The 185983-nt window shown below is 43.0% G+C and carries 159 protein-coding genes, 11 tRNA genes, 1 rRNA gene and 1 other RNA gene (1 of these 172 running past the window's edge); 100 read left to right on the plus strand and 72 right to left on the minus strand.

Going from position 1 to position 185983, the window contains the following annotated elements; genetic code table 11:
- Together MHN30_RS03410 and MHN30_RS03415 are read left to right on the plus strand one after the other, a co-directional pair.
- Nucleotides 1-356, plus strand: partial view of a chemotaxis protein CheW gene (locus MHN30_RS03410; RefSeq protein ID WP_010369098.1) — the 3' portion only. The gene continues 142 nt to the left of window position 1, outside the view; 356 of the gene's 498 nt are visible here — the last part of the coding sequence; the start codon falls outside the window, past its left edge; its stop codon occupies nt 354-356.
- Nucleotides 357-788, plus strand: a complete 432-nt coding sequence (locus MHN30_RS03415) for a DUF2802 domain-containing protein (protein ID WP_010369097.1) — start codon at nt 357-359, stop codon at nt 786-788.
- 33 nt (nt 789-821) lie between these two features.
- On the opposite strand, the gene MHN30_RS03420 is transcribed toward MHN30_RS03415, so the two are convergent.
- A complete protein-coding gene (locus tag MHN30_RS03420) occupies nt 822-1118 on the minus strand; it encodes an EscU/YscU/HrcU family type III secretion system export apparatus switch protein (protein ID WP_010369096.1) in 297 nt (98 codons plus the stop codon).
- A 5-nt stretch (nt 1119-1123) separates the two neighbouring features.
- Nucleotides 1124-3574: a flagellar hook-length control protein FliK gene (locus tag MHN30_RS03425; RefSeq protein WP_239358243.1), complete on the minus strand. Its 2451-nt coding sequence runs from the start codon at nt 3572-3574 to the stop codon at nt 1124-1126.
- A 103-nt stretch (nt 3575-3677) separates the two neighbouring features.
- Between MHN30_RS03425 and ccmA the strand changes: the two genes are divergently transcribed.
- From ccmA to MHN30_RS03475, 10 genes are read left to right on the plus strand one after another with little or no spacing between them, the layout of a single operon-like run.
- Entirely contained in the window at nt 3678-4301 is a 624-nt protein-coding gene (gene ccmA, locus MHN30_RS03430; protein ID WP_081489968.1) for a cytochrome c biogenesis heme-transporting ATPase CcmA, read from the plus strand.
- Nucleotides 4301-4987 (plus strand): heme exporter protein CcmB, encoded by a 687-nt coding sequence (gene ccmB, locus MHN30_RS03435; RefSeq protein ID WP_010606377.1) that lies wholly within the window; start codon nt 4301-4303, stop codon nt 4985-4987. The genes ccmA and ccmB overlap by 1 nt, the downstream gene beginning before the upstream one ends.
- Nucleotide 4988: 1 nt before the next feature.
- Nucleotides 4989-5726 carry a heme ABC transporter permease gene (locus MHN30_RS03440; protein ID WP_010369087.1) on the plus strand — a complete coding sequence of 246 codons (738 nt, stop codon included), beginning with the start codon at nt 4989-4991 and terminating at the stop codon, nt 5724-5726.
- A gap of 2 nt (nt 5727-5728) precedes the next feature.
- The gene (gene ccmD, locus MHN30_RS03445; protein ID WP_039492491.1) at nt 5729-5932 is read left to right on the plus strand and encodes a heme exporter protein CcmD; all 204 of its coding nucleotides are present in this window, start codon (nt 5729-5731) and stop codon (nt 5930-5932) included.
- A complete protein-coding gene (gene ccmE / locus MHN30_RS03450; protein WP_010369083.1) occupies nt 5929-6408 on the plus strand; it encodes a cytochrome c maturation protein CcmE in 480 nt (159 codons plus the stop codon). Before ccmD ends, ccmE begins: the two co-directional genes overlap by 4 nt.
- A 1-nt stretch (nt 6409) precedes the next feature.
- The gene (locus MHN30_RS03455; RefSeq protein ID WP_239358245.1) at nt 6410-8368 is read left to right on the plus strand and encodes a heme lyase CcmF/NrfE family subunit; all 1959 of its coding nucleotides are present in this window, start codon (nt 6410-6412) and stop codon (nt 8366-8368) included.
- Between the two features lies 1 nt (nt 8369).
- The gene (locus tag MHN30_RS03460; RefSeq protein WP_010606381.1) at nt 8370-8942 is read left to right on the plus strand and encodes a redoxin family protein; all 573 of its coding nucleotides are present in this window, start codon (nt 8370-8372) and stop codon (nt 8940-8942) included.
- The gene (locus MHN30_RS03465; RefSeq protein ID WP_039492487.1) at nt 8939-9403 is read left to right on the plus strand and encodes a cytochrome c-type biogenesis protein; all 465 of its coding nucleotides are present in this window, start codon (nt 8939-8941) and stop codon (nt 9401-9403) included. The genes MHN30_RS03460 and MHN30_RS03465 overlap by 4 nt, the downstream gene beginning before the upstream one ends.
- Nucleotides 9400-10683 carry a c-type cytochrome biogenesis protein CcmI gene (gene ccmI, locus MHN30_RS03470; RefSeq protein WP_239358255.1) on the plus strand — a complete coding sequence of 428 codons (1284 nt, stop codon included), beginning with the start codon at nt 9400-9402 and terminating at the stop codon, nt 10681-10683. The genes MHN30_RS03465 and ccmI overlap by 4 nt, the downstream gene beginning before the upstream one ends.
- Nucleotides 10684-11415: a VacJ family lipoprotein gene (locus tag MHN30_RS03475; protein ID WP_039492483.1), complete on the plus strand. Its 732-nt coding sequence runs from the start codon at nt 10684-10686 to the stop codon at nt 11413-11415.
- Nucleotides 11416-11461: 46 nt separating this feature from the next.
- Here the strand turns inward: MHN30_RS03475 and MHN30_RS03480 are convergent, their stop codons facing one another.
- Together MHN30_RS03480 and MHN30_RS03485 are read right to left on the minus strand one after the other, a co-directional pair.
- A complete protein-coding gene (locus MHN30_RS03480; protein ID WP_239358265.1) occupies nt 11462-13480 on the minus strand; it encodes a TonB-dependent copper receptor in 2019 nt (672 codons plus the stop codon).
- 89 nt (nt 13481-13569) lie between these two features.
- The gene (locus MHN30_RS03485) at nt 13570-14790 is read right to left on the minus strand and encodes an HDOD domain-containing protein (RefSeq protein WP_239358283.1); all 1221 of its coding nucleotides are present in this window, start codon (nt 14788-14790) and stop codon (nt 13570-13572) included.
- 317 nt (nt 14791-15107) lie between these two features.
- Between MHN30_RS03485 and putP the strand changes: the two genes are divergently transcribed.
- On the plus strand, nt 15108-16589 hold the full coding sequence (gene putP / locus MHN30_RS03490) for a sodium/proline symporter PutP (protein WP_222242958.1): 1482 nt from the start codon (nt 15108-15110) through the stop codon (nt 16587-16589).
- 85 nt (nt 16590-16674) lie between these two features.
- On the opposite strand, the gene bcp is transcribed toward putP, so the two are convergent.
- Entirely contained in the window at nt 16675-17148 is a 474-nt protein-coding gene (gene bcp / locus MHN30_RS03495; RefSeq protein ID WP_222242960.1) for a thioredoxin-dependent thiol peroxidase, read from the minus strand.
- Nucleotides 17149-17157: 9 nt separating this feature from the next.
- On the minus strand, nt 17158-17691 hold the full coding sequence (locus MHN30_RS03500) for an ACT domain-containing protein (protein WP_010369065.1): 534 nt from the start codon (nt 17689-17691) through the stop codon (nt 17158-17160).
- 332 nt (nt 17692-18023) lie between these two features.
- Here MHN30_RS03500 and bamC point away from each other — a divergent pair, with 332 nt between their 5' ends.
- Both bamC and MHN30_RS03510 read left to right on the plus strand, forming a co-directional pair.
- Entirely contained in the window at nt 18024-19082 is a 1059-nt protein-coding gene (gene bamC / locus MHN30_RS03505; RefSeq protein ID WP_045990484.1) for an outer membrane protein assembly factor BamC, read from the plus strand.
- Nucleotides 19083-19147: 65 nt separating this feature from the next.
- Nucleotides 19148-20518 (plus strand): YjiH family protein, encoded by a 1371-nt coding sequence (locus tag MHN30_RS03510; RefSeq protein ID WP_239358292.1) that lies wholly within the window; start codon nt 19148-19150, stop codon nt 20516-20518.
- A gap of 1085 nt (nt 20519-21603) precedes the next feature.
- Here the strand turns inward: MHN30_RS03510 and MHN30_RS03515 are convergent.
- The 6 genes from MHN30_RS03515 to pabB all read right to left on the minus strand — a co-directional run bounded on the left by MHN30_RS03515 (nt 21604) and on the right by pabB (nt 28822).
- On the minus strand, nt 21604-22128 hold the full coding sequence (locus tag MHN30_RS03515) for a hypothetical protein (protein ID WP_130164474.1): 525 nt from the start codon (nt 22126-22128) through the stop codon (nt 21604-21606).
- Between the two features lie 14 nt (nt 22129-22142).
- Nucleotides 22143-24485 (minus strand): S8 family serine peptidase, encoded by a 2343-nt coding sequence (locus MHN30_RS03520; protein ID WP_130164473.1) that lies wholly within the window; start codon nt 24483-24485, stop codon nt 22143-22145.
- 230 nt (nt 24486-24715) lie between these two features.
- Complete coding sequence (locus MHN30_RS03525) at nt 24716-24946, minus strand: hypothetical protein (RefSeq protein ID WP_130164472.1); 231 nt, start codon at nt 24944-24946, stop codon at nt 24716-24718.
- Nucleotides 24947-25377: 431 nt separating this feature from the next.
- Nucleotides 25378-26754 carry an L-serine ammonia-lyase gene (locus MHN30_RS03530; RefSeq protein WP_010369030.1) on the minus strand — a complete coding sequence of 459 codons (1377 nt, stop codon included), beginning with the start codon at nt 26752-26754 and terminating at the stop codon, nt 25378-25380.
- Between the two features lie 168 nt (nt 26755-26922).
- Nucleotides 26923-27483, minus strand: coding sequence for a CoA pyrophosphatase (locus tag MHN30_RS03535; RefSeq protein WP_010369028.1), 561 nt, complete (start codon nt 27481-27483; stop codon nt 26923-26925).
- On the minus strand, nt 27473-28822 hold the full coding sequence (gene pabB, locus MHN30_RS03540) for an aminodeoxychorismate synthase component I (RefSeq protein WP_239358311.1): 1350 nt from the start codon (nt 28820-28822) through the stop codon (nt 27473-27475). The genes MHN30_RS03535 and pabB overlap by 11 nt, the downstream gene beginning before the upstream one ends.
- 163 nt (nt 28823-28985) lie before the next feature.
- Between pabB and MHN30_RS03545 the strand changes: the two genes are divergently transcribed.
- From MHN30_RS03545 to MHN30_RS03590, 10 genes are all read left to right on the plus strand, one after another.
- Complete coding sequence (locus MHN30_RS03545) at nt 28986-30512, plus strand: fumarate hydratase (protein ID WP_010606398.1); 1527 nt, start codon at nt 28986-28988, stop codon at nt 30510-30512.
- A 429-nt stretch (nt 30513-30941) separates the two neighbouring features.
- Nucleotides 30942-31982: a Glu/Leu/Phe/Val dehydrogenase gene (locus MHN30_RS03550; RefSeq protein WP_010369022.1), complete on the plus strand. Its 1041-nt coding sequence runs from the start codon at nt 30942-30944 to the stop codon at nt 31980-31982.
- Between the two features lie 49 nt (nt 31983-32031).
- Nucleotides 32032-32676, plus strand: coding sequence for a CatA-like O-acetyltransferase (locus tag MHN30_RS03555; RefSeq protein WP_130164469.1), 645 nt, complete (start codon nt 32032-32034; stop codon nt 32674-32676).
- Nucleotides 32677-33079: 403 nt separating this feature from the next.
- Nucleotides 33080-33850, plus strand: coding sequence for a DUF3450 domain-containing protein (locus MHN30_RS03560; protein ID WP_010369019.1), 771 nt, complete (start codon nt 33080-33082; stop codon nt 33848-33850).
- Between the two features lie 6 nt (nt 33851-33856).
- Nucleotides 33857-35218, plus strand: a complete 1362-nt coding sequence (locus MHN30_RS03565) for a MotA/TolQ/ExbB proton channel family protein (protein WP_026000992.1) — start codon at nt 33857-33859, stop codon at nt 35216-35218.
- Nucleotides 35218-35742 (plus strand): MotA/TolQ/ExbB proton channel family protein, encoded by a 525-nt coding sequence (locus MHN30_RS03570; RefSeq protein ID WP_045989885.1) that lies wholly within the window; start codon nt 35218-35220, stop codon nt 35740-35742. Before MHN30_RS03565 ends, MHN30_RS03570 begins: the two co-directional genes overlap by 1 nt.
- Before the next feature lie 14 nt (nt 35743-35756).
- Entirely contained in the window at nt 35757-36161 is a 405-nt protein-coding gene (locus MHN30_RS03575) for a biopolymer transporter ExbD (RefSeq protein WP_010369015.1), read from the plus strand.
- Nucleotides 36161-36778: an energy transducer TonB gene (locus tag MHN30_RS03580; RefSeq protein WP_010369012.1), complete on the plus strand. Its 618-nt coding sequence runs from the start codon at nt 36161-36163 to the stop codon at nt 36776-36778. Before MHN30_RS03575 ends, MHN30_RS03580 begins: the two co-directional genes overlap by 1 nt.
- A gap of 10 nt (nt 36779-36788) precedes the next feature.
- Nucleotides 36789-38048: a hypothetical protein gene (locus MHN30_RS03585; protein ID WP_017218010.1), complete on the plus strand. Its 1260-nt coding sequence runs from the start codon at nt 36789-36791 to the stop codon at nt 38046-38048.
- A gap of 51 nt (nt 38049-38099) precedes the next feature.
- On the plus strand, nt 38100-39104 hold the full coding sequence (locus MHN30_RS03590; protein WP_239358313.1) for a hypothetical protein: 1005 nt from the start codon (nt 38100-38102) through the stop codon (nt 39102-39104).
- Here the strand turns inward: MHN30_RS03590 and MHN30_RS03595 are convergent.
- Complete coding sequence (locus MHN30_RS03595) at nt 39067-39441, minus strand: TraR/DksA C4-type zinc finger protein (protein WP_010369006.1); 375 nt, start codon at nt 39439-39441, stop codon at nt 39067-39069. The genes MHN30_RS03590 and MHN30_RS03595 overlap by 38 nt on opposite strands.
- 37 nt (nt 39442-39478) lie before the next feature.
- A complete protein-coding gene (locus tag MHN30_RS03600; RefSeq protein ID WP_239358324.1) occupies nt 39479-40465 on the minus strand; it encodes a tRNA-dihydrouridine synthase in 987 nt (328 codons plus the stop codon).
- A gap of 261 nt (nt 40466-40726) precedes the next feature.
- On the opposite strand from MHN30_RS03600, the gene MHN30_RS03605 reads away from it, so the two are divergent.
- The 6 genes from MHN30_RS03605 (at nt 40727) to MHN30_RS03630 (ending at nt 46819) form a co-directional block, all read left to right on the plus strand.
- Nucleotides 40727-41215, plus strand: coding sequence for a hypothetical protein (locus MHN30_RS03605; protein ID WP_239358326.1), 489 nt, complete (start codon nt 40727-40729; stop codon nt 41213-41215).
- Between the two features lie 155 nt (nt 41216-41370).
- Nucleotides 41371-42207: a DUF692 domain-containing protein gene (locus MHN30_RS03610; protein ID WP_239358338.1), complete on the plus strand. Its 837-nt coding sequence runs from the start codon at nt 41371-41373 to the stop codon at nt 42205-42207.
- 2 nt (nt 42208-42209) lie between these two features.
- Nucleotides 42210-42959: a putative DNA-binding domain-containing protein gene (locus MHN30_RS03615; protein WP_239358346.1), complete on the plus strand. Its 750-nt coding sequence runs from the start codon at nt 42210-42212 to the stop codon at nt 42957-42959.
- Nucleotides 42960-43553: 594 nt separating this feature from the next.
- Nucleotides 43554-44099, plus strand: coding sequence for an adenine phosphoribosyltransferase (apt, locus tag MHN30_RS03620; protein WP_010368992.1), 546 nt, complete (start codon nt 43554-43556; stop codon nt 44097-44099).
- A gap of 2 nt (nt 44100-44101) precedes the next feature.
- Nucleotides 44102-46429, plus strand: coding sequence for a DNA polymerase III subunit gamma/tau (dnaX, locus tag MHN30_RS03625; protein ID WP_239358357.1), 2328 nt, complete (start codon nt 44102-44104; stop codon nt 46427-46429).
- 63 nt (nt 46430-46492) lie between these two features.
- Nucleotides 46493-46819, plus strand: coding sequence for a YbaB/EbfC family nucleoid-associated protein (locus tag MHN30_RS03630; RefSeq protein ID WP_010368987.1), 327 nt, complete (start codon nt 46493-46495; stop codon nt 46817-46819).
- 126 nt (nt 46820-46945) lie between these two features.
- Here the strand turns inward: MHN30_RS03630 and MHN30_RS03635 are convergent, their stop codons facing one another.
- Nucleotides 46946-49468, minus strand: coding sequence for an amidohydrolase family protein (locus MHN30_RS03635; RefSeq protein ID WP_239358359.1), 2523 nt, complete (start codon nt 49466-49468; stop codon nt 46946-46948).
- A 589-nt stretch (nt 49469-50057) separates the two neighbouring features.
- On the opposite strand from MHN30_RS03635, the gene MHN30_RS03640 reads away from it, so the two are divergent.
- On the plus strand, nt 50058-50744 hold the full coding sequence (locus MHN30_RS03640; protein ID WP_099031366.1) for a DUF3592 domain-containing protein: 687 nt from the start codon (nt 50058-50060) through the stop codon (nt 50742-50744).
- A 325-nt stretch (nt 50745-51069) separates the two neighbouring features.
- A complete protein-coding gene (locus MHN30_RS03645) occupies nt 51070-51645 on the plus strand; it encodes a rhomboid family intramembrane serine protease (RefSeq protein WP_239358361.1) in 576 nt (191 codons plus the stop codon).
- A 50-nt stretch (nt 51646-51695) separates the two neighbouring features.
- Here the strand turns inward: MHN30_RS03645 and MHN30_RS03650 are convergent, their stop codons facing one another.
- Nucleotides 51696-53771: a M13 family metallopeptidase gene (locus MHN30_RS03650; protein ID WP_239358363.1), complete on the minus strand. Its 2076-nt coding sequence runs from the start codon at nt 53769-53771 to the stop codon at nt 51696-51698.
- Between the two features lie 271 nt (nt 53772-54042).
- Here MHN30_RS03650 and recR point away from each other — a divergent pair, with 271 nt between their 5' ends.
- Both recR and htpG read left to right on the plus strand, forming a co-directional pair.
- A complete protein-coding gene (recR, locus tag MHN30_RS03655) occupies nt 54043-54642 on the plus strand; it encodes a recombination mediator RecR (RefSeq protein ID WP_010606421.1) in 600 nt (199 codons plus the stop codon).
- 165 nt (nt 54643-54807) lie between these two features.
- Complete coding sequence (gene htpG, locus MHN30_RS03660; protein ID WP_017217996.1) at nt 54808-56721, plus strand: molecular chaperone HtpG; 1914 nt, start codon at nt 54808-54810, stop codon at nt 56719-56721.
- Nucleotides 56722-56819: 98 nt separating this feature from the next.
- On the opposite strand, the gene tpx is transcribed toward htpG, so the two are convergent.
- Nucleotides 56820-57401, minus strand: a complete 582-nt coding sequence (gene tpx / locus MHN30_RS03665) for a thiol peroxidase (RefSeq protein WP_017217995.1) — start codon at nt 57399-57401, stop codon at nt 56820-56822.
- 201 nt (nt 57402-57602) lie between these two features.
- On the opposite strand from tpx, the gene MHN30_RS03670 reads away from it, so the two are divergent.
- The gene (locus tag MHN30_RS03670) at nt 57603-58607 is read left to right on the plus strand and encodes a response regulator (protein WP_010606424.1); all 1005 of its coding nucleotides are present in this window, start codon (nt 57603-57605) and stop codon (nt 58605-58607) included.
- 2 nt (nt 58608-58609) lie between these two features.
- Nucleotides 58610-59584 carry a diguanylate cyclase gene (locus tag MHN30_RS03675; RefSeq protein WP_010375394.1) on the plus strand — a complete coding sequence of 325 codons (975 nt, stop codon included), beginning with the start codon at nt 58610-58612 and terminating at the stop codon, nt 59582-59584.
- 149 nt (nt 59585-59733) lie between these two features.
- Here MHN30_RS03675 and MHN30_RS03680 read toward each other — a convergent pair whose 3' ends face one another.
- The gene (locus tag MHN30_RS03680) at nt 59734-60219 is read right to left on the minus strand and encodes a DUF2269 domain-containing protein (RefSeq protein WP_130164450.1); all 486 of its coding nucleotides are present in this window, start codon (nt 60217-60219) and stop codon (nt 59734-59736) included.
- Nucleotides 60201-60860 carry a hypothetical protein gene (locus tag MHN30_RS03685; RefSeq protein ID WP_130164449.1) on the minus strand — a complete coding sequence of 220 codons (660 nt, stop codon included), beginning with the start codon at nt 60858-60860 and terminating at the stop codon, nt 60201-60203. The genes MHN30_RS03680 and MHN30_RS03685 overlap by 19 nt, the downstream gene beginning before the upstream one ends.
- Before the next feature lie 387 nt (nt 60861-61247).
- Between MHN30_RS03685 and MHN30_RS03690 the strand changes: the two genes are divergently transcribed.
- On the plus strand, nt 61248-61607 hold the full coding sequence (locus MHN30_RS03690; RefSeq protein ID WP_010606428.1) for a DUF4870 domain-containing protein: 360 nt from the start codon (nt 61248-61250) through the stop codon (nt 61605-61607).
- A 193-nt stretch (nt 61608-61800) separates the two neighbouring features.
- On the opposite strand, the gene MHN30_RS03695 is transcribed toward MHN30_RS03690, so the two are convergent.
- The 4 genes from MHN30_RS03695 to MHN30_RS03710 all read right to left on the minus strand — a co-directional run bounded on the left by MHN30_RS03695 (nt 61801) and on the right by MHN30_RS03710 (nt 67323).
- Nucleotides 61801-63306, minus strand: a complete 1506-nt coding sequence (locus MHN30_RS03695) for a SpoVR family protein (protein WP_010606429.1) — start codon at nt 63304-63306, stop codon at nt 61801-61803.
- A gap of 18 nt (nt 63307-63324) precedes the next feature.
- Complete coding sequence (locus MHN30_RS03700; protein ID WP_239358365.1) at nt 63325-64608, minus strand: YeaH/YhbH family protein; 1284 nt, start codon at nt 64606-64608, stop codon at nt 63325-63327.
- A 25-nt stretch (nt 64609-64633) separates the two neighbouring features.
- Nucleotides 64634-66556, minus strand: a complete 1923-nt coding sequence (locus tag MHN30_RS03705; protein ID WP_017217990.1) for a PrkA family serine protein kinase — start codon at nt 66554-66556, stop codon at nt 64634-64636.
- A 185-nt stretch (nt 66557-66741) separates the two neighbouring features.
- Nucleotides 66742-67323, minus strand: a complete 582-nt coding sequence (locus MHN30_RS03710) for a Fe-Mn family superoxide dismutase (protein WP_010375405.1) — start codon at nt 67321-67323, stop codon at nt 66742-66744.
- 386 nt (nt 67324-67709) lie between these two features.
- On the opposite strand from MHN30_RS03710, the gene MHN30_RS03715 reads away from it, so the two are divergent.
- From MHN30_RS03715 to MHN30_RS03735, 5 genes are all read left to right on the plus strand, one after another.
- Complete coding sequence (locus tag MHN30_RS03715) at nt 67710-68054, plus strand: Grx4 family monothiol glutaredoxin (RefSeq protein ID WP_010375406.1); 345 nt, start codon at nt 67710-67712, stop codon at nt 68052-68054.
- Nucleotides 68055-68668: 614 nt separating this feature from the next.
- The gene (gene gltB, locus MHN30_RS03720; RefSeq protein ID WP_069019924.1) at nt 68669-73126 is read left to right on the plus strand and encodes a glutamate synthase large subunit; all 4458 of its coding nucleotides are present in this window, start codon (nt 68669-68671) and stop codon (nt 73124-73126) included.
- A 9-nt stretch (nt 73127-73135) separates the two neighbouring features.
- Entirely contained in the window at nt 73136-74551 is a 1416-nt protein-coding gene (locus MHN30_RS03725) for an FAD-dependent oxidoreductase (RefSeq protein ID WP_239358373.1), read from the plus strand.
- Between the two features lie 392 nt (nt 74552-74943).
- A complete protein-coding gene (locus MHN30_RS03730; protein ID WP_045990550.1) occupies nt 74944-75339 on the plus strand; it encodes a DUF1801 domain-containing protein in 396 nt (131 codons plus the stop codon).
- Nucleotides 75340-75498: 159 nt separating this feature from the next.
- Nucleotides 75499-76248, plus strand: a complete 750-nt coding sequence (locus MHN30_RS03735) for an MBL fold metallo-hydrolase (RefSeq protein WP_130164445.1) — start codon at nt 75499-75501, stop codon at nt 76246-76248.
- Nucleotides 76249-76353: 105 nt separating this feature from the next.
- Here the strand turns inward: MHN30_RS03735 and recN are convergent, their stop codons facing one another.
- The 3 genes from recN to nadK all read right to left on the minus strand — a co-directional run bounded on the left by recN (nt 76354) and on the right by nadK (nt 79651).
- Nucleotides 76354-78030 carry a DNA repair protein RecN gene (gene recN, locus MHN30_RS03740; protein ID WP_239358375.1) on the minus strand — a complete coding sequence of 559 codons (1677 nt, stop codon included), beginning with the start codon at nt 78028-78030 and terminating at the stop codon, nt 76354-76356.
- Between the two features lie 95 nt (nt 78031-78125).
- The gene (locus tag MHN30_RS03745; protein WP_130164443.1) at nt 78126-78704 is read right to left on the minus strand and encodes a hypothetical protein; all 579 of its coding nucleotides are present in this window, start codon (nt 78702-78704) and stop codon (nt 78126-78128) included.
- A 62-nt stretch (nt 78705-78766) separates the two neighbouring features.
- Nucleotides 78767-79651 (minus strand): NAD(+) kinase, encoded by an 885-nt coding sequence (gene nadK / locus MHN30_RS03750; RefSeq protein ID WP_130164442.1) that lies wholly within the window; start codon nt 79649-79651, stop codon nt 78767-78769.
- A gap of 90 nt (nt 79652-79741) precedes the next feature.
- Here nadK and MHN30_RS03755 point away from each other — a divergent pair, with 90 nt between their 5' ends.
- Together MHN30_RS03755 and grpE are read left to right on the plus strand one after the other, a co-directional pair.
- Nucleotides 79742-80677 (plus strand): HrcA family transcriptional regulator, encoded by a 936-nt coding sequence (locus MHN30_RS03755; protein WP_205992066.1) that lies wholly within the window; start codon nt 79742-79744, stop codon nt 80675-80677.
- 65 nt (nt 80678-80742) lie between these two features.
- Complete coding sequence (gene grpE / locus MHN30_RS03760; protein ID WP_010375425.1) at nt 80743-81354, plus strand: nucleotide exchange factor GrpE; 612 nt, start codon at nt 80743-80745, stop codon at nt 81352-81354.
- A 67-nt stretch (nt 81355-81421) separates the two neighbouring features.
- On the opposite strand, the gene MHN30_RS03765 is transcribed toward grpE, so the two are convergent.
- The 3 genes from MHN30_RS03765 to ssrA form a co-directional block, all read right to left on the minus strand.
- The gene (locus MHN30_RS03765) at nt 81422-82462 is read right to left on the minus strand and encodes a tetratricopeptide repeat protein (RefSeq protein WP_239358377.1); all 1041 of its coding nucleotides are present in this window, start codon (nt 82460-82462) and stop codon (nt 81422-81424) included.
- Nucleotides 82463-82639: 177 nt separating this feature from the next.
- Nucleotides 82640-85348, minus strand: a complete 2709-nt coding sequence (locus tag MHN30_RS03770) for a CHASE domain-containing protein (RefSeq protein WP_239358387.1) — start codon at nt 85346-85348, stop codon at nt 82640-82642.
- Nucleotides 85349-85677: 329 nt separating this feature from the next.
- Nucleotides 85678-86034, minus strand: a transfer-messenger RNA (tmRNA) gene (ssrA, locus tag MHN30_RS03775).
- A 689-nt stretch (nt 86035-86723) separates the two neighbouring features.
- Between ssrA and MHN30_RS03780 the strand changes: the two genes are divergently transcribed.
- A complete protein-coding gene (locus tag MHN30_RS03780; protein WP_239358397.1) occupies nt 86724-88376 on the plus strand; it encodes a FapA family protein in 1653 nt (550 codons plus the stop codon).
- A 46-nt stretch (nt 88377-88422) separates the two neighbouring features.
- On the opposite strand, the gene rnt is transcribed toward MHN30_RS03780, so the two are convergent.
- Complete coding sequence (gene rnt / locus MHN30_RS03785; RefSeq protein WP_010375437.1) at nt 88423-89097, minus strand: ribonuclease T; 675 nt, start codon at nt 89095-89097, stop codon at nt 88423-88425.
- A 164-nt stretch (nt 89098-89261) separates the two neighbouring features.
- On the opposite strand from rnt, the gene MHN30_RS03790 reads away from it, so the two are divergent.
- Nucleotides 89262-90167, plus strand: a complete 906-nt coding sequence (locus tag MHN30_RS03790) for an OmpA family protein (RefSeq protein ID WP_010375438.1) — start codon at nt 89262-89264, stop codon at nt 90165-90167.
- A 128-nt stretch (nt 90168-90295) separates the two neighbouring features.
- Here MHN30_RS03790 and MHN30_RS03795 read toward each other — a convergent pair whose 3' ends face one another.
- Nucleotides 90296-90769 carry a DUF5067 domain-containing protein gene (locus MHN30_RS03795; RefSeq protein ID WP_239358399.1) on the minus strand — a complete coding sequence of 158 codons (474 nt, stop codon included), beginning with the start codon at nt 90767-90769 and terminating at the stop codon, nt 90296-90298.
- Nucleotides 90770-90872: 103 nt separating this feature from the next.
- On the opposite strand from MHN30_RS03795, the gene MHN30_RS03800 reads away from it, so the two are divergent.
- A complete protein-coding gene (locus MHN30_RS03800; RefSeq protein WP_239358409.1) occupies nt 90873-91190 on the plus strand; it encodes a DUF962 domain-containing protein in 318 nt (105 codons plus the stop codon).
- 23 nt (nt 91191-91213) lie between these two features.
- Entirely contained in the window at nt 91214-92329 is a 1116-nt protein-coding gene (locus MHN30_RS03805) for an amidohydrolase family protein (protein ID WP_239358411.1), read from the plus strand.
- Nucleotides 92330-92514: 185 nt separating this feature from the next.
- Here the strand turns inward: MHN30_RS03805 and MHN30_RS03810 are convergent, their stop codons facing one another.
- Nucleotides 92515-96720, minus strand: coding sequence for a DEAD/DEAH box helicase (locus tag MHN30_RS03810; protein ID WP_239358413.1), 4206 nt, complete (start codon nt 96718-96720; stop codon nt 92515-92517).
- A 208-nt stretch (nt 96721-96928) separates the two neighbouring features.
- Nucleotides 96929-98185, minus strand: coding sequence for an aromatic amino acid transport family protein (locus tag MHN30_RS03815; RefSeq protein ID WP_239358415.1), 1257 nt, complete (start codon nt 98183-98185; stop codon nt 96929-96931).
- Nucleotides 98186-98463: 278 nt separating this feature from the next.
- Here MHN30_RS03815 and MHN30_RS03820 point away from each other — a divergent pair, with 278 nt between their 5' ends.
- Nucleotides 98464-99225 (plus strand): peptidylprolyl isomerase, encoded by a 762-nt coding sequence (locus MHN30_RS03820; RefSeq protein ID WP_239358427.1) that lies wholly within the window; start codon nt 98464-98466, stop codon nt 99223-99225.
- 125 nt (nt 99226-99350) lie between these two features.
- Here the strand turns inward: MHN30_RS03820 and MHN30_RS03825 are convergent, their stop codons facing one another.
- On the minus strand, nt 99351-99581 hold the full coding sequence (locus MHN30_RS03825; protein ID WP_239358429.1) for a hypothetical protein: 231 nt from the start codon (nt 99579-99581) through the stop codon (nt 99351-99353).
- A 152-nt stretch (nt 99582-99733) separates the two neighbouring features.
- Nucleotides 99734-101329: an ABC-F family ATPase gene (locus MHN30_RS03830; protein WP_239358431.1), complete on the minus strand. Its 1596-nt coding sequence runs from the start codon at nt 101327-101329 to the stop codon at nt 99734-99736.
- A gap of 247 nt (nt 101330-101576) precedes the next feature.
- Between MHN30_RS03830 and MHN30_RS03835 the strand changes: the two genes are divergently transcribed.
- Complete coding sequence (locus MHN30_RS03835) at nt 101577-103640, plus strand: DUF2235 domain-containing protein (RefSeq protein WP_239358433.1); 2064 nt, start codon at nt 101577-101579, stop codon at nt 103638-103640.
- Nucleotides 103637-104164 (plus strand): DUF2931 family protein, encoded by a 528-nt coding sequence (locus MHN30_RS03840; protein WP_130164426.1) that lies wholly within the window; start codon nt 103637-103639, stop codon nt 104162-104164. Before MHN30_RS03835 ends, MHN30_RS03840 begins: the two co-directional genes overlap by 4 nt.
- Nucleotides 104165-104263: 99 nt before the next feature.
- On the opposite strand, the gene MHN30_RS03845 is transcribed toward MHN30_RS03840, so the two are convergent.
- The 3 genes from MHN30_RS03845 to MHN30_RS03855 are packed head-to-tail and all read right to left on the minus strand — an operon-like array spanning nt 104264 to nt 106505.
- Complete coding sequence (locus MHN30_RS03845; RefSeq protein WP_045989106.1) at nt 104264-104914, minus strand: lysophospholipid acyltransferase family protein; 651 nt, start codon at nt 104912-104914, stop codon at nt 104264-104266.
- 3 nt (nt 104915-104917) lie between these two features.
- Nucleotides 104918-105850 carry a phosphatidate cytidylyltransferase gene (locus MHN30_RS03850; RefSeq protein WP_239358435.1) on the minus strand — a complete coding sequence of 311 codons (933 nt, stop codon included), beginning with the start codon at nt 105848-105850 and terminating at the stop codon, nt 104918-104920.
- Nucleotides 105843-106505, minus strand: a complete 663-nt coding sequence (locus MHN30_RS03855; RefSeq protein ID WP_239358437.1) for a CDP-alcohol phosphatidyltransferase family protein — start codon at nt 106503-106505, stop codon at nt 105843-105845. Before MHN30_RS03855 ends, MHN30_RS03850 begins: the two co-directional genes overlap by 8 nt.
- A 274-nt stretch (nt 106506-106779) precedes the next feature.
- On the opposite strand from MHN30_RS03855, the gene MHN30_RS03860 reads away from it, so the two are divergent.
- Nucleotides 106780-108939: a S46 family peptidase gene (locus tag MHN30_RS03860; RefSeq protein WP_130164422.1), complete on the plus strand. Its 2160-nt coding sequence runs from the start codon at nt 106780-106782 to the stop codon at nt 108937-108939.
- 512 nt (nt 108940-109451) lie between these two features.
- Here the strand turns inward: MHN30_RS03860 and MHN30_RS03865 are convergent.
- The 7 genes from MHN30_RS03865 to soxR form a co-directional block, all read right to left on the minus strand.
- Complete coding sequence (locus MHN30_RS03865) at nt 109452-109775, minus strand: hypothetical protein (protein ID WP_045989102.1); 324 nt, start codon at nt 109773-109775, stop codon at nt 109452-109454.
- Nucleotides 109776-111002 (minus strand): RHS repeat-associated core domain-containing protein, encoded by a 1227-nt coding sequence (locus MHN30_RS03870; RefSeq protein WP_239358439.1) that lies wholly within the window; start codon nt 111000-111002, stop codon nt 109776-109778. It lies immediately after the preceding gene.
- A 63-nt stretch (nt 111003-111065) separates the two neighbouring features.
- Nucleotides 111066-112271 carry a hypothetical protein gene (locus MHN30_RS03875; protein ID WP_239358441.1) on the minus strand — a complete coding sequence of 402 codons (1206 nt, stop codon included), beginning with the start codon at nt 112269-112271 and terminating at the stop codon, nt 111066-111068.
- Nucleotides 112272-112292: 21 nt separating this feature from the next.
- Entirely contained in the window at nt 112293-114200 is a 1908-nt protein-coding gene (locus MHN30_RS03880; protein ID WP_239358443.1) for a hypothetical protein, read from the minus strand.
- A 16-nt stretch (nt 114201-114216) separates the two neighbouring features.
- Nucleotides 114217-114696, minus strand: coding sequence for an Ig-like domain-containing protein (locus tag MHN30_RS03885; protein ID WP_239358453.1), 480 nt, complete (start codon nt 114694-114696; stop codon nt 114217-114219).
- A gap of 171 nt (nt 114697-114867) precedes the next feature.
- Nucleotides 114868-116652, minus strand: coding sequence for a DUF885 domain-containing protein (locus MHN30_RS03890; protein ID WP_239358455.1), 1785 nt, complete (start codon nt 116650-116652; stop codon nt 114868-114870).
- A gap of 13 nt (nt 116653-116665) precedes the next feature.
- Nucleotides 116666-117172, minus strand: coding sequence for a redox-sensitive transcriptional activator SoxR (gene soxR, locus MHN30_RS03895; protein ID WP_010375466.1), 507 nt, complete (start codon nt 117170-117172; stop codon nt 116666-116668).
- An 81-nt stretch (nt 117173-117253) separates the two neighbouring features.
- On the opposite strand from soxR, the gene MHN30_RS03900 reads away from it, so the two are divergent.
- Both MHN30_RS03900 and MHN30_RS03905 read left to right on the plus strand, forming a co-directional pair.
- Complete coding sequence (locus tag MHN30_RS03900) at nt 117254-117709, plus strand: NAD(P)H-dependent oxidoreductase (RefSeq protein ID WP_010375468.1); 456 nt, start codon at nt 117254-117256, stop codon at nt 117707-117709.
- Nucleotides 117710-118132: 423 nt separating this feature from the next.
- Nucleotides 118133-118594: an SMI1/KNR4 family protein gene (locus MHN30_RS03905; RefSeq protein ID WP_239358464.1), complete on the plus strand. Its 462-nt coding sequence runs from the start codon at nt 118133-118135 to the stop codon at nt 118592-118594.
- 82 nt (nt 118595-118676) lie between these two features.
- Here the strand turns inward: MHN30_RS03905 and MHN30_RS03910 are convergent, their stop codons facing one another.
- On the minus strand, nt 118677-120311 hold the full coding sequence (locus MHN30_RS03910) for a methyl-accepting chemotaxis protein (protein ID WP_239358466.1): 1635 nt from the start codon (nt 120309-120311) through the stop codon (nt 118677-118679).
- Nucleotides 120312-120703: 392 nt separating this feature from the next.
- Here MHN30_RS03910 and MHN30_RS03915 point away from each other — a divergent pair, with 392 nt between their 5' ends.
- The 8 genes from MHN30_RS03915 (at nt 120704) to MHN30_RS03950 (ending at nt 127080) form a co-directional block, all read left to right on the plus strand.
- Nucleotides 120704-121135, plus strand: a complete 432-nt coding sequence (locus MHN30_RS03915; RefSeq protein WP_239358468.1) for a hypothetical protein — start codon at nt 120704-120706, stop codon at nt 121133-121135.
- A gap of 314 nt (nt 121136-121449) precedes the next feature.
- Entirely contained in the window at nt 121450-122358 is a 909-nt protein-coding gene (cyoA, locus tag MHN30_RS03920; RefSeq protein WP_130164416.1) for a ubiquinol oxidase subunit II, read from the plus strand.
- A gap of 2 nt (nt 122359-122360) precedes the next feature.
- Nucleotides 122361-124343, plus strand: a complete 1983-nt coding sequence (cyoB, locus tag MHN30_RS03925; protein ID WP_045989093.1) for a cytochrome o ubiquinol oxidase subunit I — start codon at nt 122361-122363, stop codon at nt 124341-124343.
- Between the two features lie 3 nt (nt 124344-124346).
- Nucleotides 124347-124967 (plus strand): cytochrome o ubiquinol oxidase subunit III, encoded by a 621-nt coding sequence (gene cyoC / locus MHN30_RS03930; RefSeq protein WP_010606488.1) that lies wholly within the window; start codon nt 124347-124349, stop codon nt 124965-124967.
- Nucleotides 124967-125326, plus strand: a complete 360-nt coding sequence (gene cyoD / locus MHN30_RS03935) for a cytochrome o ubiquinol oxidase subunit IV (protein WP_017218861.1) — start codon at nt 124967-124969, stop codon at nt 125324-125326. Before cyoC ends, cyoD begins: the two co-directional genes overlap by 1 nt.
- 13 nt (nt 125327-125339) lie before the next feature.
- A complete protein-coding gene (gene cyoE / locus MHN30_RS03940; RefSeq protein ID WP_239358470.1) occupies nt 125340-126218 on the plus strand; it encodes a heme o synthase in 879 nt (292 codons plus the stop codon).
- 302 nt (nt 126219-126520) lie between these two features.
- Nucleotides 126521-126748, plus strand: coding sequence for a hypothetical protein (locus tag MHN30_RS03945; protein WP_239358472.1), 228 nt, complete (start codon nt 126521-126523; stop codon nt 126746-126748).
- Nucleotides 126749-126768: 20 nt separating this feature from the next.
- Nucleotides 126769-127080 carry a YciI family protein gene (locus MHN30_RS03950; protein ID WP_128727789.1) on the plus strand — a complete coding sequence of 104 codons (312 nt, stop codon included), beginning with the start codon at nt 126769-126771 and terminating at the stop codon, nt 127078-127080.
- Here the strand turns inward: MHN30_RS03950 and MHN30_RS03955 are convergent.
- Nucleotides 127070-127600 (minus strand): TetR/AcrR family transcriptional regulator, encoded by a 531-nt coding sequence (locus tag MHN30_RS03955; protein WP_088530931.1) that lies wholly within the window; start codon nt 127598-127600, stop codon nt 127070-127072. The genes MHN30_RS03950 and MHN30_RS03955 overlap by 11 nt on opposite strands.
- A gap of 110 nt (nt 127601-127710) precedes the next feature.
- Here MHN30_RS03955 and MHN30_RS03960 point away from each other — a divergent pair, with 110 nt between their 5' ends.
- The 4 genes from MHN30_RS03960 (at nt 127711) to MHN30_RS03975 (ending at nt 132813) form a co-directional block, all read left to right on the plus strand.
- Nucleotides 127711-128172 (plus strand): HPP family protein, encoded by a 462-nt coding sequence (locus tag MHN30_RS03960; RefSeq protein ID WP_088530930.1) that lies wholly within the window; start codon nt 127711-127713, stop codon nt 128170-128172.
- 151 nt (nt 128173-128323) lie between these two features.
- Nucleotides 128324-130297 carry a UvrD-helicase domain-containing protein gene (locus MHN30_RS03965; RefSeq protein WP_239358482.1) on the plus strand — a complete coding sequence of 658 codons (1974 nt, stop codon included), beginning with the start codon at nt 128324-128326 and terminating at the stop codon, nt 130295-130297.
- Between the two features lie 85 nt (nt 130298-130382).
- A complete protein-coding gene (locus MHN30_RS03970; protein ID WP_130164408.1) occupies nt 130383-131672 on the plus strand; it encodes a Glu/Leu/Phe/Val dehydrogenase in 1290 nt (429 codons plus the stop codon).
- Between the two features lie 169 nt (nt 131673-131841).
- Nucleotides 131842-132813: a RimK family alpha-L-glutamate ligase gene (locus tag MHN30_RS03975; protein WP_010375495.1), complete on the plus strand. Its 972-nt coding sequence runs from the start codon at nt 131842-131844 to the stop codon at nt 132811-132813.
- Nucleotides 132814-132858: 45 nt separating this feature from the next.
- Here MHN30_RS03975 and MHN30_RS03980 read toward each other — a convergent pair whose 3' ends face one another.
- Nucleotides 132859-134877 (minus strand): ATP-binding protein, encoded by a 2019-nt coding sequence (locus MHN30_RS03980; protein WP_239358491.1) that lies wholly within the window; start codon nt 134875-134877, stop codon nt 132859-132861.
- A gap of 167 nt (nt 134878-135044) precedes the next feature.
- Here MHN30_RS03980 and MHN30_RS03985 point away from each other — a divergent pair, with 167 nt between their 5' ends.
- Together MHN30_RS03985 and MHN30_RS03990 are read left to right on the plus strand one after the other, a co-directional pair.
- The gene (locus tag MHN30_RS03985; protein ID WP_130164406.1) at nt 135045-136202 is read left to right on the plus strand and encodes an endonuclease/exonuclease/phosphatase family protein; all 1158 of its coding nucleotides are present in this window, start codon (nt 135045-135047) and stop codon (nt 136200-136202) included.
- A 106-nt stretch (nt 136203-136308) separates the two neighbouring features.
- On the plus strand, nt 136309-136719 hold the full coding sequence (locus MHN30_RS03990) for a hypothetical protein (protein ID WP_130164405.1): 411 nt from the start codon (nt 136309-136311) through the stop codon (nt 136717-136719).
- A gap of 35 nt (nt 136720-136754) precedes the next feature.
- On the opposite strand, the gene MHN30_RS03995 is transcribed toward MHN30_RS03990, so the two are convergent.
- The gene (locus MHN30_RS03995) at nt 136755-136961 is read right to left on the minus strand and encodes a DUF2897 family protein (RefSeq protein WP_239358493.1); all 207 of its coding nucleotides are present in this window, start codon (nt 136959-136961) and stop codon (nt 136755-136757) included.
- Nucleotides 136962-137105: 144 nt separating this feature from the next.
- Between MHN30_RS03995 and MHN30_RS04000 the strand changes: the two genes are divergently transcribed.
- Nucleotides 137106-138440, plus strand: a complete 1335-nt coding sequence (locus tag MHN30_RS04000) for an ankyrin repeat domain-containing protein (RefSeq protein ID WP_069019744.1) — start codon at nt 137106-137108, stop codon at nt 138438-138440.
- Between the two features lie 95 nt (nt 138441-138535).
- Here MHN30_RS04000 and MHN30_RS04005 read toward each other — a convergent pair whose 3' ends face one another.
- The 5 genes from MHN30_RS04005 to MHN30_RS04025 all read right to left on the minus strand — a co-directional run bounded on the left by MHN30_RS04005 (nt 138536) and on the right by MHN30_RS04025 (nt 142118).
- Nucleotides 138536-138973 (minus strand): DUF2069 domain-containing protein, encoded by a 438-nt coding sequence (locus MHN30_RS04005; RefSeq protein ID WP_239358495.1) that lies wholly within the window; start codon nt 138971-138973, stop codon nt 138536-138538.
- The gene (wrbA, locus tag MHN30_RS04010; RefSeq protein ID WP_130164403.1) at nt 138970-139521 is read right to left on the minus strand and encodes an NAD(P)H:quinone oxidoreductase; all 552 of its coding nucleotides are present in this window, start codon (nt 139519-139521) and stop codon (nt 138970-138972) included. Before wrbA ends, MHN30_RS04005 begins: the two co-directional genes overlap by 4 nt.
- Entirely contained in the window at nt 139521-139868 is a 348-nt protein-coding gene (arsC, locus tag MHN30_RS04015; protein ID WP_130164402.1) for an arsenate reductase (glutaredoxin), read from the minus strand. The genes wrbA and arsC overlap by 1 nt, the downstream gene beginning before the upstream one ends.
- Nucleotides 139869-139999: 131 nt before the next feature.
- On the minus strand, nt 140000-141451 hold the full coding sequence (locus MHN30_RS04020; RefSeq protein ID WP_239358505.1) for a M48 family metalloprotease: 1452 nt from the start codon (nt 141449-141451) through the stop codon (nt 140000-140002).
- Nucleotide 141452: 1 nt separating this feature from the next.
- Complete coding sequence (locus MHN30_RS04025) at nt 141453-142118, minus strand: hypothetical protein (RefSeq protein ID WP_045989077.1); 666 nt, start codon at nt 142116-142118, stop codon at nt 141453-141455.
- A gap of 309 nt (nt 142119-142427) precedes the next feature.
- Here MHN30_RS04025 and MHN30_RS04030 point away from each other — a divergent pair, with 309 nt between their 5' ends.
- A complete protein-coding gene (locus tag MHN30_RS04030) occupies nt 142428-143495 on the plus strand; it encodes an AI-2E family transporter (RefSeq protein WP_045989076.1) in 1068 nt (355 codons plus the stop codon).
- Nucleotides 143496-143542: 47 nt separating this feature from the next.
- Here the strand turns inward: MHN30_RS04030 and MHN30_RS04035 are convergent, their stop codons facing one another.
- On the minus strand, nt 143543-144580 hold the full coding sequence (locus MHN30_RS04035; protein ID WP_239358507.1) for a LacI family DNA-binding transcriptional regulator: 1038 nt from the start codon (nt 144578-144580) through the stop codon (nt 143543-143545).
- Between the two features lie 382 nt (nt 144581-144962).
- Between MHN30_RS04035 and pgi the strand changes: the two genes are divergently transcribed.
- The 4 genes from pgi to MHN30_RS04055 all read left to right on the plus strand — a co-directional run bounded on the left by pgi (nt 144963) and on the right by MHN30_RS04055 (nt 152464).
- Nucleotides 144963-146609 (plus strand): glucose-6-phosphate isomerase, encoded by a 1647-nt coding sequence (pgi, locus tag MHN30_RS04040; protein ID WP_130164400.1) that lies wholly within the window; start codon nt 144963-144965, stop codon nt 146607-146609.
- A 285-nt stretch (nt 146610-146894) separates the two neighbouring features.
- Nucleotides 146895-148364: a glucose-6-phosphate dehydrogenase gene (gene zwf / locus MHN30_RS04045; protein ID WP_039492296.1), complete on the plus strand. Its 1470-nt coding sequence runs from the start codon at nt 146895-146897 to the stop codon at nt 148362-148364.
- Nucleotides 148364-149074: a 6-phosphogluconolactonase gene (gene pgl / locus MHN30_RS04050; protein ID WP_239358516.1), complete on the plus strand. Its 711-nt coding sequence runs from the start codon at nt 148364-148366 to the stop codon at nt 149072-149074. The genes zwf and pgl overlap by 1 nt, the downstream gene beginning before the upstream one ends.
- A 759-nt stretch (nt 149075-149833) precedes the next feature.
- The gene (locus MHN30_RS04055; protein WP_130164397.1) at nt 149834-152464 is read left to right on the plus strand and encodes a TonB-dependent receptor; all 2631 of its coding nucleotides are present in this window, start codon (nt 149834-149836) and stop codon (nt 152462-152464) included.
- Nucleotides 152465-152766: 302 nt separating this feature from the next.
- Here MHN30_RS04055 and MHN30_RS04060 read toward each other — a convergent pair whose 3' ends face one another.
- Entirely contained in the window at nt 152767-153477 is a 711-nt protein-coding gene (locus tag MHN30_RS04060; RefSeq protein WP_130164396.1) for a DUF6445 family protein, read from the minus strand.
- Nucleotides 153478-153695: 218 nt separating this feature from the next.
- On the opposite strand from MHN30_RS04060, the gene MHN30_RS04065 reads away from it, so the two are divergent.
- A complete protein-coding gene (locus MHN30_RS04065; RefSeq protein ID WP_010375531.1) occupies nt 153696-154406 on the plus strand; it encodes a SapC family protein in 711 nt (236 codons plus the stop codon).
- A gap of 128 nt (nt 154407-154534) precedes the next feature.
- Here MHN30_RS04065 and MHN30_RS04070 read toward each other — a convergent pair whose 3' ends face one another.
- The gene (locus MHN30_RS04070) at nt 154535-155011 is read right to left on the minus strand and encodes a hypothetical protein (protein WP_130164395.1); all 477 of its coding nucleotides are present in this window, start codon (nt 155009-155011) and stop codon (nt 154535-154537) included.
- A 253-nt stretch (nt 155012-155264) separates the two neighbouring features.
- Between MHN30_RS04070 and MHN30_RS04075 the strand changes: the two genes are divergently transcribed.
- The 5 genes from MHN30_RS04075 to MHN30_RS04095 all read left to right on the plus strand — a co-directional run bounded on the left by MHN30_RS04075 (nt 155265) and on the right by MHN30_RS04095 (nt 161619).
- Nucleotides 155265-156293: an isoaspartyl peptidase/L-asparaginase gene (locus MHN30_RS04075; protein WP_039492281.1), complete on the plus strand. Its 1029-nt coding sequence runs from the start codon at nt 155265-155267 to the stop codon at nt 156291-156293.
- 85 nt (nt 156294-156378) lie between these two features.
- Nucleotides 156379-156807, plus strand: coding sequence for a CBS domain-containing protein (locus tag MHN30_RS04080; protein WP_010375537.1), 429 nt, complete (start codon nt 156379-156381; stop codon nt 156805-156807).
- Nucleotides 156808-156960: 153 nt separating this feature from the next.
- Nucleotides 156961-160854 carry an ATP-dependent RNA helicase HrpA gene (gene hrpA / locus MHN30_RS04085; RefSeq protein ID WP_239358525.1) on the plus strand — a complete coding sequence of 1298 codons (3894 nt, stop codon included), beginning with the start codon at nt 156961-156963 and terminating at the stop codon, nt 160852-160854.
- Nucleotides 160855-160935: 81 nt separating this feature from the next.
- The gene (locus tag MHN30_RS04090; RefSeq protein WP_010375541.1) at nt 160936-161319 is read left to right on the plus strand and encodes a response regulator; all 384 of its coding nucleotides are present in this window, start codon (nt 160936-160938) and stop codon (nt 161317-161319) included.
- A 9-nt stretch (nt 161320-161328) separates the two neighbouring features.
- Nucleotides 161329-161619 (plus strand): PilZ domain-containing protein, encoded by a 291-nt coding sequence (locus MHN30_RS04095; RefSeq protein ID WP_045989067.1) that lies wholly within the window; start codon nt 161329-161331, stop codon nt 161617-161619.
- 60 nt (nt 161620-161679) lie between these two features.
- On the opposite strand, the gene MHN30_RS04100 is transcribed toward MHN30_RS04095, so the two are convergent.
- On the minus strand, nt 161680-162870 hold the full coding sequence (locus MHN30_RS04100) for a class I SAM-dependent methyltransferase (protein WP_010375545.1): 1191 nt from the start codon (nt 162868-162870) through the stop codon (nt 161680-161682).
- A gap of 127 nt (nt 162871-162997) precedes the next feature.
- On the opposite strand from MHN30_RS04100, the gene MHN30_RS04105 reads away from it, so the two are divergent.
- Nucleotides 162998-163639: an HD domain-containing protein gene (locus MHN30_RS04105; protein WP_239358537.1), complete on the plus strand. Its 642-nt coding sequence runs from the start codon at nt 162998-163000 to the stop codon at nt 163637-163639.
- A gap of 17 nt (nt 163640-163656) precedes the next feature.
- Here MHN30_RS04105 and MHN30_RS04110 read toward each other — a convergent pair whose 3' ends face one another.
- Nucleotides 163657-164637 carry an ion channel gene (locus tag MHN30_RS04110; RefSeq protein WP_010606522.1) on the minus strand — a complete coding sequence of 327 codons (981 nt, stop codon included), beginning with the start codon at nt 164635-164637 and terminating at the stop codon, nt 163657-163659.
- A gap of 226 nt (nt 164638-164863) precedes the next feature.
- On the opposite strand from MHN30_RS04110, the gene MHN30_RS04115 reads away from it, so the two are divergent.
- Nucleotides 164864-165520 carry a YgjP-like metallopeptidase domain-containing protein gene (locus MHN30_RS04115; protein ID WP_130126522.1) on the plus strand — a complete coding sequence of 219 codons (657 nt, stop codon included), beginning with the start codon at nt 164864-164866 and terminating at the stop codon, nt 165518-165520.
- A 22-nt stretch (nt 165521-165542) separates the two neighbouring features.
- Here MHN30_RS04115 and MHN30_RS04120 read toward each other — a convergent pair whose 3' ends face one another.
- Complete coding sequence (locus tag MHN30_RS04120; RefSeq protein ID WP_130126521.1) at nt 165543-165938, minus strand: helix-turn-helix domain-containing protein; 396 nt, start codon at nt 165936-165938, stop codon at nt 165543-165545.
- A 72-nt stretch (nt 165939-166010) separates the two neighbouring features.
- On the opposite strand from MHN30_RS04120, the gene MHN30_RS04125 reads away from it, so the two are divergent.
- Nucleotides 166011-166508 carry a DUF2938 domain-containing protein gene (locus MHN30_RS04125; RefSeq protein WP_239358539.1) on the plus strand — a complete coding sequence of 166 codons (498 nt, stop codon included), beginning with the start codon at nt 166011-166013 and terminating at the stop codon, nt 166506-166508.
- Nucleotides 166509-166525: 17 nt separating this feature from the next.
- On the opposite strand, the gene MHN30_RS04130 is transcribed toward MHN30_RS04125, so the two are convergent.
- From MHN30_RS04130 to MHN30_RS04145, 4 genes are all read right to left on the minus strand, one after another.
- Nucleotides 166526-166610 (minus strand) — tRNA-Tyr (locus tag MHN30_RS04130).
- A gap of 26 nt (nt 166611-166636) precedes the next feature.
- Nucleotides 166637-166721 (minus strand) — tRNA-Tyr (locus MHN30_RS04135).
- A gap of 29 nt (nt 166722-166750) precedes the next feature.
- Nucleotides 166751-166835: transfer RNA gene (locus MHN30_RS04140), tRNA-Tyr, on the minus strand.
- A 20-nt stretch (nt 166836-166855) separates the two neighbouring features.
- Nucleotides 166856-166940 (minus strand) — tRNA-Tyr (locus tag MHN30_RS04145).
- A gap of 112 nt (nt 166941-167052) precedes the next feature.
- Here MHN30_RS04145 and MHN30_RS04150 point away from each other — a divergent pair.
- Complete coding sequence (locus MHN30_RS04150) at nt 167053-167574, plus strand: VC2046/SO_2500 family protein (RefSeq protein WP_130164390.1); 522 nt, start codon at nt 167053-167055, stop codon at nt 167572-167574.
- Between the two features lie 374 nt (nt 167575-167948).
- Here the strand turns inward: MHN30_RS04150 and MHN30_RS04155 are convergent, their stop codons facing one another.
- From MHN30_RS04155 to MHN30_RS04165, 3 genes are all read right to left on the minus strand, one after another.
- The gene (locus tag MHN30_RS04155; protein WP_130164389.1) at nt 167949-168410 is read right to left on the minus strand and encodes a YchJ family protein; all 462 of its coding nucleotides are present in this window, start codon (nt 168408-168410) and stop codon (nt 167949-167951) included.
- A 45-nt stretch (nt 168411-168455) separates the two neighbouring features.
- On the minus strand, nt 168456-168851 hold the full coding sequence (locus MHN30_RS04160) for a hypothetical protein (RefSeq protein WP_239358541.1): 396 nt from the start codon (nt 168849-168851) through the stop codon (nt 168456-168458).
- Between the two features lie 330 nt (nt 168852-169181).
- Entirely contained in the window at nt 169182-169631 is a 450-nt protein-coding gene (locus tag MHN30_RS04165) for an SEL1-like repeat protein (RefSeq protein ID WP_010375560.1), read from the minus strand.
- Nucleotides 169632-169752: 121 nt separating this feature from the next.
- Between MHN30_RS04165 and MHN30_RS04170 the strand changes: the two genes are divergently transcribed.
- Nucleotides 169753-171042: an NCS2 family permease gene (locus MHN30_RS04170; protein ID WP_239358543.1), complete on the plus strand. Its 1290-nt coding sequence runs from the start codon at nt 169753-169755 to the stop codon at nt 171040-171042.
- Nucleotides 171043-171109: 67 nt separating this feature from the next.
- On the opposite strand, the gene MHN30_RS04175 is transcribed toward MHN30_RS04170, so the two are convergent.
- On the minus strand, nt 171110-171871 hold the full coding sequence (locus tag MHN30_RS04175) for a hypothetical protein (RefSeq protein ID WP_130164387.1): 762 nt from the start codon (nt 171869-171871) through the stop codon (nt 171110-171112).
- 413 nt (nt 171872-172284) lie between these two features.
- Here MHN30_RS04175 and cysB point away from each other — a divergent pair, with 413 nt between their 5' ends.
- Entirely contained in the window at nt 172285-173262 is a 978-nt protein-coding gene (gene cysB / locus MHN30_RS04180) for an HTH-type transcriptional regulator CysB (protein ID WP_010375565.1), read from the plus strand.
- 52 nt (nt 173263-173314) lie between these two features.
- Here the strand turns inward: cysB and queC are convergent, their stop codons facing one another.
- Nucleotides 173315-173971, minus strand: coding sequence for a 7-cyano-7-deazaguanine synthase QueC (gene queC, locus MHN30_RS04185; protein WP_039492259.1), 657 nt, complete (start codon nt 173969-173971; stop codon nt 173315-173317).
- Between the two features lie 123 nt (nt 173972-174094).
- Here queC and queE point away from each other — a divergent pair, with 123 nt between their 5' ends.
- Nucleotides 174095-174760, plus strand: coding sequence for a 7-carboxy-7-deazaguanine synthase QueE (gene queE / locus MHN30_RS04190; protein WP_239358545.1), 666 nt, complete (start codon nt 174095-174097; stop codon nt 174758-174760).
- 98 nt (nt 174761-174858) lie between these two features.
- On the opposite strand, the gene MHN30_RS04195 is transcribed toward queE, so the two are convergent.
- The 3 genes from MHN30_RS04195 to MHN30_RS04205 all read right to left on the minus strand — a co-directional run bounded on the left by MHN30_RS04195 (nt 174859) and on the right by MHN30_RS04205 (nt 179276).
- Nucleotides 174859-175725: a transporter substrate-binding domain-containing protein gene (locus MHN30_RS04195; protein ID WP_239358567.1), complete on the minus strand. Its 867-nt coding sequence runs from the start codon at nt 175723-175725 to the stop codon at nt 174859-174861.
- Nucleotides 175726-175884: 159 nt separating this feature from the next.
- Entirely contained in the window at nt 175885-176853 is a 969-nt protein-coding gene (gene cysK / locus MHN30_RS04200; protein WP_010375573.1) for a cysteine synthase A, read from the minus strand.
- 128 nt (nt 176854-176981) lie between these two features.
- Complete coding sequence (locus MHN30_RS04205; protein ID WP_239358547.1) at nt 176982-179276, minus strand: DUF5916 domain-containing protein; 2295 nt, start codon at nt 179274-179276, stop codon at nt 176982-176984.
- A gap of 211 nt (nt 179277-179487) precedes the next feature.
- Here MHN30_RS04205 and MHN30_RS04210 point away from each other — a divergent pair, with 211 nt between their 5' ends.
- The 12 genes from MHN30_RS04210 to MHN30_RS04265 all read left to right on the plus strand — a co-directional run.
- The gene (locus MHN30_RS04210; protein ID WP_045987887.1) at nt 179488-180633 is read left to right on the plus strand and encodes a dicarboxylate/amino acid:cation symporter; all 1146 of its coding nucleotides are present in this window, start codon (nt 179488-179490) and stop codon (nt 180631-180633) included.
- A gap of 259 nt (nt 180634-180892) precedes the next feature.
- Nucleotides 180893-181543 (plus strand): UvrY/SirA/GacA family response regulator transcription factor, encoded by a 651-nt coding sequence (uvrY, locus tag MHN30_RS04215; RefSeq protein ID WP_010606537.1) that lies wholly within the window; start codon nt 180893-180895, stop codon nt 181541-181543.
- 11 nt (nt 181544-181554) lie between these two features.
- A complete protein-coding gene (gene uvrC, locus MHN30_RS04220) occupies nt 181555-183378 on the plus strand; it encodes an excinuclease ABC subunit UvrC (RefSeq protein ID WP_239358556.1) in 1824 nt (607 codons plus the stop codon).
- Nucleotides 183379-183420: 42 nt separating this feature from the next.
- Nucleotides 183421-183966 carry a CDP-diacylglycerol--glycerol-3-phosphate 3-phosphatidyltransferase gene (gene pgsA, locus MHN30_RS04225; protein ID WP_010375584.1) on the plus strand — a complete coding sequence of 182 codons (546 nt, stop codon included), beginning with the start codon at nt 183421-183423 and terminating at the stop codon, nt 183964-183966.
- A gap of 209 nt (nt 183967-184175) precedes the next feature.
- Nucleotides 184176-184251: transfer RNA gene (locus MHN30_RS04230), tRNA-Gly, on the plus strand.
- 7 nt (nt 184252-184258) lie between these two features.
- Nucleotides 184259-184332, plus strand: a tRNA-Cys gene (locus MHN30_RS04235).
- A 36-nt stretch (nt 184333-184368) separates the two neighbouring features.
- Nucleotides 184369-184455, plus strand: a tRNA-Leu gene (locus MHN30_RS04240).
- A 57-nt stretch (nt 184456-184512) separates the two neighbouring features.
- Nucleotides 184513-184588: transfer RNA gene (locus tag MHN30_RS04245), tRNA-Gly, on the plus strand.
- A gap of 21 nt (nt 184589-184609) precedes the next feature.
- A tRNA-Leu gene (locus MHN30_RS04250) sits at nt 184610-184696 on the plus strand.
- A 43-nt stretch (nt 184697-184739) separates the two neighbouring features.
- Nucleotides 184740-184815, plus strand: a tRNA-Gly gene (locus MHN30_RS04255).
- Between the two features lie 11 nt (nt 184816-184826).
- Nucleotides 184827-184900 (plus strand) — tRNA-Cys (locus MHN30_RS04260).
- Between the two features lie 965 nt (nt 184901-185865).
- Nucleotides 185866-185983: ribosomal RNA gene (locus MHN30_RS04265) — 16S ribosomal RNA — on the plus strand; the annotation flags it as partial.

The raw sequence follows: 185983 nt of genomic DNA on the forward strand, positions 1-185983 counted from the left end.
TTGCACCAGTCCCAGGTGCGCCAAGCTACGTACTCGGGATCATTAATCTACGTGGTAACGTTGTAACGGTTATAGACACACGAGCTAGGTTTGGTCTGCAAAGTGCAGAAGTGACGGATAATTCGAGAATTGTAATAATCGAAGCCGAGAAGCAAGTTATTGGCATCTTAGTAGATAGCGTTGCTGAGGTGGTTTACTTACGTAGCTCGGAAATTGACAGCGCGCCAAACATCGGCACTGAAGAGAGCGCTAAGTTTATCCAAGGCGTATCAAACCGAGAAGGCGAGCTATTGATCTTAGTCGATCTTAATAAGCTATTAAGTGATGACGAATGGGATGAGCTGAGTCATATTTAGATGTCTGAAGTAGTAAACGCACAAACCGTTTTACTCGTCATATCAATAACCTCAAGCATACTTGCGTTAGTATGCTTGAGGTTTGTTTTTGTGCTGGGTAAAAAATTACAGGATGCGCAGGGTCAAACAGCGCAACTTTCGAGCTCACTACAAGGCTCTGAGCAACAAATAGCAATATTACGCAGCGAAGTTGCGGAGTTACGCGCCAGTATCATGAGTATTGGTAAGCGGGTGGTCGCAACCGAGCAAGAATTAAATGATGTTGCGAATCAGCAAGCAGCACAGAAATATGATGACCCCGACGCAAAAATGTATTCTCGCGCCGTGAAAATGGTGGAACTTGGCGCTGATATTGAAGAGGTGATGCGCGAGTGTGAGTTGCCAAGAGCTGAGGCAGAGCTGCTCATGTCTTTACATAACAAATCAAAATAATCGTCTAGAAAGTAGCAAGTTAGAAAATTTTGGCTATGCCTTAATATCTAGCTTGCCACGAAAACCTTCCCAGCCAGGTGGAAACTTACCACGCATAATGTAAGAAAAAGCGATGAGTTCAGCAATTACATAGTAGAGCTCCCGTGGGATCTCTTGGTGTAACTCAAGTGCACTGAGTGTTTGTGCTAATGATTCATCTTCATGGATCATGATGTTTTTCTCTTTTGCCAGCGCAATAATTTCCTCTGCCAGCTCGCCATATCCTTTAAAGGTGACCTGAGGTGCGCTTCCAGCTTCATATAACAGTCCAATAGCAGATTTTTGTGTCATCTCTTTTACACCTTAATGTTGATAATTGCGTGTTCATTAAAGAACTTATCTTGAAAGCTGGCTTCTTCTCTAAGGCCTATCTCAGCGACTTGTAGCCCATGAGATGCTAACTTATGTCTGAGTGTTGCCAAATGTGGCTCTGCGAGCTGCTTGACCTGGTTGGAGGTGGCTACTAATGCACATTCTAGGGCTTTATCCATCAGCTCGGCTTGGGCATGGATCTGACCTTTTTCTGCAAAATCAAAACAAAGACGAATAAACCACACAGACTTCTCTGGCATACCAGGTTTGGGCGACTTTTTATATTCACCTATTTGTAATTGCGTTTGCTGTTGCTCTTGTCCTACTTTTGTAGGGAAGAGCAGGTTAACAATCAACTGTGCTTCGCTGTCTTGTTTTGCAGAGTTGGTCGCTGTAGTCGGTGATTGTTGCGGTTGTAATTGGTTGTGCAATTGCCCCAATTCGCTTAACAGCTCTTTTGCTTGTGGTTGTTGAAGCGCGTCTGCTGTTTGCTTGGGGGAGAGCAGCTTTAGCTGTGGTAGCAGCGCATCCAGCAAAGCTTGTATTTTTTGCGTCGCTAGCTCATTGCTCTGAGCTTGATTTGCCACCTGACTACCTAATAGCGACACAATTAAACGGTCCAACATTTGTGTAAAGCTCGATTGAGCTAAACTTGTTGGCGTGTTAGCAAAGGTTGCCATGCCCAGTTGGCTCTCTAACTGGTTTTTAACGGTAAGCGCGCTCACTGAACGGTCATCAAGCAAGCGCGTAAATGCTTGGTTGACTAGTTTCTGTAATTCAGGTGTTTGTTTGAATGTATCTGCTTTTACGAGCTTTTCGATGGTTGTAGAAGCTTGGCGTAACATGTTTGGTGTGTTTTCTTTTTGCTCGGGTTTAGCCGTGGGCAGAGCAAGCAGGGCTTCAATCACCCCTTTAATTTGATTACTGGTAAGCTGCGGGATTTGGGAAGGCGTAGCGGTTACTTGTGTGCTTTGCGAATGTGCAGATTGCAACTGGAACGTCTTAGCAGAATCTACAGGCGCAGAACTCGCTTTACGATAAAGCGGCCGCGCTAAGGCTTGTGTCAGCTGTTCAACTTGCTTATTGCTAAGCGATAGTTTACCTGTGAGGGTGTCCAATAATAAGGACAGGGCTTTTTGTTTTACCTCAAAATCGACCGGTGGTGCTTGATATTTTGGTGTCTCTGCGAGCTGGTGTTGTAAGTAACGAGCAATGGAGCTGGCTAACTTTTCGTTTTGCAAAGGTGTGTGACTTTTTTGCAATGGTAATGGTTGCTTTGCCATCAGCTCTGTAAGATTAAGCTTTATTTGGTTTGAGAGTTGTTGCAGTGGCGTGCTTGGTTTATTTTCATTGTGAGCACTTACTTTCTCGCTTGGCTCAAGCAGAGTTGCGACCGAGTGACTCAAAACACCATTTTTACTTTTATTAACTGGGGAGTTCGTGGGCTGAACGATCTGACTTGTGAGTGGTTTACCAAAAGGTCTTCCGATCAGTACTTGCAACGCTTTTACTACCGTTGACTTAATTTGTTGCAGATTGACTTCAAGTAACGGTTTGTCATACGCCAGCGTATGTACTGATGCTAAGCGTGACTCAAGCGGTGAAGGTGCATCCTTATTGACTGCGCTTACCTGTTGCAGCAAAGCGCTAAGCGGCTTTATGGTTTCTACTTTTACTTGTTGTGTCGATTTTGTGATATCAATTCCATTGAAAGCCGTTTTTACTTCGCCCTTTTGCCATGTGTTTGCTGCAGGCCAGTTACTGCTTATTGGCGATAAGGTTACTGAACGATCATGAATGTTAAGTGTTATCCCACTTGGCTGCGGCTTCACCTCAACACTACTAAGTTGACTAGAGATAAGTTTTACAATCATTGACTTAGGTAAAGCCGTACTAAACAGCAAGTCTTTAAATTGATTGACGACCTGCAAGGAAACATTACTTTGTTGGGCACTAAGATGCGCAATAAGTTTACTTTCACTTGCGAGCAAGTCTGCCACGGCTTGCGGAAGCGGTATTTTTAAATCAAGCGCCTTGATGTGTAATGTGGCGTTTTGCAACGTGGTTGCTGAAGACTGTATTACTGGGCTTGGCGTATGCGTCTTTAGCGTCGTTAAAATATCAAAAAGCTGTTTTGTTAGTGTTACTTGTGCTTGTAGTTTGGGCGTTTGAAAGGTAACCACCTTGCCAGTTTCATCAATACTAACCTGTGCTTCTGGAAGCTGATTGGGCTGGGTTGGAGGCTTAAGCGCAAGTTGGATAGTTTGCCAGCGGCCATCAATTGCCACATCCATTTTTAGTTTATCGTTACTAATTTGGATATTCTTTGCTGCAAACGGTTGGTTTTTGGCTAAGTCTAATCTCGATACTTCGCTATTATCTGTGCTTATCACAGATGCTGTCGTCGTATTTGTTGTAATTGGCAGCTTATTCATTATTTTAAATCAAATTTTCGCTAATCGGTCGCATCGGATTATTCGTATTACCATACCATTATGTTAGACTAACGCCCAATTTTAGGTAAAGAGAAGCCCAAGTTTGCTAGAGATAGACGCCGTCACTTGTACCAAACAAGATAGATGCTTGTTTGACTCATTAAGTTTCACTCTCCATGCGGGGCAGATCATGCAAATTGAAGGCCCAAATGGTGCCGGAAAAACCTCTTTGCTGAGGATCATTGCTGGGTTCGCCAGAGCGGACGAAGGGCAGATCCGCTACAACAGCACTGACATCCGCGATGATTATGATTCATTCGCTGCCGATTTATTATTTATTGGTCATAAGACAGGTGTCAATCAACAACTTAGTGCCTACGAAAATGTCCAACATTGGCTTATGGTCCATGGCGCTCAGGCCGATGAAGAAGAAGTCTATACACTGCTTGCCAAGCTCGGTTTAATAGGGCTTGAAGATGTACCTGTGCGGACATTGTCGGCAGGCCAACAGCGCCGTGTTGCATTAGTACGTTTGTGGCTGAATCAAGCCAAGCTTTGGGTGCTAGATGAACCATTTACTGCGCTGGATAAAAAAGGGGTCGCCATGTTGCAAACCCAATTTCAGTCTCATCTCGACAAGGGGGGCGCCATTTTATTGACGACCCACCAAGATCTCACCGCACATTTTGCACAGTTACAAACCTTGGCGTTGGAGTACCGTTTGTAATGCAGACTCAACATTCTTATTGGTTAGCTTTTAAATCGGTTTATGCCAAAGATGTGACCTTGGCCTTTAGACAGCGAGCTGAGATAGTCAATCCTTTGTTGTTTTTCTTAATCGTGATCACCTTATTTCCGTTAGCAATTGGGCCCGAACCTGCGCTGCTTACCAGAATGGCTCCGGGTATTATTTGGGTAGCGGCGCTTTTATCGACTATGTTAGGTCTAGATAAATTATTTAGGGACGATTACAACGACGGCTCATTAGAGCAATTGATTGCTTCACCTTATCCTTTATCGCTATCAGTATTAGCAAAAGTAGCAGCGCATTGGACAGTCAGTGGTTTGCCAATGGTGGTGCTTGCGCCCTTGTTCGCGCTGTTAATGAATCTCGAATCGCAGTCTCTCAATGCGACTGTATTGACCTTACTGATAGGTACACCGTTATTAAGTTTTATTGGGGCCATTGGCGCAGGACTCACCGTTGCATTGCAAAAGGGTGGCATTTTAATGAGTTTACTCGTCCTTCCGCTTTATATCCCCGTATTGATTTTTGCAACGTCCGCCATAGATACCAGTAGCATGTCTTTAGCGTATGGTGGTCAGCTTGCAATCCTTGGTGCGATGCTTGCCGTCGCAATTGTTGCCGCACCAATTGCCATATCGTCAGCTTTAAGAGTGAGTGTAAGTTAAAATGTGGAAGTGGTTACATCCTTATGCCAAAGCGGAGCGTGCTTACCAACTGTGTAACACCTTGCTTCCTTACTTTGCCGTGATTGCGGTAGTGGGCTTAATTGTTGGATGGGTTTGGGGGTTAGCCTATGCGCCAGCCGACTACCAACAAAAAGACAGCTATCGTATTATCTTTATTCATGTGCCGTCGGCTATCTGGTCGATGGGTGCATACTCTTCTATGGCTATTGCGGCTATTGTTGCCTTGGTATGGCAAATTCGTAATGCTGAACTGGCGGTTATTGCCATTGCTCCTATTGGTGCGGCAATGACCGCGATTGCGTTAATCACCGGTGCGGCTTGGGGTAAACCTATGTGGGGCGCTTGGTGGGTCTGGGATGCAAGATTGACGTCAGAGCTTATCCTACTGTTTTTGTATTTTGGTGTTTTGTCTCTATATCACGCCTTTGAAGATAAAAAATCAGGTGGTAGAGCTGCCTGTATTCTTGCCATTGTCGGGGTCGTTAATCTGCCTATTATTCATTTCTCGGTAGAGTGGTGGAATACGCTGCATCAGGGGTCAACTATCACCAAATTTGATACGTCAGCGATTGATCCTTCCATGTTGTGGCCTTTGTTGATCAACATAGTGGCGTTTGCTGGTGTGCTTGGCGTGGTTACGCTAATTCGTTTGAAAAATGAAATTTTACGAAGCGAGCAACACCGTCCTTGGGTCCGCGAATTAGTGAATAGGGGTTAATCATGCAGTTTGAATCCTTCAGTGAATTTTTAGCCATGGGTGGCTATGGCTTTTATGTTTGGCTCTCATTCGGCTCATGTGCATTAATACTGGCTGGTATTTTAGTCGGCTCTATCTTGGATGGTAAGGCGCTAAAGCAAGCAGTTAAAGCGCAAATGGCAAGAGAAGCACGCATTAAAAAAGCAAAAGAGGAGTCGCAAGCATGAATCCTAGACGCAAAAAGAGATTATTCACCGTTGTTGCCGTTATCTTTGGTATTGGCGCAGCGGTCGGGCTTACGCTTTACGCACTACAAGAAAATATTAATTTGTTTTACACGCCGAGCGAGCTTGTTGAAGGTAAAGGTGAGTTAAAAGAAATACCGCAAATTGGCCAGAAACTGCGCATTGGCGGTATGGTTGTACCAGGGTCAGTGGTGCGTGATGAAACGTCCTTAGATGTGTCATTTAAACTTATCGACACCGGTCCTATGGTTACTATTCGTTATAAAGGCATTCTTCCTGATCTATTCCGTGAAGGCCAAGGTATCGTAGCACAAGGGACATTAGTTGAGTCTAATGTAGTTGAAGCGTTTGAAGTACTTGCCAAGCATGATGAAGAGTATATGCCATCAGAAGTGGCGGAAGCCGTGAAAGGCATTAAGCACGAAAAGCCAAAATATAATTTAAACAGCGAGAACTAAGATGGTCCCAGAAATAGGTTACTTCGCTTTAGTTCTGGCGATGGCATTGAGCTTATTACTGTGTATTTTCCCATTGTGGGGGGCTTATACGGGTAATTTGAGGCTGATGAAAGCCGCTCCTTCACTGGCCGTTGGTCAGTGTATTCTTGTGGTGTTCTCATTTATGGTACTGATCTACATCACGTTAATGGATGACTTTACGGTTGCGTATGTGGCACATCATTCGAGCAGTACTTTGCCTTGGTATTATAAAATCACCTCAACGTGGGGTGGACACGAAGGCGCAATTTTACTGTGGTTGGTAATGCAATCCATGTGGACCATGCTGGTTGCAGTGATGTCAAAGTCGCTACCGTGGGTTTTGCGAGCGCGTGTGTTAGGCGTACTTGGCTTTTTAGGTGTGGGCTTTATGCTCTATACCCTGTGGATGTCGAGCCCGTTTGAGCGTTTGCTTCCTTACTTCCCTGTTGAAGGGCGTGATTTAAACCCATTATTGCAAGACCCTGGAATGATCATTCACCCGCCACTCCTTTATATGGGTTATGTTGGCTTATCAGTGTCATTCTCTTTTGCAATTGCTGCGCTTTTAACCGGTAAACTTGATAATACTTGGGCTAAATGGTCACGTCCTTGGACAATGGCCGCATGGGGCTTTCTTACTCTTGGCATTACAATTGGTAGTTGGTGGGCGTACTCAGAGCTTGGCTGGGGCGGTTGGTGGTTCTGGGATCCAGTTGAAAACGCTTCACTGATGCCTTGGCTTGTTGCAACGGCTTTATTGCATTCACTCGCAGTAACGGAAAAGCGTGGTGTGTTTAAGTCTTGGACCGTACTACTTGCTATCACCGCGTTTAGTTTATGTTTACTTGGTACCTTTATCGTTCGTTCTGGGATCATCGTTTCGGTGCATGCGTTTGCAACCGATCCAGACCGTGGTTTATATATCCTGTCATTCTTGGCTGTGGTTGTGGGTGGTAGCTTAGCGCTTTACGCACTGCGCGTAGCTCAAGTATATAGTGAGGGGCGCTATCAATTCATTTCGCGTGAGGTGGCGCTGTGGATCAACAATATCTTCTTAGTGGTTGCGACCTTGATTGTATTGTTAGGCACGTTATTGCCTATGATCCACAAAGAGCTGGGCTTAGGCTCTATTTCTATTGGCGTGCCTTTCTTTAACCAAATGTTTGCGATATTAATCGTGCCATTCGCGATTTTGCTAGGTTTAGCACCTATGCTGCGCTGGAAACAAAATAAGATGCCGCCACTAGTGAAAAAGTGGGCTGTATTGATTGCGGTGAGTTTAGTACTTACTGCGACGTGGTTGTATTCGAGCTATGAAGTGGTGGCACCTCTGACATTTGTTGCGACAGCGTTGGCTGTGTGGATAAGTGTGGCTACCGCTGCTGACTTATTTAATAAAGTGACTGTTCACCCGAGTGTTGCGATCGGCTTTAAAAAGCTAGGGTTGAGCTATTGGGCGATGGTACTCGGGCACGTTGGTATTGCCTTTGTTATTGCGTCGGTGACGTTAACTTCAGCATACTCAGTTGAGCGCTCTGTGAGCATGAAACCCGGTGAAACGGCGATGCTAAACGAGTACGAATATCGCTTTGATGGCGTAAAAGAAATTCGAGGCCCGAACTACGGTGGTCATGCTGGCGTAGTGACGGTATTCAAAAATGGTAAAAAAGTCACCGAGCTGCATGCAGAAAAACGCCGTTATGATGTAGGGATGCAGTTTATGACCGAAGCCGCTATTGATGATGGTTTCTTCCGTGATTTATATCTAGCACTCGGCGAGCCGCTTTCTGCAGGCGCGTGGTCGCTTAGGATCTATCACAAACCATACGTACGCTGGATGTGGCTAGGTGGGCTACTTATCTCTTTTGCCGGCTTCATTGTGCTTGCGGATAAACGCTACCGCAGCCGCGTGAAAAAATCATCCCAAGTGGAGGCTTAACATGAACCGCAAGTTATTAGGTTTAGTGCCTTTTTTGATATTTATTTTCCTGTGTGTGTTTTTGTACCAAGGACTATTTGGTAATCCTAGAGAGCTCCAGACCGGCCGTTTAGGACACACTATGCCTGAGTTTTCATTACCCGATCTAATGGATAGTGATAAAACCTGGACAGCCGACTCGCTTAAGGGTGAAGTCTACTTGATGAACGTATGGGGCACTTGGTGCCCAACGTGTATCGCTGAGCTGGGTTATTTAACTGAGCTTAGAGAGCGTGGCGTGAAAATAATAGGTCTATATTACGAGCAGGCTTATGACCCTGATTTTGGCGACCAGTTTGATATCAATGCTCTAAGACAAGATGTCAATAACATGTTGAGTCGTGCTGGTAACCCATACCAATTTAACATTCTTGATTTGGAGCGTACATTAGCACTGGATCTAGGTGTTTCAGGCGCGCCAGAGACTTTTTTGGTAGATAAGCAAGGTAAGATTTTGTTGCATCATACTGGCGACATCAATGAACGCGTGTGGCGCACTAAGTTTGCGGCAATCTATCAGGAGTTAACGCAATGAAATATGTAATTGTTTTGCTTTTAATGATGATTACCGCAGCGGCACAAGCAACGGAAGACAAATATAACTTTGCTACAGCTGAACGTGAGCAAACTTTCCGAGAGCTGACTCATGAGCTACGCTGCCCGAAATGCCAGAACCAAAACATTGCAGATTCAGATGCCGTCGTAGCCAAAGATCTGCGTGATAAAGTCATCGCTTTGGTTAATGAAGGTCAGTCTAAGCAAGAGGTCATTGATTATATGATCGACCGCTATGGCTATTTCGTTCATTATCAACCACCTGTTACGCCTGCAACGATCGTACTTTGGGTACTGCCAGTGGCAATCATTATTTTAGGCTTCGGCTTTATTGTATTTCGTCAAAAACGCGCTGCGAAAAAGCAAGATTGGAATGCAGCGGACGAACAAAAGCTGACTGAGCTCATTAATCAATATCAACGTCAGGAGCGTGAGCAGTGAGCGAATTCTCGACAGATTTAACCCAAATGTGGTTTTTGTTTCTTCTGCTGGGCGTATTTGCCAGTCTCTTTGTAGTTTTTCCGTTTATTAAAAAGGAAAGACGCATCACGGTTGATCATGATGCGAATGCCGAGCGTATCGATATTTTCCATCAGCGTTTGGAAGAGTTAAAAGAAGAGCTTGCTAATCAGCGTATCGAAAAAGACAGTTATAATGAATCTGTGGTTGAACTCAAGCGTCGCTTATTGAATGAGTTATCGCCTGAACAGTCATTGACGAGTCGTGGTGACAACCGTGTGTTGGCGCTGACGGGTATTGCTTTTATGGTGTTGGTGACAGGTGTCTTTTATTTCTACACGGGTAGCCACAGGCAAATAGCGAGCTGGCATGAAGCCGTTGAAAAGTTACCTGAGTATGGTGAGCGTGCAGTAATGCAATCTGGAGAGCCGCTCAATGCCAACGAGCTACAAGCATTTGCGCTGGGGCTAAGAACTAAACTAGCAACAGCTGGCGACGATGCAGTTGCATGGATGTTACTTGGTCGTGTTGCAATGTCACTTAGTGACTTTGAGATGGCGATGCAGGCATTTGATAAAGCACTCGTGATGCAACCTAATAACAACAATGTCCTAGTGAATTATAGCCAAGCATTATTGATAGAGGGCTCAGAGCCAAGTATGAATCGCGCGGCCAGAATGTTGTCAAAAGTGCTCAAGAATGATCCAACGAATATTGATGCGATAAGCTTGCTGGCGTTAATTGCCTATGAACGTCAAGATTGGAAAGAGTCAAAAGCCGCTTTTGAAGTCTTGTTGTCACAATTGACCAAAGATGATCCGCGTTATGAGATGATCGCAGGGCGGATTGCTGAAATCGAACAAAAGTTAGGTCAACAAACAGATGAGTCAGTTGCTGCCAAAGCCAATATTGTCGCTACCGTAACCATTTCGGCAGAGTTACAGAACAAGATTCCAAAGGACAGTACCTTGTTCGTTTTTGCAAAGGCAGCTGAAGGTCCCGCCATGCCATTGGCGGTCGCCAAAATTACAAACTTTAACTTGCCAATGACGGTAAACCTAGATGATAGTATGGCAATGATGCCTGAATTAACTTTATCGAAGTTTTCTCAAGTTACGGTCACTGCTCGTGTTTCTAATGATGGTTCAGTTATGCCTTCAGAAGGAGAACTCGAGGGTGTTTCAAGCGTAATTGAGCTTCAACAAGGCGAAAATCAGCTCAATGTCGAGATTAGTCGTGTCTTAACAAATACAGGGAATTAAATGCTTAAAGCTGTGCTCACAGGTTTACTTGCGCTGACCGTTGTTGGTTGTGCGCAAGTACCCGAAGAGAAAAAGGATCCACGAGATCCATTTCAATCACTTAACCGCCCACTCTATGATTTCAACATGGATGTGTTGGATGCCTATATTTTACGGCCAGTTGCTAAAGGGTATGTCGCGGTGACTCCCGCTCCTGTACGCAGTAGTGTGGTTAATTTCACCACCAACATCGCCGCACCGACCGATGCAGTAAACGCAGCACTACAGGGTAAGCCTGATCATATGGCAATCAATGTTGCTCGCTTTTTAGTTAATTCTACGGTCGGTATTTTTGGCTTGTTTGATGTTGCGAAAACACTTGGGCTTGAGCTTAAAGACGAAGATTTTGGCCAAACCCTTGGTGTGTGGGGCGTTGGCGATGGTGCCTATATTATGATCCCTGGTATGGGACCGACGACCGCGAGAAACTTAACGGGTGATGTAGTCGATAACTTTGTCTTGCCAGAAATTGCACTCACTACGCCACAAACAGTATTAGTGTTCGCGCTGCGTGCGGTTGAAGCAAGAGCGGCTTTGATGTCACAAGAAAAGCTGCTAAATGAGTCGCTTGATCCATACACTTTCTTAAAGGATGTATATTATCAACGTCAATTGTACGAGCTATTCGATGGCAACCCGCCAATGGAAGAAGAGCCGGATGATTTTGACGAGAACTTTTTAGAGAACTTGTAAAAATAAGGTCGGCAATCGCCGACCTTTTGGTTATCTTAGTATACGGTTAGAAGCGCCAGTTAAGATTTGCCCAGAGCGTCCGTCCCGGCTCATTGACTCGATCAATTTGGTCAAAGCCACTTACCGCGGCGCCTGAACGACTTAAATGTTCGGCATAGGTTTTATCGAGTACATTATCTACGCCAGCACTGAGCTGTAATGCATCGCTATATTGATAATTGGTATTGAGTGAAAGTGTGCCAAAGCCTGCCGTTGCAGTGATGTCCTGCCCTGCAATATTCCCTTGTCCAATCGCCACTCTGTGCTGATGTTGTACTAATCTTACCAATCCGCCTAGTTGCCACTTATCGCTTAGTTGGTAATTGCTCGCAATACGCAGTTGCAGAGGCGGTTGCTGAGCTAATGCGAGATTGTCGGTAAGGTTATTACCCTTTAGGTAGTTGATACTACTGGTGAGTTGCAGCGCTTTGCTCGCTTGCCACATTACTTCACCCTCAAAACCGAAGGTTTCCGCGTCAATATTTCTGGTCACTTTTGACATCATATTCATCTTTTCAAACATATTGTCGATTAATAAATAGTCGTCAATTTGGTTATAGAACACCGAGAAATTGACGTTAATGTCTTTGAACTGCTTTACCAATCCAGCATCTAATTGCACGTTTTTTTCAGTATCGACATTAAAGGCAGAAATAGACGTTTCACTTCCTCGGCTACCACCGACTACTTCCCAGTAATCGGGAAAGCGCTCTGTAACGCCGAAGCCGACAAAATAGCTACTGTTTTTAGATTGTGCTTGATAGCGACTAAATCCGCTGAATAACGTATCGTCTCTTGTTTGTAGGGCGGTTGGGTTTGGTTTCATCGACATCATTGCGCTTATCATGGTGCGATGATCTTCACTTTGCCAATCATCAATGCGCAATCCGCTAACCCATTGGCTAGTTTGACTCAATTGATATTCGAACTCGGCAAATACACCGAGCTGTCTAAATTCAGCATCTATTTGGCGTGGCATCGTTTCTACCGGATTGTTGAATTGATCTCGGCTGACTCGATTGCGGTGCTCATTTGCTTGATAATCGACACCGTAAATAAAAGTATGTTGGGCATTGATTTCTGAAGTCAACGTAAGCTTTGCGCCATAAGTTTTACGGTCAGGGTTGGAGGAGGTTGGGGTTTTCATCATCATGTTAGCAACAAAAGGACGTAAGCTATGATTGTCCATGATGTGGTCAACGTAGTTATAGTATGCGTTGAATGTTAACTCTTCAATCAGTGATGAAAGGGAAGATAATTTGATATTCAGGCCGATATTTTCTCGGTCGAAGAGGCTGCCATCCATCATGCGGTCGGCATAGGCAACTTCACCATCGCTTAACCCGTAAGTGATAGAGTAAAAAGCGTCATCGCTTGGGGTATAGGCAAACTCTGTGTCTATATTCCAGCGTTCATACGCTGAGTGAACTTTGGTGCCATTACCATCTTCATAATCATCTGCATCACTGTAATTTGCTGCGATCCGAGCGTATCCGCGTTCATTACCAGCCTTGATATCACTGTTAACACTGTGGCGGCCTTGGCTCGAAAGCACCGCATTGGTAAAGCCAATCACTTCAGATTTAGCTAGGCGTTCATTTTCACGTTCAAACACCACAGTCGCAGCACTGTTGCCCGGACCATACAACACAGTTTGTGGGCCTTTGATGACTTTTAAGGTGTCGTAGGATTGTGGCGTAATATATGCCGTAGGCGGGTCCATGCGGCTACCGCAACCACCAAGCGTTTGACCATTATTGGCGATAATGGCAATTCTAGAGCCTGCCATGCCACGAAACACAGGGTCAGCGCTTGCGCCGCCTTTTTTAATTAGTGAGAACCCCGCAATTGAAGAGAGTAAATCCGCGCCATCTTGTGCTGGTAGTGGTTGGCGTACTGCTTTGGTATCCGTTGTTAGCGTAATTGGTGTTTGCATCGGTGCAATAACAACAATTTTTTCAATTTCATCAGCATGGGTGATGGGAGATAAGGAAACAATAGCAAGAGAGAGTAGGGTGCGTTTCATAAGTTCACTTTGAAGTTGTTTTAGTGCACTTATTTTATCGCTATCAGGTGCTTAGCGGGATGCGACAGATTGTCGCATCCTTTGACAGGTTACTCTATCGCTTTTATTTGAGTGTCACTCCAAACTTGCGACTTTTGATATAGCTCGGCGATATTTTGGCTGGTTACGCCAAGAGATTTTGATATGGTTTCAACATTCTCCCAGTCACCCTTTTCCATAGATTCAGCAAGGTCCAGATAAATACCAAAAGCACTCGGTTTTTTCAGTAGGGTTGATTTAATTTCTTGAGATAAGGGTAATTTCGTCAATAAACTGGCCATATCGTCATCGAGAATGGCGTCCATCAGTGACATCATGCCAACCAAAAATGTACTTCCAGTATCAGAGATCTTATTGGCCTTGGTTGCTATTGCTTCCATAAAGTGTGCGCGCAATAAAGAGAGTGAAAGTAGTTCTTTGGGCTTTTCAGTATTAAGCTGTGAAGCAAATAATAATGAGATCAGACGCTTAAGCTCTTCACTACCGAGTACAACCAAGGCTTGTTTAATCGTTGATATTTCTGCTCGGCGTTTAAATACAGCACTATTTGCATAACGAAGAAGTTTGTAGCTTAGGTTTACATCACGTTCAAAGACCTGTGTGATCCTAGCAAGGTCGGGCTCAACGCTTGAAGTCTCATAAAGCAATTCAGCCATGGCTAATTCCGAAGGAGCCAACGCTTTGGTTTTGACCATTTCGGGTTTGGCAAAAAAGAAGCCTTGAAAATATTTGAATCCAAGCGACTTGGCGAGTTCAAACTGTTCGTAGGTTTCTACTTTTTCTGCCACTAAATCAATATTGGGGAAATCCTGTATCGCGGTTTTAATGGTATGGATTTGCTCTAGGTTAGTTGCCAACAAATCGACTTTTATCTGGTCAATATAGGGAAAAAAATGGCGCCATACATTTTGGTGATGGTAATCGTCAAGTGCAAGCGTATAGCCTTGCTCTTTAAGCTCTTTTACACACGCTAAGAGTCGTTTTCCCGGTTGTACCGTTTCTAATATTTCGACGACGACTTGTTCTGGCGCCAACATTTGCACATAGCCTTTTGCCAGCGTCTCTAGGGTGAAGTTAATGTAAGCAGGGCGTTGATTTGTGAGGTCATCAAGACCAAAGGTAAACTGGCTGCCTTCAACCAAGCGACTTGTTGCTTCATCACCGTCAATTTCGGGAAATACATTATTTAGGCCATCACGAAATAAAAGTTCGTATCCAATCAATTCCCTTTGGACATCAAAAATTGGCTGACGAGCCGCGTAAAAGTACATAGATACTACCGTCCAAACAAATGCTATTGGCTTTAATATAAGGTAAAAGTGCAATCAGGTCACGCTGGGAAATTGAGTTTACAGAATATGGGTAAATACAGAACATAGACTGAATGATAATTAACCAGTTGAATTAGGTACGAATAAAATACTGTTTTGATCAATGGTCGCAGGTGGTTGGGTGTATGGTTTGTGCATGTTATAGTGGGTTCTTTATGTTTTTGGCTTTTATTCAAAGTGAGTTAGAAATCGAATAATTAAGTGATAGAAAAAGCTCACATTTGGAGAAGAGCCCAACTAACAATTAGGAGGCTAATTTGGAGATAGGTACGATAATCTCTCTCGCATTGTATTTTATTGCGATGTTGGGAATTGGGTTATACGCATATAAAAAGTCGACCAGTGATGTGTCAGGCTACATGTTGGGCGGTCGTAGCTTACCACCAAGTGTAGCGGCGCTTTCAGCGGGCGCATCCGACATGAGTGGTTGGATCTTAATGGGTCTGCCGGGTGCCATGTTCCTGTATGGTTTTAGCAGTACATGGATTGCAATAGGTCTTGTGATTGGTGCTTGGCTTAACTATTTATTGGTTGCACCACGCCTGCGTGTTTACACAGAGTATGCAAATGATGCGATAACCATTCCTGACTATTTTGCAAATCGTTTTGAAGATAAAGGAAACGCGCTAAGAATAGTCTCAGCGTTAGTGATCATTGTTTTCTTCACCCTATATACTTCCTCTGGTGTGGTTGCTGGTGGTAAGCTGTTTGAAAGTTCATTTGGCATGAGCTATGAGAGTGGTTTATACATCACCACCGGCGTTGTTGTGCTTTATACTTTATTTGGCGGCTTTTTAGCGGTAAGTCTGACCGACTTTGTACAAGGTTGTATTATGTTTATCGCTTTGATTTTAGTGCCTTTAGTTACCTTCTCACTGCTCGATAATCCGCTATCTCAAACACTAAATGAGTTAAACCCAACGATGTTAACTTGGGTTGGTTCGGCTGGTGCAATAGGTATTATTTCAGCAATGTCTTGGGGTCTTGGCTACTTTGGTCAACCTCATATTATCGTGCGCTTTATGTCTGTTCGAAGTGTGAAAGACATGCCGACAGCGCGTCGCATAGGGATGAGCTGGATGATAGTTGCAGCTCTCGGTGCTGTGGGCACTGGTTTGTTTGGTGCAGCTTACGCACATGAACATGGGCTTGTTGTGGATGACGCCGAGACCATTTTCTTGATTTTATCTCAGCTATTGTTCCACCCATTGATTGCTGGTTTTTTACTTGCAGCTATTCTTGCCGCAATTATGAGTACTATTTCTTCGCAATTGTTAGTGAGTTCAAGTTCGTTGACTGAAGACTTTTATAAGATATTCTTGAATAAGAATGCTTCGGATAAAGAGCTGGTGCTTGTTGGTCGTGCTAGTGTGCTGGTTGTAGCGCTTGCTGCAATTTATCTTGCGTATGACAGAGATAGCTCGATTCTAGATCTTGTAAGTAATGCTTGGGCTGGTTTTGGTGCAGCATTTGGCCCACTGGTGCTGATAAGCTTATTCTGGTCTCGCATGAACTTTGCTGGCGCGCTTGCTGGTATGGTATCTGGCGCGGTGACTGTGTTGGTATGGATCTATGGTCCGTTTACTTATAATGGTGAGCCGCTTAGCGCGACATTATATGAAATTGTTCCAGGGTTTATTGTCGCGACTATCGCTATCTTTGCTGTTAGCCTTCTGACCAAGGAGCCAAGTAAAGAGATCACGACGCTATTTGATAAAGTAGAAAAAGCGCTTGATTAAAGTTGGTTGAAGTGAATAAAAAACGGAGCATTCGGCTCCGTTTTTTATTTCTTAAATATACGTAAATACGGTTTAAGGAGTCACTTTAAGCTTGTTCTTTTAAGTGGTTAATCACGACTTCATGGTGATCTTTGGTTTTAAACTTATTGAACACGTGCTTGATGGTGCCGTCTTGACCGACTAAGAAAGATAGGCGATGAATGCCATCATATTCTTTACCCATAAACTTCTTTAGTCCCCACACACCAAACTCATCGGCTACCGCGTGGTCTTCATCCGAGAGTAAGTCAAAGTTGAGTTCTTTTTTGTTTTCAAAGTTCTTTAACTTTTTCACAGGATCTGGACTAATACCAACGGCCACGGTGTTTAATTCAGTTAGTTCAGCTTTGTGGTCGCGTAAATTTTCGGCCTGAACCGTACAGCCAGGGGTTAATGCTTTAGGATAAAAATAGACTAAAACTTGGTGAGACTTTAATAAAGTAGCAAGTTCAACGGTCTCGTCGTTTTGGTTTTGCAGTGAAAATAGTGGCGCTTGATCACCAACTTTTAAAGTATTCATAGTAAATCCTTAGCGAATGCGTCTAAATATATAGTCTACGTTTAAGGAGTGAGAAAGATCTTCGAACTGAACTTTAAAGTTATCAATATCCACATCCACTGGAATATTAAACTCAAGCTCGCAGCGCATATGTAGCTCGTCTTCTTGCTCAAAGGTATCTGACTTCAGTGAACAAATATTCACTCCTTGTGCTGCAAAATAGCGCGTTACTTTGCTTAGTGTACCGGGAGTATCTAGTCCTTCATATTCCAAAGTATAACCTGCACTGTATTCGCCTTGCTGATGGCTCGACGTGCGTTTCATCATGGTTAAGAGACCGAGTTCCATCCCTTTTGCTGGCAAGGTATGTTCTACACGACTAATAGACGCCATGTCACCGGCTAGCAACATAATAAAGGTAAATTCATTTCCCAATATTGCGATACGACTGTCGATAATATTACAGTTGCAGTCACTCACAAGCTGTGTCAATTCGCCAACAATACCAGATCTGTCTTCTCCTATTGCGGTTAAGACAAGTTGATGGTTTGCATGCATGGTCATTTTGGAACCTCTGATTTCACGTAATGCGCTCAAGGTTAATAGTTAACGCGAAATACTACCATATCTGAGTTTTAGCGCTAGCGCGTTGTAATAAAAAATAGAATTAGGGTTGCGCGGCATGGTTGCTTGTTTTTCTAATGTATGACAAGTAACATAAGGCAAAATTTTGGCTATGAGATACGTGTTCCCGATATAGTACGTGGAATATTTGATAGCATAGCGTTATTAATTCAGAGATTGTCAATTTTTGGCAACTTTGTGTGAACCAATTCGGCAATCCTAAATCATAACTTTGATTCGAATAATAATAGGGTTTGCTAAGGAGTAAATGAGTGCAGTATTGGATCCCAAAATCACTGGTTCTTGGAATTGCCGTGAGTCTAAGCGGCTGTAGTATTTTTACAAATGATGCACATCATGAAAGAAATTATCGTGCAAATGCACCGGTGAAAGCCCCTGAGGGCTTAGCTCAGCCTTATCGAGACCCAGAATTTGCAATGCCTGTCGGCCAATATGAAAATACAGCTGAACCGGTAAGTTACCGTGCACCGCAACAGGTATTAACAGTTGCGCAAGGCAGTTGGGTAGAGCAGGGCGAAGAAGCTGCAAGGATCTTTTTTGATAAAAATGACGGTATAGAAGATTTACCAGCATTTATTTGGCGGGCTGTAGATGGCGTTGTGGCGATGCATAATGCCGGACTTGAAAGCGATAACAAGGCGCAAGGTTCGGTGACCACAACTTGGTATTCACTGATTAAGCCAAAAGACGGCTGGTTTTGGGAAGAAGCGGCAGAGCCATCAAAGCAAAAGTTTAAGTTTACTGTCGAGCAAAAAGAACATCAGCGTACGGCGTCAATTCGAGCGGAATTAGTAGATTATCAAGGCGATGGTGAGTTAACTGCGCTTCAGAAAAACCACCTCGAAGTTCGGGCACTGAACGAAGTCGTTTCAGAATTTGACTATCAATATCGTCTACTGCAAGTTGAAATGCGTAAGCGCCAAGGTGTGCTGGCACTTGAACTTGGGTTTGACAAGAATGGTGATTCGGCGCTACTGACTGAAAAAGGTCAAGAAGCGGTGCTTGATCGCTTCTCAAACTTCCTAGAAAGAAGTAACTTTACGGTTGTTCGTGTCGATAGAGAAAAGCAGGAAGTTTTGGTCCGTTATGAAGCGCCTGAAAGCAGCGTTTGGGACTCTATTTGGGGTGAAGAAGCGGTTGTGTTGCCAATTGACAATGGTGATTACACGATAAAGATCGCTCAAGCGCAGGATACGCGTACTTCAATTACCTGGAAGGATAGCGAAGGTAACGTACTTGATGCAAACACCATGAATAACCTGCATCAAGCCTTGATCACTTTGCTTAGGCAAAAAGGTCTAACAATCTAATAAATATAATAATTTAAAAACGAAAAGAGCTTCGGCTCTTTTCTTTGTTTTTGTGGAAGTAAAAAATGACAGAGAGCACTATGACACCACGCTCCACCTTACAAACGTGGTTTGCGTTTATCGTACCGTCATTGATTGGTATCTTTTTATTTATGACGCCAGTGGCGGTGGGGGAAGCAATGACTATCCCAATCGCTGTTATGGCGAAGTGGTTACAAGCGCAAGTCGCTCCTTTTATTAAAGACATGATTGTCGCAATAGTATGTATTACCGGGATCATGAGTTTGGTGATGAAGCTCCTAAGACCCCAAGCGCTATTAAAAATAACCATAATAAAGCACTTATTTGACGTTAGCTGGGTTTGGTTGATAACCCGACTAGTCGGCATGGTGTTTATTGTGCTTACCTTCAATGGTGTTGGTCCAGAAGCGATCCATTCAGAAAACACAGGAGCATTAGTGCTAAATGACTTGTTACCTGTACTCTTTTCTGTCTTTATTCTTGCCGGCTTGTTACTGCCATTACTACTTAACTTTGGTCTACTTGAGATGGTTGGTACACTCTTAACCAAAGTGATGCGCCCGCTATTCGGTGTGCCTGGTCGTAGCGCGGTAAACTGTGTTGCTTCTTGGCTTGGCGACGGTAGCGTAGGTATCTTGATGACTGCTCGCCAATATGAGGATAAGCACTATACACAACGGGAAGCGGCTATCATCGGCACCACATTCTCCGCGGTTTCCATTACTTTCTGTTTAGTTGTGATTGGTCAAGTTAAACTCGAACACCTGTTTGCTCCTTTTTACCTCACCGTATGTGCAGCTGGCTTTGTTGCAGCGATCATAGTGCCGCGCTTACCACCGCTAAGGTTCAAAAAGGATATCTATGTAGATGGTAGTGATCACAATCAGGATTCAGAAGCGGTACCAGAAGGAAAAGGCCTATTAGGTCATTCTTTGGATATTGCACTTGCTAAGGCAAAAACGGCACCAGGGCTTAAAGGTACATTAGAAGAAGGCCTGCATAATGCGTTAGATATGGTATTTGCAGTACTTCCCGTGGTTATGGCAGTTGGTACTTTTGCCCTGATCATCGCAGAATACACCTCTGTATTTCAATATTTAGGTACACCTTTCGTTCCTTACCTCGAGCTACTCAATGTGGCAGAAGCCGAAAAAGCAGCACAGACAATCGTTGTCGGCTTTGCTGATATGTTTATTCCGTCAATCCTTGCAGCAGGCTCTATTGAAAGCGATACCACCAGGTTTATCGTTGCTGCAATGAGTGTTACCCAGTTAATTTATATGTCAGAAGTTGGCGCGTTGTTGCTTGGCAGCAAGATCCCAGTGAACTTGTGGGAGCTATTCCTAATATTTATTTTAAGAACGCTTGTTACCTTACCTGTTATCGTCTTTATGGCGAAATGGTTAGTCGGTTAAAAGAACATTCGATAACAGAGTTCACTAATAACCCACAATATTTACTCGCTTAAATATTGTGGGTCAGTTGGCTAACTTCATGCTGAATATTGACGTTTGATGCTCGGACTGGCCGAACCAAATCAGTCTAGACTGAGCATTATTCTTTATCGATAGTCTAACTTTACAAAGCCGCTTCGTGCTGCCAATAACTGATATAAAGTCCAAGTATAAAAAGCTGCAGTCGGGCTAGGGTTTTTCGGCAGTTTTGGCCTACACCTGCAAGCACTGCGTTAAGTCCATCATCTTGCTTTCTTTTTAAGCGGCTAAGACCCAAGTGTCTATTCTATTTCATGTGCCCGATGATTAGCTCTATTGCATTGCATCGCTTGAGCTTTTTTATACTCGGTGTCGCTCCATGCTTTTGCCCAGCAATACATACATCATAATACGCTGCTAAGTACCCTCGATGAGCCTTATCTACAAAACAGCTGTAGAGTCGCAAATCAGTGATATTTTCCATTATCGAGTGAAGAATTGCATGCCGAAAAGGTATTACACGGTGGATTTGTGCACCACATGGCTACTGTATTTTCGTCAGACAGTTTGTGAATTTGTTTAAGGTATTCGAGACCCGTGAGCTGGTGAATAAGCATTGTGCCAGCACCTTTATCACCATAGTGCTGTTTAAATCCAACTTATATTCGCAATCAATCAATGAGTTTGGACGACTTCACGAGTTTATGACGCGGTGAAATGATATCAATGAACTCGCTTTGAAACAGGTGGTTTTATGGTGTTTGTATGTATGGTTTTGGTTTCTTTTTTACATTCAAATTACAACGTTTTGGTTATCAGGTTCAAAAAACTGCAATTTTAGGATAGTAGGGTCGTTTAGTTCTTTATGTAATTCAATAAATTAAATTGATTTCAGGATGAGCCAACTCGAAGAGGAGGCAAGAGATATGCAAAATATGGTGGTCACGTTTATCTAGCCAAATTTGAGGTCAAGCAGTAAGTAATGTCGTCAGTGTTTTAGGCTTTCGGAGTGCAAAAAAAGCCCCATTCGACATGAGGCTTTAGAAAGTCTGTATTTAACAGTGAAGTTATCTAGATGTGTATAAAGTACCTAACACTTCAATTTTAGCTTCAACTACCTTTCCCGATTGCTTCAGCTCGGCAAGTTTACCAAGTAAATCTTGATTGCTATTTACACTAACAACAGCAATTCTGCCACCGTCATATGTATTTTCAACAGCAACGCCGAATTCACTTGCTAAATTGCTTGCAGACGCACCGTCTTTCAATAGAAGGTTAATATTGCCAGATACAGGAGCAATTTCACCATTAAAAATATTTTTTACTAAAGAACCTTTAGTGAACAACTTGCTGACCGAAGTTGACTTAACCAAAGCTTTATTACCTTTTTTGCTAACAATAGCATTGGGATCTGCAATTGCTGCAGGAACTAATGCATGATCAGACATGATTTTATAAGCGCCAAAGTCAGGTTGTTCAAAACTTGCCACTTTGTTGACCTTCTCCATTTTTGGAGTCAAGTTGTCATTAGCTTCTGCTTGAGTCAAGAATAGTGAACCCGTAATTAGTGCTGCGATTTTTAACTTGTTCATAATATACACTCCTATTACTCAGCAGACTGGTGACCAAAGATACGTACAGCTGCACCCATCAATTTTGATGGTGTAGAGTTGTTTACGTAACCATTATAGACAATATCGCCTGTGCTAGCTGTTGCAAACGATTTGTCAGAAACGTCTAGCACGCGAATTGTCCATTCCCCCTTGGCTGATTCGCCATAGAAGCTATTTGATAAAAATACCCCATTTTTCAGGATATAACCGTTCTGGAAGCCGGCTCCACTAAGGTCATATGCAGGGCGTATCAACGCTTGTCGAGATGACAGTAAAACACTTCTAGTTCCACTTGGAGAGATAACTTCAATCGCTAAATCGGATCCCGCAGTAGACTGAAGGACATCTTCACCACTTTGCATTCCCATACCGAATTCATCGTTGAATACGTCTAGTTTAAACTGAGCTGCTTCAACTTTGATATCATCTTCAATTGTGACTTTGTATGTCGCACCAACCAAGCTATTATCAGGGATTGGCATTTCAAGTGATTCTTCTGCTACTACTGAGCCTGCGCCGGTCCAATCAGTGATTACTTCTTCGCCTAAATCGTTCGAGTATGACTTAGCCATTTTCACAGCCTCGCCAGCATCGACACGTCCAAATCCGTAAAGGTTATTATGGCTATAACCAGCCGCATTCTCAACCCAACCGTCATGTGCAACGAATTCGTTATCACCTACAGGTACCGTTACAGAGGCATTTTCAGCATCATTCTTGGTACTAGTTGATGCAATGATGTGTCGCACATCCCTCCAAGTTAGTTCGTTGTTGGCTGAAAGGATTAAAGATATCACACCAGATGCATTTGGAGCTGCCGAAGAAGTTCCGTTCATAGAAGAACGATAATTACAATTAGGGTTTTCAGGATGACCAGGGTAATCGAATGGATACTGGCTTGCGGCAAACTCTTCACCATAAGCGCCAGTCCAACCAGCTATCGTGCGACCAGTGTAGCCTGAGCTACCGCTCAAACATGTCATCGGGTCGGTTGTAACCATTGCTGGAGCCCAACGGCCATATTCACCGGCTGGGGCTGCAGCTAATAGGTTAGAACCAGCGCTTGAATAGCTTGTGTGTTTACCATTTGAGTTAACAGCGCCAATAGAAAAGTAGTATGGATGGCCTTGGCTACTTTCACTGTTACTATTGTAACAAGTTAACCCAAGGTCATTTGCACCATTATCTTCACAGAATGACCCTTCTAAGTCCTCACTCACGAAGCTATTACCGCTTGATTTTACGTTGGTCGCTCCTTTACCCGAGCGAAGCTTTCTGTTTGGATAAGACTCAATGGCTTCGTCGAGTTCTGAATAGCTAAATTGAACTGGGTAAGTAAGGCCATAACTGCGGTTAAACACAGAAATAGATTCGCTTGCAGTGATACCTGAACCAGGAAAACCATGAACTAATAGCTCTTGCTTCGGCGTTTTTTCGCCGCTTGCCAATAAGTTCATTCCAATGAGGCCTGTATCGGGTGAAACACCTCGGCCGCCTAAGCCATTCCAGCCTTTTGAGGCGATAAGGCCAGCTACGCTAGTACCATGGTCGCCATTGGTTGCCGTACTTGTTGGATCTGTTTTGTCCAAAGCGCCGTTTAAAAGGTTTAATGATCGATTCGGAAGCACATTAGGTGCTAAATCTTCGTGTCGAATTTCAAGTCCCGAATCTACTACTACCGCAGTAACGCCTTGACCAGTAACACCTTGAGCGAATGCATTTTTTACATTCATATCTTCGCCAGCGACTAAGATGTTTGTTTCTGCTTCTTCGAATTCTTTATCCCAATATTGTTGGGCTTCTTCTTCTGTCATTATTCCACGGCCTACATATAAGTCGACGAGACCTTGTTTCATTTCGTCACTTAGTGCATATGCTTTCTGACCGGTGTTGTTTAAGTGCCATTGTTGGCTGGCTAGGGGATCTGTAATGGCTGCTGGGATCTCGATGCTACCACTAGCAGATTTACTGTTTGCTGTAACTGTGAAGTTAATTGTTGCCGCTTCGCCTGTCACTGACAGGTAGTCAAACGTGTTGATACCTTTTAGTGTCAAAATACCATGTGAAAGAGTATAAACATTGTTTTCTGGAGTGATCTCAGTTTCACCATCAAATATTGTAATTGATAGGTTATCGCCATCAGCATCAGAGGCTTGAATTGGACCTGAAGTTGTTTGCCAATGCTTAACATTCTCTAATTGAGTAACGCCGGCTTGAGGGGCTTGATCTACTTCTTGAGCTGAGCTGTTCTTATTGTTATCACTACCACCACAAGCAGATAGTGCTAATACTATCGCTGCAGATAAAGCAGTATATTTGAATTTATTGTTATTCATGTTATTTACCTTCGTGATCTTTACGGCAACAAATGTACTCAAGTAAATTTATGTTAGCAATTTTATAATTGATTTCGTTGTAACCATTTTGTAAACGGAAAATATATTTTATCTATATTATCATGTGGTTAGGATATTTGAAAACAAATGTAAACAGGGGTGGTGGCTGTTGAAAAAACAAACAGGTTAGAGGAGTATTTAACCTGTTTGTAATCTTTGGTGGGTGACTATTATAAACTGTTAATATCCTTTTTAACTTGATAACCTTCGTCAGTAACAATCTGCTCAAGAATGACAACTCTTGATTTCAAAGCGTTAAGCTCTGCGTGCAACTGGTCTCGTTCTTTTTGGCTTTGCGAATCTAACTTTTTGTATTCTAAACGTCGTTTATACATTTCGCTAAGTATGCCTCCACCCACGCTAATGAGTACAATTAAAAAAACCATCGTAGTGCCGGACATAATCAATTTACTCCTTTTTGTTGATAATTGATGCTGATATTTAGCTTAGTCGTATTTTATCCATCTATTACCGTATGGATGTAAATAGCCTGAATTTCTGATAATGCTTATTTATCATGGATCTTGTGAAAATCATTCCATGGTTACTGCTTCTAGCCTCTACTAAAATGACAATAGATACTTTTGCGTTAGCAAGATGGTTAAGTGCTGTCACCGTAAAAACTCTATTGTTGTAACAGGCAGTAGCTATATAAAGGTTTTGACCACAATGCGCTATTTTGCCGCTTACTCTGGTCTAAAGTTAATTATTCATGCTTATAAAGAGTAAACTAAAATCAGTAAGTTAATCTGTATACACCATAAAAAATGGCATCATGATTTACCATCATGATGCCATTAAGTCATCTATAAAGTGAACTGACAATTGTCAGTTAGCACTCAATAATATTTACTGCCAATCCACCGCGCGCGGTTTCTTTATACTTGGTTTTCATATCGTTACCGGTATCAAGCATCGTTTTAATCACTTTATCTAGTGACACTTTTTGATCGCCCGTACCGCGCAAAGCAAGGCGAGATGCGTTAATGGCTTTAATAGAACCCATCGCATTACGCTCAATACACGGAACTTGCACAAGCCCACCGACAGGGTCGCAGGTTAGACCCAAGTTATGCTCCATACCAATCTCGGCGGCGTTCTCAACGTGTATGACGTTACCACCCATTATTTCAGTTAGAGCGCCAGCAGCCATTGAGCATGCAACACCTACTTCACCTTGGCATCCAACTTCAGCGCCAGAAATAGAAGCATTCTTCTTATATAAGATCCCAATTGCCGCTGCGGTAAGTAGATAACGTGTGGCAATCTCTATATCCACTTCTTTGATAAAAGTGTGATAGTACATTAACACCGCTGGAAGAATACCAGCGGCACCATTGGTTGGTGCGGTCACCACGCGGCCACCTGCTGCATTTTCTTCGTTGACTGCCAGTGCAAACAAATCCACCCAATCCATTGCGCGCAGTGGATCTTGGTGCGTTTCTACACTGAGTTTTAAATACAGGCTAGGTGCACGACGACGAACCTTTAAACCGCCTGGTAAAATACCTTCGGTTTTCATACCACGTTCAATACAAGCTTTCATTACTTGCCAGATGTGGAATAGCGTTTCTTTGATTTCAGATTCTTTACGTAGCGTTTTCTCGTTGGCCATCATTAACGAAGACACACTGAGCCCAGACTCTTTACACATTTCCAGTAGCTCGGCGGCGGAATTGAATGGGTAAGGTGCCGGGTTTTCTGTTCTGATATCTAGCGCTGCTTGCTTTTCAGCTTCAAAATTCTGATCGGTAACGATAAAGCCACCACCAATCGAATAGTAAATTTGGCTATGAGCAAGCTCTTCGCCTTTATATGCTTTAATTTCCATTGCATTGGAGTGCTTAGGCAGCGTTTTTCGACGGTGAAAAACAATCGCGCCTTGCTTAGGAAATTTTACTTTATGTTGCTTGTCGAGATAGATAACCTGTTCATTTTCTATGGTTTCTAAGATCTCTGGTACTAGATCTGCATCTATGGTTTCAGGATCGTAACCCGCAAGTCCCAAAATAACAGCCTTACCAGAGCCGTGGCCAATACCTGTTTGGCCTAAAGAACCGAACAGTTCCACTTTCACCGAAGTGATATCATCAACGATGCCTTGTGCCTGAAGGTCTTGTACGAATAACCTAGAAGCACGCATTGGTCCCACTGTATGAGAGGAAGAAGGGCCAATACCGATACTAAACATATCGAATGCACTGATCATAAATTTTACTCACATTGCCTTTAAAACGGACGCCATCATAACGTGTCTACTTAGGGAAGTAACCCATAATCGGCAAAAGTATATGCCAGCTTTGCAGTAAGCATGATAGAAAGGTCTCTAATCTGCAAGGTGGATGGGGATTTTAAAAAAGGTCTTACCAGTTAAGAGCTAAAATAGGGCGGTGAACTGTTTGACGATTTTTGCCGTTGCGCCCCACAGTAAACCGTGCGGTGTCATAAACCCGTCGAGTGAAACTGGTTTGCCTTTATTGGTAAAATGGAAAGTTCGCCAATTCTTGGCCGTGCTTAATTGGTTTAATGGCACTGTAAAGGTTTGTTGCACTTCGTCGCTTTGATTCACCCAAGTCGCATCTTGTTGTACAGAAGCAACAACGGGGGTGATTTGGTAGCCGGTTAGCGTTTGCATAAACGGCAATATGCCCAATACTTGAGACTCAGAGATTGTCAGACCTATCTCTTCTTCGGTTTCGCGCAGTGCTGTATTGATGATATTGCTATCTTGTTGTTCGACTTTGCCGCCAGGAAAGCAAATTTGACTCGGGTGGCTCGGCAATTCGCTGCTGCGTTTGCAAAACAACAGGTGGGCTCGAGTGTTTACATCAACAATAGGAATAAGCACCGCACTTTGCTTTAGAGTATGCAGTGTAGTTGGTGTTTGCGCCATGATGGGCGCCAGCATAAATTGCGATATAACCTGATCAATCTTCATTCAATACCGGGAGGATTTTATTCACTTTGTGGTAAGTCTCTTCAAATTCCAACTGTACTTGAGAGTCTTTGACTATACCACCACCTGCCCAGCAATGTATCTTATTTTGATGACAAACTAGGGTTCTGATAGTGATAGAGGTATCCATATTACCACAGGCGCTGAGGTAACCGATTGAGCCGCAATAAACGCTGCGTCTGTGCGGCTCTAGCTCTTCGATGATCTCCATGGCGCGGATCTTAGGGGCACCTGTTATGGAGCCTCCGGGGAAGGCGGCTTCGAGTTGATCAACAGCACATTTACCCTCGGCTAGTTTAGACGTTACTGTGCTGACTAGATGGTGAACCGCAGGAAAACTTTCGATTGCAAAGAGTGATGGAACCTCAACAGAACCCGGCTTGGCCACTTTACCCAAGTCGTTACGCAGTAGGTCAACTATCATGACATTCTCGGCTCGGTCTTTGCTGCTGTTTCTCAGTTTTTCAGCTTGCGCTTTATCGGCGTCAGTATTTGGTAACCTTGGCAAGGTGCCCTTAATCGGCTTAGTTTCTACAATATTGTTTTTAACTTGGATGAAGCGCTCTGGTGACACAGAAACAATAGCACTACTGCCTAAGTTAAAAAATGCTGAGAAAGGCGCTTGGTTGTGGTTTCGAAGCTTTTTATACGCGAGCCACGGAGTTCCTTCAAAGTTAGCACTGAATCGCTGTGCTAGGTTTATTTGATAACAGTCGCCAGTTAACAAATAAGATTGAATGCGCTCAAAGTTTTGCTCGTATTGTGCTCTAGTCATGTTTGACTGCCACTGTGACGTCAGCCTAAATGGCTCAAAATCTGAGGTGTCCTCGAGCCGCTGCAAATACATCTCTAGCCTTTGTGTATTAGGTTGTGACACATAAAACCAAGCTTTGAGTACTTGGTCATAAATTAACGCGTCTGGATACAAGCCAACACAAGCATCTGGGAGCCGAATATCATGTTCTGCACAATGTGGAATGTGTTCAATATAACGGCCGAGATCATAGCCAAAATAACCAAGCCAACCGCCATTAAAAGGTAAATCATGGGGAGCACTGCAATTACTATACTGGGCAAGCTTATCTTTCATCACAGTGAAAATAGATTCACTTTGCAGTTCGCCGTCTAAAAATACATTTCCGTCTTTAGCTTCAAGTAAATTAATTGGTGCAATCGCAATGATATCGTAGCGACTATTGATGTGATCGGAATCGCTTGAATCTAAGAGGATAGCCTGAGATTCGTTTGCAAAGTGTTCAAATAATTCTAGTGCATTATGCCTAATGTCTAATTTCGTACAGTTTATTCGCTCGTTTATCATTTACTTGACCTGCAAAGCTAGCCCCAAACGGGCGGGGAGGTTATCATAGTTACCTGCTATTCCATAGTTTAAGGTATTGAAATTGACTTTCTGACGCTAAATAACAACAATTGCCAGCGAAGTTTCAATACCAAAAAATACCGTCGAAAATTGAGGAACCGTCATGAGTACAATCCGTCAGCAAGACTTTATTGATAGCATTGAAGATGCGCTTCAATATATCTCATTTTACCACCCACTTGATTTTGTCCAAGCATTAGAAAAGGCCTACGAAAAAGAAGAAAGTAAGGCCGCGAAAGATGCAATTGCACAGATCTTAATTAACTCACGCATGTCAGCAGAAGGTAAGCGTCCGCTGTGTCAAGACACTGGGATAGTAACCTGCTTTGTTAAAGTCGGTATGGACGTTAAGTGGGATAAAACTGACTTGACGGTACAACAAATGGTAGATGAGGGAACTCGTCGTGCCTATATGAACCCAGATAACCCGCTACGTGCATCAATCGTTGCCGATCCTGCTGGTAGCCGTAAAAACACCAAAGACAATACGCCTTCGGTAGTACACATTGATTTAGTACCTGGTGCTGAAGTTGAAGTGATGATTGCAGCGAAGGGTGGCGGCTCTGAAAACAAAACTAAAATGGTGATGCTAAACCCATCAGATGATGTTGCAGAATGGGTAGAAAAAACATTACCGACAATGGGCGCTGGTTGGTGTCCTCCGGGCATGCTAGGTATAGGTATCGGTGGTACAGCAGAAAAAGCGGCTGTATTGGCAAAAGAGTCTTTAATGGATCCGGTTGATATCCATGAGCTAATGGAACGTGGTGCCGAAACCGCAGAAGAAAAGCTGCGTCTAGAAATTTTTGAACGTGCAAATAAGCTAGGCATTGGCGCACAAGGCCTTGGTGGTTTAACAACCGTTGTTGACGTTAAAATCAAAACAGCACCAACACACGCAGCGTCTAAGCCAGTGGTAATGATCCCTAACTGTGCCGCTACACGCCACGTACATTTCACACTAGATGGTTCAGGTCCTGCAGATCTAAAAGCACCAAAGCTCGAAGATTGGCCAGAAGTGACTTGGGAAGTGGGTGAAGATACGCGTCGTGTCAATTTAGATACTTTGACCAAAGCAGATATCCAAGAATGGAAAATGGGTGAAACGGTGTTGCTTTCAGGCAAGATCCTAACTGGTCGAGATGCAGCGCATAAACGTCTACAAGAAATGATGAATTCTGGTCAAGGCTTGCCAGAAGGTGTCGATTTCACTAATAAGTTCATCTATTACGTGGGTCCAGTGGATGCTGTTGGCGACGAAGTCGTGGGTCCTGCAGGTCCTACCACATCTACACGTATGGATAAGTTTACTGATCTGATGTTAGAGAAAACGGGTCTTATCGGCATGATCGGTAAAGCCGAGCGCGGTCCTGCAACTGTTGAGTCAATCAAACAAAATAAAGCCGTGTACCTTATGGCTGTAGGTGGTGCAGCGTACTTGGTGGCTAAGGCAATTAAGAAATCACGTGTTGTAGCGTTTGAAGACTTAGGTATGGAAGCTATTTATGAATTTGAAGTAGAAGACATGCCGGTGACGGTTGCTGTTGATAGCAATGGTGAGAATGCGCATACCCAAGGCCCAGCAATTTGGAAAGCACGAATTGAAGAGTTAGATAGCAAACTTAGTTAATCAGCGATACATTGATGGAGAGTACAATAGGTACTTTCCACTTCAAACATTCGGCTTCGGTGTTAAGTTGGGAGCCGAAGTATTACTTAGGAGGCTATTCGCCTCCTTTCTTGTATGGATAAGTTTACAACAACTATTCACCTTCCGTTTACGTAAACAGTAACTTCAGAAAAGCTTAATAAGTTAAATTAAAATCCCTTGAATGTTTTTATTTTTGGTTTGTTTTTCCTATATATGTTTTTTCTTTGAATTAAATATTTGTATTTGCTTTAAATTGGGTTTATATCATCTCAATTTGTGGAATGGTGCTAGAGTTAGTGATAGAGTCTTGCCAATTTCAGCGCTATTTGCCCTTAGTGTGGTATTGAACGCAAAGTCACACTTAAGAGCTTACCCGTATGGGATAGATAATTTTTGGAGAAGAAGAAAGTGGCTGTATTTAACCAAGTTGAATTTGATAACCATGAGCAAGTCGTATTTTGTTCAGACGAAGCATCAGGCCTAAAAGCGATTATCGCGGTACATAACACTAAACTAGGTCCCGCGGTAGGTGGTTGTCGCCTATGGAATTATGCCTCTGATGAAGACGCAGTATATGATGTACTGCGTCTGTCTAAAGGGATGACATACAAGAATGCGGTTGCACGTTTACCATTTGGTGGTGGCAAATCTGTCATTATTGGCGATGCTAAGACTATCAAGTCAGAAGCGCTATTCAGAGCATTTGGTAAACACCTAGACCGCCTAGGTGGCAGTTACTACTCAGCTGAAGATGTAAACATCACAACCGGTGATGTAATGGTAATGCATAAAGAAACTAACTACGTAATGGGCCTCGAAGGTAAAAGCGGTAACCCTTCTCCATTTACTGCGTTAGGCACATTCCTTGGAATTAAAGCAGCTTACCAACACAAGTATGGTCACCAAGACTTGGCTGGTATCAAAGTTGCCGTACAGGGCTTGGGTGCAGTTGCTTACACTTTATGTAAGCACCTCCATGAAGCGGGTGCAGAGCTATTTGTTACTGACATCAACGAAGAGTCAGTGCAACGAGTGGTCAATGATTTCAATGCGACTGCTGTTGGTATTGACGAAATCTATGATTTAGATGTTGATGTGTATGCGCCGTGTGCACTAGGTGCTACGGTAAATGACGACACTATTCCACGTATCAAAGCCACGATTATTGCAGGATGTGCAAACAACCAGCTTGCAGAGTCTCGTCATGGTGAGATCATTCGTGAAAAAGGTATTTTATATGCACCAGACTATGTGATTAATGCTGGTGGAATCATCAATGTTTACTATGAAACAAAACCTGAAGGTTATGATGAGGCTGCAGCGACTAAACACGTTGAAGGTATCTACGACACGCTAACCGAAATCTTTAAGCGTTCTGAAGATGAGAAAGTTTCAACACATATAATTGCTGATAAATTAGCTCAAGAGATTATTGAAAACGGTCTATAATAACATCGCCGTTTAATTACCAGAGAGGGGCATGCGCCCCTTTTTTTGTATGAAAAAGAAAATACCTCTTGATACTTGGCCTCGCCAAGAACACTTTTCGTTCTTTAATGATTTTGCTCAACCTTACTTCACCGTTACCGTCAGCTTACAAATGGAAAGAGTTTACGAAATGAGTAAACGTAATGCCGTTCCGTTTTCTCTTAGTTGCTTATACGCACTGCAACTGGCATTACAAAGCTATACCCCCATTCGTTACCGTATAGAGGCAGGAGAGGTGGTTGAATATGATGCTGTAGAAATTAGCAGTGTTTTTCTGCGAGGGGATGAAACTTTCAGATTTGTAAGGCTTGCACCTGAAAGTGATTTCAACCGCTTTATTAGCGCCAATATTCATAGCAAAACTGAGCAACTAAATGGACCGCTTGTCAATGAGCAATTTTTAACGGAAAGTCAGGTGCCAAATTGCGTGCATGTATCTATACTTCCATGGTTATCTTTTTCCAGTTTTGGTCATGCGAGACACAGTCGAGATGACTTCGGCATCCCAAAATTTGTGTTCGGAAAATACAATAAAGCAGATGGTACGATGCCATTTTGTATTGAAGTCCATCATGCCTTAATGGATGGTCTACACGTCGCTGAATTCGTTCAAATTCTGCAGGAAAAAATAGATCAAGCGATTTGGGATAGATAAACAAATTTTGCGTTAGTTCGCAGAAGATGAAATAATTTGCGTTCTGTGCAATGAAAAATCTAGCTTATATTGCTGTTTTGATAGGTTATTCACAATTTCTATTTGGAATATCTATTCAATTTATTGGAATAAATCTGATGTAAAATATTGTAAACGGCGTATGCAAAAGGTTGGTTTTACAAAGGATGTGTATCTTTTGCTGTGTTTTTGATGTTAATTTTTTGTTTTGTATATAATTATTACTTATTTATTGACAAAAAATGTTTTCACAGTGAAGTTGACACATCGTGTTGCATTTAGCATTATTGGACAGTTGATATCTGTCAAATGATATCAGGGTTGCTCTCACGTTGGTGAGAGCGCGAAAATTATAAAAGTAACATTACTTAATTGGTTGGGAACTATGTCTGTTAAAATCAGAAAGAGCCTTGTAGCTACGGCGCTTTTAGGCGCGACAGCTTTTGCAAGCAGCAATGTGATTGCAGATCCTTTGAATGACATACAAAAAGTAGGTCAACAAACTCAAACGGCTGCTAAAAAGTCTCAAGAAAAGATTGATAACCTTTACGGTCAGTCTCAAGAAATGATCGCGGAATACCGTGGTCTGGTTGAAGAAGCAGAACTGCTTAAAGTGTATAACGATCACGTTGCACGTCTTGTAGCAGATCAAAATGCAGGTATTGAGTCTCTTGAGCGTCAAATTGGTACTATTGACAAGACAAAACAGGACGTTGTGCCTTTGATGTATCGCATGATCGATACGCTTGAGCAATTCATCAAAGCGGACGTTCCGTTTAATCAAGAAACACGTCTAGAGCGCGTTGAGAAACTTCGCAGCATCATGACTAACTCGTCTGTAACGACTTCTGAGAAGTTCCGTCAAGTTCTTGAAGCTTACACTATTGAAACTGACTACAGCACAACAATGGTTGCGAGCCAAGGTTCTCTTGAGCAAAATGGCAAAAACATCAATGTTGACTTCGCACGTCTTGGCCGTATTGCATATGTAGCCCAGTCGTTCGACCAAAAGCACGCTTGGGTTTGGAACAATGACTCTAAGCAGTGGGATCAACTTGGCGAAGAATATCTTAAGCCAGTTAAGAGCATGATCCGTATTGCACGTAAGCAAGCGGCTCCTGAACTTGTAAACCTACCTATCTTTGGCGCGGAGTAATTAATGATGAAGAAACTATTTAAAGGTTTTGCTGTTGCTGCAGCGTTAACAGTTTCTGCTGGTGCCGCGCTAAATGCACACGCAAACACTGAAGCCTTAGACAAAATTTTAGAGCAGGTTAAACAAAACCGTATCTCTGAAGGCAAAATCAACAAGCAGCGTGAGCAAGAGTTTTTAAACGACCGTGCTGACAAACAAGCATTGTTGAACAAAGCTAAGCGTGAACTAGCTGCTGAGAAAGCACGTGGTGAGCGTTTAAATGAACAATTCAAACAGAACGAAGTGACGCTTGCTGAGAAAGAAGTTGAGCTAGAAAATGCCAAAGGTACACTTGGTGAAATGTTCGGTGTTGTACGTCGTTCAGCTGCTGACGCTATCGGTTCAATCGAAGCTTCACTAGTAAGTGCTGAAAAGCCAGGGCGTGCTGAAGTGCTTCGTTCACTAGCTGAAGCGAAAGAGCTTCCAACTACTCGTGAACTTGAAGACCTTTGGATTGCATTCCAAACTGAAATGACTGAGTCTGCGAAAGTAACTAAGTTTGAAGCTGAAGTTGCTGAGCTAAACGGTGATGTAAACGTCAAAGAAGTAACACGTGTTGGTAACTTCAACCTTGTAACTAAAGATGGCTACGTTATTTACGATGCTGAGAACAAGCAAATTGTTCCTCTTGGTAAGCAACCAAGTGGTGAACTAGGCGGTGTTGAGCGTTTGATCGGTGCACCTGCTAATCAGTTCGTTATGTTTGCAGTTGACCCGACTCGTGGTTCATTACTACAACTTAATACTCAACGTGCAACGATGGAAGAGCGCTGGCACCAAGGTGACACGGTTGGTTACATCATTACAGCACTACTTATCTTGGGTGCATTGATTGCTATCGTTCGTATGCTAGACCTATTCATTGTTAGCGGTAAAATCAAAGCGCAAATCAAAAACGCGAATAACCCTAACACAAACAACCCACTTGGTCGTATCTTGAAAGTTTATCATGATAACAAAGATCAAGACGTTGAAAACCTAGAGCTTAAGCTTGATGAAGCTATCCTACGTGAAACTCCACGTATCGAGATGGGTGTAAACATCATTAAGATCTTAGCGGCTATCGCGCCACTACTAGGTCTACTAGGTACGGTTGTTGGTATGATCATGACATTCGAATCAATCACACTTTACGGTACTGGTGATCCGAAAATCATGGCAGGTAACATCTCTCTAGCGCTAGTAACTACAGCACTAGGTCTTATTGCAGCTCTACCTCTAATTCTACTTCACGCTGTTGTACACGGTCGTAGCAAAGCGGTTCTACACATCCTAGATGAGCAAAGCGCAGGTATTGTTGCTACTCACGCGGAGAAGGAGAAAGCCTAATGTTAGTCCTGATGGAGATATGGGAATCTATCAGGGATTTTGTTGCTACAGGCGGCGATGTATTATACGTGGTCGCGATAGCACTCTTTCTAATGTGGGTTTTAATGATTGAGCGCTATTGGTTCCTACTAGGCGAGTTTCCTAAGCTACACAAGGATATCGTTGCTAAGTGGGACGCCCGCCAAGATACTACGTCTTGGTACGCACACAGAATCCGCGATGCTTGGATTTCTGAAGCGTCTGAAAAATTAGATGAGCGCATGTTGATTATCAAAACATTGGTTGCGATGTGTCCATTAATCGGTCTTTTAGGTACGGTGACAGGTATGATCACAGTATTCGAAACGATGGCTACTCAAGGTACGGGTAACGCACGATTAATGGCTTCAGGCATTTCAATGGCTACGATACCAACAATGGCTGGAATGGTTGCGGCACTATCAGGTGTTTTCTTTAGTACGCGTTTAGAAGCACGTGCAAAAATGGCTAAAGAAAAGCTAGTTGATAGCTTGCCTCATCACTAGAGAGAGATTGAACTATGGCACGTAAACAACGTTTTCGTGAAGAGGAAGATGCAGCAGTAGATATGACGCCGATGCTAGACATCGTATTCATCATGCTTATCTTCTTCATTGTAACCACTTCTTTTGTTAAAGAAGCTGGTATTGAGGTTAACAAGCCAAAAGCGGCACAGGCACAAAAGACTAAGAATGCGAACATCTTTATCGCAATCCGTGAAAACGGAGAGATTTGGATGGACAAGCGTCAAGTTGATGTTGAACGTGTAAGTGCAAACCTTGAAAGTCTAATGGCTGAACAACCTACTGACGTGATTATTATTCAAGCCGATAAAGGCGCGAAACACGGCGTAGTTGTGCAGGTTATGGACCAAATTAAAGCGACTGGCGACAATCTGAAGATTTCAATAGCTGGAGATCAGTAATGATTCGACTTCTGTTTTCACTTCTAGCAGGTGGGGCAGTAACTCTCGGCTTGTTCTTTTTCATGTCATATCTTATCTCCGGAGGAGCAGATAGGGCAGATGTACAAAAGGAACAAATCGTAGTCGAGATTATGTCGAATCCGCCTGAATCAAAGGTGCAGCAGCGGAAGCGTGTCCCGCCTCCGCCGCCGCCACCACCTAAGCAGCCGCCAAAACCGCAGCCGCCTCAGCCAGACACGGCTGATCCTTCTGCGGGTAACATCGGCTTTAACATGCCTAGCATTGACCTAGGTGGTACTGCAGGTGGTTTATCTGGACCTGGCGAGTTTGGCCGTGATGGTGATGCGACACCTATCGTTCGAATTGAGCCAAAATATCCACCTCAAGCCGCTCGTGATGGCAAAGAAGGTTGGGTACGTTTATCTTTCACAATCAATGAGCTAGGTGGAGTCGAAGATGTTGAAATTATCGATGCCGAACCAAAGCGTATCTTTGACCGTGAAGCGAAGCGTGCACTTCGTAAGTGGAAATATCGTCCTAAAGTTGTTGATGGTAAACCACAGAAGCAACCTGGTATCACAGTCCAGCTTGATTTCACACTAAACCAAGGTAATTAAGGAGGCAGGCATGAAAAGTTTACCCAAATTTACAGCTCTTGCTCTTCTTATTGCATTGACTGGTGGCATTTACTCAGAGTCAGTTTCTGCTGCGCCTAACTATGAAGAAATAGAGAAGCGTAAAGCAGCAAAAACTAAGATCATGGGTGAGCGAGTAGGTAAAAAAGTTGCCAAAGCGTTCGAATTATATAATGAAGAAAAAGTCGATGAAGCGATTGCAATGCTTCGCGAGCTTGACCCTTCGGATGATTTCGATAAAGCAACGGTTAACCGTTACCTAGGTCAGCTCTATGCTCAAAAGGAAAACTACGGCGAAGCGATTAAGTATACGCGTTTAGCTATTGCTCCTGATGCGCTTAACTTTAAAGATCAAGGCGATCTTATGAAGTTGCTTGGTGATCTTCTGCTAGGTACTGAAAAGTACTCAGAAGGTATCAAAGCCTATGAAGCGTGGATGGACTTTACGGGTGAAAATGACCCTAAAGTACACGGTCGTATCGCTCAAGCTTATTATGAGTTAAAGCAGTATACTAATGTTATTGCTCCAGCTGATAAAGCTATCGCAGGTGTAGAAGAGCCAAATAAACAATATTATCTGATGAAAGTTGCAGCTTACTTTGAATTGAAGCAATTCAAAAAGGCTGTAGAGGTTGGTGAAGAGTTAGTACGTGTTTTCCCTGAAGACCCGAAAGCTTGGACACAACTAGGTGGCTTTTATTTGCAAACCGAAGATTACAGTAAAGGTATGACTGTAATGAAGGTGGCGTATAGCAAAGGTTACTTTGAAAAAGAGAATGACTATAAGATTCTTGGAAGCTTATACTCTTTGACAGAAGATCCTTGGCGTGCAGCTCAAACGTTCGAAAAGGCTATGAAAGATGGCAAAATCGAACGTACAAAGCAAAACGTGACAGCGCTTGCAAGTTATTACCACCAAGCTAAACACATCAGTGATGCTGCTAAATACTATGAAGAAGCTGCTAAATTTGACGATGACGCAGAACTTTATGGAAGAGCAGGTGGCCTTTTACTGCAAAATCTGCAGTACAGTGCAGCAGTAGTTAGACTAAATAAAGCGTTAGAGCTTGGTACCAAAAAGAAAGGCAGTACATATGCTGATCTTGCGGAAGCTTACTACTATCAAGATAAGTTTAAACAAGCTTATGCAGCAATTTTGAAGGCGAAGGAAGATCCTAGCACTCGAAGATTTGCGATTAGCTGGTCGAGCTTTATCAAAGAAAAAGCACAACGTAGGGGTGTTAGCCTCTAATTAAAAAGCCCCGAAAGGGGCTTTTTTGATTTCAAGTTTTAATGTGAAATTATGAAAAAGCATTTATTGTTCAGCCTTACTTTGGTCGCATTTATATTCCTATCCGCTTGTAGTGAGCACAAGCCAGTCGTAAGTTATCAGGAACTCAGAACTTCTTTAATTTCTCTTAACAGTAGTTTAAGTCATTCATCTACGGATGATATTACTGTTTTACCGTTCACAGAGGGCTATTTACAGTTACGGCACGCTTTATTATCAAGTAGTTTGAATGAACCAGATGTTATGGCGCATAAGGAGCTTGACTACTTAAGAATTCAAGAGCGATATCCAGAGCGTTACTTACCTTGGCCTAGTCATATCCCTGTACTTAAAAACGTAGAAGGTAGAGTGAGTGTTGAGGAACTTGATCTGTGGCTCAAATTTGTAATAACAAAACTAAAAGAGGCCGATGAAAGTAATATTCGCCTAAATCGGTTTGAGCGGGACGCCATAATAAAGCAACTTGAAGATTCAAATATTGACGCACCATCACGTTCAACGCTACTGGCTTATTTAAATGATTATAAATCAAGGGCGATGCTTGGGCTGCATCAGTTACCTAATGGGAAAGAGTGGTACCAATCAAAGCTAAATTTTTACGGAGCTATTCAAGAGTCGCCTAATAAAGTTTTGGCAATGTTATCAAAAATTGATGAGAAAAAGAGTAAGTCAATTGTGCTCAATACAATGCCTAATACTCAACAGCCTTATATACTAGAGTTTTTGCCAGCTAATTGCCAAAGAATTAGTGGGCTCAACTGGCGTGATGAATTTATTAATGTGCCTTCTACAGTAGCAAAGTGTACAAAGGCAATAGAGCAGCATAAAGCGCTAATCGTGACTTTAATGGCAGTAGATTTAGGAATTCATTATCAAGGGTGGTCACAAAAGCAAGCATTTGTTGCGCTCAACTCAAAACTAGCGCTGAATGAACAACAAGCACAACAATTGATTGCTAATATAGTCTATTTTCCGGCGACTATTTTTGCTGCATATCCCCATTTTTTAAAGCCTTAGTCTTACAACTGCGACAGCGTTGAGTTGCTGGATCTTGTTCTAGCAACTCAAGCTCTATTGTCTGCTCGCAATCACAGCAATAACCAAACTGACCGATCTCCATTTGGCATAATGCCGCTTCGACTTTCATCAACCTATCATAGAGCGGAAACTGCTCGGGATTTATTTTTTCCATTACAATATCAAGCCATTTATTGGGTGGGTTGAGCTCTAAGGTATTGGCAAGGTTATGAGTAAACTCATTAGGTGAAGCTTTTAGCTCTCCTAAAAAGTCGCTTCTAAGTGTAGCGAGTTCAGCTTGTAAGCTTTGCTCGTAGTTATGTGTGTTTTCATTCATGGGCGCTCTCCTATCCGACGCCCCATTATCATTTCAGTCAAACTTCACTGTTATGATTTGAATCAAGGTCTGGAGACATTGCGTATTTCTGCAACACCTTCATGACGTCATCTTTGCTTTTAAGGGTTTTGATTTCATCAAAAAGAACATGTGCGCCGCTATACTGACGTTTCAAATAACTTAACCACTGTTTTGTTCTAGCTGAAAAGTACTTTTCACTCATATTCTCATCCTGATGCATGGAAGAGTGGAGGATATGGTAGACCACGTTTTCCCATGTGAGTGGAGTGTAATGAGTTCCGTTAACATGCGCTTTGATTTTTGCTGCCAAATCGGGGGTGGCTAGCGCACCGCGACCAAGCATCAAATCCTGACATTGGCTGCGTGTTTGGCAGAGTAGTGCATCTTCAACTTGCCAAATCTCACCGTTAGCGACGACAGGAATGGTTAACCTTGATAATAAAGGGGGGATCTTTTCCCAGTACGCTGGCGGTTTGTAACCATCTCGTTTGGTACGCGCATGTATCGCCAAACTCGACGCACCACCTTGCTGGACCGCATCGACAATTTCAGTGCTATTGGCATCATCGTCAAAGCCAAGGCGTATTTTGGCGCTTACTTGATGTTCTTCTGGTACCGCCTCTCTAACCGCTTTAATGATTTGATAGATTTGTTCTGGCTCTTTCAGTAAAACCGCACCGCCACGGCTTTTATTCACGGTTTTTGCAGGACATCCAAAGTTCAAATCGACACCATGAGAGCCAAGCTTTATGGCCTTTCGTGCATTCGCTGCAAGCGCATGGGGAACCTGACCTAGAAGCTGTACTCGTACCGGTGTTCCGGCTCTGGTATAGCCACCATTTAATAGTTCAGGGCAGTATCTAGTGAATACTCTGCGTGGAAAGGTGAGATCAACAACGCGAATAAACTCAGTCACACAAAGATCAAAGCCGCCGAGATCTGTGAGCAATTCGCGCATTTTAAAATCAACTACACCTTCCATCGGCGCTAGAATAAGCTTCATGTGTTAACCTTCAGACACAACAAAAATAAAATGAGTCGCTGATGACTCATCGAAAAGCGCGACATTTTAGCTAATTGTTTGCTGCAAGTCATCAACCGCCCTTAGTTATCCACAAATAGCAAAAAGGCAACAGATGGACTATAAATGGATGTAAACCACAACTTAGCGAATGCAACTAAAATTTTTAAACGTTTAGCGAAATAAATATTTAGACGTTTGGGTCTACTAATTGAATCTACTATTTCTGAGAGAGCAAACATTATGAATACCGTTAAAAAGAACTCGATTGCCCTTACTTTAAGCGCTGTTGTTGCGGGTACCGCGGGGTTAACCGCGACAGACGCAAATGCGAATCCATTTAGTTTTGAAACAATGACCGCTGGTTATAAACTAGACGCTGGAGAAGGAAAATGCGGCGAAGGTAAATGTGGTGGCGACGCCAAAGGCAAAAAAGAAGGCAAATGCGGCGAAGGTAAATGTGGTGGCGACGCTAAAGGCAAAAAAGAAGGCAAATGCGGCGAAGGTAAATGTGGTGGCGACGCCAAAGGCAAAAAAGAAGGTAAGTGCGGCGAAGGTAAATGTGGTGGTGACGCCAAAGGCAAAAAAGAAGGCAAATGCGGCGAAGGTAAATGTGGTGGTGACGCCAAAGGCAAAAAAGAAGGCAAATGCGGCGAAGGTAAATGTGGTGGTGATGCCAAAGGCAAAAAAGAAGGCAAATGCGGCGAAGGTAAATGCGGTGGTAACCACTAAATAGGAATACCATTGTATTCGACCCAATAGCGCAGCTAGTTATGTTAAGGTAAGCGGCGCTATTGGGTAATCCCAAAGTGAAGCCATGCATACAGCAAAGCCTCTGTCATGCGAGCTTCTGATTAGTTCAAAATAATGTCTAAAGTGAGAGAAATATGGCAGTGCAGTTAGGCAACTTAGGACTTGGTTTACGCCGTGAAATGGTCGATGACGTGCTCAATGCGCCGCCAAAGCAAGTAGATTTTTATGAGGTTGCACCAGAAAACTGGCTAAAATTTGGCGGTAAGCTTGCAAAGCAATTTCAAGCATTGACGCAACAACATACCTTTATCTGTCATGGCTTGTCGTTATCGTTGGGTTCACCTGCACCGCTTGATCGCGAATTTTTATCCCAACTTAAAACATTTTTTAACCAGCATAATATCGCTACCTATAGTGAGCATCTGAGTTATTGTTCGGGAAAGGGTCATATGTATGATCTGATGCCAATCCCTTTTACGGAAGAAGCAATCCATCATACCGCTAAGCGGATCCGAGCAGTTCAAGAGCATCTAGAACGCCGGATTGCAGTAGAAAATGTCTCTTACTATGCCGCTCCTGGACAAGAAATGTCGGAGTTGGAATTTACCCTTGGGGTATTAGCCGAAGCCGATTGCGATTTGCTACTCGATGTTAACAATATATATGTCAACGCTATTAACCATGGCTACGATGCTGAACAATTCTTAGCGGCTATGCCATCCGAGCGTATTGCATACGGTCATATCGCAGGCCATTATGTGGAAGCCGAAGACTTACTCGTTGATACCCACGGCACTGAGGTATCTTCACCAGTATGGGACTTGTTAGAAAAAGCCTATGAGCTACATGGTGTATTTCCGACGTTACTAGAGCGTGATTTTAATATTCCTCCCATGGCAGAGTTACTGGCAGAAGCGGGGCAAATTTCAGCAGTACAGGCCAAATACGCCAAGCGCTTGGAGCAGGTATAGCTATGTCTTTTGTAGAAACTCAGCAGCTGTTTATGGCGCATATCAGAGATCCAGACAACCAACCAGCACCCGAAGGCATAGAAGCTCGGCGCTTAAGAATCTATCAAGAGCTGTTTTTTAATAATGTCGAAGGCTTCGTGAGCAGTGCGTTCCCTGTACTTAAAAGCTTGTATACCAATGAAGATTGGTTGACGTTAATTAGGCTATTTTTTGCTAAGCACGATTGTCATTCGCCATACTTTTTAGAGATTAGCAAAGAGTTCTTGCAGTTTTTACAAACAGAATACGAGCCCACTGAAGTTGATCCTGAGTTCTTGTTAGAGCTTGCTCATTATGAATGGCTAGAGCTAGATGTGGCAACGACCGTTGAGGCAGAGCATGAGCTTTCAATTGAGGTACAAGCGCTTAAAGATGCTGAAATTAGCTTGGCAAGTACAGCCAGAGTTGCACATTATCAATATCCAGTTCATCAGATCAGTGAAACCTTTCGGCCAACTAAAACAGCAGGGCAAACGTTTAGTTTTGCACTGTATAGAGACGAAGACGACGACGTTCAGTTTGTCGCACTAAATCCAATGACGGCCTTAATGTTGTCGGTGATTGAAGCCAATGATGGTATGCAACTCACTGACATTGTGAATGTTATCGCGCAGCAAGTGCCTCAGTTTACTGTTGAGCAACTACATCAAGGAGCTCAGCATACACTAGCTGAATTCGCGGATCTTGGCATTATCAAAACAAAAAACCTTTAAGCTATTGGCAACATCGACTATTATACGGCCTGTTTTTGTCGTGCTTAAACTCGGACTAGGGCGCTAGTCAATGCTTTCTGCAACTATGCAGTTGGCGCGAGTTGTAAAATTAAAGGTAGTATCTATGTCTAAAGGTGACTTTAAAGATCCGTTCAATGCAAAGTATTTTCTTGCATTTGTTGCTGTATTCGCTGGAATTGGCTGTTTAAACGCGATTCTAGGCTGGGCAACAGCGCTTGCGTAAGTCAAGCTGAGCGTATTTACCTAGAGGCTGCTTTTCGCAGCCTTTTTCGATTGAATACAGATATATACCAATTAGTCTTAATACTTGCTCAATTTGAAGGAGCAAATCTGACGCTAACTGCGTTAAAAATTTCTCATTTAGAACAACTAAATCGCAAAACTTTCGCCTTGTTATCGACAAGATTTTCTCGCCTCAAAATAGATCACTTAATTAAGCTAATTGGTATAAAATACTCACTAAATTGTTCGCTTTTCCTTCATCCTGACACACAAAGTCACTCAGTCGGTTTCAACCGGATAGAAAATTGTTATAATCTCACTCTTTTGTAATAAACTTAAAGCAAAGCAATTATGACGACAGAGAATATGTCATTGATCAAAAATAGTATCGCGACGGTTCCTAATTACCCAAAACCTGGGATCATGTTCCGTGACGTGACTTCACTTCTAGCAAATCCTGCTGCGTTTAAGGCGACAATTGATGCGTTCGTTGCGGCTTATAAAGATGGCGGCTTTACTAAAATCATCGGTACTGAATCGCGTGGTTTTATCTTCGGTGCACCATTGGCGTATGAGTTAGGTATTCCTTTTATTCCAGTAAGAAAGCCGGGTAAATTACCGCGTGAGGTGATCAGCCAGTCTTACCAGCTTGAATATGGTGAAGATACGCTTGAATTACACTCAGATGCGATTGAAGCAGGTGATAAAGTGCTACTTGTTGATGATTTACTTGCAACAGGTGGTACTATTGAAGCAACAGCCAAACTGGTTAAGCGCTTAGGCGGTGAAGCTACTGATGCTGCGTTTGTTATTTCATTGCCTGAGCTTGGTGGTGAAAAGAAAATCAACGATCTTGGGATCAAAATCCTTTCACTTGTAGAGTTCGAAGGCGAATAAGCATGAGCTATCAGGTTCTGGCGCGAAAATGGCGTCCGCAAAACTTCCATGAATTAATGGGGCAGGAGCATGTTAAACAAGCTCTGGTCAACGCACTCAATGAAAAGCGTTTACACCATGCCTATTTATTCACCGGAACACGTGGTGTGGGCAAAACAACCATTGCTAGGATCTTTGCTAAAAGCCTTAACTGCGAACAAGGCGTTACTTCAACGCCTTGTGGTCAGTGTAGTGCCTGTACTGAGATTGAAACTGGTAAGTTTATCGATTTAATCGAAATTGATGCGGCTTCTCGTACAAAAGTTGAAGACACGCGAGAAATCTTAGACAACGTACAATATGCACCAACTCGTGGTCGCTACAAGGTTTATCTCATCGATGAAGTGCATATGCTGTCGAAGCACAGCTTTAATGCGCTCCTTAAAACCTTAGAAGAGCCGCCAGAGCATGTAAAATTTTTGCTCGCCACAACCGATCCACAAAAGTTGCCTGTGACTATTCTGTCTCGTTGTTTACAGTTCAACCTGAACGCAATGACACAAGGGCAAATAGTTGAACAGCTAGAGAAAATCCTGCCGCTAGAGCAAGTTGCCTTTGATCCAGTAGCGCTACAAACGTTAGCGAAAGCCGCTGATGGCAGTATGCGTGACGCTCTAAGTTTGACTGATCAGGCTATTGCACAAACAAATGGCAATTTAACTGTGCCTGCAGTGCAATCTATGCTGGGACTGATGGATAGTGCGCATGCGGTCATTTTGCTGTCTGCAATTTTATGCCATGACGGTGAAGCCTTACTCAATGCGATTGAAAAAATAGCACTACAAAACGGTAATTTTGTCAGTGTGCTGGACGATTTAATTGCGCTATTGCATGTTATTCAGCTCACTCAACTCGTGCCTAGTGCTGCGCGGTTATCAAATTTTGATAACAATGACATCAAGCTATTTGCCGAGCAATTAGTACCGCAACAGGGCCAGTTGTTGTATCAACTGCTGTTGAATGGCAAAAAAGACCTAAAGTGGGCACCCGAGCCTAAACTTGGGTTTGAGATGGTCATGCTGCGCTTAATGGCGTTCGAAAAAGAAAGTCATAGTGTAGTGCCTAGCGCTCCTGTGAGCCAAGAGACTTCTGAAAAGCAAAGCAAAGTAGGGGATTTACGAGCGCTGTTAAAAAAGCCAACGGAAGATAACGCTACGGTAGCAGCATCACCTCAGGTACAGCCGACAGCAACACCTACATATGCACCAGAAGCTACGACATCAACCACGCAACAAACAACACAGTATGAGCCGGTGTCGCCAACGCCTGCTGCGCAAAGCCAAGCACCAGTCACCTCTGTGTCATCTGAGGCGGAGATGGCCAACCAATACGACAGCATCATGTCACAGGCGGTAGAGCAGGGGTTCCAAGAACAAGTTCCTGCACATCATCATGACGGTGCGCCAGTTGATGATGCTGCATACGCGCAAATGGCATCACAAAACCAAGAGGATTGGTCTCGACCTGAGGTGCAAAATCAAAGCGCTTCAGAACCTGCTGCTACAGCAAGTGTTACCGAGCAGCAAAATCAAGCCCAGTCAGCAATAGCACGAATTTTAAAAAATCGTAATATCTCTGGGGCGGGTCGATTGGTGGGAGCCAATGGTGAGGTAAAAAAGTCTGAGGCGCCTAGTGCGCCAATGCCAATAGAGCAAGCGCCAGCTACGACAGTAACCACACCTGAGTATCAGCCTGAGCCGCAACGCGCACAGCCAGCAGCACCTCGCTTGGCACCAAAGAAGCAAAAGAAAGAAGCGTTTCAAGAACGCCATAAACCTATTACGGAAAATTTAGCGCCAGAATTGCTAGAGCAGCTATCACCGGTAAAACAAGATGATAACGAACAAAGTATTCAAGTGGAGATCCCTGCACCGGAAAACTTTGTTAGTCCAATCAGTGACATTAAGTTTGCCCACCAAAGCGACGATTGGGCAAACATGATTGAAAAGATGCAATTAGGTGGTCGAATTCGCCAGTATGCATTACACAGCGTGATAACGCAGCAAGGCGCGCAGGTACAATTGCAAGTAGACGCGAGTCAACAGCACTTAGACTCCGCAGTGTTGAGAGAGAAACTAACAGAAAGCCTAAGCGCATTATTCGAGCAGCCAATAACGCTTGAGATTAACTATATCGACACGGTAAACAACACGCCGTTTTTGGTACAGCAACAATTAGATGAGCATAGGCTTGTCCAAGCTAAAGCGGCGATGCGAGACGATCCACTCGTCAGCGCATTTGTCCAAGAATTTGACGCAATGCTTGACGAAAATAGCGTTCAGGCATTGTAATTAAGGGCGTTAGCCCTTATCTTTTATCACAGTAAACCAAATTGAAGTATAAGAGAGCAGAGTATGTTTAAAGGCGGAATGGGCAACATCATGAAGCAGGCGCAGCAAATGCAAGAGCGCATGGAAAAAGCCCAAGAAGAGATCAAGAGCCTAGAAGTAACAGGTGAAGCAGGCGCAGGTTTAGTTAAAGTAACTATGCTTGGTAGTCACAACGTACGTCGCGTAGAAATCGACGAAAGCCTAATGGAAGATGACAAAGACATGATCGAAGACCTACTAGCCGCTGCGGTAAACGATGCAGTTCGTCGCGTAGGTGAAGAAACGCAAAAGCGCATGTCAGAAGTCACCGGCGGCATGCAAATGCCTCCAGGCTTCAAAATGCCGTTCTAATTTAGAATCCCATAAAAATAGCGCCTGAAGGCGCTATTTTTTTGTTTGAAATTTACAGATATCAATCTTTGAATAGGGTCAGTGAGGCTGACCCTATTGATTACTGAATTGCAGCGTAAAGCCCTTTTAATTCAATGTGCTGCTATTGCGACATTTAGAAGCTAAGGTTTTAGGCGTGTAGTCTGTAAGGTTTTTAGCTTTGCCTAAATCTTCGAGATCGACCCATGTCACCTCGTCACCATTTATAAATGCACATTCCACATTGATGGAGTGGATGCTCTCAGGCGTGGTTTGAAAATCCATTAAGTTTTTATCTAAAACTATCAAGTCAGCTATTTTGCCAACTTCAATTGAACCTAGCTTATGGGAGAGGTTATGTTGCATTGCAGGAACAATAGTGACGGCCTTTATGGCGTCTTGTATTGATAAGTTACTTTTTCCATCTGTATTTGTACCTAAATACTTTCCTCTGGATGCTAAGAATGGATATTCCCAAGTGTGGCGAGTCATGGCTTGTTCAATAAACCATAGTGGGAATAACGGGCTGATACTCAAATCGCTATGTAACGAGAAGGGGATCCCTGCGGCGAGCTCTTCTTCCATAGGGTCGATCCTATTGCCTCGTAGATCTCCTAATTCATTTCTCATTGATGCTCCCCAGTAGGCCACATGGGCGATTAAATGACTGGGTGTCAAATTCGGAAACGTTTCGCGAGCTTTGAGGTATTTATAAATTGTTTTATTTTCTTTTGTACTTTGATCTATATCATTCACTGTGGAATGAATAATTGTGTGAGCTAGATCAGTAAACGTCTGAGCGACCTGTTTCTCTTTACATGTTGAAGTGTGACGTTTTGCATCACCTGCCATTTGAGTTAACGCATTAAGTGAATCTGATATAGCTTGATCACCATTTGCGTGAAGATTAAAGTACCAAGGCTGATGTACGCTGTTGTCACAGGTGGGTAAAAATCTAGAGAGATTTTGGACAATTTCGTTTTTGGTATAATCAACATGACCCTTGCCAAACGTGCGACAAAGTCCTGCTTCAGAGTAATCAGTACTTAAATTTGCGCTACAGCCTTGGGTCGAGCCATCTGAGAGTAGCTTAATGCCTTGCGCTGAGTACATACCGTTAAAAGCTTTACTTTCAAAAGGAATATAATCACATTCACTGGGGTTTTTAGGATCATACACACATTGAGTGCGAGCGGCTGTTGCTTCGTCTTGATAGTTGCGCCAATCGTACACAGAGCGAACTCTTGCGGCTGGTTGCAGTTGCTCCATGAGAACTAGATTGATGAAATCGTCTTTCATTTCTGTTGTTGAACCACCGTCTACTAACATGGTTACCCCCTGTTGCGATGAAGTATTGAGCAAGTACTTCATTTTCATCAAAACCTCTTCATTTTCATCTTTATCATATTTAGCTAGCTCCGGTTGCGCTGTATCGAGCGGGCAGCTGGTTGCAGGGGGCGTATTTGGCGCATGGTGTACGAGTGCTGAAATGTCTTTGCTACTTGTGCCTTTTGCTCTTAAAATGGAATTAATAAACAGCATATACGCACTTGGTTCTTTGATGAGGCCAGAGTACTGCCACTTTTGCGAGTCAATCTCTTTGTACTCAGCATTATTCACTATATCTAAGTCGCCATCGCTGAAGCATAAGGTTTTCACGATAAACTGACTGGTTTTTACGTCTTGTTCTGTACCTTCACAAGTCAATGTGTAATCCTCGACGGGGAGTTTAAAGTCAGGGTTCTCTTTTTCAAACTCATCGACTTTTGCTTGAGAAATCATGTCTATCTGTGCTTTTTTGACCACTGTATTGCACAAGCCCACTTGCTCAAATGCAGACATATTGGCGTACGCTAAATGCCCTGATTGGTCAGTCATAAATATAGCTTTGTTACTTTGTGCCGTTTTTAATTTTTGGTTGTCAATTTCGTCAATGGCTTTCATTGGGTATGCAAAAAATTCTCGATTTTCGTTTATACGCTGATCGAAAGGCCTCTTGGCATACTCTTCTTGGACCATTCGTGACGGATCAAGCCCATTTCCAATGTACCATCCAACTTTATTAACATGGTCGATTACAAATGGCGGACTTGTTGTTACTTTTGCTATTGCTTCATCTAGATATATAAAGCAGTGCCCTTGTCCATCTTTTGCACTTGAAGCCTGCATATTCGGATAGTAAATCCAGCCGTAATCTTTAGAGAGTTTTTCTTGATATTTGTCTGGCAGACAAGGCATTAAATTCTTTACTCCACTCATTTGCGCCGTTGATTGTAAATGGGCATGAGGTTCTATGAATCCTGGCATTAAGGTTCTGCCATTTAAATTGAAGTAAGATATCTTGGTTTTTGGATCATGGTTTCTAATTGTTGCTAGCTTCTCCTTTGCGTCATCGACTGAACCGACGAATGTAATCACACCATTTTCGACCAACACCGCGGGATTATCATCTGCTCCTATAGAGAAGGTTTTTTTGCTAGCAACAGTGATAATATTGCCACCGAAAAAAAGACTGACCTTAGCGCTAACATCATCGTCTTTTGGTTTATCATCGCTGTTATTTGTTGAACTCGAGCACGCCGAAATCAATAAGGCAGCTGCGAAACATGGGATTATATTACGCTTTTTCATAAAGTTTCCTTTGAAAATTATCTAGATAACGCTATTAAGTAGCTACAAGTTCTGGCTAGCACTCTCATACAGTCAGAAATTAAATGTAATTTTATAGTTAATTTTTCAAGGTGGTAATTACGCTAAGTTACGCGCTATTACAGCAATGTTGAGTAGCTACATTTAGACCGCAGAAGTAAGCCCTAAACTATGTGACAGGTGTTAAGCAGGCTCCCTTTAACCTAAATGTTTTGAGTTATCTTGAGACCGCATAATTTTACTAGCGAGCTGCATAACACGGCGGGATCAGTTACAGATATCGAAGTGAAGTTCACGAGTATGATTGAACTGAGCATCAAGAAAGTTGAAATAGATGATGAAAAACGGTCTAATAGGCCATAAAGGATACGATGTTAGGTCAGGGAATGAGCGCAGCTGTAACGATATAGCTTGTAAATCAACGCAAGTGAAGTCGCTCGCCTTAACTTTCTCTCGCCGCTTAAATAACATCTACATTCTAGGTCGAACTAGTTTAGTCTGATCCAACAACGCGTTATGCATACTACGCATATATAATTTATAAAATCATTCCAGCAAAAAGGAGTTGCTCGTGATAGTTAAATACATTTTTACTCTGATTGGGTCCGCACTGTTAATCGGATCGCTTTTTATGTACAACAGTACCCAAGACTTTCTGGACCGTGCAATCATTACCGAAGGCACAGTGGTAGACCTTATTCGTTCCCAGTCTGAAGACTCGGATACCTATGCTCCTTTCGTTAAATTCCGCACTAAAAATGGCGAAATAGCGGAGTTTGTGTCCTCTACTGGGGGCGGTCCTAACAGATATTCAATAGGAGAGGTTGTAAGCGTCGTTTATCTAGAAGATTCAATCGAAAAAGCTGAAATTAACGATACTTTCTCGCTTTGGGGCGGGGTTATGATCCTAGCTGGAATAGGCTCTGTATTTTTCCTTATTGGACTTTCAATTATCTTATTTGGCGCGTCAAAAAATAAGAAAGTGAAGTATCTAAAGGAAAAAGGGACACCAGTGGTGGCTAAGTTTCAGAGTGTTGAAGTTAACCGGAGAATAGAGTTTAACGGCAAAAACCCTTACCAAATTTGTGCACAATGGAGAAACCCATCAACATCGCAATTGCATATTTTTAATAGTGATAATATATGGTTTGATCCAACCAATCACATAGACCGAGAAGAGATAACGGTGTTAATTGAAGAAGGAAACCCGAGCAAATACCATGTGGATATTTCATTTCTCCCAAAGGTCGCGTCTTAATCTTATGAAAGCGGACGGATCGTAACTACAACACTAAGTAACCTGAGCTGCGGATAATTAATGCCTTTCTAGCAGCCAGTTTTAGCGCTAACTGCGTTGAATTCACTTCCAATAGCCAGCTATTGGTGCGTAAATTCGCCTTGTTTTCCCTAAATCTTGCTGGCTAGACAAGGAAAAAACTAAGTTGTGCTTTAGCAACAATGAGTTGGAACATTCCTTATCCAAACCTCAGGTTAAGTATGTAAAGTTCACGTGGACTGAGTTTGCAAATCTATTCGAAATAGCGCTTAATAAGGCGCTATTTTTGTCTGTATATGGAAGTAAGATGAGTAAACGTGCACTGGTTTTTCCGCCCAATTTTAAGTTGGTTTTGTACGCGATGGCGGTGATGTGTCTCGTACAGGTGTTAGGTGGGTTTTTTGGCTTACCCGTCTATCGTTTTGGGATTGTACCGCATAATGTACATCATTTGAGTGGTGTGTTAACCGCGCCTTTTATACATGGTAGCTGGGGACATTTGCTGAGTAATTTGCTCGGCTTAAGTATTAGTGGCTATTTGGCAGCCCGATTACCGAGGTTTAAGCGAGCAACTTTTTTTATTGTGGTTGCTACAGGACTGTTGGTGTGGCTGTTTGCTGGACATGCAAATCACATTGGTGCATCAGGCATTGTAATGGGTTACTTTGGCTTACTGCTGGGTGCTGCGCTATTCAATCGCGATGTGCTTGGCATTGTTAGTTTTGTAGCTCTGCTAGTTTTGACTTATTATGCCAATATTAGCTTTTTAGCGACATTATTTGATTTTTCGGCGCAAACGAGTAGTTCAAGCCATATTTTTGGGTTTTTAAGCGGATTATGCGGGGCATACTTAACCAAGCAAAAGCGTATTGCTCGGCGTTAAATCAGCACAACCTACCAGTAACGGCAGGTTATGCTTTGGGATTTAAGTTATTACCAAATACGCACGCGCTCTTCAGGTGCTAGGTAAAGTTTGTCACCCGGTTTTACGTCAAACGCTTTGTACCATGCATCATGGTTGCGAGGCGCAAGCGCTCTAAATTGCCCCGGTGCATGAGTACCTGCGCGTAGCTGGTTTAGCATGCTTTGCTCAGTACGTTTTTCTTTCCATACTTGTGCCCAAGCAAGGAAGAAACGTTGGTCGCCTGTCAGGCCATCAATCACAGGTGCTTCTTTGCCGTTTAGACTCAGTTTATAAGCATGGTAAGCCATCGCAAGGCCGCCTACGTCACCGATGTTTTCGCCAAGGCTGTTGCGACCGTTTACGAAGTTACCCTCGATAGGCTCATATTTGTTGTATTGTGCCGCGAGCTTGTCTGCTTTTTCTTCGAAAGCAGCGCGGTCGGCATCGGTCCACCAATTACGCTGAATACCATTGGCATCGGATTTTGAGCCTTGGTCGTCAAAGCCGTGGCCCATTTCGTGGCCTATCACCGCGCCAATACCGCCGTAGTTTACTGCAGGATCTGCATTTGGGTCGAAGAATGGCGGTTGTAAAATTGCCGCAGGGAAAACGATTTCATTAAACGAGCTGTTGTAGTAGGCGTTAACGCGTTGCGGTGTCATACCCCAGCGGTTACGGTCGGTTTTTTCAAGCTCTTTGGCGATGCTGTCATTGCGGAAAAACTCACGAAGGTTTTTCACATTCGTCATTAAGTTATCGCGGGTTAAGGTTAACCCATCAAATGATTGCCATTTATCAGGGTAGCCAATCTTAGGCGTAAATGCGGCAAGTTTTGCCTGAGCATTTACTTTCGTTTCTTCACCCATCCAGTCTAAGCCTTCAATCCTTTCACCAAGCGCGGTGCGTAGGTTTTCAACCAATTCTGACATTTGTTTTTTAGAAGACTCAGGGAAATAACGGGCAACGTAAACTTTACCAATTGCAAAGCCAAGCGAAGTAGTGCCAGACATTTCGCTGATCGCGCGTTTCCAACGAGCACGTGGCTCTTGCTGACCACTTAAATGTTTACCATAAAATTCAAAGTTAGTATTGAAGATATCTTCAGACAGCAGCGACGCATTGCCGCTAATAGCGTGATAAGTTAAGTAGTCTTTCCAAACGGCCAAGTCTTCAGAGTTGATAAGCGCAATCATCGCTTTAATCGGCTCTGGCTGAGACATATTTAGCTGAGGCACTTTGTAGCCCGTTTCAGCAAAATATAAATCCCAATTAAAGCCTGGGTACTGTGTTGCTAGCTCGTCACGTTTGACTTGATTTAACGTGAGGTCGCGGTTTCTGCGCTTTTCACGTGGCCAGTGGCCCTCAGCAATTTTAGTTTCAAGTGCAAGAATGGCTTCTGCGCGCTCAGTCGGCTTGTCTTTACCCGCAAATTTAAGCATATCGGCAATATGTGCAACGTATGCTTCGCGAGTTTTAACAAAACGCTCAGCTTCTTCTAAATAGTAAGAGCGGTCTGGTAGTCCAAGTCCGCCAGCACCCATTGACATCTCATATTTATTTGGGTCTAGACGGTTAAACCACATACCGCCGCCGATCGGCGCATTGACGCCAGTTAACCAAGATTGTCCAAATGCTTTGGTGAGGCCGTCAGTGTTGTTAATGGCGTCAATGTCAGCAAGTAGTGGTTGAATAGGTTTAATGCCAAGCTTATTTAGGGTTTCAACATCCATATAAGCATTGTAAAAATCGGCAATTAGCTGCTCTTCGGCGTTTAGGTTTTTACCGTTAGCAATTTCTTCGATAATGGTTTTTACTTGTTCTTCACTGCGTTCAGCAAGCGCTGAGAATGCACCAAAACGCGTTTTGTCTGCTGGCATTTCGTAGTTTTTGTACCAAGTGCCGCTGGCGTACATAAAGAAATCATCGCCTGGTTTTACACTTTCATCGCGTGCACTGAGGTCAACACCAAAACTACCTAGTTCTGCTTTACCTGTTGCTACTGCCGCATTTTCTGCTTGTTTGGTTTCACTTGTTGTGACTTGTGGCTCAGAGCAAGCTGTCAGCATGATGGCTGTAAGTGCACTTGCTATTATCGTTTTTTTCATTATGTAGTCTCTATTTGGTTCGAGAAGTGGGCCCGACAGTTGTATTATTGTACTTACTATCGGGAATGGAACCATTGTCGAGTGAATACGCTTTTGCTGCAAGCATTTGAGTCGAATTGTTGGGAAATTCGCGATGAATGTATTTTCAAACTGTAAAATAAGTAGAAGGGTATGAAATAGGATCAAGCTTTAAATCAACAACAATATCCCTTATCATTTCGGCATTGTTATCAGTGTTTTTTGCACTGCATGGGCCACAAGAAACGAATTTATGCAATTATCACCAAGTTTAACGGCGCTTATTGAAGCGCTGCGTTGTTTACCTGGCATTGGACCTAAGTCTGCGCAGCGTATTGCCTTTCATTTATTAGAGCGAGACAGAGAGGGCGGCAGTCAACTAGGGCAGAGCCTGACGCATGCGATGCAAGCCATTGGTCATTGTTCAAGCTGCCGAACATTTAGTGAGGTTGAGGTGTGTGATATTTGTCAAAGTATCAAGCGCCAAGACACAGGGCTGCTTTGTGTAGTTGAATCACCAACGGATGTATTGGCGATAGAGCAAACGGGCCAATTTAATGGCTTGTATTTTGTGCTGATGGGGCATTTATCGCCTCTGGATGGAATTGGCCCTAATGAAATCGGCCTTGATGTTCTTGAGCGCAAGCTAAGTGCTGGCAATATTAACGAAGTTATCTTAGCGACAAACCCAACGGTAGAAGGCGAGGCAACGGCACACTATATTTCTGAGTTATGTCATAAATATCAAGTTGAAGCGTCTCGCATCGCTCACGGTATGCCTGTTGGCGGTGAGCTTGATCTGGTAGACGGTATGACGTTAATGCATGCGTTCAGTGGGCGCAAGAAGCTTTAATCTCACTTTTACTGATGAAAGCCCTGTTTTATTGAGCGATTGATCCAAAAAACAGGGCGATTTGTTAAAAATTTTGTTCAGTCTCTTGAAAGTTTTTTCTCTTCCCCCATATACCTAGCATATTGATAAAGAACACTGCATTAATTGCTTATATTGGAGAGAACAATGTCCGCAGCTCAAAAAGAAACATTAGGCTTTCAAACAGAAGTCAAACAATTATTAAACCTAATGATCCACTCTTTGTACTCAAACAAAGAGATCTTTTTACGCGAATTAGTATCTAACGCTTCAGACGCGGCTGACAAACTACGTTATTTAGCTTTGCAAAATGGTGACCTTTACGAAGGTGACGCGGAGCTACGTGTTCGCTTAAGCGTAAACAAAGATGCAAAAACCATCACCATTTCTGACAATGGTATTGGTATGACGCGTGACGAAGTGATCAGCTCATTAGGTACCATCGCAAAATCTGGTACAGCTGATTTCTTTAAAAACCTAACTGGTGACCAAGCAAAAGATTCACAGCTGATTGGTCAGTTCGGTGTTGGTTTCTATTCTGCATTCATTGTTGCTGATAAAGTAACTGTTCGTACGCGTAAAGCGGGTGAGTCAGAAGCAGTTGAATGGGAATCGCAAGGTGAAGGCGACTTCACGATTGCTGAAATCGAAAAAGCAGAGCGTGGTACAGAGATCACACTGCATCTTCGTGAAGAAGAAAGTGAGTTCCTTGAAACTTATCGCCTTCGCGGTATTGTGACTAAATACTCAGATCACATTTCAATTCCTGTTGAACTTTATAAAGACCCAGTTCCTGAATCTGAAGGTCCAGATGGCGAGAAAATTGAAGCGCAACCTGGCGAGTGGGAAGCGATCAACAAAGCCACAGCACTTTGGACTCGCGATAAATCTGAGATCAGCGACGAAGAATATAAAGAGTTTTATAAGCATGTTGGTCATGATTGGGAAGAGCCACTCACTTGGGCACACAATAAAGTAGAAGGTAAAACTGAATACACCAGCCTACTTTATATCCCTAAAAAGGCACCTTTCGATTTATACAATCGTGAGCGTCAAGCTGGCCTTAAACTTTATGTACAACGCGTGTTCATCATGGATGACGCTGAGCAGTTTATGCCAAGCTACCTGCGCTTTGTTAAAGGCTTACTAGATTCTAACGATTTACCGCTTAACGTATCTCGTGAGATCCTACAAGACAACAAGATCACTCAAGCTATTCGTAAAGGCTGTACATCTCGTGTACTTAAAATGCTTGAGCGCATGGGCAAAAACAAACCAGAAGATTATCAGGCATTCTGGAATGAATTTGGTAATGTGATCAAAGAAGGTCCTGCTGAAGATTTCGCAAACAAAGATGCTATTGCAAAACTATTGCGTTTTAGCTCTACACATACTGACGAGAAAACGCAAAATGTATCGCTTGAGCAGTACATTGAGCGCATGAAAGAAGGCCAAGATAAGATTTACTATGTTGTGGCTGATAGCTTTGAAGCAGCAAAGAGCTCTCCGCATCTTGAAATCTTCCGTAAGAAAGGTATTGAAGTTTTACTATTGTCAGATCGCGTTGACGAGTGGATGATGAGTCATCTCACTGAATTCAACGAGAAGCCACTTCAGTCAATCACGCGTGGTGATCTTGACTTGGGTGATATGGATGATGAAGAAACGAAGAAAGCACACGAAGAAAGTGAGAAGGAAGTTGAAGGCCTAGTTGAGCGAGTGAAAACAGCACTTGGCGATAAAGTGAAAGAAGTACGCTTTACGCACCGCTTAACAGATTCTCCAGCGTGTGTGGTTGCAGATGATCATGATATGAGCTCACAAATGCAAAAGCTAATGGAGCAGGTGGGTCAAGCCGTGCCTGAATCTAAGCCGGTATTTGAACTTAACCCAGAGCACCAATTGGTTAAGCATTTGAATAACGAACAAGACGAAGACAAGTTTGGACAATGGGCAGAAGTACTACTAGACCAAGCAATGCTTGCAGAGCGTGGTAGCCTGAAAGATCCAGCGGGCTTTGTAAGCCGTCTTAACAAGCTAATGCTAGATCTACAAAAGTAAAATTAATTAAGTAATAAATTAGTATAACGAATTGAAAAAGCCGGTCATTGTTAAGTGACCGGCTTTTTTGTGTCTATTGATGAGAGTATATAGTGAGGCTATAGACTCTTCAGTGCGCCAACGACTTCTTCGTAGTTTGGCTCTTTTGCTAAATTTTCTACCAGCTGCTTGTAAACAATTTTGTGTTCCTTATCTAGCACAAAAATCGCGCGACTGAGCAGGCCCATATCTTTAATCAACAAACCATAGTTTTCACCAAAAGAATGCCATACGGCGTCTGATAATGTTTTAACCTTGTCGATATTTTCTGCTTTGCAAAAGCGCTTTTGCGCAAACGGCAAGTCCGCACTAATCGTCAACATGGCAACATCTGGAAATTGGCTTGCTACTTTCTCATTAAAATGTTTTGTTTGTAGGCTACAAGTGCCTGTATCTAGACTGGGTACGACACTAATTAAAATTGCACGACTTTCAAAGTCTTTCAGGGTAACAGGGCTGAAGTCAGCATCGGCAACCTTAAAATCCGGTGCAGCCTGACCTTGCTTTACACCATTACCAAGCAATACCACCGCTTTACCTTGCGCTTTTACCTTGCCCATATCTACCGAGTTTTCAGGTAAATCATAAGCCAATGATATCGCACTAAACAGACCACTCGCTAAAACTAACGCTTTCAGCATAAAGTATTCCTTTTGAAGTTAACTTAATTGATTTGAGTGTATTATACTGACAGTAACTAACCAAGCTTAAGTGACATTTAGATTGTCAAGATGGCGTCATTTTATTAACATATGTCGCAATTTTAAGCTTTAATCTCATAATTATAACTAAAACTTCCCGACATCGTGCCGATACGCATGGGAAACAGAAAGAGAGCTTGTATGTCAACACTAGTCCTAATTTGTGACGATTCAAAACTTGCCCGTCGGCAGCTGGCGCGTTCATTGCCAGACGACTGGGATATTAAAGTAGAATTTGCAGAGAATGGACTCGACTGTATTAAACAAATAAAAGCACTTTCTCCAGAGATTCTATTCCTTGATCTAAATATGCCGCAGATGGATGGCTATGAAGTGCTACAGGCCATTACCGAGCAAGATTTATCCGTGCTTACTGTCGTTGTTTCCGGCGACATTCAACCTAATGCGCACCAACGAGTGATAGAACTTGGCGCTATTGATTTTATCCGTAAGCCCTGTGACGCTGCTAAACTTGCTGAAATTATTGAGCATCATGGAATAAAAGACAAAGCAATCAGAGAAAGCTTGGTTCATAAACTTGGTGAGCAGCTAGACCCTGAGATCCGTGATATCTATCAAGAGCTTACCAACGTTGCTATGGGGCAGGCGGGGGATTTGTTGGCGCGATTGCTAAACGTATTCGTCGAATTACCTATTCCAAACGTTAATGTACTCGAAGTTAATGAGCTGCACATGGCACTGCAAGCCATTGATGCGAGCGCAACTACGTCGGGCGTTTGCCAAGGCTTTATTGGTGGTGGTGTTTCCGGTGAAGCGCTGCTACTGCTTAATGATTCCAGTTTCAAAGAGATAGCGTCATTGATGAATTATCATGGCGATCTTAATACCAAAGTTGAGCTTGAACTGTTAATGGATATTAGCAATATCTTGATTGGTGCAATTTTAACTGGGCTATCTAAGCAACTCGATATGTCGTTTAGCCAAGGTCATCCAGTGGTGCTTGGTCAACATTGTGATGTGGCTGAACTTGTGAAAGCCAACAAGGCGAGATGGCAACGAACGCTCGCCATTGAGATTAGCTATGGCATAGAGCACCACAACATCAACTGTGATCTTATGCTGTTATTCACAGAAGACTCACTTAAAACATTAAAATACAAAGTAGCCTATTTATTGGATGATTAACTATGCCTGCAGCCGATTTTGATATGAATGAAATCCATTGGTTAATGGATATGTTTAACACCGTAGATGTTGGCTTGGTGGTACTCGATCGCGACTACAAGGTATGCATATGGAATGGTTTTATGGAAAATCATTCTGGTTTATTACCGAGTGCGGTTAAAGATAAAGACATTTTTGATTTGTTTCCAAGTATTGATGAGCAATGGTTTAGATCAAAAGCTGAACCGGTATTCGTGCTAAAAAATCGGTCGTTTACTATTTGGGAACAGCAACCGTATATTTTCCGATTCAAAAATTATCGGCCTATCACAGGCAAGGCGGATTATATGTATCAGAACGCAACTTTTATCCCGTTGACCACGGTGACGGGTGATGTAGGGCATATCTGTGTGATCATTTACGATGTGACTGATGAAGCAATCAATAAACTAGAACTTGAGTCGCTGAATAAACAATTAGAGAAAATTAGCCGTACAGACAGTTTAACCCAGTTGCATAATCGTGGTTTTTGGGAAGAGAGTCTAAAGCAGGAGTTTAAGCGTTTAAAACGTAATCAAGGCCAAAGCGCATTGCTTATGTTTGATATTGACCACTTTAAGCGAATTAATGATGAATACGGCCACAGTGGTGGAGATGAGGCTATACGCCATATCTCAGACTTACTACGCAAAACACTGCGAGAAACAGATACTGCAGGCCGCTACGGCGGTGAAGAGTTTGCGGTGACTTTGCTCGACACAGACGTAAAAGGTGCAATCACTTTCGCTGAGAGGCTGCGATCATTAATAGAAAATTCTTCGATTTACTACGATGAGCAACAAATCAAGATTACGGTTAGTCTTGGTGTTGCCGTGTACGAAGAGTCTTTTGAAAAACATGAGCAATGGATTGAAGCGGCAGACAGCGCTTTGTATGTTTCTAAAGAGGGCGGAAGAAATCGGGTAACTGTATACTCTGAAGACATGGCCAGCGAGTAAATTTATCTTTATATAGCGGCTTTAGCGCGGCGCGGTTCTATTCATATTGCCACTTTATAATTTTTACCCCACTAACTTTTTAGTATCAGTGTGGAATGAACAGCGGTCTGTTAGACAAATCAGCCGTATTGTTCGGTTATTTCTGCGAATTAAAGTGATAAAAGTGGCGTCTTACTTACCGCTAAATACATCACAATAACGACTGAAACCGGTATGGTTAAGAGTGCAAGTTTAGTAAAAGGGCCGTGATAGAGCGCCAACCAACGCCGTTGCTGAGCGCTTGCAATACCCAAGTGGACACTTTTAGATGCCTTTGCTGCTAACCAGTTTCCCAAGAAAATATCGACAATTTCTAATGGGATAATCACGAGACCGACCACCAGTAGCTTTTGCTGGAGCCATGGAGATGCAAACCATCCAGCTAAAAAAGCCATAGAAAAGCCTGTTAATAAGAGAACTATAAATGCCACATGTTCCAGTGTGACCATGAGAAAGAATACATGACCCACCTTCGCGGTCACCGGTCCTATATTTTCATTTTCTATTGCTTTTAACACAAGCCAAGCACCAAGAGCTGGGCCGAGCCAAAAAATCAAGGCGCCTATGTGCACTAATTTTAAGATTGTGTATTCCATCTAGGCCTCAAAACTTGATGTGCAAAGATAATCATCCAAAATGTACTAAGAGTCATGCTTGATGCAGTAAATATCTCAGCAGCTTTAAGTTGACCAGCAGCGATAGATACAGACAGCAATAAACCTAAAATCCAAGCGGTGCTCCCCAAGACTGACACCCATGTTTTAAATATACCTTGCTTAATGGCTAGATAGGTTAACGTAAGCCCTCCTAAATTATAAAGGCCATTACCTAGGTAACCGGTTAGATGGGTTGCAATATGCTCAAACAGTAAAAATACAGATTCGCCCATGGCTAAGTGAACTACTTTTGGTAAAATAAAGGCATAAATCACTTCAGCAATTAGATCTGGGGCCACACCCAATGCGACTAATAGCAGGCCAACATGCTTTCTAAAGTCGGCCTTGAGCTCATCTGCTAAAATAACACTAAATACTAAAAGACCTAGTGCAGAGAACATCCAAGCTATCCAAGACCACTGCCACAATACTAAGTTTTTGGCAATAAACTCCATACGCATTATTACCGTGTTATCAAGAGGCAAGCCTGGACGCATCGGTCCATTCATTAAAAGACATGCAGCAGTAATTATTGCGGCAATCAGATAAACAACAACAAATTTGGTTTTGTATTGATCCATTGGTTTTACGTCTGGATTGGAGTCCCATGGTTCATCTTAAATCTATACCCAAAATTGGTAAAGTCTTAGTCTGAATAGACATTATTTACTTGGTGAAAATTGAATAACCCTTGTCTTTAAACTATAGCGGTTAACCGGAGTTGTGATGTCTACGCTCATGCTCTTGATATCAAAAGACTTGTAAATCATGGCTTATCTAGCTTTAATGGAGGTGTGGGGAGTTGAGTTTTCATTAGAGGTCTTTAGCCATTTATTTTAAGATGAGGCAGGTGAATAGTAGTTCCTTAAATGATTTTAACTCATTAGGAAGAATTCCATAGACTTCAGTCAATATGAAACACTTGCTTGAAATGCGTAATCACTTACAACAATAAAAGAGAATGAAAAATGAACGATAATGATGAATACTGGGGGATGCCGCTAAATACATACTGTATGTTATTACATTTGAGCCAACTGGCGAGCTTTGTTGCTCCGGGACTAGGGCTTGTATTACCGGTGGTTATGTGGGCAACCAATAAGGATAAAAGCGAAACAATCGACCAACACGGAAAAGCCACTATTAACTGGTTAATTAGCTTAATCATCTATTCCATAATTTGCGGTATTTTAGTTTTTGTTGCAGTTGGTATTTTAGGGTTTGTTGTGTTAGCTATTCTTAATATTATATTTGCCATCATTGCCGCGATAAAAGCCAATAATGGGGAAGTATGGATTTATCCACTTAGCTTCAATTTTTTTAAGTAACCGGCACTTTGAATAGCGGAGAATCTGCTGTTTGTATTGTTCTGGTTTGCTGTATTGAGTTTAACAATACACCTCACAGCAGCATGATAAATAGAGGCAGGAGCTAATTTAAGGCTTCTGAGCATGAGAAAGGAGCCTAGGCAAACAATAGCAGCCCAAGCTGTTTGCCTACTCCTAATTTACACTTACAGGGCTACGATTCACTTTCCTCTTCAGGGCATTGAGCTATTTGCTCGATATTGCCATTTTCATCTACTTGTTCAAGTTTCACTTTAAATCCCCATAAGCGATAGAGGTGCTTTATCACTTCTTGCTTTGAAGCGGCAAGTGGGATCCCGCCTTGCGGTACATACCTTAGCGTAAGTGAGCGATCTCCCCGTACATCGACGTCATAAACTTGAATATTAGGCTCATGGTTACTGAGGTTGTACTGCGCTGAAAGGGCACTGCGAAGTTGTTGATAACCCATTTCGTCGTGAATAGGGCCAACTTCTAAGTGCGGAGATTTTTGTTTGTCGACAATCGTAAAAAGCTTAAAGTCGCGCATGAGCTTTGGAGATAAAAATTGGCTGATGAAGCTCTCGTCTTTAAAATTTTGCATCGCAAAATGCAGTGTATCTAGCCAGTTGCTCCCCGCAAATTCCGGGAACCACTGTTTGTCTTCTTCCGTTGGGTTTTCGCATATACGGCGAATATCGACCATCATATTAAAGCCGAGCGCATAGGGGTTTATCCCCGAATAAAACTTACTATTGTATGGCGGTTGATACACAACATTGGTATGGCTTTGTAAGAACTCCAACATAAAGGAATCACTTAGTTTTCCCTCGTCATATAAGTGGTTCAAAATAGTGTAATGCCAAAATGTAGCCCAGCCTTCATTCATGACTTGAGTTTGTCTTTGCGGGTAGAAGTACTGTGACACTTTACGCACAATACGAATAATCTCGCGTTGCCAAGACTCCAACAATGGGGCATTTTTCTCGATAAAATATAGAATATTTTCCTGGGGTTCCGATGGGAAACGGGCACGGTTGTCGGTTTCTTCATCTTCACCTTTAGGAATGGTTCGCCATAATTCATTAACTTGGGACTGCAAATAATCTTCCCGTTCTTTTTGCCGTTTTTGCTCTTCAAACATAGAGATCCGTTGCGGCCTTTTATATCGATCAACCCCGTAATTCATTAACGCATGACAAGAGTCAATCAGGTTTTCTACCTCATCAATACCGTACTTTTCTTCACATTTGGCGACATAATTTTTAGCAAATACCAAGTAATCAATGATGGATGATGCGTCTGTCCAGGTTTTAAATAGATAGTTACCCTTGAAGAAAGAATTATGACCATAGCACGCATGCGCCATTACCAGTGCCTGCATAGGCATGGTATTTTCTTCCATTAAGTACGCAATACAAGGATTAGAGTTAATCACAATCTCGTAGGCAAGACCCATTTGACCTCGTTTGTAGGTTTGCTCAGTCTGGATAAATTTTTTACCGTACGACCAATGTGCATAACCAATTGGCATGCCCACACTTGAGTAGGCATCCATCATCTGCTCAGCTGTGATCACCTCAATTTGATTTGGGTAAGTGTCAAGTCTGTAATGCTCAGCTACACGAGCAATTTCCTGATGATAAGTATCAAGTAAATCAAAGGTCCAATCTGGACCATCGTCAATTGGCTGATATGTCATCGCGCAACCTCCCAAAAATTATGCCGCACTTTGCTTATTTTTGTTCTTCTTGAACAATTCTCTAAAGATAGGATAAATATCTTCTACACCTCGAATGTGCTGCATAGCAAAGTTGTCAAATGAGTTGGCTACTTCTTGATACTCCCGCCACAGACTTTGGTGTGCACGGGTCGTTATCTCTATATACGCATAGTAGCGGACAATTTTAAGTAGTTTGTTAGAGAGTATCTGGGTGCATTGTGGAGAATCATCTGCCCAGTTATCACCGTCAGAGGCTTGTGCGGCGTAAATATTCCAATCGCCTTGGGCATAACGCTCTTGAATGATTTCATCCATTAATTTCAGCGCACTTGAGACAATTGTGCCACCAGTCTCTTGCGAGTAGAAAAACTCTTGCTCGTCTACTTCTTTTGCTTGGGTATGGTGGCGGATATAGACTACCTCAATATCTTTATAAGTGCGGGTTAAGAACTGATAGAGCAAAATATAAAAACGTTTTGCCATGTCTTTTGTAGCTTGATCCATTGAGCCAGACACATCCATCAAGCAAAACATAACCGCTTTGCTGGTGGGGTGTGGACGCCTTTCGTAATTACGAAAGCGTAAATCGTAATTGTCGATGAAAGGCACCGCAGCTATTTGCTCTTTTAGCACTTGGATCCGCAGTTCTATATCATTGATTTTCTGTTGAGGAGGAACCGGTTCAGCAAGCATATTCGCCAGTTCTTCTTCCAACTCTCTTAACTCTCGGCGTTTACTCGAGGTCATCGCAATACGGCGTGCCATTGAGCCTTTTAAACTGCGTACAATATCTAAGTTGCTGGGCATACCATCATTACAAAAGCCAGCTCGATGCGTTTTCATTTGCATTAATTTATCTAACTGGCTTTGCTGTAAGTTGGGTAACTCCAAGTCTTCAAACAATAGGTCTAAGTATTCGTCTTTTGAAATAGAGAATACAAAGTCGTCTTGTCCTTCACCTTGGTTACTTGCCTCGCCATCACCTGACCCACCACCTTGCCCTGAAGGAGGGCGCTGGATCCGATCGCCCGTTGAAAATTGATCGTTACCTGGGTGAATGAGCTCTCTGTCCCCCCCTTTTCCCTGATGGAAAGTGGGCTCGCTGATATCTCGTTGTGGGATAGAAATACTTTCGCCACTGGAGATATCAGTCACACTACGTTTGTTGATGGCCTCTGAAACCGCTTTTTTTATCTGCTTTTTGTAGCGGCGGATAAAACGTTGGCGGTTCAGAGTGCTCTTATTTTTGCCGTTAAGACGGCGGTCAATAAAATGCGCCATATAACACCCTCTTCATACTAACAAGTTACTGTGACTTTCTAACTCTTAAATACCATTCCGAAAGTAGGCGAACTTGTTTTTGGGTATAGCCTTTATCAACCATACGATTGACAAAGTCCTCGTGCTTCTTCTGATCTTCGGCAGAGGTTTTTGCATTAAATGAAATTACAGGGAGTAAGTCTTCGGTATTAGAGAACATTTTCTTCTCGATAACCGTTCTTAGTTTTTCATAGCTGGTCCATACTGGATTGTCACCATTGTGATGGGCTCTTGCTCTTAAAACAAAGTTGACTATCTCGTTACGGAAATCTTTTGGATTGGAAATACCGGCTGGCTTTTCAATCTTTTCCAGCTCGCCGTTAAGCGCGGCTCTATCAAACAGTTGACCAGTATCTGGATCACGATATTCCTGATCTTGGATCCAAAAGTCTGCATAGGTAACATAGCGGTCGAAAATATTTTGGCCGTACTCAGAGTACGACTCAAGGTAAGCTGTTTGTAGTTCTTTACCGATAAATTCGACATATTGTGGGATTAGATACCCTTTTAGATGGCTTAGGTAGCGCTCTTGTACTTCAGCGTTAAATTGTTCGCGCTCAATTTGCTGCTCAAGTACATAGAACAAATGAACAGGGTTTGCTGCGACTTCACTATGGTCAAAGTTAAACACACGAGAGAGGATCTTAAAGGCAAAGCGAGTTGAAAGGCCGTTCATGCCTTCGTCAACGCCTGCATAATCTCTGTATTCTTGATAGGATTTAGCTTTTGGATCTGTGTCTTTTAAGCTTTCACCATCGTAAACTCGCATTTTTGAATAGATACTGGAGTTCTCTGGCTCTTTAATTCGAGACAGTGCTGAAAACTTCGCTAAAGTTTCTAAAGTGCCAGGCGCACAGGGAGCCTCTCTGAGCTCACTATTTTCAATAAGCTTCTCGTAAATTTTGACCTCTTCAGATACGCGTAAACAATAAGGCACTTTAACGATGTAAACACGGTCTAAAAATGCCTCGTTGTTTTTATTGTTCTTAAAGGTTTGCCATTCAGATTCGTTAGAGTGAGCAAGTATTAGGCCGCTAAATGGTAGGGCGGAAATACCCTCTGTACCATTGTAGTTGCCTTCTTGGGTTGCAGTTAGCAGCGGGTGTAGCACCTTAATGGGTGCTTTAAACATCTCGACAAATTCCATCAAACCTTGGTTCGCAAGGCATAGCGCGCCAGAATACGCATAAGCATCAGGGTCATTTTGAGCGAAATGCTCAAGTTTACGAATATCGACTTTGCCTACCAGCGCTGAGATATCTTGGTTGTTTTCATCCCCTGGCTCTGTTTTAGCGATAGCAATTTGATCAAGAATGGAAGGGTATCGTTTTACGACCTTAAATTGCGTAATATCGCCATTGTACTCATGTAAGCGTTTGGTCGCCCATGGAGACATTATCGTTTTAATATAGCGCCCAGGAATGCCATACTCTTTTTCAAGTAGGTCAGCATCTTCTTGAGGGCTAAACAAGCAAAGCGGGTGGTCATTAACGGGTGAGCCTTTTAAAGAATAAACCGGCACCTTTTGCATCAAATACTTGAGCTTTTCTGCGATAGACGATTTACCACCACCAACCGGGCCGAGTAAATAGAGCACTTGTTTGCACTCTTCAAGCCCCTGTGCGGCATGTTTGAGATACGATACTATTTGTTCAATGGCATCCTCCATACCGTAAAACTCATTGAAGGCAGGGTATCGAGCTATTACTCTATTCGAAAACAGCCGACTAAGTCTGGCATCTTTCGACGTATCGATCATTTCTGGTTCGCCTATTGCCATCAGAAGTCGCTCAGGTGCGCTGGCATAGGCTGATTTGTCATTTTTACAAATTTCAAGAAATTCCGCGATGGTGTACTCTTCTTCTTGCGCGGCTTCATATCTGGCCTGATAATGTTCAAATATTGTCATAACGACCTCCAATAAGCTACTTGGTGTGGTTTGCGGATCACAGATTTGGAAAGGTTACTTAAAGCTTAGTCGTGATATGAAGAATACCCAAAAAAAACTAGATTTTTTATGTATTAATGTTGAGTTACAGGCATGAAAAAGGGCGCTTGTGCGCCCCATTGTTGCATCAATACTGATAGTTGATGTTAAGCTAGGTTGCTGTTAGCGAAATCCCAGTTAACAAGTGCCCAGAAACCTTTAAGGTAATCAGGACGAACATTACGGTAATCAATGTAGTAAGCGTGTTCCCACAAATCAACTGTGATGATAGGGGTAACACCTTCTTCAGTCAGCGGAGTCGCTGCATTTGAAGTGTTAACGATATCTAGAGAGCCGTCAGCTAGTTGTACTAACCAAGTCCAGCTTGAACCAAAGTTGTTAACTGCTTTGTCGTTGAAAGCTTCTTGGAATGCTGCGAATGAGCCCCATTTTGCATTAATTAGTTCAGCAACTTTACCTGTTGGTTCGCCACCTGCATTTGGCGCAAGGCTGTGCCAGTAGAAAGTGTGGTTCCAGATTTGAGCAGCATTGTTGAAAACACCACCTTCAGAGCTACATACGATCTCTTCTAGTGATTTACCTTCAAAGTCAGTACCTTCGATAAGACCGTTAAGCTTTACAACGTATGTGTTGTGGTGCTTACCGTGGTGGAATTCTAGCGTCTCTTGAGAAACGTGCGGCTCAAGAGCATTTAGTGCATAAGGTAGTGACGGTAGTTCAAATGCCATATTAATCTCCATTTTTTGGTTGATTTGCCAATAACGCATACGAAAGGTAGCTAACATCAGCCCACTTTTCTATACCATTGGCCTATATAGTGATACTATAATTCCTGACTATTTTACTCAAGTTTTGGCAAACAGCAATGCGTGCCAGTGACTTAATGACTTATAATACACATTCTTTGTGAACATATGCCGAATAGCAGTCAAAGTGTAGAACATCATGACAGGCGGTCATGCTTATTTTAGCCATGTATCCCGAGATTCTATCGCTGCTTAAAGCTTGGCATTATGAATGCAACAGGTGTTGTTAAAGTGAGTAGCAAGCTAAAACGCCGATGCTAAACTAAATATTGATAAGCATTGGACGAAACGTCATTTTGAGGTAACTAATGGAAACTATTGACAAGATTAAACAGCAGATCGAAGAAAATCCAATCATCCTATATATGAAAGGGTCGCCAAAACTCCCTAACTGTGGTTTCTCTTCGCAGGCATCTCAGGCTTTGATGGCGTGTGGTGAGCAGTTTGCTTATGTTGACATTTTATTAAATCCAGACATTCGTGCTGAACTACCACATTATGCGAACTGGCCAACTTTCCCTCAGCTTTGGGTAGAAGGTGAGTTAATCGGTGGTTGTGACATTATCATTGAGATGTTCCAAAAAGGTGAGCTTCAACCTCTTATTGCTGAAACAGCAGCTAAATATAAGAAAGACGAAGCAGCAGCGGAATAAGCTAACCGCTTATGGCAGAGTCGATACTCTGCCATGCTTTATTTTTTAAAAAATCTTCTAATATCTTCCTACCTACTTTTCTTAGCAAGTCTTTTTGTCTGATGTTTGGTTGAAAACCAGCAAGTTCATTGAATTTAAGATATCTACACTTTCATTAACGCTATTCGCGTTTATCTAACTTAGAGCTACTCGCTTATTTTTATCAACTCAAGTTGACGTTAGCGTCAAGCTAAAAACGCTCTCTGTTTTGCATATCTATATAAACAGTGTAATCGAACGTGCTTCGATATTGAGTTCTATAAAACCCAAAAAGTGAATAATTATTCATTTTTACCTTGGTTTACGTTTACGTAAACGTTTGCTTTCGGTTGTGTCTCGTTGCATTTTTATTGGTGTGATACCGGTGTCATTTTACAAATTTATATTCACTATTTTCAAAGTGGCAAATTTATTACGATTTTGGCTAACTTGTCTTACCAATGAGAAATATTCAAGTTTATGAATATGTATTCATATTTGTGTTGACTCTACTTTCAATCAAGGCTAATTTTGAATACCTGCCAGCATTTCGTCGTACCGTCATGAGCTGGCCGTTGTAGCAAGGGGAGGAGTCTATGTTATACGACTCAAAATTAGAAAAAGATAACTGTGGATTTGGCTTGATTGCGCATGTAAGCGGTCAGCCGAGTCACAAACTGATCCGTACAGCAATCACAGGTTTAGACCGCATGCAGCACCGAGGTGGTATTTCTGCTGATGGCAAAACCGGTGATGGTTGTGGACTGTTATTACAAAAACCGGATAGTTTTTTCCGTGCCGTCGCAGCTGAAAACGATTGGCATGTGGGCAAAAACTATGCGGTAGGTATGCTATTTTTAAATCAGGACCATGAGCTTGCAGCTGCGGCTGAAAAAGTGATCAGTGAAGAATTAGAAAAAGAAACACTGACGCTCATAGGTTGGCGTGAAGTACCCACCGATCCATCTATGTTAGGTCCTATCGCTAAAGCACAATTACCGCAGTTTAAACAGGTTTTTGTCGGTGCTCCTGAAGGGTGGCGTCCTAAAGATTTAGAGCGTCGTCTATATATAGCAAGACGACGCATTGAAAAGCGTTTAGAGCAAGATGAGCAGTTTTATATTTGTAGTTTGTCTGGTTTAGTGACTATCTACAAAGGCTTAATGATGCCGGCGGATCTACCGAATTTTTATACGGATCTTGCTGATATGCGGATGACCAGTGCGATTTGTGTATTCCATCAGCGCTTTTCAACCAATACACAGCCTCGATGGCCGTTGGCGCAACCATTCCGCTATTTAGCTCACAATGGTGAGATCAATACCATTGAAGGTAACCGTCAGTGGGCGAGGGCACGTGCTTACAAGTTCGCGTCACCGTTGTTACCAGATTTGCAAAATGCGGCACCGTTTGTCAATGAAACGGGTTCTGACTCGTCTAGTTTAGATAACATGCTAGAGCTATTTTTAGCTGGTGGCATGGACTTATTCCGCGCTATGCGTATGTTAGTACCACCTGCATGGCAAAAAAATCGCGCCATGGATGAAGACTTACGCGCATTCTATGACTTTAACTCCATGCATATGGAACCGTGGGATGGACCAGCTGGCATCGTAATGTCTGATGGGCGCTTTGCTGCCTGTAATTTGGACCGTAACGGTCTTCGTCCTGCCCGTTATGTGATCACACAAGACGGCTTTATTACGCTTGCCTCGGAAGTGGGCATTTGGGATTACGCGCCAGATGAAGTTATCGAAAAAGGTCGCGTGGGTCCAGGTGAATTACTGGTGGTTGATACTTTACATGGCAAGATTTGGCAGTCCGATGAAATCGATCAAGATTTGAAATCCAGACATCCATACAAAACTTGGCTTGAGCAAAACGTTAAGCGTTTAACGCCATTTGAAGCACTAGATGAAAAAGCGGCTGGCAAGCGCGATCTTGACGATGAAACCTTGTTGACCTATCAGAAGCAGTTTGGTTATACCAACGAAGAGCTCGACCAAGTGATCCGTGTGATGGGCGAAAATGGCCAAGAAGCAACTGGTTCAATGGGTGACGATACGCCATTTGCAGTGCTATCTGAAGGACACCGTTCAATATTTGACTACTTCCGCCAGAAGTTTGCTCAGGTCACGAACCCACCAATCGATCCGTTACGAGAAAATCATGTAATGTCACTGGCGACTTGTATTGGTCGCGAGCAAAACGTTTTTAACGAAACCACAGGTCATGCTAAACGTTTGCAGTTTGCCTCGCCGGTACTGACTTATTCTGATATGCAGCAGCTATTAACCGCCGATGATGACCATTACTGTGCGTGTAAAATTTCATTGATTTACGAGATTGAAGAGTCTTTGCAAGATGCAATCAAGCGTATTTGCGATGAAGCTGTTGCAAAAGCAGGCTCCGGGTGCGTGATGTTAGTGCTCAGTGACCGAGAAATTGCTGCAGGTAAACAAGTTATCCCAGCGGCGATGGCCGTGGGGGCAGTACAAAGGCGACTGGTGGATGGCAACCTGCGTTGCGATACCAATATTTTGGTTGAAACAGGTAGCGTAAGAGATCCGCATCAGTTTGCTGTTCTGTTAGGTTTTGGCGCAACAGCGATTTATCCTTATCTAGCTTACGAAACCCTTGTTGCAATGTGTGATAAGAAGATCATTAAAAAGTCTTACCGCGAGGTGACTTTGTCTTATCGCGGCGCGATTAACAAAGGTTTATACAAGATCATGTCGAAGATGGGGATCAGCACCATTGCTTCCTATCGTTGTTCGATGTTGTTTGAAGCCGTCGGTTTATCCGATGAGGTGGTTGAATTGTGCTTCAAAGGAGTTGCGAACCGTATTAAAGGTGCGTGTTTTGACGACTTTGCCTTGGAGCAACAACAACTCAATAAATTGGCATTTAGCAAGCGCAAACTACTATCACACGGTGGATTATTAAAGTATGTGCATGGTGGTGAATATCATGCGTATAACCCTGATGTCGTGCAAACTTTGCAGACCGCAGTTCGTTCGGGTAACTATCAAGACTACGTTAAATATGCGGAGCTGGTAAATAACCGTCCAATTACGAATCTGCGAGATATGCTTAAGCTTAATACGGCGCAACAAGCAATCGACATCAACGACGTTGAGCCTGCGACTGAGCTATACAAACGTTTTGACTCAGCCGCGATGAGTATCGGGGCTTTATCACCGGAGGCACATGAGGCGTTAGCGATTGCGATGAATCGCCTCGGCGGTTGCTCTAACTCTGGTGAGGGTGGTGAGGATAAGCTACGTTTTGGTACAGAAAAGAATTCGCGTATTAAGCAAGTTGCTTCTGGCCGATTCGGTGTGACACCACACTATTTACGTTCAGCTGACGTTATTCAAATCAAAGTTGCGCAAGGGGCAAAGCCGGGCGAGGGTGGTCAGCTGCCGGGTGAAAAAGTCACCCCTTATATCGCGAAGTTACGCTATTCGGTTCCTGGTGTTACCTTGATTTCGCCGCCGCCGCATCACGATATTTATTCGATTGAAGACTTAGCTCAGCTTATTTTTGACCTCAAACAGGTCAACCCTGAAGCGATGATCTCGGTCAAACTGGTTTCAGAACCAGGTGTTGGCACGATTGCGACTGGTGTTGCTAAAGCGTATGCCGATCTCATTACCATTGCCGGTTATGACGGTGGGACTGGGGCGAGTCCGCTGACATCGGTAAAATATGCAGGTAGCCCGTGGGAGCTTGGCCTTGCTGAAACGCAACAGGCGTTGGTTGAAAATGGTCTACGCCACCGCATTAGGTTGCAAACAGATGGCGGCTTAAAGACCGGATTAGATATTATTAAGGCAGCAATTTTGGGTGCTGAGAGCTTTGGTTTTGGTACCGGCCCTATGGTGGCGCTTGGCTGTAAATACCTGCGGATCTGTCACCTTAATAACTGTGCAACCGGTGTTGCGACGCAAGATGATACGCTGCGTCAAAAGCACTATCACGGATTACCAGAAATGGCGATGAACTACTTTAAGTTTATTGCGCAAGAGGCTCGTGAACTGATGGCGGCTTTGGGAGTCACAAAACTCACCGATTTGATTGGTAGAACGGATTTACTTGAAGCTATTGAAGGTAATACTGCGAAGCAGAAAAAACTCGACTTAAGTCCGCTTCTAGCGAAGCCGAACAATCCGTCAAATGAAGCGCTGTATTGCACCCATACCAATCCGTCACATTACAGTGGTGCGTTGAACGAAAGTTTACTTGCGAAAGCGAAGACGGCAATCGACGAAATGACAGGTATCTCGCTGGTGAGCCGTATATCCAATACGGATCGCTCTATCGGTGCAATGTTGTCTGGTTATATCGCCAGCAAGCATGGTAACCAAGGTATGGCAGCGGATCCAATCGCACTTGAGTTACATGGTACAGCAGGGCAATCGTTTGGGGTTTGGAACGCCGGTGGCCTTGAAATGACATTAGTCGGTGATGCTAACGATTACGTTGGTAAAGGGATGGCTGGTGGAAAGCTAGTCGTGCGTCCTCCTGTCGGCTCAAGCTTTGCCTCTCATCAGGCGGCTATCATTGGTAACACCTGTTTATATGGCGCGACTGGCGGCAAATTGTTTGCTGCAGGCCGAGCAGGCGAGCGCTTTGCTGTGCGTAACTCGGGTGTACAAGCGGTTGTTGAAGGGCTTGGTGATAATGGTTGCGAATACATGACGGGAGGCGTGGTGTGTGTGCTTGGTCAAGTTGGCGTTAACTTTGGCGCAGGCATGACCGGTGGTTTTGCCTATGTACTTGATGAAGAAAGTGATTTTGATAAGCGGATCAACCCTGAGTTGGTCGAGCTGGTAGACCTCAAAGCGCTGGCATCGCACCAAGAGCATCTACGCGGTTTGATTGCAGAGCATCTAGATTTAACGAGCTCAACTCGAGCTGAGCAGATCTTAGCTAACTTTGAGTTGTATTTGCCAATGTTTAAATTGGTAAAGCCAAAGTCGAGCGATTTAAACAGTTTACTTGGCCACCGAGCGCGTAGTAGCGCTGAGCTAAGAATTCAGGCGCAGTAGGAGAGAGCAATGAGCGAGAACGTTTACCAATTTATCGATGTACAACGTGTAGATCCGCGCAAAAAGCCTATTTCTACGCGTAAGCAATCTTTTGTTGAAATTTATGAGCCATTTTCTGAGCAGCAAGTTCATTCACAGTCCGACCGTTGTTTAGATTGTGGTAACCCGTATTGTGAATGGAAGTGTCCAGTTCACAACTATATTCCGCAATGGCTCAAACTTATTCGTACGGGCAGAATCATTGAGGCAGCGGAGCTATCTCACCGTACCAATAGTTTGCCTGAAGTGTGTGGGCGAGTATGTCCGCAAGATAGGCTTTGTGAGGGATCGTGTACGCTGAACGAAGAGTTTGGTGCAGTGACCATAGGAAATATTGAAAAATATATTACCGATACGGCGTTTGCACAGGGCTGGAAGCCTGATCTTTCTTACGTTACTTGGACCGATAAGAAAGTCGCAATCATAGGTGCGGGCCCGGCGGGGCTTGGTTGTGCGGATATTCTAGTGCGAAACGGCGTGCGCCCTGTGGTGTATGACCGCAACCCTGAAATTGGCGGTTTGCTGACCTTTGGGATCCCGTCATTCAAATTAGAAAAATCGGTAATGGAAAACCGTCGCGAGATTTTCACCGAAATGGGCGTTGAGTTTAAACTCAATACCGAGGTTGGTCGTGATGTTTCAATGGACGAGTTATTGTCGCAATATGACGCCGTATTCTTAGGTGTGGGGACGTACCAAAGCATGAAAGGTAATCTTGAAAATGAAGATGCCGATGGTGTTTATGATGCGCTACCATTTTTGATTGGTAACACCAACCGAGTTATGGGCTATGACGAAAGTCAGCATAGCTATGTGAACATGGCTGGGAAGCGCGTAGTGGTACTAGGTGGTGGGGACACAGCGATGGACTGTGTTAGAACGTCAGTCAGACAACATGCGCAATCCGTGATCTGTGCTTATCGCCGTGATGAAGAAAACATGCCAGGCTCCGTTCGAGAAGTTAAAAATGCCAAAGAAGAAGGGGTTGAATTTAGATTCAATTTACAGCCAGTTGGTATTGAGGTCGACAGCTCAGGTAAAGTCACGGGCGTTAAAATGGTGAAAACACAATTAGGTGAACCTGACAAAAATGGTCGCCGTAGTGCTGAAACTGTGGAAGGCTCTGAGCATACACTAGAAGCCGACGCGGTGATCATGGCATTTGGTTTTAAGCCACACAACCTTGACTGGTTAGCACAATACGATGTCGCAATAAATCACTGGGGCGGCATTGTTGCGCCAGAAAAAGGCGCATTTACACATCAAACAAGTAATCCGAAAATCTTTGCTGGTGGTGACGCCGTACGAGGTTCTGATTTAGTGGTAACGGCGATTTTTGAAGGCCGCAACGCCGCTGAAGGCATTTTGGACTATTTAGAAGTTTAATGCTTTTGTCGTTCACAAACCCCAACTACATTCGTTGTAGCTGGGGTTTTTTATTTGAATTTTGTGTAGGGACTGTTTATCTTTTAAGTTTGTTTTTGCAGCAGTTTGATTGGTGTTTATACAAGGCAGAGTCTGCGTAGCATAGTTGTTCTATGTGAGTCAGGCGAGAACACAGTAGAAATGCCAATCAAGCGCTGCCCTTTGTGTTCACCTGAGTGTGCTTTGTTCATTGTTGCTCAACTTTTACCTAGATTACTAGGCGGCAAGTCGAGCGTCGCGACCAAAACGCACTCAGAAGAACAAAAATCAAACAGCAAAGGTCAACAGACCCTTGTTAGCCGCTAACTTAATTTCACTTAACATGTATTTATCAATAATATTAAGGAAAGATCATGAATGAAACGATAAACTCAGGCGCTGATGCGGTCACTGCAAAGATAGCGAGTGTAAACGATTGGCGTGCGGCGGTATTGCAGCAGATCAGAAGTCTGATCCTAAGTGTTGATAAAGATGTAGAGGAAGATATCAAATGGCGTAAGCCGAGCAACCCAACAGGAGTGCCCGTATGGTCAAAAGCTGGCATGATCTGCACGGGCGAAGTATACAAAGATAAGGTCAAACTTACCTTTGCATATGGCGCAAAGTTTGAAGATGAGCACCAGTTATTCAATACAGGGTTTGCTGGTAACACTAGACGGGCGATTGATATTAAACAGCAGGACACCATCAATGAAGCCCATTTTTGTACATTGATCCGTGCAGCAATTCAATTCAACCTTGAAAAATAAAACGTAAAACGGTCTGATTTAATGTAGCATTCATGGAACCGCTTTGGGTAAAGTTGGCTCAAAGTTTGGTGGCAAAGCTTCAGGGTTTCAATGTGGCGTCCTTGTGACGTTCGCATTAAGCTCGATAAAAGAAAAATAAAAAGGAATGAAAAATAAAGAATGCACAAAACCAAAATAACGACGAATTTATATCTCTATCAATTTCCTCCTTTTGCTGGGGATCATGTTGGCTACAATATCTATGCATTTATTCACAACAATACCGCCATGCTGCTTGACACTGGCTTTGAAGCGCATGGACAAGCTGTTCGCGAAGATCTAAACAGTCTCGATATCACCATAATACAAGTTTTATTTTCACACTTTCATCCGGATCATATCTCTGGGTTGCCAGCGCTTGCAGGACCAAAACTGTTTGGAAATCATCATTATAAAAACACATTAGATAAGTATACTGCTAAAGAGAAGCATCACTATTTTGAGGGGCTTAATGAGCTGCATGAAAACTCTGTGCTACATTTCGGTGAGTTCGAGCTTAAATTTGAGTTGATTACTGGACATGTAGAATGTGGTTTATACACCATCATTAATGATAAATATATTCATGTAGCTGATGATATCATGACATCAAACGAGGGAGAGGCGCTTCTGCCTGCGGTCCATATTAGTGGAGCTCGAGCACATTTTAATTCCCTAGAAAAATTAAAAAAGTATGCCGATCTCACTTTACTGCTCTCTCATGGTAATCCAATTTCTGGTATGGAACCAATTTTAACCGCAATATCTCAAAGGCAAAGTTATTTAGAGGCGATAGCCCAAAGCGAGTCACCATTGAGTCTTGAAAACGCCTTAGCTGGATGTACGGCGGAGTTTTTACATACAGAGTGGCATAACTACGTTTACCGTTAATCATGTTACATCACATAAAATTGCCTTTCGTATTTGCTAACAGGCTATGTTTATGGGTTGTCTACAAACATAACCTGTCAGGAATGATGATAGGTGCTGAATGTTTTACGCACTTTGTACTTGTAATAACTCCTTTGCACTGGCTCTTGTCGTGTCACTTATTTTATCCCCACCAATTAACCTTGCTATTTCATCAATGCGTTGGCTTTGTGCCATTGGGGTCATTTTGGTAAAGGTTTCGCCATGTTCTACCCGTTTTGCGACAAAGAACTGATTGTGACCACTGCATGCCACTTGCGGTAAGTGGGTAACACAAATAACTTGCGTGGACTGACCAAGTTGGCGTAGCAATTTACCTACGGTTGCAGCTGTTGGACCTGAGATCCCAACATCAACTTCATCGAAAATCAAAGTGGGTGTCGTGACGCGTGTTGCGATAATCACTTGAATGGCTAAGCTTATCCGAGATAGCTCACCACCCGAGGCAACTTTGCCCATAGGCTGTAAAGGTTGTCCTGGGTTAGTCGAGACGTAAAATTCAATGTGGTCATACCCAAGAGGGCTCGGTTTTGCGCCAAGATTAGGCGTTAACTGGATCTCAAATTGACCATCACCCATCGCAAGCTCTTTCATACTTGCCGAAATACGTTCGTTTAGAGATGTACTGGCTTGCTGGCGGCTTTGACTTAATCCTAGTGCAGCTTGGTTATAAGCGTTGATGGCTTCAGCAATTTCTTCCTCTAGTGCATCCAGTCGTGCAGAATCAGAGCTAATAGACTCAAGCTCGTGTTGCAGTGCTTGATGGTGCTGATATAGCAATTCAGGCTGAACTTGATGTTTTCTAGCTAAATCTAGAGCTTGAGAGAGTCTATCTTCTAGCTCTTGTAATCGCATTGGATCTTGTTCGACTGAATCGGAATAACTGCGGATCTCTCTACTTGCTTCTTCCACTTGTACTGCAGCTTCTTCAAGCACTTGCGCAATATTCTCAAGGGTTTTGTCAAAACTGGTGAGTTCAGAAAACACTTGTGCACTTTGTTGTAGTTGCGATAGCACAGTCTGCTCGTCATTTTCATAAAGGCGAGAAAGCTCACGATGGCATTGTTCTAAAATGGTTTGGCTATGGCTTAGGCGTGAGTGTTCGGTCTCAATATCTTCATATTCGCCTTCTTGTAGGGCAAATTCGTCAAGCTCTGCTACTTGGTACTCAAGAAGTTGTTTTTTTGCGGCTTGTGCCTGTTGTGACTTTTGTAGTTCGGCATATTCTTTTTGCAGTTTATGGTAGTGATTATATTGGCCCTTAACTGCTTGTAGCAACGTCGTGTGGCTTGCGTAAGCATCAAGCAAGTGCAGTTGATATTCTGGCTTTAGCAGAAGCTGATGGGCGTGTTGCCCATGAATAGCAATAAGATGTTGGCCTAACTCCTTTTGCTGGCCAGCAGTGACAGGGGAGCCATTGATGTAGCTTTTACTACGCCCACTTTTACTAATAACACGACGAAGAATACATTCATTCTCTTCGTTATCTAACATATGCTCCGTTAGAAAGCGTTTGGCAGCAGGAAGATTTGAAACATCAAACTGAGCAGAGATATCTGCTTTGTCGGTACCTGGACGAATAGCAGAAGGATCAGCACGCTCACCGAGACATAAAGAAAGCGCATCGATTGCAATAGACTTACCCGCGCCAGTTTCACCTGTAATTGCGGTCATGCCGCAATGCCAGTCAATATTTAGCGCACTAACAATAGCAAAATTTTGAACATTTAAAGCTAAAAGCATACTGTACACCCTAACAGAAAATTACTGTTAATTTATACAGTATTTTATTGTTTAGCAACTCAAATCAAAAAATTTTACTAAAAATAATAGCAAGATTAACCTATGGCGTGCTCTTTTACTAAGGCTGCTTGCATTTGTTGGTTGGATGGCTCTGAATCACCTAGCTCTTGCGAATCCAGCACATCTTCATCTTGCTGTATTGCTGGTGTATCAGGTGTTTGAATGCGTGCAATGAGAGCTGGAAGCATCTCGCGATAGAAGTCACGATTATAGGCAATGCCCGCCGTGGGTAATTCAGCAACAAAATATTGTAATTGCTCAGCAAGCAAATCCATATTGCCATTTGAGCGACACTTATTGAGCTCGTTTGTCACTGAATAGATAAATAACTCAGACACTTTTTCCAGTTGCGCCAAGTTCTCTTCCGAGTGCGTTTGAACAACAAAAAAGTTGCCAACAATTGCATTGATCTGCGGTGCGTATTTTGGCCTTAAAATCTTCGCTTCAACGAACTCAGTAACTTTAAGCTTAAAGTTGCTACTAATCACTTTTAAACGATCGTTAAAGGCTTTTTTTTCCGCTTCACGGGCTTTTCTTCTATTATTTTCAATCACTAAATACACTGAAAGTATAGTGATAAGCAGCGCCAATGTGAAAAATACAACGTAAGCCATTTTATTGTTATTTACCTAAATTAGAAAATTTAACCAAGGTTATTTTGCGTAACTTTGCGTGCTTAGTAAAGCCTACTGCCCCAATTTAATTTCTGTCTAAGAACATTGTAGTAGGAGTAGCATTTGGGATGGATCAATCTTAGTCTTTTCTCCGCTTTTTTGATGATAACTTCGTCACCAGGTAGCACTGCCAGTACAACATGACTGTCACAACTTACTTGTAAGCTATCGGTGTTTTCTTGACTTAACTTGAGTTTGACTTCCTTTTCTGCGTCCACTACCAGAGGCCTGCTAGATAAAGTATGCGGAAACATAGGCACCAGTGAAATAGCGTCGAGTTCGGGGGTTAAAATAGGCCCACCACCCGAAAGCGAGTAAGCGGTTGACCCCGTTGGCGTCGAGACAATTAAACCGTCTGAGCGCTGAGAAAATACAAAGTCGTCATCGATAAAAGCCTCAAATTCAATCATATGCGCAACTTTATCAGCGTGTAATACGGCTTCGTTCATTGCTAAATTTGCACTTTTAAGTTGGTGATGTCGGTATACTGCCACCTCCAACAGAAATCTCGACTCTTCAATAAATTGGCCGCTCAACACCGCTTCTAGCTGCGGTTCGAAGCCTTCGGGGTTCAAATCTGTCAAAAAGCCTAAGTTACCGCGGTTAACTCCAATCACGGCGACATCAAAACGAGCCAGTACTCTTGCTGCGCCAAGCATGTTACCGTCACCACCAACAACAATAGCAAGATCGCAACGTTTACCTAGTTCAACTAACTCGACAACAGCGTCTTCGTCTAACGACTTTATTTGCTCCGCAACGCGATCTTCTACGAGTACTTCATATCCTAATGCTTGCAAAAATGTGTAGAGTCGTTGTAAGGTCGTCCCCGCGCCTTCGTGGTTGGGTTTGCCAATTAAGCCGATGGTGTTAAACGTGGTCGTCATTCAGTCATTTGTCCTTGGTATCTTTGTTGCAAGATTATATTAAAAGCGTAGCGCTTGAAACTGGCAATTGACACCCATATTAAAATAATTATGAAACTAAATCCCAGAGATGAACAAATTCTGTGTGCGGTCATGCGCCATTATTGTAATGGTGAAGGGCAGCCTGTTGCATCCAGCAAAATAGCAAAGCAGGACGGCCTTGCTATTTGTTCTGCAACCGTACGCAATGCAATGGCAAGACTTGAAAGTCAAGGCTTATTGTATTCGCCGCACACGTCAGCTGGCCGCGTGCCCACCGATCAAGGTGTAAAATTCTGGCTACAGGAGTTTTTTCCTCTGGCTGATGTTGCCGTTCATTGGCAACCTGATCAATCCGCAATAGTCTCTTTTGCACATTTATTGAGCCAAAACTTTCAGGTCTGTTGCTGCGTGGGATTACCACAAGTTAGCAGCAAACAAATGTTCCGTGTGGAAGTGCTCGATTTTGATCGTAAAAATTGGCTGGTTCTGCTGTTAGACAGAGCGGGGCAGTCACACAATATTTGTATTGATAAACCCGTAGATGACTCCGACGCGTTGCGATACCAGTTTGCGGCTTGGATGAATACCGTATTCAGTCAACAAACTTTAGTTGAAGGGTTGCACCGAATGCGCGCCATGGCGCACAGTGCACCACCGAGTTGTCATCATATTTTGGCCCAGTGGACCAAGCAGTTAAGTCAGCAATTAGGCTCAGATAATGCGATTGTTGTCGGCGAGCGTTACTTATATAACCGCTTAGAGTTGGATAGAGAGATTAATCTTGGCGTCGGATTTTTAGACCAAGTTGAAGACCGCTTGGCGTTTAAAGACGGTGTATCCGTGTTACTTGGTGAAGAGCTAAGCATGCTCGGTTTACATCGCGTAGTGGTGCTCAGTGTACCGTATTTCTCCAAAGGAGAATATCAAAGTCGCTTTTGCGTCATTTGCCCTGCGGATTCAAAGATCGAAGCCATCTTGTCAGAATTCAAAAAATTGCCGCAATAAAGGGTTGAAACTCTCATTTCAATCCCCATAATTACCGCAGTTGTAAAGAATCGGAGAATCACCACATGTCTGAGCAGACAAAAGCCCCAGAGCAAGAGCTTGAACAAACACAAGCGGAAGCAGAAGTTGTAGAAGCACAAGCAGAGCAACAAACTCAGGAAGAGCAGGCAGAAAATGCGGGTGAGTTAAGCCCAGAAGAAGAAATCGCTGGTCTGTACGCTGAGCTAGAAACCGCTAAGCAAACTATCGACTCACAAAAAGATAGCGTTGTTCGCGCCGCCGCTGAGCTTGAAAATGTTCGTCGCCGTGCAGCGCAGGACGTTGAAAAAGCACACAAATTTGCGCTAGAAAAGTTCTCAAACGAATTGTTACCTGTAATCGATAACCTAGAGCGTGCGATTGAGTTTTCTGACAAAGAAAACGAAACGCTAAAGCCTGTGCTTGAAGGTATTGATATGACTATCAAGACATTTGCCGATGCCCTAGCTAAATTCGGTGTTGAAGCGGTAAATCCACAGGGTGAAACATTTAACCCAGAGTTACACCAGGCAATGTCAATTCAGCCGAGCAATGATGTATCACCAAATACAGTGCTTGCTGTGATGCAAAAAGGTTATACCTTAAACGGCCGTCTATTACGCCCTGCGATGGTTATGGTGTCTAAGGCTGCTGAATAAGCAAATCCAATTTGAAAAAGCCGCTCATTGAAGCGGCTTTTTTGCGTTTAGGAACGAGTGTATTCGCTTACCAACTACACTGTTTCACTTTATCAAACCAAGGACTGGAAAAAGATTTAGCTGTGATGGGGAGGGGGGCAGTGACTTCAACACCTAACTCTTTTGCTAAATATCTATGTACTAGCAGTTTTACTTTATCGCTTTCTAATTGGGTATATGCCAGTTGTAACGCTTGCTTAGTGTTTTGGTTGGGCATGTCTCCTTCGAGCTGCTTATAGCGCGCCTCAAGCCATTGTAGCCAAGCTTGTTTTGATTCGTTTGGAAAGGCTGTGGTTAGGGTAGATGTGGGCCCTTGTAAACGTTCGTAGTTGACGATTTGTTTTTGAATAAGAAAGACAAACATCAAGTTAATGCCCGCTGAGATTTGACCCGAGCGCTTATCAACTGCTTGATAACCCAGCAGGGCATGACGAAAATACTGCTCGGCTTCAAATATTCGGCCTTGATCAAGCGCGAGGCTACCTAAGTTGCTTTCGATCATCGCCAGTACTGGAGTTTGTTTTAACTCCTCAGCCAGTTTGCGTGCTTTGGCATACAATGTTCTCGCTTTTTGATAGTCATCTTGGTTGCGGGCAACTAATGCCATACTGTTAGTCAGCGTAAGCCGCTGGCGGTCATTTTCTGCATATTTGTAGGCACACTTGAGGCTAGTATCAGCGTCATCAAGGTACTCCTGTCGACGTAACCAAATCCCAAGTGCGCTCAAAACGGTAGGGAGGTTTGCTTTAAAAAACATGTCATCTGGATACAAAAAGGCCGCGTTTATTGAGGTATAGAGCCTATCTACTTTATTTGTTGGTACAGAGGCTCGAGCGCTCAGCAAATGCCACTGAATAAATAAAGGTACAGGTACATCTTGCAATTGATCTAAACCGTCGAGAATAATCAGTGATTGTGCAGGGTTAACTGTTAAATAGTCGCTGGCCTCGTCTAGCTTACTTTCAAAATATGAAAAGTCTTTCGCCAACGCGTGTTGGCAAAAATAAAATGTACAAGTTACAAAGAGTAAAAACCGAACCAAGCAAACCCCAACCACATTTTGGCGCATCTATTAACTGTAGTCGGCAGTAACAAATAGTTCCAAATCAATTACGATAAACTGCATTATACAAAGATAAGCAACAATGTAGAGGTCGCCACTTTAGTTATAAATGGGGAGCGGGAACTTGATTAAACGATTAAGTTTGTAACCGCTAATCGCAGAATGTTCTCATATCTGTAAAAGCTACTGCATATTACGGCTATGTGCGAGTACGGTCGCGATGGTATTGATAAGCTCAAGCTGCTCTATGGGTTTGGCAACATAGCCATCAAATCCGACGCGCTCGTACAAGGCTTTGTCTTCAGGAAAAGCATTTGCAGTTAATGCGATGATTGGGATATTGGGATCCTTGCTCTTAAGACGTTTGCAAGCCTCAACGCCATCCATCTCAGGCATTTGAATATCCATAAGTATTAAGTCGGGTTTGTTTAGCTCGAATTGTTCAATAGACTCTTTACCATTATTCGCAATCGCAATATCACCATTGGCTTTACTGATCATAGAGCGAACTACCAGCTGGTTTACTGGGTTATCCTCAGCCAGCAATATGGATGTGCCGCTCAAGTCTGCTGCGGTCAGCTGCTCGGTTGTTGGTTGCTCTGAGGTAACCTCAGACTTTTGCATAGGCAATTCGATGCTAAATAGACTGCCTTCTCCAATGGTACTCTCTACTTTAATCGTACCGCCCATCAGGTCAATTAGAGAGCGGGTAATAGAAAGACCAAGCCCTGTACCACCAAATTTTCTAGTGGTGGACTTATCAGCCTGCTCAAATCGTGAAAAGAGTTTGTTGATTGTGGCTTCTGTCATCCCTATGCCAGTGTCGGCAACGGTAATAAGCATACCTGAATCATTTTGAAGCGGTTTTATATGGGTAATAATGCTGCCCGTTTCAGTAAACTTAATGGAGTTTGACAAGAGGTTAAGCAACACTTGCCTGACTCTGACCTCGTCTCCAAGCCAAAACTTATGCTCAAGTTCAACGTGGATCTTAAGCTTTAATCCCTTGTTTTTTGCCAACACTAAGAAGTCTGAGCGCAGATGTTCAACCAGCACCTCAATATTAAATGGCCGTTCTTCAAGCTCAATTCTACCGGCTTCAATTTTAGAGAAATCCAAAATATCGTTGATGATGGTGTTAAGCGCCTTAACTGAGTAGGTGGCCTTCTCAAGCAGATTAGTGGCGGTGCTGTTAAGTGGCTCCGACTTTAAGAGTTGTAATGTGCCATATAAGCCGTTCATGGGGGTTCGTATTTCATGACTCATATTAGCCAAAAAGACGGCTTTTGCTTTGGCTGCTTGCTCAGCTGCTTCTTTGGCGTGCGAGAGTTCTCGTTCGTGCTTAAGCTGCTCTGTGAGATCTAATGCTATACCTAAAAAGCCATCAACATTGCCGCGTTCGTCGGTTAATGTCGTTACGTTCAGCTTAATTTGCACGTATTGGTTTTGCTTAGTGACGTAAGTCCATCGGCTAGTATCTACCACACCTTGCTTGGCTTTGGCGACAAAGACTTCAAATCCAGGTTCAATGACTCTGCCAAGCTCTTCCGTTAACGCTTTTGCTCTTGCTACGACCTCTTCCTCGAGATGGAAAATGGCAGGGGATGATTTACCAATGAGTTCATCTTTTTTGTACCCCAGTAAACGCTCGGCTGCAGGGTTAAACTGGGTAATGATACCGTCAGGATCGGTGGCAACAATGGCATAACCCGAACCTTCAACAATGCTGGTATGAAGTTGGCTGTATTTTACGATTTCTTTAGTTCGTGCTTTTACTTCCTGTTCTAATGATGAGTTCAGTTTAGCAAGGGACTGTGCTTTTTCTTCTTCTGCGGCTAACTTTTCCTTTTCAGCTAGACGCTGACGGGTAAAGCTTAAAAGCAAAATATAAGTGATGATTGCCAATAGCGTAGAGACCAGCAACGCGACCTGTAAAATGGTATTAGGAGAGACGAGATTGAGTGAACGGATAAACTGCGGAGTTGGCCAAATTTTTACTTCCCAAGTGCGACCAAACAAGTTGACCTGTTTAGCCACTGAGTTATCCAACTCTTTAACATCTTCTTTTAGCACCTGATAAAATGGCGTGTTTTCATCGTTATTGGTTACATCGGAAATTTGAATCGAAACATCTTGTCGAAAAGACAGCAAGGTCGACAGGATCTCATCGATAAGTAACGGGGAATAAGTCCAACCAACTAAGTTTTCTAAGCGATTTTCTTCATTTGCTGCCATACCAATAGAGGTATAAATTGGGGCGAGGATCAAAAAGCCATATTTAATTTTATTGTCGGCTTGTACTAAGGTAATTGGAGCGGTAAGTCTCGGTTCATTGGCAGTAGCTGCTTCTATTGCCGCTGTTCTGCGACTAGCTTCGGAGCCTATATCCAAGCCCACGGCTTTATCATTGTTTACTTCGGGCTCGATATACTGAATAACAAACTTGCTGGTGTTATGTGGGTTCAGCGTTTTTATGGAGAACGCTCTGTCAGTACGCTCAGCTTGTGCTTGTTGCACAAAGCTACTTACGTTATCGACGGGGACATATTTGATGATCCCCACGCCACGAGCCCCAGAATATTCCGCTTGGAAGTCAAACGACCTGATATAACGCTGCATCGCTTGATAGTCAAAGCTGTGTTGTTGATTCGCATAAATTGCAGTGCGAAGCCCCAAAATACCGTACCAATACAGCGTAACGCGCTCGTTCACACCCTCAGTCACATGGTCAAGCCGTGAGGCAAGTGCCGCCGCTACCTTTTCAGCATGATGCTCCTTTTCTTGCTCATATAACACCAGCCCGTAAAGCATACTGCCAACCAACACAAGTAGTGCAGCTACAAGTGGCAAAAATCGGCTTTGGCGAACTGTGTGAGCATTCGCTAACGACACGCTATATTCCTTACGCTTTAAATCTAACCAATATGTTAGTCCAGATAGCATTGAATTGATAGTGATTACGGTGAAGTGACAATGCTGAATTTATGCCTAAATTGGCTCATGAAAGACATATTATGAATTGTTATTTGGATAAATTGTAGATTAAGGCTGGCTAAGTCCCGTAGCCTTAAAAGCTAAAATACATATGCGGATTTTGGGCTTTATATAAATGTGGTCACTATGTGGACACTTTTTAGGATGAAATGTGGATGTTTGCCCCGAAAACAAAAAAGCCAGTCAAAGCATGTTGCTCTAACTGGCTGTTTTAAAACGCTAAAATTTGGTGGAGCTGGGGGGATTTGAACCCCCGTCCGGAAAGCGTCGACCTTCGGTCCTACATGTTTAGTATCGTCTTTTGGTTAACCTTTAAATCTCGGACGAACACGATAAGTAAAGGCGAGGCCGCTTAGTTTTAGCCCTTCAACCCCGGCCAGGGTTTCCGTAGCGATCTTGTGTAGGGTGACACTCCAGAACCAGATCCACAAGAATATCATGAAGGAGTGCTAGCGGGCTATTATGCCGCTAGAGCGTAGTTATCGTCGTTTGCGATTACTTTAAATACGGCTTTTTTACGAGGCCAGCCGCACCTCGACATGCACCTTAGGCTTCTTGAATCCCGTCGAATCCTAATCAGCCCCTGAATAAATTCAGTACTGTTAGTGTTTATACATCTAACAACTAACTATGTCTCGCATTATACATAGGATTAATGCCATTACAATGGCTTAGCATGTGATTTACGCTGGGAGATGTGTATTTGCTTAATATCTCACCGATAAATACACATAGAGACAAATTAGGGTGATGTAACTGAGTTTATTGTTTGGATTTGTATGATAGCTAATCCTGAATCCGCTGCACTCACATCAAGTTGATTCACACAGTGCGGTGATAAGATTAAGCTTTTGCTAGCCCTTGAGCTGTCGATAGCAAACGTTTACGTGTGGGTAGTTATTAGAGTCGGTAAAATAGAGATGTATGTATTTTGTCATGGTTGTCCCTAAAAAATTCATTTTCTTTTCGCATGGATTGAAATTACCCTATCTGCGGCCAAACGCAAACGCTGATGAGACTTAGTTATTAATTTGTCGAAGTTAGGCTTGAAATATCTTAATTTACCTAAAGCTTTGCACCGTAAAGCCGATAAATCTAAAGAAAATAATAAGTTGTCTTTTTAATGCACAGGTTGATTTACATTCATTTATATTTTGTAGCAGTTCAGGTGATGTTAAGCTTAACAATTTGGCGAAGTTATGCTCAAATGAGTTCGCTGCATTAAAAATAACAACATAACAATAAGATCGTGCATACTTTTCAGGGTTGATGAATGTCATTATTTCGTTTTGATGAGGATGAGGGCTATGTCTACTTACTCTCTCATCCTGTGGAATCCGGATTTCCGGCGAGCTCGTCTCAGCTAGTTGAGATGATAGAGGGGTCGCCATATGCGGATTTTGAAATCATTCATGCCAATATCGGCCAATTATTTACCGCAAGTGAGGCGCCCGAGCAGGACTCGCTGATTGTGGCTCGCGCTATCGATGCTTCTATTTCGGTGCGTATTGAAGAAGGCAACATGCTTGCTGAAGCGAGAGTGACCACAGCCCGTGGTGGTAAGCTGGTTTGTATGAACAAGGCCAAACAAGCATTAAAACAAGCGGGTATTAAAAAAGGCGTCAGTGGCAAAGCCCTCGATAATCTTCTCGGTCAGCAGTTAGAACTCCCTCCTGGACACACTTACAATGGTATTGTTGCGCATGGTCAACGAGCCAAAGATGGCAATGACGCACGTTTTGTGCGCCTGTGTATGACAGCGCAGGACAGAGTGCTCAGCCCACAAGAATCGAGCGGCGGTAAGGTCGATATGCGCAATTTAGGTGCTATCATCACCGTAAAACCGGGCAGCCCATTAATGAAAAAAGTCCCGCCAACTGAAGGCGAGCCGGGCTATACCGTGTTTGGTGACGTGATTGACCCTAAACCAGGCAAAGACGCGCCACTTGAGGTATCAGAAGGCACCAAGCTCGATCCCAACGATAAAAACCTGCTTATTGCCGATTCAAAAGGTGTGCCAGTAGCCATTCCTCGAGGTATGCGCGTTGACGATGTGCTGTGCTATGAAAACATTGATGTGACGACAGGGCATGTTGAGTTTGATGGCAGCGTAATTGTGAGCGGTGATATTAAAGATGGAATGCGTGTTAAGGCTTCAGGGGATATTACTGTTATTGGTTTTGTGGAGTCGGCTATTCTTGAAAGTGGCAGCGCAGTTACAGTTATGCTTGGTACAATTGGTCGCAAGCGCACTGAAGGTGAACCTTTTTCATGTTCAATTAAAGCAAAGCGCAGTGTTTCGTTAGGTTATGCGCAGTACTGTCGAATTGAAAGCGAACAAGATATTCTCATTGAACGTCAAGCTTTGCATTGTGATTTGGCTTCCAAGCGTTTAATCAAAGTAGGTAAAGGTGAAACCCCTAGAGGCAAACTGATTGGCGGAAATGTATTGGATGCCATGCGTATAGAAACGGGTGAACTTGGGGCACCTTCAGGCACAAGAACACGTATTTCACTAGCCCAAGACTGGGATAGTTTGCACGATAAGCACCGCGAATTAGTGGAGCTGGAAAAGGTGCTGGCGTCCAAAGTCATCGATATTAAACAAGCCATGAATAAAGCACAGGCGTCGCCGCAATCGCAAAAACGAGATGCATATCTTGCCAAGTTGCAGCATAGCGAAACGCAAATCAACAAACACTATGGCCGCAATCAGCGTAATATTCACTTAGTACAGCAAAAAATACATCGATTAGCACGCTTGAGTCGAGTCACAGTTAACGAGCTAATGCATCCCGGGACTGAAGTGAAAATAGCGAAAGACACTAAACTGTTTTCGCGAATTTACCCGCCTAATTTCGTTAAATTGCATGAAGGTAAAATCATGCAACAGTTTACGACGGCCAAAACCGCAGAAATAGCTTAAAAACGAGCACTTATAAAAATGCCAGCTGGATTTGCTGGCATTTTTATTATTCGGTGTCGGTTGTTGACTCAGGTTCTGACTCGGCTTCAGGCTCTGGTAATGGCCAACCACCTAATGCTTGCCACTTGTTGACTATGTAGCAAAAGAGCTCTGCGGTGCGTTCTGTGTCGTAAAGTGCGCTGTGCGCTTGACTATTGTCGAACTCGATACCTGCTGCACGACATGCCTTTGCAAGCACCGTTTGGCCTAGAGCAAGCCCTGCAAGTGATGTGGTATCAAAGCTGACAAATGGGTGAAAAGGTGTGCGCTTTATCTTGTTACGCTCAATCGCTGCATTTAAAAAGCCGTGATCAAAAGCGGCATTATGGGCAACGACAACGGAGCGCTGACAGCCTGCGGCTTTTTGGGCTTTACGCACGGCTTTGCAAATTTCTTTCAGCACTTCATCTTCTGCAACTGCGCCTCTGAGTGGTGAAAATGGATCAATGCCATTAAAGTCAATCGCAGCTTGCTCAATATTTGCGCCTTCAAAAGGCGCAACATGAAAGTGTACTGTCTGATCTAAGCTTAATACCCCGTCATCGTCCATTTTTAACATACTGACGGCAATTTCTAGTAGGGCGTCAGTATCTTTATTAAAGCCAGCGGTTTCCACGTCGATAACTACAGGAAAGAAGCCGCGAAAGCGTTTTGAAAATAGCGTTTGCTCGGTATCAGACATAATCTTCTTGGTTTGTGAAATTTAGCGGCCTATTATACTGATACCTCGACAAGAAGCGAGCAGCTTGAGTGCGCTTAGTATGGTACATTTATTGCTTAACTCTAAATAGCGCGAATTGGTAGAGATAAGCTCTAGCTTTTGGCGTGCTGAACGAGTGTAGATTAATGGTTGATGTTGTGAGGTGTGGGGTGATCAAGTTATATAAATCAGTAGGTTGGGTTGGTATATCGTTATGCGCCATTACCTTTAATAGCGAGGCTGCAATGCGGCAATACGCTGCCGAAGCTGATTCATCACATTGGAATGTTGACCAAAACAATCGTTTGAGTTGTGCGCTTAATCATGAAGTCCCGTATTACGGTGAAGCTATATTTTCAAGTAATGCCAGTAAAAATAAAGACTTAACCTTTAACCTAGATATGATGGTACGTCCTGAAAGTTACGATTTTGCAGGACTTGAATCGGTCCCACCGCTTTGGCGAGCCGGCAAACCGGCAAGAAGTATCGGTCAAATGAAATTACTGAAAAAATTTGACGGTGAACTTGAAAATGACGTCGCGTGGCAGTTGTTGACTGAGCTTGAAAAGGGCTACTTTCCTACTTTTTATTATAAAGATTGGCACAACGACGTAGATAAAATCTCAGTTTCTTTGTCATCAGTGAACTTTAAACAGGCGTATTGGGCGTTCTTACAATGTCGCGATAACTTGTTGCCATACAGCTTTGAAGACATCGCTTTTACGGTGATGAATTACAAGAAAAATTCCAGCGAACTGACAAAGTCGTCACGCAAACGCTTGGATATGATCGGCGAATATCTTAAAAATGACCCGAAAATTGAGCAAATTTATATTTCGGCCTATAGCGATAGTTACGGCGGCCGTGATACCAACCTGAGATTGTCAAAGAAACGTGCCGAGGCGATTAAATCCTATATGGCGAGCTTAGGGGTTGAAGAGAATAAGATTATGACTGACGGCTTTGGCGAAAAGCGCCATATTGATACCAACGACAACGCCATTGGTCGTGGTAAAAACCGTCGAGTCGTGATCCAAATTTCGAGACCTTGATGTTGGGGTTTTGTGTTTTTGTAGTTGGTTGTGGGTTAGTTGGGTTGCGGGTTGTTGGGTTAAGTTGTCGGCTTAAAAGCCGACCTACAAGCCGACCTACGAGCCGAGACACGGTGCTGATATCGGTTCTATTCCAATACCGTACTACATGACGCTTTTAATGCATTGGTATGACTGAGCTGATTGTGATAGGTGATGGTAATGGGCTGTGCAGTGTTTATCTCATAAGCCAGTGCTAAATCTAATTCTACGCTTTTACTTTGCCCGGCATTTAGGGTCATAAACTCATTAGCTGAGGGCGCGAGTCGTTTCGCCATGGGTCCTTGATAATTAAGCGACTTACCATTTTGTGTTACCTCTAAAAATTGGCTCCACCAGCCTTCAAAAGGGGTATGCCAAATTAGAAACTTTTCATCATTATGGCCTGCGTTGGTAAAAGTGAAATTAATGGGGTAGGTCATACCTGAGTCGGAACCCTTACTCACACTGCATTGAATGTTACTTTGTGCATTCATCGTTGCCTCTGATTTGGTGGTTGGGGCGGTGTCGTTGCAAGCTTGGAGCAGCATCGCAGCGGTGATCATCATTAGGGGTTTCAACATACTGTTTTTGAGCCTGTTGCCACGCTCATTCCTTTTTTATTTTCAACGTAAATACTTTGCACTATGCTGAGTGTTACAGTCGAATAACGAATCGCATACTCTCATGACCAAAAATAATAACAAAGAGTTCAATTCTTTTGCATCGTTTTACCCTTATTATCTCGCGGAGCACAAAAACAAAACCTGTCGTCGCTTGCATTTTATTGGCTCAACCTTAGTGCTCTTGATTTTGCTCTTTGCGCTGATCTCTGCACATTGGTCTTTATTATGGTTGTTGCCAATCGCGGGTTATGGTTTTGCTTGGGTGGGGCATTTCTTTTTTGAGAAAAATAAGCCTGCGACATTTCAATATCCGCTGTATAGCTTGATGGGTGACTGGGTCATGTACAAGGATATTATCCGTGGTAAAGTACCTTGGTAAAGGAGACTCAGTAGATAATAAAAATGAATGTAAAACAAAGTGTTATTGCCATGAGCTGTGCTGTTTTACTGGCAGGTTGCCAAAGTGTGTCGGCCACTGGCACACGCACGCTAGCAACTTTTAGTGTAGATAATACTCAGTGCTACGACCGCAAGGCGCAATCTAGTTATTTTGCCGTTGATTCCCATCACCATTTTCAGCCATTTCGGGGAGATGCGGTCCCGTTTGATAAGCTCGTTACTTGGGCAGAGCGTGCGGGAGTGGTGTTTATCAATGTTTATGGCATTGGTCAAACCTACGAGCGAAAGCCTGATTGCTTTGGTGAGCGTGGGTGCTACAGCCAGTTGATTTCACCCAGCATTCAAAATGACTTTAAAAATGCGAGCAATTATCTTAAATATGGCGCAGATAACGTGCATATAACCTTGTCTATGACCTTTGCTGACTTGCATAAACCAGAGACTATTTTGCCAAAAATGGCACTACTCGAAGACGAGTTTGGTGACTTATTTCGTTGGATGGGAGAAGTGAATTTAGTCAAAGCGGCGCATTTTGGGAACGGCCATCAAGCGGTAGATAAAGAGACTATCGCCAAGTGGCAGCCATTTATGGCTGTGCTAAAAGAAAAGCGTATTCCGCTTGCTCTGCACGCTGACTTAGGCGATAACAACGCGCCACTCAAATACTTACCTTTGCTTGAGGAAGTGTTAAAACGCTATCCTGATAATGATATTATTTGGATGCACATGGGAGTCTCAAAAGAGTTAAGCCAAATTGACCCAGAGCTGCACATAAACACCATGGAGCGGTTACTCTCCCAATATAAAAACCTAAAGGCCGATCTGTCATGGCGAATTTTGTACGACTACTATTTTAGCGACCCGAAAATTCAGGGGCAGTATGTTGAATTTATTAATGCCCATGCTGAGCGCTTTTTGCCAGGCAGTGATTTCGTCGCTAGTAAAAATAAACGCTTTTTCGATTATTTAGAAGAAGTCGATATCAATAGTCGAATTCTCGCCTCTCTTGACGACAATGCTTTTCGCCGGATCGCCTTAGGTCAAAACTACTTTTCGCTATTAGATTTACCTTATCGTGCGCCAGAGATTTGTATTATACCAATTGTATTAAGTAAATGAGCTATTTTGAAGCGGGGAAATAGCTTTAGTAGCACCGCTCTCGCGTCCTGCTACCGCTAAGGTACCTATATCCATATAGGCAAGGCAAAAATTTTGCTATTTAGTTGTTCTAAATGAGAAATTTTTAACGAAGCTAATATGATATTTCACTCTTCAAATTGATTGGAGAATTAATTCAATTGGTATTACAGCGTCTCCTTGAGCATGGATAGCACATCGTTTACGTCTAGCTTCATCACTTTATCGGTGTTCGCGAGCAATTGATCCGCGAGGTCTTTTTTATGGTGATGGAGCTCGACAATTTGTTCTTCAATCGTGCCTTTGGCAATTAAGCGATAAATAGTAACGGGGCGTGTTTGTCCCATTCTATGTGCGCGGTCTGACGCTTGCTCTTCAACCGCAGGATTCCACCAAGGATCCATGTGAATAACATAATCTGCAGCGGTAAGGTTCAGGCCAGAGCCGCCGGCTTTGAGGCTAATTAAAAATACCTCGCCTTCACCTTTTTGAAAGGCATTCACGGCCTGCTGACGAGCTTTGCTTGGCGTGCTGCCATCTAAATATTGAAACCGGATCCCGCGTTTTTCCAAGCGAGCTTTGATAAGTTGCAAATGCCCTACAAACTGACTGAATATAAGTGCCTTGTGATTGTTTTCTTGCAGCTCAGTCAGAAGCTCATCCAATGCCGCCAATTTCGAGCTGGTTATCTGACTTTCTGCCATTAACAGTTTTGGATGACAACAGGCTTGGCGCAAGCGGGTTAGTGCTGCCAGCATTTTAAAGCGTTGTTCATTGGCACTGTCTTGCTGTGTTGACTGTGAAATTTCGTCAATGGCGTTTTGGCGCAGCGCTTCGTAAAAGGTTTGTTCTTCTTGGCTCAATTGAATTGGTACATTGATCTCAGTGCGTGGTGGCAATTCGGTTAATACCTGATGCTTCATACGGCGCAGAATAAAAGGCTGGATCAGGTGTTTGAGGCCTTTACGGGCACGGTGTGCTGCGAGCTTATCTTCATTGGCGTTTTCAATGGGGGCGGAAAACTTTTCGCTAAAGCGTTTGAGGTTACCGAGCAACCCCGGGTTTACAAAACGAAAGAGTGACCACAGCTCTGTGAGGTTATTTTCTATTGGGGTCCCTGTGGTGATCAGCTTAAACTTGCCTTTGAGCGCGCAGGCGGCTTGAGTACGTTTTGCTAAAGGATTTTTTAGCGCTTGGGCTTCATCGGCGACAATGGTTTCAAAAGCTATAGGCTTTAAGATATCAACTTCGCGCTGTAGCAGGCCATAGCTTAATATCACACAATCCAGTGGTTGCAAGTTGCTCAGCATCTCAGCTCTGGCATCAGAATGTGGATAGTCAGAAAAGAGTTTCACCGACAAGGTTGGAGCGAACTTTTGGATTTCTTGTTGCCAGTTGAAGCAGACCGATGTTGGCGCGATGACAAGCGTTGGGCCGACATTGGCTCGGGCCAATATCATCGCCAGCGCTTGGATGGTTTTACCCAATCCCATATCATCGGCAAGGCACGCACCTGCACCCCAATGGGCAAGTCGCATTGCCCAGTCAAATCCCGCTTGCTGGTAGTCGCGCAGCTCGGCTTGTAATGTTGAAGGAAGCGTTGGAGTCAATGCGACGGCTTGCTGCATTTTTTCGTTTTGCTCTTCCCAAGCCGGCAAGGTTTTCATCCGCATTCCGGTAGTGGCTTCAGCAATTAACGGCGCAGCTAGCGGGTGAAATTTTCCGCCTTCGGTTGCGTTATTGAGCTGGTCAAGTTGCGCTTTTAACTCACTTGAAAGGGCGAGTACTTGCTCACCATCCAGCGCAATAAAGCGGCCATTGCTGGTGGCAACCATTTTGAGAAGTTGTTTAAGTTCGATAACTTGGTCATTACTTACTTGTAGCTCGCCGGTCATATCGAACCATTCATTTTTCTTGCTCATGGCAAGTTGCAAATGTTGGCTTTCGAGCTTGCTACTGAGCTTAACCTTTTTACCTTTAGGCCATCTGAGCTTGAGCGCCATAGGGCAAGGCTCTTGATTGATCACCAGCTCAAGTTCTTGCAACACCTCTAGCGCTTCGTCCATTTCAGCTAAACTTAAGCGATTATCCGTCATTTCCAAAAATAGCGGGCAGTGCGTATCTAACTCATCCAGTCTTTGCTGCTCAAGTAGCAAGTTTCGGGTGGTGGATAAGCGTTTACCATTGATCTCGGCGCTGACAGTGGCAATACCGTGCCCGGGATGAAAAATCGGCCCTTTTTCGCCAAAGGGCATGACCACACAGTGAAAATCGAGGCCTTGATGATAAGGTTGAATGTTAATAACGAGCGCCGATTGCGCCTCGATACTATCCAGCCCAGTATCTATATCAGCTAAATCAGACTGTACATTAAGATAAGGTGCGATGGCTTTAATACTCGACAGCACTTTTTGTTTTGCACTGGCAGGTACGGTTAATCCGGATTCACCAATAATCTCAGCGACCTGTATATGTGATTGGTTAAACACAATAAACTCGTAGTGATGCTCAGCTTGCTGAATAAATGAGTAGGTTTGCGGTTGACCAAAATAGCTGGGTAAATTTGGAATAGAGAGTAGCAGATCGTCGCCATGTTGACGGATGTGTAACTCGGGAGATTTCTCGGCAATGGTAATGGCTTGTTTTAAGTCTTCTTCATGGTATAGGTTGGTGGCGGCGACTGCGGCTTTTAACGCGGGAATTCCCGCAAGGGCGTAGTCCGCACGAGCATTGTAGCCATAACCTGACTGTGGTGCGATGGCTTCGATCAGCTTTTTATCAGACTGGCTGATATAACTAAATTGCTCAGGGTGCTGTTTCAGTTGTTTGCAGGAAATCGGCTTACCTTTTCCCCAGCCTGTTTTACCCCGTTTTTGCTCGCGTGCTAAAAACTCAATATCAAAGCGACCTTGCCTAATTTGCCAAATCAGGCGAAATTGTTCGTCAACTTCTTGGCTGGTATTTGCGTTCGGGTTTAGCGCAATAAGCTTGTCCAGTGCCAGATCCCACGCCGTCTTTTTGGCAACGAGATGGCTAACATTCAGCTCGGGATTAAACGCAAGCGGATATTGCTCACCGTGCATTGCCAGCATCAACTGCTTTGCAAGCCCAGCAAAAAGAGGTAAAGAGAGCCGCTCAAACGTTGCGATGCAGTCGTCGAGATTGGTAAGTGCTTTGGCATCTAAGCTTTGATTACACCAGAAGTGTGCAAAGCAGTCGAGTAAGCGACCTAAGTAATAGTCAAAAACATGAGATTTCTTCAGACTTGAATAATTTAAATGGGCGCTGCTGTAGCTACTGTTTTGCGACAAGCTCTCCGCGCAGTATAACAGCACGTTATTGGCAAAGAAGTTGTTATAAGGTGCTTTGCTGTCTTGGCTTTCAAACTCAAGCTGTTGAGAGAGAGTGTCAAATAATGCGGCATCATGGCTATTGGCTTGCTGCAATAGCGCCAACTTATGAAACAAACCCAGTGTTCTACCTAGGTACTGCTTTTTACGTTTGGTGATTTTGTCTTTGGCTTTTAGTGCTTGTTCAAAACAAACGATAAGGTTGTCGTGTTGTTGTAAAAAAGCAATGCTCGCCATAATTTGTGCACTATAAGCGGTTTGGATATTGGCTACCAACGCCTGAGCATTATCCAATTGCAGGGTATAGATTTGATATTCTGCTAATAAACAGGTCAGTAGCGGGCTCTGTGTCTTGGCTTGAACCTGCGTGAGTATTTCAAGTGCATAGCTAATGCTGTGACCACCTTGTAGTAAGGTATAGAGCAAAGTTGCAAAAGCTTGATATTGCAAGTCATCAGCAAGCGCCGAAAATCCTTCAACTGAAAAAGGATAAAAATACAGTGGTAATAGCACTTGATTGGTCTTATGGCACACCGCCTGTGGGTCTTTCGCCAGTCCTAAATGATTACGGGCTTTTGGTAGTTGATTGATAAATAAAAAGTCTCGAATGAGTCGCTGTTCATCGGCAAATTGGCGCTCCCATTCATAAGCATTCAGTACAGGGATAAACTCTTCTGCGGCGTTAAGGATTGCTAAAAACTGGCCGTCAGCCATGACTCGATGGCTTAAACTGGTCGCGAGTTTTAGATTTATTTGCACTCCATCTTCGTTAAAAGTCACTAACCCGTCTGAGCGCCATTTCATAATTTGGCTATGACTTACACCTTGTTCAAAGTCATTTTCGGGGATGATCTCTTTTGCCACGAGTGCTTGAACTAGGCGTTTGAGTTTGATTGCTGAAACTGGTTTATAGACTACCGCCAGCACACTCAACAGCGTTTGCTCGTGCACAGGTAGGTTATGCACTTGATTGATTAGCGCTGTGATTTCTTCGTTAATTGCTGGTGGAAAGTCAAAATTCATCGTTTGGTTGTAGTATTCAATTTAAGACACTGAAAACTACCATAATTTAGTCTGAACTGCCATGAAGATAAACAAAGTCAAAGTTCATTTTTCGGTTATGGTGGTTCATTCAATACACTGAAAACTAGTACTATATTTAGTCTGAACAGCCATGAGGATAAACAACAAGAAAGACTGAGAGGTGAGGGAGGCGATGCCTCCCTATTGGTTAGCCTAGCATGTTATAGAGTAATGCAGAAACCGCCAGCAAGCCGACAAATAGCACAAAATAAGTGCCAATGTGGCTTTTGTATTTTTGTAGTGCCGGTACTTTAAACACGGCAATGGTTGGCATGATAAACAAAATCATCGCAATGATTGGACCTGAGATAGCCCCCATCATGTCCAAAATACTTGGGTTTAATACGGCGCATACCCAAATAGCAACAAACATAAATACCACGCCTAGCTTGTCAGCAAGCTTATAGCTCATGCTCGTTTGCTTGGTTGCAAGGCCGTTAAAGCTTTCACGTGCACCAAGGAAATGGCCTAGGAAAGAAGAAGTAATCGCGATAAATGCCACAAGAGGGCCAAGCATTTCAATAAACGGATTGTTATACACGTTAGCTAAATAGGATAAAACAGACACGTTCGCCGATTTTGCTTCTTCCATTTGCTCTGGTGTTAAAGAGAATACGCAGGAGAATACGAATAGCAAAACAAACACTATCAACATAATGGAGGTCGTACGAAGGATCGCTTCTGATTTTTGAACTGCCTCACTTTTGTAGTGACGACGCTGTACGTTAGCAAAGCTAGAAATAGCGGCTGCATGGCTAAATGAAAATACTACGATAGGAACGGATAGCCAAAGTAACTCGGTTAAGCTCGCAACATCAGGCGTGCTTATCACTGGCATTTGCCAGTTAGGCACTAAATAGAGTGACAAAAACAGTAATACCCCAACCAGCGGGTAAACCAAAATAGCAAAAGCACGCAGTAGCAGTTTTTCGCCGCCTAGCATAATGGCAATCATCCCGGCAACGAGCAAACCAGAAAGTAAAATACGAGATGGCGACTCAAAGCCAAGCTGATTGACGATAAAGCTGTCGACGGTATTGGTTAGGCCAACACCATAAATAAGCAAAATAGGAAAAATAGAGAAAAAGTAAAGTAAGGAAATTAAACGGCCAGCACCTGCGCCGAAGTGCTCTTCTACTACATCCGTAAAATCGGCATCTTTTTGCTTTGATGAAAGGACGAACCGGGCCAATCCTCGGTGTGCTAAAAAGGTCATAGGGAAGGCAAGCACGGTCATGATTAGTAGTGGCCAAAAACCACCAATACCAATGTTAATTGGCAAGAATAAAATACCTGCGCCGACCGCAGTACCAAATAAACTTAACACCCAATGGGTGTCGTGTTGGGTCCAGCGCCCATCGCTGATGGTATTCATCTCCATCGTCGCTTCAGAGGAGTTACTCATATACTTGTTGTCCTGGATTTAGAATTATAATCGGGCGCATCATATAAAAAATGACGAAGTGTTGCATGTATAAACCGTCTACTCCGAGGAGTTATGCGGTGAAATTCGTTTGTTTGACTAAAACTTGCTCAAGGTATGGTGGGTTCCTAACCAGTTTTTGTAAATCTAAGTCTGCAAATGTTCTTAATTGTTACCACTGGCAATGAATTGCTAGCCGACTTATAAATAAATTTTTATTCTAGTTTGCAAAGAGAATTAAAATAACCAAGTGGAAAAGTATGTTCAAGCTAAACTCTCTATTGCTCGCTTCAACTTTGTTGGGCAGCTTCGCTGCTAATGCAACGATTGTCGAATTTCAAACTTCTCATGGTAGCTTTCAGGTCAATCTATTTGATGAAAGCACGCCTAAAACCGTGGAAAACTTTTTGAAATACGTAGATAACGGGCGTTATTCTGATACGGTTATTCACCGCGTTATTCCAGATTTTGTTGTGCAAGGCGGCGGCTTCAAATATGAAGGAGACGTGCCTCTTGACGCCATCGCTACTTACGATGCTGTAAAAAATGAACCTGAGTGGTCTAACGTAAAAGGCACTATTGCAATGGCAAAGGTAGCAAATAGGCCTGACAGTGCGACAAGCCAATGGTTCTTTAATTTGGTAGACAACAGTAAAAATTTGGACGTTGACAACGGTGGCTTCACAGTTTTTGGTCAAGTGACTGGTGATGGCATGGAAATATTAGAAGCGATAGCAAAAATTCCTCGTTGTGGTAATGTGCCATTAGTTAACTTCACTGATGAACAGTGTAAAGATAGCAATAGTGAGCCGGGGGCAGCTAACTTTGTGATCATAAACGCAGTTACTGTGCTGGATGATGACCCCAAATCAGCTCAAGGCTTAAGCCCAAAAGCAAATACCTTGATTGATCAAGTGCCTGATAAGCCTTCAACTGACTCTGATTCATCTGGCGGTTCAATGTTTGCCGGCCTTATGTTGCTGGCTGGTATTTTCGGATTTAGACGTAGATTTCATAGGTAACCAAATCACTTTGGTTGCAGATGCTAACGATAGCATCACAGTCCCTAGTTAACCTGATCTCAGGTTAATAACTTGGAAGCGCACTTCGGTGCGCTTATTTCTTTGTTATTAAGTTATTGTTTTCGTTATTCGTCTTCGCCAAACAGTGCAATCGCTTTTGTCGTTAAGCTATACTGATCACGGCCATCCGCTTGGATAAGCCCTTCATTGAGGTGAGTGGTTACAACATCTTCGAGTAGTTGTTGATCCACATTCGGGAGTGAAAAAGTGTGGTGATTGATATCGCACGATTCTGGAAAGCTTGCTTTCAGCTTAGACAGCAACATTATCGAATACATATTCTGTAAACGTTCCATAGCCGACCCTTTTATTATTCCAATTTTTGCGAGAACAATCCTAACAGTAAAATTGCGGGTTTGTCTATTTTTTGTGCTAGTTTGTGAGGGGGAAAAGATCCGATGTGCTTAAGAAAATACAAAGGGCCAATTTGGCCCTTTACAGTCTAATCTTATACGGCTTCAGCCGCTTTCTTCGCGAGGTATTCGTCGTACGTACCATGGAAGTCGGTGATCTTACCGTCTTTAATTTCCCAAATACGCGTTGCAAGTGATGAGACAAACTGGCGGTCGTGCGATACGAAGAATAACGTACCTTCGTATTGTTCAAGTGCCAAGTTGAGAGACTCGATTGATTCCATATCCATGTGGTTCGTTGGTTCGTCCATTAGTAGGATATTTGGCTTATGCATCATGATTTTACCAAATAGCATACGGCCTTGTTCACCACCTGAGATCACCTTAACTGACTTTTTGATGTCGTTTTGAGAGAACAGCATACGGCCAAGGAAGCCGCGTACGACTTGCTCATCATCGCCTGGCTGTTGCCACTGTTCCATCCATTGGAAAAGATCCTGATTTTTTTCAAATTCGTCAGCATGGTCTTGCGCATAGTAACCAATATTGGCGTTTTCTGACCATTTATACTCACCTGATTGTGGCGCTTTACGGCCTGCTAAGGTGTTGAGTAGTGTCGTTTTACCGGCACCATTTTCACCGATGATGGCAACTTTCTCGCCAACTTCAACAAGGCCATTTAGGTCAGAGAATAGGGTGTCGTCATAACCTTGTGATAGTGAGATAAGCTCAAGTGCATTACGGAATAGCGGCTTTTCCTGCTCAAAGCGAATAAATGGATTTTGACGACTTGATGCTTTAACTTCTTCCAGTTGGATCTTGTCAATTTGCTTAGCACGAGATGTCGCTTGCTTCGCTTTTGAGGCGTTTGCAGAGAAGCGCGAAACGAACTGCTGTAGCTCAGCGATTTGCGCCTTTTTCTTAGCATTGTCTGACAACAGGCGCTCGCGAGCTTGCGTCGCAGCAAACATGTATTCATCATAATTACCTGAGTAAATACGCAGATCGCCATAGTCGATATCCGCCATGTGTGTACACACTGAGTTTAAGAAGTGGCGGTCGTGCGAGATGATGATCATAGTACAATCACGCTGATTCAATACGTCTTCCAACCACTTGATAGTATAGATATCCAAGTTGTTGGTTGGTTCGTCTAGGAGCATGATATCTGGCTCTGCAAATAATACCTGTGCAAGTAGTACACGCAATTTCCAGCCCGGAGCAACTTCTGACATCAAGCCATAATGTTGCTCGGTTGGAATACCCACACCGAGGAGTAATTCACCCGCTTTTGCTTCTGCGGAATAGCCATCCATTTCAGCAAATTGCGTTTCAAGGTCGGCAACACGCATGCCGTCTTCTTCGCTCATTTCTGGTAATGAGTAAATGCGATCGCGCTCTTGCTTGATTTCCCACAGCTCTTTATGACCCATGATCACTGTGTCTACAACCGTATATTGCTCGTAGGCAAATTGATCCTGATTTAGCTTAGCGATGCGCTCGTTTGGATCGTAGTTTACGTTACCTGCACTTGGCTCTAGCTCTTTGCTTAGGATTTTCATAAAGGTGGATTTACCGCAGCCGTTAGCGCCTATTAGGCCATAGCGGTTGCCGTCACCAAACTTAACGGAAATATTCTCAAACAGTGGTTTTGCACCAAACTGCATAGTGATGTTGTTACACGAAAGCATAAATTTGACTCATTACTGACAATTGCGGCGATCCTATCATTTATGGGTGACAAATGATGTAAAAAGTTTGGCTAACTCACACATTACTTTTGCGGCTGATATAGCAAAGACCTAGGCGTTGAAAACTTATCGCCATAAGATGTTTTGTTTACGATTTTATTAAATTTTATTTACCAATTGGATGGTTAAATGTTAGCCTGTTTTAATGCGAAAGGATGATATAAAAAACTAACTCTGGTGAACAAGGATGAAAATAGTTGAAGAAAAACATAATTGGTTGATTGACCAACAAATCGATGAGCTGGAAGTCTTACCACCCCATACCACAACCGCTCATTTACCGTCAGAAATTAGAACGCAACTAAAGCCTCATGCCAGTGATTGGATAGTATTGCAACAAAGACATAATTGGCGCCATGTTAAGCGTGACGAATTTACTCGTGTTTTTATAAAGACCAAAAAGGGCTTACAAAGTGTAAGGTCTGGCAGTGCTGCCGGTTCTAGAGAGCAGCTAATCATCGTTAAACGCAAGTCTTATTTCAAAGCAGAGATTAGAAACAATGCCTTTACAAGCAGTGGTGGGGTTGATCCTAATCAGCCCATTGGCGCAAGCCAATTAGACCCGTTAACACCGGTTGAACAGGTATTGGCCTCGATTAACGTCGATAAATCACCTGAGGTGGCTGAAAAGCGCATATTGGTGTCGCTGGAAGGGGAGTTGGCGGTGAGTTTTGTGATCCAAGGTGCTAATACTCCCACATTGTCCAGAGCCTCTGAAGGGGCAACACAAACGCCTCTGATATTCGGCAAGTTGAGTGAAGATGGTCGCTATAGTCTAAAAGCAAAAATCTTGGGTGTGCCGGAGCAGGTGCTTTTTAACAATGTGCCCTATGCAGACTTGCTTGATATAGAAAAAGTAAAAGCACTTAAGATTGGCGCTGATGGTGGAGTGCAGCTGATTAAACACAGAGTGTCAGGTGAGGGTAATGTACACCTATATTTTATTAGCGAGCCACCGAGTATCGGGATCTTCTTTGATGGTACAGGCAACAACAAGTACAACGATATTTTGGACCCCTTTGATGATAAAGAGCCGACGAATATAGCTAAGCTCCATGAGTTGTATGAATCTGATGGAAAGTTGTTTTTTAAAAGATATATTGAGGGAGTTGGGACCAAAGCCGGCGAAGAGGATACTACGCTGGACTTAGCGGTTGCCTATTCATTTGATGAAAGATTAGTTAAAGCCGTTGAAGTACTTGTTTCTAACTTAAGGAATGCAAGTATCGCATTAACTAATACGATACTTGTAGATTGTTTTGGCTTTAGTCGTGGCGCAGCGGCAGCAAGAGCGTTTGTTAATCTGGTCAATGAAATGAGAGAAAAGCAAGATACTAAATTAGCGAATAAAGAGGTGGTATTTCGTTTTGTTGGTATTTTCGATACCGTTGCGTCTATCGGAGGGGATGGAGATAATGATCATAGTGAACTGTATGCTAGAGATGAGTTAGAGGAGGCGGCTAGACTCGATCTCAATCAGGCCAGCGCAGGGGCTGTATATCACTTAACCGCTTGGGATGAGCGGCGTGATAAATTCCCACTAAACTCATTGAAAAATAAAGGTGGCAGTTTGTTTGCTAACCATAAAGAAGATTATCTGCCAGGCGTTCATTCTGATATTGGGGGCGGGTATGCCCCTATCAGTATTGATATTGAGTATCCTTTAAAGCGCATTCGTGGTATTCCCGGAAATCCAGAGCATGAAGCAAAAGTACAACAGGCAAAATTGGCAATTGAACATAAATATCAGTGGCCTGGCATTAATGTGGATATGGTCTATCGCTTCAAAAGACTTAGATATGGCGCAAGTCGCTCGGGAAGAGACAAGGATTTTTACACCACATACCGGCCCGTTTGGAGACGTAAAATAGATAATACCCTTGCCCATTATGGACTGCACCAAATGTATAACGAGGCGGTTCAACATGGCGTTCCGCTGAGAGCTATGGTGCGTCTTCAAAGTATCTACCCTTTTGAACTTAGCAATGAGGTCGCAACTTTGGTACCTAAAGCTCTTAAAGCTGGGCCAACAAGCCAAGCTTGGCAGAAGTTATACGAGCATTATATTCATATTAGTTCTCGGTTTACGGGAACTACGGATAAACTGGCTCACGGTGAGGAAACGAAAGCAAAGTACGTGACTGAAAATGGACAAAGGGAAATGTTTTACAATAATGCAAAAGCGCTACCGCAGGTGCGAGTGTGGAAAGCGTATAAAAATGGAAATAAATCAATTTGGAGAAAAGGATGATTAATAGGCTCTATACCGTTTTACTGGCAGTAATGTTACTTTGCAGTTGCTCTTCACATACCGAGCTAGAAAAATTACATATAGGTATTTCTTCGTACGAAAAAAGCGATTTGATGGTGAAATTGATATTTGACGAACAATTTTCTCCCCCTGCTGGTGCGGTAGGCGGTGGTTGGGGAAATGCCGTAGGAAGTGGGACATTTTGGGGAGCCGAAATCCCATATAAAGTAAAAGCGCAGTGGTGGGATTATAAGCAGGGAAAACACTATCGTGCAGCGTTAACTGTACAGCGTGACAAGGCGTACAAAATCGCGGGTAATTTACCTAGCATTACCCATTACACAGGCGAAACAGAAACCGATGTTGAGCCCTATATTATCTTCGGTTTTGGTGAAAAGGGTGAAGTAAAAATGTGGATTTCTAATGCACCGTTTGATGGCGTGGAAGGACGCATTTTAGAAGAAATTGGTTCAGCGCAAGCGACTTGGGAACCCTTTGAATTAACCGATGAGATGTTTAATTAGCTGAAGCAAATTCCCGCTGTTTAAGCATATGACTGTAAGGTAGGAGAGCACGGCAACGAACTGTTTTATAGGCGTTTCGCTAGTGAGAGGGAAGTTTTATCACTCTTCGTCCGCCCTGTATGTTAAGCAAAGTGGTCGCATCAACTTAAATTGTCGTTCTATTTCCTGTACTAGTTCGCTCGCGTGGCTTGTGCATGAAAGCGGTTCGCCGACGATGACATCGCAATTAAATGGTACAAATAGGGCTTCTCCTTTGGGTAAGGAGCGGCCAAGTCCATGCATCATAACGGGGTAAACGAGCACCGACTTAGAATCACTAATGAGATGAAAAATGCCTTTCTTTAACTGCGCCATTTTTTCAGGTTCGCCACGAGAACCTTCAGGAAAAAAAATTAAGATTTCATGCTTTTTTAACGCTTCATGGCATTGTTCAAATAGCTGTGCTTTGCGTGTCACTTGCTTTCGATTTAAGGGAATGATGCCAATGACATGGAGTGCAAACCAAGCGATAATTCTATTGGCGAGAAAATAATCGGCAGCGGCTACGGGTCGAACTTTATGTATCATCCTTAACGGAAACAAACTCATTAACACCATGGTATCCAAATGGCTGTTGTGGTTTGGCGCGAGGATCGCAGGCCCATGCGTTGGTAACTTATTGCGATTAACAACGTTGAGCCCAAGCGCGATTAACACGACCGGTTTTATTATCAATCCAAAGAAAAGTATTTTTACAATATGTGCAAACATAGTCTAATAATGCAAATAGTATAGGTAATGGAAGAATAGTGGTGAAGTGTAAAGTAGGCTGTCCATCCTATCTAAAATACCACCATGACCGGGGATCATGACCCCTGTATCTTTAATTTGTAAATCGCGCTTCACACTTGAAATAACTAAATCACCAAAAAAGCCAGTAACGGCTATAAGGATCCCAGCGCCTGCGCCTTGCAAAGTCGATAGTGGGGTAAGTGCTGGTGCTACAAAACAAGATAATGTGGCAGTAGTAAATACGCCACCAATAAAACCTTGCCATGTTTTGTTGGGGCTCACTTTTGGGGTGATTTTATGTTTGCCGAGTAGTTTTCCCCAAACGTATTGGCAAACGTCGTTAAATTGAGTCGTAAACAGTAAATACAATACCAGACCAATGGCACCCGCCTCACTGTTTTTGACCGGCAAAACTAACAAGTAGCCAAGGTGACTAATAGAGAAAACACACAACATGACGGCCCAGTTAAGGATCCCAGCTGACTTTATGAATCCTTTTGTATCACCGATGAGCACCATTCTAATAGGGATAAATAGAAAGATATAAACAGGAATAAAGATAATAAACATGCCATACCACTGAGTTGCAACCCAATAATATTGCAGTGGGATACTCAAATATAGCCAAAAAATAGCGCGTCTATCGGTTTGCCGTCCCGGCACTATGGACAAAAACTCTTTTAATGCGAGAAAACTTAAAAAGCCAATAAAGGCAAGTGCGAAATGTGTGTTGGAGGCTAGTACGACAAAAAAAGCGCCAATTATCCACCACCAAGATTGGATCCTGAGTTTTAATTCTTGATGATCCGTATCTCGTTGTATTCGGCTAATAACTATATAGGCAAGCGTTGCGGTGATTAAAATGAGTCCCACCAACGCCATGGCATACAAAGAATGATCAGGGACATTAAACATCGTGTTTGTCCTCAAGATATTGGTAGGCAAGGATAGCTCGCTTACATACCGTGATGAATGAACCGACGCTAATGATAAGTAGTGACGTGTATAACACAGCCCCTTGTTGCCAGAATAGAGGCTCTATCGCTGTAAAAATACATGCAAATGTAAGTAAAGCCATCCGATGTTGTTTTGCCATAGGTCCACAAAAATTGGCAGGTGCTCCTGTACTCGTTGCCAAGGTTCTGACGTAAGCGGTCATAATCGCAAGTATTGCAGCACACCAAGCAATATCGACTGCGTAACTAAACTGGGGGAGTCCATAGCCCACAGCAACAATGACAAAAGCATCGGCAAACCTGTCTGGCATATCGTTAAAAAGTTCACCAGATGCGGTACTTTTCCCACCTTCCATAGCGACCATGCCATCGAACAAATTACACAATAAGCGAAATTGAATACATGTGGCAGCAAGCAGAGGCAAAAGCCAAATGAGTGGTCCAGAAGACAGTGGTAACAACACAAGACAGATTGCTGAGCAGGCTGCAAATAGCACGCTGAGTAATGAAATAGTGTTAGGAGTGATATTTTTATTGCTAAGCCATTTGGCAACGCGCTGAGCATATGTGCTTGAGCGTACCTTGAGTGGACGCCGACTTGATTTGTCTTCCATGATTTCCTTTTCCTTAGAATACGTATTCTTCAACTCTTTTGAAGAATGGATGATCTTTGCCTTTGTTTCGAGCCAGTATAAATGATCTATGGCAGGCCAACAAGATACCATGAGAGGGGTTACCTTTAGCACTTGAGACGATGTAAAGTGGAGAGTCTGAGGAAGAGTATTTACATTGGTTTATTAAATTCCACCGAAATAAATTGCTATTTGGCGCTATCTTGGGTCACATTACTGACCGTAATTAAAATAATATAACATTTAGGATTGGAATATGCGTATTAAAGCTATCTCCGCGGCCATGGTGTTGGCCTTTTCTCAGTATGTTGCTGCCGATGAAGGCATGTGGCAACCACATCAGCTACCTGAACTTGAATCTATTTTAAAGTCTAAAGGGCTAGAGATAGATGCTAAGTCAATTTCAAAACTCACTGAGTTCCCGATGAATGCGGTGATTAGCTTAGGTGGTTGTACGGCGTCATTTGTCTCTCCTAAAGGTCTGGTGGTGACAAACCATCACTGTGCATACGGCTCTATTCAATACAATTCAACAACAGATAACAATATTCTTGAGAATGGCTTTTTAGCAAAACAGCCAAGTGAAGACTTGCCGGCGGCACCGGGCTCACGCGTTTATGTGACTAAAGAAGTGTCGAACGTAACGGATAAAGTTAATGCTGGGACGGACTCACTGACCGGTAAAGCACGTTTTGATGCCATTGACAGTAAGCGCAAGCAACTTGTTGCTGAGTGTGAGCAAGATGAAAGCTATCGCTGTAACGTTTACACCTTTCATGGTGGATTGGAATATTACCTCATTAAATCGCTAGAGATAAAAGACGTTCGTTTGGCATATACACCTGCGATGGGCGTGGGCAAATATGGTGGCGATATAGATAACTGGATGTGGCCTCGTCACACTGGCGACTTTGCTTTTTACCGTGCATATGTGGGTAAAGATGGTAAGCCAGCTGAGTTTTCTAAGGATAACGTACCTTATAACCCAGAGTCGTTTTTGAGTGTGAGTGCAAAAGGCGTGCAAGAGGGCGACTTTGTGATGGTAACGGGTTATCCGGGTCGTACCAACCGTTATCGTATTGCTTCTGAAGTAGATTATGTGTTTAACACGGTTTACCCCATGGTACGTAAACATAACTCTAAGTATGTGGCACTGATTGAAGAAAATGCACCAGAAGGTTCTCAAGCTCGTATCGCTTATGAAAGCACCATTGCAGGTTACAACAATTACATCAAAAACTTTGGCTCTATGATTGAGAGCTTCAAAAAAGGCAGTATGTACAGCCGCAAGCAGCAATTTGAGCGCGATCTGAGTGCATGGATTAATGCCGATGCAGACCGTAAAGCAAAGTATGGCGCTGTGCTAAATGAATTGAGCGAGTTGGTTGCTCAATCTCAAGCCCATTATGAGCGTGATATGATGGTTGGCTATATCCACCGTTCGCAAATGATGTCTACTGCGCGTCAACTTTATCGCTTGGCGGTTGAAAAACAAAAGCCTGATGCTGAGCGTGAGAGTGGTTATCAAGAACGCGATATGCCAAAAATCAAAGCGGGGCTTCAGCGTATGACGCGCCGCTATGATGAAACAGTTGATAAAGCGATTATGCTTTACTTCATGGAGCTTTATGCAGCCTTGCCAAAAGAAGCGCGTTTAGCTGAAGTCGATAAGCAGCTTCAACTTGAAAGCGGCTTCAATAAAGCAAAGCACCAAGCGCTGCTAGATGAGATGTATGCTAACTCTAAGCTTGCTGATGAAAAAGCCCGTCTTTGGATGTTAGATTTAGAGCTTGAGCAGTTAAATCAGAGCTCTGATCCATTTATTCAATATGCAAAAGCGATTTTTGCAGTGATGAAGCAAATCGAAGATGAAGAAAAAGAATTGGCTGGTAAGCAGCAATCTGCTCGTCCTGCTTTGATGGAAGCCATTATTGCTTACAACAAGTCGCAAAATAAGCCAGTTTACGCAGATGCTAACAGCACACTCCGTGTCACTTACGGTACGGTAGGTGGTTATTCACCGCAAGATGGCTTAGTGGCAACGCCATTTACCTCGCTTGAAGGGTTACTGGCTAAAAATACCGATGTTGAACCATTTAACGCGCCGAAAAAGCAACAGCAGTTGATCCGCGAAAAAGTATATGGTCAATATACAGGGGGCATGAATACCGTACCGGTGAATTTCCTTTCTAACGTGGATACCACAGGTGGTAACTCGGGCTCGCCAACCTTAAATGGGAAAGCGGAGTTAGTAGGTTTACTATTTGACGGTGTATATGAAAGCATTATTGGTGACTGGGATTACGATAAAAACCTAAACCGCTCAATCCATGTTGATTCGCGTTACATGTTATGGGTAATGGACAAGGTTGATAATGCGCAAAACCTGCTAGATGAAATGAAGATAGTAAAGTAGGTCGACCTTTAGGTCGACAATCCCCCCAACGTTTAAAGGGTAGCCCTTGGGTTTATAGGGTACCCTCTAGGTTTAAACGTTAGTCGGCCTAAAGGCCGACCTATGGGTGATATCGAGGGCGTTCAGAATTCTGCGTAGCACAAATATTGCTAGTTTGGTTGAGTCCCAGCCCCGACTAGCGAGGCTTTGGATTCAAAATTTATTTAAACCTGAGCTTTCGAAAACTAAACACGGAATAATAGAGCATGAAAAAGCCTATGCTTAAAAGCACCGCCCAATGTTCCCAATTCATCCAACTATGTACGATCTGCTCATACTCTATAATAGTGTACTAGTGTGATTACTAAGGGATATTGACGGTATAAGTACCAAGCGATTTTGACATAATCACACTAATTCACCTTAGGCACGGATTTTCACCTAAGCAGATCACCCAATTGAATTTGGCACCAAGCGACTATTTTCATTGACAAAAAAACAAAACCAGCTTCCGCTGGCTTTGGATTCAAAATTTACCACCAACCAGATAATTCATCACCAATGATTTTCCCTCTTTCTATTGGATCTAAAGCTAGAAACGATTCTTTTTGCTTTTGACTCTTTAGAGAAAAGCGATGCATAGTAAAGCAAAGTACTAAATATGGTATAAAAAATACGAAAGACATACCTAAAAAAAATGTTATTTGTTCTATCATATTTCCCTCTAGACCAAACAATACCAACGGAAGTCCTATGAAACACATAGGCCACATCAAGTGCTTGTATGCAGTTATTGCTGCATACCCAAAAACTTTTCGATTAAATAATGTTTCAGAAAGATAACTTGGATTATTCATTTAACACTTGTTTCCTGCTTGCTTATCGTAATCTGTACCACAATTATTTGTATTAGCTTGTGACTCTTGATTCAAATATTCCATCCCTTTTTGAATAATTGTACCTGAAGGAACTGGACTAGTAATACTATCTGTAACTTTTACAGCTGCACCTGTAGCTAAATCCTGCCCTTTTCTACCTGCTTGAATTGCACCAACAGCAGCTACTTTTGTTACCCCATCTGTAGCGGCGATAACTCGTTCAGTCTTAGAAGTCAATTGTACAGTTTCCTTACCAATCTTTATTGCGCCAGTTACACCACCTTTTACAAGTTGGGTCCCCATTGCTCCAACGGACCCTAATGCAGCAGATGTGGCAACACTCCCATAATCAGCGTTAGATAATGCATCACCTAAGCTAGCTCCATTCTTCATTTGACTATACAACTGCATTCCCAAATCAAGACCACCACCAATAGCGGCACCAACTAAGAAATTCAAAAATTTCCCAGTAGGATCTGTGTGATTGATCGGATCATTCCCCACATAAGCATAAAGATTCATCTGATCTTCATAACCTACAGGATCAGTCTGGAGGAAACGCCCTAGCTTTGGATGATAAATCCGTGCTTTGTAGTAGTATAAATCGAGCTGATCTAAATATACTTGGCCAGTGTAACCAAAGCGGCCAATGTTGTCTTTATCTGGGATCCCATAACTGTCATAGGCGAGGATGTGCTCTTTGTCACCTGTTAAATAGCTGGTGGCGATGATGCTACCTTGGTGGTTTTGGTAGTAGTATTTTCGGTTGCTGATAGCGCCAGAGTCGTAGCGTAACAAAGGTTCGTCAATGCTATCACTATACACGTAGCGGTTGGCGAGGGTGCCATTGGTATTGTATTCCATTGCAAGGTTATCGCCATCGTATACAAATTCGCGTGTGATACCGTTGACGGTATATTGGTAAAGTCGGCCCTTAGGATCATATTTTAAAAGGGCAGTAACATCACCAGTCACTTTTGTTAGGCGGTTTTCGTGGTCATAAGAGTAACTTTTAGCGCCATCACTTTTGAGGTTGCCTTTTTCGTCATAAGTGATTGTTTTTCCGTTAATTCGAGTATACTGATTTAGGCCATTAGCAATATAGTTGCCAGTTAAGTTATCGTTGCCGCTATAGTGGTAGATGTCGTTTGATAAGCTTATAGCCGTGATTTGGTTTGCTTGATTGTGGCTAAAGTTGGTTGCCAAGTCATATGTCTGGCCTTTTAAATCATGAGTTAGTGATTGTAAGCGACCAATGTCATCGAATTGCTAAAGGGTTTCTGTGGTGTTGTAACCTAACCGAGTGGTCTTTGAGCGCAGCCCATTACTGCCATATGTGAGCTGGTACACGGCATTATTCTGTCCTTCTGTCACATTATTTAATCTATCTAAGCCGTCGTATGTACTGGCAAAGGACTCGCCATCGGGGTAGATAACAGTGATTTGATTGCCATTTTTGTCGTAAACATACCTAAAGGTACGGGTGTTGCCTGTTAAGTTAGTAGTGGTGCTAACCAGCTCACCAAAACCGTTATAGCTATTGCTGATCCCTTGTCCTGAAGCTGAGCCAAAGCGAGCATATCGCTCTAAATTTTGATTGTTATAGCCGTAGTAAACGTCGGCTACCGTACCTGGTAAGTCTTTCTTTGTGATGCGATTCAAGGCGTCGAAGGTGTAGTTAATAACAGTGCCATCGCGTTGCCTAAGCTTCTTTTTATTGTCGTTGGCATCATACCAGTACTGCTGATAATCGCTGTTACTTGCTGTGCCGCGTTCTGTTTTACTGGGGTAATAAATATGAGTTAAACGACCATAGCCATCATATTGGTAATCAGTTAAATTGCCGTTAGCATCTTTAACCGTATCTTTTAATAAACCTGAGTAAGTATAGCTTTGATAGTCCTGCTGTAATGGGGTCCCATAGGCTTTAATTACACGCAGTGGCTGGTTATGGGTGTTGTATTCATACTTAGTCACTCTGTCCCAAACGCTGTGTTGTGAATTTACGTTATGGTGCCGAGCTATACAGGGGTCTGGCGCCATGGTCGTCGACATATTAACCATTTCGCATTTCAAACGGCCAAACTCATCATAGCTGTACTGAGTAATTTTCTTGATAGTGCCATGACGGTTTCTTTCTACGTTGGCAACGAGCATCTTGTACTTGTCATAGCGATAAGTTTTACTGCGATGTACACTGAAATCATGCCAATCCTTAGGCTCAATTTGGTAACTAGGCCATGAAGCGAGCTCACCCCATTGCTCTTTTTCTAGTAAGCCTGCTGAATTGTAGCTTTTCCTCATTGCTTGAAAGAGAAGAGAGCCACTGTTATCAGGGTCAGGGTGAACAACTCCTGTGATTTGTCTGGCTATATTGTAGTGATACCCAGTTTTATAAGCTGCGGGGCCCGCATTTACATTGCCATTTAATGTGGTTGCAACAAACAGCACAGCGATAAATATAAATTTATGCATAATCCAAATTCCATTTTGATGTTACTGACAACGAGTCAAGTTTGCTTTGGGTTTGATTTCAGACGTTTTGTTACCGTAGATATCATAATCAAAGCAGGTCCTACGTATTTCTCCATTACCGGTGTCCGAGACAACAATGCCATGTACGAGCAAGCCATCGGGCTTTGGTTGGGTAGAATATTCAAACATGGTAATCACTTCATCACCCGTTTTAGCACAGCCAAATTGACCGCTGTTACCCGTTTTACAAAAGCTTTCTCGTTGCTTCACCCAAATACCTTGCTCAAGGGAAAGGTGTGGCGGATTTTCATTGACAATATGCGCTTTTATTTGACCATAATAATAGCTCTGTTCGGCCCGAACGCCATCGATTTCAGGCTTAAGCACTATTGCTATTTTGCCGTTCCTACAATCATAACCATAGTAGGTAACATTGCCATTGCGGTCTTTAATCCAGCTCGGTTTGCCGCGAGTGCTCATGGAATTGCAATGGTTCTCATAGCCGGCACTATAAAACTGCGTTTCACCTTCTTTATTAGTGCGAGCCGACTTAATAATATTGCCATGGTCGTCATAGGTAAAAGTCTCCGTCATATCGCCATAGCGATAAAGCCCTTGTGAAATAGTACCTGGGCTACCATAGTTGTACTGGATTGACACAATACGGCCATTATCATCATAGGTACCAGAGATACCTCTTACTTCATCTTGAAAGCCAACCATTTTCGAATGGCTATCATAAACAACTTTTAGAACTGCGCCATTAGAGTCTTTCGACTCGCTGTAGCTACCGCTATATTGGTGTTGCTGAGGGGGGTAATTGTAGCGCCACGAAGCACTGCGATACTTGGAAAGATATACCACTCCTAGTTTAAATGTCTGACATTGTCGCTCTGTGCCTTGGAAAGTGCAGTGGTAGGTGTTGGTGTACTGATACTCGCGCTCAGCTTGCCCTTGGCTAGAGCTACTTGAAATTGTAGTTATGCGCAAATGATTACGACCAATTGAGCAAGCCGTGCGACCTTCGCCGGATGAGCAAAAACGCTCATGTTTAAACTTTTTATAGGCCTGATTGGCGAAAGTAATCGTCGTATCGCCGCCATTAAAAGGATCTACCCAAGAGAAACTAACTTCTGGCCAGTCATTGCTGAAATCACAGTTTACTGCAAGCGGTGCACAGGCCTCATACTCACTAACAAATGCCTTAATTTGTGTCGGCCTTGTCCATTGGTAATAGGCATATTTATCGCTGTGGTGGCTGGGTACACTACTGCTGTTAAGTTGATACCGATACTGCAATTGGTATCCAGCGCTTGAAGTGACAGACTGAATCCGATGAATGATGTCACCGTCATAATTGGCGTCTTTAAAGTTCACCTTTATGATTAAGCCACTGGGGTACTTTATCTGAGTTGCAACAGCATGCTTGCGATACGTTTCTAATGCCGAACTGGGCGGTTCATAATGATAATGGATGCGTGAATCATAAGTCACTTCGACTCCTTGGCTATTGGTGTATTTCCAAATAAAGTCACTGTGTTTCTCGATGACGCCACCATTACGGCCAACAAAGCGCTGCGTGGTCGATGGTGCTTGAAAACCCGACTCAGACAGGGAGCCAAAAGTTGCGCGGACATCCGGTAGCGGCATATCTGAGTGCCTAACGTAGAGTGCTCCTGAAAAGTTATCGGCAAACAGCTTGAGGTTATTGGAGTAAGAGAGCAGGCGGTGTTCAAGGGCAAATTCGCCACTGCCGATGCTCACACCTTGCTCATTAATTTCAATATTTCCTGTGGTCATATTAACCTGATTACTGTCGGTTAAGCTGTACTCTGGCGGGCCAGGGATCGCCATTTGAATTTGTGCATAAGCTTGGGGGGGCATCAGATAGATACAGCAGAGGCACAGTAAGTATGTGATTAATTTCATGTGTAATCCTTTACAGTTATTGGGTGTATACCGTCACGGTTGCTTGTGATACGCCGCCATTATTATCGGTGATGGTGTAGATAAATCGTGGCTCTGGGTGTTGGAAGCCAACGGCGGTAATTGTTAGCGTATTGTCATCATTTATGGTGACGGAAAGAGTGCCTGAAGCATCGGTTGCACTGACTTGCAGTGTATCACCATCAGGGTCACTATCATTTGCTAGCACATCCAGTGTTTTTGGTGAGTAAAGACCGTTTAGGGTAATGCTATCGTCTTGTGCATTCGGTGGTGAATTGCTGTTATCATCGGCAGCCGTGACTTTTTTACGGTTGCCTGCGGCATCGTATTCATAAGAACGAACACCATTTTTTGTGTCCAGTGTTTTTGTCAGCCTCCCAAGTTCATCGTATTGGTATTCAGTGTTAATGGGCGCAGCGGGCAAAGCCGTTGCACACATACCCACAGCGAGGGTAAATATACATTTCCTTAATTTCATTGCGCTTAACTTCCTAGTTAAAAATGCAACAAAAGCTTAATATAAAAGTTAAGTCTTAAATGTGTTAAATTGTTACTGTGTTGTTTTTTATGTTTTTTTATGTTTTTTTGCTAGTGCTTAGCTCCAACACAAGAGTGAGGAAGCTAAGCTAATAGCGATAGAAGTGTTCGATTACTTTGTCATTAACTGGCGGATATATTTCACCGGAGCACTGCCAAAGCTTAAGAACTCTTCGTGGAATGTCTTTAAGTCAAATTCCTTTCCAAGCTTTTGTTTTTGCGTTTCACGAAAGTCGTAAATTTCGCGATAACCAGAGTAATAGCTGGTTAATTGTACTTGGCTCAAGGTTGCACGGCGCCATTTACCTTCGGCTTCTGCACGCTCTTGGAAAGCTCCATTCATCAGCAGATCTAAGCCTTCTTCTTTGCTTATTCCTTTTACTTGGATACCGTAATCTAGGATGGTGTTACAGATCACACGTAGATTCCACTTGTAGTACATTAACCACATTTCAGGCTCAAAGTTACCATAGCCTTCTTCTAGCATCATGCGCTCAGTGTATACTGCCCAGCCTTCAATCATCGCGCCATTGCTTAAGATACTCTTCACCAAAGACGGGGATTCGTTAGAGTAAACCAACTGAGTGTAATGACCTGGCACGGCTTCGTGAATATTTAGGATCTGCAGGATCCAGTGGTTGTATTCACGTAGATACGATTCAGCTTGCTCGTCGCTCATTGAGTCCAGTGGAGAGACGTTATAATAGGTGTTCTCTTTTTTGTCGTATGGGCCCGGAGCACTGATTGAAGCACCAGCAAAGCCACGCATATATTCAGGCGTCTCGCGAACAACCAACGGCTTTTCTGGGTCTAGCGTGATGAGATCTTTTTCCATCACAAACTTTTCAAGTTCTGGTATTTGCGCCTTGATTTCGCTCACAAAGTTTTCACGTTTTACGTGTTTGACTGAAAGGTGCTTGATAAGCGTGGCAATCGCATCAATGTCAGATTCAGGGCGTGGCTTGTCAGCAAAGTACTTTGGCCAGAGTTGATCAACAATCTTAACCATTTCATTAGTAACACGGGCTTTGTCGGCCAGTGCCTTTTCATACATTTGCTTGGCGGTGTAGCCAGACTGAATATCAAAGGCAAATTTTTCTTCGTACAGCTTCTCACCAATTCTAAATGAGCGCGCGTTACCGCTTTCGCTTAACTCTTTTTCAAGATTGCTAAGGTAAGATACATATCCATTGATGGCAGATTTCGCGGCAGCGAAGCGCTGTTTGAATAGGGCTTTTTCCTCGGCTGTTAATAATGAAGTCGCGAGTTTATCAAGCAACTCATCGTTTAATACACTAAATGCGCCTTGGTTTTGTGCAATCGCAAGCTGAGTATATTCAAGCGTTGGATTGTTAATATTGTTTTGTGCAGCTTCATAATACGCTGGCACATATTGAAGACGTGCTAAAACGAGCTTGAGCTTTTCGTCATCCGTTTTAAAGCGGCTGTTGAGTATCGTCGCAAAGCCATAAGAAACATTGTAGTTTGACGGATTCCACTGCCAGCTTTTGAAGGTTTCAATATGCCAGATATCGCGTTTTAAGCGATTCTCAATTAAGTGATAATCGATTTTTTGACTATTGCTTAAGTTAGCAAGATCGAACTGCTGTAACTTAGCCAGTTGCGCCTGAGAGAAGGCAACACTTGCATCACGAGTCGCTTGGGTTGGTACAGTGATAATATCGTCGTACTTGCCAAAGCCTGCCCAGAGCGACGCTTCTGGGTACTGTTTCCATAAGTCATTGATAAATTGCTGAGAAAAATCAGCGAATTGTGCATTTTTTGCTACTGTTTGCTGTGAAGCTGAAGGCGTCGTCTCGACAGACGAAGGAGAAAGTGAGCAGCCAGTCAGGCCCATTGCCATGGCTAGCGCCATGCACAAGGCAGTCTTTTTCATTATTGTGTCCTATTTAATGGTTTTCGCTATCATAACAAGATTTTGCTTTATTTGCTTTGTCTGGCTCATCCAACCACACCGCACCGTTAGCCTCTTTAGCAACGATGTCATCGGGGTTGTAGATAGGGCATGATTTCATCGACAAACAGCCACAGCCAATGCAACCATCGACATAGTCTCTTAAGCGCTGCATGTAAGCGATTTTTTCGTCCAGCTTTGCTTGCCAGGCTGTAGAAAGTTTGGCCCAGTCCGCTTTGGTTGGTGTTCTTGAATCGGGTAGGGTATCAAGGGTTTCTTTTATCTCCCCTAGGGTTATCCCCATTTTTTGACCAGCTTTAATAATGGCAATTCGGCGCAACACATCCTTTTTATAACGGCGCTGATTACCGTTATTACGCCAACTACGAATAAGCCCTTTGTTCTCATAGAAATGCAGTGCAGACACCGCAACGTCAGCTCTTTGGGCAACCTTACCGACACTGAGGTTTGGCTCGTCTCTTAATAATTTTTCAGTTTTCATAAATTAGTACTTTACCTTAACTTAAGGTGAGGTTTTAAGGTAGCACCCAATTTATTATTAGTGCAACTGGAATTGAAGATTATGAAAACAGTCGTTATTTACTCAAGCTCAAACCCCAATGGAAATACCTACCAATCTGCAAAGGCACTAGCAGAAGAAAAAAGAGCTGAGCTCATCTATTTAGACCGTTATAAAATTGGTGAGTATTGCTACAAACACTCTCACAGTGATGATGACTTTGTTAACCTTTTTAGATGGGTACTTGGTTTTGAGCACATCATTTTTGCATCCCCCGTTTATTGGTATGCAGTGACACCAAGAATGAAGGCATTTATCGACAGAATAACTGACTTTATGGACATAGAAGCGTTAAAGCCTGAGCTTAGAACGCTACGTGAAAAGCAGTTTTCTATCTTGTCGACCTCATGCCAAGAAAAAGCACCGGCACCATTTACTGAGATGCTGGTGGGGACCTTTGAATATTTGGGTATGAAATTACAAGAGCAGCGTCACGTCCATTATCCTTATGCTGATTAACTGTGGTGGACTTTGTTGGGTGGGGTTGTGTGACGATGGCTTTTAAAGATCGCTGCGTAAAGCAGCTCCTACGCTGGAGTAAAACCAGTCTGATATAAGGCGGTTTACACGCCGAGCAGTTTGTGACTGGTGTTTATTTAGAGGAGGGGGAGGGTTTTTACAGTTCGCTGTGTAAAGCAGCTGCTACTTAGAAGCAAAATGGGTTATATTGGATGGGATTGTGTAGCAATGGTTTTTACAGATCGCTGCGTGTAGCAGCTCCTACTCCGAAGTAAAACTAGTCTAGTAGGAGACGGTTTATCCGCCGAGCAGTTTTGTTACCTGTGTGTACTTGCAAAGGCCGAAAATAAATAGAGTGCTATTAGTTTGAGTCTTGACTGTGGCAAATTGGTGTGACGCAGCGTAAAACGTCAAGGAAGAAATATGAAGATCTCCAAGATACAAAAAGAAAGAACGATTATTTTGCCAGAGAAATATTTAGCGTTTCTTGCAAATATAGAGGCGGGTGAGGACTATTTCTTCAACGAATATCCAGAAGAGTATCCTGATTTTGAGGGACGGTGCTGGGCTTTCTATGATGAATCACTATTGAGTGAAGAAGTTGAAATGATTGGTGTTGGTAAGGCACCTGCACATCAGCAACTCGCGCTTTACTTAAAATGTTATCAACAAAGCACTAAAAAAGGTGAAATTCATTCGCCTGAAGGACAGATCGCTATTGGTCGAGTCGCCAATGCTTTTGTTATTGCAGAAGATGACGGTGATTTTTTGTATCTAGACCCTGAAGATAACTTTTCGGTTTGGGTATTTTATCATGATGGTTGTGATGTAAAGAAAGTATCAAATTCAATGGCAGAGTGGTTGAAGCGCGCTAAGGCTGCTTAATAGAGTGGGGCGCTAAAACCCCTTGCTACCCAACATTTTTCAGCGGAAGTACGCACTTCCGCCTATGCGAATAGGTGCAAGGTCACACCTTAAATTCATTTACCATTTGTGAGAGTCGTTGTGACATTTCGCTTAATTGCTGGCTCGATGCTTTGGTGTGTTCAGCGCCAAGAGCAGTTTGGTTTGCAACTGTTGCGATGCCATTGATGTTGTCAGTCATATCATTAAGATCTTCGGATTGCTTTTCACTCCAGGTGGCGATATTAACGTTAATATCATGCACGGTTGCGATGGAGAGGTTGATTTGCTCTAGTGCGTGCTTACATTCTTGGCTCACTTTGAGGCTTTGCTCGGATGCTGCACGGCAGCTCTCCATTTCTTCAACGGTTGTGGTGACGCCATTGTGCAGTTTATCAATGATCGCTTGAATATCATCGGTAGATTGTTGCGTACGCTGAGCTAGTGTTCTTACCTCATCGGCCACCACGGCAAAACCGCGACCTTGTTCTCCTGCTCTCGCAGCCTCGATGGCCGCATTCAATGCTAATAAATTAGTTTGATCTGCCACTTTTTTGATGACGTCAAGTACTGCACCAATCTCGGTTGATGAGCGTTGTAGTTCGAGCACAGCTTGTTGCGCTGAGTCGACGCTACGAGAGGCATGCGCTATGACTGCCACATTTTCGTCTACATGCGTCAGCCCTTGGGTCGTCAATGTGGTTGTCTCTGTCACTTTATCAAGCGCACGCTTTGACTCATTATTGACAGCTTGCGCCACTTGATTAAGCGATTGCATGCGGTTTTGCACTGATTCTGTTTCACTGTTTTGTTGTCCAATACCAGCTTGGATCTGCTCGGTAATACAGGATAACTCCTCTGCTTGGGAAGCCAAAGAATGGGTGTTTTCGTTGATATCGTGCAGTACATCACGAAAATGCGAGTTCATTTTATTAAATGCGATAGCCATTTGGGCAAGCTCGTCTTTACCGTGGCTTTTCAGTGCAATGGTGAGGTCTTTTTGCGCTGAAATGAGTCCCATAGTGCGGGTGAGCTTATCCAGTGGCTTGGTAATATTTTTGCTGATCAAGCTCGAGAGGAAAATAAGTAATATCGCATAGCCGAGCGTTTCAGCAGTCATCAACATGAGTCGGTCATAAAACTGTTCTTCAACGTCTTGAAGGTAAATGCCTGTCCCAATTGCCCAGTTATAGTGCCCTAAGTTAACAATATAAGAAAGCTTGCCCTCAAGCTCCTTTGTCCCCGGTTTTGGCCATTCATATCGGGCAAAGCCTTGTTGATTTTGATTAGCAATGACGACGAACTGGCTGAATGCCTCGCGAATAAAGCGTTCATGATGGTGAGTCATTGAGGTGCCATTGAGTAGTGGCTTAATGGGATGTGTTACCATATTCCCGTTTAAGTCAAATAAGAAGAAGTAGCCAGCATCACCATAGCGTGCAGCATCAATGAGTTTTTTTATTTTTTCTTGTCTTTGTTGTGGGGAGAGTGAGGCCTCGGTGGCAACCATATTAAGTTGTGCAACTGTGGTTTCCATTAGGTTTTTTGCATTAATACGTCTTTCTTGCGTTAAGCTGTCTCGTAAAACGAGTGCTGATGAGAGTTGCACAAGGGCAATGATCACGACAGACAAAAGCAGACTAAGTCTGAGTTTATTGGGCACTTTCATTAAACCTAGGAGTTTATTCAGCTGCTTCATGAGTTCCTCTAATAACAAAGAATTAGTTAAAATGACAGCGATGTCAGTTGGCGTGGATCATACTTAGAACGAACCAAAAATAAATAGCATGAACAAGAGGTGAATAAAACATTGGGCCGTGTAGACGGCTATATAATTGATAGTTAATAAAAATGTTAATATTCACATTTTGTAAATGATTGTAAATGAGAACTATTGTTAATAAGTGCGTTTAAGAGTTTTCTCTTAGGGAAGGGTGGATGTTAGGGATAGATCAAGAAAATTTGATATAGATCATTGCAGATATCGCTTGAATCGAATAGCGACTTTGTTATACTCGCTGCGAATTTTCAGTTTAGACTGAAAGTTCTGAACTAATCAATTCTATCAAGATAAAAACATCAGGATAATCTGTGCCACTGTTAAGCTATGTTCGACATACTGCTACTACTGACGATACGATCTATCAAGGTTGTACGATCACGCGTGCGCAGTTATTCGGTCGTATTTTCAGTGTGCTAAGCGCATTGATGATGTTTAACACGGCATTATTATTCACTGGCATGTTAGGTGATGTAGCTGAATTAGAAGCACTTTTTGCAGATAATTCACTACCTGACTCTGTTTTGGTGATGCTTGGAGAGTTTTGGGCTCAGCCTATCTTGTCATTACAATTATTGATAGGTCTTTATTGGTTAGTTTTTCATACTATTTTGCCTACACGCGCTGGCGTTGTCCTGCGTAAAACGGCATTCGCCTCTACCGAGGCTATTCAACCTCAACCGGTGCCTAGCGCACATGGTTGTCGTGCTCCTCCTTTTGGGTACCGCTGTCTGTTTGCGTAATCGCAATATTTGAGTCCAGTGCGTTTGATTTACGCGATTTGGATCAGCAGTCAGCAATTCAGTTTCAATTACATTAATCGGCTACTTACAGTCCTTTTAGGGCGAATTGTAAGCTTAGTAAATGTGATTGTCCGTTTACTGTATCGATTATTTGGTAAATGGTTAGTGACTGGTATCAAAGGAGCTTTTCCCTTCACTAATACATTTTCCCTGATGGATACAGTGCAATTCGAACTTGTGCAGCATAGCTTGCACAAATAGATACTCAGCGCGCTTGATAAATAAGCCGCAGCTTATCGTTGAAGGGTAATCAATTGAATAAACGTAGTGTTGTGAATTATGCGTTCGCTTCATTGGGGCTTATGCTCACCGGCTGTAGTGGTGGCATTTTAGATCCCAAGGGGCAAATTGGCATGGATGAGAAGTCCTTGATCATCATTGCCACTGTACTGATGTTACTCGTTGTAGTACCAGTTATTATTCTTACCTTATATTTTGCGTGGAAGTACCGAGACGGTCGTGACCACGAGATTTATGCACCTAAATGGGCTCACTCTAACAAAATAGAAGCCGTGGTTTGGACCATTCCGATTGTGATTATTATTGTACTTGGGGTGATCACTTGGCGCTCTACACAATCACTTGATCCGTACAAGCCGTTGGAAGGTAAGGGTGAACACCTCACTGTTCAGGTGGTATCGCTAAACTGGAAGTGGTTATTTATCTATCCAGAGCAAGGCATTGCCACAGTGAATGAGCTGGTGTTTCCTGCGAATGTACCAGTGGAGTACAAAATCACTTCCGAAAGCACCATGAACTCTTTCTTTATTCCACAGCTTGGTAGCCAAATCTACTCGATGGCTGGGATGGAAACACAGCTTCACCTGATTGCCAACGAGCCGGGGACGTTCAAAGGCTTTTCTGCTAACTACAGCGGAGCGGGCTTTACGGGAATGAAGTTCGATGCCATTGCGACCAAAGATCAAGCAAGTTTTGATAGCTGGGTTGCCGATGTCAAAGCAAACGGCGAAGCCTTAACCGCAGGTCGTTATACGAAACTGGCTGAGCCTTCGGAATATCACCCCGTTGAATATTTTGGTTCGGTAGAGCAGGGCTTATTCCACACCATAGTTATGAAGTACATGCAGGGCCATGGCGAAATGAGTTATTACGCCAAACCAGAGCATGCTGCGCATCCACATCACGGCAAGGCTGAGGAGTAATTATGTCGTTGTTTGGTAAATTATCCATCGAGGCAATCCCCTATCACGAACCCATCATTATGGTGACGTTAGCTGTGGTGGCGATTGTTGGTCTAATTGTGGCGGCAATGGTCACAAAACACAAAAAATGGGGCGTGCTGTGGCACGATTGGATCACTTCAATCGATCATAAACGCTTAGGCGTGATGTACATTATCTTGGCATTAATTATGTTAATGCGTGGTTTTGCCGACGCCATCATGATGCGCACACAGCTGGCGATGGCCACAAGCGGCGCTGCCGGTTACTTGCCTCCTGAGCACTATGACCAGATCTTCACCGCACACGGGGTGATCATGATCATCTTTATGGCGATGCCATTTATGATTGGTTTGATGAATATCATCTTGCCACTGCAAATTGGTGCTAGAGATGTTGCCTTTCCGTTTTTGAATAATCTCAGTTTTTGGTTGACGGCGGGCGGGGCAATTCTGATCAACTTGTCCTTGGCATTTGGTGAGTTTGCAAAAACCGGTTGGGTGGCGTATCCGCCATTGTCGGAGTTGTCGTTTAGTCCGGGTGTCGGGGTTGATTACTATATTTGGGCACTGCAAATATCCGGACTTGGGACATTGCTCACCGCCGTAAATTTCTTGGTAACCGTATTTAAGATGCGTGCACCTGGCATGACGCTAATGAAAATGCCTATTTTTACTTGGACTTGTACTTGGGCAAATATTCTAGTTGCGGCATCTTTCCCAATTCTTACTGCGGTGCTAGCGATGCTAACGCTTGACCGTTATATGGATTTCCACTTCTTCACCAATGAAGCCGGTGGTAATGCCATGATGTATATCAATCTGTTCTGGGCATGGGGTCACCCTGAAGTTTATATTTTGATCTTGCCTGCGTTTGGGATTTTCTCAGAAATTATTTCAACCTTTACAGGTAAACGCCTGTTTGGCTATAAGTCGATGGTGTACGCCAGCGGTGCGATTTCTATTTTGGGCTTTATTGTTTGGCTACATCACTTCTTTACTATGGGTTCAAGCGCCAATGTTAATGCTTTCTTTGGTGTCATGACGATGGTCATTGCGGTCCCGACGGGAGTAAAACTCTTTAACTGGTTATTTACCATGTATCGCGGTCGTTTGCGGATCACGGTGCCGGTCCTTTGGACGTTAGGGTTTATGGTGACCTTTACCGTTGGTGGGATGACTGGCGTACTGCTTGCCATTCCTGGCGCGGACTATGTGCTGCACAACAGTCTTTTCCTAATTGCACATTTCCATAACACCATTATCGGTGGGGCAGTGTTTGGTTATCTGGCGGGTTTTGCTTACTGGTTCCCTAAAGTAATGGGTTACAAGCTTGATGAGCGTTGGGGTAAAGCCTCATTTTGGTGCTGGCTAGTTGGCTTTTTTGTAGCCTTTATGCCGCTTTATGTGCTTGGCTTCTTGGGCATGACACGTCGGCTTAATCATACCAACACGCCAGAGTGGAACATTTGGCTATACATCGCGTGTATTGGTGCCTTTATCATTATGTTTGGGATAGTTTTCCAAGTGGTACAGCTAGTGGTGAGCTACAAAAATCGCGAGCAATTGCAAGACACTACGGGCGATCCGTGGAATGGGCATACGCTGGAATGGTCAACGGACTCTCCTCCGCAGTACTACAACTTCGCGAAAACCCCTGTAGTTGACGATATTGACGCTTGGACAGAAATGAAAGAGCAGGGACAGGCATATCAAAAGCCTGCACATTATCAGCCTATTCACATGCCAAAAAATACCCCGGCTGGAGTGCTTATCAGCGCGTCATTGACCGTGTTTTGCTTTGCCATGATTTGGCATATTTGGTGGTTAGCGGCGGTGGGTTTTGTCAGTGCTATCGCGGTATTTATTAAGCGTTGTTACACCAGCGACGTTGATTATTATGTTCAGGTTGACGAGATTGAGCAGATTGAGTCTGCCCACCTTTCTCGCGCATTACAGGAGGGTTAATTCATGAGTGCAATTACTCCCGCTACGCTGCATGCGTTAGAAGATGCTCACGAGCATGCAGATCATGACACAGGTTCAAATACCGTATTCGGTTTTTGGCTATATCTGATGACGGACTGTTTGTTGTTTGCTTCTTTCTTTGCCACTTATGCTGTGTTGTACATGAACACGGCAGGTGGCGTGTCTGGCAAAGACATATTTGAACTGGGTTTTGTTGCGGTTGAAACCGCGGCCCTACTGTTAAGTAGTATTACCTTTGGTTTTGCCATGATAGCGGCAAACAAACAGAAAAAGTCGCAAACCTTATCTTGGCTTGCGGTGACATTTGCCTTTGGTGCGGTGTTTATTGGTATGGAAGTTTATGAATTCCATCACTTAATAGTACATGGTCATGGACCGCAGCATAGTGCTTTTCTGACTTCTTTCTTCTCATTGGTGGGTCTGCACGGCATGCACGTGACGGCAGGCTTGATTTGGATGACTGTGATGATGATTGAAGTGACACGTCGTGGTCTTAAGCCACAAACGGTAACGCGTTTGAGTTGCTTAAGCTTGTTCTGGCACTTTTTAGATATCGTGTGGATCTGTGTATTTACCGTTGTTTATTTAATGGGGGCAATGTAATGAGCCATAGTGAATCTCAAGCGTTAGCACAGATGGATGTTCATGAGCATGAACACGACAGCCACGGTAGTGTGAAGTCGTATCTAATTGGTTTTGTGCTATCCGTTATTTTGACAGCCATTCCTTTTGCTGCCGTGATGAGTGGCAGCTTGTCATCTAGCACGACATTTTGGACGTTAGTGACAACCGCGTTAGTGCAAATTTGGGTGCACCTAAAGTACTTTTTACACCTGAATTTTGTTACGGAAGAAGGCAAGGCAAGCACGCTTTCCTTTATCTTTAGTGCGTTGATTATTGTGATGGTAGTGGGGCTGTCGGTCTGGATCATCTACGAATCGAACGCCATGATGATGTATTAACAGGAGAGTAGTCATGCTGCGTCGTTATTTTCAGGTGACAAAACCTGGGATCATTATGGGAAACTTGATTTCAGTCGCAGGAGGCTTTTTATTGGCCTCTCGAGGTGAAGTTGATTGGCTGCTATTTGCCTTGACTCTACTGGGGCTATCTTTAGTCGTTGCGTCAGGTTGTGTAGTTAACAATGTCATCGACAGGGATATCGATGCGGCAATGGCTCGCACTAAAACTCGCGTGACAGTAACTGGGGAAATTTCCTCAGTTGCTGCACTGTCACATAGTCTGGTACTCGGATTATCTGGCTTTGGGCTCTTAGCCTATTTCACCAATTGGATTGCGCTGGGTTTTGCCGCATTTGGGTTTTTTATTTATGTCGGTGTTTACAGCTTATACATGAAACGAAACTCAGTGTATGGCACGGTGGTTGGTAGCCTGTCTGGGGCAGTGCCTCCTGTGGTTGGTTACTGCGCAGTAAGCGGGGCGTTTGACTCTGGCGCTGCCATTTTATTATTGATGTTTTGTCTTTGGCAAATGCCGCACTCTTACGCCATTGCGATTTTCCGTTTTGAAGATTACCGGGCCGCGAATATTCCGGTGTTACCAGTCGCGCAAGGTGTTGAAAAGGCCAAGCATCACATTGTTTTGTATATCGCCATTTATGCACTCGTGGTGATGTTACTGCCGCTTAGCGGTTATACCGGTATAGCATTTATGGCGGTGGCCTGTACAACCAGTTTTTGGTGGTTATTGATGGCGCTAAAAGGATACCAAAGAGACTTAGATTTACATGGTTGGGCGAGGCAAGTATTTGCATTCTCAATAGTTAATATCACAGTCCTAAGTGTCGCGATGGCAATTGATAATCACAGCACAGTTTCTGCGATGCTGTACTGATCGCAGATTATCCCAAAGTAACTAAAATCCAAAGGCCCACGGGGCCTTTTTTCGTTCTTATCTTAGTTTATACCAATTTGACTTAATACTTGCTCAATTTGAAGGAGTAAATCTGACGCTAACAGCGTTAAAAATTCCTCATTTAGAACAACTAAATAGCAAAATTTTTGCCTAGTTATCGACAAGATTTTCTCGCCTCAAAATAGACCACTTAATTAAGCAAGTTGGTATTATTTTACGTCGCTTGCTTTTTACCCATTTTATCTCCATATCCAGCTTATTGAATAGATGAGAAGATAATAATGGATATAGGGATCACAGAAGTATTGTTGTTATTTACGGCGATTTTTATCGCGTCCTTTTTACTTTTTAAGGTCGTGCTATGGGCCAAAAAAATGCCAAAAGGCGCTTATCTATTTTTGGCTTTGATGCCGCTCATTTCGCTTTTCCCTATTCCACCACCCGTTTTTAAAAATGTCGCGAAAGCCAAACAAGAACAAAGTAAAAAAGCACCCAAATCAGAACCATAATCTCACAGGAAACTAGTTTAATGTCAGCTTCAATATTTATTGTTAATCTTACTTATATTACCGAAATTGAACAGGTAGAGCCGCTGCTCGCTCCTCACATTGCGTTTTTAGATCGCTTCTATGCCAATGGTACCTTTATCGCCTCTGGCAGAAAAATCCCACGAACAGGTGGGGTTATTTTGGCAAAGGCGAGTAGTGAAGCTGAGCTACTTGATATTGTTCGTCAAGATCCCTTTTATGTCGCCGAGGTGGCTCGGTATGACATTATCGAGTTTGTACCAAGCAAGTTTTCATCTTGCTTTACAGAAGTGGAGAAATACCTTAATTCTTGAGTGCTCGCTTGGCCACGTCCGTATCATGACAGGTATAGGCCGTTGAAATAATCCCTTCGCTCAATAGAAACAAGCGCTCGACAGCGGCGTCATCAGCGTCGTTGAGCGCTTGTTTCAGTAATGCTTTTACCGCAAGTTTGTGCCGCTGGCATAGTTGATTTATTGGATTGGTAAGCTCACCAAATTCTGCCGCCGTGTTGATAAAGTAACAACCACGGAAATCTCCCAGCACCGCCACTTTATTATTAATCCACTGATCTAGTGCTGAAAATAGCTGCTCTGTGAGCTGTTCATTCGTTTGAGCATTTTCAAGGCAACGAGATAACCAAGATATAAATAGGTGATGCCGCTGCTCAAGTGTTGCAAGCACCAGCGCCTCTTTACTCTCAAAATGGTTGTACAGGGTTTTTTTAGCAATGCCAGATGACTTTAATACTTCGTTAATGCCAATGGCATGAATGCCATGTTGATAGAACAGTCCCATTGCGCAATCGATCAGTTGTTGTCTTTTTGTACTCATCAGTCAGTCATGTTTATTAGCGTGATTATAGGTTGACAGAAGTAGACCAACTTGTCTACTATTTGCGTGGTAGACAAGTTGGTCTACCTTTTGGAAAGGGAAAGAATACAATGAGAGAAATACAACTTGCTTTAATTGCTGGAGCAGGGGCGTTTATCGCAATTGCAATATTGGCGTTTAGTCAAACGATAAGTGCTGAGCATATTTTTTTAATGGCACCTTTGGGCGCGACGGCAGTGCTGGTATTTGGTGTGCCTGAAAGTCCACTTGCGCAGCCTAAAAATGTCATCTTTGGACATATCATTACCGCTACAATCGGGATTATTTTTGCGCAGTATATCGGTGTTAACGAATTCACTTTGGCATTAGCAACGGGGCTTGGCGTATTTAGTATGTTAGTAACAAAAACCACCCACCCACCGGCTGGCGCGAATCCAATACTGATCATGTTGGCACTAGAGGGATGGAGCTTTTTATTTACGCCTGTGATTATTGGCGCCGTGGTGCTCGTACTGGTTGGTAAAGCAACGTTAGCGGCTAAAACAAAGCTAACTACAGTAACAGCTGCTTGATATGTTGATGTGCAGGCCTTATTCGCCTGCCTTCTCAAATATTGAGTCGCACAATTTGTTAGCTAGGTATTAGATTAGTTCGTTGAAATTAATAAAAAATAAATAGCGATGACAAAATTTCATTAAGCGCGTTTTTGGGTTTCGTGCTAGCATGGCAGCAACGGAATTACTTTGTCTGATTGACCAATTGATAGCATTACATCTCTTTAGTCGGCTGTTTTATGGGGTACGTGGTGCCAAATGTACGAAAGAAGGCCTCCACCTTAAGTCGAAATCTGCTGACAGTTTCATCCCCTTTAGCACTATGACAGTTCCGCCAGCACCTCAGCGTGGTTGGCTTGCTCAAAAAGTCCTGATCAAACAGGGTCACGAGACCTATGTGTTAAGTGTTAAAAATCAAGGTGCAGATGAGTTAGTGCAACAATTGCAACGACTGTGGATCTTACACCATGGCAAGCACTTGCAAGTCAAAATTCGTAAAATCGAGCAGTTATTAACGCGTCGATATCTCAGCCATCAAAATCAAACTCTAGTACGTCATGTTTGCAGTGCCTTATGGTCCAGCTGGCAGCACCTAGATGACAATATCGTGCCAAGTTCGTTAAAGCCTCAAGTGGCAACGGTACGAGAAATTGCACTTTGGAATGAGCGTGATATTGCTGAGTTTCAGTCTACTTTTGTCGATCACTATTTGGCAAAAGACGCTAACTATTTTGACAGCGTTGAATCAAATCCCCTTACGCTAGCTCAGCGTAAGGCTTGTGTGATCCAGGATGACAGGCAATTACTGCTTGCTGGCGCAGGCACGGGTAAGACAAGCGTTATCAAGGCCAAAGTTGGATATCTCTTGCATCGCAAATTAGCTCAGGCGAATGAGCTGTTATTGCTTGCGTATGGTAATGATGCCGCGACGGAGATGCGTCAGCGCTGTCAGCCTCTCTGTAACACCTTAAATTGCTCTACCTTTCATTCGCTTGGCATGCAGATCATCGAAGCGGTTACAGGGGCAAAGCCGACAATTTCAAATCTCGCAACGGATAAAAAACTATTTAAACAATTTGTTGCAGACACCGTGCAGTCGTTGCGACAAGAAAGCCACTTTGAGCGAGACTTTGCGCTATTTCTGAAAAGTTCGAGCACACAGCAAGCGTCACAGGCAATAGACTTAATAAGTCAGGTATTACCTTTGATGAAGCATGCTCAAATAATGGGTGAGGTTGAGCAACTGCTGACGCAATTTAGCAATCAAATGAGTGTGATCATGCCAGTTCTTGCTGAATATCAGCTGTATTTAAGCAATGAGTCTAGCATCGATTTCGATGACATGCTGGAGCGGGCTATTTATTACGTAGAGTCTGGTCAGTTTATTTCACCGTGGAAGTTCATCTTGGTCGACGAATTTCAAGACATCTCCCGTGTACGGGCAAAGCTCATTCAAGTGCTGCTAGATAAAAAAGCCGGATCGCAATTGTTCGCCGTTGGTGATGATTGGCAAGCTATTTATCGCTTTAGTGGTGGAGATATGCGCCTAACCACCGAATTTACTCGCTATTTTGGTAAGTCGACGACCACATATTTGGATAAAACATTCCGTTATCCTCAAACTATTTTAGATACGGCGAGTGAGTTTATTTGCCGCAACCCAGAACAAATAACCAAGCATATCACTTCTCATACCTCCGGCGTGGCAGGGCAGGGGGTGGTGAAAGTTATGGTGGATGAGGAATTGTCGCAGGCGCAACAACTGCTCAATCTTATCGAGCAGCGCAACGAAGGAAAAGCTTCCGTTGCCCTACTGGCAAGAAATCACAGAGCATTACCTGATAAATCAAAGATTGCGCAGTGGCGGCAGCTCTATCCAGAACTTATTATTTCACATAACACCTTTCACGGTGCTAAAGGGACTGAAGCAGACTTTACGATAGTATTTGGTCTCAAGCATAGAAACTTTCCGTCACAGGTAAAAACGCCAGCATTTGTCGATGCGCTTTTACCTGCACAAGGGGCATTTCCCGACGCAGAAGAGCGACGCTTATTCTATGTGGCGTTAACCAGAGCGAAGAAACAATGCTTTTTATTAGCGCCAAACGATGCACCTTCTTACTTTTTAGAGGAAATCGCATAATTATTAATCCCTGTTGATGGACTTGATCTTTTTGTGCCATGCACTCATACAATTACTTGTTGAATAAAAAACAAGCGAGGAAAGGATGAGTACGGATCTACTAAAAGACGCGTTGAAAAGATTAAACCATATAGTCGAAAAAACAGGAATTAACGAGTCTACCTATCAAGCGTTAGCCCAGCCTCAAAGAACGCTGTCGAGCAACATTTCAATTCGTCGTGACAACGGTAAGCTTGATTATTTTAAGGCGTATCGTTGTCAATACAATGATTTGCTAGGCCCAACAAAAGGCGGAATACGCTTTCACCAAGAGTCTGATATGAGTGAGGTGCAAGCTTTAGCCCTTTGGATGACACTAAAGTGTGCGGCGGTTGGCGTGCCATTTGGCGGTGGTAAAGGTGCCGTAACCGTTGACCCTAAATCACTGAGTCCGATGGAGCTTGAGCGCCTTGCTCGAGCATATATTAGAGCTAATGCTGATTTTATTGGACCCGATCAAGATATTCCCGCACCGGATGTGTACACCAATGCCAGGATCATGGGTTGGATGATGGATGAATACGAGAAAATCGTCCGTAAAAAAAGTCCAGCCGTGATCACTGGTAAACCGCTTATTTTCGGAGGGAGTGAAGGGCGAGAGTCCGCCACAGGTCGCGGTGCATTTTTAATGATAGAGCGGCTTAGTGAAAAAAATAATTGGAATAAAGCGGAACAAACAGTAGCTATTCAAGGCTTTGGTAACGGTGGTTATCACTGTGCAAGGCTATTGCAGCAAGCGGGTTATAAAGTCGTTGCAGTAAGCGATTCAAAAGGCGGGATTTACTGTAAAGATGGCTTAGATATAGAAAGCATTTATCAAGAAAAGCAACGCAACAAAGCGCTTAAAGCCGTGTATTGTGATGATTCAGTATGTGAAAGCGTTGAACATAAAGTGCTGAGTAATGAAGAGCTGCTTGCGCTGGATGTAGACATTTTAGTGCCCGCAGCGCTATCCGGCGCAATCACCCGAGATAACGCCAAAGCAGTGTCGGCAAAGTATATTGTCGAAATTGCCAATGGACCGGTTGAGGCGGACGCCGACGAAATCTTGCATGAACAGGGCGTGATAGTGATCCCTGATATTTTAGCTAATGCCGGCGGCGTCATCGTAAGCTATTTTGAGTGGTGTCAGAATCGCCAAGGAGAGGCTTGGGACGAGCAAACTGTGCAAGATAAATTGGCGCGATATTTATCGAATGCATTTGAAGCGGCGTGGCAGCTGCGAAGTGATGAAGGGCTTGAGATGCGAGATGCCGTATACAAACTGGCGTTAAAACGGATTGAGAGCGCCTTGGAAGCTCACGGGACACAATCTTACTTCGAAAATCGTGAGTAGTTTTTTAGATTGTGTCGATAAATTTTTTTTGCTGTACTGTTTTCGGGTGAGTCCACATAATCGCGCTTTTGTTTGGGGGCCGGTGATACACAAACCTGCTTAGGTGTTTTCACTTAACGATTCGTGTCGACAGCGACCCTCTTAATCCGCTACTCAAGGGGCAATTCGTATGCGCGGTTGGATCATTTACAAAGACTCTGCCAGTTTGTTAAAACCTGAAATTTATGAAATAGATAGATTGATGGCGGTGGCAAAGGAAGAAGGTATTGATCTTCAAGTTTACTCACCTGATCAATTCGATCTATTGGTAACCAGAGAAGATGAAGAAAGTATTCTAATCGATGGCCAGCCGGTTGCGTTACCTGACTTTGTTCTGCCGCGTATGGGTGCAGGCACGACTTACTTTACGCTTGCGATTATCCGTCACCTTGAGCGTTTAGGCGTACATTGTTTTAACTCTTCACAGTCTATCGAAACTGTAAAAGATAAGCTGTATGCGCAGCAGATCCTTGCAGAGCAAAACTTACCAACACCAAAAACTATGTTGGTTAAGTTCCCTGTAAATATTGAACTGGTAGAGAAGCAAATTGGTTTCCCAGTCGTGATTAAAACGCTATCAGGCTCGCAGGGCAGCGGCGTATTTTTGTCAAAATCACGCGGTGAATTTGATGATTTGATGCAACTTATTGAAGCAACAAATCCAAAAGCAAATATCATCTTGCAGCGTTTTGTGAAGTCGAGTCATGGTCGAGACTTACGTGTATTGACCATTGGCGGCCGTGCTGTTGCTTGTATGGAGCGTAATTCTGGCGGTAAGAACTTTAAGGCCAACGTGAGTTTAGGTGCAAAAGGTAGCCCACACCCGATCACCCCTGAAATCGAATGGCTAGCAACACAAACCGCTAATATCCTGAATCTAGATGTTGCTGGCATCGACTTATTATTCGATGAAGAGCATTTTAAAATTTGTGAAGCAAACTCAAGTCCAGGTTTTGAAGGGCTAGAACAGGCTGTAGACATTGATGTGGCGAGAGAGATTTTACACTTTATTCGAATTCGCTTAGGGATCTTTAATCGCACTGGTCAATCAAAGAAGAGCAGTAACGGCACTAAAGCGAGCAAAGAAAAAGCAGCGGAATAATACCGCTACGTCATAACACGAAAGGAGCTAGGTCAAGCTCCTTTTTTATTGCGTGAAGGGCTCAAGCGCGCCTCTTAGTGCGTCAAGCTGAATTGGCTTAGACAGAAAGTTATTCATGCCGGCTTCATAACAGGCTGCCTTATCGGACTCTGAAGTATTGGCGGTCAACGCAATAATATGTGGTCCTTGGCGTTTATCTTTTGCAAGCCGACGAATACTACGAGTGGCTTCAAAGCCATCCATAATCGGCATGACGCAATCCATAAACACAATATCAAAGGTTTTGTCTTGGCATGATTTTACGGCTTGCTCGCCGTTATAAACTTTGTCGATGTGAGTTGCACCAAACTGATTCAGTAACTTTTCCATCACCAGTACGTTGATTTGATTATCATCTACAAGCAGGATTTTACATTCTGATAAGGAAATATGCTGCTCTTCAGTCTTTTGCTCTTGTACGTCGTCGGCCTCGTCTGCAAATTCTATTGGGAAGGTAACGATAAAGGTACTTCCTTTACCCAACTCACTTTCTACCTGTACTTCGCCTTGTAACAAATTACAAAGCTCAAATACGATTGAAAGGCCAAGACCAGTACCACCAAAATGCCGACTTACACTGACATCGCCTTGGCTAAATGGCTGAAAAAGATGTACTTGATTGGTCTTAGCAATCCCTATGCCTGTGTCTGAGACACTTAATTGTAGAACCGGTGAAGTTTCACTTCCCAGCACGTCGGCATAAATATCGATACTACCCGTTGGTGTAAATTTGATGGCGTTACTCACGAGGTTTGCAATAATTTGTTTAACTCGAGTCGGGTCTGAATAGAGCCAATTTGTGCCTTGTTTATGAATATGGAAGTTGATTGCAAGCCCTTTTTCGCGACAGGCTGGACTGTACAGGCCAACAACTTGTTCGACTAATTGATGAAGATCAAACGCGGTATTGTCTAGCTTCAGGTTGTTACTATTTAACTTACTAAAGTCTAATACGTCGTTTATCAATGTGATCAACATATCTGCACTGTTGACTGCGACGCTCAGGTTACTCTTGATTTCTTTTATGTCGGTTTCTTTTCGGCACGCTTGCAGCATGCCGACTAAGCCATTCAGCGGGGTTCTTAATTCATGGCTGATTTTGGCGATAAATTCACTTCGAGTCTTAAGAAGTTGCTCCGCTTCTTCGCGCTTTTGCTCTAATGCAATACGCATTTTGACTTGTTCATCGATATCTTGAATGGCACCAAAAACCCTAACGCATTCACCATTTTCATATTCACCTTGACCGTGAGAGGCGACCCACTTTTCGTTGCCGTTGGCATCAATAATAATGGACTCTATGTCCCATTTGGTTTTGGAGGTGATGGCGTCGTCTATGGCTTGTTTAATGTTTCCTTGGTGTACGCCGGGTTTATAGAAACTGATGGCATTGTCGAGTGTTGGTGTAAAGTTATCATCAACGCCATGAATGAGTCGCGTTTGTTGGCTCCAATACACTTTGTTCTTTTTAAAGTCGACTTCCCATGAGCCAATATCAGCAAGACGACTCATCGCTGCTAATGCTTGTGAGCGGTGTTGTATTTTTTTTAACGCCTTTTGCCGAGAAATTTCAACACCAATCCATTGACCTAATAAACTCACATAATCTAAGTGTTCTTGACTGAACGCTTGGGCTTTGGCGCTTGATGCGGAAAAGTTGACGGTACCATAGCGTTTACCATCAACAATAATCGGCGCACCAATGTAGCTTTCTAGGCCAAAGTTTGCGTAGCAAGGGTGAGTGGCAATTTCGCTGGTACCAGCGTGATGAAATGACAGTGCGCTGTCAGCTTGTAAAGTGTGCCAGCAATAGGTGTTTGCCAGTTCAAAATCCGTACCTACTAACAAAGAATTATCTGGAGTGATCACATGCCTTACTGTGTATACATCAGCTTGGATTTCACTGACGATTGCAATATCAAGCTCAAATACATCGAGGCCAAGAGTCAGCAGCGCCGTCACTTTTTCTTCAAATGTGGTGTCTTGGTTTGTGGTGATGAGGTGTAATCGTTTTAAAATACTCACAAATTTCACATTGGCAGTACAAGGCAGTTAATCATTTAACTTTAACCGCTCTTTGCTAACTTGCCAACATTAAATCGTTTGAGTCTGTCGAGATAATTTCCGTTTTTCAAAGGATTATGAATAAAATAGTCATCGCGGGATTTATCACAATTTTTTAAGGCAAGTCTATGAAATACGTAGGTCTACTTTTTTTATTAATGACAACGGTCGTGAGTGCACAAACACTTCGTGTTGCTACCTTTAATGTCAGTATGGAAGCAACGAACTATCAACAAAAAGGGCAAGCACTGGACTCTCAAAAGCTCAGTAAGTTGCTACAAAATGGTCAACATCAACAAATCAAGAATATTGCAGAAATCATTCAGCGTGTTCGTCCAGATGTGATTCTACTTAATGAATTTGATTACATCGCTGAACCAAATAAAGGTGTACAGGCATTTGTAAATAACTATCTAGCACAACCTCAAGCGGATCAGCAGCCGATATCGTACCCTTACTTTTATATTGCGCCAGTCAATACTGGATTACCAACACCGTTTGATTTAGATAATGACGGTAAGCAATCTAACTATGGCGGTGATGCCCAAGGGTTTGGGCTATATGAGGGGCAATATGGGATGGTTGTGCTGTCAAAGTATCCGATTAAAAAAGAGCAGGCCCGAACTCTGCAGGCATTTCTTTGGAAAGATATGCCAAACCATATGGTGACAATAGATCCGACGACGAGACAGCCTTGGTATAGTGAGCAAGAGTGGCAAAGCTTGAGGCTAAGCTCAAAATCTCACTGGGATCTGCCAATTGAAGTGAACGGTAAATTATTTCACCTGCTGGCTATGCACCCAACGCCTCCTGTCTTTGATGGTGAAGAGGATAGGAATGGCAACAGAAATCACGATGAGATCCGCTTAATGGCTGATTATATCGACCCTAAACGTAGCCAGTACATTTATGATGACAATGGTGTTAAAGGTGGCCTTAAAAATGATACACGATTTATCATCGTCGGTGATTTAAACGCTGCTGATAAAGGCGATAAACATAGACTAGGCGTGATAGAACAATTATTAGATAATCCTAAAGTATTCTCGAACTTTACGCCAAAAAGCAGAGGGGGAAGTGAACATAGCAAGGAAAGTGAGAGTCGCAGTTATACCGCACATTGGGGGGCTCGTGTAGATTACGTATTGCCATCCAAGTTCGGTTTTCGAGTACTTAGCAGCGGGGTTTTCTGGCCAAGCAAAGAAGATGAATTATTCCGTTTAGTGGAAAGTCGTCATGCCAGCTCCGATCACCGTTTAGTTTGGGTAGACGTGGAAGTTAAATGACCGCTGTGATTGGTCAATTGTGTCGCTTATTACAAATTTAAACAATGACTAACGGAACTAAACCGAAATAACCCCTAAGCTTGCGCTTAATGAATAGGAGAGTGTGATGAAAAGAATTCTATTAAGTGTTGGTTTAGCGGTTTGGTTATCCGGGTGTGCTCATCATGATGATGTGCGTCCATCGTCTGATGGTGTGCATAATATTATGTTATTTTCCGACAGCCGTGATGCGGGTAGTAAAGAAGCATTAAAGCAGGCCAAGCACTATTGCAAACAAGCCGATATGGTCGCGTATGTTGTGGATCTAGATATTATTTATAACAGCGATACGCCTGAGAGTACTTATATCACGCAAAAAGGCGTAGCTAACGCCGTTGAGGCTGCTGGTATGGCGATGTGGATTTTTGGTCGAAATAGTGTCGATGATGCAGGGGCTGCAATGACCATAGGTGGAGGAATAGCCGATGGTGCGCTCGGTAATCCTTATGATGTGCGACTAAATTTCAAATGTGGATGAATGATTAGTCAGCACGTCTAACGTCGCAACATGCTTCAATCTTCATCCTTTTTTGGATTATTTTGAGGCGTGTTGTTTTTGGGCGTCACCTTATCTTTCTCAAAAGGCGCCGTTTGCTCGTCTATTTTCTTTTTCATTTCAAATTTGGCGGAATATTTTAACAACGCAATATTGCTCCAAATCACCCCTAACACACCAGCAATGATCAAGATCACTTGCCATGTTTCTAATTGATTGCCCACTCTAGCTCCTCAAAAAAGCCCTATTTTTAAATTTGTCCTGAAATAGGTGAGCATTTTAGCGCGACTGTTGATATTATTCACCACCTAGTCATTTCGCGATAATTATGCTGCATATATTTACATTCTGAGGATAATAGCGCATTCATGGAACAAGTGTTAATTTGGCCTGCCCAGTATCCCATGCTGTTAAAGGGGTTAATCGAACAAAACGGTGCTTACATTCTAGATGCCATAGAGGCATGGCCGAATTGCCAACAAATGAAAGATGAGCAGGGCGTAACGACCACTGTTCTACCTCCTTTATTTTACCTCGCTTGGTTACGACCGCTAGAGCCGTTCGAAGCCTGTTATTTTCAGCATATTGATGACTATGACGATAAACAGCGTCAATACGTTAATAGCGTAATTCAACACATTGAGGAAAATGATACTGATCAGGATGAGCTAATAAAAACTCTTATTCAGCGTCTTGGTCAGTACTCTAACATTCAAGCTCAGGTACAAGAGCAAAGTTTATCGTTTGTAGAGTTGCTCTATGACAAACATTATGAAAAGACGCTGATATGGCTATTGGAGAAAGGACTTAAGTTTAGCGCGAAAGAAATTGTTGCTCTGTGGTGCAACAGCTCGGAGGCAACACAGACGGTACTATTGACTCATATTGATACTTGTCTGCTTGACCGAGCCGCTACTGCTAAACTAGCAACGGATAGTTTGCTGGATGGACAGCAGACCTTTGAGCTGCTTTGCGCTATGTGTGACAAAGATGAAGTGACGGGTCTTTTGGAACAAGCGCTATTGTTCCAGCTAACCCAGCAACAGGTGAAGCAATCAGCTATTATTACGCTGGTAACGCAGGGCGCGAAAGGAACGGCAAGAGATAGCAACGGGCGCTCTGCCATTATGTTAGCGGTTGAAAATGGTTTTGTGAGTGCAGTTGAAACCATGTTGCCGCACCATAAAGTAAATGAGTTGGACGAATCGGGCAGGAACTTAATGCATTATGCGGCGGCATCGAACTCTGCTGCTATGATCGAAATGATTTTTGAACATGGTGATGACCCGACGCTTGCGGATATTCATGGCGACACCCCTTACCGTGTTGCTATGAAAAATCAGGCACTTACTTCTAAGCAAACATTTGAACAGCGCGGTATTATCGAGCTTTCTAACGAAGCAAAGTATCAAAAAATAAAAACCGTCCATATTCTTTATGCCTTTGCTGCGATTTTGCTACCACTTCAGTTATTTTTATTTTTTACTGATGAGGTTGATGAAAAAACCATTGCAACACTTGTCACTACGGCTGCTTCTATCGCAATTTTTGTTTTTGCGAGACGAAAACGCAGTAATCCCCTCTATCCGAGCAGCTCAACACCTTGGTCACTCATCGGGGTAAATGCGTTAGCTTGGCTCAGTATTGGTGTGCAGGTATTGTTTTCAGTATTGGTGTTGATAGCCGTACTCTCGTTGCAGTAGCTTACCATATCGAATAATACCAAGGCATGAATACGAAAAAAGCGCAGCTACTTCATTGAAGACTGCGCTTTTTTAATGGAGTTACGCAAGCGAGATTATGACTCTTTATGTTCGTGAGCTGCCTTTTCGTCGGCAAGGTCTTCTTTTAACTTGCGGATCTTCAATCCTAACTCTTGGCCTCTGTGTCTTGCATAGTAAGTGCAACCAATAAACATGGACGTTGCAAAGCCAATCTCAAGCAGGACTAACACTAGCTCGTCAGGAGATGTCCACAACAGGGTAAAGCCGTGGATAAAATAAAACATCACGATAAAGTTTGCCCACGCATAAGTGTATGGCTTATCCTGTAAAATACCTTTAAGCGGGAGTAATAAAGGTAAAACGTACACCACAAAGACAAAGCCCAAGCTGTAACCTTCTCTTGGTGCAAGCACAAAGAGCCACAGTGGCATCAGGATCAGGAGACCAAAATATCCAACTAGCGCACAGCGTTGAAAGCGTCTAGTGATGGGCTTTTTTGCAATTTCATTCATGTTAACTTTTCCGCGACGCGTAGCAGTCGACTCGCTGCTGCACGACAAATTTTGATTTCTGTTTGAGTGAGAGAAGTATTGTTTTGGCTGCCCGCAACATGTGTTGCACCGTAAGGCGTTCCGCCCATTTCGGTTGCCAAAAGCTCTGGAACATCATAGGGGATACCTAACAACATCATGCCGTGGTGTAATAACGGTAAGGAGAGGTTGAGTAGAGTAGCCTCGTTGCCACCGTGCATACTGCTTGAAGAAGAAAATACGCAGGCTGGTTTATCGATGAGCGCGCCTTTAAGCCACAGATCGCTGGTGGTTTCCCAAAACGCTTTCGCTTGAGCCGCCATCATACCAAAGCGTGTTGGAGTGCCAAACGCCAAACCGTCACAGGATATTAAGTCTTGCTTTGTTACGACCACATCATGGTCTTGGCGTTTCTCAAATACGCGTACTACAGCTTCACCACCTTGTGACACTATGGTGTCTGCAAATTCGTGCGCCATATTTGCCACAGAGCCATGACTAGAGTGGTATAAAATAAGAATTTTACTCATTACAGGATATCAAGCACCGACTCTGGAGGCCTGCCAATCGCCGCCTTATCACCTTTAACAACGATAGGACGCTCAATCAGTTTAGGGTTTTCAAGCATGGCAGTGCGCAGTGTCGCTTCATCCGACTCTTTCGATAGTCCAAGCTCTTTGTAGAGCGTTTCTTTGCTACGTACAAGCTGATGAGCAGAACTAAATCCAAGCTTAGACAGTAAATTAGCCAAAGTGTCACTATCGATTGGCGTCTTGAGGTATTCAATAACGGTAGGATTAACGCCATTGGACTCTAGTAAAGCTAGGGTTTCACGTGACTTTGAACAACGCGGGTTGTGATAGATTTCTACTGACATGATTTCGCTCTATTTTGCTCTAATTCGTAATGTGAACGGATCATAGCTTAATGTCGTGAGGACGAAAAGTGATGTGCAAGAAAATTGGCTTAAATACCCATTAAACTGAAGCCGTAAGCAATCGCTAAGCTTTATAGCTTAGCGATTTCTTTTTGCATATTACGGTATTGGCTAAGTAGCGCTTTTAATCTGGTACGTTTGATATCTTCGTTATCTTCGACATGATTGAGTGCACGCTGGACTTCATCCGCAGCTTTAGTAAATGCGCCATATTGTGCGTAAACCCCGGCTTTTGACTCATGATACGCAGCCTTGTTTTCTTGGGCTTCGTAGGTTTGTGTGAGTAAATCGCGGGCGAGAATATGATCCGGTTTCTCAAGCAAAAAGATCTTGAGCAATTGCTCAGCAACTTCATACTGTTTTGCTTTTATTGCAGCATTGGCATAATTTAGCGTGATAACTTGATTATTGGGCCTAAATTGATGCTGGGCCTGAAGCATCTCAACGGCTTTGCCAGAATGCTCTGTCGCAATTAAATAATCGGTATACACATCAAGATAAAACAGGTTATTCGGATCCTTTTCTAACAACTCATCCAATAGTTTACCAGCTTCCTCGTATTTTTTTTGGTCGAGTAACGTGATTGCTAATCCGTATTGTAGAGCGCGCTTGTCGAGCTCTGCTGAGTGTTTTAGCGCGTTTCTGAAAAATGCTTCTCCAGCATCTTCTGAATAATAGTATCGTGCAAGCACACGGCTTTTAGCTAACGCGTAGGAAAGGCTTGAGGGGTAATGCTTTTTCTCGAATTGTTGTGCTCTAAGCCTAACGTCCGATACTCGACTGTCGGGTAACGGGTGCGTAAGCAAAAATGCGGGTGGTTTATTTTTAAAGCGAATTTGATCCGAGAGCTTAGTTAAAAATTCACTGGCCGCATAGGGGTCAAAGCCTGCTTTATGTAGTGTATTCATACCAAATCGGTCGGCTTCTTGCTCCGCTTTTCGGCTATGCGTTAGTTGGTTCAATGACGACTGGGTCTGGCTTGCGGATAAAATGGCGATACCCGCATCTGGGGCAACAACGGTTGCTAAAATGCCAGTAATAAGCCCCGCTATGGTCAAGGCGCTGTTGTCTTTTGCGTTTTGTACGCGGCGTGCTAAATGACGTTGGGTAACGTGCGCAATTTCGTGGCCAATAACGGATGCTAACTGACTCTCGTTATCGGATTGCGCAATGAGTCCCGTATGTACACCAACGTGGCCTCCGTAAAAAGCGAAGGCATTAATATCTTTGTTATTTATCCAAAAAAAGGTAAATGGAAAGCGTACGTCATTAGCATTGGCGACGAGGCGATTGCCCAGGCTAGTTAAGTACTCTTCAAGTACCGGATCGCCAACCACAGGGGAGCGCGAGCGTAGCTGCATCATCATGACTTCGCCGATCGCTTGCTCTTTTTCAATAGGTAGTACTTGGAGAGCTGAAGTGCCTAAATCTGGTAGTTTCAGCTCTGTTTGTGCCATAGCGCTGCTTGATGCAGCGAGCACAAATGTTAAAACGATTGAATTTAATAGGGGTTTTAACCGCATTTTAATCCCTTTTAAGGTCTTCTCCGAGCATGATCCTAGCTAAGTCGACTTCATCATTGCATGCTCGAGCATCTTTTTCGCAAAGTTGGTAAAAATCTTTTATTGAGACCCCATCAACACCTGTGATGTTCAATTCTTTTTGCAAAAACGTCACTGTCATATGTAGCACTTTGTGCGCATGAAGTATTAAAGCTTTGTCGGCTATATCACCACGTTCAAAGTAAAACGCAATGAATTTATGGAGCTGGTTGATGCGCAGTAAGTTTTTCATCGTGTGCGGATCCCACACTCGGAATTCTAAAAAACGATTATCTTTAACATAGGCATCAATCTTGGTGCCTTTGGCTATTGGGTAAGCCCAAAGCTCAAAGCCTCTATCAGTAAATGCTTGATGTAATGCTATTTGAGGTTTATTGTCACAGTGAATTATGCCACTGTCATCTTCATAACCACCTAACAGTTCTATATTCCAGTTTCGCTTATCTAGTAAACGCTTTACCGCATTATCAAAGCCGTGATGGAGCAGACCCTCACATTCACTTACCGCTGAGGCGACAAGGTGATAAAAAGGCGGAAGTTCACCCCAATTAATTTGCTTTTTGTACCAATTTATTTCTTTTAGTGTTGGATTGGCTGGCAATCGGGCCTTATTATTAACGCCTGGCATTAAGATTCCCAAGAAGTAGAGTATGCTATTAAGAATAAACCATCAACGCCTTGAGGGCTACCGCATTGAGTGATTTGTGTGGAGACAAGACAACAAAATTTGTACATGATTTGCGAGAATTTACCTGTCCCGCATTATTTGTTCAGTTTAAGTGGCGGTTAAAGCGCCATGACTATACTCTAGGCAAACTAAAGTTGCTGATGAGTCAGGATCAAAGCTTGTTAGACATAAAAAAATATTTGGATGGTAACTCGGTGAGTTACCAAATTATTGAAATTGAAAGCGGTGAAGTGTGTTTGGAGATCATGGATGTTTGAGTTAGTAAAAGCGTGGTATATCAAAAAGTTTTCAGATCCACATTCCGTTACTCTATTGCTGATGCTAGTTGCTACGGTTGCTTTGCTGTACTTTTTTGGCAGTTATGTCATGCCGGTACTGGTCGCAATTGTCATAGCTTATTTACTAGAATGGCCAGTGAACAAGCTTACCCGAGTGACTGGCAGTAGGATGTTATCAGCAGTAGTGGTAATGGCGGTATTTGTGGGGGTCGCTTTGGGGCTGGTATTTGGTATCGTTCCCGTTTTGTGGCAACAGTTAAGTAACCTGCTCCAAGAAAGTCCAACCATGGTCGAAGAGGGTAAGGACTTCCTTTTACATTTACCTGAATACTATCCGACGCTGATCTCTACAACTCAGGTACAGGCAATTGTGAGTTCTGTGGAAAGCAAACTGTTAGAGCTTGGCGAAGTCATTGTGTCAGCCTCATTAACTTCATTAAAAGACGTTGTCGCTTGGATGATTTATTTAGTCTTAGTGCCGCTGCTTGCTTTTTTCATGTTGAAAGACAAGTCAGAGCTTACATCTGGAGTGTCAAAAATTATACCCAAGGACAGAAAGCTCATTTCACAAGTGTGGCATGAGATGGACCAACAAATCATGAATTATATTCGTGGTAAAGTTTTTGAGATTGTTATCGTTGGTGTAGTGAGCTTTGTGACCTTTTCCATTTTGGATTTACGTTATGCCGCACTACTGGGGACGTTGGTTGGGCTCTCTGTACTTATCCCATTTATTGGTGCTGCACTCGTTACCTTACCCGTTGCCGCAGTTGCTTTGTTTCAATTTGGTCTAGCGCCAGAATTTTGGACTATTCTCATCGCGTACGGCATTATTCAAGCATTAGATGGTAATGTTTTAGTGCCGTTATTGTTTTCAGAAGCTGTGGATCTCAACCCTGTTTATATCATTGTTGCAGTGTTATTTTTTGGTGGTTTATGGGGATTTTGGGGGGTATTCTTTGCGATTCCACTTGCATCTCTGGTCAAGGCGCTGATCAATGCATGGTCGAGTAAGAGTGAAGAACTGTTGGCGAAATAGTGAGAGTTTTTGATGTTAGTCGGCTCAAGAGCCGACTAAATAAATAGCTATTGTGTGATCCTACCCGTGCTTTCACGAACCACCATACTCGGTGTGAACACATGTGAGACTTCTTTATCATTTTTTCGATGTCCCCGTGTTTTAGAAAACAATAAACGCGCAGCATGTTCAGAAATAATGTTGTTAGCCTGATGTGCAGTCGTAAGCTTTGGCCAAGTTTGGCGGGAGAATGGAGAGTCTTCGAAGCCACTGATAGACAATTGACCCGGGATCTCTATATTCATCAGCCGCGCAGCAAATAAAGCTCCAGCGGCTACCTCATCGTTACCACCTAAAATTGCAGTGATTTGGTTTGGATTGCCATCGGCCAGCAGCGCTTTAGCGCCTTTTACCCCTGATTCAAATGAGTAAGTACCGTGATAGAGCAGTGTATCGTCCTGTTTTATATCGTGTGCTTTCAGGGCATCGCGATATCCGGCTAACCGTTCCGTCGTTGATTTGTGTTCTTCATCCCCAAGTACAAAAGCAATTTTTTTATGTCCAAGTTGGATCAAATGCTCAGTAATTTCATAGGCTGCAGCGTAGTCGTCAACAAAGATACAGTTATTTGCGCTATTTTTCGCTTCTTGCGATCGACCAGAAAGTAGACGCACGTAATGTATACCCAGCTCATCTAGCATATCAATAATGGATTGTTGCTCGGATAGAGGAGGAGTCAAGACTAAACCTGCAAGACGTGAGCGTTTGATCATAGTGACGAATTCTTCGGCCATATTTTCCGAATTGGATTCACAGGGGTGGATGACGAGCTCATATCCTTCATCTCTACAGCGAGATAACACCCCGTTTTGCATATCAATGACATAATACGCATTGGGATTGTCGTAGACCAAGCCAATTGCAAATGAAGAAGTACCAGCTAAGTTTCTCGCAGCGATATTAGGCTGATAATTAAGCTCTTTGACAGCCTGCATTACTTGATCGTAGGTTTTTTTTCTAACCGAAGGTTCTTTATTGATTACCCGCGATACGGTTTTCATAGATACGCCAGCTAGCTTGGCAACATCATTAATAGTGACTTTCATGTAGTTGTTCTTCTATTTACAGGTCTGTATCGATCATTATTAAGCACAGAGGAATAGTAGCGCTTTATGTATGCAGAAGCTAGCGCCCAATTTCTGAGATATTTAGCCGCTAAGGCGACCATCGGCTTAATAAAAGGATCATCTGTTTTTCTTAGTCTATCTAATAAGTACAGAATTTAGCACTACAATTCGCAGAAATAAATGAATGATACCGGTGTCAAAAATTTTATTTTAGGTTATTATTCGCAATGTAAAATTGAAAAGAAGCGATTTGACAGCGTTGTCATTTTGGCATAATGTGCTTGTTTAATAATGTTTCTTTGTTGTTACTACCTGAAAAGTAAGGTAACTAACAATCACTTACGTCTTAGGGGAATATGTAATGGGTGGTCGTGTAGATTTGGATAGTTGGCAAAAGCTCAGTGGTTCTGCGCAGCGAGTAGAGCAACAGCATTTAAAAACGATGTTTGCAAACGATGCACAAAGGTTTGAAAAGTTTTCTCGTCAAATCTCAGGTGTATTGTTCGACTTTTCCAAGCAACGCATTGATGACCAAACATTCTCTGAGATGATGCAGCTCGCAAAAGAGAGTGATATTGCGCTTTGGCGAGAAAAGATGTTCTCAGGTGAAAAAATAAATATCACTGAGGACCGAGCTGTTTTACATACAGCACTGCGTAACCGAGCTAATACACCTATTTATGTGGATGGTGTAAACGTTACTGAACAAGTCAATGCAGAATTAGAAAAACTACAAGCATTTAGTAACCGAGTTCGTTCAGGTGAGTGGCAAGGGTATACAGGCAAAGCTGTCAAAGATGTGGTTGCGATTGGCGTTGGCGGATCTAACTTAGGCCCGCAAATGGTAACTGATGCGCTTGCTGCGTATGCAGATGACACGCTAAACGTGCATTATGTTTCGAATGTTGACGGTGTACAGATTGCTTCAGTACTAAAAGGTTTGGACGCAGAAACAACCCTGTTTGTTGTGTCATCAAAAACTTTCACAACCTCTGAAACCATGACCAATGCAAAGACTGCCGTTGAGTGGTTTTTGAATGCTGCAAGCGATAGAGCGGCAATCGCCAAGCATTTTGTTGCAGTGAGCACCAACCTTGAGAAGACTAGAGCGTTTGGTATTAGCGATGACAACGTGTTTACGATGTGGGACTGGGTTGGCGGTCGTTTCTCGCTTTGGAGCGCGATAGGATTACCAATCGCACTTTATTTAGGCTTCGATAAGTTTGTCGAAGTACTTGAAGGTGCGTTTGAAATTGATGAGCACTTTAAAACGGCAAACAACGAAGACAATATTCCACTGTTGATGGCGTTACTCAGTGTTTGGAATACCAGCTTCTTGGGGTATCAAGCACAAGCGATTTTGCCTTATGATCAGGCGCTTCATATGCTGCCTGCGTATTTACAACAAGGTGAAATGGAAAGTAATGGTAAGCATGTTACTTTTGCAGGAGAGCAGGTAAACTATACGACTGTGCCAATTATTTGGGGCATGACAGGGATAAATGGCCAGCATGCTTTTTATCAGTGTTTACACCAAGGTAATGTGATTGTACCGGCTGATTTTATTGCTTCGATTGAACCGCAAAACAAAGTAGGCCAGCATCACGATATTTTACTGTCTAACTTCTTCGCGCAAACGGAAGCGATGATGGCGGGTGTAGATGCACAGCAGGTTCGTGAAGATTTAACGGCTAAAGGTAAGTCGGATGCGGAAATCGACAAGTTGATCCCGCATAAAATACACCAAGGTAACCGTCCAACCTCTTCATTTATCTTAGATAAGGTAGATGCAAAAGCTGTGGGCCGACTAATTGCCTTGTATGAACACAAAATTTTCTGCCAAGGTATTATTTTGGATGTGTGTTCATTTGACCAGTGGGGTGTTGAGCTTGGTAAAGGGCTTGCTTCAAATATTGAAGCCGAGCTAACGCAAGAAGGCGTTACTAACCCGCATGATAGCTCAACGGCGGGTCTAATCGCTTATTACAAGCAAAAGAGAACAAATTAATACTTCGAGTGGAACTGGAAGTAAACAGAATACCTTTGAACGGGTAGCGCTGGAGTACTTAGAACCTGTATTTTTGTGAGAGGAAATACAGGTTTCTAAGACTCATTTATACCAACTTACTTAATCTCTCAAATTGAGCAGGTCTTAAGTCGAATTGATATTACTAGTGCATTGCAATCGAAATCATCACCCGTTACACAATGAGTTTGGTAGGCTTTGGAGTGGCTCCAAATCAAATAAACACTGCGTGCTTGTAGTGCACGCCTAACCTAATGAGAGTGAATTATGCTTAATCCTTTTGACATCGTAATTTTTGGTGGGGGAGGCGATTTAGCACTTCGCAAACTCCTACCTGCCTTGTATCGTGCATATCAAGAAGGTAACTTACCTGAAGGCACTCGCATCTTACCGACCGTTCGTGAACAAAACAAACAACAAGAATTTATCGAAACGGCACATATCGCATTACAAACTCACCTTGGCAAAGGCGAATACAATAAGAAAGATTGGTCCGCATTTGAACAGTTTTTAGTGCCTGTGGTAGTCAACGTTACTGAAGAAGATGAACACTGGGATACGCTAAAGAATATTTTGGCTGATGGGGAAGATAAGTCTCGTGTATTCTACTTGTCACTTCCTCCAGCGGTTTATGGCCGTTGTTGTGAGCTATTGTCAATCAAAGGGCTAATCACTGAGCAATCACGTGTAGTTGTTGAAAAGCCTATTGGTTATTGCGGCAAATCTGCAGAAGAAATTAATGCCAAAATCGGTGAGTTCTTCTCGGAAGAGCAAGTATTCCGTATCGATCATTATCTAGGTAAAGAAACGGTTCAAAACCTGATGGCACTTAGATTCTCAAACGCACTGTTCGAGAATTTATGGGATGCTAAAGCCATAGATAATATTCAGATCAGTATCTCTGAAACAGTCGGTCTTGAAAGCAGAGCTGGCTTCTACGACAAAGCGGGCGCACTTCGTGATATGGTGCAAAATCACTTATTGCAACTACTTTGCTTGGTTGCCATGGAGTCACCACATAAACTTAATGCCAACAGCATTCGCACTGAAAAGCTTAAAGTATTAGAAGCGCTTAGACCGCTAATTGACTCAGATGTAGATAATAATGTTGTGCGTGGTCAATATGTGCCAGGCGACCTTGAAGGTAAGCTGGTACCTGGCTACCTAGAAGAGTTGGGTGAAGGGTCGAGTAAAACAGAAACATTTGTTGCTATTCGTGCTCACATTGATAACTGGCGTTGGTCTGGCGTGCCTTTCTATTTAAGAACAGGGAAGCGTATGAAAAAGCGTTGTGCTGAAATTGTGGTTGAGTACAAGCCTGTTTCTCACAATGTTTATGGTGATGCGGCGGGTCCAATTCAGCCAAACCGTCTGGTAATAAGATTACAACCTGAAGAAAGTATTCAGTTAACGCTAATGTCTAAGCGTCTAGATAACCTTGAAATGCAACTAGAGCCAGTGACGCTAAATATCTCATTGAGTGAAAAGTATAACAATGGCTATCATTCAGACGCATATAAGCGCTTAATGCTAGACGCCGCTGCAAATAACCCTGCTTTATTTATTCACCGTGACGAAGTGCGCCAAGCGTGGCAGTGGGTTGATCCAATCATTGAGCGTTGGCAGAGTAAAGGGGCTCCGTCACTTTATCGTGCTGGCTCTTGGGGTCCTGAAGACGCCGATGAACTGCTAGAAGAAAACAAACATGTTTGGTTCAACGCGGGAGAGCAAGCGTAATGGCACAGTTAACAGAAAGAAATTTCAGCTCCAAAGACGAGATGACAGCAGCGCTTGCAGAACTACTCCAATCAGGGCTTAGCCAAGGGATTGCACAAGATGGTGAAGCTGTGCTGTTAGTATCTGGTGGTTCATCACCGGCTCCAGCGTATCGTCACCTTTCTGGTGTTGAACTAGGCTGGGACAAAATTACGGTTGCTATGGTTGATGAACGTTGGGTCGAACCGGATCACGAAAAGTCTAACGAAGCATTTATCAAGTCGACATTACTGCAAGATAAAGCGGCAAATGCTCGATTTGTAACAATGAAGAATGCGGCTGTGTCAGCAGAAGAGGGCGCTGATTTATGTGAGTCTGCTTATGCAGCGTTGAAAAAGCCGTTCGATGTTACTATTTTGGGAATGGGACCTGATGGTCATACCGCCAGTTTATTCCCAAGTGCAAATGGCCTAGAACACGCGTTAACGACCACAAACACCGTGTGCGCAATTAATGCTCATCAAAGCGAAGTGACAGGTGAGATCACCGAGCGCATGAGTTTGTCTTTGGCAGGAATAGCTAATTCTAAGGCGGCTGTTTTATTGATCTCTGGTGATGAAAAAAAAGCGGTGTATGAAGCGGCAAAACAACCCGGCTCAGAGTATGAAGTACCACTGCGTGCAGTATTAAATCACCCTGATATTAATTTGACCGTATTCTGGTGCCCGTAACCCGAGTGCATCTACTAGAAATAGTAAAATGCAAGGCTGGCGTGATAGCTGGCCTTGTCTCGATATTATTTGAGTCAACTGATTGAATATCTCTGGACATTCAGCTCGGAGCGACAACACTTCTTACTTCTTACTTCTTACTTCTTACTTCTTACTTCTTACTTCTTACTTCTTACTTCTTACTTCTTACGAATAAAAGCAATAAATTTTTCCTATTCAAAGCATGACCCTGAGAAAATCAACAAGTCCCGTAATGGGGTATTCAAATTTGTGCAAAAGATAGTGATAGCTAACTCGCTAATTGTAGATTTTATAAGCCTTTGTCATAAAAAATTCTCTTAAAAGAACTAGACAGTACTTACAGATAAATCTATAATGACAGCGCTGTCATTGATATTGATTCTCATCTTTAGCTTCTGCCCAAGCTTGATGAGGGAATTGAATACACATCCCCTTGTGTGTATTCAGATAATTAAAACGTCCCTTTATTGAGACAATTCCATCTTAAAACCCTACAGCAGCAAAATTTTTTGTGCTATTCTCCAATCGTTTTTGTAACAAACCATATCTTGGCTATATTTAAGTTTATATTTATCAATAAGATATATATCTATATGAATATTTTTTGAATAACAGGCCAAAAAAATTGTAGCGAATATGTAATTTAGGGTGTATGGTTTGTTATTAGATGACAGCGTTGTCATCATCACTGGGCAGAAGTGATTTAAAAAACCAACAAAATGATTCAAGGGGAATCCTGTGTTAGCTAATAATTTCAAAAAAAGCTTACTTGCAGTTAACGTCAGCATCGCACTAGGTGCGGGCTTTTCAGGCGTTGTAGTTGCAGAAGAAAGTCAAAGCCAAAATCAAGTACAAGAAAACGTAGAAGTCATTGAAGTTCGTGGTATTCGCGCTTCAAATAAAGAAAACCTCAATGGTAAGCGTTTCGCAAATGCTGTCGTTGATGTTGTGACTGCTGAAGACGTTGGTAAATTCCCTGATGGTGACGTAGGTGAGTCACTAGCTCGAATTTCAGGGGTGAGTGTATCCCGCCAATTCGGTCAGGGCCAGCAAGTATCAATTCGTGGTGCGTCAGCACAATTGACACGTACTTTGCTCGATGGGCATTCTGTTGCTTCCACTAGTTGGTTTGACCAACAAGCGGTCGATCGCAGTTTCAACTATTCACTTTTACCTTCTGAGTTGGTTGGTGGTTTAGAGGTTTATAAGTCTTCTCAAGCGAATTTAGTGGAAGGTGGTATCGGTGGTACAGTAATTGTCAAGACACGTAAACCATTGGATTTGGATGCTAACACAGTATTTGCAAGCGTAAAGGCTGACTACGGTACGGTTTCTGAGGAAACGGATCCTGAATTTTCGGGACTTTACAGCTGGAAAAACGAAGATGAAAACTTCGGTATTCTTGTTTCTGGCGCACTTGCTGAAATTCAATATCAGCGAAATGGTATTGAATCATCGGGAGGTTGGTCTGGTGGTATGGCTCCCACTGTATTCCAGCAAGAAAGAGATCGCACGGCTATTAATGTAGCAATGCAATATAGACCGACAGACTCTTTATTATTTGGCCTAAATGTAACGAGTTTAGAATTAGGCGCCAATAATGCTAACTCACAAATAATCATCTTCCCTGGTGATGGTTCTTGCACAAAAACGAATGCTTCTGGTAACTGCACGTTCCGAGACATTGATGGAACTGCTACAGCGTTTTATCAATCTTGGGTTCGTAAAGCGAGTATGAAGTCAGATACTATTGACCTTGATTGGCAGTACGAGGCTGAGAACTTCACATTTAAAGGCCGTGTCGGTAATACTAGTGCGGATAGTGATGTAACAACAGCAAATTACGGTGAGTGGACGGTCAATGATAGTAGCGAATTAAATGGCACAGTTGACATGACCGGTGACATTACGCGATATAATCTGGCAAAACAGTCATTTGATTCAGGTATTTTACCTAGTGTGATCGGTCCACAGACTTGGGCTCCTGAATACAATCCAGACTCAGATGAAGAAACTTATCTAAATCTTGATTTTGACTTTCCAGTTGACTTCGGGTTAATTTCTGCGATAAAAACGGGTTTCCGTTACGCTGACCACAAAGTAGTACAGGATGGTAACGGTGCTAATGTTAATGTTGCACTTCGCCCTATGAGAAATGCATCTGAGTATTATCCTAGCACTATATCTGCTGGTGGTGGATTTATTATCCCGGAACCAAATATGGACCTTATGATTGCTGACTCCTTGGCAATGACAGAAGGCTATACACAAAGACCTCAAGCATATGGTACTGTTGAAGAAGAAAATATGGCCCTATATGCAATGGCTGAATTCAGCGGTGAGGGTGTCCGTGGTAATGTAGGCATACGCTATATTTCAACAGATATTGAGTCTGACTATTACGATTTAAGTGATACAGGTCAATATGATACTACTTTATCTACAGACAAAGCCGATTACAGTGAGTTTCTACCAAGCTTAAACTTGGTGATTGATGTTGCTGACGACATTATTCTTCGTACTTCAGCTGCTCAAGTTATTTCACGTCCTAACTATGCTGATCTGTTTGCAACACGAAGCTTGGCTGGCTATACAGATAACCGCCCATTAAATGAAGTCCTTCAGACGGGTAACGTAGGCCTAAGTCCATTCAAAGCATTCCAAGCTGACATAGGGCTTGAGTGGTACTTCAGTGCTGATGGTATGGTTAGCTTGACGTATTACACGAAAGATGTGAGTTCATTTATTTCGACACAGCAACAGGTTAACCAACAAATTGGTATTGATATTCCAGTTTATACAAATAATCCTGATGCAGGAGAGCCGCCGTGTGGTGCTGGTATCACAGATTGTTGGACTGTTAGCTCATCTACAAACGGTAGTGGTGGTTCGATAGAAGGTATTGAGTTCCAAATTCAAGACGCTTTTGAAAATGGCTTTGGTTATTCATTCAACTACACTTATGCGGATGCTGAAGCTCCTGCAGAAAATTACCCTGACAGAGTTGGTATTTTCTCAGATTCGTCAAAGAATACCTATAATTTAGTTGCTTTCTATGAGCAAGATAACTTCTCTGCTCGTCTAGCATATAACTGGCGCTCTGAGTTCATCATTCGTGAGGCTCCAGGATGGTATGGTAACCGTGAACATAAAGCATATGGACAGCTTGATTTCAGTGCTACGTACTCGGCTACAGATTATCTAGATGTTACTTTTGAAGCCATCAATTTAACTGAAGAAGATAGCGTTCAACTAGGTAACAATAATCCATCAACGACGTTGCCAAACCCTGACCTTCTTAATAACTTCCCTGTTTGGAGTTTTGAAGGTGAAGCACGCTATAAAGTTGGTGTAGCGGTACGTTTCTAAATAACTCAATGTCCCATCCTAAATGTGTAAACGCATTTTAGGACGGGACACGAAGATCAGAAAAAGCTCAACAAATCGTTGAGCTTTTTTTATTGGAAAAGGATTAGCAATTAACTCATGAGAGGAGGGGTTAATAATAAAACTTACTTATAATTCGGCCTATCAACCAATAACTTCTAATTGATCAAGAAAGAAGGTTACTATTTATATCCTATAAGAGAGTTTTAGCTTTACTGACATTGTTTCTAATATTTAGATAGGTGTTAACATCGATCTGCATTATGTTGAGAATATAAACTGATTTAGCGCACGCTCGCAAACGAAGAAATTGAGAGCCTTCCTATTTTTGGATCTTGATTACATCCAGACGCACAATTGATATTGGCACTATGTAATATGTTCCCTTGGTAGATAACTAGCCTATTAAACTTTGGTTCTATTTTCAGTACGCGCTCAAACACACTTGTTGTTTCATTTAGGTAACCAGAGTGCTCATGTGGACTTTCTGCTGCTTTCATTAACATCTCTGATAATACTCCTTTATCTTTTTCCCTAAACTCTACAAGGTTTTCAGGTATAAAACGATAGATACTTGTACCTCCCAAGTTGGTTGTGGATAGGTAGTGTACAAAAGCAAAGTCTCTGTCATCAAATGAATCAATATGCGGAACTTTTTGGTCTAAAATAAGCGCATCAGGCTGGCAAGTGATGAGTGATAATAAGCATTTATGAAAAGTAACTGATTGATACTCACTTCTAGAAATGCGCGGAAGCATGTAATCCTTAAAAAATGATGCTAGTAGCCTCATATACGGTTCAGGCATATGGTCTCTTTTTCCCGGGTAGAAGGAATTATCAGAAAACATGGGGTGGTAGTAGGCTACCTTATGCGCAAAATTTAACACGCTCGCAGTATCCAATAAGAAGTCATCAACGACATAGACACTGATATCTGTATTAGGGACGATTAACACGCTAATTTTTAAGGAAGGGTTGAGCTTGAGGTTTTGCATTGTTTTTTACTGTTAAACTATACATAGACTACTATTAAGCAAATGTACGTAATTATGACAGCGCTATCAACTCTTTGATGCGAAATAAGCTAAGTTCTTCATTGAAGTTTTTATCTAAACTACCTTAAAAAATATTTAACTTCCAATTTGCCCGGAAAACCGCTAGCCTTAGGGGCAATAAATAAAGTAACAAATACGTAAAATAATGGAGCAGTATTATGGCGGAACAACAAGTGCAGCCTTTACACAACGAAAAGCACGCTAATATCAAAGTAAAAAATGGCGTGAACGTTGATTTCCTTAAAACTCAGCACTTAATGCCTGTAGTGGCGCATGAGTTTGCGCGTGTAGCGACAGAATTCCCAATGGCGTTTGTTAAAAACACTGAGTCAGGTCAATTTCAAGCGGTTGCTATGTTTGGTCTTCAGCCTGGTGAAAACCTATTTGTTGATGGTGATAAGTGGACTGGCAGCTTTGTGCCAATGGCCGCTGCACGTTACCCGTTTGGTTTGGTTAAGCACCCAGAGCAAGATCAGTTTGGTATTGTTATTGATGAAGCAAGTCCGCTAGTTGGTGAAGAAGAAGGCAATGCGCTTTTCGAAGACGGTAAAGAAACTGAATACCTAGGTCGTCGTAAAGAAGCGTTAGTTAGCTATGTTGAGTTTGCTCGCGTAACTGAAGCGTTTACTCAGTATCTTGCTGACAAAGAGCTTCTAGTTCAACAAACGCTAACGGTAGAAATCCGTGGTGAGAAAAAAGACATCAACGGTATCTACCTTGTGGATGAGCGTAAGCTAAACGAATTAGGTGACGAAGATTTCCTAGAGCTACGTAAACGTGGCTATTTAGCACCGATCTTCGCATTCTTAACTTCTACGCATCAAGTTGCGCGCCTTGCACGTATGAAGGCACAGCGCGAAGCGAGCTAATCGCTTTTAGATATAAAACGATTCGATAGAAGCGCTTCCAGAGGAAGCGCTTTTTTTGTGCATGCTATTTTATAACTGCTACACCAATTTGCTCCTTCAAATTGAGCAAGTATTAAGGCAAATTGGTATTACTTAGCGTTTGGAATAGGGCAGTATGAACCGCCACGAGGGATCCAAACCGAGCGTGTTTCCCAACGACAGTTATAAGCTACTCGGTGTTCTTCTTGTTGAGTTGAGTAGGTATTGTGTTGATGTATATATTGACCTCGGGGATGATAACCATGAGGATCAGGAATAGTCCAACCTCCGGGGCAGCTTTGTGTCGCGAGTACGGTTTTAGTTTCCCATAAAGTGTAAGGACCGTAAGGTTCACCGTACATTAATTTGTAGTGGCAAGTCTTATAACTCACATCAACGAGCTCTGTACGGTAGTCACATACCCACACACGTCGCTCATCCCAGTAGCCACCGCAGTCAACATTGTTTACTTGGGTGTCATAAAAAGTGTTGTAATCAATAACTTTAATTTGCTCTTGAGTAGACGCGGCTTGAGCAGTACCAAGCAGTAGTGTGCTAAAAGCTGCAATTTTTAGAATGTTTTTCATATCGATTCCTGTCGAATTTCGTTATTTTATTACTTTGAGTTATTTCAAAGTAATAAATATGTTTCCATTTTGTGGTCGAAATAACAACCATGAATTGATTGAAAAACATTCAAATTTGCTGTTGTGTCTTGCTGCTCATGAGTTTCTTTCAACCACACTGTAAATAGGTTAGCTTGACAATTTTAACGCGAAAGCTTGCATCGTTCTAAAATTCACCTCATGCTGAAGTTTAACAACGAACCAAGGTATAAAAATGAAAAAAATCTCTTTGTTAGCAGCCTTATTAGCCTTGTCGGCGACAGCTGCTGTCGCTGACGAGAAAGCGCCACCGTTTGCGATCGCCATTCATGGAGGAGCTGGTACGATTGAGCGCAGTAACTTCACACCAGAAAAAGAAAAACAATACAAAGCTAAATTAAAAGAAGCCGTTGAAGCGGGGTATAAGGTACTAGAACAAGGTGGTGAAAGTCTTGATGCAGTGACGGCTGCCATTAATATTCTTGAAGACTCGCCTTTTTTTAACGCTGGTAAGGGGGCCGTGTATACTTATGATGAAGGGCATGAGCTAGATGCGTCAATCATGGATGGTCGTAATCGCCAAGCGGGCGCTGTGGCGGGGGTGAAGCACATTAAAAACCCGATCAACCTGGCAAAAGAAGTGATGCAGCATTCAGTACATGTCATGCTAAGTGGTGAAGGTGCGGAAGACTTTGCTAAGAAACGCGGTTTTACGTTAGTGGAAAACAGCTATTTTGACACCGATGCTCGCTATCAATCGCTCCTAAAGGCGAAAAAGCGATTGCAGATGAAAGAAGCGGCGACCAAAGACTATCAGGCGGCACACCAACAATTAGAGAGCCAGTATAAGATGGGAACTGTGGGGGCTGTCGCACTCGATAAGCAGGGGAATTTAGCGGCTGGAACGTCAACTGGTGGCATGACGGCGAAACGCTTCGGACGGATAGGTGACTCACCGGTGATTGGTGCGGGCACATTTGCGGATAACCGCTCTTGTGCTGTTTCAGCAACGGGACATGGCGAGTATTTTATTCGATATAATGTCGCAGCTGATATTTGTGCTCGTGTCGCTTATCAAAACAAGTCGATTGAAAAAGCGGGGCAAGAAGTGATTTTTGATACGCTTTATCCAATTGGTGGCACGGGAGGGGTGATCATAGTTGACCCTAAAGGAAATATTAGCATGCCATTTAATACCGCTGGAATGTATCGTGCGAGCAAGTCGTCAACAACACCGACCTATGTTGGTATTTATAGCGAGTAAAACAATATTTCGTTGAGATTAAGCAAGTTCTTTAAACGCCAGCTACTATTATCATGATAGCTGGCGTTTTTAATGGAGATGAGCAATGCAATCAATAAAAGTAGCAGACTACTTAAATCATCGCCCCGTAACATTCAAACAGGACATGCGCGTAGAATCAGCTGTAGAAAAGCTGCTACAAAGCGGCCAGTCGGGCGGGCCGGTTATAGACGAAGCAAGGCGGGTTATTGGGTTTTTATCTGAGCAGGATTGTCTCAAAAAAATGTTAGAGGCGACCTATCAAAATGAGTCTCATAGCGTGGTGTCCGATGTGATGACAAAAGAGCCTCTGTGTGTAAAACGCGAAGACAGCATAGTGCAAATGGCAGATTTGATGATTTGCAATAAGCCCAAAGTGTACCCGGTAGTTGACGATGAAGGGCGCTTACTTGGGGTTATTAGTCGTGCAAACGTGTTATTAGCATTGGATAAGCATTTACATGATGCTTATGTCTCTGGTCACCGCTACGTATAAAGTGATGAAATTTACGAGCTGTTAAGTTAACCCGAGAGGAGCTGCCTTGAGAATAACAGCAAAAATCTCAATTCCTAACCAAATTTAGTTGGGTTCGTCTAATCTGATTTGATAAACTACACGGCGTTTTATGTAATCACAAGGTGTCGTGTAGTGCAGGTTGACTCGCTGTTCAAAGAGCTAAATTCATGTCTTAAAAAGGATCACTTCATCCTCAAAAAGCGCCTCCATGGTGCGAAAAAAATTACCGATCAAGAAAAGCAAAAGCAGGTAGTCGCAAAAGTAGCGGCTGCAATAGCAAAAAGCCAAGAATTAAAGGTAACAAGAAGTGCCAATATTCCAGCAGTAGAGTATCCTGAGCAACTACCCGTCAGCCAGAAAAAAGACGACATCAAAGCAGCCATTGCGAATAATCAGGTGGTTATTGTTGCCGGCGAAACAGGCTCGGGGAAGACCACGCAGCTGCCTAAAATTTGTTTAGAGCTTGGTCGAGGTGTGGATGGCTATATTGGTCATACACAACCAAGAAGACTAGCGGCAAGAAGCGTATCTAACCGTATCGCAGAGGAAATTGGTTGCGAGATGGGGCAAGAAGTTGGATTTAAAATTCGCTTCTCAGATCAAGTCTCTGACAATACATACGTAAAACTGATGACCGACGGTATTTTGCTTTCGGAAATTCAACAAGACAGATTCCTCAACCAGTACGACACAATCATCATTGATGAAGCGCACGAGCGTAGTCTGAATATTGATTTTATTTTGGGTTATTTAAAGCAGCTGTTGCCGAAGCGTCCAGATCTTAAAGTGATTATTACCTCAGCAACCATTGACCCAGAGCGTTTTTCCAAACATTTTAGTGACGCACCTATTATTGAAGTGTCAGGGCGAACTTATCCAGTAGAAGTGAGATATCGTCCAGTTGAAGATGTAGACTCACAAAATGGCGAAGCAGAAAATGACCAGTTGCAGGGCATTTTTGATGCGGTTGATGAGCTTTGTGCCGAAGGACCTGGGGATATTTTGGTATTTATGAACGGTGAGCGTGAAATTCGTGACACCGCTGATGCGCTGGCAAAACGCAATTTAAAAGGCGTTGAGATTTTACCTTTGTATGCGCGCCTGTCTAATGCCGAACAAAATCGCATTTTTGCGCCCCATAGCCAACGGCGCATCGTATTGTCTACAAACGTTGCAGAAACGTCATTGACCGTACCAGGTATTCGCTATGTTATCGACCCAGGTACTGCGAGAATAAGCCGCTACAGTTATCGAACCAAAGTGCAACGCTTACCGATTGAAGCGGTATCACAAGCCAGTGCAAACCAACGTAAAGGTCGATGTGGGCGTGTGGCATCCGGTATTTGTATTCGCTTATATTCTGAAGACGACTTTTTAGGGCGTCCTGAGTTTACCGACCCTGAAATTCTAAGAACCAATTTAGCTTCGGTTATTTTGCAAATGCTCGCACTTGGACTTGGTGATATAAGTCAATTCCCATTTGTACAAGCGCCTGATAGCCGTAATATCAAAGATGGTATGTCGTTACTTGAAGAGTTGGAGGCGATAGTTCCTGCTCAGCGCAGAGAAAAAGCCAAGCTCACAGAGTCAGGTCGTAAACTAAGTCGCTTACCCATAGACCCAAGGCTTGCCAAGATGGTGATGTCAGGGGCACAAAACAACGCGCTTTGGGAAGCGATAGTGATCACTGCGGCACTGTCTATTCAAGACCCAAGAGAGCGTCCTCAAGACAAACGTGCAGCAGCTGACGAAAAACACAATCGCTTTGAGTGCGAACACTCTGACTTTGTTGCATATCTAAACCTATGGAATTATATCGAAGCGCAGCAGCAAGCACTAACGCGCAACCAGTTTAGAAAACAATGCCAAAAAGACTTTTTGGCCTATATGCGCGTACGTGAGTGGCAAGATATTGTATATCAGCTGACCACGGTATGTGAGGAGCTCGGCTTTAAAATAAATAGCAGTCCTGCAAGTGATGAGGCTGTCCATCAATCATTGCTAAGCGGTATGCTTAGCCATATTGGTGTGAAGGACGAAAAGCAAAAGCAAGTTTTTAAAGGCGCACGTAACAGCCAATTTCATATTTTCCCCGGTTCAACACTGTTTAAGAAAAGCCCTAAGTGGCTGATGTCTGCGGAGCTTGTGGAAACCAGTAAACTTTATGCTCGGGTTAATGCCAAGATCGATGTAAATTGGATTGCACCGCTCGCCAAGCATTTAGTTAATAGCAGCTATAGCGAGCCGCATTGGGAAAAAAAGGCTGGGGCGGTTATCGCATTTGAACAACAAACCTTATACGGCTTGATCATCATTGGCCGCAAACGCACGGTGTATAGCGATATTGATCCTGTGGTTAGCCGAGAGATATTTATTCGTGAAGCGTTAGCAAACGGTCAACTTGGCCAGAGCGAAGGTTTTTTAAGCGCAAACCAAAAATTGGTTGAAGAAGTGCAGGCGCTTGAAGATAAAGCGAGGCGTCGCGATATCCTAGTTGACGAAGAAGATGTGGTTGCGTTTTATAACGATCGAATTCCACAAGACGTAAATAATCGTGCTGCGTTTAGTAAATGGTGGCGTTTACAAAAGCAAAAAGACAAACGCTTTTTGCATATGACGCGCGATTTGCTAATGAAGCATGACGCCGAACATATCACGGATATCCATTACCCTGATACGTGGCAGCAAGGGCATTTGATCTTGCCTCTCAGTTATCACTTTGACCCAGGCCAAGCACTAGACGGCGTGGTGGTCAATATTCCTTTGGCACTGTTAAACCAAGTTCAAGATGAAGGTTTTGATTGGCATATCCCTGCGCTCAGACATGAGCTGGTTTGTGGGCTTATTAAGTCACTGCCGAAGACCTTAAGACGTAATTTTGTGCCAGCACCAAATTATGCCGATGCTGTGCTTGCCGCCGTTGAGGTAATGCAAGGCTCATTTATAGAAGCGGTGGCCAACCGTTTACTCAGAATGACAGGTGTCAAAGTCGCCGAGTCAGATTGGGATGTTAGTTCACTTGAGCCTTACTTAAAAATGCAATTTCAGGTAGTCGATGACAAAGGTAAGGTGATAGCCCATGGCTTTGATTTATTGGCACTTAAAGCAAAGTTGCAAGGGCAAGTGACCGAGACGCTTTCGCAAGTGGCAGAGCAAGGGATCGAGCAGACGGACATTCAGCAGTGGGATTTTGGCGAGCTGCCAGAGCAATATACTAAAAAGCAAGGCAATTATGAGATTAAGGCTTTCCCTGCATTAGTCGATAAAAAGCAAAGTACTGCTATAGAACTGTTTGATAACGAAATAAAAGCCCAAGCGGCGCATCAAGCAGGATTGCGCCGTCTTGTGCTACTTAATGTTCCTTCGCCCGTTAAATACCTGCAACAGCACTTACCAAATAAGGCTAAGTTAGGATTGTACTTTAACCCCTTTGGTAAAGTGCACGATTTAGTTGATGACTGTACGCAAGCTGGGGTTGATAAGTTGCTGCGTGCATTTGGCGAGATCAGGGATGACGTCGCGTTTGAAAAAGCCAAAGAGCACATTCGAGCTGAGCTAGGTGACACTGTAGTTGAAATTGCGAAGCAAGTTGAGGCTGTGCTTAGTATTGCCCACAGTATTAACAAGCGTATGAAAGGCAGAGTGGATCTCACGATGATCACCGCGCACGGCGACATAAAATCTCAGTTATCCGGTCTTATCTTTAAAGGCTTTGTCACCGCTCATGGTGCTGACAAAATCTCTGATATTTTACGCTACATGAAAGCGATTGAAAAAAGGCTTGAAAAACTTGCGGTAGATCCAAACAGAGATAGGCTGTGTGTACTAGAATTGGAAAAAGTTGCTGCGGCCTATCAAGACAAGTTAGCAAAAATTCCTTCTGGATTACCTATACCAGAGTCGCTTATAAATATTTTTTGGATGCAACAGGAACTTCGCGTGTCTTTGTTTGCTCAAACATTAGGAACAGCTTATCCGATTTCGGCTAAACGCGTTCTGAATTCGATAAAAGAGTGCGAAATATAAACTTGCATTTTAGAGTACGACAGTTACTTTATTATATGAGGAAGTAAAGTTTTGGATTGTGAGAAGGAAGCGGCATTGAATATGTCCACACGAGAGAAAAGGAAAAATGCACCGCATCTGCTAGTGGTCGACGACGAGTATTTTAACTATGAAATGCTCGAAGTAGCGCTGTCAGGGGCGTTTGAGCTGAGCTATGCAAACTCGGGCACGAGTTGCTTGTCTAATGCGATTGCTGATCCTCCAGATGCTATTTTGCTTGATGTGTGTATGCCGGGCCTTGACGGTTATGACACCTGTCGAATGTTGAAAAATACACCAGAGACGAAGGACATTCCTGTATTAATGGTATCTGGTTTAGAGTCCGAAAAAGAACAAAAAGCGGGATTCGATGCCGGCTGCGATGCCTATGTGGTAAAGCCATTTTCAATGCAATCGCTATTAGAAAAAATAAAATCAATGGTGTAGGAGCATTATATGATCAATGAAGATAAACGCCGTTTTATGCGTATGTCGGTGGATGCAGTAGCAAAATTAACCGAGCTTGAGTCGGGTAAAGTGCACCAAGGAGTTTGTCACGATTTAAGCGCCACAGGGTTGTCGGTGACGGTAAACGACCCAATTGAAGCAAATTCAACCGTTGACATTTTCATTGATTCCAGTGGCGATATGATCCAGCCACTTAGTGCTCATGCAACCGTGATCCGTTGTAGTCAAGAGCAGGACGAGCAGTGGATTGTAGGGCTTGAAATCACCAAGTTTAATTAGATTACCTAAGCCCTAAAGGTGGTATTGAAGTTTCCTCCGATACCACTGTAAATTGCTAAATCAATAGACCTTACAAATAAGGCCTTTCAGGTAGAAGCCTTCTGGATAATTGCCTGCAATAGGGTGGTCGGCGGCTTGATTTAATCTTTCCATAATCAACAATTCTTTACCGGCATCGAGCGCAGCGTCTGCAACGACTTTCTGGAACAGGTTTTGTTCCATAAGGCCAGAACATGAGAAGGTGAGTAATGTGCCACCTGGCTTTAATATCTGCATGGCAATCATATTGATATCTTTATAGCCGCGACAAGCACCGTTAAGCTGCGCCTTACTTTCTGCAAACTTTGGCGGATCCATCACGATAGTATCGAATTGACGACCCTCATCACGATATTGTCTTAGTAGTTTGAACACGTCTTGCTTAACAAACTCAGCCTTCGATAAGTCTAGTTCATTATGTTCTACATTGCGTTTAGCTGTGTCGAGTGCTGGCTGCGAAACGTCAACGTTGATTACTTTACTACAGCCACCGCGCAGCGCATAAAGGCCAAATGTACCGGTGTAGCAGAAGCAGTTAAGCACTTCTTTATCTTTTACAAAGCGTTCTAACGCGGCTCGACTGTCGCGTTGATCTAGATAAAAGCCAGTTTTATGGCCGCCGATGATATCGACTTCAATCTTTAAACCATTTTCGCTTATAAGGACTGGTGCGGTTGGTGCGTCGCCTGCAAGCGGTCCGGTAATTTTATCAAGGCCTTCTTTTTTGCGCACATCAACATCTGAGCGCTCGTAAACATGACAATCAGGAAATAGTGATTGCAATGCCATTACTATTTCGCCCTTGTGGCGCTCGGCACCAGCGCTTAGCAACTGACAAACCAAGTAGTTATCAAACTTATCAATTGTTACACCTGGCAGCCCATCTGACTCTGCGGCACACAATCTAAAGCCAGTTAAACCACCTTCAGCGATAACATATTCTCTGGCTGCGAGTGCACGTGCGAGTTTTTGCTCAAAAAACGCTTGGTCGATATGTTGTGATTCATCAAACGTCCAAATTCTGGCTCGGATCTGAGAGTCTGGACTGTAAGCGGCTGTCGCGAGGTATTTACCCTCATTGCTGTAAATCTTAACGGTATCGCCAAGGGCGGGTTTACCTTTTACTTTTTTAATGGCCTTTGAGAAAACCCAAGGGTGTTTTCTGTTAAGGGATTTTTCTCTGCCTGGTTGCAGATATAGCGCGCAAGTCATATATTTTCTCTAATCTTTCCTGATAGCTGCCATTTTAGTGAAGGGTGTGGCAACATACAATCAGTAATGCCTTTCCCGCTGAATTTGTGTGGGTTTATTTGTCAGATATTAATAAAAGTTGAGCTTAATGACGTTACAAATGCATGAATTAGAAAAAGCATGTGAAGAGTTTATGCTGTCGACTCCATGTGCAGATACCGCCCATGATTTGTCTCATATCAAGCGTGTAGTTAAAGTCGCAAAGTCGCTTTGCGAAGCTGAGGGGGCGGATCCTGCTGTGGTGATCCCTGCCGCTTGGTTACATGATTGTGTTGCCGTAGCAAAAAATCATCCAGATAGGCCGCTGGCGTCTAAATTAGCTGCAGATAAGGCGGTTGCCTTCCTAACAGAGTTGAAGTACGACACGGATAAACTTGAGGCTATTCACCACGCCATTGTTGCACACAGCTTTAGCGCCGGTGTCACACCCACGACATTAGAAGCCAAAATTGTCCAAGATGCAGACAGAATGGATGCGTTAGGGGCGATAGGTGTTAGCCGCTGTATGAAAGTAGGTGGGGCGATAGCGCGTAATCTTTACAATGTAGAAGACCCTTTTTGTGAGCACAGAAAAGCTGACGATACCAAATATACCTTAGATCACTTCTTCATTAAGCTGCTGCATATTAAAGATAACATGCATACCACCGCAGCCCGTGAGCAAGCCCAAGCCCGCACCCAATATATGCTGGATTTTTTAGAACAACTGAAATCAGAAATCGCGGATTGAAAATGACGAGATGAGTATCATCTCGTCATTTGCTTTACAAAAACCACCACAAATAGCGCTAATGAAAAGCTGCCGGTAAAAGCCTCTACTGCTGCGATCAGCCGGGAGATCCCCACAGGGGTAATATCCCCGTAACCCAAGGTTGTGAAGGTAACAACACTAAAATAAAAGCTGTTCAGCAGCGCCATGACGTTTTCAGATACACTGTTGTCTAAGTCCAGTTGCATTATCTGGTCTTGAAACGAAACACCAAATAGAAAATAGCAAAATGCACAGGTAATTATCATACCTAAACTGAAGCGAATGACATTTTCCGGCTTTTCTCCATACCCACATAATAAGTCGACAAAGCTGGAAATAAGGTGACGTTTTGAAAAGCGTGGATACTGGGCATGTCGCATGCGCAGCTCTTTGTATGTAAAGCGCCCAACCATTTCAAATAGTCCTTGGTTTTCTGCGCCTTTACGTAGTAAACGATAGATCTCTTCGGATTGTAGAAACAAGTCTTCCGCGTCTTCTTTGGCTCGGTTTCTACGAGCTTCAAAAGCTTGCTGCTCTTGTAGTAATTGCTCGCCGAGTTCCATATTATCGATACGGGTGTTTTCAAGCTTTATACCGAGCAAATTGGTGCTTTCTAAATTACAGCAGTGCAGGCTTGCTTCTCTCAAATCGGCCTTCATTAGCGACGCATGCTTAATGGTATTATTAAACAGGTGCGCCCCTTTCAAATTGGCACGATAAAAGTTGCTATAAGATAGATCATAGCCATGATGATTTTCAAAGTTAACAAGATTGAGCCCTTCTAAATTGGCTCGCTTCAACTCTAAGCCTTGCAGCAAACCGCCGCGCTTGGCGTAGCGTTCAAGCTTTTGGCTTAGCTCTAAGCCACCTTTATCGAATTTATTGTCATGCCAAAAGCAGTAACCTGAGCCCATATCGATTTCACTGCATTTTTTTCCCTCAGGTGACACATATTGGCAAATGGGTTTATCAGCCATAGCTTGCCTAAATCAAAATGCCTTTTTCATTAAGCGTAGCAGCAAAAATAATAAATACGGTGATTTAACGAAAAAATCTTTCTAATTTATAGAGTGTTAGAAACCACACTATTGATGAGTTAATTGTCATTGTTGATCAAATTCATCATCTTACATGGCGTTTGCAGTGACTCCGATAAGTTGCTCATATTATAATGCATGCTTTAGTGACTAAGAATTTGTTACCTTGCAATATCAATTGAAGAAAAGCCGAAAGCGTAAGAGCGTTGCGATAAAAATAAAAGCTGGCCAAGTATTTGTGTATGCACCAGAGCAAGTTTGCGAGCGCTGGTTACATAATTGGGTGGAAAGCAAATCCGATTGGATAAAATCAAAGCTTGCTCTAAAAGTCATACCTGAGAGCCCTCGGCCACTGGAAACAGGAATTGTGCAAGTATTCGGCGAGACCTTTACCATTCAAAGAGGCGAAAGCACGACCTCTGTAATTGATTTTGATAACAAAAGGGTGTTACTTAAGGCTGTCAAAAATGAATGGCGTGAATTAGTTGCGCTGTTAAGCGAAACGCTAAATGACTATGTAGATATGGTTATTGCGCGCTATCAACCTGATATTCAAGCTCGCTTTGATACACTAAAAATACGCGTTTATAAAAGCCGCTGGGGCAGTTTTTCATCTAAAGGCGTGCTTGCGTTTAATACGCTTTTGATTGGTGCGCCTAAGTGGGTAATTGATTATGTGGTAGTGCACGAACTTTGCCATTTTCATGTCATGGCACACAATAGCGCATTTTGGCGCTTGGTAACAAAGCACTATGGCCACGACCATAAAATGGCTCGGCGTTATCTACGTGACCACGGTCGTGACTTGATGATTGAGCATTAGCATAGTGTCCTGTTTATGCCTATTATTTCTCGGGCCTCGCTTTTGCTGCGCGTTTTAACAGCTTCTGAAATGTCGGACATTCAAAATGGCTTGGCGCAGGGCATTTGGCAGCGTGATAGAGGCCATCTCGCATTGCAGTTAAATGCTTAATGGTTTCATTTAATTCATCCCCTTTGGATTGTAACTTCGCCCTATCAATATCCGCTTTACCCTCGGGGGTAAACATGTCCGCTATTTCATCTAACGAAAAGCCTGCGTTTCTGCCTAGTGTAATAAGCGCCAGACGTTCAAGTATCGAATGGGGGAAAACACGTTTGAGCCCTTGTCGACCAATCGATCGGATCAGTCCTTTTTCTTCATAATATCTAAGCGTGGATGCGGGTAAACCTGACTTCTTTGCAACTTCACTGATATCCATTCTTGCCCTTGACTTAAAGTTAACTTGAACTAGTAGGATAGCGGCTATCAGTAAAAAAGAGGAGTAAAAATTGTGGAAAACCTATATACGATGTTAATGCCAGCAGTCGTGATTGGCGTAGGTGCAACGCTTGTTATGGATTTGTGGGCATTTATGCTCAGTCGCTTATTTGCCATAAAGGGCTTAGATTATGCATTGGTTGGTAGGTGGATTGGGCACTTGTGTCAAGGTCAACTCACGCATCAAGGTATCGGGCGTAGTAAACCAATATTTGGTGAACGTGTCATTGGCTGGGGCGTGCATTATCTCATTGGGATTGTATTCGCCTTGGTGTTACTACTGAGCGTGGGCAAGCCTTGGTTGACTGAGCCTAGCCTTTTGATTGCGTTAGCTTTTGGCTTAATAACATGTGTTTTTCCATTTTTTATTATGCAACCCTGTTTTGGTGCAGGGGTCGCAGCATCTAAAGTACCAGAGCCGAATAAGGCAAGGGTAAAAAGTATGGCAGCACATTTGATTTTTGGGTTTGGATTGTTTTTAAGCTCGTTTATATATGTAAGTTTGCTGTGAGATAACAAAATAGAAGGTGGTGGAGGGAGCTGGATTCGAACCAGCGAAGGCTGAGCCGTCAGATTTACAGTCTGATCCCTTTGGCCGCTCGGGAACCCCTCCATCATTTGGAGCGTTTACTTTAAAAGTGGTGGAGGGAGCTGGATTCGAACCAGCGAAGGCTGAGCCGTCAGATTTACAGTCTGATCCCTTTGGCCGCTCGGGAACCCCTCCATACATTTTAAAGCGTTACAATTTGAAAGTGGTGGAGGGAGCTGGATTCGAACCAGCGAAGGCTGAGCCGTCAGATTTACAGTCTGATCCCTTTGGCCGCTCGGGAACCCCTCCGAAATTGTAACTGTTGTTTATGGTGGAGGGAGCTGGATTCGAACCAGCGAAGGCTGAGCCGTCAGATTTACAGTCTGATCCCTTTGGCCGCTCGGGAACCCCTCCTAAACAACGGCGGTGATAATAACAAAGTTTTTTTCGAAGTAAAGAAAACTACTAAAGTTTTTCGGAAAAAGGCCGATAAATTCGTAATTAGCAAAATAATCGGTTGGAATACATGCAAATTGATGGCGTTTTAATCAGTGAGTCGCAATTAGGATCCGCATTGAACATTAGTGTTCATGAGACGCGCTCTGCCGATTTTGCCATGCTGTTATCTATGCTATCAACCGATGCATTAGATTTTAGCCAATTTCACCTACCAGAATCTGAAGCTGCCGCAAAAGATAACTCAGAAGAAATACTAAAAAAGCAATTTGAAATAGGTCCACAAAAGCCGCTTGCGCCAAAAGAGTACAATATGCTTATTGGTCAGCATAACGCGCAGCTGGTATCTATGGGGGCGATGGCAACCTTGCGATTGCAAGAAAATTTAAATCCAGAACCTTTTGCCGCACGAAATGATAAAAAGCATATTCCACTCGACGTTGTAGAAAATTTGGAACCAGCGGTTAAAAGACGTTTGGCGAGCGCGCAGGGTAAACTGGCCTTAGTTGCTGATAAGGCGATGGATGCGGCTGGTTTTTATGATCAAATTGCAACGGGTGATATGCAGAGTATGTTACGCGCGACGGCGTAACAACATCAGCTGCTTCTACTCCTTCAAATTGAGTAAATTTAAGACAAACTGGTATTAAACTTGTCATTTCACAGCTGTTTGCTTCGTTACTAGACTGACATAAAACGCCATGCTTATCGCGCCTCATGTCTAATACCAATTGAATTAATTCTCTAATCAATTTGAAGGGTGAAATAGCATATTAGCTTCGTTAAAAATTTCTCATTTAGAACAACTAAATAGCAAAATTTTTGCCTTGCTACTAAAGCTATTTCCCCGCTTCAAGATAGATCATTTACTTAATACAACTGGTATAAGCTAAACGGCCTTTAATCATCCTTAGCTTGCTTCAAGCTTTTTTATGGCTTTGTATCTAATCTCTAATTCAGGTTATTTTAGCTACCGTGGCACTTTTTGTACTTTTTATTACTGCCGCACGGACAGAGGTCATTTCTGCCTACTTTGGTTGTAGGCGTATCGTACAATTCACCATCTAAGTAATACCATCTGCCTGCTTCGATAATAAAATTTGACCGCTCATGGAGTATATAGTGTGTGTTTTCTGCGATATAGTGCGCCTTAAACTCAACGATCCCCTGAGTAGCTTCTACTACTTCTTCTAGCACTTCTAATTTTATAAAGCGTGCGTAATTAGCAAATGCAGCAATATCGTCGACACTATTTTGTGCTTGTTTAGCCTGGGCGTAGGTGTCATGAATATACTTTGCATCTTTTAAGCAGTATGCAGTATAGCGAGAGCGCATGAGTATTTGTGGACGCTCTGCGAATTTTTGTCCCTTAAGGTACGGCTCACAACATTGCGAATAGGGAAGGGATGAATTGCAATAACAAGACATAAAAACTTCTGTTTTAACAAATTTATATCCCGTTATTGTAGCTGGTTAAGCACTTTGAAAACAGTGGATCGCAACGTCAGATACCGGCAGTTCCATTTTGTTGATAGTTTGCACTGATGCAATATCAGTCCAAATCACCACAGCAGCGAAATTACCATTGCTGATAGCACTTTTAAGTACATACTCAAGGTCGTATATGTGCTTTTGCCTAATGACGAGCAACTTGCCTGCATCAACTGAAGCACTTTCTAGTAGTGACTTGTTTGGTACATTATCGGGCGCAACGAGTAGCGTCCAGCCTTGTTTATGCTGACATTTATGTAAAACTTTAAGTAACTCTAAGCTAGCGACGATCTCATCTTCAACGATAACATCATTGATTTCGTTAAGTGTGTAATAAGTCGAATTATTTGGCTGTAGAAGTGTATTGCTGTGTAACATAATTGTCTCACTGGTTATCTATACAGTATGTGTATACAGTAGTTTATACAGTGTGTGAATGCAAGGGAAATTGCTAGCTTTTTAATCAATATTCAAGCTTGATTTTTATTTAGTTTAAATTTTCAATATAAAACAAATGGTTGTGATTTTTTGAAATGAGAGCTTAATTGACGAAAGTTCAGTATGAGTAAAGCAATTGGAAGTTTTCTCAGCTGCTATACAGTAGTTTTCCTACTGTACTATTGTGATCGTTGCAGAGGGTAAGCGTAAGTTTGCTTAAGAGAGGCTTGGCTACGCCTAGCCTACATTCTTTGATGAGTAAAATTTAATTTACTGGCTAATATGCTGTAGTTGATGAATTTGCTCGTAAAGTGTTGCAGCATAGCATTGTGCATCTCTAAAGCGCTTAGTTGTAAGAAAGCGGCGGACATCAAGTAGTACTTGTTCGGCACCTTTGTGTCCTTGGCTGCTGGCCAAACTTAACCAAGCAGCTGCATGAAAGGGGCTGGGTGGCACTCCTTGACCTTTCATAAACAACAAACCTAAAAAAAACTGTGCCTTTAAATCACCAGACATCGCCGCCAGTCTTAGCCATTTTGCCGCGAGCGGAAAAGATTTTTCTTTTAAGTAATAGAGGCCTTTTTTCAAAGCTTGGGTATTGTCGTGAAGATCTGGGAATTTTGCGTCCGCTTTTAATGGCGACGTTACAAATTCAAGCACATTCAGCAGCTGCTGTTCTAAGTCATGGTTTGCTGAGTTGTCGGTGCTATTTTGATCCATATCTTTATTCGCAATAATGTTGATAAGCAGAGTGTAGCTGAATTTTAACTATTTTGTCCGAGTTTTAAAGTGATTCGTGTTAAAATCCAACCACTTGTTCCTCAAATTTGTAATTTTAGTTATGCTCGAGCGGTTATTTTCACTGCAAGCTATGCACACCAATGTAAGAACTGAGGTGGTTGCTGGCTTGACGACATTCGTTACTATGGTTTACATCGTTTTTGTAAACCCTGCAATGCTAGCAGAAGCTGGTATGGATCACGGCGCTGCTTTTGTAGCAACTTGTATCGCAGCCGCAATCGGCTGTTTTATTATGGGGCTATGGGCAAACTATCCGTTAGCGCTTGCGCCTGGAATGGGCTTAAACGCCTTTTTTACCTATGGTGTTGTGCTTGGCATGGGCTATACATGGCAAAGTGCATTAGGCGCGGTATTTATGTCGGGCTGTTTATTTCTATTTTTGAGCGTATTCAAAGTTCGCGAGTGGGTGATCCAAGCTATACCTATCGTGTTAAAGCGTGCGATCGCGGCAGGTATTGGCGCATTCTTAGCGTTAATCGCGCTAAAGAACGCGAAAATTGTTATCGCAAGCGATGCTACATTAGTACAACTTGGTGATATCACTTCTCCCGGCCCGCTATTAGCTATTGCGAGCTTTTTTGTTATTGCGGCGCTTATGTACCGTGAAGTCAAAAGTGGCGTGCTTATCAGCATTTTAATGGTAACGGGTATTGCGTGGGGGCTTGGGCTTGTAGATTATCATGGGGTTGTTGATATGCCCCCAAGCATCGCGCCGACCTATATGCAGTTGGATTTGAGCGGAATTTTTGAGCTTTCCATGCTTAGCGTGGTATTTGCATTTTTATTTGTCGATTTATTTGATACCAGCGGCACATTGGTTGCGGTGACGCAAAAGGCTGGATTATCTGACGAACATGGTCGCATGCCAAGGTTGGGTAGGGCGCTGTCAGCTGACAGCACTGCGACGATTGCAGGCTCAGTGCTCGGTACCTCAACGACGACTTCATACATCGAATCAGTGTCAGGTGTATCTGTCGGTGGTCGCACAGGGTTGACGGCCGTGGTCGTGGGGATCTGCTTCTTACTCATGATATTCTTTGCGCCACTGGCACAAATGGTTCCCGCATATGCGACGGCAGGCGCGATACTGTATGTGTCGGTATTAATGCTACAAAACCTAAAGTTGATTAATTGGGATGAGATGAGCGATGCTATTCCGGTGAGTGTTGTGTTATTGATGACACCACTTACGTTTTCAATCGCACATGGTATTGCCTTGGGTTTTATTTCTTATACGGCAGTTAAATTGGCGTGTAACAAAGCAAATGAAATCAGTATCAGCGTTTGGGTACTGACAGTACTCTTTATCGTTAAGTTTGCTTTTGGTTAAGCAAGTGGGTTTACTTCATTTGTAATAAAAAAGGCTGGGAGACCAGCCTTTTACGTAAATGATGGTGTTACCACTTCTTCTTTGGTGCAAACAGGACGTCCAAGTCGTCTTGTTCTTGCTCTGCTTTCTTTTTCACCGCTGATGCGTTGGACGCTCTAAGTTCGCTGCTGATCTCTTCTAAATAACCTTCCAGCTGTGCTTTTTTCTCTTTTACATAGTCATCATTGTATGAGACGGCGCAAATTGTAGCGTAAGCTTTTTCAAAGTATTGTCTTGCTGAACCGACCATATTTGCGGTCCTCGCTGAAAGCCCTCGTTTTATCTGGCTTTCAACATTGATTTTAAGCTGAAATCGCTCCAGCCTACGGTCTTCATTAACGAACAGTTGAGTGTCTACTTTACCTTTACTATGCTCTGAGCGTAGTAGTTGGCGTAATTTCTTTATGCCTTGAACTAATGCGATAATTTGCTTGTCGTTGTCAGGAAGTGCTATCGAGTCTGAGTCTGCTGTTTTTTCAGGCTGAGTATTTAAGCGCTCTTGCGACTCGTGTAAGCGACTTTTTAATTCTTTCGAAGTCGGAGACAACTCCACCATTGCGGCTAAAGCGTCATGCACGCGGCGCTGAATGATACGGATCATGACTTCAGACATCGGAATATTGCTGCCATTCATGATGACGTCTTCCGCTTCTTCTATTACGCGTTTTTGCTTACCAAGTTCTTTGCGTCTCTCCGCTTCTTGTTTCTCTTTATGTTGCTGGATCGCGCTTACCCAAACTGCTATGACGATAAGTGCAACAATCAACATTATTATAATAGAAACAAACATACTGAAATCTCTTTCATGTAACCACCAGTGTAATCTTTTAATCTTACATGAATTCGTACTATTCTGAACAGGTTTACGACAATAACCTGTAAAAAAGATAAAGAATTCATTATTTTTTAGTATAGCTGATGCCTAAATGAGCGGTTAGTTTTAGTGCAAGATAGTCGCCAGATTTAGCACGTGAGTTTGCAAAAGCGTGTCAAAATATTCGCTATTTGGCCAAGTGACTGTCTGAGCGTCAGTGAAAATGCTGATATTTAGTACCTCTTGGCTACCTCATTTTTACCAAATGTGCTAGCCTACATAAGGTCGTAACAGGCGGTTTTTATCGCTTTGCACTAAACTCGCTAACAAAAAGCGGTTTTGCTATGGGCTGATGCTCAACATCAAGAGATCATAAGAATAAAAGCAATATGAAATTACAACAATTGAGATATATCGTCGAAGTGTTGAATCACAACCTTAATGTGTCAGCGACGGCGGAAAGTTTATATACCTCTCAACCAGGTATTTCAAAGCAAGTGCGTATGCTTGAAGACGAGTTGGGGGTACAAATTTTTGGCCGTAGCGGTAAGCATTTAACGCATGTTACGGGCGCGGGTAATGAAATTATTAATATTGCTCGTGAGATCCTTTCTAAAGTGGAAGGGATCAAAGCGGTTGCAAATGAACATACCTTACCAGATCAAGGTAAACTGAACATCGCAACGACGCATACTCAAGCTCGTTACGCGTTACCTCCTGTGATCCAAGGGTTTATGAAAAAATACCCTGCGGTTTCTTTACATATGCATCAAGGTACGCCACAGCAAATCTCTGATGCTGCCGCTCGAGGTGATGCTGACTTTGCTATCGCTACCGAGGCGCTGCATTTGTACAGTGATCTGGTCATGCTACCTTGCTATCACTGGAATCGCAGTATTGTGGTCGCCAAAGACCATCCTCTTGCACAAAAAGGCAGTGCACTGACGGTGCAAGACGTCGCTAAATATCCGTTGATCACCTATGTATTTGGCTTTACTGGCCGCTCAGAACTGGATAAAGCATTTAATGCTCATGGTTTGGAGCCACACATCGTGTTTACTGCAACAGACGCCGATGTGATTAAAACCTACGTAAGATTAGGGCTCGGTGTTGGCGTATTAGCGTCAATGGCACTTGATGAAAAGTCTGATAGCGACTTAGTTTGCATCGATGCGAGTCACCTATTCGAAGCAAGTACGACGAAAATTGGTTTCAGAAAAGGAAGCTTCCTAAGAGGCTACATGTACGATTTTATTGAGCGATTTGCACCCCATCTCACAAAAGATGTGGTAGAGCGTGCAAGTTTGCTACGAAATCAAGATGATATCGACAAGCTATTTGAAGGTATGACGCTTCCGGTGAAATGAAGACTTGAAAAGTATATGAAAAAGGCCTCAACAGAGGCCTTTTTCGATACTGTTATTCGTACGGAAGCGGATCTGTTGCCTGGTTTAGTTCAAACGCTTCGAGGCGCTCTTGGCAAGCACCACACTTACCACATGCTTTTTCGCGGCCGTTGTAACACGTCCAAGTGTCAGCGTAATCTAATCCCATTTTTAGACCGTCGGTCAGGATATCAATTTTTGAGTTGTTAAGGTAAGGACTGACAATTTCAACGGCGTCGTAGTTCGCAATGCGGCAAACATCATCCATCTTTTTAACGAACTCAGGGCGGCAATCCGGATAAATTGCATGATCGCCAGAGTGAGCACCGTAAAATACCTTATTTGCTTTTAGAGAGACAGCGTAACCTACCGCAAGAGAAAGCAAAATCATATTGCGATTAGGCACAATCGTGCTCTTCATGCTCTCTTCTTCATAGTGGCCTTCTGGCACGTCGATGTCATCTGTTAGGCTAGAGCCTGACAATAATTGATTGATAGCAGAGATATCAACGACCTTATGAGCAACGCCGAGTTTAGCACATACGTCAGCGGCAACTTGTAGCTCTTTTACATGTCGCTGGCCATAGTTAAAAGACAGTGCATAAACCTCATGGCCCTCGCGGACAGCCTTGTTTAGTACAGTGTAAGAGTCCATTCCGCCGGAATAGATTACGACAACTTTTTCGCTCATAGGTGATTTGCCTCGATTTTGATAGAGGTTTACTTCAGGGCGCGATATACTACACGGCCGCTGGAGAAATGACAATTTTCTCGCGGTATTTTTCGACAACTTTATCTTAAACACGGGGCCATTTTGTACAAGGTTAACGAAATATTTGAAACAATTCAGGGTGAAGCAAGCTTCACTGGTACGCCTTCAATCTTTTTACGTTTGCAGGGCTGTCCAGTTGGTTGTGCTTGGTGTGATACCAAACAAACCTGGGAAACCAACGACACTTTTATTGTTTCATTGGATAACACTGTAGAAAAAAAGGCTGACTCAGAGTGGTGGGCGAACGCGAGTGCTGACGAGATCTTGGCGATTTTCGAGGCGCGGGGCTACCAAGCCAAACATGTGGTGATCACCGGTGGTGAACCTTGTATGTTTGATCTTCGCCCATTATGCAAGTCATTGCATAGTAAAGGGTACAGCACACAGATTGAAACCAGTGGCACATTTGAGATCCTCGCGCCAGCTGAAACTTGGGTTACCGTGTCGCCAAAAATTAATATGCGTGGAGGTTACAAAGTACTTCCAAGTGCAATGGCTCGTGCCGATGAGATAAAGCACCCCGTCGCGATGCAAAAGCATATTGAGGAATTAGAGGTGTTATTTGCACAAACTGGGGTTGAACCAAAGCTAGTGTATCTTCAGCCAATCAGCCAAAAAGCCAAGGCCACTAAGCTTGCAATAGACAATTGCAAAGCGAAAAATTGGCGCCTATCAGTTCAAGTGCACAAGTATTTAGGGATTAACTAAAGCGATTTGCCTAAGCGTATTTTAGCTAAAAATGCGGTGTGTTTAAGCTGAGGCATTGAACAAACCGCGATGCTTAGGCGTTAAGCACTATGTAGAGGTTAATAACACTCGTTACTGACCATTTCGATCATTCTTTGCGTTTCGCCACTGTTCTCAAATTGATAGAGATTACGATTAATATCTTTGAGCAATTCACGCCAATGTGGCTTTTGCTTGCTAAGCGCAAAGTAGAGGTGATTATACTTTATAGGTGGCGTCACGTTTTCTATGTTTCTTAGTAATTCAATTTTCTCAGCTCTAGGTAAGTCTGAATAATTGACCGTAAAGCGCAGTACTTTTGGATCGCCTATTACTAAATTTACGCGTTTACCGACGAGTAACTTCACCAGCTGTAAATCATTTACGGCCTCTACAGTAACAAATTCACCATTATCCATCATAGCATCAAATTCAGGGGTATTCTGATAGCCCCTCACGACACCAATGAGTTCATTCTTAACTGAGTTTAAATTGCCATCAAAGCGGTCTTCTTCACCTCTTCGTTTCAAAAAGCCGATTTCACCACCAGGAAAGGCATTAGATAAAGCAAGTAGCTCTCTGCGGGTCTTATTCTTGTGATTGTCAGACGGTGCTGAATCCTCAATATAGTATTCAGGGAATAAAATATCGGCTTTTCCCGTTTCCGTGGCCCTTACGGCACGAGCCCAAGGCAAAAATTCAACATACACTTGATAATCTAAGTCTGTAAGCAGTGCGACGGCAAACTGAAAGGCCCAGCCTTTATTGCAGAGGTTTGCACCGATATAAGGTGGCCAATCTAATGTCACAATATGAATGAAGGCATTTTTGCCTTTCTTATTGTATAGATAGCCCCCTTGATACTTTTCTCCAGCAACAAGGCGAAATTCTCCACCCTTAAAGTAGGCAACGTTTAAATTCTCCCCATAGATGAAACTACTAAACATGAGAAAAAACATGAGTAATAAGGTCTTTATAATCATCAAAGTCGAAAAAGCGTAGCGAATAGATAAAGTGTAGTGAAAGGAAGTGAAATTAAAAGGAATAATATAAAAAACAAAGGGGCAGTGATGCCCCTTGGTAATCTAGAATATGAAACTCTACTCTTACTGCACTAATTCTTGTTCAGAGAATGTGTCTGCAAAGAGTGGGCTAGTTAGGTAACGCTCTGCAGCGCTTGGCAAAATAACCACGATGTTTTTATCAGCATTTTCAGGTTGCTCGGCAATACGCTTTGCGGCAACTAGGGCTGCGCCTGAAGAAATACCCACTAAAATACCTTCGTCTTTCATCAGCTGGTGAGCCATTGCAATTGCATCTTCATTCGACACCAACTCAACGCCATCAATAAGCTCAAGATCTAGGTTGCCCGGAATAAAGCCAGCGCCAATCCCTTGAATTTTGTGTGGACCTGGTTTTACTTCGTCGCCCGCAAGGGTTTGCGTGATAACTGGTGAGTCAACTGGCTCAACAGCGATTGACTTAACATTTAGGCCTTTTTCATTTTTCAGATAGCGTGAAACACCGGTGATCGTGCCACCCGTACCAACGCCCGCAACGAAGTAATCGATATTACCTTCAAGTGCATCAAAAATTTCTGGACCCGTTGTTTCAAAGTGGATCTTCGGGTTTGCTGGGTTTTCAAACTGTTGCAGTAACACGTATTTTTCAGGGTTACTTGCTTGGATTTCATTTGCTTTTTCAATCGCGCCTTTCATGCCCTTGGCGCCTTCTGTCAGCACTAAATTTGCGCCAAGTGCTTTAAGTAGTTTACGACGCTCAAGGCTCATCGTATTTGGCATAGTAAGTGTCAACTTATAACCACGAGAAGCAGCAACGAAAGCCAGTGCAATACCCGTGTTACCTGAAGTTGGTTCAATGAGCTCTTTACCTTCGCTAAGAAGACCCGCTTTTTCAGCTTCCCAGATCATAGACGCACCAATACGGCATTTAACGCTGAAGCTTGGGTTACGCGCTTCCACTTTTGCGTAAACATTGCCGCCAGAAACGCGATTGATTTTAACCAGCGGTGTATTACCGATAGTTAGACTGTTATCTGCATATACTTTAGTCATTTGTGTTCCCTAATCTAGGTTTGCTTGTATTCCATCACTTTACTGCGCATTTCGCAAAACGAAAGGAAAGATTGGCTATAAGATATATCAAATTTGCTTATAGCCAATAGTTATTTAAAGTTTGATATTTAAATCAACCAGGCATAACTGAACTTCATAAATACCGTCTTTTCGTCTTTAGTTATCTTTGACAAATCATCGTCTTGATAACCATGATCGGAATAGCCTGCAAAGAAAACGGTTTGTGGGTTTAGTTTGTAGGAATAGAGCAGTTGGGTGCTGATACTTTTATAAGTAGCATCAACATCGTCATTATAATTGCTCTGGTTTCTCGAAATATCCGTGTTGATGATTGCCAATCTCAGATAGCTATTAATGTTAAATTGGTAAGTCAGGCGTATATCGCTCAGATTTGCGGTATAAACTTCCGCGCCATTCGCTTTCATTTTTTCGAATGTATGGCGCAATCTAACTTCAAAATGTTTGCCAAGATTGACGTTAATAACCGGACGGGCGAAATACAAATCACCAAGACGGTTGTTTGCAAGGTCAACCCGGTTTCCTTTACTTAAGTTCAAGCCTGCGAAAACGCCGGCCATTGGCTTGAACTCCATATAGGTCCACTGTGAATTCTCGGTAAATAGATCGGTATTGCCGTCAATCGCTAGACGGGTTTCATCATGTCGCAGTCCAGTGCGTTTTCTATGTTCAACACCGAAATCAAGAAAGCTTTGCAATGGGCCGTCAACTGCAAAGTTGGTTTGCACTTCTTTTTCTAATAACTCGCCTTGCTCGTTGTGGGAAATATCCCAGTCGGCGTACCAACGTGCACGGTTCCACCAGTTGTTGTCATCGCCATACCAACGGTACTCTCCGCCAAAAAGAAATTTATTAAAGTCGACCTGAGTGATAAAGCCCATATCGGTTCTAAGTGCTGCATCGCGAGCTTGATAGCTGGTAAATGCCTTCCAATGCTTGCGATTGTGCTCATAATTAACGTAATAGCCAGCACCACGGTCATCTTCGTCAATCACTCTGAGTACACTTTCGTTTAGGTCGCACTCAGCGAGCGTACTATCACATAACGCTTCAGCGAAAGCGCTATCATAGTCTGTATCTGAGCCAATTAACTGCACTTGTAGGGTATCGTTATCTGTTGGTTTGTATTTGGCGTCTATACTCGCAACTTGGTTGCGATAGTCGTCGCTTTGCCTGGTCGTCGATGTCACGCCTACTGACAAGGTTTTGTTTAGGTCATGACGATATCTCAGTGCCATGTTTTGGCTTTTTCTTTCTAGTGAGACAACGCTCGAGCCAAGATTTCCGGGAACAACGACATTGAGTCTTTCATCGTTGGCAATAAATCCTGCAAAAGTGTGACCGTTTTTATTACCGGTAAGCTTGACGCCATAATCGGGTGCTGAAATGTTCCGAGTATGAATAAGGTTAAGGTGAGAAGAAAAGTAATCGGAATTATCTAAAAAGAACGCCCGTTTTTCAGGGAAAAATAGGCTAAAGCTATTGTTAACGCTCAATTGTCCCGTGTCAGCTTCAACTTGTGAGAAATCAGGGTTTAATGTTGCGTTTAGTGTCATATCTGGTGTGATAGCCCACTTGACGTCTAAACCCGGCTCGACATTATTGTCGGCTTGCCATGGCTCTGCGATACCATCATCTATGTCGCGAGATTCTCGCCTATTGGTGACTAGTGTTGGAATAACGGCAAAGTTACTCCCTTGCTTAGCCTTAGCAAATCCTTGATATTTCGGCATTTGACAGATCCAGCAAGAGTTTGCATGTCGCAATTGCATGCTGGAGATGCGCAACCTTTCATTTCTTGGATAAAAACGCAGAAACTCTAAAGCCATGGTTTTGCTCTCGAGGGAGTCGTTAAAATTTAATACACGGAGTGGGATTTCAACTTCAACAACATAACCGTCTTTGTTTATCTTTCCGACGCTATCCCAGATCCCATTCCAAGAACCATTCTCACTTTTAGTGAGTTCGTTTTCAATTGAGTCTTGTTGTACACCTAGTGGATTGATGAAAAACTGGTAAGCGCTTTGGGCATTGTTAAATGAATCAATTTTAATGCCGACAAGATCATCTTCCCAGGCGCGGTCACGGTCACGATAAAATGCGCGGATCAACTCAGGATTAGGATCCTTTGCATCAAAAGCGATAAACAAAGATTGACCATTTTCATATACGTAGGCCTTAGTTTGTACTGGACTTGATTGGTTCTCGTATGGCCAAGTGATGTTGTTGATATCTATTTCTAATGCACGTTGCCAAATATCGGCTTCAAGTACACCATCAATTTTTGCAGAACTGTCGATAAATGGGATTTTATTTGGGTCTAGTGCCCATGTTTGGCTAGATAGACTAAGCGCGACAAAAGAGTAGGTTACAGCTTTAAGCATGAATTTAATTATTTTACAGAGACTTTTGTCAGTATTAGATAATATGCAATGAGCTGAAACAATTTATTTTCGTCAAGTTGCAATTATTTACGTTAGGTGGCGAATATGTATACATAAAATGTACAAATCTATTTATCTCCATCGAATTAATAGCAAAGATGGTCAAAAACATGTTACAACAACGCCTTTGAAAATCTGCTAGGAAGTAACTATGTCTCTTATATTGAAGCTAGTGGCGGGTATCGTCGCTGGTATGTTGGCGGGTCTGTACTTGCCGACTGTGTTAGTTGAGCTCTTATACACCTTCAAGGTGATCATAGGGCAACTTATCAGCTTTACTATTCCTCTGATAATCCTGCTTTTTATTGCTTCGGGTATAGCAGGCTTACCAAAGGGATCGGGCCACTTGCTTGGTAAGACAGTCGGCTTTGCTTATGGGTCAACCATTATTGCTGGCACATTAGCATTTTTATTGGTTAATGCTTTCATCCCATTCTTTGACGGAGGCGTTGCTTATCAAGCCGTGGAAGAGTCTCATCTTAATAGCTTTATTAATATTGAGATCCCTCCGTTGATGGGAGTGATGACGGCACTTGCAACGGCATTTATCTTTGGTATTGGGATGAGCCAGTGCGGTTTAACTAAACTTAAAGGTGTCACTGACGAAGCGAGAGATGTGGTAGATGCACTGCTTGCGAAAGTTATTATTCCAGTATTACCGCTTTACATCGCAGGTGTTTTTGCTGAAATGGCAGTAGCTGGTACGGTATTCGACACCCTGAGTACGTTTGGCGTAGTATTGCTTGCCGCGATTATTATGCATTGGCTATGGCTAAGCACTTTGTTTGTGGTGAGCGGCCTGCTACTTGGTAGAAATCCACTGGAACTAATCAAAAATATGCTACCTGCGTATTTTACCGCTATTGGTACTATGTCGAGCGCGGCAACTATTCCAGTGTCTCTTCGCGCAAGTAAATCTAATAATGTTAACGAAGAGGTTGCCAATTTTACCGTACCACTTTGTGCCACCATCCATTTGTCAGGGTCGACTATTACCATAGTGACTTGTGCAATGGCTGTGATGCTGCTTTCTCCTGAGATGGTTGTACCGTCATTGTCGGAAATGTTGCCATTCATCTTTATGCTTGGTGTCGTAATGATTGCGGCTCCTGGTGCGCCGGGTGGCGCGGTTATGTCTGCGCTTGGACTATTGACCAGTATGCTTGGTTTTAATGAAGGCGCAGTGGCATTGATGATTGCTTTATATTTAGCGCAAGACAGTTTTGGCACGGCATGTAACGTAACCGGTGACGGTGTGATTGCACTTTGGGTCGATAAATTTTCGAAGCAAAGCTGAGTCATATAAAAATAAATCTACTATAAATTGCTATGGCTAAAATGCCATAGCGGCTGCCTTTAAAATCACAATGCGGTGAAATTATAATCAAACTGTATCTTTCATTAATTAACTATTTGGTTAATTCATATCAAAATTGTATTTTTCTCTCGTTTCTATCGTTATGCTTTTAAAAAATATGTGGTAATCTCAAACATCTGGAAGCGGGGCTGTAGGTTGCTTCGCTCCTTTTACCAATATATATGTAGAGGGTGTGCCATTGATTAATGTGCTTTTAGTTGATGATCATGAACTTGTCAGGACTGGCATAAAACGCATTTTAGATGATGTGCGTGGCTTTAAAGTGGTAGGAGAAGCCAAAACCGGTGAGGAAGCCGTAACCTTTTGTCGCCAAAGTGAGCCTGACATTGTGCTAATGGACATGAACATGCCTGGTATTGGTGGATTGGAAGCGACCAAAAAGATTTGCCGTTACTGTCCAGATGTAAAAGTTATTGTGCTTACCGTGCATTGTGAAGATCCGTTCCCAAGCAAAGTAATGCAAATTGGTGCGCATGGTTACCTAACAAAAGGTGCTGGCCCCGATGAAATGATCAATGCAATACGTGCGGTTAATGCTGGCCAGCGTTATATTGCGCCAGAAATTGCTCAGCAAATTGCTCTTGCGCAATTTAGTGGCCGCAATGACGAAAACCCTTTCCAATCGCTATCGGAAAGAGAATTGCAGATCATGCTCATGATCACTAAAGGTGAGAAAGCACAAAATATTGCAGATCGCTTGAACCTGAGCTCTAAGACGGTAAATAGTTATCGCTATCGCATGTTTGAAAAGCTCAATGTGAGCGGTGATGTGGAATTAACCCACTTGGCGATTCGCCATAAAATGATCGATATAGATAGCAGTCATTAAGTTCTTTTTAAATGACTGAATTTGATTACAAACCTTTCCTTAAGACATTAACAACAGAACCTGGTGTGTACCGCATGTACGATGTGGACGACCAGGTTATCTATGTTGGTAAAGCAAAAAACCTCAGAAAACGAGTTTCTAGCTACTTCCGTTCAAATATAACAGATAGTAAAACGCGAGTATTGGTCAGTAATATTGACCATATTGAAGTAACGCTAACGAATACCGAAACCGAAGCGCTGCTTTTAGAAAATAACTTAATTAAGAAATACCAACCACGATATAACATCCTCTTAAGAGATGATAAAAGTTATCCGTATATTTTCCTGAGCGCCCATCAACATCCAAGACTTGCATTTCATCGTGGTAGTAGAAAACAAAAAGGCGAATATTTTGGTCCTTTTCCTAGCAGTGCTGCGGTATCGGAAAGTCTAAGGCTAATGCAGAAGATCTTCCCGGTTAGGCAATGCGAAGATGCGTATTACCGCGCACGCAGCCGACCTTGTTTGCAGTATCAGTTAAAAAGATGTTCAGGACCATGCGTTGGCAAAGTAAGCGACGAAGAATACCAAGAACAAGTAGCCATGGTTCGACAGTTTTTGACGGGACGCTCTCAGGACGTCATCTCAGCACTGGTGGAACGAATGGAAACCGCCAGTATGTCTTTGGACTTTGAGAAAGCAGCAAAACATAGAGATCAAATTGCTTTATTAAGGCAAATGCAAGAGCAGCAGTCCATTGCAGGAAACTTTGCAGAGCTTGATGTCATCGGTTATGAGCAGAAGAACGGTTTAGTGGCCATTCATGTACTGATGATAAGGGAGCATAAGGTACTTGGGACGAAAACACATTTTCCAAAAGTACCAAAAGATTCTGGCGCAGATGAAGTGCTAACTTCTTTCATCGGGCAGTATTATATTTCAACGGGTAACCACTCTAGAATTGCTAAAGAAATTGTATTGCCATTCGAAATAGAAGAGGGAAGTGCATTAGAAGCCGCGCTGACTCAAGTTTCGAAGCGCAAAGTTAATTTCAAATGTAACGTTCGTGGGGAACGAGCCCAATATCTTGCATTAGCAAATAAAAATGCGCAAAACAGTATTGAAGTTAAACAAAGTGCACAAGACTCAATCACCAAACGATACGCCAAACTAAAAGCAGTGCTAGGGCTGTCAGACATTCAAAGAATGGAGTGTTTTGATATCAGCCATACCATGGGAGAAAACACGGTCGCATCGTGTGTTGTATTTGATGGTCAAGGGCCAAACAATAGAGAGTATCGCAGATATAACGTCACAGGGATCACCCCAGGGGATGATTACGCAGCGATGGATTTTGCATTAAATAAGCGCTACGGCAAAATGTCGGATGAAGCGAAAGTACCCGATATTATTTTTATTGATGGTGGTAAGGGGCAGTTAGGTAGGGCGGAATCTTTCTTCGCTGATTGGCAACTCAGTAAAATGCCGATACTGATAGGGGTTGCAAAAGGCACAAGCCGAAAGCCTGGATTAGAAACATTGCTAATAGATGGTGGTCGTAAAACGGTGAATGTCGAAAGTGATTCACCTGCATTACACCTTATCCAGCATATCCGCGACGAATCACATCGCTTTGCAATTGCAGGGCATCGTAATAAAAGACAAAAACAAAGAACGCAATCTGTGCTTGAAGAGATTGAAGGCGTAGGTCAGAAAAGACGTCAGGCACTACTTAAGTTTTTAGGAGGCATGCAGGGAGTTAAATCTGCAAATATACATCAATTAAAGCAAGTTCCTGGGATCAGCCCTGAAATGGCTGAAAAGATATTTAATCATTTGCATGACAAAGCTTAAGCAATCATGCGAACATAGAAAAAAAGACAATACCAAGTAGTTATGTGGAATATTCCAAATACGCTCACAACATTTAGATTGCTACTCATTCCCGTGTTTGCAGTCGTTTTTTATCTTCCTTATTCATGGGCGTTTTTTGCCGCCGCTTTTATTTTCTGGTTAGCTTCCGTTACCGATATCCTCGATGGCTATCTTGCGCGTAAGTTGGAACAGTCAACACCATTTGGTGCTTTTTTAGATCCTGTTGCCGACAAGGTGATGGTCAGTGTTGCTTTAGTGATACTTGCTACACATTATGATAATTATTTCATTACTATTTCTGCTGTTGTCATTATTAGTAGAGAAATAGTTATTTCTGCGCTTCGTGAATGGATGGCTGAACAAGGTAAAAGAGGTAGTGTTGCAGTATCTTGGCTGGGCAAATTCAAAACAGCTGCACAGATGTTAGCTATTATAGGTTTGATTTGGCAATTATCAGATTGGATGACAATGCTAAGTTACGCACTTTTAGCTATCGCGACATTGCTAACATTAGTTTCTATGATCCAGTATCTCTATGCTGCAAAAGGAGAATTGACTAATTCTTGACTTGAAATGATTATAAACCCAGCGGTTTAGATAAATTTTGAGCAAACGATTCAAAACATTCATTTTTTATGTTGACGCGTTCCAGAACTTCTGTAGAATGCGTCCGTGTTGAGAGGGCAGTATGTCATCTAAATGAAATTTAGATAGCATCACCTAGCAAGTTAAAGTTTAATGAAACTTAATAAATAAGTAGATTTAAATAATGGAACGCGAGTATAGCTCAGCTGGTAGAGCGCGACCTTGCCAAGGTCGAGGTCACGAGTTCGAACCTCGTTACTCGCTCCAAATTTGCGGCGGAATGGCAGAGTGGCCATGCAGCGGATTGCAAATCCGTCTACCTCGGTTCGACTCCGGGTTCCGCCTCCATTTCTCAACATATCCACATGCGAAAGCAAACCCGATGCCCGGGTGGTGGAATTGGTAGACACAAGGGATTTAAAATCCCTCGCTGGTAACAGCGTGCCGGTTCAAGTCCGGCCCCGGGCACCATTTATATCGGGATTTGTATGTAACAAATCTATATGGTTTTTATATACAAAACGGAACGCGAGTATAGCTCAGCTGGTAGAGCGCGACCTTGCCAAGGTCGAGGTCACGAGTTCGAACCTCGTTACTCGCTCCAATTTTTGCTTTCACACCCGATGCCCGGGTGGTGGAATTGGTAGACACAAGGGATTTAAAATCCCTCGCTGGTAACAGCGTGCCGGTTCAAGTCCGGCCCCGGGCACCATTTATTTTTCACATATCAAATTTACCAGTGTGAAAAATGGAATGCGAGTATAGCTCAGCTGGTAGAGCGCGACCTTGCCAAGGTCGAGGTCACGAGTTCGAACCTCGTTACTCGCTCCAATATTCTTCATGGCGGAATGGCAGAGTGGCCATGCAGCGGATTGCAAATCCGTCTACCTCGGTTCGACTCCGGGTTCCGCCTCCATATCGCATATTCTCTTTATTCTTAATACCCTCGCTTATTTATCTTTTTATTATCCAAGAACTTCACTGTTACTGATTTATCCACATCTTCTTTTACTTAAACATTGTTTCTTTAGATCCCAGAATCATTGCTATAGCTACTAGTCAATAATAAGAAGGATCGAAAGTTAGTATTCAATGCCTTTATAAACGCACCTATATTCATATTTTCGATAAAAGGTATCATTTTGGTATCTAGTCCTGCTTATTGGATAGACTTACTGCTTCATAGTCGCTTTACATTTTCACTTCCACATAATTTACGTACACCTTCTCTACATAAAGCAGAATTGACCTGGCTTTGTTTCGAGTTCTATATGTAAGTAGGCAAGTTGATATGCTAACAGATGTTATATAACGCCATTTGTTCAGTTGTTCCTTAGTGATGCTTAAAGTTTATGTAGACTCGCGTGACTTCAATTCGGTCTTTTTGAGTGAAAAATATACTGCTTTGGTATGTTTCGTTTGTTTTTTGTTCGAACAAACCATTTTTATAAGTTTTAATGAAAAAAGGGTTGCACTAAAATCGGATCGCCCTATAATGCGACCCCACTGACACGGGGCGCTACGCTGAAAAGCAAAGCAGCAACGAGTTAGCGTCAAGTAAAACTTAAGTTCGAAACTTCTTCTCAAGAAATTCAAAATTAAGTGTTGACAAAAAATCGGGAATGCTTAGAATGCACATCCCTCGAAACAACGAAATGTTTCGAAATGTTCTTTAAAAATATGAAGCAATCATCTGTGTGGGCACTCGTACAGATTGAGTTCTAACAGCAGATTCTAGTTCGCTAGATGACGCAAACAAATTTAGAGTCTCAATTGTAACTGAGTGACTATATAGTCAATTCGTTTTGATTTTACTTTTTTGAAAAGTAGAAACAAACAATCAGAATTCATTGAGCTGAAGCTTAGGCTTCAAAAAACTTTTAATTGAAGAGTTTGATCATGGCTCAGATTGAACGCTGGCGGCAGGCCTAACACATGCAAGTCGAGCGGTAACATTTCTAGCTTGCTAGAAGATGACGAGCGGCGGACGGGTGAGTAA

Source organism: Pseudoalteromonas sp. OF7H-1 (assembly GCF_022347825.1).
GTDB classification, from domain to species: Bacteria; Pseudomonadota; Gammaproteobacteria; order Enterobacterales; family Alteromonadaceae; genus Pseudoalteromonas; species Pseudoalteromonas maricaloris.

Bases quoted from the DNA above. Each gene is read 5' to 3' on its own strand.
- MHN30_RS04195 (WP_239358567.1), bottom strand. From the start codon at position 175,725: ATGTTTAGTAGTTTCATCTATGGGGAGAATTTAAACGTTGCCTACTTT.
- MHN30_RS03765 (WP_239358377.1), bottom strand. From the start codon at position 82,462: ATGCGCCAAAATGTGGTTGGGGTTTGCTTGGTTCGGTTTTTACTCTTT.
- MHN30_RS03815 (WP_239358415.1), bottom strand. From the start codon at position 98,185: ATGAGTAACTCCTCTGAAGCGACGATGGAGATGAATACCATCAGCGAT.
- MHN30_RS04035 (WP_239358507.1), bottom strand. From the start codon at position 144,580: ATGAAAGTCACTATTAATGATGTTGCCAAGCTAGCTGGCGTATCTATG.
- MHN30_RS03755 (WP_205992066.1), top strand. From the start codon at position 79,742: ATGAAACTAAATCCCAGAGATGAACAAATTCTGTGTGCGGTCATGCGC.
- MHN30_RS03515 (WP_130164474.1), bottom strand. From the start codon at position 22,128: ATGAACAAGTTAAAAATCGCAGCACTAATTACGGGTTCACTATTCTTG.
- MHN30_RS04210 (WP_045987887.1), top strand. From the start codon at position 179,488: ATGTCTCTTATATTGAAGCTAGTGGCGGGTATCGTCGCTGGTATGTTG.
- MHN30_RS03875 (WP_239358441.1), bottom strand. From the start codon at position 112,271: ATGCATAAATTTATATTTATCGCTGTGCTGTTTGTTGCAACCACATTA.
- MHN30_RS04110 (WP_010606522.1), bottom strand. From the start codon at position 164,637: ATGGCTGATAAACCCATTTGCCAATATGTGTCACCTGAGGGAAAAAAA.
- uvrC (WP_239358556.1), top strand. From the start codon at position 181,555: ATGACTGAATTTGATTACAAACCTTTCCTTAAGACATTAACAACAGAA.
- MHN30_RS03845 (WP_045989106.1), bottom strand. From the start codon at position 104,914: ATGTTTGCACATATTGTAAAAATACTTTTCTTTGGATTGATAATAAAA.
- MHN30_RS04030 (WP_045989076.1), top strand. From the start codon at position 142,428: ATGTTTGAGTTAGTAAAAGCGTGGTATATCAAAAAGTTTTCAGATCCA.
- MHN30_RS03945 (WP_239358472.1), top strand. From the start codon at position 126,521: ATGGATATAGGGATCACAGAAGTATTGTTGTTATTTACGGCGATTTTT.
- MHN30_RS03525 (WP_130164472.1), bottom strand. From the start codon at position 24,946: ATGTCCGGCACTACGATGGTTTTTTTAATTGTACTCATTAGCGTGGGT.
- recR (WP_010606421.1), top strand. From the start codon at position 54,043: ATGCAATTATCACCAAGTTTAACGGCGCTTATTGAAGCGCTGCGTTGT.
- MHN30_RS04175 (WP_130164387.1), bottom strand. From the start codon at position 171,871: ATGTTTGTTTCTATTATAATAATGTTGATTGTTGCACTTATCGTCATA.
- MHN30_RS03425 (WP_239358243.1), bottom strand. From the start codon at position 3,574: ATGAATAAGCTGCCAATTACAACAAATACGACGACAGCATCTGTGATA.
- MHN30_RS04065 (WP_010375531.1), top strand. From the start codon at position 153,696: ATGGCGGAACAACAAGTGCAGCCTTTACACAACGAAAAGCACGCTAAT.
- MHN30_RS04120 (WP_130126521.1), bottom strand. From the start codon at position 165,938: ATGGATATCAGTGAAGTTGCAAAGAAGTCAGGTTTACCCGCATCCACG.
- MHN30_RS03680 (WP_130164450.1), bottom strand. From the start codon at position 60,219: ATGGAATACACAATCTTAAAATTAGTGCACATAGGCGCCTTGATTTTT.
- MHN30_RS03960 (WP_088530930.1), top strand. From the start codon at position 127,711: ATGAGAGAAATACAACTTGCTTTAATTGCTGGAGCAGGGGCGTTTATC.
- cysK (WP_010375573.1), bottom strand. From the start codon at position 176,853: ATGACTAAAGTATATGCAGATAACAGTCTAACTATCGGTAATACACCG.
- MHN30_RS04090 (WP_010375541.1), top strand. From the start codon at position 160,936: ATGTCCACACGAGAGAAAAGGAAAAATGCACCGCATCTGCTAGTGGTC.
- MHN30_RS04155 (WP_130164389.1), bottom strand. From the start codon at position 168,410: ATGTCTTGTTATTGCAATTCATCCCTTCCCTATTCGCAATGTTGTGAG.
- gltB (WP_069019924.1), top strand. From the start codon at position 68,669: ATGTTATACGACTCAAAATTAGAAAAAGATAACTGTGGATTTGGCTTG.
- MHN30_RS03705 (WP_017217990.1), bottom strand. From the start codon at position 66,556: ATGACAATATTTGAACATTATCAGGCCAGATATGAAGCCGCGCAAGAA.
- MHN30_RS03715 (WP_010375406.1), top strand. From the start codon at position 67,710: ATGGAAACTATTGACAAGATTAAACAGCAGATCGAAGAAAATCCAATC.
- pabB (WP_239358311.1), bottom strand. From the start codon at position 28,822: ATGATAAACGAGCGAATAAACTGTACGAAATTAGACATTAGGCATAAT.
- MHN30_RS03905 (WP_239358464.1), top strand. From the start codon at position 118,133: ATGAAGATCTCCAAGATACAAAAAGAAAGAACGATTATTTTGCCAGAG.
- MHN30_RS03545 (WP_010606398.1), top strand. From the start codon at position 28,986: ATGAGTACAATCCGTCAGCAAGACTTTATTGATAGCATTGAAGATGCG.
- cyoC (WP_010606488.1), top strand. From the start codon at position 124,347: ATGAGTGCAATTACTCCCGCTACGCTGCATGCGTTAGAAGATGCTCAC.
- MHN30_RS03500 (WP_010369065.1), bottom strand. From the start codon at position 17,691: ATGACCATGCATGCAAACCATCAACTTGTCTTAACCGCAATAGGAGAA.
- MHN30_RS03725 (WP_239358373.1), top strand. From the start codon at position 73,136: ATGAGCGAGAACGTTTACCAATTTATCGATGTACAACGTGTAGATCCG.
- MHN30_RS03710 (WP_010375405.1), bottom strand. From the start codon at position 67,323: ATGGCATTTGAACTACCGTCACTACCTTATGCACTAAATGCTCTTGAG.
- recN (WP_239358375.1), bottom strand. From the start codon at position 78,030: ATGCTTTTAGCTTTAAATGTTCAAAATTTTGCTATTGTTAGTGCGCTA.
- MHN30_RS03560 (WP_010369019.1), top strand. From the start codon at position 33,080: ATGTCTGTTAAAATCAGAAAGAGCCTTGTAGCTACGGCGCTTTTAGGC.
- MHN30_RS03580 (WP_010369012.1), top strand. From the start codon at position 36,161: ATGATTCGACTTCTGTTTTCACTTCTAGCAGGTGGGGCAGTAACTCTC.
- apt (WP_010368992.1), top strand. From the start codon at position 43,554: ATGACGACAGAGAATATGTCATTGATCAAAAATAGTATCGCGACGGTT.
- MHN30_RS03990 (WP_130164405.1), top strand. From the start codon at position 136,309: ATGAAAAGAATTCTATTAAGTGTTGGTTTAGCGGTTTGGTTATCCGGG.
- MHN30_RS03575 (WP_010369015.1), top strand. From the start codon at position 35,757: ATGGCACGTAAACAACGTTTTCGTGAAGAGGAAGATGCAGCAGTAGAT.
- MHN30_RS03970 (WP_130164408.1), top strand. From the start codon at position 130,383: ATGAGTACGGATCTACTAAAAGACGCGTTGAAAAGATTAAACCATATA.
- MHN30_RS03810 (WP_239358413.1), bottom strand. From the start codon at position 96,720: ATGAATTTTGACTTTCCACCAGCAATTAACGAAGAAATCACAGCGCTA.
- MHN30_RS03800 (WP_239358409.1), top strand. From the start codon at position 90,873: ATGACCAAAAATAATAACAAAGAGTTCAATTCTTTTGCATCGTTTTAC.
- MHN30_RS04100 (WP_010375545.1), bottom strand. From the start codon at position 162,870: ATGACTTGCGCGCTATATCTGCAACCAGGCAGAGAAAAATCCCTTAAC.
- soxR (WP_010375466.1), bottom strand. From the start codon at position 117,172: ATGAAAACTGAAAAATTATTAAGAGACGAGCCAAACCTCAGTGTCGGT.
- rnt (WP_010375437.1), bottom strand. From the start codon at position 89,097: ATGTCTGATACCGAGCAAACGCTATTTTCAAAACGCTTTCGCGGCTTC.
- MHN30_RS03615 (WP_239358346.1), top strand. From the start codon at position 42,210: ATGTCTTTTGTAGAAACTCAGCAGCTGTTTATGGCGCATATCAGAGAT.
- MHN30_RS04060 (WP_130164396.1), bottom strand. From the start codon at position 153,477: ATGCAAAACCTCAAGCTCAACCCTTCCTTAAAAATTAGCGTGTTAATC.
- wrbA (WP_130164403.1), bottom strand. From the start codon at position 139,521: ATGAGTAAAATTCTTATTTTATACCACTCTAGTCATGGCTCTGTGGCA.
- MHN30_RS03985 (WP_130164406.1), top strand. From the start codon at position 135,045: ATGAAATACGTAGGTCTACTTTTTTTATTAATGACAACGGTCGTGAGT.
- pgi (WP_130164400.1), top strand. From the start codon at position 144,963: ATGGGTGGTCGTGTAGATTTGGATAGTTGGCAAAAGCTCAGTGGTTCT.
- MHN30_RS03590 (WP_239358313.1), top strand. From the start codon at position 38,100: ATGAAAAAGCATTTATTGTTCAGCCTTACTTTGGTCGCATTTATATTC.
- MHN30_RS04025 (WP_045989077.1), bottom strand. From the start codon at position 142,118: ATGCCAGGCGTTAATAATAAGGCCCGATTGCCAGCCAATCCAACACTA.
- MHN30_RS03480 (WP_239358265.1), bottom strand. From the start codon at position 13,480: ATGAAACGCACCCTACTCTCTCTTGCTATTGTTTCCTTATCTCCCATC.
- MHN30_RS03675 (WP_010375394.1), top strand. From the start codon at position 58,610: ATGCCTGCAGCCGATTTTGATATGAATGAAATCCATTGGTTAATGGAT.
- MHN30_RS03805 (WP_239358411.1), top strand. From the start codon at position 91,214: ATGAATGTAAAACAAAGTGTTATTGCCATGAGCTGTGCTGTTTTACTG.
- ccmD (WP_039492491.1), top strand. From the start codon at position 5,729: ATGCAGTTTGAATCCTTCAGTGAATTTTTAGCCATGGGTGGCTATGGC.
- MHN30_RS03520 (WP_130164473.1), bottom strand. From the start codon at position 24,485: ATGAATAACAATAAATTCAAATATACTGCTTTATCTGCAGCGATAGTA.
- MHN30_RS03700 (WP_239358365.1), bottom strand. From the start codon at position 64,608: ATGGCGCATTTTATTGACCGCCGTCTTAACGGCAAAAATAAGAGCACT.
- MHN30_RS03415 (WP_010369097.1), top strand. From the start codon at position 357: ATGTCTGAAGTAGTAAACGCACAAACCGTTTTACTCGTCATATCAATA.
- MHN30_RS04160 (WP_239358541.1), bottom strand. From the start codon at position 168,851: ATGTTACACAGCAATACACTTCTACAGCCAAATAATTCGACTTATTAC.
- ccmE (WP_010369083.1), top strand. From the start codon at position 5,929: ATGAATCCTAGACGCAAAAAGAGATTATTCACCGTTGTTGCCGTTATC.
- MHN30_RS03865 (WP_045989102.1), bottom strand. From the start codon at position 109,775: ATGAATAATCCAAGTTATCTTTCTGAAACATTATTTAATCGAAAAGTT.
- MHN30_RS03650 (WP_239358363.1), bottom strand. From the start codon at position 53,771: ATGAAAAAAACGATAATAGCAAGTGCACTTACAGCCATCATGCTGACA.
- MHN30_RS03630 (WP_010368987.1), top strand. From the start codon at position 46,493: ATGTTTAAAGGCGGAATGGGCAACATCATGAAGCAGGCGCAGCAAATG.
- MHN30_RS03690 (WP_010606428.1), top strand. From the start codon at position 61,248: ATGAACGATAATGATGAATACTGGGGGATGCCGCTAAATACATACTGT.
- MHN30_RS03535 (WP_010369028.1), bottom strand. From the start codon at position 27,483: ATGAAGATTGATCAGGTTATATCGCAATTTATGCTGGCGCCCATCATG.
- MHN30_RS03855 (WP_239358437.1), bottom strand. From the start codon at position 106,505: ATGGAAGACAAATCAAGTCGGCGTCCACTCAAGGTACGCTCAAGCACA.
- MHN30_RS03820 (WP_239358427.1), top strand. From the start codon at position 98,464: ATGTTCAAGCTAAACTCTCTATTGCTCGCTTCAACTTTGTTGGGCAGC.
- cysB (WP_010375565.1), top strand. From the start codon at position 172,285: ATGAAATTACAACAATTGAGATATATCGTCGAAGTGTTGAATCACAAC.
- MHN30_RS03900 (WP_010375468.1), top strand. From the start codon at position 117,254: ATGAAAACAGTCGTTATTTACTCAAGCTCAAACCCCAATGGAAATACC.
- MHN30_RS03790 (WP_010375438.1), top strand. From the start codon at position 89,262: ATGGTTGATGTTGTGAGGTGTGGGGTGATCAAGTTATATAAATCAGTA.
- MHN30_RS03885 (WP_239358453.1), bottom strand. From the start codon at position 114,696: ATGAAATTAAGGAAATGTATATTTACCCTCGCTGTGGGTATGTGTGCA.
- MHN30_RS03950 (WP_128727789.1), top strand. From the start codon at position 126,769: ATGTCAGCTTCAATATTTATTGTTAATCTTACTTATATTACCGAAATT.
- MHN30_RS03635 (WP_239358359.1), bottom strand. From the start codon at position 49,468: ATGAAAAAGCGTAATATAATCCCATGTTTCGCAGCTGCCTTATTGATT.
- arsC (WP_130164402.1), bottom strand. From the start codon at position 139,868: ATGTCAGTAGAAATCTATCACAACCCGCGTTGTTCAAAGTCACGTGAA.
- MHN30_RS03685 (WP_130164449.1), bottom strand. From the start codon at position 60,860: ATGGATCAATACAAAACCAAATTTGTTGTTGTTTATCTGATTGCCGCA.
- MHN30_RS04205 (WP_239358547.1), bottom strand. From the start codon at position 179,276: ATGCTTAAAGCTGTAACCTACTCTTTTGTCGCGCTTAGTCTATCTAGC.
- MHN30_RS03730 (WP_045990550.1), top strand. From the start codon at position 74,944: ATGAATGAAACGATAAACTCAGGCGCTGATGCGGTCACTGCAAAGATA.
- MHN30_RS03600 (WP_239358324.1), bottom strand. From the start codon at position 40,465: ATGAAGCTTATTCTAGCGCCGATGGAAGGTGTAGTTGATTTTAAAATG.
- MHN30_RS03440 (WP_010369087.1), top strand. From the start codon at position 4,989: ATGTGGAAGTGGTTACATCCTTATGCCAAAGCGGAGCGTGCTTACCAA.
- MHN30_RS04095 (WP_045989067.1), top strand. From the start codon at position 161,329: ATGATCAATGAAGATAAACGCCGTTTTATGCGTATGTCGGTGGATGCA.
- MHN30_RS04165 (WP_010375560.1), bottom strand. From the start codon at position 169,631: ATGGATCAAAATAGCACCGACAACTCAGCAAACCATGACTTAGAACAG.
- MHN30_RS03645 (WP_239358361.1), top strand. From the start codon at position 51,070: ATGAGTAAACGTGCACTGGTTTTTCCGCCCAATTTTAAGTTGGTTTTG.
- MHN30_RS03965 (WP_239358482.1), top strand. From the start codon at position 128,324: ATGGCAGCAACGGAATTACTTTGTCTGATTGACCAATTGATAGCATTA.
- MHN30_RS03670 (WP_010606424.1), top strand. From the start codon at position 57,603: ATGTCAACACTAGTCCTAATTTGTGACGATTCAAAACTTGCCCGTCGG.
- MHN30_RS03695 (WP_010606429.1), bottom strand. From the start codon at position 63,306: ATGACATATCAGCCAATTGACGATGGTCCAGATTGGACCTTTGATTTA.
- MHN30_RS04080 (WP_010375537.1), top strand. From the start codon at position 156,379: ATGCAATCAATAAAAGTAGCAGACTACTTAAATCATCGCCCCGTAACA.
- zwf (WP_039492296.1), top strand. From the start codon at position 146,895: ATGCTTAATCCTTTTGACATCGTAATTTTTGGTGGGGGAGGCGATTTA.
- MHN30_RS03825 (WP_239358429.1), bottom strand. From the start codon at position 99,581: ATGGAACGTTTACAGAATATGTATTCGATAATGTTGCTGTCTAAGCTG.
- MHN30_RS04150 (WP_130164390.1), top strand. From the start codon at position 167,053: ATGCAAATTGATGGCGTTTTAATCAGTGAGTCGCAATTAGGATCCGCA.
- queC (WP_039492259.1), bottom strand. From the start codon at position 173,971: ATGAGCGAAAAAGTTGTCGTAATCTATTCCGGCGGAATGGACTCTTAC.
- MHN30_RS04170 (WP_239358543.1), top strand. From the start codon at position 169,753: ATGCTCGAGCGGTTATTTTCACTGCAAGCTATGCACACCAATGTAAGA.
- MHN30_RS03955 (WP_088530931.1), bottom strand. From the start codon at position 127,600: ATGAGTACAAAAAGACAACAACTGATCGATTGCGCAATGGGACTGTTC.
- MHN30_RS03735 (WP_130164445.1), top strand. From the start codon at position 75,499: ATGCACAAAACCAAAATAACGACGAATTTATATCTCTATCAATTTCCT.
- MHN30_RS03835 (WP_239358433.1), top strand. From the start codon at position 101,577: ATGAAAATAGTTGAAGAAAAACATAATTGGTTGATTGACCAACAAATC.
- pgl (WP_239358516.1), top strand. From the start codon at position 148,364: ATGGCACAGTTAACAGAAAGAAATTTCAGCTCCAAAGACGAGATGACA.
- MHN30_RS03585 (WP_017218010.1), top strand. From the start codon at position 36,789: ATGAAAAGTTTACCCAAATTTACAGCTCTTGCTCTTCTTATTGCATTG.
- MHN30_RS03975 (WP_010375495.1), top strand. From the start codon at position 131,842: ATGCGCGGTTGGATCATTTACAAAGACTCTGCCAGTTTGTTAAAACCT.
- MHN30_RS03830 (WP_239358431.1), bottom strand. From the start codon at position 101,329: ATGCTTTCGTGTAACAACATCACTATGCAGTTTGGTGCAAAACCACTG.
- MHN30_RS03860 (WP_130164422.1), top strand. From the start codon at position 106,780: ATGCGTATTAAAGCTATCTCCGCGGCCATGGTGTTGGCCTTTTCTCAG.
- MHN30_RS04000 (WP_069019744.1), top strand. From the start codon at position 137,106: ATGGAACAAGTGTTAATTTGGCCTGCCCAGTATCCCATGCTGTTAAAG.
- MHN30_RS04105 (WP_239358537.1), top strand. From the start codon at position 162,998: ATGACGTTACAAATGCATGAATTAGAAAAAGCATGTGAAGAGTTTATG.
- bcp (WP_222242960.1), bottom strand. From the start codon at position 17,148: ATGAATACTTTAAAAGTTGGTGATCAAGCGCCACTATTTTCACTGCAA.
- MHN30_RS03605 (WP_239358326.1), top strand. From the start codon at position 40,727: ATGAATACCGTTAAAAAGAACTCGATTGCCCTTACTTTAAGCGCTGTT.
- ccmB (WP_010606377.1), top strand. From the start codon at position 4,301: ATGCAGACTCAACATTCTTATTGGTTAGCTTTTAAATCGGTTTATGCC.
- MHN30_RS03880 (WP_239358443.1), bottom strand. From the start codon at position 114,200: ATGAAATTAATCACATACTTACTGTGCCTCTGCTGTATCTATCTGATG.
- MHN30_RS03910 (WP_239358466.1), bottom strand. From the start codon at position 120,311: ATGAAGCAGCTGAATAAACTCCTAGGTTTAATGAAAGTGCCCAATAAA.
- cyoE (WP_239358470.1), top strand. From the start codon at position 125,340: ATGCTGCGTCGTTATTTTCAGGTGACAAAACCTGGGATCATTATGGGA.
- MHN30_RS03455 (WP_239358245.1), top strand. From the start codon at position 6,410: ATGGTCCCAGAAATAGGTTACTTCGCTTTAGTTCTGGCGATGGCATTG.
- MHN30_RS03460 (WP_010606381.1), top strand. From the start codon at position 8,370: ATGAACCGCAAGTTATTAGGTTTAGTGCCTTTTTTGATATTTATTTTC.
- MHN30_RS03840 (WP_130164426.1), top strand. From the start codon at position 103,637: ATGATTAATAGGCTCTATACCGTTTTACTGGCAGTAATGTTACTTTGC.
- MHN30_RS03565 (WP_026000992.1), top strand. From the start codon at position 33,857: ATGAAGAAACTATTTAAAGGTTTTGCTGTTGCTGCAGCGTTAACAGTT.
- MHN30_RS03465 (WP_039492487.1), top strand. From the start codon at position 8,939: ATGAAATATGTAATTGTTTTGCTTTTAATGATGATTACCGCAGCGGCA.
- MHN30_RS03890 (WP_239358455.1), bottom strand. From the start codon at position 116,652: ATGAAAAAGACTGCCTTGTGCATGGCGCTAGCCATGGCAATGGGCCTG.
- MHN30_RS03780 (WP_239358397.1), top strand. From the start codon at position 86,724: ATGTCATTATTTCGTTTTGATGAGGATGAGGGCTATGTCTACTTACTC.
- MHN30_RS03570 (WP_045989885.1), top strand. From the start codon at position 35,218: ATGTTAGTCCTGATGGAGATATGGGAATCTATCAGGGATTTTGTTGCT.
- MHN30_RS03595 (WP_010369006.1), bottom strand. From the start codon at position 39,441: ATGAATGAAAACACACATAACTACGAGCAAAGCTTACAAGCTGAACTC.
- MHN30_RS04005 (WP_239358495.1), bottom strand. From the start codon at position 138,973: ATGAATGAAATTGCAAAAAAGCCCATCACTAGACGCTTTCAACGCTGT.
- MHN30_RS03610 (WP_239358338.1), top strand. From the start codon at position 41,371: ATGGCAGTGCAGTTAGGCAACTTAGGACTTGGTTTACGCCGTGAAATG.
- MHN30_RS03795 (WP_239358399.1), bottom strand. From the start codon at position 90,769: ATGTTGAAACCCCTAATGATGATCACCGCTGCGATGCTGCTCCAAGCT.
- MHN30_RS03745 (WP_130164443.1), bottom strand. From the start codon at position 78,704: ATGGCTTACGTTGTATTTTTCACATTGGCGCTGCTTATCACTATACTT.
- MHN30_RS04075 (WP_039492281.1), top strand. From the start codon at position 155,265: ATGAAAAAAATCTCTTTGTTAGCAGCCTTATTAGCCTTGTCGGCGACA.
- htpG (WP_017217996.1), top strand. From the start codon at position 54,808: ATGTCCGCAGCTCAAAAAGAAACATTAGGCTTTCAAACAGAAGTCAAA.
- MHN30_RS04070 (WP_130164395.1), bottom strand. From the start codon at position 155,011: ATGAAAAACATTCTAAAAATTGCAGCTTTTAGCACACTACTGCTTGGT.
- pgsA (WP_010375584.1), top strand. From the start codon at position 183,421: ATGTGGAATATTCCAAATACGCTCACAACATTTAGATTGCTACTCATT.
- MHN30_RS03485 (WP_239358283.1), bottom strand. From the start codon at position 14,790: ATGTACTTTTACGCGGCTCGTCAGCCAATTTTTGATGTCCAAAGGGAA.
- nadK (WP_130164442.1), bottom strand. From the start codon at position 79,651: ATGACGACCACGTTTAACACCATCGGCTTAATTGGCAAACCCAACCAC.
- MHN30_RS03510 (WP_239358292.1), top strand. From the start codon at position 19,148: ATGACAGAGAGCACTATGACACCACGCTCCACCTTACAAACGTGGTTT.
- MHN30_RS03555 (WP_130164469.1), top strand. From the start codon at position 32,032: ATGAAAAAGAAAATACCTCTTGATACTTGGCCTCGCCAAGAACACTTT.
- MHN30_RS03475 (WP_039492483.1), top strand. From the start codon at position 10,684: ATGCTTAAAGCTGTGCTCACAGGTTTACTTGCGCTGACCGTTGTTGGT.
- grpE (WP_010375425.1), top strand. From the start codon at position 80,743: ATGTCTGAGCAGACAAAAGCCCCAGAGCAAGAGCTTGAACAAACACAA.
- MHN30_RS03850 (WP_239358435.1), bottom strand. From the start codon at position 105,850: ATGTTTAATGTCCCTGATCATTCTTTGTATGCCATGGCGTTGGTGGGA.
- tpx (WP_017217995.1), bottom strand. From the start codon at position 57,401: ATGCTGAAAGCGTTAGTTTTAGCGAGTGGTCTGTTTAGTGCGATATCA.
- MHN30_RS03420 (WP_010369096.1), bottom strand. From the start codon at position 1,118: ATGACACAAAAATCTGCTATTGGACTGTTATATGAAGCTGGAAGCGCA.
- MHN30_RS03530 (WP_010369030.1), bottom strand. From the start codon at position 26,754: ATGATCAGTGCATTCGATATGTTTAGTATCGGTATTGGCCCTTCTTCC.
- dnaX (WP_239358357.1), top strand. From the start codon at position 44,102: ATGAGCTATCAGGTTCTGGCGCGAAAATGGCGTCCGCAAAACTTCCAT.
- cyoB (WP_045989093.1), top strand. From the start codon at position 122,361: ATGTCGTTGTTTGGTAAATTATCCATCGAGGCAATCCCCTATCACGAA.
- cyoD (WP_017218861.1), top strand. From the start codon at position 124,967: ATGAGCCATAGTGAATCTCAAGCGTTAGCACAGATGGATGTTCATGAG.
- MHN30_RS04020 (WP_239358505.1), bottom strand. From the start codon at position 141,451: ATGCGGTTAAAACCCCTATTAAATTCAATCGTTTTAACATTTGTGCTC.